Origin of the sequence: Draconibacterium sp. IB214405, assembly GCF_033963885.1 — a bacterium.
GTDB lineage: Bacteria > Bacteroidota > Bacteroidia > Bacteroidales > Prolixibacteraceae > Draconibacterium.
On sequence record NZ_JAXBMA010000002.1, the window covers coordinates 1 to 230,686 of the forward strand.

General features: G+C 41.6%; 163 protein-coding genes. 103 read left to right on the forward strand and 60 right to left on the reverse strand.

Annotation, left to right across the window (positions count from 1 at the left end):
* The first annotated feature begins 158 nt into the window (after window positions 1-158).
* From SLH46_RS06560 to miaB, 7 genes are all read left to right on the forward strand, one after another.
* Entirely contained in the window at window positions 159-1,754 is a 1,596-nt protein-coding gene (locus SLH46_RS06560) for an O-antigen ligase family protein (RefSeq protein WP_320280366.1), read from the forward strand.
* Window positions 1,751-2,533: a Rossmann-like and DUF2520 domain-containing protein gene (locus SLH46_RS06565; RefSeq protein ID WP_320280367.1), complete on the forward strand. Its 783-nt coding sequence runs from the start codon at window positions 1,751-1,753 to the stop codon at window positions 2,531-2,533. The genes SLH46_RS06560 and SLH46_RS06565 overlap by 4 nt, the downstream gene beginning before the upstream one ends.
* A 2-nt stretch (window positions 2,534-2,535) precedes the next feature.
* Window positions 2,536-3,066, forward strand: a complete 531-nt coding sequence (locus tag SLH46_RS06570) for a KdsC family phosphatase (protein ID WP_320280368.1) — start codon at window positions 2,536-2,538, stop codon at window positions 3,064-3,066.
* A 1-nt stretch (window position 3,067) separates the two neighbouring features.
* Complete coding sequence (locus tag SLH46_RS06575; RefSeq protein ID WP_320280369.1) at window positions 3,068-3,643, forward strand: Maf-like protein; 576 nt, start codon at window positions 3,068-3,070, stop codon at window positions 3,641-3,643.
* Between the two features lie 124 nt (window positions 3,644-3,767).
* Complete coding sequence (locus SLH46_RS06580) at window positions 3,768-4,772, forward strand: sugar ABC transporter substrate-binding protein (protein ID WP_320280370.1); 1,005 nt, start codon at window positions 3,768-3,770, stop codon at window positions 4,770-4,772.
* Window positions 4,773-4,923: 151 nt separating this feature from the next.
* Window positions 4,924-5,568: a ferredoxin--NADP reductase gene (locus SLH46_RS06585; protein ID WP_320280371.1), complete on the forward strand. Its 645-nt coding sequence runs from the start codon at window positions 4,924-4,926 to the stop codon at window positions 5,566-5,568.
* Window positions 5,569-5,633: 65 nt separating this feature from the next.
* Complete coding sequence (gene miaB, locus SLH46_RS06590; protein ID WP_320280372.1) at window positions 5,634-6,974, forward strand: tRNA (N6-isopentenyl adenosine(37)-C2)-methylthiotransferase MiaB; 1,341 nt, start codon at window positions 5,634-5,636, stop codon at window positions 6,972-6,974.
* Window positions 6,975-7,069: 95 nt separating this feature from the next.
* On the opposite strand, the gene SLH46_RS06595 is transcribed toward miaB, so the two are convergent.
* The 4 genes from SLH46_RS06595 to SLH46_RS06610 all read right to left on the reverse strand — a co-directional run bounded on the left by SLH46_RS06595 (window position 7,070) and on the right by SLH46_RS06610 (window position 12,529).
* The gene (locus SLH46_RS06595; protein WP_320280373.1) at window positions 7,070-8,800 is read right to left on the reverse strand and encodes a hypothetical protein; all 1,731 of its coding nucleotides are present in this window, start codon (window positions 8,798-8,800) and stop codon (window positions 7,070-7,072) included.
* Between the two features lie 52 nt (window positions 8,801-8,852).
* Complete coding sequence (locus tag SLH46_RS06600) at window positions 8,853-10,271, reverse strand: FAD-binding oxidoreductase (RefSeq protein WP_320280374.1); 1,419 nt, start codon at window positions 10,269-10,271, stop codon at window positions 8,853-8,855.
* Window positions 10,272-10,430: 159 nt separating this feature from the next.
* Window positions 10,431-11,537: a nickel-binding protein gene (locus SLH46_RS06605; RefSeq protein WP_320280375.1), complete on the reverse strand. Its 1,107-nt coding sequence runs from the start codon at window positions 11,535-11,537 to the stop codon at window positions 10,431-10,433.
* Window positions 11,538-11,638: 101 nt separating this feature from the next.
* Window positions 11,639-12,529, reverse strand: coding sequence for a hypothetical protein (locus SLH46_RS06610; protein ID WP_320280376.1), 891 nt, complete (start codon window positions 12,527-12,529; stop codon window positions 11,639-11,641).
* 372 nt (window positions 12,530-12,901) lie between these two features.
* Between SLH46_RS06610 and SLH46_RS06615 the strand changes: the two genes are divergently transcribed.
* Complete coding sequence (locus SLH46_RS06615; RefSeq protein ID WP_320280377.1) at window positions 12,902-16,171, forward strand: PAS domain S-box protein; 3,270 nt, start codon at window positions 12,902-12,904, stop codon at window positions 16,169-16,171.
* Between the two features lie 393 nt (window positions 16,172-16,564).
* The gene (locus SLH46_RS06620; protein ID WP_320280378.1) at window positions 16,565-18,988 is read left to right on the forward strand and encodes an ABC transporter permease; all 2,424 of its coding nucleotides are present in this window, start codon (window positions 16,565-16,567) and stop codon (window positions 18,986-18,988) included.
* A 437-nt stretch (window positions 18,989-19,425) separates the two neighbouring features.
* Here the strand turns inward: SLH46_RS06620 and SLH46_RS06625 are convergent, their stop codons facing one another.
* Window positions 19,426-20,001: a hypothetical protein gene (locus tag SLH46_RS06625; RefSeq protein WP_320280379.1), complete on the reverse strand. Its 576-nt coding sequence runs from the start codon at window positions 19,999-20,001 to the stop codon at window positions 19,426-19,428.
* Between the two features lie 551 nt (window positions 20,002-20,552).
* Between SLH46_RS06625 and SLH46_RS06630 the strand changes: the two genes are divergently transcribed.
* On the forward strand, window positions 20,553-20,969 hold the full coding sequence (locus SLH46_RS06630) for an RDD family protein (protein WP_320280380.1): 417 nt from the start codon (window positions 20,553-20,555) through the stop codon (window positions 20,967-20,969).
* A gap of 84 nt (window positions 20,970-21,053) precedes the next feature.
* Window positions 21,054-21,617 (forward strand): hypothetical protein, encoded by a 564-nt coding sequence (locus tag SLH46_RS06635; RefSeq protein ID WP_320280381.1) that lies wholly within the window; start codon window positions 21,054-21,056, stop codon window positions 21,615-21,617.
* A gap of 95 nt (window positions 21,618-21,712) precedes the next feature.
* On the opposite strand, the gene SLH46_RS06640 is transcribed toward SLH46_RS06635, so the two are convergent.
* The 3 genes from SLH46_RS06640 to SLH46_RS06650 all read right to left on the reverse strand — a co-directional run bounded on the left by SLH46_RS06640 (window position 21,713) and on the right by SLH46_RS06650 (window position 26,533).
* On the reverse strand, window positions 21,713-22,453 hold the full coding sequence (locus SLH46_RS06640) for an energy transducer TonB (protein ID WP_320280382.1): 741 nt from the start codon (window positions 22,451-22,453) through the stop codon (window positions 21,713-21,715).
* A 293-nt stretch (window positions 22,454-22,746) separates the two neighbouring features.
* Window positions 22,747-23,859, reverse strand: a complete 1,113-nt coding sequence (locus tag SLH46_RS06645) for a nickel-binding protein (protein ID WP_320280383.1) — start codon at window positions 23,857-23,859, stop codon at window positions 22,747-22,749.
* 310 nt (window positions 23,860-24,169) lie between these two features.
* Complete coding sequence (locus SLH46_RS06650; RefSeq protein WP_320280384.1) at window positions 24,170-26,533, reverse strand: hypothetical protein; 2,364 nt, start codon at window positions 26,531-26,533, stop codon at window positions 24,170-24,172.
* Between the two features lie 614 nt (window positions 26,534-27,147).
* Between SLH46_RS06650 and SLH46_RS06655 the strand changes: the two genes are divergently transcribed.
* The 5 genes from SLH46_RS06655 (at window position 27,148) to SLH46_RS06675 (ending at window position 35,268) form a co-directional block, all read left to right on the forward strand.
* Window positions 27,148-28,704, forward strand: a complete 1,557-nt coding sequence (locus SLH46_RS06655) for an arylsulfatase (RefSeq protein ID WP_320280385.1) — start codon at window positions 27,148-27,150, stop codon at window positions 28,702-28,704.
* 343 nt (window positions 28,705-29,047) lie between these two features.
* Window positions 29,048-31,426, forward strand: coding sequence for an arylsulfatase (locus SLH46_RS06660; protein ID WP_320280386.1), 2,379 nt, complete (start codon window positions 29,048-29,050; stop codon window positions 31,424-31,426).
* Window positions 31,427-31,679: 253 nt separating this feature from the next.
* The gene (locus tag SLH46_RS06665; RefSeq protein ID WP_320280387.1) at window positions 31,680-34,064 is read left to right on the forward strand and encodes an arylsulfatase; all 2,385 of its coding nucleotides are present in this window, start codon (window positions 31,680-31,682) and stop codon (window positions 34,062-34,064) included.
* Window positions 34,065-34,683: 619 nt separating this feature from the next.
* Window positions 34,684-34,968, forward strand: coding sequence for a hypothetical protein (locus tag SLH46_RS06670; protein WP_320280388.1), 285 nt, complete (start codon window positions 34,684-34,686; stop codon window positions 34,966-34,968).
* Window positions 34,969-35,103: 135 nt separating this feature from the next.
* Complete coding sequence (locus tag SLH46_RS06675) at window positions 35,104-35,268, forward strand: hypothetical protein (RefSeq protein WP_320280389.1); 165 nt, start codon at window positions 35,104-35,106, stop codon at window positions 35,266-35,268.
* A gap of 379 nt (window positions 35,269-35,647) precedes the next feature.
* On the opposite strand, the gene SLH46_RS06680 is transcribed toward SLH46_RS06675, so the two are convergent.
* Window positions 35,648-36,370 (reverse strand): DUF6261 family protein, encoded by a 723-nt coding sequence (locus SLH46_RS06680; protein ID WP_320280390.1) that lies wholly within the window; start codon window positions 36,368-36,370, stop codon window positions 35,648-35,650.
* Between the two features lie 863 nt (window positions 36,371-37,233).
* On the opposite strand from SLH46_RS06680, the gene SLH46_RS06685 reads away from it, so the two are divergent.
* The 4 genes from SLH46_RS06685 to SLH46_RS06700 all read left to right on the forward strand — a co-directional run bounded on the left by SLH46_RS06685 (window position 37,234) and on the right by SLH46_RS06700 (window position 40,117).
* Window positions 37,234-37,584 (forward strand): hypothetical protein, encoded by a 351-nt coding sequence (locus SLH46_RS06685; protein ID WP_320280391.1) that lies wholly within the window; start codon window positions 37,234-37,236, stop codon window positions 37,582-37,584.
* Window positions 37,585-37,818: 234 nt separating this feature from the next.
* A complete protein-coding gene (locus tag SLH46_RS06690) occupies window positions 37,819-38,235 on the forward strand; it encodes a hypothetical protein (protein WP_320280392.1) in 417 nt (138 codons plus the stop codon).
* A gap of 702 nt (window positions 38,236-38,937) precedes the next feature.
* Window positions 38,938-39,345, forward strand: a complete 408-nt coding sequence (locus tag SLH46_RS06695) for a DUF4345 domain-containing protein (RefSeq protein WP_320280393.1) — start codon at window positions 38,938-38,940, stop codon at window positions 39,343-39,345.
* Between the two features lie 148 nt (window positions 39,346-39,493).
* A complete protein-coding gene (locus SLH46_RS06700; RefSeq protein ID WP_320280394.1) occupies window positions 39,494-40,117 on the forward strand; it encodes a CatB-related O-acetyltransferase in 624 nt (207 codons plus the stop codon).
* Window positions 40,118-40,160: 43 nt separating this feature from the next.
* Here SLH46_RS06700 and SLH46_RS06705 read toward each other — a convergent pair whose 3' ends face one another.
* The gene (locus tag SLH46_RS06705; RefSeq protein ID WP_320280395.1) at window positions 40,161-41,342 is read right to left on the reverse strand and encodes an exo-alpha-sialidase; all 1,182 of its coding nucleotides are present in this window, start codon (window positions 41,340-41,342) and stop codon (window positions 40,161-40,163) included.
* Between the two features lie 213 nt (window positions 41,343-41,555).
* Here SLH46_RS06705 and SLH46_RS06710 point away from each other — a divergent pair, with 213 nt between their 5' ends.
* The 4 genes from SLH46_RS06710 (at window position 41,556) to SLH46_RS06725 (ending at window position 44,590) form a co-directional block, all read left to right on the forward strand.
* Window positions 41,556-42,836, forward strand: a complete 1,281-nt coding sequence (locus SLH46_RS06710; protein ID WP_320280396.1) for an APC family permease — start codon at window positions 41,556-41,558, stop codon at window positions 42,834-42,836.
* A 33-nt stretch (window positions 42,837-42,869) separates the two neighbouring features.
* Complete coding sequence (locus SLH46_RS06715) at window positions 42,870-43,322, forward strand: GNAT family N-acetyltransferase (protein ID WP_320280397.1); 453 nt, start codon at window positions 42,870-42,872, stop codon at window positions 43,320-43,322.
* Window positions 43,323-43,717: 395 nt separating this feature from the next.
* Complete coding sequence (locus tag SLH46_RS06720; protein WP_320280398.1) at window positions 43,718-44,053, forward strand: DUF6616 family protein; 336 nt, start codon at window positions 43,718-43,720, stop codon at window positions 44,051-44,053.
* A gap of 51 nt (window positions 44,054-44,104) precedes the next feature.
* Window positions 44,105-44,590 (forward strand): nuclear transport factor 2 family protein, encoded by a 486-nt coding sequence (locus SLH46_RS06725; RefSeq protein ID WP_320280399.1) that lies wholly within the window; start codon window positions 44,105-44,107, stop codon window positions 44,588-44,590.
* A 76-nt stretch (window positions 44,591-44,666) separates the two neighbouring features.
* Here the strand turns inward: SLH46_RS06725 and SLH46_RS06730 are convergent, their stop codons facing one another.
* Window positions 44,667-45,422 (reverse strand): nuclear transport factor 2 family protein, encoded by a 756-nt coding sequence (locus tag SLH46_RS06730; protein WP_320280400.1) that lies wholly within the window; start codon window positions 45,420-45,422, stop codon window positions 44,667-44,669.
* Between the two features lie 191 nt (window positions 45,423-45,613).
* On the opposite strand from SLH46_RS06730, the gene hutI reads away from it, so the two are divergent.
* On the forward strand, window positions 45,614-46,867 hold the full coding sequence (gene hutI, locus SLH46_RS06735; RefSeq protein WP_320280401.1) for an imidazolonepropionase: 1,254 nt from the start codon (window positions 45,614-45,616) through the stop codon (window positions 46,865-46,867).
* Between the two features lie 370 nt (window positions 46,868-47,237).
* On the forward strand, window positions 47,238-48,935 hold the full coding sequence (ftcD, locus tag SLH46_RS06740) for a glutamate formimidoyltransferase (protein WP_320280402.1): 1,698 nt from the start codon (window positions 47,238-47,240) through the stop codon (window positions 48,933-48,935).
* Window positions 48,936-49,109: 174 nt separating this feature from the next.
* On the opposite strand, the gene SLH46_RS06745 is transcribed toward ftcD, so the two are convergent.
* The 3 genes from SLH46_RS06745 to SLH46_RS06755 all read right to left on the reverse strand — a co-directional run bounded on the left by SLH46_RS06745 (window position 49,110) and on the right by SLH46_RS06755 (window position 52,837).
* A complete protein-coding gene (locus SLH46_RS06745) occupies window positions 49,110-49,862 on the reverse strand; it encodes a DUF5995 family protein (RefSeq protein ID WP_320280403.1) in 753 nt (250 codons plus the stop codon).
* 116 nt (window positions 49,863-49,978) lie between these two features.
* A complete protein-coding gene (locus tag SLH46_RS06750; protein WP_320280404.1) occupies window positions 49,979-50,356 on the reverse strand; it encodes a MotA/TolQ/ExbB proton channel family protein in 378 nt (125 codons plus the stop codon).
* Window positions 50,357-50,449: 93 nt separating this feature from the next.
* A complete protein-coding gene (locus SLH46_RS06755; RefSeq protein ID WP_320280405.1) occupies window positions 50,450-52,837 on the reverse strand; it encodes an ABC transporter permease in 2,388 nt (795 codons plus the stop codon).
* Window positions 52,838-53,057: 220 nt separating this feature from the next.
* Here SLH46_RS06755 and SLH46_RS06760 point away from each other — a divergent pair, with 220 nt between their 5' ends.
* The 6 genes from SLH46_RS06760 (at window position 53,058) to SLH46_RS06785 (ending at window position 58,008) form a co-directional block, all read left to right on the forward strand.
* Window positions 53,058-54,143: a sensor histidine kinase gene (locus tag SLH46_RS06760; RefSeq protein ID WP_320280406.1), complete on the forward strand. Its 1,086-nt coding sequence runs from the start codon at window positions 53,058-53,060 to the stop codon at window positions 54,141-54,143.
* Window positions 54,136-54,849, forward strand: coding sequence for a LytR/AlgR family response regulator transcription factor (locus tag SLH46_RS06765; RefSeq protein ID WP_320280407.1), 714 nt, complete (start codon window positions 54,136-54,138; stop codon window positions 54,847-54,849). Before SLH46_RS06760 ends, SLH46_RS06765 begins: the two co-directional genes overlap by 8 nt.
* A 228-nt stretch (window positions 54,850-55,077) precedes the next feature.
* Window positions 55,078-55,737, forward strand: a complete 660-nt coding sequence (locus tag SLH46_RS06770) for a TetR/AcrR family transcriptional regulator (RefSeq protein ID WP_320280408.1) — start codon at window positions 55,078-55,080, stop codon at window positions 55,735-55,737.
* A 4-nt stretch (window positions 55,738-55,741) separates the two neighbouring features.
* Entirely contained in the window at window positions 55,742-56,596 is an 855-nt protein-coding gene (locus SLH46_RS06775; RefSeq protein WP_320280409.1) for an ABC transporter ATP-binding protein, read from the forward strand.
* Window positions 56,589-57,287: a fluoroquinolone export ABC transporter permease subunit gene (locus SLH46_RS06780; protein ID WP_320280410.1), complete on the forward strand. Its 699-nt coding sequence runs from the start codon at window positions 56,589-56,591 to the stop codon at window positions 57,285-57,287. Before SLH46_RS06775 ends, SLH46_RS06780 begins: the two co-directional genes overlap by 8 nt.
* Before the next feature lie 10 nt (window positions 57,288-57,297).
* Complete coding sequence (locus SLH46_RS06785) at window positions 57,298-58,008, forward strand: hypothetical protein (RefSeq protein ID WP_320280411.1); 711 nt, start codon at window positions 57,298-57,300, stop codon at window positions 58,006-58,008.
* Between the two features lie 521 nt (window positions 58,009-58,529).
* Here SLH46_RS06785 and SLH46_RS06790 read toward each other — a convergent pair.
* Window positions 58,530-59,282, reverse strand: coding sequence for an NUDIX hydrolase (locus tag SLH46_RS06790; protein ID WP_320280412.1), 753 nt, complete (start codon window positions 59,280-59,282; stop codon window positions 58,530-58,532).
* A 189-nt stretch (window positions 59,283-59,471) separates the two neighbouring features.
* Between SLH46_RS06790 and SLH46_RS06795 the strand changes: the two genes are divergently transcribed.
* Both SLH46_RS06795 and SLH46_RS06800 read left to right on the forward strand, forming a co-directional pair.
* On the forward strand, window positions 59,472-60,809 hold the full coding sequence (locus tag SLH46_RS06795) for a sugar porter family MFS transporter (protein ID WP_320280413.1): 1,338 nt from the start codon (window positions 59,472-59,474) through the stop codon (window positions 60,807-60,809).
* A 30-nt stretch (window positions 60,810-60,839) separates the two neighbouring features.
* Window positions 60,840-61,733, forward strand: coding sequence for a carbohydrate kinase family protein (locus SLH46_RS06800; RefSeq protein ID WP_320280414.1), 894 nt, complete (start codon window positions 60,840-60,842; stop codon window positions 61,731-61,733).
* A 16-nt stretch (window positions 61,734-61,749) separates the two neighbouring features.
* Here the strand turns inward: SLH46_RS06800 and SLH46_RS06805 are convergent, their stop codons facing one another.
* Window positions 61,750-62,700 carry an AraC family transcriptional regulator gene (locus tag SLH46_RS06805; protein WP_320280415.1) on the reverse strand — a complete coding sequence of 317 codons (951 nt, stop codon included), beginning with the start codon at window positions 62,698-62,700 and terminating at the stop codon, window positions 61,750-61,752.
* Window positions 62,701-62,749: 49 nt separating this feature from the next.
* Between SLH46_RS06805 and rhaT the strand changes: the two genes are divergently transcribed.
* The 4 genes from rhaT (at window position 62,750) to SLH46_RS06825 (ending at window position 67,893) form a co-directional block, all read left to right on the forward strand.
* Window positions 62,750-63,778, forward strand: a complete 1,029-nt coding sequence (gene rhaT / locus SLH46_RS06810) for an L-rhamnose/proton symporter RhaT (RefSeq protein WP_320280416.1) — start codon at window positions 62,750-62,752, stop codon at window positions 63,776-63,778.
* Between the two features lie 64 nt (window positions 63,779-63,842).
* Entirely contained in the window at window positions 63,843-65,102 is a 1,260-nt protein-coding gene (locus tag SLH46_RS06815) for an L-rhamnose isomerase (RefSeq protein ID WP_320280417.1), read from the forward strand.
* Between the two features lie 86 nt (window positions 65,103-65,188).
* Window positions 65,189-66,550 carry an FGGY-family carbohydrate kinase gene (locus SLH46_RS06820; RefSeq protein WP_320280418.1) on the forward strand — a complete coding sequence of 454 codons (1,362 nt, stop codon included), beginning with the start codon at window positions 65,189-65,191 and terminating at the stop codon, window positions 66,548-66,550.
* A gap of 47 nt (window positions 66,551-66,597) precedes the next feature.
* Complete coding sequence (locus SLH46_RS06825) at window positions 66,598-67,893, forward strand: class II aldolase/adducin family protein (RefSeq protein WP_320280419.1); 1,296 nt, start codon at window positions 66,598-66,600, stop codon at window positions 67,891-67,893.
* 292 nt (window positions 67,894-68,185) lie between these two features.
* Here SLH46_RS06825 and SLH46_RS06830 read toward each other — a convergent pair whose 3' ends face one another.
* Complete coding sequence (locus SLH46_RS06830) at window positions 68,186-68,905, reverse strand: GntR family transcriptional regulator (RefSeq protein WP_320280420.1); 720 nt, start codon at window positions 68,903-68,905, stop codon at window positions 68,186-68,188.
* 194 nt (window positions 68,906-69,099) lie between these two features.
* Between SLH46_RS06830 and SLH46_RS06835 the strand changes: the two genes are divergently transcribed.
* From SLH46_RS06835 to SLH46_RS06860, 6 genes are all read left to right on the forward strand, one after another.
* Window positions 69,100-70,413: a dihydrolipoamide acetyltransferase family protein gene (locus tag SLH46_RS06835; protein ID WP_320280421.1), complete on the forward strand. Its 1,314-nt coding sequence runs from the start codon at window positions 69,100-69,102 to the stop codon at window positions 70,411-70,413.
* 7 nt (window positions 70,414-70,420) lie between these two features.
* Entirely contained in the window at window positions 70,421-71,782 is a 1,362-nt protein-coding gene (lpdA, locus tag SLH46_RS06840; RefSeq protein WP_320280422.1) for a dihydrolipoyl dehydrogenase, read from the forward strand.
* 53 nt (window positions 71,783-71,835) lie between these two features.
* A complete protein-coding gene (locus SLH46_RS06845; RefSeq protein ID WP_320280423.1) occupies window positions 71,836-74,304 on the forward strand; it encodes an alpha-ketoacid dehydrogenase subunit alpha/beta in 2,469 nt (822 codons plus the stop codon).
* 96 nt (window positions 74,305-74,400) lie between these two features.
* Window positions 74,401-75,618 carry a PHP domain-containing protein gene (locus SLH46_RS06850; protein WP_320280424.1) on the forward strand — a complete coding sequence of 406 codons (1,218 nt, stop codon included), beginning with the start codon at window positions 74,401-74,403 and terminating at the stop codon, window positions 75,616-75,618.
* A 103-nt stretch (window positions 75,619-75,721) separates the two neighbouring features.
* Window positions 75,722-77,683 (forward strand): SDR family NAD(P)-dependent oxidoreductase, encoded by a 1,962-nt coding sequence (locus SLH46_RS06855; protein WP_320280425.1) that lies wholly within the window; start codon window positions 75,722-75,724, stop codon window positions 77,681-77,683.
* A gap of 39 nt (window positions 77,684-77,722) precedes the next feature.
* Entirely contained in the window at window positions 77,723-78,997 is a 1,275-nt protein-coding gene (locus tag SLH46_RS06860) for a zinc-binding dehydrogenase (protein ID WP_320280426.1), read from the forward strand.
* A gap of 140 nt (window positions 78,998-79,137) precedes the next feature.
* Here the strand turns inward: SLH46_RS06860 and SLH46_RS06865 are convergent, their stop codons facing one another.
* Window positions 79,138-80,046, reverse strand: coding sequence for an AraC family transcriptional regulator (locus SLH46_RS06865; protein WP_320280427.1), 909 nt, complete (start codon window positions 80,044-80,046; stop codon window positions 79,138-79,140).
* A 122-nt stretch (window positions 80,047-80,168) separates the two neighbouring features.
* On the opposite strand from SLH46_RS06865, the gene SLH46_RS06870 reads away from it, so the two are divergent.
* The 4 genes from SLH46_RS06870 (at window position 80,169) to SLH46_RS06885 (ending at window position 85,586) form a co-directional block, all read left to right on the forward strand.
* Complete coding sequence (locus SLH46_RS06870; protein ID WP_320280428.1) at window positions 80,169-81,956, forward strand: L-fucose isomerase; 1,788 nt, start codon at window positions 80,169-80,171, stop codon at window positions 81,954-81,956.
* A 5-nt stretch (window positions 81,957-81,961) separates the two neighbouring features.
* The gene (fucK, locus tag SLH46_RS06875; protein ID WP_320280429.1) at window positions 81,962-83,431 is read left to right on the forward strand and encodes an L-fuculokinase; all 1,470 of its coding nucleotides are present in this window, start codon (window positions 81,962-81,964) and stop codon (window positions 83,429-83,431) included.
* 43 nt (window positions 83,432-83,474) lie between these two features.
* Window positions 83,475-84,272, forward strand: coding sequence for a rhamnulose-1-phosphate aldolase (rhaD, locus tag SLH46_RS06880; protein ID WP_320280430.1), 798 nt, complete (start codon window positions 83,475-83,477; stop codon window positions 84,270-84,272).
* A gap of 111 nt (window positions 84,273-84,383) precedes the next feature.
* Complete coding sequence (locus SLH46_RS06885) at window positions 84,384-85,586, forward strand: multidrug effflux MFS transporter (protein ID WP_320280431.1); 1,203 nt, start codon at window positions 84,384-84,386, stop codon at window positions 85,584-85,586.
* Between the two features lie 13 nt (window positions 85,587-85,599).
* Here SLH46_RS06885 and SLH46_RS06890 read toward each other — a convergent pair whose 3' ends face one another.
* Window positions 85,600-86,376, reverse strand: coding sequence for an NUDIX hydrolase (locus tag SLH46_RS06890; RefSeq protein ID WP_320280432.1), 777 nt, complete (start codon window positions 86,374-86,376; stop codon window positions 85,600-85,602).
* Between the two features lie 163 nt (window positions 86,377-86,539).
* Here SLH46_RS06890 and SLH46_RS06895 point away from each other — a divergent pair, with 163 nt between their 5' ends.
* The 7 genes from SLH46_RS06895 to SLH46_RS06925 all read left to right on the forward strand — a co-directional run bounded on the left by SLH46_RS06895 (window position 86,540) and on the right by SLH46_RS06925 (window position 99,193).
* The gene (locus SLH46_RS06895) at window positions 86,540-88,972 is read left to right on the forward strand and encodes a glycoside hydrolase family 3 C-terminal domain-containing protein (RefSeq protein ID WP_320280433.1); all 2,433 of its coding nucleotides are present in this window, start codon (window positions 86,540-86,542) and stop codon (window positions 88,970-88,972) included.
* A 112-nt stretch (window positions 88,973-89,084) separates the two neighbouring features.
* On the forward strand, window positions 89,085-90,644 hold the full coding sequence (locus SLH46_RS06900; protein ID WP_320280434.1) for a carboxylesterase/lipase family protein: 1,560 nt from the start codon (window positions 89,085-89,087) through the stop codon (window positions 90,642-90,644).
* A 27-nt stretch (window positions 90,645-90,671) separates the two neighbouring features.
* Window positions 90,672-92,987, forward strand: coding sequence for a glycoside hydrolase family 3 protein (locus tag SLH46_RS06905; protein WP_320280435.1), 2,316 nt, complete (start codon window positions 90,672-90,674; stop codon window positions 92,985-92,987).
* Window positions 92,988-93,132: 145 nt separating this feature from the next.
* A complete protein-coding gene (locus SLH46_RS06910) occupies window positions 93,133-95,370 on the forward strand; it encodes a carbohydrate binding family 9 domain-containing protein (protein WP_320280436.1) in 2,238 nt (745 codons plus the stop codon).
* A 766-nt stretch (window positions 95,371-96,136) separates the two neighbouring features.
* On the forward strand, window positions 96,137-97,318 hold the full coding sequence (locus SLH46_RS06915; RefSeq protein WP_320280437.1) for a glycoside hydrolase family 88/105 protein: 1,182 nt from the start codon (window positions 96,137-96,139) through the stop codon (window positions 97,316-97,318).
* 18 nt (window positions 97,319-97,336) lie between these two features.
* Window positions 97,337-98,197: a DUF4861 family protein gene (locus SLH46_RS06920; RefSeq protein ID WP_320280438.1), complete on the forward strand. Its 861-nt coding sequence runs from the start codon at window positions 97,337-97,339 to the stop codon at window positions 98,195-98,197.
* Between the two features lie 3 nt (window positions 98,198-98,200).
* Window positions 98,201-99,193, forward strand: a complete 993-nt coding sequence (locus SLH46_RS06925) for an alpha/beta hydrolase (protein ID WP_320280439.1) — start codon at window positions 98,201-98,203, stop codon at window positions 99,191-99,193.
* A 3-nt stretch (window positions 99,194-99,196) separates the two neighbouring features.
* Here SLH46_RS06925 and SLH46_RS06930 read toward each other — a convergent pair whose 3' ends face one another.
* Window positions 99,197-99,970: a LytR/AlgR family response regulator transcription factor gene (locus SLH46_RS06930; RefSeq protein WP_320280440.1), complete on the reverse strand. Its 774-nt coding sequence runs from the start codon at window positions 99,968-99,970 to the stop codon at window positions 99,197-99,199.
* A gap of 147 nt (window positions 99,971-100,117) precedes the next feature.
* On the opposite strand from SLH46_RS06930, the gene SLH46_RS06935 reads away from it, so the two are divergent.
* Window positions 100,118-100,519 carry a hypothetical protein gene (locus SLH46_RS06935; RefSeq protein WP_320280441.1) on the forward strand — a complete coding sequence of 134 codons (402 nt, stop codon included), beginning with the start codon at window positions 100,118-100,120 and terminating at the stop codon, window positions 100,517-100,519.
* Between the two features lie 63 nt (window positions 100,520-100,582).
* Here the strand turns inward: SLH46_RS06935 and SLH46_RS06940 are convergent, their stop codons facing one another.
* From SLH46_RS06940 to SLH46_RS07040, 21 genes are all read right to left on the reverse strand, one after another.
* Window positions 100,583-101,236, reverse strand: coding sequence for a YdeI/OmpD-associated family protein (locus SLH46_RS06940; protein ID WP_320280442.1), 654 nt, complete (start codon window positions 101,234-101,236; stop codon window positions 100,583-100,585).
* Window positions 101,229-101,594: an iron chaperone gene (locus SLH46_RS06945; RefSeq protein WP_320280443.1), complete on the reverse strand. Its 366-nt coding sequence runs from the start codon at window positions 101,592-101,594 to the stop codon at window positions 101,229-101,231. The genes SLH46_RS06940 and SLH46_RS06945 overlap by 8 nt, the downstream gene beginning before the upstream one ends.
* A gap of 105 nt (window positions 101,595-101,699) precedes the next feature.
* Entirely contained in the window at window positions 101,700-102,098 is a 399-nt protein-coding gene (locus SLH46_RS06950; RefSeq protein WP_320280444.1) for a nuclear transport factor 2 family protein, read from the reverse strand.
* Window positions 102,099-102,111: 13 nt separating this feature from the next.
* Window positions 102,112-102,552, reverse strand: a complete 441-nt coding sequence (locus tag SLH46_RS06955) for a GNAT family N-acetyltransferase (RefSeq protein ID WP_320280445.1) — start codon at window positions 102,550-102,552, stop codon at window positions 102,112-102,114.
* Window positions 102,553-102,586: 34 nt separating this feature from the next.
* Window positions 102,587-102,778: a hypothetical protein gene (locus SLH46_RS06960; protein ID WP_320280446.1), complete on the reverse strand. Its 192-nt coding sequence runs from the start codon at window positions 102,776-102,778 to the stop codon at window positions 102,587-102,589.
* Between the two features lie 187 nt (window positions 102,779-102,965).
* The gene (locus SLH46_RS06965) at window positions 102,966-105,509 is read right to left on the reverse strand and encodes a TrlF family AAA-like ATPase (RefSeq protein ID WP_320280447.1); all 2,544 of its coding nucleotides are present in this window, start codon (window positions 105,507-105,509) and stop codon (window positions 102,966-102,968) included.
* A gap of 929 nt (window positions 105,510-106,438) precedes the next feature.
* Window positions 106,439-107,434 (reverse strand): glycoside hydrolase family 43 protein, encoded by a 996-nt coding sequence (locus tag SLH46_RS06970; protein ID WP_320280448.1) that lies wholly within the window; start codon window positions 107,432-107,434, stop codon window positions 106,439-106,441.
* A 5-nt stretch (window positions 107,435-107,439) separates the two neighbouring features.
* Window positions 107,440-108,501 (reverse strand): glycoside hydrolase family 43 protein, encoded by a 1,062-nt coding sequence (locus tag SLH46_RS06975; RefSeq protein WP_320280449.1) that lies wholly within the window; start codon window positions 108,499-108,501, stop codon window positions 107,440-107,442.
* Window positions 108,502-108,507: 6 nt separating this feature from the next.
* Entirely contained in the window at window positions 108,508-110,610 is a 2,103-nt protein-coding gene (locus SLH46_RS06980) for a beta-galactosidase (protein ID WP_320280450.1), read from the reverse strand.
* Between the two features lie 198 nt (window positions 110,611-110,808).
* A complete protein-coding gene (locus SLH46_RS06985; protein WP_320280451.1) occupies window positions 110,809-112,530 on the reverse strand; it encodes a T9SS type A sorting domain-containing protein in 1,722 nt (573 codons plus the stop codon).
* A complete protein-coding gene (locus SLH46_RS06990; protein WP_320280452.1) occupies window positions 112,506-113,462 on the reverse strand; it encodes a pectinesterase family protein in 957 nt (318 codons plus the stop codon). The genes SLH46_RS06985 and SLH46_RS06990 overlap by 25 nt, the downstream gene beginning before the upstream one ends.
* A gap of 3 nt (window positions 113,463-113,465) precedes the next feature.
* The gene (locus SLH46_RS06995) at window positions 113,466-114,203 is read right to left on the reverse strand and encodes a rhamnogalacturonan acetylesterase (RefSeq protein ID WP_320280453.1); all 738 of its coding nucleotides are present in this window, start codon (window positions 114,201-114,203) and stop codon (window positions 113,466-113,468) included.
* Window positions 114,204-114,213: 10 nt separating this feature from the next.
* Window positions 114,214-115,899 carry a glycoside hydrolase family 28 protein gene (locus SLH46_RS07000; RefSeq protein ID WP_320280454.1) on the reverse strand — a complete coding sequence of 562 codons (1,686 nt, stop codon included), beginning with the start codon at window positions 115,897-115,899 and terminating at the stop codon, window positions 114,214-114,216.
* Window positions 115,896-116,882, reverse strand: coding sequence for a pectinesterase family protein (locus SLH46_RS07005; protein WP_320280455.1), 987 nt, complete (start codon window positions 116,880-116,882; stop codon window positions 115,896-115,898). The genes SLH46_RS07000 and SLH46_RS07005 overlap by 4 nt, the downstream gene beginning before the upstream one ends.
* A complete protein-coding gene (locus SLH46_RS07010; protein WP_320280456.1) occupies window positions 116,879-117,712 on the reverse strand; it encodes a rhamnogalacturonan acetylesterase in 834 nt (277 codons plus the stop codon). Before SLH46_RS07010 ends, SLH46_RS07005 begins: the two co-directional genes overlap by 4 nt.
* A gap of 3 nt (window positions 117,713-117,715) precedes the next feature.
* A complete protein-coding gene (locus SLH46_RS07015) occupies window positions 117,716-119,338 on the reverse strand; it encodes a glycoside hydrolase family 43 protein (protein ID WP_320280457.1) in 1,623 nt (540 codons plus the stop codon).
* Window position 119,339: 1 nt separating this feature from the next.
* The gene (locus SLH46_RS07020) at window positions 119,340-120,719 is read right to left on the reverse strand and encodes a pectate lyase family protein (RefSeq protein ID WP_320280458.1); all 1,380 of its coding nucleotides are present in this window, start codon (window positions 120,717-120,719) and stop codon (window positions 119,340-119,342) included.
* A gap of 106 nt (window positions 120,720-120,825) precedes the next feature.
* On the reverse strand, window positions 120,826-122,409 hold the full coding sequence (locus tag SLH46_RS07025) for a DUF5123 domain-containing protein (RefSeq protein ID WP_320280459.1): 1,584 nt from the start codon (window positions 122,407-122,409) through the stop codon (window positions 120,826-120,828).
* Window positions 122,410-122,441: 32 nt separating this feature from the next.
* Entirely contained in the window at window positions 122,442-124,211 is a 1,770-nt protein-coding gene (locus SLH46_RS07030; RefSeq protein ID WP_320280460.1) for a RagB/SusD family nutrient uptake outer membrane protein, read from the reverse strand.
* 17 nt (window positions 124,212-124,228) lie between these two features.
* Window positions 124,229-127,429 carry a SusC/RagA family TonB-linked outer membrane protein gene (locus SLH46_RS07035; protein WP_320280461.1) on the reverse strand — a complete coding sequence of 1,067 codons (3,201 nt, stop codon included), beginning with the start codon at window positions 127,427-127,429 and terminating at the stop codon, window positions 124,229-124,231.
* Between the two features lie 391 nt (window positions 127,430-127,820).
* Window positions 127,821-131,831 (reverse strand): hybrid sensor histidine kinase/response regulator transcription factor, encoded by a 4,011-nt coding sequence (locus SLH46_RS07040; protein ID WP_320280462.1) that lies wholly within the window; start codon window positions 131,829-131,831, stop codon window positions 127,821-127,823.
* A 274-nt stretch (window positions 131,832-132,105) separates the two neighbouring features.
* Here SLH46_RS07040 and SLH46_RS07045 point away from each other — a divergent pair, with 274 nt between their 5' ends.
* Window positions 132,106-132,441, forward strand: coding sequence for a cupin domain-containing protein (locus tag SLH46_RS07045; RefSeq protein WP_320280463.1), 336 nt, complete (start codon window positions 132,106-132,108; stop codon window positions 132,439-132,441).
* Window positions 132,442-132,542: 101 nt separating this feature from the next.
* Here SLH46_RS07045 and SLH46_RS07050 read toward each other — a convergent pair whose 3' ends face one another.
* From SLH46_RS07050 to SLH46_RS07060, 3 genes are all read right to left on the reverse strand, one after another.
* The gene (locus tag SLH46_RS07050) at window positions 132,543-136,718 is read right to left on the reverse strand and encodes a hybrid sensor histidine kinase/response regulator transcription factor (protein WP_320280464.1); all 4,176 of its coding nucleotides are present in this window, start codon (window positions 136,716-136,718) and stop codon (window positions 132,543-132,545) included.
* Window positions 136,719-136,877: 159 nt separating this feature from the next.
* Window positions 136,878-139,715: a TIM-barrel domain-containing protein gene (locus SLH46_RS07055; RefSeq protein ID WP_320280465.1), complete on the reverse strand. Its 2,838-nt coding sequence runs from the start codon at window positions 139,713-139,715 to the stop codon at window positions 136,878-136,880.
* A gap of 36 nt (window positions 139,716-139,751) precedes the next feature.
* Window positions 139,752-141,236 (reverse strand): cellulase family glycosylhydrolase, encoded by a 1,485-nt coding sequence (locus SLH46_RS07060; RefSeq protein WP_320280466.1) that lies wholly within the window; start codon window positions 141,234-141,236, stop codon window positions 139,752-139,754.
* A gap of 577 nt (window positions 141,237-141,813) precedes the next feature.
* Here SLH46_RS07060 and SLH46_RS07065 point away from each other — a divergent pair.
* The 22 genes from SLH46_RS07065 to SLH46_RS07170 all read left to right on the forward strand — a co-directional run bounded on the left by SLH46_RS07065 (window position 141,814) and on the right by SLH46_RS07170 (window position 173,129).
* Window positions 141,814-142,377 carry an RNA polymerase sigma factor gene (locus SLH46_RS07065; RefSeq protein ID WP_320280467.1) on the forward strand — a complete coding sequence of 188 codons (564 nt, stop codon included), beginning with the start codon at window positions 141,814-141,816 and terminating at the stop codon, window positions 142,375-142,377.
* 113 nt (window positions 142,378-142,490) lie between these two features.
* On the forward strand, window positions 142,491-143,666 hold the full coding sequence (locus SLH46_RS07070) for a FecR family protein (RefSeq protein WP_320280468.1): 1,176 nt from the start codon (window positions 142,491-142,493) through the stop codon (window positions 143,664-143,666).
* 95 nt (window positions 143,667-143,761) lie between these two features.
* Window positions 143,762-147,139, forward strand: a complete 3,378-nt coding sequence (locus SLH46_RS07075) for a TonB-dependent receptor (protein WP_320280469.1) — start codon at window positions 143,762-143,764, stop codon at window positions 147,137-147,139.
* Window positions 147,140-147,159: 20 nt separating this feature from the next.
* Window positions 147,160-148,752 (forward strand): RagB/SusD family nutrient uptake outer membrane protein, encoded by a 1,593-nt coding sequence (locus tag SLH46_RS07080; protein WP_320280470.1) that lies wholly within the window; start codon window positions 147,160-147,162, stop codon window positions 148,750-148,752.
* 459 nt (window positions 148,753-149,211) lie between these two features.
* A complete protein-coding gene (locus SLH46_RS07085; RefSeq protein WP_320280471.1) occupies window positions 149,212-150,075 on the forward strand; it encodes an alpha/beta hydrolase in 864 nt (287 codons plus the stop codon).
* An 11-nt stretch (window positions 150,076-150,086) separates the two neighbouring features.
* Window positions 150,087-151,583, forward strand: a complete 1,497-nt coding sequence (locus SLH46_RS07090) for a DUF1593 domain-containing protein (protein ID WP_320280472.1) — start codon at window positions 150,087-150,089, stop codon at window positions 151,581-151,583.
* Window positions 151,584-151,600: 17 nt separating this feature from the next.
* Window positions 151,601-152,596 carry an amidohydrolase family protein gene (locus SLH46_RS07095; RefSeq protein ID WP_320280473.1) on the forward strand — a complete coding sequence of 332 codons (996 nt, stop codon included), beginning with the start codon at window positions 151,601-151,603 and terminating at the stop codon, window positions 152,594-152,596.
* Window positions 152,597-152,748: 152 nt separating this feature from the next.
* Window positions 152,749-153,759 carry an amidohydrolase family protein gene (locus SLH46_RS07100; protein ID WP_320280474.1) on the forward strand — a complete coding sequence of 337 codons (1,011 nt, stop codon included), beginning with the start codon at window positions 152,749-152,751 and terminating at the stop codon, window positions 153,757-153,759.
* 139 nt (window positions 153,760-153,898) lie between these two features.
* A complete protein-coding gene (locus SLH46_RS07105) occupies window positions 153,899-155,068 on the forward strand; it encodes an esterase (protein ID WP_320280475.1) in 1,170 nt (389 codons plus the stop codon).
* A gap of 17 nt (window positions 155,069-155,085) precedes the next feature.
* Window positions 155,086-156,273 carry an esterase gene (locus tag SLH46_RS07110; RefSeq protein ID WP_320280476.1) on the forward strand — a complete coding sequence of 396 codons (1,188 nt, stop codon included), beginning with the start codon at window positions 155,086-155,088 and terminating at the stop codon, window positions 156,271-156,273.
* A gap of 11 nt (window positions 156,274-156,284) precedes the next feature.
* Window positions 156,285-157,922, forward strand: a complete 1,638-nt coding sequence (locus SLH46_RS07115) for a carboxylesterase/lipase family protein (RefSeq protein ID WP_320280477.1) — start codon at window positions 156,285-156,287, stop codon at window positions 157,920-157,922.
* A 16-nt stretch (window positions 157,923-157,938) separates the two neighbouring features.
* On the forward strand, window positions 157,939-159,105 hold the full coding sequence (locus SLH46_RS07120) for an alpha/beta hydrolase-fold protein (RefSeq protein WP_320280478.1): 1,167 nt from the start codon (window positions 157,939-157,941) through the stop codon (window positions 159,103-159,105).
* 43 nt (window positions 159,106-159,148) lie between these two features.
* Window positions 159,149-160,861, forward strand: coding sequence for an alpha/beta hydrolase-fold protein (locus SLH46_RS07125; protein WP_320280479.1), 1,713 nt, complete (start codon window positions 159,149-159,151; stop codon window positions 160,859-160,861).
* Window positions 160,862-160,884: 23 nt separating this feature from the next.
* A complete protein-coding gene (locus tag SLH46_RS07130; protein ID WP_320280480.1) occupies window positions 160,885-162,066 on the forward strand; it encodes an esterase in 1,182 nt (393 codons plus the stop codon).
* A 15-nt stretch (window positions 162,067-162,081) separates the two neighbouring features.
* Window positions 162,082-163,188, forward strand: a complete 1,107-nt coding sequence (locus tag SLH46_RS07135; protein WP_320280481.1) for an alpha/beta hydrolase-fold protein — start codon at window positions 162,082-162,084, stop codon at window positions 163,186-163,188.
* Window positions 163,189-163,265: 77 nt separating this feature from the next.
* Entirely contained in the window at window positions 163,266-164,390 is a 1,125-nt protein-coding gene (locus SLH46_RS07140; protein ID WP_320280482.1) for an esterase, read from the forward strand.
* Between the two features lie 38 nt (window positions 164,391-164,428).
* Window positions 164,429-165,601, forward strand: coding sequence for an esterase (locus SLH46_RS07145; protein ID WP_320280483.1), 1,173 nt, complete (start codon window positions 164,429-164,431; stop codon window positions 165,599-165,601).
* Between the two features lie 24 nt (window positions 165,602-165,625).
* Window positions 165,626-167,305 carry a carboxylesterase/lipase family protein gene (locus SLH46_RS07150; RefSeq protein ID WP_320280484.1) on the forward strand — a complete coding sequence of 560 codons (1,680 nt, stop codon included), beginning with the start codon at window positions 165,626-165,628 and terminating at the stop codon, window positions 167,303-167,305.
* A 23-nt stretch (window positions 167,306-167,328) separates the two neighbouring features.
* Window positions 167,329-168,996 carry a carboxylesterase/lipase family protein gene (locus SLH46_RS07155; RefSeq protein ID WP_320280485.1) on the forward strand — a complete coding sequence of 556 codons (1,668 nt, stop codon included), beginning with the start codon at window positions 167,329-167,331 and terminating at the stop codon, window positions 168,994-168,996.
* Between the two features lie 48 nt (window positions 168,997-169,044).
* A complete protein-coding gene (locus tag SLH46_RS07160) occupies window positions 169,045-169,992 on the forward strand; it encodes an MBL fold metallo-hydrolase (RefSeq protein WP_320280486.1) in 948 nt (315 codons plus the stop codon).
* Between the two features lie 267 nt (window positions 169,993-170,259).
* Window positions 170,260-171,552, forward strand: a complete 1,293-nt coding sequence (locus tag SLH46_RS07165) for a serine hydrolase domain-containing protein (protein WP_320280487.1) — start codon at window positions 170,260-170,262, stop codon at window positions 171,550-171,552.
* 251 nt (window positions 171,553-171,803) lie between these two features.
* Window positions 171,804-173,129, forward strand: coding sequence for an outer membrane protein assembly factor BamB family protein (locus SLH46_RS07170; RefSeq protein ID WP_320280488.1), 1,326 nt, complete (start codon window positions 171,804-171,806; stop codon window positions 173,127-173,129).
* Between the two features lie 75 nt (window positions 173,130-173,204).
* Here SLH46_RS07170 and SLH46_RS07175 read toward each other — a convergent pair whose 3' ends face one another.
* Window positions 173,205-173,651, reverse strand: a complete 447-nt coding sequence (locus tag SLH46_RS07175) for a Dps family protein (protein ID WP_320280489.1) — start codon at window positions 173,649-173,651, stop codon at window positions 173,205-173,207.
* 118 nt (window positions 173,652-173,769) lie between these two features.
* Here SLH46_RS07175 and SLH46_RS07180 point away from each other — a divergent pair, with 118 nt between their 5' ends.
* Window positions 173,770-174,711, forward strand: coding sequence for a hydrogen peroxide-inducible genes activator (locus tag SLH46_RS07180; protein ID WP_320280490.1), 942 nt, complete (start codon window positions 173,770-173,772; stop codon window positions 174,709-174,711).
* Between the two features lie 118 nt (window positions 174,712-174,829).
* Window positions 174,830-175,177 (forward strand): DUF6686 family protein, encoded by a 348-nt coding sequence (locus tag SLH46_RS07185; RefSeq protein ID WP_320280491.1) that lies wholly within the window; start codon window positions 174,830-174,832, stop codon window positions 175,175-175,177.
* Between the two features lie 18 nt (window positions 175,178-175,195).
* On the opposite strand, the gene SLH46_RS07190 is transcribed toward SLH46_RS07185, so the two are convergent.
* The 3 genes from SLH46_RS07190 to pflB form a co-directional block, all read right to left on the reverse strand.
* Complete coding sequence (locus SLH46_RS07190) at window positions 175,196-175,981, reverse strand: formate/nitrite transporter family protein (protein WP_320280492.1); 786 nt, start codon at window positions 175,979-175,981, stop codon at window positions 175,196-175,198.
* Between the two features lie 122 nt (window positions 175,982-176,103).
* Window positions 176,104-176,853, reverse strand: a complete 750-nt coding sequence (gene pflA, locus SLH46_RS07195; RefSeq protein WP_320280493.1) for a pyruvate formate-lyase-activating protein — start codon at window positions 176,851-176,853, stop codon at window positions 176,104-176,106.
* 71 nt (window positions 176,854-176,924) lie between these two features.
* On the reverse strand, window positions 176,925-179,153 hold the full coding sequence (gene pflB, locus SLH46_RS07200; protein ID WP_320280494.1) for a formate C-acetyltransferase: 2,229 nt from the start codon (window positions 179,151-179,153) through the stop codon (window positions 176,925-176,927).
* Window positions 179,154-179,302: 149 nt separating this feature from the next.
* Here pflB and SLH46_RS07205 point away from each other — a divergent pair, with 149 nt between their 5' ends.
* Both SLH46_RS07205 and SLH46_RS07210 read left to right on the forward strand, forming a co-directional pair.
* Window positions 179,303-180,226, forward strand: coding sequence for a cation diffusion facilitator family transporter (locus SLH46_RS07205; RefSeq protein WP_320280495.1), 924 nt, complete (start codon window positions 179,303-179,305; stop codon window positions 180,224-180,226).
* 124 nt (window positions 180,227-180,350) lie between these two features.
* Window positions 180,351-180,566 (forward strand): hypothetical protein, encoded by a 216-nt coding sequence (locus tag SLH46_RS07210; RefSeq protein ID WP_320280496.1) that lies wholly within the window; start codon window positions 180,351-180,353, stop codon window positions 180,564-180,566.
* A gap of 6 nt (window positions 180,567-180,572) precedes the next feature.
* Here SLH46_RS07210 and SLH46_RS07215 read toward each other — a convergent pair whose 3' ends face one another.
* The 11 genes from SLH46_RS07215 to SLH46_RS07265 all read right to left on the reverse strand — a co-directional run bounded on the left by SLH46_RS07215 (window position 180,573) and on the right by SLH46_RS07265 (window position 190,887).
* Complete coding sequence (locus tag SLH46_RS07215) at window positions 180,573-181,148, reverse strand: response regulator transcription factor (protein ID WP_320280497.1); 576 nt, start codon at window positions 181,146-181,148, stop codon at window positions 180,573-180,575.
* A gap of 22 nt (window positions 181,149-181,170) precedes the next feature.
* Window positions 181,171-181,869, reverse strand: coding sequence for a hemerythrin domain-containing protein (locus SLH46_RS07220; RefSeq protein WP_320280498.1), 699 nt, complete (start codon window positions 181,867-181,869; stop codon window positions 181,171-181,173).
* 135 nt (window positions 181,870-182,004) lie between these two features.
* Window positions 182,005-182,631 carry a DUF2490 domain-containing protein gene (locus SLH46_RS07225; protein ID WP_320280499.1) on the reverse strand — a complete coding sequence of 209 codons (627 nt, stop codon included), beginning with the start codon at window positions 182,629-182,631 and terminating at the stop codon, window positions 182,005-182,007.
* Between the two features lie 2 nt (window positions 182,632-182,633).
* Window positions 182,634-183,299, reverse strand: a complete 666-nt coding sequence (locus SLH46_RS07230) for a DUF4956 domain-containing protein (RefSeq protein WP_320280500.1) — start codon at window positions 183,297-183,299, stop codon at window positions 182,634-182,636.
* Window positions 183,300-183,326: 27 nt separating this feature from the next.
* Window positions 183,327-184,118, reverse strand: a complete 792-nt coding sequence (locus SLH46_RS07235; protein WP_320280501.1) for a polyphosphate polymerase domain-containing protein — start codon at window positions 184,116-184,118, stop codon at window positions 183,327-183,329.
* 252 nt (window positions 184,119-184,370) lie between these two features.
* Window positions 184,371-185,090: a LytR/AlgR family response regulator transcription factor gene (locus tag SLH46_RS07240; protein WP_320280502.1), complete on the reverse strand. Its 720-nt coding sequence runs from the start codon at window positions 185,088-185,090 to the stop codon at window positions 184,371-184,373.
* Window positions 185,087-186,172 (reverse strand): sensor histidine kinase, encoded by a 1,086-nt coding sequence (locus tag SLH46_RS07245; protein ID WP_320280503.1) that lies wholly within the window; start codon window positions 186,170-186,172, stop codon window positions 185,087-185,089. Before SLH46_RS07245 ends, SLH46_RS07240 begins: the two co-directional genes overlap by 4 nt.
* Window positions 186,173-186,244: 72 nt before the next feature.
* Complete coding sequence (locus tag SLH46_RS07250; protein ID WP_320280504.1) at window positions 186,245-187,465, reverse strand: ABC transporter permease; 1,221 nt, start codon at window positions 187,463-187,465, stop codon at window positions 186,245-186,247.
* A gap of 12 nt (window positions 187,466-187,477) precedes the next feature.
* The gene (locus SLH46_RS07255; RefSeq protein WP_320280505.1) at window positions 187,478-188,230 is read right to left on the reverse strand and encodes an ABC transporter ATP-binding protein; all 753 of its coding nucleotides are present in this window, start codon (window positions 188,228-188,230) and stop codon (window positions 187,478-187,480) included.
* A gap of 74 nt (window positions 188,231-188,304) precedes the next feature.
* Entirely contained in the window at window positions 188,305-189,540 is a 1,236-nt protein-coding gene (locus SLH46_RS07260; RefSeq protein WP_320280506.1) for an efflux RND transporter periplasmic adaptor subunit, read from the reverse strand.
* Between the two features lie 27 nt (window positions 189,541-189,567).
* Window positions 189,568-190,887, reverse strand: a complete 1,320-nt coding sequence (locus SLH46_RS07265) for a TolC family protein (RefSeq protein ID WP_320280507.1) — start codon at window positions 190,885-190,887, stop codon at window positions 189,568-189,570.
* A 363-nt stretch (window positions 190,888-191,250) separates the two neighbouring features.
* On the opposite strand from SLH46_RS07265, the gene SLH46_RS07270 reads away from it, so the two are divergent.
* From SLH46_RS07270 to SLH46_RS07365, 20 genes are all read left to right on the forward strand, one after another.
* Entirely contained in the window at window positions 191,251-193,191 is a 1,941-nt protein-coding gene (locus SLH46_RS07270; protein WP_320280508.1) for an alpha-L-arabinofuranosidase C-terminal domain-containing protein, read from the forward strand.
* Between the two features lie 187 nt (window positions 193,192-193,378).
* Window positions 193,379-197,404 carry a two-component regulator propeller domain-containing protein gene (locus tag SLH46_RS07275; protein WP_320280509.1) on the forward strand — a complete coding sequence of 1,342 codons (4,026 nt, stop codon included), beginning with the start codon at window positions 193,379-193,381 and terminating at the stop codon, window positions 197,402-197,404.
* 508 nt (window positions 197,405-197,912) lie between these two features.
* A complete protein-coding gene (locus SLH46_RS07280) occupies window positions 197,913-200,975 on the forward strand; it encodes a SusC/RagA family TonB-linked outer membrane protein (RefSeq protein ID WP_320280510.1) in 3,063 nt (1,020 codons plus the stop codon).
* A gap of 12 nt (window positions 200,976-200,987) precedes the next feature.
* Window positions 200,988-202,682 carry a RagB/SusD family nutrient uptake outer membrane protein gene (locus tag SLH46_RS07285; protein ID WP_320280511.1) on the forward strand — a complete coding sequence of 565 codons (1,695 nt, stop codon included), beginning with the start codon at window positions 200,988-200,990 and terminating at the stop codon, window positions 202,680-202,682.
* 36 nt (window positions 202,683-202,718) lie between these two features.
* Window positions 202,719-204,623, forward strand: coding sequence for a DUF4859 domain-containing protein (locus tag SLH46_RS07290; RefSeq protein WP_320280512.1), 1,905 nt, complete (start codon window positions 202,719-202,721; stop codon window positions 204,621-204,623).
* A gap of 13 nt (window positions 204,624-204,636) precedes the next feature.
* Complete coding sequence (locus tag SLH46_RS07295; protein ID WP_320280513.1) at window positions 204,637-206,691, forward strand: DUF4859 domain-containing protein; 2,055 nt, start codon at window positions 204,637-204,639, stop codon at window positions 206,689-206,691.
* A 73-nt stretch (window positions 206,692-206,764) separates the two neighbouring features.
* Window positions 206,765-208,009, forward strand: coding sequence for a CotH kinase family protein (locus tag SLH46_RS07300; protein WP_320280514.1), 1,245 nt, complete (start codon window positions 206,765-206,767; stop codon window positions 208,007-208,009).
* A gap of 157 nt (window positions 208,010-208,166) precedes the next feature.
* Window positions 208,167-210,875 (forward strand): DUF5695 domain-containing protein, encoded by a 2,709-nt coding sequence (locus tag SLH46_RS07305; protein ID WP_320280515.1) that lies wholly within the window; start codon window positions 208,167-208,169, stop codon window positions 210,873-210,875.
* Window positions 210,876-211,045: 170 nt separating this feature from the next.
* Entirely contained in the window at window positions 211,046-213,685 is a 2,640-nt protein-coding gene (locus SLH46_RS07310) for a T9SS type A sorting domain-containing protein (protein ID WP_320280516.1), read from the forward strand.
* A 40-nt stretch (window positions 213,686-213,725) separates the two neighbouring features.
* A complete protein-coding gene (locus SLH46_RS07315) occupies window positions 213,726-215,975 on the forward strand; it encodes a S9 family peptidase (RefSeq protein ID WP_320280517.1) in 2,250 nt (749 codons plus the stop codon).
* Between the two features lie 41 nt (window positions 215,976-216,016).
* Window positions 216,017-218,266 (forward strand): S9 family peptidase, encoded by a 2,250-nt coding sequence (locus SLH46_RS07320; protein ID WP_320280518.1) that lies wholly within the window; start codon window positions 216,017-216,019, stop codon window positions 218,264-218,266.
* Between the two features lie 21 nt (window positions 218,267-218,287).
* Window positions 218,288-219,121, forward strand: coding sequence for a hypothetical protein (locus SLH46_RS07325; protein ID WP_320280519.1), 834 nt, complete (start codon window positions 218,288-218,290; stop codon window positions 219,119-219,121).
* An 18-nt stretch (window positions 219,122-219,139) separates the two neighbouring features.
* Window positions 219,140-219,859, forward strand: a complete 720-nt coding sequence (locus SLH46_RS07330) for a Crp/Fnr family transcriptional regulator (protein WP_320280520.1) — start codon at window positions 219,140-219,142, stop codon at window positions 219,857-219,859.
* Between the two features lie 104 nt (window positions 219,860-219,963).
* A complete protein-coding gene (locus SLH46_RS07335) occupies window positions 219,964-222,102 on the forward strand; it encodes a family 43 glycosylhydrolase (RefSeq protein WP_320280521.1) in 2,139 nt (712 codons plus the stop codon).
* A gap of 325 nt (window positions 222,103-222,427) precedes the next feature.
* Window positions 222,428-223,111: an NUDIX hydrolase gene (locus tag SLH46_RS07340; protein ID WP_320280522.1), complete on the forward strand. Its 684-nt coding sequence runs from the start codon at window positions 222,428-222,430 to the stop codon at window positions 223,109-223,111.
* 52 nt (window positions 223,112-223,163) lie between these two features.
* Window positions 223,164-224,675 (forward strand): L-arabinose isomerase, encoded by a 1,512-nt coding sequence (gene araA, locus SLH46_RS07345; protein WP_320280523.1) that lies wholly within the window; start codon window positions 223,164-223,166, stop codon window positions 224,673-224,675.
* A gap of 32 nt (window positions 224,676-224,707) precedes the next feature.
* Window positions 224,708-226,387: a sodium:solute symporter gene (locus SLH46_RS07350; protein ID WP_320280524.1), complete on the forward strand. Its 1,680-nt coding sequence runs from the start codon at window positions 224,708-224,710 to the stop codon at window positions 226,385-226,387.
* 19 nt (window positions 226,388-226,406) lie between these two features.
* Window positions 226,407-227,090: an L-ribulose-5-phosphate 4-epimerase gene (gene araD / locus SLH46_RS07355; RefSeq protein ID WP_297094612.1), complete on the forward strand. Its 684-nt coding sequence runs from the start codon at window positions 226,407-226,409 to the stop codon at window positions 227,088-227,090.
* An 89-nt stretch (window positions 227,091-227,179) separates the two neighbouring features.
* Window positions 227,180-228,850 carry a ribulokinase gene (locus tag SLH46_RS07360; RefSeq protein ID WP_320280525.1) on the forward strand — a complete coding sequence of 557 codons (1,671 nt, stop codon included), beginning with the start codon at window positions 227,180-227,182 and terminating at the stop codon, window positions 228,848-228,850.
* 17 nt (window positions 228,851-228,867) lie between these two features.
* The gene (locus SLH46_RS07365; RefSeq protein ID WP_320280526.1) at window positions 228,868-229,989 is read left to right on the forward strand and encodes an aldose epimerase family protein; all 1,122 of its coding nucleotides are present in this window, start codon (window positions 228,868-228,870) and stop codon (window positions 229,987-229,989) included.
* Window positions 229,990-230,109: 120 nt separating this feature from the next.
* Here SLH46_RS07365 and SLH46_RS07370 read toward each other — a convergent pair whose 3' ends face one another.
* Window positions 230,110-230,541 carry a hypothetical protein gene (locus SLH46_RS07370; RefSeq protein ID WP_320280527.1) on the reverse strand — a complete coding sequence of 144 codons (432 nt, stop codon included), beginning with the start codon at window positions 230,539-230,541 and terminating at the stop codon, window positions 230,110-230,112.
* Window positions 230,542-230,686 lie beyond the last annotated feature (145 nt).

The following is a 230,686-nucleotide window of genomic DNA, read 5'->3' on the forward strand; positions in this document are numbered from 1 at the left end:
GCCGATGGTACTGCGTAAAAGTGGGAGAGTAGGTCGCTGCCAATTTTATTAAGCCCGTGTTCAGCAGAGCACGGGCTTTTTTATTGCAAAAAATTGCCAGTATCACCAAATATTATTAATTCTGTGCCGTTTTATTAATTGAATTGCAACCTGGCTAAATGAGTCTGAAAAACATCACTGCCGAATTACGAGAAAAGAGCTTTTATTATAGCCTACTGCTATTTGTTATAGTATTGCCTTTTTCCGAAGCTTTTGTTAGTATAGCTACGGTAATTCTGTTAGTTCAGGCACTATTACTTAATCCTCTTACAGCATTAAAAGAGTCGTTAAGGAACAATCGATCGGTATTTTATATTCTGGCAATATTTGGAATTTACCTTCTGGGAATGGTTCATACAAAAGATGTTGCACTGTCGATATACGAACTAAAAAAGGTGGCATTCTGGCTTGTAATTCCACTGGCCCTGGTACTATCACCAAAACTATCAGAAAAACGATTTTATAGCGTCTTAACAGCGTTTTGTGTTGCAGTAACTGTTGTATCTTTTATTGCCGCTATCCGCTTTATATTTAAGGCCACATTTAATATTACTGATTTCCGAGATATCTCACTAATCTCGCACATTAGGTATTCGTATCAGATAGCTCTAACCATATTTTGTTGTGTTTTTCTTATTCTTCAACGTGTAAAAAGGAATAGGTTTAGATTGTTGATCGGAACAATGGCGGTTTGGCTAGTTGTTTTTCTCTTCATACTGAAATCGATGACCGGAATTATTGCTTTTCTGGGTACAGTGGGTTTCTTTGGTTTGTACTACCTTTTTTCTGAAAAACGAAAAATCAACTATTTACTTGCTGTCCTGCTTGCTATTTTGGTGGTGCTCCCAATTACTTATACAAAATCAATTTGGGATGATTTTTATGCCATAGAAAAACTGGATCCTCAACATGTAGATAAGTATACAGAGTCTGGAAATCCATACACATTCAATTTTAACTCTCAGGAAAAGGAGAATGGCCATTGGGTGCAAAGTTACATTTGTACAGAAGAGTTAAGAACTGAATGGAATAAGTTGAGCGAGTGTAAATTTGATTCGTTAAATCAACATGGGTTTACTTACCGATCAACGTTGATACGTTATCTTACAAGCAGAGGACTGCGAAAAGACAGTGTTGGGGTTAGTAAATTAACGGATGCTGATATCAAAAATGTCGAACAGGGAATTGCCAACTATATTTATGCTGAAAAACGATTCTCATTATATCCGCGTATTTATGAAACAATATGGGAATACGACCGGTACAAAGCTTCAGGAAATCCAAACGGACAGTCGCTTTCGCAACGAATCGAGTTTGTAAAAGCATCGTTGGTACTTATTAAGGAGAATTTTTGGCTGGGCATTGGTACCGGAAACTGGAAAACCGAATATGCAGAGGCGTATAAGAAAATAGATTCTAAGCTGAAAGAAGAAAATCAACGATCGTCGCATAACCAGTACTTAAATTACATGGTGAAGTTTGGAATCGTAGGTTTTGTTTTTATCATGTGTTTTTTATTGATTCCGGTATTAAAGGAAGGTCATCGAAAAAATTTACTTTTCTGGTTACTCCTTGTTTTTATGGGAATCGCGAACTTCGGAGATGCCAATTTTGAAACACATATGGGCCTTTCATTCTTCTGTTTCTTTTACTGTTTGTTTTTATGGCATACGCCCGATGAAATTAAAAACTTCAACTTTAAACCGCAGAAATGAAAAAATTCAATATCTGTTTTATCGGGGCTGGAAATGTAGCAACCCACCTGGCGGTGGAATTGCAAAAGTGTGGTCACAATATTACACAGATTTATAGTAGAACCACAGAATCTGCAAAACAATTGGCTGATCGTTTAAATACAGATTATTCTACCTCAAACGAAACAGTTACAAAGGGCGCGGATATTTATATCGTTGCGCTAAAAGACGCGGTAGTTGAACAGGTTTTAAGTCAGCTAGAGTTTGACGATAAATTGCTGGTGCATTGTTCCGGAAGTTTACCGATGAATATTTTAAGCAAGTTTTCTAAAAACTACGGCGTATTTTATCCAATGCAAACATTCTCGAAAAGTAGGGAAGTTAACTTCAAAGTCATCCCGATTTTCGTTGAAGCAAACTCCAACCAAAATTTACAGATTTTGGAAGATATGGCGAATGAGGTTTCAGAGTCGGTAACTGTGTTGGACTCAGATAAACGAAAGAGCCTGCATATTGCTGCCGTGTTTGCCTGTAATTTTAGCAACCATTGTTATGCACTGGCAGCCAGGTACCTCGACAGTAAAGAGCTGCCGTTTGAAATTCTGCGACCATTAATTATGGAGACTGCAAGTAAGGTGCAGGAGCTACACCCGAAAGAGGCACAAACCGGTCCGGCAATTCGTTTCGATGAGAATATTATTAATGCCCATCTGAACGAATTAAAAGAAATGCCCGGCCTTCAGGAATTGTACAATTCAATTTCAAAGAGTATTTTTGAGCATCATCAGGAAAAAGAATAAGAATGTCGTTTTTTAAAGAAGAACTTACCCACGTAAAAGCTTTTGTATTTGATGTTGACGGTGTTTTATCGAAAGATGTTTCGCCGCTAAACGAAGATGGAGATCCGATACGAACTGCCAATGTAAAAGATGGTTTTGCCATAAGAAGTGCAATAAAAGCAGGTTATCCGATTGCGATTATTACAGGCGGATTTATTGAACGTGTTCGGTTGCGTTACGAAAAACTTGGTGTGGAGCACTTTTACGACAAAGCCAGGGATAAAGTAGCCTGTTTAAACGATTTTCTGGAAAAGGTAAACGTTACACCCGAAGATGTACTTTTTATGGGCGACGACCTGGTGGATTACCGGGTGATGCAGGAGGTAGGTTTGCCAACTTGCCCTAAAGACGCTGTAAGTGATATTAAAAATATCTCGAAATACATTTCGGATAAAAATGGGGGCGAAGGTTGTGTGCGCGATGTAATTGAGCAGGCTTTAAAAGCACAAAACAAATGGTTTACTCCCGAAATGCTAAATTCAAGAGCATTTTAAAATGAACTGGATACCCGAATATAACTTTATTCTAGCTTCAAAGTCCCCGCGCAGACAGGAGCTCCTAAAATCATTGGGAATTGATTTTCAAGTGAAAACCAAGGATGTTGATGAAAATTACCCTCCGGAAATTTCACCCAATGATATTCCTGGCTATCTGGCCGAAAAAAAAGCAAACGCTTTTAGCAATGAACTAAACAATAATGATTTGCTGATAACGGCTGATACAATTGTTGTTTTAAACGGGAATGTACTGGAAAAACCTGCCGATTACGACCATGCTTCTCAGATGTTAAGAGCATTAAGCGGAAAAGTTCACGAGGTAATAACAGGTGTTTGTCTTAGTTCTACTACAAAATCGGTCGTATTTTCATCCTCAACTCAAGTATGGTTTAAGGAACTCACTGATGCCGAAATTGATTATTATATCAACACTTTTAAACCCTACGATAAAGCCGGTGCATACGGTATTCAGGAGTGGGTAGGGGCAATTGGTATTTCGCATATCGAAGGTTCTTTCTACAATGTGATGGGATTGCCGCTTCAAAAATTATACGAGGAAATTCAAAAATTTTAAATTGACCACGCAAAAGGTTTCATTTTTTCGAATGTTTTAAAACAACCGTTTAAAACAATTTTAAGGGTTAACCTATCAACTGATAATTCGTAAATTGAATAGAAACTTAATTAAATTCAATAACATGAATTACAGGATAACAATACTCATCTGTATTTTTCTTGCCGGAATACTCTTTCCCGGATGTGATAAAAAGGACCAGGCTGTTGAAGTTGGATTTCTTGTTCATGCATTCGATAAAGAACGGTGGAAAAATGACCGCGACTATTTTGTAGAAAATGTCCGGGAACTTGGAGGGACCGTAAAAGTTATGGATGCCGAGAACGATGCCGATAAACAATTGGCTCAGGCAAAAGAACTGCTCGCCAACGGTGTTGACGTATTAGTGGTAATACCTGTTGATCAGTTTGCAGCTGGTGCAATTGTTGAAGCTGCACACGCTCAGGGGGTGAAAGTTATATCGTACGACCGCTTGATAAAGAATTGTAAACTCGACTTTTATGTTTCGACTGACAACGTGGAGATCGGTGCGTTACAAGCGACTTATTTAACCACCATAAAACCTGTCGGGAAATATGCATTAATAGGTGGAGCATTAAACGACAACAATAGTCAGTTGCTTTATCTTGGTCAGCGAAATGTGCTACAACCTTTGGTTGAAAGAGGCGACATTGAAATTGTGTACAACGAATTCACCGATGCATGGGACGAAGATGAAGGTTACCAACATGCTAAAACATTATTGAAAGAACACCCTGATGTTGATGCAATTATAGCAGGCAACGACGAGCTGGCAATGGGTGTTATAAGGGCGATTCGCGAAGCAGGAAAAGAGGATCAGATTCTGGTTGCCGGAATGGATGCCGACCTGCGTAATTTACGCGAAATTGTCGCCGGACACCAAACCTGTACGGTTTATAAACCATACGAAAAACTGGCAGCTACTGCCGCTGACGTGGCCGTAAAACTGGCTCGTGGTGAAAATGGAGAAAGAACATATCAGACAGTGAGCAACGGAGAACTTTTGGTACCTACTGTTTTCCATACGGGAATGATTGTTAACAAAGAAAATCTGGCGTTAACAGTTATTTCAGAAGGTTACCAACGGGAAGAGGAAGTTTATAAATAGTGTGAACGGAGGTTTTGTAAGGGATTCACGAAAGTGGATCCCTTTTTTTATGACCGCATTTTATGATTGAGTAATGTAAACCGCTAAAACCTTGAAGATTTGCCAATTATTTATACTTTTGCAGCGATTTATTTAGAACAGGTCTTAATAATTGAAAAAGCATAAAGTTACACAGGTCAGGCATTTAACCGATTCAACATTTGTAATTCGGTTCGAGCGAAATGGTATGGAGTTCCAAACCGGGCAGTTCGTTTTACTCGGGATAAAAGGAGCAGTAGATCGTCGCGAATACTCCATTTACAGTGGAGAACACGACGATTACCTTGAAGTGCTGGTGCGCGAAGTAGAGGGCGGAAAAGTATCATCGAAATTAAAAAAACTGAAAGCCGGTGATTTGGTTGACGTAGATGGTCCATTTGGATTTTTTAAGTTCGATCCGCAAAGTTTTCAGGTGCAGAAGTTTTTATTCATTGCAACCGGAACAGGAATCAGCCCGTTTCATGGTTTTGTAAAAACCCATCCGCAGCTCAATTACAAAATGGTGCATGGAGTACGCAAAGCCGAAGAAGCCTACGATCATGTTGATTTTAATAAAGAAAGGGTAACTTTGTGCGCTTCAGGTGAAAAGGGCGGCGACTTCCACGGAAGAGTAACCGAATTTTTAAAGACCGAAACGATTGATGAAAATACAAACTGTTTTCTTTGTGGAAACAGCGAAATGATTTACGAAGTGTTCGATATTTTGTCGGAAAAAGGAATCCCGACATCGAACATTTATACCGAAGTATACTTTTAATAAATATAGAATAGAGGCGGAACAGAAACTTCTAACTTCTGTCTTCCGACTTCTAACTTTTAGATATGAAATATCACGTAGTAACCTTAGGGTGTCAGATGAATATGTCGGATAGCGAGCGCGTTATCTCGGTACTTGAAGAAGCCGGATACCAGTGGACCGACAACGAGGAGGAGGCAGGAGTGATTGGTATTTTGGCGTGCTCGGTGCGTCAGAAGGCCATCGATAAAGTGTATTCACGCATTCACAAGTGGAATAAGTGGAAGAACAACAAAAACCTGGTTACGTTTATTTCGGGGTGTATTTTGCCCGATGATCACGAAAAGTTTCTGAAACTTTTTGATATCACTTTCCAGATGAAAGATTTGCCCGAGCTGCCTAAAATGATCAGCAGTTACGGCATTACAACGCCTACACACCTGAATGTGGGCATTGATCCGCATAACGAGAATATCGAAGATTTCTGGAATGTACAACCACATTACCAGTCAAATTTCGAGGCATTTATTCCAATCCAGAATGGTTGTGATAAATTCTGCACTTATTGTGCGGTTCCTTACACACGTGGTCGAGAAGTTTCGCGCCCGTCGAAAGATATTATTGCCGAAGTGGCACTTTTGGTAGCGCAAGGATATAAATCGATTACGTTACTCGGGCAGAACGTAAATTCCTACGGACTTGATAAAAAAGGAGAGGAATTGACTTTCCCGCAATTATTACGCGAAATTGGTGAAATGGGGAACCGTCTGAAAAAAGAATTCTGGCTGTACTTTACTTCGCCTCACCCGCGCGATATGACCGATGAAGTAATTGAGGTGATTGCTGAATATCCTGTTCTGGGAAAACAGATTCACCTGCCAATGCAAAGTGGCGACGATAAAGTGTTGATGCGTATGAACCGCAAGCACAACATGGAAAAGTATCGTCATATTGTGGAGACAATCCGAAGAATTATACCGGAAGCAACTTTGTTTACAGATGTGATCGTTGGATTCACAGGCGAAACCGACGAGCAGTTTGAAAACACCCGCAAAGCGTTCGACGAGTTTAAATTCAATATGTCGTACACCGCAATTTATTCGCCACGTCCGGGAGCAACCAGTCACCGTTGGGTGGATGATGTTCCGCTGGATGAGAAAAAGCGACGTCTGCATCAGCTTACCGAGGATTTGCGTAAGCACAATCTTCCATACAACGAAAGCCTGGTAGGAAAAACAAAACGAGTTTTGGTTCGTGGAGAGGATCGCAAAGAAGGTTTCCTTACATCGTATACCGAAGGCAAGTTAACCATTCGTTTTGCCTGCGCCGATAAATCGATGATCGGACAGTTTGCTGATATTAAGATCACTTCCGCTTCTGACTTCTCGCTCGAAGGCGAATTGGTGGAAGTTGCCGCTAGTTGTTAGAATAAAATACACACTATATTTTTTAAGATTCCATCTTGTAAAAGGTGGAATCTTTTTGTTTTCTGGTTCGTTTTGCTATTACACGAATAATAGCATTATTTAATTCTTGAGCTGGTGATCTGAAGATCGGCAGTTGCCCAAATGTCTGTAAGTTGTTTTTCAATCTCGGCCTCCTTAGCAGCATTCCCCAGTTTATTATACGCCAGTTTCATACCGTGTAGTGCCCATCCGTTTCGTGGTAAAACAGCGAGGTCTTCGCGGTAGGTATCAATAGCATCGCGATAATTTTGAGCTTCAATCTGAACTGCACCCAAATGATGGCGCACCGAAAAAAACCAATCAGGAGGCTCGTTGTAGTTTAATGCATCTTCTATTTTTATGGCTTCAGTGAGCAGTTCTATAGAGCGTGCATATTCTTTTTGAGTGGCAAAAATTTCGGCTTTTAACACGTTTCGTGCTATCTGAACCAGGTCGTAAGTTGAATTGATATCCCAAATGGTCAGTTCTTTTAAACTTTCATCTTTTGCAAAAGTTTCAAGTTTTTCAAGTTCCTTTTGCGCATTTTCAACATCCTTTTTACCCAGGAATGCCATTCCGCGCGCATAAGCGCGAACCGCAGCCGGGTAATTCAACGATGGTACTTCGTCGGGGTGCTCGAGTATTTTGTCCCACTTCCCACATTTTACATACACGTAGTAGGGAATGGTATAAAAATGCTGCAGAGTTCCCCAACCGGGTTCCTGCATTAATTGACGGCTGATTTGTTCTGCCATTTTTTCCGATGCCCGGATTCCCCAGTAACTGTTCCCTTCGAGTGTTGCGGTTGCTGCCAAAAAGTGATAGTTGTGTGGGTAATAGGCCAACGGGTAAACACCTTGAGCATGACAACTTGTGGTATACGAACTATCGGATGCAACGGCATTTATATTCGCCACGGTTCCTTTGTGATAGTGGCCGGTTCGGATGTAAATATGCGAAGGCATATGCACCAAATGGCCTGCTCCGGGCACCAGACCGTCGTCGTATAATCCTGCCGAATACAGACCTCTCTCAGGTGTTTTTGAGGCTTCAACCGCATGAATATAAAAATGATGGGCTCCCGGATGATTGGCATTCTCATCAATAACCTTTTCCAGTGTTTCTACAATTTCTGCAGTCCATAGTTTTAGTCTTCCGTCCGACTCATACAAATCCCAGGGATGCAAATTCATTAATGATTCTGCATACATAGTGCCGATATCCGGATCGTCGGGATACGTTTCATAAACCTCTCTCATAGCCTCAGAGTATGCCAGATCAAGGTCCATTCGGTTTCGCGGAACATCTTTTGTATAACGTTCCGACATGGCCTCAATTAGTGCGCGTTCTTTTGGTGTAACATGTTCTGCCAGCGCAAGTGCTTTTTGAATGGCATCGTAGGCCAGGGGATAGTAATTGCTTTCCATGTAACCTGCCGTATTGTAATTCGGCCCCAGCACATAAGCATAACCCCAGTAGGCCATGGCACAATCAGGATCGAGTTTGGCAGCATAAAAGAACGAGCGCGCGGCTTCGGCATGATTAAATCCATAAGACAATATCAAACCCTGATCGAAATATTTCTGAACCAGTTCGTTCTCAGTAGTTACCGGAAAAGAATAATCGCCCAGGTTATCGAATAAAGGTGCTTTTTTATCGGTGCTGTACCAGTCGTCATCGTTTGTGGCAGGCACTGCATTACAGGTTGTTGTGGTATAGCTTAATTGCTCTTTTTCCTTATTTTTCGTTTTGCATGCTGAAAAAACAAGGAATACCAAAGCAATAAACCAAATCATATAACTTTTCATGACTTTGTATTTTTCTGTTTTTGGGAATAAAAAGAATATGCTCGCCTGAATATTACGGTTTTATATTCTGATTTAACCTGAATAAGTTACCCGGATCATATTTCGCTTTAATCGACGATAAACGATCGTAGTTTTTACCGTAAGCTTCTTTTACCAGGTCGACGCCTTCTTCTCCCAAACCGGCAAAGTTTACATACAATCCACCGGGTGAAAAGGCTTTCATGTCAGCGAGGTATTCCCGGGCATAGGTTATTACTTCGTCTTTAGCACCTGCATCGGCCCAAATGGCATCAACACTAAACAGGAAATTCGATTGTCGGCCGGTAAATGCAGTGGCATCTTCGCTGATGCGGCTAACAGCACCACCAATGTGCCAGATTGCAATCAGTATCATTGGTTGTGGCGGATGCACCGCTTTTGGAATGAGTGCATTAATTGTTGGGCTGTCGAGTTTATTCAAATAGGTTGATTTGAAATAATAAAGTTGCTCACCTTTCGGGAAGAATGGATCAAACATTCCCTGTAACATTGTCCACGGAATTGGCGTGCTTAGGTCGACCAGAGGTGTACTAACTTCGCGCAAAGGTTGTAGTACTCTCTGTCCTTCTTCAATCGACCCGCAATGGACAGCAGAAAGGATGAGTACCCGTCGACCATGTACTTCTTGAGGGAAATCGGGAACAGGAGGGATAGTCCAGAACATGGCAGTTGAGGAAACTTCGTCGGGCGATTCATCAACAAAAGCTGTCCAAACGGGAAGTATTTTATCGGCTTCTTCTGCAGGGTAAAATGGCGCACAGAGTGTTACCATTGGTCCAACAGGATACATTTTATATTCAAAAGAAGTAACTACTCCAAAATTACCACCTCCGCCACGTACGGCCCAAAACAGATCGGAATTATCTTTTTCGCAGGCGGTTAAAAATTTACCGTCGGGTGTAACGATATCAACCGAAACAAGGTTGTCGATGCTTAAACCGTATTTTTTACGCAGCCATCCGAATCCGCCACCAAGGGTTAATCCGGCAATACCTGTTGTTGATACTACACCCCCAGGCACTGCCATTCCGAGTACCTGTGTTTCGCGGTCGAGATCACCTAGTGTTGCTCCACCCTGGGCATAAACGGTTCCTTTTTCAGCATTCAAACGAATACCTTTCATTTGCGAAAGATCGATCATCAAACCGCCATCGTTCGACGCGCTTCCGGCCACGTTATGTCCGCCACCTCGTATTGAAACCAATACATCGTTTTCGCGTGCAAAATTTACAGACGCTACCACATCGGCCACTCCCGAACATTGTGCTATCAATGCCGGTTTTTTGTCGTGCATACCGTTCCAGATCTGTCGAACTTCGTCGTAATTGTCATCAGAAGCGCTTATTAAAACTCCACCCAATTTTGCAGCAAAATCATTTACTAATTCTTGATCGATACTCGATTTCTCACCAGATTTTAAAATAATCTCCATGTCTATATATTTTTGGTTAATAATAAAAGCATGCCTGTACATACATCAACACCGTTAAACATTGCTGCACAGCAATGCCAACTGGTTGATAATAGAATCTGGTATATCGTTGCTTAATTGAGTGGAGGTAAGCGCACGCAGGAGGGGCGAGTTGTTATCTTACACCTCGATTTGCGATGGAAGAATTCCGTATTTTTCGTGAAAACATTTAGCGAAATACGATGGGTTGCTGATGCCAACATCCAACGCTATTTCGGTGATATTTCTTTTTCGTTGTTTCATTAACGAGAGTGCTTTGCTCATTCGCAAATCGCGAATAAAACCGTTTGGAGAAGTGCCTGTCAGGTGACGTATTTTCCGGTACAAATGTGGCCGGCTTACACCAATCTCGCGACTCAGGCTTTCTACATTAAACGTTTCGTTTGGGTACTGACCATCAACAATATTAAACAACCTGGTAAGAAAAGCTTCTTCGGCTTCGTTAATCACTTTTACTGTTTTTTTCTCGATTTCCTGATCGCAGAATACGCTCAGTTTACCAATAAGCACCGAAGAGATTATTTCGCCGTCGTCGGCAATTTTGCAAAAACGATTGCTTTGTTGCAAGGCCCGGTCGAAAATTCCGTTTCCATGATCGGTAACCGGTTGCCCAACACTTATTCCCATTTTAAAGCGGATGTTCCAACCGTTGTCACGTAGTTCGGCAATGTGTTGTTTGAATGTTTCTTTTATACCAATGGCACACTGTACAGCACTTTCGGGTGTATAAAACGTAGCAATTAAACTGTCGTTTTGTAATTGCTGTAATATTCTTCCCTGGTATTTATGAATAAAATCGTTGGCCACCTGTCGTGGTTTTTCCGGAAATTTTAATCGTTCAAAATCGATACCTTTTTTAAGGGTGGTCAGGGAAATAATATCAAGGGTGAGAATAAAACGATAACCGGTATCGGCCTGGCTGGCATTTTTCATTACTATTCCATGGTCGAGTGCCTGGTCGTAGGCCATAAAAGCCGAATACATGCCACCGTCTACTTCAACCAAATTACATGCTTTAATATCGTTGGCCTCTTTATGAACTGCTCGACAAGCTTCCTTACTCGGGCCTTCCATCAGGCAAAACACCATACCATCTTTTTCATTTACCCAAAACTGATGATACTTTACGTCGTATTTCGACTGTACTGCAAGGTCTTTGAGGTGGGCTTTTTTTGCTTCTTCGAGCGTGATACCGGGGGCGTGATGATAATCCATAAAAAGAGGCATGGTGGCTTTATTTTTAATGGTTATAAATAGTGAACGTGTCGGAATAAGAATTTGTTCATCAGACAGATATAAAACTTTTAATAATGCTAATCCTGCGATGTTTATTGAGCCTGCATGGCGGCAACTTTCTTTTCGAAATGATCAACCAAATGCTGAATGCCTTCTTCCGGGCCAAAACTTACCAGCAACAGATCTTCGAGCACACCGCCTGTATGACCGGGTTTCATATAAAATGCTTCGCCGGCACTGAATATTTCCGAAGAGCCATCTTCGTAGTCCATACGAATAGCGCCTTTTACAACATATCCCCAGTGAGGAACCTGGCAATGGTCATTTTCCAGTCCTTCGAGTAAAGGCGTAAAATCAGTTCCGGCAGGTGCGTTATTAATGTCTACACACATTCCTCCCCAGCCTTCAATCATGGGGAATACTTTGTCTTTTGGGAAATCGTTCAGGTTAACATGTGTTTTTTCAGGTGCTTTATTGGCATCTACCACAAATTTTCCTTCGGCGTAAGTATCTACTCCAAGCAGGTTAATATTCAAAATTTTCCAGTCGTTATTTACCTTTTTTAATACATAAGCCCGTCGGTCTTTAACGTTTTTATCGTCGTCGTATTGCGAGATATTTGCCCAGGCCATATCGCCATCTACCAGTATGTTGTGGTATTCAAAATCTTCCGGATTTTCAACCGTTCTTATGTCGTTTTCAATTTTCCAGTCCATGTGCTCAGCCATGCTCTTTCTAATTAAATCCCAGCCCTGCATAGCGAAATGGCTATCCATGCCGGCATACATAAAAAGTGCCTGCTCGTCTTTTACCCAGTTTTTTGCATAGGCTTCAAAATCGTTGTCGCAAAAGGTTTTTCGTTCGTTTTCCAATAATTTGATTATTGCTTTGCTTTCGTTCTTACTTCCTGCATTTATAAATAACAACCCCAGTACTACAACCAAGGCTCCAAGTCCTCCAAAACTGATTACTTTCTTTTTCATAATTCAATGATTTTTAGTTAATAATGATTGTACCACAAGAATTCGAGTTGTAACGTTGAATACAAAATTACGGCGTGCCAACTATGTCAGTCGAACACAAATGAATCATTAAATGCAACATTTGTATCATTGCGATTTTTGTGAGAGTAGAATCGGATTTTTTATACCGCAGACAAGCAGTTTGAAACTATAGTTTCACTTTTGAGCAGGAAAAAATACGCACGTTTTTTGGAATATTTACAAACCTATTTTGAGCAATATCGTTTGAAATATTATTTATCGGGCTTGTTTTTCATTCTTTAAAACAGCATTGCGAGGTGAACTTTGTTTTTAAAAATTAGTATTTTGGGAATTAATTAAACCAAGGGAAATATGGACAGACCTGACAAAACTCCCTCTAAACTCAACTTACTGGTGCAAAAAATTTTTAAAAATCCGGTAAGTGATTCCGACAAACCTTTGGACAGTAAATTTGAGAATGAAATCAGAGCGATTGGTTCTAAATTTTACAGTTTATCGGGCTACGACCTTCTAAATGCGATCTGTACACTGTTCGTTAAGTTAATGGATGTTGATTTTGTTTACATTTCAGAATACGACAAAACCTCGCAAAAAATTGAAGTTAAAGCCGGAATTGAAAACGGTAATCCGGTTGAATCGGCAGTTTACGACATTCAGAAAAGTCCTATAAAAGATACGATTCAAAAGAATTTTATTTGTTATCCTTCGAAACTTATCGATAAATTTCCCGATGACGAATTCGTCAAAAAATATAATTTGCAGGGATTTGCCGGTGTGCCGCTTTTTAATAAAAACAAGGAAATTGTAGGAGTGTTTGCTGCATACAGTAAAGAAAAAATAACGAATCAAGATTGGTTAGAATCGTTTTTTAAGCTGTTTTCAGGACGGGTAGCAACTGAATTAAACCTCTTGATTAAGGAGGAACTGTTAAATGCCAGCGAGAAGAAGTACAAAACCCTTTACGAAACCGCCAACGATGCCATTACTTTACTTAAAGGCAGCACTTTTGTTGAGTGTAATCCGGTAACGCTCGAAATTTTTGGCTGCAAGCATATCGACGAATTTATTGGGAAAACGGTAATGGATTTTTCTCCTGAAAAACAGCCCGACGGAAGCTTTTCGAAAGATAAGGCCCTGCACTATATTAATAAAACGATAAATGGGAAACCGCAACGATTTTATTGGCAACATTGCCGAAAAGATAAATCGATATTCCATGCCGAAGTTACCTTGAATCCCCTGCAAATTGAAAACGAAGTACATTTTCAGGCCATCGTCAGGGATATAAGCGAACAAAAAAAGGTTGAGGACAGCTTAAAGGGCTCGGAAGAACGTTTTAAGATTATTTTTGAATATGCACCTGATGCGATTTACCTGAATGATTTATCCGGAAAGTTTATCTACGGCAACCGGGCATCTGAAGAGTTAACAGGGATGCTCCGCGAGGAAATGATTGGAACAAATCCGTTTGAAGGCTTGCTAAATTCGAGAGATTTCCCGAAGGCCATTGAGGCACTCGAACAAAATGCAAAGGGATTAAAGTCGGGGCCCAACGAGTACCGTATTAATACGCCGCAAGGTGAAAAAATTCTTGAAGTCAGCGGATTTCCGGTTGAAATTGATAACGAGTTGGTAGTTCTTGGAGTAGCCCGCGACATTACCAAACGAAAGAATATTGAAAAAGAATTACGCGAACGTGAAAGTTTTATCCGTTCGATAGTTGAAACATCGAAAGACTGGATTTGGGCGATCGACGAAGAGGGGGTGCATACCTATTCGAACAATGCTGTTTTGGAAATACTTGGCTACGCCGATACCGAAATTGTTGGTCAGCAAAGTGCGCTGCTTATTCATGAAGATGACAGAAGTAAAGTAGAGAAATTGTTGAAAGAATGTATTGCCGGGAAAAAAGGCTGGCAAAATGTGGTACTTCGGTGGCAGCATAAAAACGGCAGCTGGAAATACCTCGATAGTAATTCGGTGCCCATTTTAAATGATAAAAAGAAGATTGTAGGATTTCGTGGCGTCGACAGGGATATTACGCAACGAATTCAGTTCGAAAATGAATTGATTAAAGCAAAAGACATCGCCGAAAAGAATGAAGAACGTTTACTCGAATCGCAACGTGTGGCCAAACTGGGGCATTACAGCCTTGATTTGAATACCGGACAGTTTTTGATTTCACCGGAGATAACCCGGATTTTTGGGATCGATGATTCGATTGAGTATAATGTGGAAAACTGGTTATCGCTGATCCATCCCGACGACAGAGAGGAACAGAAACGATATCTTGAAAAGAATATTTTGATAAACAAGAGTCCGCAAGCGATGGAATACCGATTAATCAATGGCCAAAATGGTAATATTGTTTGGGTGCACGTTGAAGGAGAATTACGGTCAGATGACAACAATAAACCGCTTGAGTTATTTGGTACCGTTCAGGATATCTCCAGCCAGAAATTAATCGATTCGGAACTGATTTTAGCCAAAGAAAAGGCGGAACAAAGCGATAAGTTGAAAACGGCATTTTTGTTAAATGTGTCGCACGAAATACGTACTCCGATGAATGGAATTATGGGTTTTCTTGATTTTCTGAGAGAACCAGATTTAAGTGACGTTGAAAAATCAGGCTACCTCGAAATTATCAACAAAAGTGGAGAGCGGCTGATGAATACCATTAATGATATTGTGGAGATTTCGAAAATTGAAACCGGCGATATTAATTTGATAATTCAGAAAATAGACCTCACCGAAGTTATGCAATACCACTATAATTTCTTCCGTTTGCCGGCAAAAGAAAAAGGTGTTGAACTGGTTATGAAAGAACAGGTTTCGGGTAGCCGGGCCATTGTAAAAACAGATAAACACAGGCTCGACGGTATTTTGATGAACCTGATTAAAAATGCGATTAAATTCACCGACGAAGGTAAAATCGAACTGGGGAACTACATCGAAAATGATAAGCTCTATTTTTATGTGTCGGATACCGGGATTGGTATTCCTAAAGATAAATACGATGCTGTATTCGAACGTTTTGTTCAGGTTGATACCGATTTAAATCGCGGTTACGAAGGATCAGGAATTGGTCTGTCGATTGCAAAAGGCCATGTGGAAGCACTTAACGGAACGATTCAGGTAAAATCGGAGCCGGGAAAAGGAAGCACTTTTATTTTTTCCATCGAATATAGTCCTGAAAAACCGCTAGTCGCTCCAAAAAAAGAGGAGGACAGTGCAGAACAAAATTCAGGGGACGCGACAATTCTGGTTGCCGAAGACGATAAAATCAATTATATGTTGCTCGAACGAATGCTTTCGAAAAATTATAAACTGATACATGCTGTAAATGGGGAAGAGGCGATTCGTTTATTTTTTGAAAATCCAAGCGTCAACCTGATTCTGATGGATATTAAAATGCCCGGGGAATTCGACGGACTGGAGGCTACGCGCTTAATTCGAATGAAAAACACAGCCGTACCGATTATAGCGCAAACGGCCTACGCGCACAGTTCGGATAAAATTAGAGCAATTGATTCGGGTTGTAACGATTACATTACCAAACCATTTAACGCCGAACAATTAAAATCGATGATTAAGAAATATTTGGTGAGTGCTACGGAATAATAGGAAAAAGGAGAAGCACGTTGTTTTACCCCCCCGTCAGCGAAAGAATATTTTCAACTCCTGGCAGTATTTGATGTCGCTGCCACCCCTCCTGGGAGGAGGGGAAACGTTCGTGGTAGGTTCATTTTCAATAACATGAATTGGAGAGTTATAGTTTCTCCTCCTCGCAGGAGGAGTGGGCTTTTTTAATTCGTTATTGACGGATTTAAAAAGGTCGAGGTGGTGCTTAGATTGCTTCTTTGGCAGCTCGTAACTAACAACTCGCCACTCTTATCTTCCAACTAATCCTTCATCATCAATAATTAATCTTTCCTAACCGTGTAACCGACAGCTTTTTCGTGCGTCTTTAAAATATCCGGCTCATTCAACCCGGAAAACTAAAGCTATTGAAACATGATTAAAAACTTGCTGAAACACAGCCTGCGGGCTTTGAAAAAACAGAAAGGATATGTTGCCATCAACATATTTGGTTTGGCCATTGGAATTGCCTGCACCATTCTGATTACACTTTTTATTATCCACGAATTAAGTTACGACAAGTATAACCTGTACAAAGACCGGATTTACCGGGTAACTTTAGATGGGAAACTGGGAGAACAGGAAATACTGGCCTCGTCTACAACGGCGATACTTGGACCGACGATGGTGGCTGATTTTCCTGAAGTGGAAAAATTTTGCCGCCTGAATACCTGGGGCGAAACCATTATTAAAAAGGGGGACATTGCTTTTGTGATCGATGATTTTTCAGAAGTGGATTCAAGCTTTTTTGAGATCTTTTCCATACCTCTTTTAAAAGGCGACAGCAAAACCGTTTTGAACGAACCGAATACCATGGTTTTATCGGAGTCGACAGCAAAAAAGATATTTGGGAACGAAGATCCCATTAATAAACTGTTGCGTGTAAATACCGGGCAGGAACCTTACCGGATAACCGGTGTAATGGCCGACTTTCCTGAAGAAACACATTTTAACGCCAACATTCTTACGTCGTTTATGACCAACAGACGGTCGAGCGATCCGGAGTGGCTGAACAACAGTTTTTCTACTTATGTATTGCTAAAACCAAATACTTCGGCCGAGACAGTGGAAGCCAAGTTTCCCGGGATGGTTGAAAAATATGTTGGTCCGCGGGTACAGGAAATGATGGGTATTGTGTTGGAAGATTTTCTTTCGCAGGGCAACCGTTACAATTTTCACATGCAGCCGCTAACACAAATACATCTCAACCCGGAAGTGGAGCACGAAGTTAAACCTGCTACCGATCCGAAATACCTGATCATTTTTGGCAGTGTAGCCATTCTCATCATTGTAATTGCCTCCATTAATTTTATGAACCTGTCGACTGCGCAGGCCACAAAACGCGCCAAAGAAATTGGGGTTAAAAAGGTGAGTGGTTCGTCAAAAGGAATGCTTATTCTGCAGTTCCTAACCGATTCTACGCTTATTTCATTTATCGCATTGATACTGGCCGTGGTGATCGTGTTTGTATCCCTGCCGTTCTTTAACGACGTTTTCGATACACAGGTGCGGTTTAACCTTGTAGAACATTTCTTCTACATTCCCTTACTGCTCGTTTTTGCGCTGTTTGTGGGTTTTGTCGCAGGTGCTTATCCGGCCTTTTATCTCTCGTCGTTTAACCCGAACACAGTGTTGCGCGGAAAACTCCGCGACGGGGCTAAAAACGGAAAACTCCGCCGTATTCTGGTGTCGGTGCAGTTTCTTATTTCCATTGTGCTGATTGTCGGTACCATTATTATGTACCGCCAGTTAACCTACATGGTGAATAAAGATGTTGGTTTTGAGAAAGAACGTTTAATGGTGATCGAAAGTGCCGGTTCTATTGGCGACCAGGTAAAAGCATTTAAACAGGAAATTCTAAAAATACCGGGTGTTGAGTTAGTTTCTGCATCGACAGCTGTTCCGGGGCGTAACAACAACAATAATGGTTATATGCTGGAAGGCCACGACGGACAAACATACCTGATGCAAACTGCCTATGTGGATTACGATTTCCTGGAAACCTACAACATGCAACTCAGCGACGGCCGTTTTTTCAATCGTGAATTTGGTGCCGACCGCGAAGCTTGTGTGGTAAACCGAAAAACCCTTGAAGAATTCGCCATCGACGATTATACACAAACCCGTTTTATCGTTGTATTTACCGACGAGGGCGATAAAAAGTTTATGCCAATTATTGGCGTGTGTAACGATTTCCATTTTAAATCGCTGCACAGCCGGATCAACCCGTATGTAATGCGGTTTAAGGAAGACGACAACAACTGGGGCTATATTTCGGTGAAATTTAACACCGATGCATCGGCCGCGGCCATTAACCAGATTGAAGAAAGCTGGAAACGTTTTGCTGCCAACAACCCGCTGCGCTACTTTTTTATGGACGACGATTTTTCGCACATGTATAAAGCCGAGCGGCAAAATGCTAAATTATCGGTGGTATTTGCCATTCTGGGTATTTTTATTGCGGCACTCGGACTGTTCGGACTTACCTCGTTTACGGTTGAGCAACGCACCAAGGAAGTGGGCGTGCGCAAAGCACTGGGCGCTTCCGGAGGCAGTATTTTTTACCTGATATCGAAAGAGATCGTTATCCTGGTTTGTGTGGCAACACTTGTGGCCAGTCCGCTGATTTATCTGGTGGCTACCAACTGGCTACACAATTATTACTACCGCATCCAGCTTGGCGCGCTCGAATTTATTGTTGGTTTTATTGCGGCCATTTCCATAGCACTGCTCACCATCAGTTATAAAACGCTGCAAACATTGCGGATTAATCCGGCGCATACGTTGAGATATGAGTAGCGGAGGTGCCGCAGATTGAAGGGAGATTGATGGAGATTGAATGAGATTGCTTCGGTCGTTCCTCTCACGCAATGACTTTTTATCAACTAATCCCGTAGGGATTCGATTTTGGTAACCCCGGATGAACGATCCGTCGGCAGACGGAGCGGGAAATCCGGGGGTAAAAGGAAAACGAAAAAAAGGCGCATCAGTACAAGCAGATCAGGGCAGGGGAGCTCTATGCGCCGCAATTAGCAAGGTTAAAATCAGCACCTCGTCAGCGAAAACAAGTTGATTATCCATCATAAAATTTCGTATCGCTGCCACCCTATGTACCGGCAAGCAGGCTATAGCAAAAGGAGGACACGTTTCGAAGTGGCTGACTCGTTGGACTTGCAACCAAAAAAGGCTTAACGCAATTGTTAAGCCTTTTATATTGAAGTGTAGTAATCAGGTGTTTATCTTTTGCCTTTCATCATCGTTATCGTTCCTTCCCAGTAATGGTGCGAATTGTTGTCTTCCGTACTGTTGTAATCATCCGACCATCCGCCGCCTGTGGCACCTTCAAATCGTCCGGTTCCACCTAATATTTCAAACGGATCTCTCCAGTAATTCACCACATAATCCGGGTGATCTTCCAGTGGTGGCGTAACTACAGCTCCTTCTACAGAGATAAACAGGGAGTCTCCGTTGTCGGCAACAATGTAGGCGTATGTATCGCCGTAAAAAATAGAATCTCCACCGGCTGATGCGCCAAGAATACAAAAATCGAAATGAACAGTGGAAACGCCCACATGTGTTCCTTCACCCACTCCGTCAACAATAACATTCACCGGACATTTGTCGCCGTTGGGCATGTAAGTTCCCAGGTAATGTGCTTTAAATGGCACGGTAACCATTTTTACATCTCCATCTTTGTCGGAGCCGTACTTACCACTTTTCAGGTCGTTTGTAACATCTTCATTGAAATCTGCACAAGCAAAACACAGGCTCATGCAAAAAACCAGACACAGAAATTTTCTGAAATTTTTCATAATTGGTAATTTTTGGTTAATAAAAAAATCTGGTTTTCCCACAACTGAAATGGACGTAACTCTTACTACGGATAATACCGAAAAAAAGTTATCCTATTTGTTTAGTAGGAAGAGTGTTTTGCTATGGAGTGCAGGAGAAGCAATCTAATCCTCCGACCGCCTGCAGCGGCCACCTCCTTTTAAAAAGGAGGACGCGTTTTTAAGTAACAGACTCGTCCTACCTGCCTACCGGCAGTAAGACTTGGCAAATGGGGATTGATTTGTTATAACCACCCCGTCAGCGAAAGGATTTTTTTTATTCATGGCAGTGTTTAATGTCGCTGCCACCCCTCCTGTGAGGAGGGGAAATTATCAAGGCAAAGATTTCTCCTCCTTTGAGGAGGAGTACCGCTGATGCAGTGTAACGAAATCAGTGGGGAGGAGGTGTTGGTTTACTTCTCCGATTTTACCACCCCTCTGCTACCGCGCGAATCCTACCGCGTGGTTAACCGACTGCAACGCTGGCACGGTTCTGTAATTCACAACCCAAATGAAATACCAATAAATAAAAAATGGAAAATCACGACTACCCCGGAGTATTTGTAAGAGTAAAAGCGGTAATTACCGACTCGGTGTTGCTACTTATTTTTATGCTTGGTGTTGTTTCTTTGTTCGATCTTTTCGAAAACGTTCCCGATTTTGCACGGATCGCTGCATTTGTATTTATTTTCCTGCTTTACGACCCGCTATTTACCAGCATCTTTGGGGGCACAATTGGGCACTTTTTGTTCGGAATCCGGGTAAAACGGGCCAACAATCCGGAGAAGAATATACTTTTCCCACTGGCATTAATCCGCTACCTTATAAAAGCTTTGCTGGGCTGGCTTTCTCTAATCACAGTCAGTGGAAATAAAAAGGGAAAAGCCATCCACGATATTGTGGTACTATCAATTGTTATTTATAAAAATTCTGTTGGTGCGATAAACTAATCGTCCATGGCCGCTTTTGTTTTGTGCGAACAATATTTACTTTTATAACCCGTATATTTACAGAGAAAACAAACTTTTCCGGTCATGAAAAATTCCAAACTGTTGCTTCTCCTGCTATTTTTACTTCCGCTTGGTGCCTGCATTTTTGATAACGACGATATTGACGAGAAAACATATTTGTTTATCGAACGCTACACCGATGTTGATGGCGTGTTGGTTTCCGGCCCGGAACCACCAAGTTTACAAATCGATTTCCCGACCTATCGTTACGATGAGGACTTGAAAACGCTGAACGGAATTATCGATTTCGAAATTAATGATGAGCTAAAATTTATTTACGGCGGAGGAACCTGTTTAACGGGTACAGCCGGCGGCGGATGTGCCAGCGGACTAACCGGCGTTTACGCGGTACCTTTTGAGCACGAATCGTTTGAATTGCTGAAAATTGAAGAGGACGGTACAATCCGTTTTATATACGACGACGATGTTTTCAGTTTAGGGGTAAACGAAAAACACGTGGTAGTTACTTCTTACATGGATACCACCGATGTGGATGGAACGAACAGCATTTCGGAAATTACCAGTACACATACCATCTCTAATTTTGGTTTTATCAATAAGGAAGATATTATTCTTTGGGAATGGTAAATCATCTTCGGAAGGAGAAAAGAAAAAGGCCATCCCGAAAACATGTTCCGAAACGGCCTTTGTTGTAAAAACCTCATGTTGTAATCTGTGTGCTATTATTTGGTTGCAAATAGTGCGGAAAGTTGTTCGTACGAACCTACATTTTTAATGTCCTGAGCCAACCTTTCTTCCAGAATTTCTGGATTTCCACCCAGTTTTTGAATCCGGTCGACATAAGCTTGTGCTTCATTTTTATTACCAAGATCCATTTCGCAAAGGGCCAACATGTATAATGTTCCCTGGTCGTATGGCTTGTAGCGTATTGCCGTTTCGAAACTTCTTTTAGCTTTTCGTGTTTTCTGGTCGAAGAATAACTTTTCGGCTCCATTGGTGAAATGGTCTTCTGCAATTTCAGTAAAATCGCGTTTTTCGGCAGCCGATTCTGTCATCCCCAGTTTTACCTGGATAGCCAATTCTTTTTCCATAGCAACCGGTACACCGTTGTTTTTACCGGGTATCCACATCCGGTCGGTTTCTTCCAGAATTGCTGTGATCATGTCATCAACTTCAGGTGAAACACTGTTAACGATTGTAATGTCCGAGACTCTGCCTTCCGGATCAATGACAAACTGAACCACTTCGGTACCTTCACTAACACGTGTTAATTCGCCGTTCGATTGAAAGTTTTGACTAATGTAGGCCTTCAATGAGCTGTCATCGTTGGCCTGGGTGTACTTAACTGCAGTAAATTTTGGAGGTGTTACTTCCACATCGATCACATACGGAGGAACATTGTCTTGTGCATGTGCAAAAATAGCTACGAGCATACAAACGAATAATAATCTAATTGTTTTCATGACTTTGAGTTTTAAAAGTTTTCAAGTGTTAAAAATTCTCTCTTTCTAATTGTTTTCTGTTGTAATTGTTTCTGTTGTTTCTATCTATTAATTTCCATTGTTTTCTTTTCTGCAAAAAGCATTTCACCCAGTTATTTGGGAAGTACATATGTATTGAACTATTAGGGTTTGGTGTGTTTGTTGCGACTTCAATTGCGGTTCTCAGACTTCTTACTTGCAAATTTATGACAGAAGTAGAAACGAGTGTTAGCAAATTTGATTCAAAAAATGCAATAAAAAGATCAAAAGGTATTTTAATTTGAATTTGAGCTTTCATGCTCCATCTGAAAGTCGGAGGGTTTTATGCCGTATTCGTTCTGAAAACACTTTGAGAAATACGATGGGCTGCTAAAACCTGTATCGAATGCAATTTCGGAGATGTTGCCGCTTTTGTTTAGCAGCAGTTGTTTTGCGCGGGAGAGGCGGTAGGATTTAATAAACGAATTTGGCGACTGCCCGATGATGGTTTGCATTCTTCTGTAGATTTGCGATTTGCTGCAGCCGAGGTAATGTTCAAGCATGGAAGCATGTAAATCGTGATTCTTCCAGTTATTTTCCATGTAATCCATCAGTTTGGTTAAAAACTGCATTTCGTCGGGCGAAACCGTTTTTATACGGTCGCTTTTTATCACCACTTTCATGCTTTCGCTCTGAAACATATTACGCACTTCGAGCGTGACAAGAATTTTTGAATTGGAAACATAGCACAACCTTTTCGCCAGTTTTAAGGCTTGCTGAAACTCGCCGTTATCATTATTAAAACAGCCGCTTATTCCCATCTTGAAATGTAGATTGGGTAACAGATCTTTTAACGAAAGCGAAAATTCTTTATGCATTTTTAGCGCACAATTAACGGTGGTGGTCACCGAGTCGAACGTAATTTGCGAAGTATACTGGTCGCGGTTGATTATGGTTCCTTTAAAATGATCGGCGTACGCTGCCACCATTCTTTTAAACATTTTTTGTGTTGAACGTCGTTCACCGATTTTCGCACCGTACAGTTCATTTGAATCGATACTCAGCGCCAAAATTGTAATGAGCTGTTGGGTGGCGATATCGCTAAAATCTACTTTTAAGTTTTCGGTTTGTATTTCGAACTGTTTTAACAGGAAATCGATAATTCGTGAATCGACTTCAAAAATACGGTTGGGGATATTACGATGTTCCTGTTCGTGGAGTTGTTGAATACATTCGCGGTTGGGGGCTTCAAACAAACAAAATGCTATTCTTCTTACGTCGTCGAACCAGTAACCCAGTTTCCGACAATTATAACGATGTTGTACTTTTATATCGCGCAGGTGTTTTTGTGCTATTAGCTCGGTGGGGGGCTCACCATTTAGCTCGTGACTATCAATAAAATACGGCATATTCTCAAGCTTTTAATTAATGGTTAAACAAATGGGAGAATGCCATATGTACAGATGGACTACAGGGTTAACATGGATCAAATAGTAGTATTTAGCAGAACGCCGGCACGAAATAAATGTTCAAAAACGATGGCACAAATTTATAGTATCGTATGCCAATCAAGAGATATCGTTTTTTCTAAAATCAGCAGGTTATCGTTGAGCAATATTTAAATAAGAGAAGAAAAAAACCGTTGAGTTTCCCCAACGGTTTTTACTAAGTATAAAAAAAATCTGTCATCTATAACCACGACGACTTAGGCATATTTTTTTAGAATTCGAATGTATAACCCATACTAAACTGCCAGTGTTTTAGTGAACGTAACGAAAGATCGGCAAAGGCTTTTCCTCCCAATAAATCGAGGTAAGTTCCGCCCAGTAAGTTCAGGCCAAGATTACTTTTTCCATCAATTTTCCAGATACCAATTCCGGCGCCACCGTATGGTTTAAGTTTACTTTCTTTCATACTGATTGGATAAACAACGTTTCCAATTACCCCGATCGACGATTTACTTCCTAAACCATAGAAGAATTCAGGAGTAAGCTCCATTTTGCTTCCTACAATCGGCATGTGTGCCCGTGCAGTAAAGTTCATCGAAAAGGCACCTCCCAGGTTAAATCCCAGCATTGGCGAAATACCTGCAAAATCCAGGGTCTGGTCTTTTAATTCATCAACTTCAACGGCATGCACTTCGGTTGTACCATCCTCGTTGGTTGTTTGGGTAAGTACAACCGGTTCCTGGGTATCCTGTTGTCCCTGGCCCGTGTTAATTACAGTTGGCGACTGGGCCATCTGAGCCTGCATATCCATTTTGGTATCCATCAGTTTCAGATCGTTCGATAAATCCTCGTAATTTTTCTGCAGTTCTTCCAAACGACGTAATGTTTCATCGCTAACCGCTGATTGTGTACCTACTTCTGCCGATTCAACACTCATCACTCCAGCTGTGCTTGTTTGCATCGCTGTTGGCTGTGCGTTCATTTGTCCCACGTTCCGCTCGAGACTGTCAATCCGGTTATTCAGTTTCTCAATCAACATACTTTGTTTCTCTAATTTTGTGGAATCCGCTTCTTCCTGAATTTTTTCCACTTCCGGTTTCATTTCTTTTAAACCTTCGAGAAGGGTTTTTAGAATAGCTTCAAATTGTTCAGGAGTCATGCGCATCATAATTTCGCCCGACGATGTTACGGCTTTTACCGTATCCGATGGTGTATTGTTCAAACTGTTGTAGGTTGCTTCTGCTTTTTGTTTGTCGGCAGCTATTTGTGAGGCACGAAGCGAGTCGCCCGCGGCATTAGCTGCATCGAGTTCGCCTTCCAGCTCAGCAATTTCTTCGAGGTAGATCAGTTTCATCTCGTCGAGTTTTTGTTCGTAGGTTTTTTGTTCCGACGCACGCACGGCCGCTTTCTCACGCTCCAAAGCTTCTGCCGGTGACTCTGCCTGTTTTCCTACCGAGAATTTTAATCCGATATCGATCTGATGGTGCGAAAGAATGTCGTCTTTGCCGGCAATGGTGGTGTTGTCGTCGGCAGCAGTTAACAGAAATTTGGCACTACCAAAAAGTTCCACTTTTTTACCAATAGGTATGTTCAAGCCCATACCTGCCGATGCAAACAAATCACCCGGATTTTCAGCACCGCTTCGGGTAACGTAGTCTTCGTTCACATCGATATAACCACCACCTACCGAAACAAATGGAGTAACTCCCATCGAGGTATTAAATTTGGCTCTGAACTCGGCGCCGTATAAACCTAATCCATCAAACAGGTCGTCGCCGAAATCGATGGTATTGTCGTTGGTAGCACGGAAATAGAACGCACGAATACCAACATATTCGTTAAAGTCGATTCCGGTGTAGGCTCCCAGCAAATAAGTATTTTTGAAATCACTTTGCTCGTCGAATTTAATATGCGAAACGGCCGGTTCAATTACCCAACGGCTACCCGTAAAACCATGTTGATAATACGAACGGTAAGCCCGGTCGAGGTCGCTCATTTCATCGGGACTGGTACCGCCCAGGTAAAATTGCAGCGAGGTATTAAACGACCAGTTGCCAAAACGTTCAACAGCATAATCATCGTCAACAATACCAAAATCAGTTTTATTCTGATCGGTAAGCAACTCTTCAACAGCATTAAATTTAAAAGCTGTGTTTCGTGCTTCAATAGTGAATGCGGTGCGGTGCCCAAAGTTTAATTTTAGCCCGGCACCCAAATCAGAATAGATCTGCTTTTTACTGTCCAGTTCGGCCACTTGTATGGTTTGTACACCTGTGCCAAACAAGAGGTAAGGAGCAAGAACCTTCGATCCGAGGTTGGTTTTTATTTCGGCTCCCATTCTTTTCAGATCTACATCCTGCGATTGGAAAAGATCGGCATCGAAATTGGCAAGACCATAATTTTCGAAAGATGTGGGGATATCTTTCAATTGTATAAAGTTGGCCCGCAATTCCACAAATTCTCCAAATCCAAAACCAACATTGGCACCAAAACCCATGTGGTTTTCAAGTCCAGCCTGATCGTTAAACCACGAAAAATTAGCCGATGGCGAAAACGTTACGCTAATGTCTCTCACCTGAGCCTTAGCTTGTATAACTAGTGCTGCAAGCACCATTAATAGTATAATTTTTCTCATAGTAAATTATTTAGATTAACATATTTTGTGCTGTTTGAAAGTGGTTGTAATTGTATTTAGCCCTGATTGACTAACGCTGTTTCCTGTTATTTTCATAGTAAAGTATAAACTGTAAGTGAGCTATTTTCTCTCAATTGTTTCTAACAAGTTATGACCTTTTGAGCATTTAGTCCAAACATTTTTGATGGAAAATGTGAAAGTGCTTTGTCGGATTATTCGTGAATACGGATTGTTATTTTTTAGCAAAACCTTGCAGAATCTGGTATTGAATCCGTTTTGGGCTGTTTGTTTTTTTAGGATCGCTTGAGTGGACTAAGTTGGAATTAGTCAGGGTGTTGAGAGACATTTATTATTTATACGTTTTAATTTCATGTATTGACTGTGCTCAAATCTTCGGTGTCCTGAAACAGCTCTTTTTGTATAAAACTTACCGTATAGCCTTTTCTTTTATGTAAACAATCCGTAAATTGTATGCAGTGCGATTGTCACCAAACAGATAAATATGGATGAGATTACTTCAGAGAATACCGACCAACAAACTGAATTTCAGAGAATATCAAAAGCGATTTCATTTCAAATATTAATTATAAAACATGTATTTTAAGAAGAATAGTATGAGAAAACTAGCGACTTTTATGATGATGTGTATGGGCTTAATGGCCTTTGCACAGGAAAAACCAAACATTCTGGTTATAATGGTTGACGATGTTGCGCCCAACTCGTTAAGCTGTTACAGTTTGGGAATGCAGTATCCAACACCAAACGTAGATAGGATAGCGAAGGAAGGTGTACTTTTTACCGACCATTATTCGCAACCCAGTTGTACTGCCGGACGTGCAGCTTTTATTACCGGACAAAAACCGATTCGTACGGGATTAACCACCGTTGGACAACCCGGTAATCCACTTGGAATAAAAAAAGAAGATCCAACTTTAGCCGAATTGCTCAAGCCATACGGGTATATGACTGCACAGTTTGGTAAAAACCACTTGGGCGACCGTAACGAACACCTGCCAACCGTCCATGGTTTCGATGAATTTTTTGGAAACCTGTATCACCTGAATGTTTCGGAAGAAGAAGAGCAGGCGGATTATCCAAAAAGCGAAGAATTCTATGAAAAGTATGGTCCGCGCGGAATTATTGAATCGTACGCTTCAGATACCTACGACAACACCGTTGATCCGCGATTTGGTGTAATAGGAAAACAAAAAGTTACTGACATCGGTAAACTCACCAGCAAACGTATGGAAACCTTCGACGAAGAGCTGGTTGCCAAAACCGAAGATTTTATGAAGCGCGCACACGATGCCGGCAAGCCATTTTTTATCTGGCATGCTACAAGCCGTATGCACGTTTATACGCACCTGAAAGAGGAGTCGCGTAACCTGGCAACGCCGATAAGTACCGATATGGACTTGTTTGGTTCGGGTTTAATGGAACACGACGGACACGTTGGCGAAATTCTGGATTACCTCGATGAGTTGGGAATTGCCGACAATACAATCGTAATTTATACCACTGATAACGGACCGGAACAAAGTACCTGGCCCGATGCCGGTGTAACACAATTCCGTGGCGAAAAAATGACAACCTACGAAGGCGGTGTTCGTGCGCCGTTTATGGTGCGCTGGCCAAAAGAAATTCCAGCCGGACTCATCCGTAACGGTATTTCGGCTCACGAAGATGTGGTGCCTACCATTATGGCCGCCGTTGGCGAGCCTGATCTTAAAGACGAATTAAAAGCCGGTAAAACAATTGGCGATATGACCTACAAAGTGTATATCGACGGATTTAACAACCTCGATTACTGGGAAGGTAAAACCGATAAATCGGCCCGTAACTATTTCTTCTACTACTACGAAAGCGGTTTAACCGCCATGCGTGTTGGTCCGTGGAAAATGCACTTTGCCACCAAGGAGCGTTACTACGAAGATATGGTGGTGCATACCATGCCACAGTTGTTTAACTTGAGGAAAGACCCTTATGAAAAATATGATGGTGTGTACGGTTTCGAACTCATCATGCATAAATCGTGGGTTTTCCAGCCCGCTATTGGCTATTTGACCGATCACCTGTCAAGTTTCAAAGATTTCCCTCCAAGGCAGGAGTCTGCGTCGCTTGATATCAACAAAGCGATTGATGCGATTTTGAAATCGGATACACGACAATAAAGATTTTCATATCAAAGAATATAGGAAGGGCATCCAAAAACGGGTGCCCTTTTTTACGTCATTCTGAACTTGTTTCAGAATCTCTTGGTTCTCTATAACTTAAAGACCCCCTGAATCCCCAAAGGGGGACTGTTCCTCCCCTCCAACTGGCGGGAGGTTAGGTAGAGTCAGTTTATAAGAAGGACTTTTTTGCATTGGCAATCTTCGGAACGAATGAATTAGGGAAAATGCAGTTCGGTTTGTATCATTTAAAAGCCAACTACCGAGAACATAATGAACATCTGTTGACTTGAATAGTGTAATTCCGTAAATTGGTGAAAATTCAAATGCAATAGCAATAAATATGAAAACAAATTATCGCCTTTTATTTTCAACATTTCTGTTGGCCGTGATTCTCATTTCCTGTCAGCAGACAACAAACGAGAGTTCGAGTACTTCCACGGCCTCTGCCGATGGATATGACCGGACTATCCTTCCAATGACATCGCCGGAATACCCCGCCATTACCGAACTCGATGCCCGTAATGTAACAGCGCCGCCGGCATGGAGTGTTAAAGCTCCCGAAGGTGCGCCAAACGTAGTAATTGTATTGATTGACGATATGGGATTTGGTCAGAGTAGTTCTTTTGGTGGAGCCATTCGAATGCCCACCGCCGACAAACTGGCCGAAAGAGGTATTCAGTTTAATCGCTTTCACACAACCGCATTGTGTTCGCCAACGCGTACGGCTTTGTTAAGCGGACGAAATCACCATTCCAATAATATGGGAGGAATTACCGAGGTGGCTACAGCCTTTCCGGGTAATACAGGTATGACTCCACAAAGTTGTGCCTATGTTTCCGAGGTTCTTAAGCTGAATGGCTACAACACCGCGCAATTTGGAAAAAACCACGAAACTGCTGCCTGGGAAGTTAGTCCGTCGGGACCATTTACCCGCTGGCCGGTTTACAAAGGATTTGAGAAATTCTACGGTTTTATGGGGGGCGAAACCAACCAGTTTTATCCGGGCATTTACGATGGAACAACTCGAGTTGAGGTGGATACCGAAGATCCGGATTACCACTTTAGCGAAGACATGACGGAAAAAGCCATTGCGTGGATGAAAGCACAAAAATCGCTGACACCCGATAAGCCGTTCTTTATGTATTACGCGCCGGGAGCAACACATGCACCTCACCAGGTACCTGAATCGTACCTCGACAAATACAAAGGTGAATTCGACGATGGCTGGGATGCTTACCGCCAGAAAACGCTTGAGCGCCAAATAAAACTGGGTCTTGTTCCCGAAGGAACAAAGTTGGCAGAGAAACCCGAATATATCAAAGATTGGGATTCGCTTTCGGCACCCGAGAAAAAAGTATTTGCCCGCCAGATGGAGATTTTTGCAGCCTTTGGTGAGCACATCGACGAACAGGTTGGTCATTTGTACGACGCCATTGAAGACCTGGGAATTGCCGAGAACACCATGTTCATTTACATTTTGGGTGATAACGGAGCAAGTGCCGAAGGAATGGCCAACGGTCTCTTAAACGAAAATACCTACTTTAACGGTGTGGCTGAAAGTGTTGAAGACATGGCCAAAAACCTTGATAAACTGGGAACCCGCGAATCGTATGGTCACTTTGCTGCCGGTTGGGCAGTTGCCGGAAATACTCCGTTTAAATGGACCAAACAGGTTGCAGGTAACTTTGGCGGAACACGCAACGGTTTGATCATTGTTTGGCCGGGTAAACTGAAAGAAACCAACGTTGTCCGCGATCAGTTCTGCCATGCCATCGACATTGTTCCAACTATTTTGGAAGCAGCAAATGTTCCGCAACCCGTGAGTGTAAACGGAGTGGAACAGCGACCGATAGAAGGTTTCAGTATGCTAAAAACATTTACCGATCCGGAAACACCGGAGTTCCACAATACGCAATATTTCGAGATTGTGGGTAACCGTGCCATTTATAACGATGGTTGGGTGGCAACTACCGTTCATAAAGCTCCGTGGGAAGCCGGACCACGAGGTGCTTTGACCGACGATAAATGGGAATTGTATGATGTAACCAAAGACTTTAGCGAAAGTACCGATCTTGCAGCCGAAAATCCGGAGAAAGTAGCCGAATTAAAACAGCTGTTTATGGATGAGGCCGTGAAATACAATGTATTGCCAATCGACGACCGTACCATTGAGCGTTTCGACCCGGCAACTGCCGGTCGTCCTGATTTGATGGGTGGACGGAAATCGCTGACCGTTTACGAAGGAATGAGCGGTATGTTGGAAAATGCCTTTATCAACATTAAAAATACCAGCAGCACCTTTACTACCGAAGTGGAAGTGAAGTCGGGTGCCGAAGGAGTGATTATTGCCATGGGAGGTGCTTTTGGTGGTTACAGTCTCTTCCTCGACAAAGGCAAACCGGTGTTTACCTACAACTGGGTAGGTTTGGAAGAATACGACGTGGAGAGTAGCAAAGCCCTTTCGGCCGGTAAACACACCATTAAATTCGACTTTGCCTACGACGGTGGCGGAATGGGTAAAGGCGGAAACGGAACACTTTACGTTGATGGCGAAAAAGTGGGAGAGGGCCGTTTCCCGAATACCAACGGAAACATGTTCTCGTTGGATGAAGGTGCCGATGTTGGTTTCGATGAAGCAACCAACGTGAGTAGCCGCTACAAAGTTGGCGACAATCATTTTAGCGGAAAGATCAACTATGTGACAATAGATATTGAATAATAGAAAATGTATCCGATCTTTATGACGGACGCGCTTAGCGGATTGAAACCGCTTAGCGCTTAAAAGAGAATGAAAAGGGCATCCAAAGCGGGTGCCCTTTTTGTATCTGTAGTGTATCGGTATGAATTAAGGAAAATAGAGTTCGGCTCGTATCATTTAAAAGCCTCTAAACAGAAAACATAATAAATAGCTGTTGACTTGAATAGTGTAATTCCGTAAATTGGTGAAAATTCAAAATGCAATAGCAAATAATATGAAAAACAATTATCGCTTTTTATTTTCAACATTTCTGTTGGCTGTGATTCTTATCTCCTGTCAACAAACTACAAACGAGAGTTCGAGCTCTTCCACCGCTTCTGACGATGGATACGACCGGACCAATCTCCCGATGACACCACCGGAATACCCGGCCATTACCGAACTTGATGCCCGCAATGTAACAGCGCCGCCGGCCTGGAGCGTTAAAGCGCCCGAAGGTGCACCAAACGTAGTAATCGTTCTTATCGACGATATGGGTTTTGGCCATAGCAGTGCATTTGGTGGACCTATCAATATGCCGGCCACCGATCGATTGGCTAAAGAAGGTATCCGATACAACCGGTTTCATACTACTGCCATTTGTTCAGCGTCAAGAGCTGCGCTGTTAAGTGGTCGCAATCACCATAGCAATAATATGGGCAGTATTACGGAAACAGCTACAGCCTTTCCCGGAAACACCGGTATTATTCCTCAAAGTTGTGCAACAATTGCAGAAATCCTGAAACTTAACGGTTATAATACCGCACAGTTTGGTAAAAACCATGAAACTGCAGCCTGGGAAGTTAGTAATTCAGGTCCCTTTACCCGTTGGCCTGTTTACAAAGGATTTGAAAAATTCTGGGGCTTTATGGGCGGTGAAACCAATCAGTTTTATCCGGCTGTTTACGATGGTACAACCAAGATAGAAGTTGATTCTGAAGATCCGAACTATCATTTTACGGAAGATATGACTGATCAGGCAATTAGCTGGATGAAAGCTCAAAAGTCATTAACTCCCGACAAACCATTTTTTATGTATTATGCTCCGGGAGCCACACATGCTCCGCACCACCCACCGGCTTCATACATTGATAAATACAAAGGACAGTTTGATGATGGATGGGATGCCTACCGCGAAAAAACTCTCGCTCGCCAAATCGAATTGGGCGTAGTACCTGAAGGCACCAAACTTGCTCCGATGCCGGATTACATTAAACCCTGGAACACCTTAAGTGATGTAGAGAAGAAAATATTTTCAAGACAAATGGAAATCTTTGCAGCTTTTGCTGAGCATACTGATGAGCAAGTTGGCAGATTGTACGAAGCCATTGAGGAACAAGGAATCGCCGAAAATACCCTCTTCATTTATATATTAGGAGATAATGGAGCAAGTCCGGAAGGTGTTGCCAATGGACTTCTCAATGAAAATACTTATTTCAATGGAGTGGAAGAACCGCTGGATTTTGTAGCTGCGAATCTGGATAAATTAGGAACCAGGGAAGCATTCAGCCATTTTGCAGCGGGTTGGTCAGTTGCAGGAAACACGCCATTTAAATGGACCAAAAGAGTTGCCAGTAACTTTGGCGGTACGCGTAACGGAATGATCATTGTTTGGCCGGGTAAAATGAAAGAAGTTGATATGGTTCGCGACCAGTTTAGCCATGTTATTGACATTGCGCCAACCATATTGGAAGCGGCCAACTTGCCCGAACCCACCAGTGTAAATGGAGTTAAACAAAAACCAATTGAAGGTTTTAGTATGCTGAAAACATTGGCAGATCCTGAAACACCCGAGTTTCACACCACTCAGTATTTCGAGATGGTAGGAAATCGCGCCATCTATAAGGATGGTTGGGTTGCCGCTACAATACATATTGAACCCTGGGCCAATGCACCAAGGGGAACACTTGAAGACGACGTATGGGAACTTTATAATATTGAGGAAGATTTTAGCGAAAGCAACGATCTTGCTCAAGAAATGCCTGAAAAAGTTAAAGAGTTACAGGAGGTATTTTTAACGGAAGCAAAAAAATACAATGTGCTACCCATTGATGACCGAAGTACGGAAAGATTGGATGCAAAAAGAGCCGGAAGACCTGATTTAATGGGAACTCGCAAATCGCTTACCGTTTACGATGGTATGTTCCGTATGATGGAAAACGCATTCATCAATGTAAAAAATACCAACAGCACCTATACCACGGAGGTAGAAGTGGGTAAAGGCGCTAATGGAGTAATTTTTGCTATGGCAGGACGATTTGGTGGCTATAGTTTATACATGATGGATGGAAAACCGGCCTATACATACAACTGGGTTGGAAAAGAGCAATACGATGTGGTGAGCTCGAAAGCAATTGCCCCCGGAAAACACACTATCAAATATGATTTCGCCTATGATGGTGATGGTTTTGGCAAAGGTGGTTCGATGACCATTTATGTAGATGGTGATAAAGTAGCAGAAGGTCGTATACCGAATACAAACGCTAACATGTTCTCTTTAGATGAAGGCGCCGATGTAGGTTTTGATGAAGGAACGAATGTAAGCGACAATTACAGCATTAATGTAAGCGAAAACCGCTTTACCGGTAAGATCAACTATGTGACAATAGATATTGAATAGTTTAAATACACAGTATTTGAAGAGGGCGTCTGTTTTTGATGCCCTCTGTTTTTTTAAAGTCTCTCGAAAAACAACAGCAAAACTTGTTTCAAAGTATTACGACTCACCCTGATTGTGCCTGCGACACAATCGTCCCTCTCTGCGCGCAGAGAGGGAGTGAGGGAGAGTTGGCTAAAAATAATTTAACTTTAATTTCTATTGGTGGTTTTTCCGAGTCAAGACTGTTTAATTTTATAGAAAATGTAACCGATCCTTTATGACGGACGCGCTTAGCGGTTCAAAACCGCTTAGCGCATAGCAAAAGATAAAAGGGCATCCAATACGGATGCCCTTTTTTACGTCATTCTGAACTTGTTTCAGAATCTCTTATCTGCTTACAATAAGTTAAAGACACCCTAAATCCCCCGAAGGGGGACTTTCTCCGCTATCGCGCGAATCGTTTCGCGTGATAATAGGATACAGCAATGCGAAAAGGATCCGATCCGTATAAGTCGACATAAATACGGATCGGATCCCTTGGTTCATTAAAAGGTGTAATGGATATATAATCAATGCGTTAGAGAATTTTTGTTTGTCAGTTATTTTTGTATTTTTGAAATACAATCTAACACAAAACGTTATGGAAGCTAAAGACATTTTTCAGAACAGCTTCGTTGATGATGATGGTAAAGTATTTCGGTTTTTAGAATCTGACAGTCATTTCAATGTTGTCATCGACGGGAAACCATTTTTTGAATGCGAACAACCATTCACAATTTTAAGAGGAGTTAAGTATGTTTGTGATACTTATGATTGCATACAATCATGTAATGGGAAAGACTTGAGAATATTCCATTCAGACAAGGACGATAAATGGATTGCTATGGTTGGAGAAATCAATGCAAATCTATGTGTGATGGAGTAGTGTCAGATGAGGATTCATATTTTGTAATATGATCGGGATTATTTTTGTTGCGTTTGTATAACAAGAAGGACAAATTAAGATATTCGGGGTTTAGCACTTAGTTGGATACTAAGTAAATAAATACCGACCCCAAGTATGAAACTTAAATGCATAAAAGAAGGTGGTCTGAAAAGTGCCACCTTTTTACTTTCAATTATCTTTTCCGTACAACGCTGCTATCGCGCCCCCGAAGTTTCGGGGCTTTCGCATGATAAAGGCTACAGAATGCTAAAAGGATCCGATCCGTATAAGTCGACGTAAATACGGATCGGATCCCTTGGTTCAAATAAAAGGGCATCCAAAACGGATGCCCTTTTTTACGTCATTCTGAACTTGTTTCAGAATCTCTTAAATCTGCTTTCTATAAGTTAAAGACCCCCTAAATCCTCCCTGCCCCTAGTTTCCGAACGAGGATAGATGGGGGATTGGTTTTATTTTGCACCGTCCTTTAGGGCGGTGATTTCAGATTGAGATTTGAAAACAGGCTTTAGCCTTTAATTTAGCTTTAAAGGCTAAAGCCCTTTTACAGCATCGCAATTTTTACACCGGGCTAAAGCCACGGTGCAAAAAAGAATCCAAAATAAAAGGGCATCCGCTGTGGATGCCCTTTCTTCTGTTATGATTTAAACAAGCCATCCCCTTACGAGCTAACCGTTTCTTCTTCGGGTGTTTTGCGGCGTTTTTTCACCACCTCGTTATTTTCGGCAATAATGGTGGCTATGGTACGCGCCAAAGCGCCATAGTTAGGTTCGTCAACCAATTCCATAGCACGCATATAAATCACAATTTTTTCGTTGATCAGCGCCACCACTTTTTCCTTTATTTTTGAGGCATTGACCTGTGTACTTTCTTCTGCTTTTTCCTGTTCGTAGGCAATGCGTGCGGCCTCGAAAGTTGCCTCTGCCGTTTGCAGGGCGGCTACCGTATCGGCGCAACCCGGAAGCACGGCAATGGCATCCTGTAGTTTCGGTTTACTCAGGTCGTCGAGCAGCGAGGCAATCAGCGACGACTCGGTGGCATAACTTTCACTCACCACGCTCAGACCGTATTTTTCGAAAATATCGTATACGGTTTCGGCAGCTTCCTGTATGGCCGCATCGGGATGATGCAGGTAGCCCATCAGCAGGTAACTTAACGACCGGAAAGGCTGGTCGCGGGCTTCGTCGTATTCTTCCAGTGTGCTTTCTGCTTTGCTGCGGTTAATGGCAGCTGTTAGTGCGGCCGAAAGGCCGGTAAGCTCGGTGAACATCGTACTCAGGTGCGGGTCCGAACTAAGGGTAGTACTGTTGTAAGCACCAATCAGGCGCATACTTACGGCGTCGACTTCCGTGACGCGGCTTTGGGCAATTAATTTTTGAATCATAATACTTAAATTAGTGTTTGAAAATGGTTACCACTGGCAATCTGAAACGGATTAATGGAGATGTAACAGGTGCTTTGGTAATTAATTACAATCAAGTTATGACATTTTAATACCAAGCGCATGCATAGTGGCTATGTTGTTAAGCACATGTAAGTTACACTATTTCTTTTTTTTAAAACAGGATGTTGGAGATACATCCTTGCACCCACTTTTATTCCCGGCAAGCCTTGGACAAACCTCCATGCCTCCACTTTTGCTCTCAACACGCTTTGGAGTTACCTCCAAAGTATAAAATTTAAATCGGTGAGGTAAGGGAGAAACCTCCAAAACTCAACTTTTCTTCCGGTGAAGGTATGGAGATACCTCCACGAGGCAACTTTTTCTCCCGGCAATAATTGGCCGAACGGTATGGTGACATTAGCCACCGAAAGGCTTTTTGATTGTTAAGGACTAAAGTCCCGGTTTGTGGAAGCTGCATAACCCCGGGCTTAAGCCCGGGGGTAGTGAACTCTAGCCGGTTTTGGGTGTAAAGGACTAAAGGCCAATTCTTAATAAAGGCGCACTAACCCCGGCATTAATGCCGGGGTTAAGCATAAGCTCCCCGATTGGGCTTTAGCCCTCAATCTGTTTTTCGCATTCTTTTCCTTCAGACGATATTGTTTTGTTTAACAGGATTACTAACTTTAAAACGCTAAAAAGCAACCAAAAACCAGATGCAATGAAAAAACCGCTTGCAAAAACCAAAAGCGTTTTGATCCACTTTTTTGAGAATAAAACAAACAATAACAACAAGTTACACGAGTGCTAGCTAATAAGATATATGTTGCATTGCAACATACACATACGTTGTGGGTAATATTAAAATGAAAGAAACAAAAGCAGAAATATTGACCAATAAAACTCATTTCAGTAGTTACGAGGATTACAAAACATATCCGACTGCTGACTTGAAATGTCCATCATGCGAAGCGAAAACTTCAATTGCATTTAAAGATTTAGAAAAGCACCAATTTTCAAGCTTTTCCAATCTGACTGAAGATAAACAGAACAAGATAAATGAGTTTGTAAAACTAAATATGGAAAGAATACCAAATTCATTCCTCGATTACAATTGTCCAAATTGTAATTCATCAGTCAGACTTTATTATCAGAGTTGGGCTGGAGGTCGACACGGAGAAAACGGTTATGAATTAGAAATGGTAATCTCAGATTGATTTTTATAAATAATTTGAGACAATAGAAAAGTAGAACGAGGGAAAATGAAAAATACTACCCACAACAAATTGTAATATGGCAGGCGGGGGTTTTAGCGGTCTGACAAGTCAGACCAGTGTTGCCACCTCCTGCGGGTCTGACAGGATTTCTTCCAGAAATCCCGCCCGACCACATACAAGTGACCGTTAGCATTATTTTGAAAGAGCAAATTACATTGATTTGAAAACTGAAATATGAAAATCTTTGGAAAAAGAAAAATAGCTTACATAATCTACATCGGGATAGCAATTGTTTTCATGATTATTAATGCAATCCTTCCCGATTCCGAAGAGGAAGAGCATATACAAGAAAGCTACACGCCTGCAACAAACGGACAAAGAAATATAAACTTTGACAAAAGATATAATGGATTAGTAATCAAAAAATTCAATGATTCCCGTAACCATAATGAAGAAACTATAGAAATAAAGTTATCAAGAGGTTCCTACTTTTATTTGCATCCTCCGATAATAGACAAATCAGGTTTTTATGGTTTTGTTCAAGAGGGAGATTCGATTTTTAAAGATGACTGGGGATTTACTTTTAGAGTTAGACGTGAAGGCAAGGATACAATATTTATAATACATCCTGACTATATAAATTTGAAATAAAAAACAATGCATAACAACGTTTAAATTTTATGGCCCCGCTCGCGCCGATTTGCAATCGGTGTGCAATCCGCAAGGTTTGATAAATAGTATCTGCCTATAGCTGAGTTACGGATTACATTCTGAAACATCGGGACGCACCAGCGGAGCATCAACATTGAGAAGTAATAAATGGCTAAGCAAAAAATTGATTTAGACTATGTCAACTTATGATGTAATAGTAGGTATAATAATTATAGTGATTTTTGTCTTTTATAATATAAGGTATCTTTGGATTTTAAGACATACCAGACCAGGTTGTAATAAAATTGATTTGTATTCCTCATGGGGAAAGAAAATGGTACGTGAAAGAATTTATCTCTATTTTTCAGAACCTTATGCAGATAAATATTTAAAGCATATGAATTTGCTTTATCCAATATTATTAATTCTTTTTCTACTGTTTGCATCAACTATGATTTTTTAAGAATAATGCTAAAATTTTGAAATTGAGGCTTCTCCATTCCCCTGATTTGCAATCGGTGTGTCTTCGATAGAATTGAAATTAACAAACTGTCAGACGCTGGCTGAGATACGGAGAACACTTGCCTGCCGCAGGCAGGAATCTGCACCAGCGGTGGCACAGTAAATTTTGATTTTGTAATATTGCCCTTAGAAAAGGTTATAAGCAAATAAACCTCAAATGATCAAAAAGGAATAATGACTATGAAAGCAGAACAATTAAGCAAAATAATATTGGTGGTATGTGCCCTAACCCTTACGGCAATCGCACTCTCTTTTGGAGGAAATCCGAGCCAATGGGTGCCAAAAATATATGAAACTACACCTGTTACAGACCTCAACAGTATTGTAATTTTCCGTTCTGTTATGGGGCTAATTCTGGGTTGTTGCGCATTTTGGATATATGCCGCACTTAGTGGCCGGTTTCTGTTGGCAGCTTTGTACTCACTTATGTTTGCAATGTTTGGATTAGCATTAGCCCGACTATTCAGCTTATTCGTTGATGGAAATCCTACGATGATATTAATAGTATATTTGATTTTGGAAGCCGCAACCGGATTAATCGTTTGGGCTATTATAAAAGCTTACGAGAAGTCACAAAATCAAACATAGTTGTTAAATCAGAGGAAAAGACAGTAAAATAAATCCGCGCCAGCGGGGGAAAATACCCGAAATAGAAGCAAAACAGCAACAATAAAAAACGAGTGCTAACAACGTTGGTTTGTAATTTTAGGAGTTATACAACAATCAGATAAAAGATATGACAGGACCAAATAAAGACATAAAATTCCCGCTTGAGAATTACGACAGACTCTGTTTTTTGAAGAATGTGGTAAAAAATCCGAACATTATTGTTGGCGACTACACCTATTATGATGACTTCGAGAATGTGGAAAATTTTGAAAAAAATGTAAAATACCATTTTGATTTCGTCGGTGACAAGTTGATCATTGGAAAGTTTTGTATGATTGCCTCAGACGTTAAATTTATAATGAACGGTGCCAATCATTTAACCAATGCGGTTTCCTCTTATCCATTTGCCATTTTCGGAAAAGGCTGGGAAAATGCAATGGACGGTAAATCATATCCCCAAAAAGGAGACATAACAATTGGGAACGATGTTTGGATTGGATTTAATGCAACAATTATGGCAGGAGTAACCATTGGAGATGGAGCAGTAATTGCAGCAAATTCGACTGTTGTAAAAGACGTTGAACCTTATTCAATAGTTGGAGGAAATCCTGCAAACGAAATAAAGAAACGATTTTCGGAAGACAAAATTGCAAAACTCTTAGAACTCAAATGGTGGGACTGGGAAATAGAAAAAATCACAAAGAATGTACAGCATTTAGCAGGTAACGACATTGGTAAAATAATGGAATAAAAACCTCGCTATGCATGAATCCTTCATCCTTAATCTTTTATCACTAATCCTTTACCTTCAGGTTTTCCAGAGGAACCTTAGTATACTCCACATCTTCTTTATTGGTGGCATAGGCCACATACAGGGCATCCTGCCAAATCATACTTTTAGGATAATGATACCCGGGACGTTTGGCTTTCCCTGGATAACGCAAGGGCTGCAGATCGTCACCTCCCGACCGCAGCAGGTACGATGTATTGAAGTTCGCTCCGGTAGCACTAAGTGAAACAACCAGCGGTACCCGAAGTTTGTAGTTTACCGGGTTACCCACCATAAAAGCGGTTCCATCGGGCAGGTTCCCCGCACTTTGTTTCGAACGCGAGTCGGGCATAGCAGTGAGTTCCGGAGTGGTCCAGCTTTCACCACGATCGGTACTAACCGAAGCCAGTCGATGAAAGCTACTCTGCTGATCGCGGAAGGTCATAACCAGGCTATCGGTGCCGCGAAGGAACCAACTCGGTTCCATTTCTCTTGATTTCTCACCTGTGGAGGGCAGGAGCGTGTAGTCAGCTTTCTTCCAGCCACGGATTCCCAAAGCATCATCGGTATAAATGGGGTTTACACGAATGTCCGGAGTAAAGTGTGCCGCACTGATAATTCGTCCATCCGGCAGAGCGTGAGGATCCTGTTCAAAGATTCCGTTTAAAGTATCGCCATTGGCCATCAGCACGGGACGAAGTGTCGACCAATTTGCTCCGTCGGTACTGCTGGTGTAAGCCGCATACACCGACTCGTCCAAGCGCCAGATATTGATATAGGCCACCAGGGTGTCTGCTGTAGCCCACCATCCGCCCGAAGTACAAAAACCATCGGGTATTGCTGGTGAGAGGAGTTGGGGGGAAGTCCACGTGCTATCGTTTTTCCCGACGCTGTAAACTACGTGGGTATCGGGCGCATCTTCATCGGTTCGCGAGCTTTGCCACTGGCAATAAAGTTTTCCTTTAAAACCAATCATTACCACACCGTTATTAAACCGGTTATCGTTCGAATCGGGTGTAAATACCCTGAAGGATTGTGTTCCTTCGGCAGGAGTACATCCAAGATGTGTACTGTCGCTGGTATCAAACATTGTGGTATCTATCAAAAAGGGCGACCGGTCTACCTGTTTCGGATGCGGACGACAGGACCACATACATGTGCCCGTCAATAAAATAAAGGATAAAATGCGGGATACTGTTTTAAGCATATTATGGTTATTCGCTAATCGTAGAAAAGCATAAAAATAGAGATAAGAATTTTAACCGGAAAATGATCAATTGCTGTTTGAGGCGATTGTTAACTCAGTACTTTGCGAATCCTTTCGCTTGCTAACGGTTAACATATTTTATTTATCTTACCACTGAATTTATACGATGTTTACACATTCATTAGCTCTTAGCTAAAACTAAAAATCAATCTCTTGAGTTTTCAACTTAAACGCGAAATAGGCAAATGGGACCTTGTGTTGCTGATGATCAACAGCCTGGTAGGATCCGGTATTTTTGGTTTGCCTTCGAAAATATTTAGTCAGGCCGGTATTTACAGTCTGTTGGTAATTGTATTCTGTGCAGCTGTAATGTTGGTGTTGGTATTAAATTTTGCCGAAGTGGCCAGCAGGTTTACCAAAACCGGCGGACCTTATTTATACACCCTAACTGCTTTTGGCCGCTTCCCCGCATTTCTGGTAGGCTGGCTGATTCTGATCACCCGTTTGGCCACTTATGCGGCGCTGGTAAATATTTTTGTTACCTACCTTGCCGTTTTTAACCCGGTATTGGAAACACCTTCAGCTAAAATCGCGATCATCTTTGTTTTGACGTTGTTTTTTACCCTGGTAAATCATTTTGGAGTGAAAGGCTCCACCATTTTAAATAACTCGCTTACCATAGCCAAACTGGTGCCGCTGTTTTTGTTTATCGGGGTAGGTCTGTTTTTTATTAACCCGGGAAATTTTAATTTCAACGCTTCTGCACCGGAACTTTTTGGTTTCTCCAATTCGGTGTTTTTAATGGTATTTGCCTTCTCCGGTTTTGAGGCGATAATTGTAAACACCGGCGAAATTAAAACACCCCGAAAGAATATTCCTACCGCACTATTTATCACCATTGCTTTTGTAACTGTTTTTTATGTTTTGTTGCAAATGGTTTGTATTGGCACCTTTCCGGGACTGGCAGAATCGGAGCGTCCGATTGCAGATGCGGCACTTCAGTTTGCCGGGCCTGTTGGCGCTTTTGTCATATCTGTCGGCGCACTATTTTCGGTAGGTGGAACGATAAATACGGTGATGCTGATTGGCTCGCGGCTTCCTTATGCCTTGAGTGAAGAAAAGCAGTTACCCCGTTTTCTGTCGTTTATTCACCGAAAGTTTCAAACGCCAACCTGGTCACTGTTACTTTTTGCACTGGTTGCCTTTGTGGTTTCGGTATCGGGAACTTTTGTTTACGCTGTTTCGATAAGCGTAATCAGCAAGGTAATGATTCTGGGTATTGTATGTGCAGCGCTAATAAAATTGCGAAAAACTGAAGCTGCCGATACGGCAACTTTCCGTTTAAAATATGGGAATTCCCTTGCAGTTATTGGAATGTTGATCTGCATTGGTTTATTGATGAGCTCAAAAGCCAACGAATTCAGAGATACTTTGATTACACTTGCTGTGGGAGTAATTTTATATCTGGTGTTTCGTTGGTTTAAGAAAAAGTAAGGCATTGAAACGCTCTTAATATAAAACAATAGGATGCAAACAGACAATATCGATATAAGGCCATATACCGATGTATACCGGCAACAGGTTTTGACAATTTGGGAAAAATCAGTTCTGGCCACCCACCACTTTTTGACAGCAACTGATTTTGAAGAAATTAAGGAACTGGTAAACAACATAAATTTTCATGACTTTCAAGTCTTTTGCCTGACCAGTAAGAACCGGGTTTTGGGTTTTATCGGAGTTGCGGACAAAAAAGTTGAAATGCTTTTTTTAGACCCGGAATATTTTGGACAAGGACTTGGACGGAAATTGTTGGATTTTGCAGTAAAAGAACTCAAGGCAAACAAACTTGATGTAAACGCGCAGAATGTAAACGCGCTGAAATTTTATCAAAAATACGGATTCGATATTGTTGAGAGAACCGACAAAGATGAACAAGGAAGGAACTATCCACTCTTAAGGATGAAATTGATTGATAAATAATGAAAAAGTCCGGCCCGCTAATCATGTGCAAAACACCTAAAATCAAACCTTGGAAATGAAATCATACTGGAAATAGCCGAAGATAAATTTGGGTGGGGATTTATTGCCCGATTAGCCGATTTACAAGGGATTGAGATTAAAAAGTCAAACCAGGATAAATAGAATTCAAATCCTCGCTACCTCGCGAATCCTTTCGCGTGGCTCCTCGTATTTCTTCTTTGTAATCTGAGCAGGTTTAATACTAATTACTATTTGGCTGCGTGAAGTAATTCCATGATGTGTAATACCTTGTTTTGCAGTTGTTTATTTTGTAACTTATATAGTTGTTTAGCAGGGCAGTCAGCCATGGGCTTTTTTGTCCGGCACACATTTATTAATCAAAAAAACCAACAATCATGGAATGTTTTATTGAATTATGGAGTGCAAGGGACTCCTGGAAACAACTGTCGCAGGAAGAGCGTGGCAGCTACCTTGAACAAATCGGGCCACACATGCAATCCTTGCTTGAAAAGGGAGTAGAAATTGTTGGCTGGGGAGTGAACGATGTTGCAACAACGCACCGGGCCAATTTCGATTTTTATGCCGTATGGAAATTTCCAACAATCGATATAAAGAAAGAATTTGAGGCAGTTGTTATGGAAGCCGGCTGGTACAACTACTTCCACCAGGAAAATGTTTCAGGAGAACTGACTACACCCGATGAAATAATCGGTAAGTTAATTTCAATGTAGATACTACGCTATAACTCACATCACTAAATAAATAACTTAATCACTAATCAAATGAAAACTATTTCAATCCTTTTAACCGCAGGTTTGTTTATGCTTGCAGCATGTACAAGCACAACTGAAAAAGCTCTTACTCAATCCGAAAGAGAAAACATTATTGCAGAAGTAATGGCTGTTTCCTCAAAATGGATCGATGACAATAATGCCATGGATCCGGATCGCGCTATTCAGTTTTGGTCAACTTCACCTGATCTAAAGTTTGCAGAATTTGGTGAGTTTTTTCCTAATCGCGATTCTATTCATTCCACCCTCCATAGTTATTACGATTATGCACGAAGTATGGATGTTAAATGGTTGGCACGTGATGTCCGTCCATTAGATAAAAATGTTGCTTTATTATCTGGTAAATTCCAGTTTAATCTGGTGTTTGAAAACGATGAAGTTGCTGAAGGTATAAATGCTTTTACCGGAACCTTCCTCAAAGAGGACGGCAAATGGAGACTTATACAAGGACATGAATCAACGAAATTTCCGGAATAAGTTCAGCTTGTTCGTTAAAACAAAACATCCATAACTCACCTGAATTATGGATGTTTTTGCGTCTTGAAGAATCCTTTTACAAATCAGCAACTTTTAAATAGATCTGATTTTCCATGAGTTTCGAAGCTTCTTCCGGGAAATTATCGGAAATACTTTTCCAGCCATCACTATCGTGTATGGTATCGTAGGTTTTCTGATTTTTCCAGTTTCCTTTTATGAAGTAGTTGTAATCATCGTTACTGCCCGGAACCACCTGCATTATGGTGTAGCCACAATCCCAGTATCCCATTTCTGCAATGGCCTGGTTAAATTTATCCAATGCATTTTGCATCGCTTCAATTGATTTTCCTTCAGGTACTTTTAACAGATGAAGACTGGCTAAATGATTATCGTTTTTATCGGGTAAGTGGGTGCTGTGGACGTAATGCAGCAGCCATTTGCCATCTACTTTTTTAAATATATAATTTTCGTAAGCTTCAATGCTCATTTTTGCATCTCCCATAGCAATATCGGCATAAAATGTAACCACCATAAAAGCCATATCGCCTGATACTTCGGTCTTTTTTATGTCAATATCAACATTAAAAGTAGCACCTTCCATCGATTTTACCGATTCAATAAAACCATCCATATCCTGGTGATCGAAACCGGTTTCGTAAAGGCTAAAATCGGTGGTACACAGTGCACGTACGGCATCGTAATTAAAGTTTTCCATGGCAGAGTAGAAATCGTTGATCGTGGTTTCAACAGCGGCTTTTTCTTGTGCAGGGTCAACAGTTTGGCAGGCCATTAGCATTGCTAATAAACCAGTCAGAAGAAATAGGTTTTTCATAATATTGTGATTATAGTTTCCAACTCATACGTGATTATGCAATAAAGGTTAACCGGTATCAGCTCTCATCGCTTTTTTCCAGCTTAATTTGGCTTTGCTGATTTTCATCATTTCAAAAACGGCCTGTAAAAGGTTGATTTATGCGTGCATTTTTGTACCTTTTTAAAACAAACAGATTTACAGCAAAACAGATGAAACTATTACTCCAGAATATAAAAGAGTTGGTTCAGGTGGAAGACCAGCCCGTCTTGTTCAGAGCCGGAAAAGAAATGGCAAAAGTGAATACCATAAAAAATGCTTTTCTGATTATCCGCGATGAAGTGATTGAGGAGTTTGGACCAATGGATCAGCTAAAAGACAAATATATCGATGATGATTTGTTGATTGAGATCGACTGCTCCAACCGATTGGTTTACCCAAGTTTTTGCGATTCGCACACACACCTGGTTTATGCGGCGCCTCGGGAGAAGGAATTTGTCGATCGAATAAAAGGCATGTCGTACGAGGAGATTGCGCGCAGGGGAGGAGGAATATTGAACTCAGCCAAATTGCTGCACGAAACTTCGGAAGACGAGCTTTACGAAAGTGCTATGGAGCGTGTTGCCGAGATCGTAAAAATGGGAACCGGTGCCGTGGAAATAAAAAGCGGTTACGGACTGACCACCGAAGACGAATTAAAAATGTTGCGTGTTATTCAGCGCATCAAACGGACTTCACCGCTTTGTGTACGTGCCAATTTCCTTGGAGCACACGCCGTTCCTATGCAATATAAAAACAATCAGGCGGAGTATGTCGATGTTGTTATTAACGAAATGATTCCGCAGGTGGCTGCTGAAGAGCTGGCCGATTTTATTGATGTATTCTGCGACCGTGGTTTTTTCACTGTGGAAGATACCGAGCGCATTTTAATGGCCGGACTAAAACATGGTTTGCGTCCAAAAATTCATGCCAACGAACTGGGATTAACTGGTGGTATTCAGGCCGGAGTGAAATACAATGCACTTTCGGTCGATCATCTGGAATATGTGGGTGAAGACGAAATTGCAGCATTAAAAGATTCGGAAACTATGCCAACGGTTTTGCCGGGGGCTGCTTTCTTCCTTAATATGAAATTATCACCGGTGCGCGAAATGATCGAAGCAGGTTTGCCGGTGGCGTTGGCATCCGATTTTAACCCGGGATCTTCGCCAAGCGGGAACATGAGTTTGATTTCGGCAATGGGCTGCATCAACTTTAAAATGTTACCCGAAGAGGTGATCAATGCAACTACCATAAATACAGCATACGCCATGGGAATTAGTGAAAGTCACGGTAGTATTGCGCGGGGAAAAATTGCCAACCTGTTTATCACTACCGAAATTCCGGGAATTGAATACCTGCCGTATTCATACGGTTCAAACCTGGTGGAAACGGTGATTCTTAATGGTGAGATTCAAAATTTTTAGGCTTCCTTGACTGTGGAGGACAGGGACTCCGCCCAGCCTGACTGTTTTTAATCTACTTTAATAGATAAGGTTTTAATCTGATTTTTTGGATTTTTACCCCAACCCTGAAGGGAGAAGTCCAAAAAATCAATCTGGTTCCCTTTATGGTCAGGGTAAAACAGGTTGATTTTATCAATAGTTTAATGAATCAGAAAAAGTATAACTAATCACTGCAAAAAATCATAAGGTAAATCTATTGCAATTTATACATTCGCAAAATTGTCATTTCGACGAGTAAGCGAGGAGAAATCTGTTACAAGACGAAGAGATTTAGCTCCGCTGATTTTCAATTCTCTCTGCGTTCGAAATGACAGCAATAAACTAAAACGAAATGAAGAAAATTATTGAATGCGTTCCGAATTTTTCTGAAGGGCGCGATATGAGTATAATTAAGGAAATTACCGATGCCATTGAAAGTGTGGCCGATATCAGCTTACTGGATGTCGATCCGGGCAAAGCTACCAACCGAACTGTAGTTACTTTTGTAGGTACACCGGATGATGTGATTGAAGCGGCATTTCGTGGAATAAAACGTGCAGCCGAGCTGATTGATATGAGTCAGCACCATGGCGAACACCCGCGATTTGGTGCCACCGATGTTTGTCCCTTGGTGCCCGTTGCCAATGTTAGCATGGAAGAAGCCATTGAATATGCCCGAAAACTTGGTCAGCGTGTTGGCGAAGAATTGGGAATTCCGGTGTTTAGCTACGAGTTTGCAGCTTTTAAAGAAGAGCGCCGAAGTTTGGCGAATTGCCGTTCTGGTGAGTACGAAGCTTTAAAAGAGCGCATTACAACTGATAAATGGAAACCCGATTTCGGGCCGAATGTATGGAGCGCAAGAGTGGCCGGAAGTGGTGCAACAGCCATTGGGGCTCGTAACTTTTTAGTAGCTTACAATATCAATCTAAATACAACCTCAACCCGCCGGGCCAATGCTATTGCTTTCGATATTCGCGAAGCCGGACGTGTGAAGCGCGAGGGAAATCCGGTTACCGGAAAAATTGTAAACGACGAAAACGGTGAGCCGGTTCGTATTCCCGGAAGTCTGAAAAAGACCCGCGCCATTGGTTGGTATATTGAAGAGTATGGTGTGGCTCAAATCTCCATTAACCTGACTGATATTACAGTAACGCCGGTGCATGTGGCTTTTGATGAGACCTGTAAAAAAGCTACCGAACGTGGTATTCGAGTAACAGGTTCAGAGTTGGTGGGATTAATTCCGCTGCAGGCGATGTTGGATGCCGGAAAATATTTCCTGCGCAAACAAGAGCGTTCTACCGGTATTTCAGATGAGGAGATTATAAAAATTGCCATCAAATCGCTCGGATTGGATGAACTAAGTCCTTTTGATCCGAAAAAGAAAATTATTGAATATGTGATCGAAGATAAATCAGCGAAAAAGCTGGTTGATATGACTTTGACGCAATTTAAAGATGAAACTGCTTCTGAATCACCGGCTCCGGGTGGTGGTTCTATTTCTGCTTACGTTGGTGCTTTGGGTGGCGCTTTAGGTGCTATGGTTGCCAACCTCTCGGCACATAAACGTGGTTGGGATGATCGCTGGGAAGAGTTCTCCGGTTGGGCAGAAAAAGGCAAATATTACCACACGGCTTTATTAAATTGTGTGGATGAAGATACCGATGCGTTTAATCAGATTATGGCAGCTTTTGGTTTGCCAAAATCGAGCGAACAGGAAATAGCTGAGCGCAAACAAGCCATTCACGATGCTACAAAAAATGCCATTGAAGTACCGTTAAAAGTGATGCAACTCGCCCACGATTCGTTGGAAGTGATGCAGGCGATGACCGAAGTTGGTAATCCGAATTCTGTTTCCGATGCCGGGGTGGGAGCATTGTGTGCCCGCACGGCTGTTCATGGTGCCTATCTGAATGTGAAAATTAATGCGGCCGGTTTTGCGGATGCTGAATTTCTGGAAAAAGCTTTGGGAAAAGCTGAGAGCTTATTAAAGGCTGCAAAAGAAAAAGAGGCAGCTATTCTGGAGGTTGTCAATAGAAAAATTGAAGGATAAAAGTTGTTGTCATTTCGACGAGTTTGCGAGGAGAAATCTGTTTCTTATTTACGGATGGTTACAGATTTCTCTCTGCGTTCGAAATGACATAATTGTAGAGGCTTTACGCGCTAAGCGGTTCCAAACCGCTAAGCGCATAAGATTATGAAATACTAAGGCGGTGAAAGTAAAGTTTCATCGCCTTAATTTTTGAATTTTATCGACTACAGTTCCTCGTTCGCTCCATCGAATTAGTTGGAATACAAAGCGAATAACTTTTCCCGGATCATTAATAAGTCGTGTTTTATCAGCTACTTTATGGTCTCTGACTTTAATCGTTTCAGGCCAATCTGATCTTTCTTCTGCATCAATATTTTGTGCAAATCGCCATGCACCATCCCGTGCGATTTTCATACTAAAATCAACCAGAAAATTATCAACCTGACCAATCCACGAAAGCAGTTTCCTTAGAAACGGCCAGATGGAAGAAAGGCCCCGCTGTACTTCGTCTACCATCGATGCAAGAATATCATTTATACGTTTAAAATCATCTTCCAGCTTATCGATATTATCGCTGCCGGAAGTTTCCGCCGCCGCAATTCCAAGATCAAGATTAATGTGTGCGTTCATTCCGAGTAAAAGATGTTGAACTACCAGCAGGTTATTGTTTGAAGCTTCCGTAAAAGCGATCTCCCACGATTGGGTTACAGGTTTGTTGTTCTTCCACGCAAAGTAAGCATCGATGTAACGTTTGGCAAAAACAACATCCAGCTTCTCCATTCGCGGGCCGTCATCAAAATAATTGTTCTGAATTTCTTCTTTTACCTTAAGCGTTACTTTTTGGTAGAGTACGGCAAAATAGCCCAGCGTATCGCCGGTATTCAACGATTCCTCAATAATTGAATCCAGGATTTGGATTACGTCGTCAATGCTTAGGATTGGTCTCATTTCGTGCTTAATTTGTTGGTGTTTAATTAAGCAACAACAAAATGCGACAAGTGTTGAGTTTATGCGCTAAGCGGATTAATCCGCTTAGCGCATAATGCAAAGGAATTACAATTTTGTTAATCGTTTACTTGTGGCTGGAAATTCTTTTGCAGGCTGATAAGAACCACAATTCCTAATCGTGTTAATGCAAACACAAGAATTCCGCATAAAGGAGCAACCAGTGCAATTTTTAGTCCGTCGGCAAAAACACTTGGCGCTACATCGCCCATTGCCTGTACTTTATCGAAGATCATAATCAGCCCGAAAACGCGGCCTAAAAATCCCCATGCAACGGCAAACCAACTAATTTGCTTCATCAATTCAATGGTTTTGTACTTTTCTCCTTTCATTAAAAGTCCACGCACAAAGAGCCCTATTATTACCAAAAATGATAGTACAATGATGTAGGTAAAAGCGGGACCGCCATCGTTAAGTTTTTCAATAATTGCATTCATAATTTTTAAATTTAGTATTTATTTTGATTCTAATAGATTATTCTCTTATTCGTATCGAAGTGCCTCGATCCCGATGCTTCGTTTGGGATTTCGTCACTCATACCTGAGTGCCTCAACAGGATTTTTATTTGCAGCCTTCCAACTGTTCCAGTTTACGGTTAGCAAGGCAATACCAAATACAATAATTCCCGCCAGTCCGAAAATCCACCAGCTCATATAAATTTTGTTAGCAAAGCTTTGAAGCCATTTTTGCATGAGCAGGTAAGAAATTGGAACGGAAAGCAGATAGGCAAACGACACCCACCTTACAAACTTTGAATTTAGGATCCTTAAAATTTCAAATGTATTGGCTCCGTTGGCTTTTCGGATACCGATTTCTTTTGTCCGGCTTTTGGTCAGTATCGTCGATAGGTTTACCATTCCCATAACTGAAAGTAAAAGGCTGACTAATGTGAATAATTCAATGAGCTTATTTATTTGCTGGTCTTTGTTGTAAAGCTTCTCGATTCGGTTGTCGAGGAATTGAGTATCGAAAACAACCTCGGGATAAAGTTCATTCCACGTTTTTTTTATCGACTGAACTGTTGTTGTTAGGTTGCTGCTACTCAGTTTGATATTCAGGTATTTCATTCGTTCCTTTCCGAGGTAAAGCACCATGGGATCAGTTGGATTGTGCAGGGAATTAAACCGGGCATTTTTCAATACGCCAACAACCTCGGTGCCTGCCACTTTTTGTCCGATCATATCACCGGAAAATCCGCAAAAATCGATAAAAGCTTCGTTTATAATAACCGAGTGAAAGCTGCTGTCGCTAAATGTTTCAGCAAAATTTCGTCCTTCTTTCAGTTCCAAATTAAGCGTTGGAATGTAGTTGTAATCGATGCCCATCGTTTTAACGATCTTCGTTACCATTTCTCCATCTCGTTGTATCTGGAAATGGCTGGTTCCCATTACATCTCCCGGAACATTCGTCGATGAAGCCGCATTCACAACATTGGGATTGTTTCGAAGTTCGTTTAAAAACGGATTGATGCTGTATCCGGTTCCCGACAGGTTGTTTAAGTCTACTATCAGGACATTATCCTTATTGAAACCCATGTCGCTTTTAAGCAGGAAATTGATTTGTCGTGTAATGATTATCATCGAAATAATTAGGATTGTCGACAGGGTATATTGTATGACGGTTGAGGAAATTCCAAACCGGTAATTCGCAGATCCAAATAGTTTTAGCGACGAAGGTTTGAGCATTTTTATGCCTTCTTTTCTGAACTGATTTAAAAATGAAATTGACGATGCAATTATCACCAGAACGGTTAAAAGAATGGCGGAAAGTTTAAAAACCGTTAGTGTGCTGAAAATTGCGCTGTTGATATTTGTAAGTGAGACTAAGGCATACAAGCTCAGAAAATAAATTAAATACGCGAGCAGCATCGAACTAAAAATGAAAAAGAAAGAATTCGCTATAAATTGCTTGAAAAGAATAAGGTGAGAGGCGCCCAGTATTTTGTTGATTCCTAATTTTTTCGATTGTGCAATGTTTTGTGTGAACAGCAGATTGGCATAATTTAATACGGCAACAGAGAGGATAAACACGCCAATCATAATCAGTAAATAAGTGTAGGTTTTGTTCCCTTTCGCATAGTCGTAATCCATGTAGCGCGAAAAGTGTAAGCCTCTTAACTGAACCGCGATCGGTTTGAATTTTGCGTTGATGGCCTTGCCAAAATCTGCCATGTATTTATCGTAAAACGAATCAAAGTTGCCGGTTATCGATTCAATGCTTGTTTTGGGTTTTAAAAGGATAAACAGAAAAGTAGATGGCATCCAGTAGCCTTCCGAAACCTGAACGGGTGAAATTCCTTCCAGGTTGCTCCATCTGTCGACAAGCGAAAACAAAACATTTAATTTGTGGTGGGCATTTTCGGGAGAATCCTTTACAACTCCGACAATTGTTAACGGTTTCCCGTCCCTTAAAAGTGATTCGCCTACCGGATTTGTGTTACCGAAAATCTTTTGGGATAGACTTTCATTAATAACCAGTTCGTTGGGGTTTTGGAAAATATTATGCTGGTCGCCGTAAATAAAATCAAGCGTGAAAATATTAAAAACATCTGCGTCGGCTGAATAGGCTTCTTCAACCAGGTATTGTTGATGATTGTATTCGAGTGCTGTTTGCTGGCGAATGGGAATCAGTCGTGTGAATGTTTCCACCGCAGGGAAAAACTCCTTAAGTCCGGGCCCCATTAGTGGCCCCAGAATTGCGTGAGTGGCTGTGTTTTCGGCAGCAACAATATCTGCGCTGATACGATAGATCCGTTTAGCCTTTTTGTGCTGGTTATCGTAGCTTAATTCAAAGGAAACATAGGAATAGATGTAAAAAGTGGATACCAGTGCAATGGCCAAACCCAAAATACTCAATAGCGAGGTTCTGTCTTTGCCAAACAGGTTTTTAAGTGCCAGTTTAAGAATAATTTTATTCATTGTTTTTTGTTCGGTCTTTTTAATTAAAGTATTGAACCAAATTTATAAATGAATTATGTTCGATTTAATTAATTGCGACAGATGAAAGGTTTTGCCGGTTATTATGCAGAAAATGGCTTGTTATGGGAATAAGGCATTATTTTCGTCATACGATTCGCTAATGCCGTATTCCGTCGATAAAATACCGCGATTACACCAATTTTGAGTAATATTGTTTTTTATGATTCAACTAAAAAGAATACCATTTCGGACGATCCTTTTCCATGCCCTGTTTTGGGTGGCAGTTTGGTTTTTCTTTTTTTATTTCTTTAGCTATAATTCTGACCAATTGGATTATGCGCTTTGGTTCTCGAGCGGTTTATTGCCATTGACCATTGGCGTTACCTATTTCGTAAACTACCGCCTTATTCCGCGGTATCTGATGGCAAAACAATACTGGAAATTTGCCTTATACAGTTTTTATACCTTCGTTTATATTTCCTACATCATCTCGTTGCTTATTTATACCTGCCTGATTTTGGTGCTAAAATTTAACCTGAACGAGATGCCGCCAATGAGCAAGAATTTCTTCTTCGTTTTGCTGCTGGTAATTATTGTTGTTGGTGTAATCAGTTTTGTAAGCATCCTGAATCAGAGTTTTAAAACCGCTACAGCGAACAAAGAGTTGCAGAACAAAATTTTGGAAACCCAACTTCAGTTGAAGGACCAGGAATTACATTATTTAAAACGTCAGATTCATCCGCATTTTCTGTTTAATACACTAAATACAATTTATGGTTTTGCGTTGAAACAGTCGAAACAAACGCCCGATATCATTCTGAAACTATCGAATCTGCTCGATTATATTTTATACCAGGTAAATAAACCGCTGGTTAGTTTAAAGGAAGAGGTGCTACATATTCAGGAGTACATCGAGTTGGAAAAAGTACGATTTCAGGATACGCTGAAAGTGGAATTTAAGGCGTCGGAGGTGAACGAAGAAATTCAGGTGGCTCCGATGTTGCTGATCCCGTTTGTAGAAAATGCATTTAAACATGGTAATTTAGTTAATGGTTTTTTGAGTATTAAAATAGAGGTGCGTGTTGAAAATAACTGCCTCGAATTTGAAATCGGGAATTCGTTTATTGATGAGGATAACCAACATAAGAATGGTGGGCTGGGGCTTTTAAACATTCGAAAAAGACTAGATTTGAATTACCCGAATAATTATGAATTGACTCAGGAGATAAACAAAAAGTGGTACACAACAAAACTGGTTATTTGCGACCTGGCAAAAACCGAACATTCAAACCTGAAAGATGACTAAAAAGATACGCTGCATAATTGTTGATGACGAGCCCATGGCGCGCGAAATTCTGGAGAGTCATCTTCAGAAGATCGAAACGGTTAATATTCTTGCCTTGTGCAAAAATGCGGTAGAAGCTTTTAATGTTATTAGCAGCCAACCGGTTGATCTTGTTTTTCTCGATATAAATATGCCGGAGATCTCGGGTTTGTCGTTTGCCAAATCGATAAACAATGCCGTGAAAGTAATTTTCACAACAGCGTATCGCGAGTATGCGGTTGATGGTTTCGATTTACAGGCCGTGGATTATTTGCTTAAACCCATCTCGTTTGGTCGGCTGATGCAAAGTATCAACAAGTATCTAAGCGAAAACCAGCAGGTGGATTTTGAAGAACCGGCACGAATTCAGCCCGAAAAAAGCGAGTCGATCTTTGTGCGCTCCGACCGGAAAATGATAAAAATTAATTTTCCGGAAATTCTGTACATCGAAAGTCTGGCCGATTACATAAAAATCCATTTGGTTGATAAAACTATTGTTACCCGCGAAACCATTTCCAGTATCGAAGCGAAATTGCCACAACAGGATTTTTTGCGTGTGCACCGCTCGTTTCTTGTGGCTGTAAATGCGATTGATTCGTTTACTGCCGAAATCATTGAAATTGGCAAAAAGCAAATTCCTGTAAGTCGCAGTTATAAAGACGCGGTGCTGAAAAAACTTCAATCTTAAATTCATTCCTTAAGTAAAATACAACAGATGCTGAATCCGTCAACTGACGGACAGCATGACGTTAAAAGTATTTCCTGACTTTATTTAGTCGTCACCCTGAACTCGTTTCAGGGTCTGTTATTAGTGCCTTAAATCAGAGAGAGTTGTTGTAGAACATCCTATCATATTTCGAAAGTGTGACCGGGTAGTCATTTTTATTTTTATATTTGTGACCGGGTAGTCATAAATATGCCAAAAGAAACATTCATAAAACTAAAGGAAGAAAAGCAAAAGCAGATAAGAGAAGCTTTTCTGAGGGAGTTCGCCATAAAGACTTACGACGAAGCTTCCATTTCGATGGTGGTTAAACAGCTGGGAATTGCCAAAGGAAGTGTTTACCAGTATTTCGAAGATAAGCTCGATTTGTTTATGTATTTGGTGAATGAATCGGTGGCTGTAAAATCGAAATATACCGCGGTGTTAAAAAGAGAAAATTACCCCGACTTTTGGGCTTATTTTTCTGATTTGTACGAATACGGATTTCAATTTGACCAGGAGAATCCGCTAAACAGTCATTTTTTGCATAACCTTACACAAAACCTCAATTCGCCTTCCATAAAACATTTCTACAACGAGTTGCTTTCGCAGGTAATTACGGGATTTGAGAAGTTGGCGGAATATGAAGTAGAAAATGGCTTGTTTCGATCAGATGTTCCGGTAAAAACACTTGGATTCTTTTTGTATAAACTGGGGAGCAGTATCCAGGAACAGCTGGAAATTAGCGGTATTATTAATCCGAAGGAAAGTATTCAGAAGGGACTCCCTGTTTATTTTGGTAAAAAAGACGAATTAATGCAGGTAGTTGCTGATTACATAAAACTGGCCAAACCGGCTTTTAACAAAAACTAAACGAATGATACAGGTTGAAAATTTGGTGTTTCAATACCCCGGAAACGATGGTCCAACATTAAAGGGCCTTGATTTTTCCATTGCGAAAGGGGAGATATTTGGATTTCTTGGACCGTCGGGGGCTGGGAAAAGTACTGCGCAAAAAGTGTTGTATAAAATTCTGGAAGGTTATAAAGGTCAGGTGAATATCGATGGAAAAAATCTTTCGGAATGGAATAATTCGTATTTCGAGCGAATCGGCGTTGGCTTTGAGTTACCAAATCATTACCTGAAATTAACCGGGAAAGAAAACCTGGAACTGTTTGCTGCTTTCTATCCAAACGGTAAAAAACAAAGTAGTACCGAACTATTTGAAATGGTTGACTTGCAGGATGCGATGGATAAACCGGTTGAGACCTATTCGAAGGGAATGAAAATGCGTCTGAATTTTATTCGCGCCATTCAGCACAATCCTGATATTTTGTTTTTCGATGAACCAACCACAGGCCTCGATCCGGTAAATGCACACAAAATAAAACAGCATATTCTTGACTTGAAGAAACAGGGAAAAACCATTTTTGTTACTACGCACAGCATGGAAACTGCCGATGGCATTTGCGACCGCGTATCATTTATCGTGGATGGCAAACTGGTGCTGACCGATACGCCACGCAACCTGAAAAGCAGTTACGGTAAAGAAGCTGTTAAAGTGGAACTAAAAAACGGTAAATCGGAAGAGTTTCCGTTAAAAGATCTTGGTGCAAATCCTCAATTTTTGTCATTCATAAAACAGGATGAGGTTAAGCGCATTCATACGCTGGAAGCTACTTTGGAAGAGGTTTTTATTCGTGTAACCGGAAAATCGTTGGCAGATGAATAGTTTTGGTTCACAATTAAAATGGCAGTTTGTATTGCTGCAAAAGAACAGTATAATTACGATTAGTTTTGCTGTAACACTAACGTACGGCCTGCTGCTGTATTTCCTACGCGATATTGGCAGTCTGGATAAATTGCTGGTTGCGCTGGTTTTAAACGATCCATCGGTAATTGGTTACTTTTTTATAGCCCTGGCGATTTATATCGAAATGAAACACCAGATACTGCAGGCTATTTTTGTAACACCTTTTAATCTGCATCATCTGTTTTTGTCGAAAGTTCTTTCTGTTTCGTTAATTGGAATGGTGTGTTCGTTGGGGCTGGCATTTTCTGTTAAAGGATTTGACTTTAATATTCTTTTATATGCCATTGGCTCGTTTTCTATTTGTATTCTTTCGGCTTTGCTGGGCTTGTACATGCTAACATTCTCCAACGAGTTTTTAAAATTTGCCATGACTTCCATTCCTGTTTTTCTGGCATTTGTAAATCTGCCTTTGCTGCAATACCTCGGTGTTTTTGAAATGGGAGCGGTGAAATATCTTTTCCCCATTCAGGGAAGTCTCGATCTTATCGATTACGCAATTAGCGGAACGGATGTAAATTTTATTTATGCCATTGTTTCAATAGTTGTGTTTATTCCGCTTTTCTACTGGCTGGCATTTCGCCGATTTTCAAATAAAGTAGTTCACCAATAAACCACGATCTATGAAGAAGATATTAAAACTGGCTTTTACTGATTTTAAGTTGATTTTTCGCGATGCATCGTTGAAATCATTTTTAGCCTTGCCCGTAGTTTTGTTTGCGCTGATTATTTGGGCAGCGCCACCATTAATCGAAAAATATGATTTTCTGCTTCCTTATCTGTCGTTGTTTTTGGTAGTTGGTGTTATTGAAAACACGCAGATGTTTTGTTTTATAAATACTATGGTGCTTATCGATGAGAAAGAATCGGAGGTGGCCAAAGTTTATGGTGTAGTGCCGCTGAGCAAATTGGAATATGTGTTTTCCCGATTTCTAATTCCGTATCTGTTTACGGTGCTAATAAATGTGATTTTGTTATCTGTTCAATCGATTTGCGAATTGTCCGTGTCTTCCATAATCGTGATTTCATTTTTAGCTGCATTGGTGGTTCCCGTTTATGCCTTGGCAATCAATTCAGTTGTGCAGAATCGCATGCAGGGAATGGTTTATGCAAAAGCTTTTAATATGGTGGTATTGATTCCGATTGCAGCCTTTTTTATTCCCGAAAAATTCAGGAATTTATTTGGCATTTTCCCAACGCACTGGGTGTTTCAGACCATTGATAGAGCAACACAAAACTTATCGATTGTTTTGTTTGCAGGCATCGGTACTGTGTTCTTTTTAGCTTTGTTGTGGTTGGTAACCCGAATTTTTATCCGAAGGCATTTTGTGTAAAAAGGTTTAAAACTTTTATTTCAATATTCCTGCCGGAGGCCATCATTTTTGTCTTGACACAAAAACGATGCAAAAAAGTCAAGGCTGCTTTTGGTCTTTATCCTCCGTTTTCATAAAACCAAAATTCGACCGGGTGATCTCCTCGCCCACTCGGAGCTTCCCGGTCTCTCTAAGGTTTTATTTCAACTCCGAACGAAGACCAAAAGAGGCCGTTCCGTTTATGGAAAGCTAGCATGATTGAGAAGTGACATCGAAGTCTGGCCTCGGCCGGTGAACCGAAAAACAAGCGGTGACGACGTAAAAAATTACTGATGTTTGAGGAGGTACGACGAGTTTCAGGAATTTTAGACGGCACTGCGTAGTTTTTTCGAGAGAAGCGGGCGCAGCCTTGGTTTTTCTGTTTACTCTTTGGGCTAAGCCAAAGAGTAAAATCCGCCTGATAAGGCTTAAAGCAACATTGATGTCGTATAAGTTTCCCAGATTATCGGCATTTCTTTTTGTAGAGAAAAGATTTTTAATGGCTACCAAACACCACTTAATCCATCTTCAAGTGCTTGTTTATAGCTCTCGCGGTTAAATTCGTACAGAAATGGTGCCTTATGCGCTCCGCCGGTTTTCCTTTCATTTAATTTGTTCAGAATTTTGTACGATAGAATCTTTCGCTGAAAATTTCTACGGTCGAGTTCACGTCCCAAAATTGTTTCGTACAACTTTTGCAGTTGCGGCATGGTAAATTTTCGTGGGAGTAGTTTTAATCCTATCGGTTGCTGGTTTAATTGAATGCGCAGTGTTGTTAGCGCTTTATCAATAATATTTTTGTGGTCGATAAACATCTCGACATCGGCAAAGGGGCTAATCCATTCGCATGACTCCGAAAGTATATCGGGTTGAGGATCGACTTTCGAAAACTCAACCAATGCATAATATCCAACAGAAATAAAACGCTTTTTAAAGAATGCTACAACTTCGGGAGGTTCATTTTTTAAAAATTCAGGATTGGGTTTTTGCGGTTTATCCCTGTCCGGATCGCTAAACACCTTAAATTGTTTTAGAAAAATGTTATCAAGTCCGGTTCGCTCCTTAAGTGTTCGTGCGGCTGCCTGTTCCAGTGTTTCGTCGTGTTTTACAAAACCTCCGGGTAAGCCATATTCCTTCGTGCTTTTTAGCCGAAGCATTAATACCTTTAACTCGTTATCGTGAAATCCAAAAATTACACAATCAAGAGAAATATGATCGAGTAATTCTGAAACCTTAAGATGTTGATTAGCTGCCAATGTTTAATGATTTTAAAAAAAATACAAATTAACCTATTTTTTTTGAATCTCAAGGTTTATTGGGGACTAAGCTTAGTTGTTAGTAGTATTAACTTGAATTTTAAACGTGATATTATTGCCTGATTTTTAATACCGTTTTTCGAAAATGGTTAAATTTGGAATGAACTAAACCAACTAAACTAATTCTATATGAAACAACAAAGCGTAGTCGGCGTTGCAATTATCATTGCTCTCGGTGGTTTTTTATTTGGTTACGATATCGCCATGATGTCGGGGACTACCAAACAATTGGAATCACTTTATAATCTGAATAGTTTTTGGCTGGGGTTTACGGTGGCCATTGCAATTATGGGGACAATAATTGGTACAATTATTATTGGTCGCCCTGCTGAAAAATATGGTCGTAAAAAATCGCTGCTTCTGTTATCCGGTTTGTTTGCCTTATCTACTTTGGGTAGTGCCTTTGCAATAAACTGGGGCATGTTGCTGGCGTGTCGTTTTATTACCGGAGTTCTTTTGGGGAGTATTTCTGTTGTAACACCAATGTTCATAGCCGAAATTTCGCCGGCCAAAAAGCGGGGACGACTGGTGCTGTTAAACCAGTTTTTTGTGGTTACAGCATTGTTTCTGGCTTTCGCTATTAACTACTTTCTCGCTCGTTCCATCGCGATTGATTCCTGGCGCTGGATGATCGGAGTAGAATTTATTCCGGCAGCTACTTTCTTTTTGTTGTTAAATCTGGTTCCTGAGAGTCCGAGATGGTTGGTTAATAAAGATAGAAATGATGAAGCTTTGGCTGTATTTCAGCGCATAAAAGCAACTAATCCGGCGGCTGAAGTTCAAATGGTGAAAGAAATGGTGCAGCAGGAGGAGGCCGTTGCGCACGGGAAACTGTTTGTAAAAGCAAATCGTTTTCCGATAATGATTGCCATTTTAATTGCGGCCTTTAATCAGTTGGCGGGAATAAACGCACTGATGATTTATGCGCCCCGTGTTTTTGAAATGGCCGGATTTGGTGATGATGCATCGCTTTTACAGTCGATATCGGTGGGGGCCACTAACCTGCTTTTTACTTTCGTGGCCTTGTTTCTTATCGACCGGTACGGACGGCGTACACTTTTAATGGTTGGTTCCGTCGGAATGGTATTTTTCTTGGGGATGTTGTCAAAATCATTCTTTACCAATAACTTTTCTGATTTTGGTGGTTATGGCGTAATGATATACTTAATGGGTTTTATTGCCTTTTTCGCCTTCTCGCAGGGAGCCGTTATTTGGGTGGTTATTTCCGAGATTTTTCCGAACAAAGTACGTTCGCAGGGACAAGCACTGGGGAGTTTTACGCATTGGATATTTGCAGCTGCCCTTATTTGGGGGTTTCCGTCGTTGAGTGAAATTGTGGGAGGAGGATTTGCTTTTGGCTTTTTTGCTGTAATGATGGTCTTGCATTTCTTTTTTGCATGGAAAGTACTTCCGGAGACAAAAGGAAAATCCCTGGAAGAAATTCAGCTTGAAATGAAGAAAAAATAAAATTGAATATCAGAATCAAAAACAATAAAGATGAATATAAAGAGTAAGCAGATATTGTGTATTGGCGAAGTGCTTTGGGATCGTCTGCCAACAGGAGCAAAACCCGGTGGAGCGCCAATGAATGTGGCCTTGCACTTAAATGCCATTGGATTGGATGTTACTGTCGCCAGTAGTGTCGGAAATGATCAGCTGGGAGAGGAATTGAAACAGTTTCTCGAAAACTCGGGAGTGATTACAGATTATATTCAATCCGATGCCAATTTGCCTACCAGTGAAGTGTTGGTGCATTTGGATGAGAATAACAATGCCAGCTACGAAATTTGCGAGCCTGTGGCATGGGACAATATTTGTTTAACCGACGCATTGCAGGAAAAAGCAAAACAGGCGGGATTGATGATTTATGGATCGTTGGCTTCACGAAATCCGGAAACCCGAAATACATTACTGACTTTACTGGAAAACGATGCGGTAAAACTGATTGATGTAAATTTCAGAAAACCATACGATAAGCAGGATGTTGTGGAACTGTTGCTCGAAAAAACCGACATCATAAAATTAAACGATGATGAATTACTTGTATTTGCAGGCTGGCACAACAAGGCTATTGACGCTGAAAAGGAATTGGTGAAATGGTTTGCCGCATATTACAAAGTGCAAATGGTTTGTGTTACAAAAGGAGAGAAAGGTGCATTGTTGTATTTCGATGGTGATTTTTATGAACATCCGGGGTTTAAGGTAACAGCAGTTGATACGGTTGGCGCCGGCGATGCTTTTTTAGCGGGTATTGTAGCGGCACTCCTGCAAAAGAAAGAACCACAGGAAGCGCTTGCTTTTGCCTGTGCAACCGGTGCTTTCGTCGCATCAAAAGCCGGAGCTACGCCCAAGTACGATATGGAGGAAATTAAGCGGATTATGAATCCGTAGACGGTTGCCGTTTTGTTTAATTAGTGCGTTTGCGAAATTCTGTTGGCGTTAAACCCACTTTTTTCTTAAAAATCAAACTGAAATAATGAATGGTTTGAAAGCCAAGCTCCAAACTGATCTCTTTAATACTTTTATCGGTTGAGATCAGTAATTCTTTAGCGCGGATTATGCGCAATTGTAAATGATACTGACCGGGAGAAACGCCGGTGTATTTTTTAAACATTTTTCGGAAATACGAATACCCGACATTGTGCTTACGTGCCAGCTCTTCCAAATCAAATTCCTGGTCGGCATTTTGTCGCATTAAAAAACGTACCTCTTCAATAACCTTCGAAATTTGCTTTCCCGAAAATCCTTTTCGTTTCTCAACAGAAACGATGTAGCCAAGCAGTTTTACCACCATGCCCGATGCAATTTGCTGATAGCCGGGGCGTTCTTTTTCAACCAGGTCGATTATTTTTAAATGCGAGTCGATTATATCCTCACGTATCCCGCATTGTATTACCGGTTGTCGCGACGAAAAAGTGGGGTGTTTCAGCAGCTGATCGGCTATATGTCCATTAAAGCCAACGTAGTTTTCAACCCAGCCGGTTTTTTTCAGTGGCCGGTAGCGGTGCCATTCGTTCGGAAAGATAATAATTAAACTTCCCGGTTTTATTTGGAATTTTCCGTAGGAGTTTTCGAATACTCCGGTTCCTTCGGTAATGTAGTTTAGTTGAAATTCGTGCAATATTCGTCCGTTTTTCCATTCAAAATAATACTCCGAAGGATGCTCTTTGGGCGGGTACAGGGTGTTGGGCTTAATTCGTGCCGAACCTGCCACTTTTAAATATAAACCCCAGTTTATATCTTCTTCACTTGTTGTTAGATATTTAAAATACTCTTTCATGGAAATTGTGCCAAAAAATATAAATTTTTTGCCAATTTCTGTATTGATAGCTAAAAAAAACGCATCTACTTTTGACATGAACTTATAGACTTAGAATAATTTTAATAAAACAATCAAACTTGAGACTATGAATTTTATAATTGGATTAGCGATTATCGCTATCGGAAGTTTTGGGCAATCGAGCTCGTACGTACCAATTAACAAGGTGAAAAATTGGTCGTGGGAAAGCTTCTGGTTAACGCAGGGCATTTTTGCCTGGCTGGTATTTCCTTTATTAGGTGCATTACTTGCTGTTCCGGCAGGACATTCATTAGGAGAAATTCTTACAAGTGGCGATGGCGCCATGTGGAAAACTATCGGTTATGGTGTACTTTGGGGAGTTGGAGGTCTGACTTTCGGATTGAGTATGCGTTACCTGGGAATTGCTCTGGGACAATCAATTGCATTGGGTACCTGTTCGGCATTCGGCACGATTATTCCGGCGCTTATGGAAGGAACTGATCTTTTTCACGGAAAAGGATTGGTGTTGTTAATCGCTGTGAGTATCGCTATTGCAGGTATTGCTATTATTGGTTATGCAGGTAGTTTGCGTGCCAAAAACATGACCGAAGAGGAGCGAAAAGCTGCCATTAAAGATTTTGCCTTGGGAAAAGGATTGTTGGTTGCACTGCTTGCCGGTGTAATGAGTGCTTGTTTTAGTTTGGGTTTGGCTGCCGGCCAGCCAATTGCAGATGCTGCTGCCGGAATGGGATCGAAAGCGTTGTTTGTAACTTTGCCTGCAACACTTCTGGTAACGATCGGTGGATTTTTTACCAACGCTATCTATTGTCTGTATCAAAATGTTAAAAACAAAACCATAAAAGATTATATCTCAGTTCCTGCAAATGTACTGATCAATAACCTGTTGTTTTGTGCACTTGCCGGTGGTTTGTGGTACTCGCAATTCTTCGGACTTGGAGTTGGCAAAAGCTTCTTCGAAGAGGGCAGTGTAATAATGGTTTTCTCGTGGAGTATTCTGATGTCGCTAAACGTAACTTTCAGTAATGTTTGGGGTATTATCCTGAAAGAATGGAAAGGTGTTGGTGCCAAAACCTGGACTGTTTTGATCATTGGGTTGGCAATTCTGATCTTCTCAACTTTCGTGATCAATTTCTAAAAACGAGAGCTTTCTATTTAAAAGAACTTATACGCAATAATTATAAATCAATAAAACAAAAATTATGAGTGAATTAATTAAAAAGGCTTATGAAATAGCCAAAGAGCAATACGCTGCTATTGGTGTTGATACCGATGCTGCCATTGCAAAAATGAAAGATGTAAATATTTCGTTGCACTGCTGGCAGACCGATGATGTTGGTGGTTTTGAAACTGCCGATGGTGAACTTTCGGGAGGTATTCAGGCTACAGGAAACTACCCTGGTAAAGCAACAACTATTGAGCAAATGCGTGCCGACCTTGAAAAAGTTCTCGCGCTGCTTCCTGGTAAACAACGATTGAATTTACATGCTATCTACGGCGATTTTCAGGGTGAAAAAGTAGATCGCGATGAGATTGAAGTGAAGCATTTTCAAAGCTGGATCGACTGGTGTAAAGCACAGGGAATCGGTATGGATTTTAATGCAACCTGTTTCTCTCACGACCGTGCTGCAGATGGTTTTACTTTGTCGAGCAAAAACGAGGAAAACCGTAAATTTTGGGTAGAGCACGTAAAACGTTGTCGTGCAATTTCTGCTGAAGTTGGAAAACAACTAGGTACACCTTGTGTGCACAATACCTGGATTCCGGACGGATCGAAAGATGTTCCGGTTGACAGAAACGGATACCGTGCATTGCTGAAAAAATCGCTTGACGAAGCAATGGAAACCGAGTATCCAACAGAACACATGAAGGACGCGGTTGAAAGTAAATTATTTGGTATCGGTGTGGAGTCGATGACAGTTGGTTCACACGATTTTTACCTGGGATATGCCATTAAAAACAATAAATTAATTTGTTTGGACAACGGTCACTTCCATCCGACAGAGCAGGTGGGCGACAAAATTTCTTCTGTGCTGCAATTCATCGACGAAATCCTGTTGCACGTGACTCGTCCGGTTCGTTGGGACTCTGACCACGTTGTGACATTGAACGAGGATGTTCAGTTGATTGCATCAGAAATTATGCGTAACGATTTCCTTGATCGTGTAAATATCGGTTTGGATTTCTTCGATGCGTCGATTAACCGTATTGGTGCTTATGTAACCGGTACACGCGCCGCTATGAAAGCTTTCCTTATTGCTGCTCTTGAGCCAACAAAAGATTTGGTAGCAGTTGAGGAAGCCGGTCAGAATTTCGAGCGTTTGGCCATGTTGGAAGAATTAAAAACTATGCCATTCAGCGCTGTTTGGGATTACTACTGTTTGCAGGAAGGCGTTCCAACCGGTATGAATTATATTGGTGAAATTCAACAGTACGAAAAAGACGTATTGTTAAAAAGATAAGTTTAGTCTCAATTTCATTTCCTTCTCCTGCCTTGCCGTTTTTACGGATTTAGGCAGGAGAGGATTGTTTTAAAAAACCTGCAAAAATGACCGAAGTAATAGCTGTTTTCGATATAGGAAAAACCAACAAAAAAATATTGTTATTCGATAGTAACTTCAAAGTTGTAAAACAACACGAAGAGAAATTTCCGGTGATAACCGACGATGATGGATTTGAGTGCGACGACATCGATCTGATAAAGTCGTGGATCAGTAAAAGTCTTGAAGAAATTGTAACCGGTAACGAATACGATTTGAAAGGTGTGAATTTCTCAACTTACGGCGCATCGTTAATGTTTCTAGATGATAACGGCCAACGCCTGACACCGGTTTACAACTATTTAAAGGAAATTCCTGAAACGATTGCAGTGGGTCTATTTGAGCAGTACGGTGGGAAAAATGAATTTTGCCGAAAAACTGCCAGTCCTGCATTGGGGCTACTGTTGAATTCAGGTATCCAGATTTTATGGATGAAAGACCAGAAAACAGCGGTTTACGAAAAGGCAAAATCAGTTTTACATTTCCCGCAATATTTATCGTACACATTATCAAAAGAAATAGTATCGGAGCCTACATCTATCGGTTGTCATACCTTTATGTGGGATTTCGATCAAATGAAATATCATCAGTGGATTCCAGATAACGAAATTGCTTTACCGGAACCTATTAACAACGATGTAGTTTTTTCTGCTGATGTAGCGGGAAAAGAAGTAAAAGTTGGAACCGGTATTCACGATAGTTCGGCATCGTTGGTGCCATACTTAAAAGCCAGTCCGGCTAAATTTATCCTTGTTTCAACCGGAACGTGGTGTATAAACATGAATCCATACAACGAAGAGCCTTTAACTGCAAGCGAGTTGGAGCAGGACTGCTTGTGTTTCTTAACGCCCAATAAAGAACAGGTGAAATCTTCGCGTTTGTTTATGGGGCATTTCCACGAAGTTTGGGCCGAAAAACTGGCCAAGTATTTCAATGTTGCGCAAGACTCATTCAAAAAAGTGAAAAACGATCAGGAATTGGTTGATTCACTTTTAAACAAATACGGCGAGGACTCCGTATATTTTTCCAATGGCAAGGAAAGTTTTGACGAAGGATTGAAGGTAGTTGACCTGAGTGTTTTTCCGAATTACGAAGAAGCATACACCAAGTTGATGATCGACCTGACGGCACTTTGTATAACAAGTATTAATCTTGTGGTTCCTGAAATTGATGATACAAAGATTCTTTATATTTCAGGTGGTTTTGCACGTAATCCGATTTTTATCGAGTTGCTGAAAAAAAGTTTCCCTGCTAAAAAGGTTCTGATTTCAGAAATTGACAATTCAAGTGCTCTCGGAGCCGCAATGGTAATTTCCGATACTTTGTCGGAAGCCGATGTTGCAAAGCTCGATCTTGGAATTCAGGAATAGAACAGTGCATTTTTCAAACAGACAGCTAACAGTTTAAAATATACAAAATGAGAAAATTGAATACGAAATGGATGCATCCGCGCGACCAGATCATCATGATTATCGACAAGATTTACAAAGGAGGGTTGACAACAACTTCCGGCGGTAATATTTCGATAATTGACGATGATGGGGATGTTTGGGTAACACCTTCGGCTATTGACAAAGGAACGCTGCGTCCTACGGATATTATTTGTGTGAAAAAAGATGGAAGCATCGAGGGGCGACATAAGCCGTCATCGGAGTATCCGTTTCATATTGCCATTTACAAATGTCGTCCGGAGATTAAGGCTGTAATTCATGCGCACCCGCCGGCATTGGTTTCGTTTAGTATTGTTCGTCAAATTCCTGATACCAACGTAATTCCGCAGGCGAAACATGTTTGCGGACCAATTGGTTATGCGCCATACGCTTTGCCCGGAAGTAACGAGTTGGGTGATGTAATTGCCGATGAATTCGCAAAAGGAGTGAACGCTGTAATCATGGAAAATCACGGAACAGTTGTTGGTGGATGCGACTTAAGTGATGCTTATCAGCGTTTCGAGACCATGGAATTTTGTGCCCGGACTTTGATAAACGGAAGCACAATTGGAAAACCCAATTATTTGTCGGATGAGCAGATTGATGCGTTTGAAAACCAGATTCCACGGTTGTTGCCGGAGATGAAGAAAGTGGAGCATCCTTCTGATGAGCGAGCCATTCGTGAGCAGATACAACGTATTGTTTTGCGCGCCTGCGACCAGGGAATGATGATTAGCTCATACGGAACAGTTTCGGTGCGTTGGAAAGGAAATGATTTCCTTATTACGCCTACTAATGTGGTGCGTTGGGATATTCAATTGAAGGACATTGTGCAGATTAAAGACGGTAAACGCGAGCCCGGAAAAATTCCGAGTCGTTCAACCTGGCTGCATCAGGAGATTTACAAACGTTTTCCGCATATCAATTCCATTATTCTTACACAAACGCCTTATTTGATGGCATACAGTGTAACAGGAGAGAAAATCGATGTACGTACGATTCCTGAGAGTTGGATCTTCCTGCAGGACATTCCAAATGTACCGTTCGGATCGCATTTTGCCGGCGAAGAAACCATTTTGAATACCTTGGGAGAAAATACACCTGCAGTAATCATTAATAACGATTCTGTATTGGTAACCGGCGACAAATTACTGGGAACTTTCGACAAACTTGAAGTTGCCGAGTTTAGTGCCAAATCATTGACAATGGGAGCTTCATTAGGTAAACTGGTTCCGATCAATCAGGAACAGATTGAAGATTTACGGAAGAAATTTTTATCGTAATTATATGAAATGAAAAGGGCTGCACTTGTGGCCCTTTTTTATCTTATAAGCATTTGCTCGTACCATCCAATTTTTATCCAACTTAGCTTGTGAGTTGTTTTCCCTTTGTAAGGGAAAATGTCGATAGACAAAAGGGTAATGTTGATATCTTATATTCTTTACCCCTCACCCTGTCGGGAGCTCCCCTTAAAATGGGAGCCTGGTCAAAGTTATTCTGTAGTGTTGCAAGATTATTCCCTTTTAATCAGTTCGTAAATCTCGGAATAATGAAAATTTTATGTGTTGTTGATTCTTAAAACGTTCCAAAAATAGCATACTTCTCACTGTTGCAATATACCTGACTGTATAGGAAAAAGCCCTCGCGGCTGGTTTCCAGTTTGCGGTTAATGTGAAGTATCGGATGACCTTCTTTTACATTTAGGTATTCCTGGATTTTCTTGTCGGCAAGAATGGCCATTAAACGCTGCTCGCCACCGGTAACTTCAATGTCGTACATCGTGCGCAAAATATTAAAGAGTGATTTGTTCTCGAGGTTGCGGCTGATAAACCGGCGCAGGTTGATGTTGGGCATCATGGTAATGTCGTAAAAAACGGGTTGCTTGTTCATAATGCGCAGTCGCTCGAAATAGATACAACCAAACTCTTCCTCGTCATTTAGTAATGGATATGCCAGATTTGTAGTGTCCCACTGCCGGATTTCCGGTTTTACAATTATCTCCGTTATCAGGTTTTCCTGACCTACAGCGCTGGTCGTTCCTGAGAGAGACAAAATCCCAACACCCTGCGGAACGCCCATTACAATACTTCCTTTTCCCTGTTTCTTTTTAATGTAGCCCTCGTGAACCAAGCGGTCGAGTGCTTTTCGTATCGTAGGACGGGTCGTCTGATGTACCGCACAAAGTTCGTTTTCTGATGGGAGAATATCTCCTTTTAGGTATACACCATCTGAAATGTGTTTGCGAATGATTTCGTAAACAACTTTGTATTGCGGTAAATTTTTGTTCAGACGCATAATGATTCTTTTTTCTCGAGTAACAAATATAAGCGATTTTCTCTTTAGATGTAAACACAAAATTAAATAAATGTATTTACAAGTTACTTGTAAATATGTTGAAAAGGTTGTAAATTAGGGTTTTGGGATAAATATGTGAATTAACTTGTAAATACAAGTTGAGTCATTTATGTTTGTCTGAAAATATAAAATCTATGGCTACACCAATAATAATGCCTCGACAGGGGCAATCTGTTGAATCCTGCATCTTTACCGAATGGACGAAAGAAGTGGGAGAGGAAGTTAAAAAGGGCGAAGCGCTCTTTGCTTATGAAACTGATAAAGCATCATTCGAGCAGGAAGCTGAGGAAGATGGCGTTTTACTTGCTGTGTTTTGCGAAGAAGGAGATGAGGTTCCTGTTTTGCAAACTATTGGCGTAATTGGCCAGCCGGGCGAAAACATCGATGAGTTTTCTGCCGGAACCGCACCTGCAGCAGATGCTGAAGTAAAAGAAGAAGTGGAAGAAAAACCTGCTGAGGAAAAAGAAGAAGTTAAGGTTGTTCTGAAAGAAAAGGCCGAAGGTGAAAAAGTGAAAATTTCCCCACGTGCGAAAAATTTGGCTGAAAAAGACGCAGTTCCTTACGAATCGATTGAAGGTTCAGGTCCCGGAGGACGTGTAATCGAGCGTGATGTTAAAGCTTATGAAGCATCGCAGCCGAAAATGTCGCCACTGGCTAAAGAAGTTGCCAAAGCTGAAGGTCTTGAAGCAACAGGTGCCGGCAGTGGATTGGCTGGAACTGTAAAAGCTTCTGATCTTGGAACAAATCCGGTTTATGCAGATGATTTCGAGATTAAGAAAATGCCTCATATTCGCAAGTTGATTGCAAAAGCAATGCACCAGTCGTTGCAAAATTCGGCACAGTTGACACACCATTTAGGTGCCGATGCCAGAAGATTACTTGCGCTACGTAAAGAAGTTAAAGCCAAAGAAGGTGCTCCAAATATCACATTGAACGATATGGTTTGTTTTGCCGTTATCAAAGCGCTAAAACAATTCCCTGATGTAAATGCACATTTCCTTGGCGATAGCGTAAAATACTTCAATAAAGTACATTTAGGTTTGGCTGTTGATACTGACCGCGGATTGATGGTTCCTGTAATTAAAAATGCAGACGACCTTTCTATTACCGGTTTGTGTAACCAGTTTAAAGAAGTTGCCGATGCTTGTCGTACCGGAAGTATCGATCCTGAACTGCTTTCATCTGAAGCTGCATCATTCACGGTTTCGAACCTTGGAAACTACGGTGTTGAGATGTTTACGCCGGTTATCAACCTTCCACAGGTTGCTATTTTAGGTGTAAATACAATTGTTCCGCGACCAAAAGATATAGGCGACGGAGTATACGGATTTGTGCCATATATGGGCTTGAGTTTGACTTACGATCACCAGGCGCTGGATGGCGGAATGGCAACACGTTTTGTGAAGCAGGTAGCTATTGAAATTGAAAACTTAACCTTTGACTATTAATACCGAAATGAAGTACGATTTAGCAATAATAGGTGCCGGACCGGGCGGATATGTTGCCGCTGAAAGAGCCGGAGCAAAGGGACTGAAAGTGGTTCTTTTCGAGAAGAAAGAACTGGGCGGTGTTTGTTTGAACGAAGGTTGTATTCCTACAAAAACATTGCTTTACGGTGCCAAAATTTACGATAGTGCAAAAAGCGGAAGTAAATACGGTGTGGAGGCCAACGATCTTTCGTTTAGTTTCGATAAAATGATGGCCCGTAAGAATAAAGTGGTGAAGAAACTGGTTGGTGGCGTTGGCATGAAAATGAAGCAGTTTAAAGTGGATGTTGTCAACGATGCAGCAATGATACAACAGAGAAGTGCCGAAGGTATTGAGATCGAAGCAGGTGGTAACGCTTATACTGCTACCAACCTGATGATTTGTACCGGCTCTGAAGCTTTTGTTCCACCAATTCCTGGAGTACAGGGCAATGAAAACATTCTTACCAACCGCGAGATTTTGCAACTGAAAGAGCAGCCAAAATCACTGGTGATCATTGGTGGAGGTGTTATCGGCATGGAGTTCGCCAGTTTTTTTAACAGCCTCGGTACAAAAGTTACCATTGTTGAAATGCTGGATGAAATTCTGACCGGCATGGACAAAGGACAAAGTGCCATGTTGCGTCAGATGTACGCAAAAAAAGGCATCGAGTTCAATTTGTCGTCAAAAGTTACCAAAGTTGACGGAACAAAAGTTACTTACGAAAAAGACGGTAAAACAACAGAGATCGAAGGTGATAAAATATTGATGAGCGTTGGCCGCAAGCCGGTAACTACTGGTTTTGGTTTGGAAAATCTGGGCGTTGAATTATTCAAAGGCGGAATAAAAGTCGATGAAAAAATGCGTACAAACATTCCTAATGTTTATGCAGCCGGCGATGTAACGGGATTCTCATTGTTGGCACACACTGCCAGTCGCGAAGGCGAAGTGGTTGTAAACAACCTTTCAGGTCGTCCGGATAAAATGCGCTACAATGCCATTCCAGGTGTGGTTTACACCAATCCTGAAATTTCGGGTGTTGGATTGACCGAAGAAACTGCAAAAGCAAAAGGAATCGACTATAAAATTGCCGAACTGCCAATGGCTTACGCCGGACGATTTGTTGCCGAAAACGAAGGTGGCAGCGGATCGTGCAAAGTATTGGTTGGTGCAAAATATGGCGAAGTGCTGGGTGTTCACATGATCGGAAATCCATCGAGTGAAATGATCTACGGAGCTTGCATGGCCATTGAAGCAGAAATGACACTGAAAGAAATGGAAGAAGTGGTATTCCCACATCCAACCGTTTCGGAGATATTTAAAGAAACTGTATTCAGTTTTGGTCATTAAACACCGGACTGACAAAGAAGAAAAACAAGTAAAAATTAATAAAACAAAATATTATGCCTAAGTCGCAATTTATTGATCCGGTTGAAGTAAGAAAACCTGGTTCAATTCAATTCAAAGAAATACCTGTAAATCAATACAACAAAAGTATTGAAGAGGAAAAAGCTAACTTTTCTAACGAAGAATTCATCAATATCTTCCATGATATGTCGCTGATTCGTGAGTTTGAAACCATGTTGAATCTCATTAAAATCAAAGGAGAGTACGAAGGAATCGAGTACAACCATCCCGGACCTGCTCACTTGTCCATCGGACAGGAATCGGCTGCAGTTGGTATGGCGTATCACCTGGGAGTTGAGGATTTTATTTTTGGTTCGCACCGTTCTCACGGCGAGATTTTAGCCAAAGGTATGTCGGCTATTCACAAAATGAGCGACGACGAATTGATGGATGTAATGACCAACTTCTTCGATGGTACAATTCTGAATATTGTAAAAGAAGGTCACGAAGGCAACGTAAAATCGTTGGCACGTCGTTTCCTAATTTACGGAACACTGGCCGAGATTTTTGCCCGCGAAACAGGTTTCAATAAAGGTTTAGGTGGATCGATGCATGCTTTCTTTACACCGTTTGGAGTGTATCCGAATAACGCTATTGTTGGAGGTTCGGGCGATATCGCTGTGGGTGCTGCATTGTTCAAAAAAGTAAATAAAAAAGATGGTATTGTAGTTGCCAACATTGGTGATGCTTCAATGGCTTGCGGTCCTGTTTGGGAAGGTCTCGCTTTTGCATCGATGGACCAGTTTGAGCAGCTTTGGGAAGGCGCCTACAAAGGTGGTCTGCCAATCATTTTCAATATCATGAACAACCAGTACGGAATGGGTGGACAAACCTGTGGTGAAACTATGGGTTACGACATTGCCGCTCGTATTGGTGCCGGTGTAAACCGCGACAGCATGCACGCCGAGCGTGTTGATGGTTACAATCCACTGGCAGTTATCGATGCGTACAAACGTAAAATGGAACTGCTGAAAGACAAAAAAGGTCCGGTTCTGCTCGACGTTTTAACTTACCGTTACAGTGGTCACTCGCCTTCTGATGCTTCGTCGTACCGTAGCAAAGAGGAAGTGGAAGCATGGGAACAACAGGATTGTATCGTTTCGTATGCAAGCGAGCTGGTTGGAGCCGGTGTTGCTAAAGAAGCAGAGCTTGAAGATATTAAAGCCGACATCGTTGAGTTGATGAAATACGCGATGAAACTGGCAATTGATGAAAAAGTTTCTCCTCACATGGATATGGAAAAATATCCTGAACTGATCGGTGAAATGATGTTCTCGAACGAGAGTTTGGATAAAATGGAAGACCGTGAAGTTGAGGTGAATCACCCGATGGAAGAAAATCCACGAGTAAAACAGCTTTCTAAAAAAGAACGTTTTGCTTTTGACGCGAACGGAAAACCATTCTCAAAAATTAAACAATATCAGTTGCGCGACGGTATTTTTGAAGCTGTTGTTGATCGTTTTTACAAAGACCCAACCTTGGTAGCTTACGGTGAAGAAAACCGCGATTGGGGTGGTGCTTTTGCCGTTTACCGTGGTTTGACTGAAGCTTTACCATACAACCGTTTGTTTAACTCGCCAATTTCTGAGGCGTCGATTATTGGTACAGCCATTGGTTATGCCATGTGTGGTGGACGCGTTATTCCTGAAATTATGTATTGCGATTTCCTTGGACGTTGTGGTGACGAGGTGTTCAACCAGATGCCGAAGTGGCAGGCAATGTCGGGTAACGTAATTAAAATGCCGGTTGTTGTTCGCGTTTCTGTTGGATCGAAATACGGTGCACAGCACTCGCAAGACTGGACTTCATTGGTTGCACACATTCCGGGATTGAAAGTAGTATTCCCGGTAACTCCATACGATGCAAAAGGATTGATGAACACTGCACTGCAGGGAACTGATCCTGTTATTTTCTTCGAAAGCCAGCGTATTTACGACATTGGTGAGCAATTCCACGAAGGTGGTGTGCCGGAAGAATATTACGAAATTCCATTTGGCGAACCGGATGTAAAACGAGAAGGAAAAGACATTACAATTCTTACAATTGGAGCAACATTGTACCGCGCGCTTGAAGCTGCCGATAAACTGAAAGAAGAATACGGAATGGAAGCTGAAGTTATCGATGCCCGTTCAATTGTTCCGTTCAACTACGAAAAAGTATTGGAGTCGGTTAAAAAGACCGGAAGAATTATCATTTCCGGCGATGCTAACTCACGCGGTTCATTCCTGAATGATATGGCACGAAATATTACAGAACTGGCATTCGACGAGTTGGATGCACCTCCGGTAGTTGTTGGTTCGCGTAACTGGATCACTCCTGCTTACGAACTTGAAGAATATTTCTTCCCACAGGTTGATTGGTTCCTGGATGCGATTCACGAGAAGATCGTTCCGCTGAAAGGTCACGTTGTGAAAAACAACTATACAAATGCCGAGCAAATCCGTAGAAATAAGTTAGGTATATAATCTTGGTTAGTTTAAAAAGCATGGTGTGGATAAGTTTTGGTAGGAAAGGATTTTTTATATTCACACCTGCTTTTAAACCAATAACTAATAACTAATATGAATTTTCTAAAAGAATACCCGGATATTGAAACATTAATGCGAATTGGAGGCGATGTTAGCATTCCACATGTTAACGGTCACATCCATACGCCGTACTCATTCAGCTCTTTCGACAACATTGCGCAGATTTTTGATCTGGCAAAAGATGAAGAGGTTGATGTATTGGGGATTAACGACTTTTTTGTTTCTGACGGATATAACGAATTCTATAATTACGCAGTAAAAAACGGCGTATTTCCATTGTTTAATGTTGAGTTTATAGGTTTGATTCCGGAACTGCAACGTCGCAATGTAACCATCAATGATCCAAATAATCCGGGACGTATTTATTTCAGTGGTAAGGGGTTGAATTATCCATACCGGGTTTCGGAAGAAAACGCGCAGTTTTTGAAAGAGCTTTTTGCTGAAAGCCAGAAACAGGTGGCGCAAATGATTGAAAAGGTAAACTATCTTTTGCAATCGATCTATCCGGATTTGAGTCTCACATACGAAGATGTAAAATCGAAATATGCAAAAGAACTGGTGCGCGAAAGACACATTGCAAAAGCCATTCGTATTTTGGTGGAAGAGAATTATCCGAAAAAATCGGGTAAAATGATGTTCTACACCGAACTTTTTGATGTGGAGCCAAAATCAAATCCAGAGGATATTCCAGCAATTGAAAACGAAATCCGGGGAAAACTTTTGAAAGCCGGTGGTTCAGCCTTTGTACCTGAATCGCCAGCATCGTTCCCGGCTGTTGAACGCATAAGCGAATATATATTGGATGCCGGTGGTATTCCTTGTTATCCGGTCCTTCTCGATGACAGAAAAGGAAACCTGATTACCGGTTTCGAAAGCGACTGGGAATATATGGATGAGCAACTGAAGGCTATGAATGTGCATATGCTCGAGCTGATCCCATCGCGTAATTCGGTAGAGAAATTACGAGAATTTATAAAGTATTTTAGCCGTAAAGGTTATGTGATTTCACTGGGGTCGGAGCACAATACTCCTGGGGTTTTCCCACTTGAAGTGAAGGTTGATGGCGAGCATGAGTTACCTGAAGACCTGCAAAAAGTATCGTACGACGGAGCTTGTGTGATTGCTGCTCATCAATACTTAAAAACCAATGGGGAAGAGGGATTTGTTTTGTCAAACGGCAATCGTACCGAACGTTCGGTAGCCGACCTTATTACTCTTGGAAACGCGGTTATAAAAGAAATGATCGCATAAAAAATTTCACGCAGATAGCGCAGATATTCGCAGAGAAATAGAAGAAGAAAATCTGCGCTGCTCCGCGAAATCTGCGAGCAAAATTCAAAGCGAAAAAGAAAAAATGGAAGGATTAGAAAATCTTATTAAGATATCGCAATTCTATGGCAAAAATCCGGAGATGGTTATTGCCGGAGGTGGAAACACTTCTTATAAAAACGACGAAAATATTTGGGTGAAAGCCAGTGGTCATGCGCTTGCAACGATTACCGAGGAAGGTTTTGCAAAGCTCGATCGTAAAAAACTTGGGCTGATCTCAGAGAAAACATACAGCTCAGATTCGTTTGAGCGCGAACGCCAGATTAAAGACGATTTGATGGAAGCTACCATCACAAAAGATCGCCGTCCGTCGGTGGAAACATCAATGCACGATGTTATCGATTATGCTTATGTGGTGCACCTGCATCCAACAAAAGTAAATGGTTTGATGTGCGGCAATGAAGTGGAAAAATACCTCGACGAATTGTTTGGCGACCAGGTGGTTTATATTCCGTATATCGACCCGGGTTATGTGCTGTTTAAAGAGGTTGAAAAGCAATTGTCCAAATTCAAAGCTGAAAAAGGTAATGCTGCACAGATCATCTTTTTGCAAAACCACGGAATTTTTGTGGCAGCCGATTCAATCGATGAAATTGAGACGATATACAACGATGTATTTGCAAAACTTAATGGTGCTTTGAAAGAGGAACTTTCAGTTGAAACTCTTCCAATTCGCGATGATGTTGCAGAATTTGTTCCTGCCATCCGAATGATGGTTTCTGAAGAGGAAATTAAAACGCTGAAGCTTCGGAATAATGCAGTAATTGCACAATTCGCTAAAGATGCAGCGGCCTTTGAAAAAGTGGCCAAGCCATTTACTCCGGATCTGATCGTTTATTGCAAATCGAAATACGTTTTTATTGAAAATACCGAAAACGTTGAAGACCTGTTAAAAGAGGCCAAAGAAAAGATCGCGGCTTTTATTTCAGCTAACGGATTTGCACCAAAAGTAATTTTACTAAAAGGAATTGGCTTGTTGGCTGTTGGCGATCATGCAGCACAGTGCGACACCATTCTTGATGTGTATGAAGATGCGATGAAGATCAGTGCTTATTCCGAATCATTCGGTGGTCAGCATTTTATGACACCTGAACAAATTGCATTTATCGATACGTGGGAGGTGGAGAATTACCGCCGCAAAATCGCTGCCGGAACTTCTGTTGGCCGCGTTCAGAATAAAACCATTATTGTAACCGGCGCTGCCATGGGATTTGGCGAAGGTATTGCCCGCCATTTAACTGAAGAAGGTGCCAACATTGTTGTGGCTGATATTAACGAAGAAGTTGGAAATAAAACGGCTGCCGCACTGGCTACAATGAAAGGTAATAACCGGGCGATTTTCGTAAAAACCAACGTGGCCGATATGGATAGCCTGGCCAATTTGATGAAAGAAACTGTTGCTACTTTTGGTGGTCTGGATGTATTTGTAAGCAATGCGGGTGTGTTGCGTGCAGGCGGTCTGGATGAAATGACGCCGGAGAATTTCGAGTTTGTTACCAAAATAAACTACAACGCTTATTTCTATTGCACAAAAGTAGCTTCGCAAATATTGAAACTCCAAAATGCTTTTAAGCCGGATTATTACTCTGATATCATTCAGATCAACTCAAAATCGGGATTAAAAGGAAGTAAGAAGAATTTTGCATATGCCGGTGGTAAATTCGGTGGAATTGGGCTTACTCAGTCGTTTGCACTGGAGCTGGCACCCGAGAAAATTAAGGTGAATTCGGTTTGTCCGGGTAACTTTTACGAAGGCCCGTTGTGGAGCGATCCTGAAAACGGATTGTTTATTCAGTACTTGAATGCCGGAAAAGTGCCGGGAGCAAAAACAATCGACGATGTGAAGAAGTTTTATTTAGATCAGGTACCACTAGGAAAAGGATGTTCGCCAAAAGATGTAGTGAAAGGAATTTTATACCTGATCGATCAGGAGAATGAAACTGGACAAGCGCTGCCAATTTCGGGTGGGCAATCTATGCTTCACTAGAATTCCCGGTTTTGATAAATGATTTAAAAAAGAATTACAATGAAGACAAAAGCAGTTCGATTATACGGTAAAAAAGACCTTCGTGTAGAGGAGTTTGAATTACCAGCAATCAGTGATGATGAGATTTTGGCCAAAGTAATAACCGACAGCCTTTGTATGTCGAGTTACAAAGCTGCCAACCAGGCAAGCGATCACAAACGTATTCCGGATGATATTGCCGAGAATCCGATTATGATCGGTCACGAGTTTGCAGGAGAAATTGTAGAAGTAGGAGCAAACTGGCAGGATAAATTCGAGTCAGGACAGAAATTTTCTATTCAACCTGCAATTTATTACGAAGATGGTCCGGTAGGTGTTTTGAGTGCTCCGGGTTATTCGTACAAATACATTGGCGGTGATGCAACTTATGTGATCATTCCAAAGGATGTATTGGTACAGGATTGTTTACTGGCTTACGAAGGACCGGGATTTTACCCTGCGTCGTTGGCAGAACCTTTAAGCTGTGTAATTGGTGCTATGCATGCCAATTACCATACAACTGCCGGAAGCTACGTGCACAAAATGGAAATTGTTGAAGGTGGTAAAATGGCAATTTTAGCAGGTGTTGGTCCAATGGGCCTGGCGGCTATCAATTACGTTTTGCGCCGCGAAGACAGAAAACCATCGTTGATGGTGGTTACCGATATCGATCAGACAAGACTTGACAGGGCTGCTCAGCTTTATACCGCTGAGTTTGCTAAAGAACGTGGCATCGACTTGAAATACATCAATACCGCAGAAATGGCTGATCCTGTGGCCGGATTAAAAGAGCTGACAGGTGGAACAGGTTACGACGATGTATTTGTTTTTGCTCCGGTTGCTCCGGTAGTTGAGCAGGGCGATGCAATTCTTGGTTTCGATGGATGTTTGAACTTTTTCGCTGGTCCATCGAACACCGAGTTCACGGCCAAAATGAATTTCTATAACGTACACTACGCTTATACGCACATTGTTGGAACCTCAGGAGGTAACACCGACGACATGAATGAAGCACTCGAAATTATGACAGCAGGACTGGATCCGGCCGGATTGGTTACCCACATTGGTGGTTTAAATGCAGTGCCTGAAGCAACTTTGAATCTTCCAAATATTCCAGGAGGTAAGAAATTGATTTATACACATTTTGATTTTCCGCTTACCGCAATTGCTGAATTTGAAGAGAAAGGAAAAGAAAATCCGGTATATGCCGAGCTGGATAAGCTTTGCAAAAAGTACATGGGATTGTGGAATGTGGAAGCCGAAGCCTTTTTATTGGAGAATGGCGATAAACTCTAGAATTTAATCGAAGATTGATGTGTCGACATCAATCGGGTGTTAGATATAAACTTGAAAATAAACGTAAACTGCAGCAGCGAGGTTCTCTTGCTGCTGTTTGTTTTTATATAGTCTGATATTTTTGAATTTAACTCAGGTTATTAAGCCAACCCAAATTCTTTTTTATAGCGAGCCGGAGAGATGCTTGTAGATTGTTTAAAGATTCGCGAGAAATGGTAGCGATCGGCAAAGCCTGTTTTTTGCGCAATCTCATCAATACTTAAGTTCGAGTGATGAAGTAGAATACAGGCCCGGTCGATTCGTTTGTTACGGATATATTTCTGAACAGAAATGCCAATTTCATTCGAAAACAACCGGATAAAAGCATTTGTTGCCATTTTTGCGTTTGCAGCCAGTGTCGGATTGCTCAAATCATCGGCAATATTTTCTTCAATGTAACTTAAGCATTTTATAATTCGATGATCGTTTGAAATTAAATCCCAGTTGGATTCCGGTAGTTCAGTAAGTAAATCTGCAATTAATGATTTGATGGCCAGACTTATGTGAAAACTGAAAAATTTGTTGTCGTGGTTGAGGTGGTTTTTAATCGACTTCAGTTTCGATTGCAGGTGCTCGGTTAATTCAAAACTAAAAACTCCGGGCGAAATATTGTCGTACGGAATTCCGATGTTAAAATGGATAAACAAATGTAAAAGCGCCTCGTATGTGGACGTTATTGAGGATTCACTATTGGCGCCAACAGGTCCGCCAACCAACGAATATCCCTCCTCGGGGATTTCATTCTCATACAAACGTGTTGCATAGGAGGTGTTAGGAGGAATCAATATAATTCTATCAGGAGAAATCTCGTGTTCTACATCGTTGTGAATGATTTTTGCACCGTTGCGGCTGTTGTGGTAAATCCGCCAATAGGGGAACGAAAGCTCCGTATACTCCCAGTGTTCAAGCCACCAGTGGCGGCAGCACAGCAACTGTATGTTATACCGTGGGAAAAACTGAATAACATCAGAAGGATCACCTTTCTCAGGCCTTGTTTTTAGCGTTGTCATTTTATCCAATGTTAGAATCAGATACAAAAGTAATAAAAATAGCCATTGCTTTCAGCGCTGTATAGTGGTACCTTGTGATCGCTAAAATCAAGATAAAACTTTTAAAATCTAAACAATAAATTATGGCTAACAGGTTAATTGGCGACTTGCCAAAAGTTGGAATCAGGCCTGCAATCGACGGGCGTGAACGTGGCGTTAGAGAATCGCTTGAAAAACAAGTGATGGACCTTGCAAAAGCAGCAGCAGCATTTATCAGTGAGCAATTGAAATTTCCTAGCGGCGAAACCGTGGAATGTGTTATCGCCGACACCTGTATCGGTGGAGTGGCAGAGGCAGCGATGTGTGCTGAGAAATTCAGAAAAGAAGGCGTTGGTGTTTCGTTAACGGTTACACCTTGCTGGTGTTACGGAACCGAGGTGATGGATACCGATCCGCTCGTGCCAAAGGCAGTGTGGGGATTTAACGGAACCGAACGTCCGGGAGCGGTTTATCTGGCAGCAGCTTTGGCCGGATATACACAAAAAGGATTACCTACATTCGGAATTTATGGTCGCGATGTGCAGGATGCCGGCGACACAACAATTCCTGAAGATGTAAAAGAAAAAATAATTCGCTTTGTAAAATCGGGGCTCGCAGTGGCTCAGATGAAAGGGAAATCATATTTGTCGATTGGCTACAGTTCGATGGGAATTGCTGGATCGATGGTAGATCCGTCCTTCTTGCAAAAGTACCTGGGAATTCGTACTGAATTTGTTGAATCAGTGGAAGTTCTCAGAAGAATCGATGAAGGCATTTATGATGAGGAGGAATTTCAAAAGGCTTTGGCCTGGACAAAAGCGAATTGCAAAGAAGGCAAAGATGTAAACAAACCGGAAGATCAGGCGGACGCTGCAAGAAAAGAGTTGGAGTGGGAGACTGTGGTGAAAATGACCATAATTTGTCGCGATATGATGATCGGTAATGAGAAAGTTATTGCTAAAGGTTATCGCGAAGAAGGTTTAGGACGAAATGCCATTTTAGGTGGTTTCCAGGGGCAGCGCCAGTGGACCGATTATAAGCCAAATGCCGATTTTACTGAGGCGATTTTAAATTCATCGTTCGACTGGAACGGTATTCGCCAGGCCTTTGTATTTGCCACTGAAAATGACTGTTTGAATGGTGTTTCGATGTTATTCGGACATTTATTAAGCAATACCAGCCAGATTTTCTCCGATGTACGAACTTACTGGAGTCCGGAAGCAGTAAAACGTGTTTGCGGAAAGGAATTAACAGGATTGGCAGAAGGCGGAATTATTCACTTGATAAATTCAGGATCGACAACATTGGACGCCACTGCTCAGCAACGTGATGCAGAAGGAAATCCGGCAATGAAACCTTTCTGGGAAATTACGAAAGAAGAAGCGCAGAAATGTTTGGATAACACGACTTGGCCACAGGCTGAACGCGGCTATTTCCGCGGAGGTGGTTATTCGTCGCTGTTTAAAACTGCCGGACAAATGCCGGTTACAATGACTCGTTTGAACCTGGTTGACGGACTGGGACCGGTGCTTCAAATTGCAGAAGGCTGGACAGTTGAACTTCCTGACAATATTCACGAAATTTTGGATGAACGCACCAATCCAACCTGGCCAACAACGTGGTTTGTGCCGCGGGTTAAAGGAGAGGGAGCATTTAAAGATGTGTATTCGGTAATGGCCAACTGGGGTGCCAATCACGGAGCAATCAGTTACGGACATATTGGTGCCGATTTAATCACGCTTGCATCAATGTTACGTATTCCGGTAAGCATGCACAATGTTTCTGACGACAACGTTTTCAGACCTAGTGCATGGGCGTCGTATGGCGAAAATAAAGAAGGATCAGATTTCCGTGCCTGCGAAACTTACGGGCCACTTTACGGTAAAAAATAATTCGTATGCCTGAAAAAGATCTGGCAATAGTATTCGATTGCGGAGCCACAAACCTGCGGGTGATCGCCATGGATATTCATGGCGAAATTGTGGCTTCGGAATCGACATCAAACAATACAAGTCCCGATCCTGAATTTCCCGGTGGCGTAATTTGGGATGTGGAAGAAATGTGGGGAAAACTTTGTAGTGCCTCGCAAAAAGTAATGGCAGCAATCGATACAAAACGAATTGCCGGAGTTACTGTTACAACCTTTGGTGTTGACGGTGCTTTTGTCGACAAGCAAGGCAAAATGCTTTACCCGGTTATTTCATGGCAATGTCAGCGAACAACGCCTGTAATGAACGAAATCGGAAAGTATATTCCGCTTGAGGAACTTTACGCCGAAGCCGGAACTTTTCCATACGCGTTTAATACCATCAACAAAATGGTTTGGATGAAGGAAAATCGGCCGGAGGTGATTGAAAATTCGCATCGATTTCTGTTTATTACCTCCCTGTTTATTTTTAAACTGACCGGTGAATTAAGGAACGATGCAACGATGGCCGGCACATCCATGTTGATGGATTTGCAAAAACAGCATGCTTCGGAAAAGGTATTTGCGGCACTTGGTATTTCGCCTGAAATTCTAGGTGATATTGCTGAGTCCGGAGAACAGGCCGGAGTTGTTCATAAAAAGGCAGAAACCGAAACGGGGATTCCGTCGGATGTGCCCGTGTTTTTTGGTGGTCACGACACGCAGTTTGCAGTATTTGGCTCGGGAGCCAATGAAAACGAACTCGTTTTAAGCAGTGGAACCTGGGAAATTATTATGGCACGAAGTGCAGGTTTTAAGTCTACGAAAGACGAACTGGCAGCACAATTAACTACCGAAATGGATGCCGAAAAAGGCTTGTTCAATATCGGGCAGAATTACCTGGCATCGGGGATTTTGGAATGGTTTGCCAAGAATTTTTACCCCGAATTTAGTGGTGATGCTTTGTACGGTAAAATGATTGCCGATGCAAGTGAAATCCAACCGGGAGAATCTACTGTTCGTGTAAATCCGGCATTTTACGGCGAAGGCGGAGGTAATAATTTTGGTGCAATAAACGGCTTAACCATTCAAACAAAACGAGGTGAAATTTACCGCGCCTTTCTTGAAAGTCTGGCATACCGATTGCGATTTGGTGTTGAGGCTTTGGAAAATGCAGGTGGTTTTAAAGCGGAAAAAATAATTTGTGTTGGCGGCGGATCAAAAAACAATCTCTGGAACCAACTGCGTGCTGATGTTTGTAACCTGCCTATACAGCTGGTTGACCAAAAAGAGACAACAGTGCTCGGAGCTGCTTTGTTTGTGTTTGCCGGTTGTGGAGTGGCAGCTTCGCCACGTGAAGCACGGAAAGCGGTGGATTATAAACCACAGGTAGTTCTGCCTTCTGATGATCAGCAGACCTACGATCGTTTATACCATGAGTTTAAGAAAACCATTCAGTAGAGTTGCTATATTTGTGCAGAGAAGGAATTATACTGAATAATTGATGGTTACATATAAAAAACTTCCGGGTGAAGTACTTGCACATCTTGAGAGCGTAGCAGAAATTGCCGGTTATTTATGGAATAAAGAATGGATCGAAAAGAGTTCGGGAAATATATCCATTGATTTTACCGGCCTTTTTTCGGCTACGGCATTAAAAGCGGTTGGCGAAGAATTTCCTTACGAATTTCCGAAAGAAGCTGCCGGAAAAATACTTTTTGTTACCGGTTCTGGCTGTCATTTGCGGCACCTTGTTTACAAGGCTGAAGAAGTGTCGGCAATTATCTTTATTAATGAAACGGCAACAGCATATTCCATTTTGTGGGGCGGTAAAAAAGCCGGTTTTAAACCCACTTCAGAGTTGAGGGCTCACCTGAAAATTCACCTCTTTAACGAAGTTAATAATACAGGGAGAAAAGCCGTTGTTCATGCGCATCCAACAGAGTTGGTTGTGTTGAGCCACCATAAACTGTTTAAGGATGAGGCGGCGTTTAATCATGCGTTGTGGAAAATGTGTCCCGAAATTAAATTGTATGTTCCTCATGGTATTAGTTGTACCAACTACGCACGTTACGGAACCGAAACCTTAGCTGATCTCACTTTGGCGGGTCTAAAGACAAATGATGTTGTATTGTGGGAGAAACACGGTGCTTTAGCGACTGGCGCTGATTTGGAGGAAGCTTTCGATTATTTGGATGTTGCCAACAAAGGAGCCAGGCTTTTATTACTAGCCTGGAGTTCCGGTTTTGATCCGGAGGGATTGTCACCGGAACAGCTGGACGAAATTTCACGCTCATTGTAGGCCTCGCTTAAAACTCCCTGGTGTGTTAAATTCTTATACCGGGTTTTCCGGTCGGAGATTAGCCTTTCAATAAAATTTTACCTTTGTGGCTCACCAGAAGCATAATTCAGTATGAGTTTAAGTCGTTCGCACAAATTCTTTATTCCCGTATTAACAATGGTAATGGCCGCAATGGTTGCCATGTCGCCGTTCGCAATTGACACTTATATTGCAGCCTTACCCGATATTGCCGACTTTTTTGGAGTAAAGCTAAACGTTGCCGAATTAACAATCACACTGTATTTTCTGGGATTTGCTTTTGGAAATTTTTTCGGAGGTCCGTTGTCTGATGCATTTGGAAGAAAGACGATTGCACTTACGGGAATTGCGCTTTACGGCATAGCTTCCTTGTTGATAACCACCTGTACAAAAATTGAGTATGTATTTGTTCTTCGGGTGTTGCAGGCTTTTGGCGGAGGTTTTGCCACGGTAACCGGAAATGTATTTATTCGCGACTGGTACAGCGGAAAACAGGTGGCGCGTTTTGTAACCATTATCAGCATGATAATTATGCTGGCTCCATTATTTGCACCGGTTCTGGGAGCCGGTTTAATTCATTGGTTTGGCTGGGAAAGTATCTTCTGGTTTTTGTTTGCCTTTGCCATTTTACTGTTTTTGTCGATGGCATTACTTATCCCCGAATCGCGAAGTAAGGAGCTGATTACCCGAAAAATAACAGGTCGCCAATTGCTGGAAAAGTACCGCATATTTTTTTCCAATAAACAAAGCACAATATTGTTATTTGCTATTAGTTTGCCGATGTCGGGTTTGTATATATTTATTACAGCTGCATCGTTTATCTACATCGAATACTTTGGAATCAGTCAATTAAACTTCCCGATATTCTTTGGTGCCAATGTGGTTTTAAACATTTTGCTTTCCTTTCTGAACACTATTTTGCTACGTAAATACGATCCTGAACAAATACTCCGTTTTGGGCTGCTTCTGCAGTTGATATCCGGAATAATTCTGGCAGTATCAGTGTTAATGCCTGATCCGCAATTGTGGTCGGTGTTTGGTGGTATTGTTTTGTTTGTAGGAAGTTTAGGTTTGGTTTTTGGTAACGGAACAGCTACAATTCTGAATCACAATCCCGAAGTTGCAGGCTCGGCAAATGCTACTATCGGAATTGCCCGTTTTGCCATTAGCGCGTTAATCGGAAGTATAATGGCACTGTTTCATACCGGCGATCTGGTGCCGTTTGGTTTGGTATTGTTTTTCTGTACCTTGTCGGGGAATATTTTGTATACCTGGGCGTTACGGATTAAATCGTAATTAAAATCCTGTTTTACCAAATATCGGTAAGGCCATCTTTGAGCGCCTTTTGGTAGCGTTCGGGATTAAACTGATATAAAAACGGTGATTTATGAGCCCCGCCCGTTTTGCGCTCTTTTAACTTATCAAGAATATCGTATTTTAAGATCTTCCGCTGGAAATTCCTGCGGTCGAGTTCTTTGCCTAAAATTGTTTCGTATAGCGTTCGTAATTCAGGCATTGTAAACTTTTTGGGCAATAATTTAAGTCCTATCGGCTGGTAGTTGAGCTGTAAACGCAAAGTTTCGTGCGCTTCATTAATAATTTGGCGGTGGTCGACGATAAGCGGAACATCCGTGTCCAGATTTTGCCATTCACATCGGTCGGAAAAATAATCAGGAGTAGGTTTAACTTTTTCAAAATCCACCAATGCATACAGGCCAATCGAAAGAAAACGTTCGTTAAAAAAGTCCATATCGACCGATTTACCCGATTTAATAACATCTTCAATGGCCGTGTTGGTTTTCGATCGAAGCGGATCGCTAAATACCTTAAACTGTTTCAGAAAAATCTTATCGAGCCCGGTACGTTCTTTTAAAATGCGCTGTGCTGCCTCTTCAAGTGTCTCTTCGTATTCTATAAATCCCCCCGGGAGTGCATAGCCTTGGGTATATTTTAAATGCATCAACAGCACTTTCAGCTCATTGTTGTGAAACCCGAAAATCACACAATCAAGGGAGATATGATTTAAATACTGTGTCGAATTAAATGGTTTAATGCTAGTCAAGGTTTTAGTTTTTTCTGCATGCAAAATAGCGAATTTTCGGGTAATATTAATTGAATATGTTTAAGAATATAATAATGTGTCGTATTGACACGTAACTTAAATTTTATTTTTATCTTCATCGCCGTTCAACAAAATCTGATTTCGTTGAGCGAAACAGTAAAACTAAATTAGAACTAAATTCTTCACCATGAATCTTAAAAAACTAAGACAAACTTGTCTGTTTGCCCTGGCGATTCTTGTACTTGCATCAGGTGCTTTGTCTGCCAGTGTTTCTCAACAAAAAAGCGCAAAAGAAATCGTTAAATCGATGACCCTGGAGCAAAAAGCTCAATTGGTAATTGGAACAGGAATGTACTTTCCGTTACCCGATTCGATTCGCGAAAAAATGCCTCCAATGTTTGGTGGCGGTCTCGATACTAGCACTCCATACGGAAAAATGGTTGACAAAATCCGTGCTTATCTGCCGGGAACTGCCGGGGTAACGGCAGAATATCCTGACTTGGGTATTACCAGCCAGACTTTGGCCGACGGTCCTGCCGGATTACGCATCAGTCCAACACGTCCGGGAGAAAGCGATACTTATTATTGTACTGCTTTCCCGATTGCCACAGTAATGGCATCGTCGTGGGATACCGAATTAGTGGAGTCGGTTGGTAAAGCAATGGGTAAAGAGGTATTGGAATATGGTGGAGATGTTCTTTTGGCTCCTGCGCTTAATATTCAGCGTGACCCGCTTTGTGGACGTAACTTCGAGTATTATTCGGAAGATCCGCTGGTTGCCGGAAAAATGGCAGCTGCCATGGTAAAAGGTATCCAGTCGAATGGTATAGGAACTTCAATTAAACACTTTGCTGTAAACAACCAGGAAACCAATCGAATGTCGGTTGATGTAATTGTTAGCGAACGTGCGTTGCGCGAGATCTACCTGAAAGGTTTTGAGATTACCGTAAAAGAAAGCGAACCGTGGACAGTGATGTCGTCTTACAATAAAGTAAACGGTGTTTATACTTCAGAGAGTCACGACCTGTTAACAAAAATCCTTCGCGACGACTGGGGATACGAAGGTTACGTAATGACTGACTGGGGCGGCGGTAGCGATGTGGTTGCCCAAATGATAGCCGGAAACGATATGATCCAGCCGGGTTCTCCTCAGGCAATTAAAACACTGATTGAAGCAGTAGAATCGGATAAACTTGATGTTGAAATTCTGAATACAAATGTTGAGCGTATTTTGAACATAATGATGGAAACTCCACGTTATAAAGGATACAAAATTTCGAATAAACCGGATTTAAAAGCACATGCCGAGGTTACGCGTCAGGCAGCTACCGATGGTATGGTATTGCTGGAAAACAATGGAGCACTTCCGTTTGCAAAAAGTATTAAAAATGTGGCTGCTTTCGGAAATACTTCTTACGACTTTATCTCGGGCGGAACTGGTAGTGGCGATGTAAACGAAGCTTATACCATTTCGTTGATGCAAGGTTTGCAGAACGCCGGTTTTGAAACTTATACCGACCTAAAAGATACCTACGAAAACTACATGGCAGAAGCCCGCAAAGTGCAGGATAATTCCAAAAACTTTTTAGCTGCCATGATGGGCGGAAAAATTCCGGTTGCCGAAATGCCTTTGGATGCTTCAGTTGCTGCCGACATGGCTGCAAAAGCTGACATCGCGCTGATTACAATTGGTAGAAATGCCGGTGAAGGTGGCGACCGTGAAGCAATTGAAGGTGATTTTTACCTGAATCAAACGGAGAAGGATATGATTAAAACCGTTACCGAAGCTTTCCACGCAAAAGGTAAAAAATCGGTTGTTATTCTGAATGTTGGTGGTGTTGTTGAAACTGCAAGCTGGAGTAACATTCCTGATGCTGTTCTTTGTGCTTGGCAACCTGGTCAGGAAGGTGGAAATTCAATCGTTGATGTGCTCTCAGGAAAAGTAAATCCATCGGGAAAACTAGCACAAACTTTCCCAGTAAAATACGAAGATGGTTCGTCGTCTGATAATTTCCCTGGCGAAGCAATTAAAGTTGAAGGTGCTGAAGATAATACTGCCGACCAATCAGGTTTCTCGATGATGCGTCGCGTACCATGGGAAGTAGTTTACGAAGAAGATATTTACGTGGGATACCGTTACTTCAACACTTTTGATGTGCCGGTAGCTTATGAATTCGGATACGGAAAATCATACACCACATTCGAATACAGCAACCTGAAATTAAGCGACAAGAAGTTTGATGGAAAGATCACTGTTTCAATCGATGTGAAAAATACCGGTGATGTAGCGGGTAGAGAAGTGGTTCAGGTGTATGCAAGTGCTCCGGGTAAATCGCTTGAAAAGCCGGAAGAAGAATTGGTTGCTTTTGGAAAAACAGCCTTGTTAAATCCTGGTAAATCAGAAACACTTTCGTTTGACATTGACGCAACACTTTTGGCTTCGTTCGACGAGGCTAGTACAAGCTGGATAACCGAAGCCGGTGATTACACGGTGAAAGTGGGAGCATCTTCAAAAGACATTAAAGAAAAGGCAGCATTCAGCGTTGCCAACGATATTATAGTTGAAAAGGTATCAAAAGCGATGGTGCCTGTAAAAGACTTTGAAAAATTGCATAGGTAGTGGGTCTTAGTTAGTACTCTCTCCCTGAATTTGTTCAGGGGGGGAGTTCCCTTTTTAATTACCTGTGTTTAACAACCTTTTTAAGACTAAACAAAAATTAAACCTACTTCCTATGAAAAATGTACGAGCGTTTATGTTTTTAGGTCTTGCCCTAATTCTTGGGGGCTGTACTTCTCAACCTGCCAAACAAATAAAAGATGGTGTAACTATTGCCGATGGATCGGTTAGTGGTTCTTTTGATGAAAGTACCGGAATTACAACTTTTAAAGGAATTCCTTTTGCAGCTCCTCCTGTTGGGGATTTGCGCTGGAAAGCACCCCAACCGGTTGAACCCTGGGAAGGTGTAAAAGAATGCACTGAATTCTCTGCCAGTGCGATGCAGGCGACTCCTGTTCCTTTTATGATGTGGACGCAGGAGTATATCGCTCCGAAAGAGCCACTCAGCGAAGATTGTTTGTACCTGAATGTTTGGACACCGGCAAAAGATGCTACCGAAAAACGACCTGTATTCGTTTATATTTATGGTGGTGGTTTCTCCAGCGGATCAGGTGCAGTGCCAATCTACGATGGTGAAGAAATGGCAAAAAAAGGCCTCGTTTTTATTACCATAAATTACCGGGTTGGAACCTTTGGTTTCCTGGCTCATCCTGAACTTACAGCTGAATCTCCAAATCATGCTTCAGGAAATTATGGCTTGCTCGACCAGGTGGAAGCGTTGAAATGGGTAAATAAAAATATTGCTGCTTTTGGTGGCGATCCTGATAATGTAACAATTGGCGGTCAGTCGGCCGGAGCATTCAGTGTAAATTATTTGGTTGCAAGTCCGCTAACAAAAGGATTGATTCACCGCGCTATTGCTGAAAGTGGTGGTGCTGTTTTATCGAGTAATGCATTGGCTCGTGGCGGCGATCTTAATTTTGGTGAGGAAGCCGGCGTAAAATTCGCAGAGGAGTTGGGAGTTTCATCAATTGAAGAATTGCGCGCAAAAAGTGCGGAGGAGATTTTAGCCGGTGGCGGCTTTAGAAATCCGATCGTTGATGGTTATTTCCTTCCAAAATCGGTAGGAGAAATTTTTGCCAACGGCGAACAAAACGATATTCCTGTAATTATTGGTTGGAACGAAGATGAAGGTTTTGGCGGAGCTCCTGTTCCTGCCGATCAGTTTAAAGAGCGTGTAAAAACCATGTTTGGTGATAAAGCTGATGCATTCCTTGCTGAATTTCCATTAAACACCGACGAGGAAGCTTTCGCTATTCAGAACGATCTTGGCGCACTACAAACATTTGGTATTCAGTCGTACAAATGGATGTTGTTGCAGAACGAAAAAGCAACATCGAAGGTATTTATGTACCGTTTCGAGCGTGATGTGCCTTATGCCGAAGGAATGACAGATTTTGGAGCTTTCCATACCAGCGAGGTTCCTTACGCTTACAATAACTTAAAAATGAGTCCGCGTCCGTGGACAGAGGAAGATTATAAACTTGCTGACCTGATGTCGGACTACTGGGTGAATTTTGCCACTGCGGGAGATCCAAATGCAGAAGGATTACCGGCATGGGAAGCAGCAACTCCTGATAATCTAAAAGCAATGCACTTTAACCTCACTTCTGAATGTGGGGATTTGCCGAGTGTTAAACTGCTGAAATTCCTTGATGATCTCTATTCAAACTAAAAATTAGCGTATTAAAATAAACTCAATATGAAAAAACTAAAAATAGTATCTACGGCGCTCCTTTTTGCTGGTTTATTTGTTGGTTGCGGCCCAAAATGGACAGAAGAAAATAAGGGCGATTTTAACCTCGTTCTCAACGAAGGTGGAGCAACTTTAGGTTATTCACCAGAATCAGGAGTAACGCTGATTACTGATGGCGGTTATGCCTTTAAAGATTTAAATAAAAACGGCGAACTGGATGTGTACGAAGACTGGCGTAAGTCGGTTGATGAACGTGCACAGGATCTGGCATCAAAAATGTCAGTTGAACAGATTGCAGGTTTAATGTTGTACAGCGGGCACCAGTCGATTCCTGCCGGAAGTGGTGGTTTTGGGGCCGGAACCTATAACGGAAAACCATTTAGCGATGGTGAAGCAAAATCAAGTGACCTGACCGATCAGCAAGTGAAATTTTTAACCGATGATAATTTGCGTCACGTACTGATTACAACCGTTGAAAGTCCGGCTGTAGCAGCACAGTGGAACAACAATATGCAGGCTTTGGTTGAAGGTCTTGGCCTGGGAATTCCCGGAAATACAAGTACCGATCCACGTCACGGAACAAGAGCGGAAACCGAGTATAACGCAGGCGCCGGTGGCGATATTTCGATGTGGCCAACAACATTGGGTTTGGCAGCAACTTTCGATCCTGCTGTAATGCAGCAGTTTGGCGAAATTGCTTCTATTGAATACCGTGCATTGGGTATTGCCACTGCACTTTCTCCACAAATCGATTTATCAACCGAGCCACGCTGGAGCCGTTTTAGCGGAACAATGGGCGAAGATCCCGGGTTGGCTGCCGATTTGGCACGTGCTTATGTTGATGGATTTCAAACCTCTTCAGCAACAAAAGAAATTGCAGGCGGTTGGGGATTCGAGAGTGTAAATGCTATGGTAAAACACTGGCCAAGCGGCGGCCCGGAAGAAGGTGGTCGTGATGCACACTTTGGTTATGGTGCTTATGCTGTTTATCCGGGAAAAGCCTTTTCTGATCAGCTGAAACCGTTTACCGAAGGTGCCTTTAAACTGAATGGCCCAACCGGGCAGGCAACAGCGGTTATGCCTTATTATACTATCTCGTACGATATCGATCAGAAATATGGCGAAAACGTTGGAAATGCCTACAATAAATACATCATCACCGACCTGTTGAGAGGCGAGTATGGTTACGATGGCGTAATTTGTACCGACTGGATGATCACTGCAGATACAAGAAGTGTACACGAATTTCTTGGAAAATGCTGGGGTGTGGAAGGACTGTCGATTGCTGAACGTCATTACAAAGTTATTGAAGCCGGTGCCGACCAGTTTGGCGGTAACAACGAAAAAGGACCGGTTTTGGAAGCCTACGAAATGGGTGTGAAAGAACACGGCGAAGAATACATGCGCAATCGTTTTGAGCAGTCTGCTGTTCGTTTGCTGAAAAATATTTTCCGCCCCGGATTGTTTGAAAATCCTTACCTGGTAGTTGAAGAATCAGAAAAGATCGTTGGAAATCCGGAATACATGCAAGCCGGTTACGATGCACAGCTTAAATCGGTTGTGATGCTGAAAAACAAGGCCGGTGTACTGCCTTTGGAAAAGAAGCTCAAAGTATATATTCCACAGAAATTTACTCCGTCAGGAACCAACTGGTTTGGCATGCGCAGTGAGGAAAAATGGAGCGATGCAGCGAATATGAGCATCGTTGAAAAATACTTTGAAATTGTAGATGCACCTGAAAAAGCAGATGTTGCAATTTGTTTGATCTCCAGTCCGCAAGGAGGAACCGGTTACTCGCTGGAAGATAAACAAAAAGGAGGTAACGGTTATGTGCCAATCTCGCTTCAGTACAAACCTTACACTGCTAAATATGCCCGCGAGGAAAGTATCGCCGGTGGTAGTCCGTTTGAAGATTTTACCAACAGAAGCTACAAAGACAAAACTACTGCAGCAGCCAATGCTTACGATATGGAAATTGTAAACAAAACAAAGGCACAGATGGGTGATAAACCTGTGATTGTTGTGGTAAATGTTGCGAATCCGTTTATTCCTGCCGAGTTTGAAAAGAGTGCCGATGCAATTCTTGTACATTGTGGTGTACAGGATCAGGCGATATTCGACCTGGTAACAGGCGAGGCAGAACCATCAGGTTTGTTACCGTTCCAATTACCTGCTAACATGAAAACTGTGGAAGAACAGTTTGAAGACGTTCCGCGCGACATGGATTGTTATGCCGACGAAAGTGGTAACGTGTATGATTTTGCCTACGGATTAAACTGGAGTGGGGTTATTAACGACATAAGAGTACAGACATACAAATAAAACAATCGTAGTTTCAGAAAAGGATCTTCGGACTTTTCCGGAGGTCCTTTTAACAATAAAATCAACTAAGCTAAATCAGCCGTTGCTTTAAGCCGGGATCATCCGGTGATCAAAATAAAGTAAAGAGGCTGCAACCAAAAAAAACATGAAAAACAAGATCTTTTTAAAATTAGTGGCGCTTGTGTTATGCGCGTTTAGTTCCATCATTGTGTACGGGCAGGATGTGGTGCAAATCGCCAAAAATGATGGAACTGTAAATTTTGACGGGGTGCCCGACGAAGCTTTTTGGCTAAAAGCAAAACAGTTCGATCTTGTGATGCATATTCCGAATTATGAGGCTGCACCAAGTGAGGAGACAAAAACGTACATCAGTTACGACGATAACTTTTTGTGGGTTGGTGCTTTTCTTAACTATCAGGATCCTGCCAATATTGTTTCTACCAGTAAAAAGCGCGATGAGATATCGAAGAATCCCGATGCTTTTGGAATTCTGCTCGATACCTACGACGATAACGAAAACGCACTGGCTTTTTTCACCATGCCAGCCGGACAGCGTATCGATTTTGCGGTGTCGAACGATGCTCAGATGATGCCAAGTATTTACGGATCAACATCATTAAACTATAGTTGGAATACCTTCTGGGACGTGAAAACAACACGTACTTCAACCGGTTGGGCGGTTGAAATGCGAATACCATTTTCAAGCCTTCGTTTTCAGGAAGTGAACGGGCGTGTTCAAATGGGATTGTTGATCAATCGCGGCGTAAGTCATAACAACGAGTTGGATACTTATCCGGCCACCGATCCGAAATACGGAAGACTGGCTGCCAACAAACCATCGCTGGCGCAAACCATCGAACTGGCGGGAGTAAAAAGTAAAAAACCCGTTTATATTGCTCCGTATGTAACTGCAGGTGTGGAGAAAAACAATGAGCTGAACGATGCGGAAACAGCTTTTGATTCATCAAAAGACAATAAATTAACCGGGGGAGTGGATATTAAATACAGCCTCACCAGTAACCTCACCATGGACTTGACAGTTAATACCGATTTTGCCCAGGTTGAAGCTGATGATGAGCAGGTTAATCTAACACGTTATGCACTGTTCTTCCCCGAAAAAAGGATGTTTTTTCAGGAACGTTCAAGTATTTTCGATTTTAAATTAAGCGGACCTAGTAAACTATTTTACAGTCGCCGTATTGGTTTGGATGAGAACGGTTACCCAACCCCAATTTTAGGTGGAGCGCGTTTAACCGGACGAATGGGAAAATGGGATATGGGTTTTATGGATATGCAAACCCAGCAGAAGAATGAAAACCCATCGGAAAACTTTGGAGTATTGCGTTTCCGCCGCCAGGTAATTAATACCAACTCGTATGTGGGAGCAATTATGACATCGCGTGTTGGTGCCGATATTAGTGATTCATATTCTTACGGTCTGGATGGTATCTTTCGTGTTTTTGGCGACGATTATGTTGAGGTGGGAGTTGCACAAACGACAGATCCTGACGGGACTGACTTCTCTGCCGGAAAGGAAAACACATTCTATCGTGCATCGTGGGAACGCCGCAGTGAAGTGGGATTTGCCTATGATTTCTCGTATCAATACACCGGTGAAAAATTCGATCCGCAGGTTGGTTTCTTATCAAAATATGCTACTAAAGGCCCGATGCTTAAGTTTAAATACGGATGGCTCCCGGGAGAAGAATCAAAACTGTTTAACTACAACGTTGATGTTACGTTATACGAAACGCACCGTGTTACCGATGGCGGTTTGGAAACAGGTATGTACGGTCCGGGTTTTAGCATGACAACCAAAGCAGGATGGTATACAAAACTGGATTTGAACTACCGTATCGAAGGTGTTGATATTGGTTTTGATCTTGATGATAACGTTAATGTTCCGGCAGACGAGTATAAAACCTATAATGCAATGGTGTCCTTAATGTCGCCGGTTTCGAAACCATTGTCCGCTACTGTGTTAATGACGGGTGGTCAGTTTTACGATGGAAATAATATAACCGCAACTGTTCAGCCAATCTATAACCTTTCGGCAAGTTTGCAGTTTTCGGCCTATTACAACTTCAGCCATGTGGTTTTCGCCGATCGTAACCAGGAAATGAATGCACATGTGGGGCGTCTGAAGTTTTTATACATGTACAACACCAAATTGTCTCTCAGTTCATTTATCCAGTTTAACAGTGTAAACGATGTTATGGTATCGAACTTCCGTTTGCGCTACAATCCAAAGGAAGGAAACGATCTGTACCTTGTATACAACGAAATCCGGCCATCGAAGGATTATGTGGACAACGGATTGGATGAACCTAAATTTTTAAACCGGACAATTCAGGTAAAGTATGTTTATACTTTCCAGTTATAGAAAATAATATTTTAACCAGAGCTTTTTAATAATCGTCTTAGGTTATTACGTAAAAGAGGAGAGAGGCGGGTTTACTTTTTTGTAAGCCTGCTTTTTTTATATTGTGCAATGGCTTCAATATTTTAAGTTGTTCATTAGAAAACCTGTAAAATTAGGACTCATTTCTGATGGTTCTGTCTTCGCGCCAGACGGGCTCTTTCTTTTGTTCACCTAAATAGAAATATGAGGTGTTCACGATTTCGCTTTGCTCAATTCCAATCCATGAAAAGAAAGCAAAAATCTTGTCAAAAAATAACCTCTGCGTTTTTTCAATGAAACGGGTTAGCCCGACTGACGGATTTTTGACGAGCCCGCACAAAGTTTGCTTTAAGGTCCGCCTTCGAGAAAAAACGTCAAGAAAATAAATGGAGAGAACGCCTGCCTGCCGGGAGGCAGGTAAAAAATCAAGTCTGTTTGACGCTCGTTAGACCTGAGGAACGAAGGGCTAAAAGGAGGAGTTTCTTGATTTTAGTGAAAGGAATTTATTTTTAGTTTTTTATCGTCAGCGGTGGCTTTTTTGAATACTTTTTCAGCTATAGAAAAAAGTATTTTCTGTCTGAAAAGACGATTACATTAAATCAATCTACATTTTGTGATAAGCTTATAAAAAAGGGCCTGCCAAGCCCTATTTTACACGCCTTGGGAAAATCATCCCGTTATATGATACATTTTAATTGTAGAAAATCTCGCGTGTAGATTAGTTTTGCACTCAAACAAGATGATACCAATGAAGACATTTTCAATTTTCTTCCTATTTGTTACCCTGGCCGCGTGCAATTCAAAAGATACCAAACAAAGTTCAGCACCGCTTACCGAACCGTTGTGGTCGGTAAAATTTGCTGAATCGGTATTACACGAAGCCGACAGTTTAATTTATTATCAACGCGAAAAACCCAAATACGAGTACGATTATGCTTTTCTGGGCGATGCCATTTATAAGCTCAAGGATGTTGATCCGAAATACGGTGCTTACCTGAAAGACTATATCGATTATTTTCTTCATGATGATGGACAAATCGACGGACAAAAAACATCGGATTACAACATCGACCGCGTACGTCCCGGTAACTGTATGATCACTTTGTACGAAGATTATGGCGATGAGAAATATCGTTTGGGAATTGAAACGCTGGTGGATCAAATGAAAGGTCAGCCGCGCACCAATTCGGGTGGTTTTTGGCATAAAAAAGCCTATCCTTACCAAATGTGGCTCGATGGTTTGTACATGGCCTCACCTTTTTTAAGTCGCTATGCCAACGATTTCGATCAGCCACAATGGTTCGATGAAGTTACTTTTCAGCTGCAGGAAGTGTACAAACATACCCGCGATGAAAAAACAGGGCTGGTTTACCACGCCTGGGACGAAAGTCGCGAGCAACGCTGGTGTAACAAAGAAACCGGCCAGTCGAAACATTTCTGGAGCCGCGCCACCGGCTGGTATATGATGGCTTTGGTTGATGTGCTGGAAGTTTTACCCGAAGATCATAAAGACCGGGAAGCCCTGATTACCATATTAAATGATTTGAGTAGTGCCATTCTGAAGGTTCAGGATGCAGAAACAGGATTGTGGTATCAGGTGATGGATATGGGCGGTGAAGAAGGAAATTATGTGGAAGCATCAGGATCGGCAATGATTATTTATGCTTATGCCAAAGGAGCTAAAAATAACTGGTTACCGCAAAGTTTTCTTGATGTTGCCAACGCCGCATTCGATAGTATGACAGAAAACCTGGTTTCGGAAAATGAGAATGGTTTTGTAATTTTAACCAATACTTGCGGCGCCTGCGGTTTGGGAGGAAATCCATACCGCGAAGGAGACTACGATTACTATGTGTCGGAGAAACAAGTGGATAACGACCCAAAAGGAGTTGCTCCGGTGATAATGGCCGCCATTGAATTAAATAAATAATTTCAAACTAAAACGAACATGAAAAAAAGAAGCTTTGTCCTACTATTATTTGCAGTTATTCTGATTAACCAAACTCAGGCACAAAATAAAACCGATGTAAGTTTATTTATGCGTTCGGATAGTTTGCAACAGGTTGAAATTAGTGATCAATCAGGCGATTTGTACAGTACAATCGGGCATCACGGGCCGGCAGTAGAAAACGAGTGGATGGCACTGCGTATTTATTTTAGCGATAAAGCAGCAATTGATGTTTATTCAAAAGCCAAAGCTCAGCTTGAACTGAAAGAAAAAGCGTGGTATCCAACAGCTGAAGATCAAAAAGAGGGCTGGGGAGCCGATTATTACAAAGTGGGTCAAACAGTTGGTTTGGGCGGTGTGCGTCTTTGGGATGGAGAAAAAGTTGTAAAACTGAATCCTGTTTCAAATCGTACCGCACGTGTGGTAAAAGCACCTACCTGCTCGTACATGGAAATGTTATCGGAAGATGTGCCGTACAAAGGCCGGAATATTGATGTGTTGGTGCGTGTTACCGTATATTCGGGAGAAAGAAATGCCAAAGTTGAAGCCTTTGCTTTGACTGACGAACCCGTGCAATTTGTTACCGGAGTGAATTATCACAAAGGGCAGGAGATCTACAAAAAGGACGGTTTAATCGCTACCTGGGGGTTACATCCGGAAGATGTTGCTGCCGAGTTAGTTGAAATTGGCGCTGCCATACTATACGATCCGGCTGATTTTGTAAAAACAGAAGACGATGGCTCACAGTTTCTTCTCATCAGCAAACCGGGCAAACAATTATCAGCCTGGGTATCGTCGGCTTGCGGTCGCGAGGCAGATATCAATACCATGAAAAAGTTTATCGGCTTTCTTGAAAAGTGATAAATGGATGCAAAACAATTTAAAATAAACGGTCTTTTCGTTTTATTTCTGGCTTTGCCTTTTTTCGGTCTATCCCAGAAAGGCAATGTCAGTTTTCAGCGTGATACAACGTTTAACGTACAAAGTGCTTACCGGAAGATTGCCAAAGATTTTCCGCAGGCAATGATTGTTAAGGAGTTTTCGATTCCTGCGATCAAAGAAAAACGGAACGTAGTTTACTATTCGTTTGGTGAGCGCGATTTACACATCGATATTTTTTACCCTAAAATCAGCAACGAAAAAACAGTTCCCGGAGTGCTGTTGATTCATGGCGGAGGCTGGGCCTCAGGAACAAAATCGCACCTGGTACCGATGGCGCAAAAGCTGGCCGAAGCCGGTTATGTGGCTGCAACGGTAGAATCACGTTTATCGCCCGAGGCCAAATACCCTGCAAGTGTTACCGACCTGAAAACAGCCTTAAAATGGCTACGTATCCATGCAGATGATTTTGGTTTAGATACAGCAAAGATTGCTACACTTGGAACCTCTTCGGGGGCTACAGTGGCTTCGTTACTGGGGACAACCGGTGGAAATCCCTTATTTCCCTCACACGAAGTTAGTGAGCCGGTAAGCGATAGGGTGCAGGCCATTGTAAATATTGATGGAATACTGGATTTTACCGACCCCAACGAAAGTGGCAAAGACGATAATCCGGCAAAACCATCGGCCGGAGCACGTTGGTTTGGAGCTACCTATAATCAAAAACCGGAATTGTGGATTGAAGCATCGCCATTAACTTATGTAAGCGATAAAACGCCGCCAACCCTTTTTGTTAACAGTGCCTTGCCACGTTTTCATGCCGGCCGCGATGAATATTTAGCCGTGTTGAATAAAAACGGAATTTACAACGAAGTACATACGATAGAAGAAACACCACATCCGTTTTGGCTGTTCCATCCGTGGTTTGATGAGGCGGTACCGCTGGTTATTTGTTTTTTGGATAAGACGTTGAAGTAACTATTAATTTGAGGAATAACTCAACAATTCTTTTACTTCTTTCCGGTAGCTTTTGCCAATATTTAGCAGAACATCATCAACCATTACCTCATTTAACGAACGCTCTTTAATCCGGTCGGTATTGATGATAAACGAACGATGAATCCGTAAAAATGTATCGGGTAAGCGCGATGCCAGATGGCTGATCTTTTCCTTACTCACGATCTTATCTTTTACCGTAACAATCCGGATATAATCGGCCATACTTTCAACATAAACAATGTCGTCGTATGGTATTTTTATCGTTTTTCTGTTCGACATTACTTCAAGAAACGATTTCTTCATTTTCTCGTTTTCCGAAAGAAGCTTTTCAATGGTTTGCTGGTTTTCCCGAATCTGGTTCATCAGTAAAAAAAACGACCAGAGGATGACCAGTAAATACAATACCGCGGCCAGTAATTTAGTTTGGGAAGCGCCGGGACTTAAATTCTGATAATTTAGATTTACCATAAAAACAAACGAAAAAACCAATACCAGCATTTCGAGGTAGAGCGAAACAACAGCCGTACAAAAGGTATAAAAGGCAAAACGTGCATACCGTTTCGCGAAGAAATATTTTGGCACCAGTACATAATTGAAAAAATAAGAGGTGCCGATAACAATGGGAAGTAGCATACAAACAAAGAAAAATGCCGCCGTGTTGTTTCTCCACGAAAGTCCAAATGTTTTGGTTAAAACGAGTAATACAAAAATCCAGTAGCCGATATGATAGTAGATGTTTTCCGACCTCTTGTTCATTTTCTCTAATTTTATGCTAAATTTAGTAAAGAAATGGATTTGACAAATTCAGAGTCGATATACGACCCTTTTAGAACCGCTTTCGGCCTTGACGAATTTCGGCGACTCACATAATTTAGCAACAGTATTAATCGCAAAAATTCTATTATGTTTTTGAAGGAAAAGTTTTATGAAGGAGGCCCTGCTTTTATGGGTATTCTCACTATTTTATTCGTTATCACCGTTGCATGGTTTATCTATCAATTTGTTGTTGCTTACAGTTCGCAAGCAGCCAATGCTGAACAATCGTTACGAAAACTCGCCTATGGTAAAACATTGGGTTTGTTTGCCATGATAACCGGTCTTTTGGGACAACTTATTGGTTTTACAGGCATATTTGATGCAATGGAGTTAGCAGCCGGCGCAGGCGAAGAGGTTCAACCGGCATTAGTATATGGGGGGCTAAAAGTTACCATGATTTGTAGCATTTACGGGATGCTGATTTACCTGTTTTCTATTTTGTTGTGGTTTGTTTCCACGGCGATTATTGAAAAACGGATGACAAAATAAGTTGCCTCATAAGCCAATACCGGGTAGTTTTAATTCTGTTGACAGAACTATCCGGTTTTGGTTTCAGCCGTGCCCCTGTTCTTTCTTCTTCGATTTATAGTTGTCATGCAGACCAATTCCTGCCAGGATCATTGGGGTACACTTTTCGATTCTTGATTGGATGGTTTTTGATTGTTTTGCCTGCGAAAAAAAGAGGATATAACCCCGCTGTCTTCCCGGAGTAAGTGCTTCAAAGGCCGTTTTTAGTATCGGGTCTTCTGCGAATTTTGCTTCCAGTTCCTCCGGCACAGGTTCCGGATTGGTTTTAAACGCCACTTTTATTCCGGCTTTTTCTACTTCCACTGCCTCAAAAATGTATGCTTTTATATCATTTTCAACCGTTTGGATTTCATCCGTGCTTTTAAACTTAAAGAATCGTGTGGCCTGTGAATTCGGGCCGGGTTTATCCAGCAGCTTTTTACTGTCGTTTAGCAACGCACCTTTAAAAAAGCTGATACAACTATAATTTTTAAAGGCACTTACCATTAAAATGTTTTTGTTCCGGTAGGTGTAACAGGGCACTCCCCATTTTGATTCTTCCGTTAATCCGCAGTCGAGAACGATTTTTCTTAAAAGTTCTAACTCTGCCATCCACGAATGAACCTTGCAGTCCGCAGTGCCACCAAGCGGGCAACGTCCACAGCCATTAATAAAGTAATTTTCTACTGATTTATTCATTGGTCAACAGGTTTAGGCGATAGCGGATCATTTCAGTAATGAGCTTTTCCGGAAGTGGTTTATTTAATGGAAACTGCACCGATCCTTTTCCTTTTTTGAAATCTTTCAGTTGCTCCCAAAAATGCTCCATTGTTGCGGGGTGAGGGTAAAATCCAACATGATTTTTAAAACCCGCGATCATTAATTGTTCATCTCTTTTACCACCGTCAACCAGCGTAAAAGCGGCGATATTATAATTTATAAGTTCCGTAGTATCCGGCACATTTTTTTGAATTAGCGCCCGAAGTTGTTCCAGGTAGACTTTGGCTGGCCCATCGAAGCTGTTAATGTAGGCTTCTATTGTTTCGAAATTACTCAAGGTTCTCTAATAATTGATGATTGAATTACTAAACAAGTTTAGCACAAATAAGTTGTTTCAATTTAAATCGAAACCGATGGCTGGAGTAGGAGGGTGTGTGCGGGTTTATTTATTCCGGTTTATTATATCCAGCACCACACTGTTATCGGCATAAACCTGCCAAAGTTTTATTTTACCGTCGGCAACAATTGTTTTCCACGCCGCAGGAATTCTCCAATGGTTATCTGTATCCGGACTATTTTGGTCCTTTTTATACGTCCCGCCGGCATATCCCAGAAGAACAATCACCGAATCATTTTGCAGGGTATCTGTTATCTCGATCTTATAATCCGGGAATAATTCGAAATAGCTTATCCATGCTTTTTTCATGTTCTCGCTGCCGGTCATTTTATTGCCTTGTGAGTCGATAAACTCATGGTCTGAGGTCATTAAATGGTACAGCTTTTCAATATCAGCTGTATTTATTGCTTCGACAAAATCATTAACAACTTTTAGATCCATCATTTAGTCCGTTTAGTTACTTTTTTAAACGCATTTCAAGGTAAGGATTTGTAAAACCCAATCGCTCGTACAAGGCTTTTGCAGGGTTGTCAGCGTCAACATGTAAAGCAATATCACCGCTTGTATGGTCAATAACCGATTGCATAAGTGATTTTCCCAAGCCTTTTCCCCGCGAATCTTTATCGGTGGCGATGTATACCAGAATATTTTCGGGAATGTAGTCGCCCATGCCGGTGCAATTAACAACTGTTGCTCCGAGGATTTTGGTCGTATCCTTTAGCACCATCACAAATCCTCCAAACGAAGTAAATTCTTTTAAAGCATAGTCAATTGCTTTCTGAATGTGTGGTTTCGGATCGCCATATTCGCCCAGGTTATCGAAAAGAAAGTCTACTATTTCCAACTTCTCTTCGTTCGAAGGTTTATTAATCGCGTTGTATATTCTGGTTTCAATCATATATTTTAGTAATCAATTCTATTGCTCGAATTCTTCAGTTATTGGCTTCTTTCTTGTTTTTTCCGAAAGGTAGTGTTTGACCGAGGATTAATAAAACCATGGTTAGCATTACTAAATAATTCCCCAGATTTTCGGAACTAAACAAACTGTTATAGTCGATGATAAACAATTCCGCAACAAAGATGATAATTGCTGCTATAATTACTCCGATTTTTAATTTTTTCATTTTGTTTATAAACTGTTTTATTGCTGGTTTTGACCTTGAGTTAACGGTAAATTGTATGAGTAGTGGCAGATTGCGTGGTACTTTCCTGTCAAACCGCTACGTTGTTTGAGCGGGCTACAAACTTTGATATTTACCACAACGCCTGCCATTACTTATACAAAATGTTGGCTGCTGGGCTTTCTAATTTCTAATCCAAATTATATTTCTTTTCTCTCTTTTTAAATGCTTCATTCCCACCTTCTAGCTTTAATAGTTGGTGTTTGTTATCAATATTTTCAATAGAACTTAATAAAAAGTTGGTGTGTCTATTTTTTTCATCTTCTGTCAGAATAAGAATTTGCTCAGCATCACCATTAATAACAAAATTTGCATTGTGTGTTGCAAAGATAATCTGCCTTTCTTGCTTCTTCTTTTTAATTAGTTCTACAAGGTATTCTGCAATTAATCCACTATCTAAGTGCGCCTCAGGTTCATCAATAATAATTGGAGTGTTACCAAAGCCTAACATAATAATCAAGACAGCAGTACATCTTTGGCCAAATGATGTGTCTTTAAGATTTGTTTCACCATAACTAATGTTTATCTTTTTATAAGTGATACTATCATAATAGTGCTTCCTAATCCAACACTTATAAATTTCAAAATTATCATCTTTCTCTAAACATTGCATTGGATAGTTACCTGCCTTTGTCCAATGATGATGTCTTTCTCTCAAATCTTCAAGAGTCTTATTTTCATCCAATATAACTTTAGGAAGAATACTAAATAAAGAGTTTCTAATATTCTCTTGTTGAAGATTATAAGGTGGGTATGTTTTTATAAATTCTTTAAAAATACCATCTAATGCCTTGTCCTCATCAAACTCAAATTCTAATTTGATAGGTTTAATATGTTTAGGATTTTTCTCACTAATTTCCTTCAATTGATTGTTGAATTTTTCTAATTGGGATGAAACCTCACAATCATATTCTTGTTTGATTGCCTGGAGGTTTGCCAAAGAAATTGCTTTTAATTCCTCTTCTATTTTTTTTATTTGTTCACTTTTCTCTTTTTGTTGAGTAATTTCTATTTGTAATTGTTCAGGAATTTCTTTTAAATCATCTAAGTTTTCTTTTGAGATACCCTGTTGTTTTAAGTAATCTTCTAATTCGTCTTGAAGATTCTTTATATTACTTTCAAACGTTTTTATTTCTGCTTCTTCATTTGTGAATTCCTTACTGAAATATTTATTCTGCAGTTCATCCAAAGCTTGCACAAAATCAACAATAGCTTTTAAATAACCACTTCCATTTTCTTTTTCTTTGTTTAAATGATTTTTTGTTATACTTGATACGAGCTCCTTTAGTGCAAAGAATTCTTGCTTTTCTAATTTAACTTTATTTAATAGCGTACTGTTTGATTCAATTTTTTTGTTGAGTTCTTTGTATTTGCCATCTTGGTAGGTTGAAATTATTTTCTTTTTTGAAGCGATTTTACTCTCTAACTCTTTTAGTTCTGATTGTTTTTGCCCTAAATCGCCTTTCTGACTAATTTCTTTTTGAGCTTTACTCAATTCGTCGTTTAGTTTATTTTCAAGTTCTCTTATTTTTTTATTATTCTTTACTAAACGGTCATAAACTGCCAAAGTCAATTCCTCAGAGTTATTAGCAAATCTTTCAATTTCATTTTGAGCTAAAAATTCAATTGACTCAGCAGTACTTTCAACTACAAAATTATCATCTCTTAGAGGTTCAATCCTATTCTTTGTTAAGAACGAAAGCTCCTTTTTAGGAAGAAGTCTTTTTGTCAAAAGGTTTAGCAAAGTACTCTTACCTGTACCACGCCCACCGATAATACAGTTAAAATAGGGGCTTAAATTCAATTCTTGGTTTTCAACACCTGAAAAACAAAACTTCCCAGTTCTATTTTCGGATCTTATTTTTACATCAGGTTCAAAGTTGATATGAATTTTTGAGATTTGATGAACTGGAGTAATTGGTTTATTTTCTTGTATTCGTACTCTTTCTATTGGTTCGAATATGATTTGTTTTAAACCTTCAAATGTGGGGTCGGCCTTTATCCATGTATTCTGTTTAAATGAGTAGTTCTTGATGTCATGATTATCTGAACAAATCACCATAGGAATTTCTTTCTTTATAGCAGGAAATACTATTTTTTTATAATCTTTTTGGTCAGACTCTTTTCCCAATTCATAAATATCAATTAAGGTTGCTATTTCTGTTTTTTGTGCAATGGTATGAGGTAATGCATTAGTAATATTTTCAACCGTATTTGTTTTGGAACCTGCATGAATTGTAGTTATACCTCCAAGTTCTTTGACCTTAGAAATAGTCTCATCAATGTCAACATAAACGCAATTTACATGTTTTTGTAATCCTTCAATATCCTTTAGCCCCTTCAGTGACTGTAATTGTGTCCAAATGTGTTGAATGTTTGAATTTTCAGAAAAAATTGCGATTAAATGAATTGGTTCACTTCCTCTAGTTTCTGTCAAAAACTCAATACCTGGAAGAATTGTAATTCCATAAACTTTACTTAAGTCTTGAAGTTTCTTAATTCTCTCAACATCTATTACATGATGGTCTGTTATTGCTGCTAATGCTATGTTATTATTTGATAACTCATCAATTATGTCTTGATTACTTATCGATTTATCTTTGTAATCATAAGATGATGGAGTATGTAAATGCAAGTCCCATTTTCTCCATTCTGAACCTCTATTTATTGTCATTTAATCTCCCTTTTATTCATTTTACTTGAGTAACGGCTCTCTTGCCTTGCAGCCAACGTACGTGTAACCCAAAATTTTGGGTTACATCTTTATTGTCACTTTGGGTTATCGAGCCAATTTGGGTGTGTAATCCAACTTCTTGTGTAGATTTTATATTCGGGTGCGAAGTCATTCTTTTTGGTTTTGTTCCGGTTCGAGAGCGTGTTTCCGTTTAGTGCTTGTTTTTTGTTTTAAAGTTAGCAATCCTATTGAACAAAACAATATGGGTAGAAATGAATTGTTGGAAATGAATCCGGAGGATTCGAATGTTTGTAGCCTTAAATGGTCAAAAAGAAAATTCGACTCCCTGCCTACCGGACAGGCAGGCGGCCGGAGTCGTACCAATTGGGATGAATTGTTTGTCTACAGACATTTAATCCCTCCGGGATTGTTTATACGATTAAGGGCTAAAGCCCGGGACGTAGCTTGTTGATCAACCCCAGGCTAAAGCCCGGGGTTAGTGAAATCCTGTTCGATTGCAGGGCTAAAGCCCATAGTGGTCGCTAAGTGCTTAATCCCAGGCTAAAGCCCGGGGTTAGTGAAATACGGTTAAATGGATGGGCTTACCCCGGCAGAAAAGGTGATGCTTAACCCCGGCATTAATGCCGGGGTAGTGAACTTGTATCTTGAATAGGGCTTTAGCCCTTAATCTACCCGTAAACGTTTGTTTAAACGTCCACCTGAAGTTTGGGCAAGGTTTAAACGTTTGTTTATGCCACCACCTAACGTCATTTTATGCTATAGACGTTTGTTTAAACGGTCAACCAGCGTCAGGGGAAGCTTTAGACGTTTGTTTAAGCCCCGAAAAAGTGCCGGGTGAAGCTTTAGACGTTTGGTTACGGGGTGAACTGAAAAAAGCGGGTAATAAACGTTTGGTTACGGCATCCGAATTAAGGCTGGTAAGGACCAATAATTACCAGTTTGTCGCCCGAATCGTCCACTTCGAACAAATGCGGAATACGAACATAACGTCCGTTTATGTCTTTATGACTGTGTGCCGACAGCAGCAGTTTCCCATCGAAAGTTCGGAACAGCATACCGTGTCCAAAATTAGGCGGCGTAATCGGTTCTTTCTCCTGTATCCACGGGCCATCCAGTGTACCACTTTCGGAGTAGGCCACTCCCTGAACATAATCGCTGAAAACCCAGCTAGTCCACAACATTCCCAGTTTGCCGGTTTGTGTTTCAAAAAGCCATGGCCCGTCGGTAACTTTATTCGGGATGATTTGCCCGTCATCGTCGCGCTCGCGGCTCCATGGCGAATCAAATGCCGTAAAAAGGACTTTTCCTTCTCCAATCGATCCCGAGAGGTCGGGTTTCAACTCGATCTTTTCAATGGTTCCGTTCCAGTTTTGCAGCCATTCGTAACAATAAACCATGTATGGTTTCCCGTCTTTATCCACCCAAAACGTTCCGTCTAAAGTGGGTTTTTCGGCCGGCAGGTAAGTCGGGTCTTTCATCGGAACATAAGGCCCGTCGGGTGTGTCGCTTACCAAAACATGGCTGGCGCGTCGTTCTATCTCATTTCCTTTTACCGTATCGATAATCACCTCGCGGTTGGTGAACGTGGCAAAGTAGTAGTACTTGCCCTTGTATTGATGCAATTCGGCGGCCCAGATCATTGGGCGCGGTCCCATCCACGAATCCGGATCGGTTTGCGCCACCACAAAAGGGCCGGTCCACGATTTCAAATCTTTACTTTTCCAAAGCAGTCCACCCGTCCCGGTCATGTAATAAGTGGACGTATTTTTATCGGCCAGAATGCAAGGATCGCTCAACCGAATCGAATCCAGCGGTATATTTTCTTTGACTTCGGGTTTCCGGTTTTGGGCAACCACCGACACAAAATTTGCAATCAAAAAAAGCGTGAATAAAACGGTGCGCATCGTTCTTAAAATTTAAAATCCATATTCCAGTGCTCTGCCAGTTCCAACGCTTCCTTTTTAGTCAGTTGAATAACCGACCCATGTTTTGGAGAGGTGAAATTTGTAGTTTTCATTACACCTTCATTAAAGTGCCCGAGGTTCGTAAAATCAATAAAGTCCGCGGTTTCAACAAAACCGAAGTTGTGCGGCTGGATACTAAAAATGTCGTACATCAACACCCATTTATCGCTGCCGATACGTTTCCACACATTTGGCGCTTCACACGCTCCGGGCTCCTGATCGATCCATTCAGGAAAGTACTTGTAAGCGGCATTGATGGAATCGGAAACAGCCATTTTAATCCCTCCCGGATTTTCCTGTGCCACATACATCATACAATAACGTCCGTCGGGCATTTCAGAGATGTCGGCATCCAACACCTGAATGTTTTCATCGGGGTATTCAAATAGCAGTTTCGGCTCGGTAATCAGTTGGGTGAAATCGTCGTCGGTGTAGGCATAATACATTTTTGTTAGCCCGTGACCGATGCGCATGGTAAAGTAGATCATCATTTTCTCCTGAAGCGGATCGTAAATGGTTTGTGGTGCCCATGCACAGCCAATATTTTTTAGGTTTTCAAAAGCTTCATCAAACAGGAAATTGCTGTGTGTCCAGTGAATCAGATCAAAAGATTTCATCAGCACAAAACCGCGGTTGTTGCCCCAGTCGTATTCTTCCTGCGGGCGTTCCCAGGTGGTTTCGCGGTAGCCCAATTGTTTGGCAAAAAGATGCAGATCGGTCATCGCCACATAAAAAGCGCCGTCGCCACCTCTTGTAATATGCGGATCACGGATCCCTTTCTGGCTGGCAATGGTATCTCCGGCAATTACCGGTTCGCCGTTATTCACATCGGTGAAGGTGTACCCATCGGCACTTAACGCAAAATGCAGGCTGTGAGTGTCGTCCTTAAAATAAGCCAGCAGATTGGCTTCCATTGTTTTTTGATCACTGCCGGTACTTTTTGGCGTGCAAAACGACAAGGGAACCAAAAGCATCAGCGCCAGAATCCGGTGGATAGTCTTTTTCATAGGATGTTATTTTGTTTTCCAAACCAGCACGCCGGCAGTCGGGATACTTTTTTCGCCGATCAGAATTTCTGTACCCGCAGGTAATTCCATGTTGTAGGCAATATTCGAGTAGTTTACTGCAATTCCGTAACCATCGCGGTATTCCACCAACACGCCTTCAGGATAATCTTTTACGTCGATAGCAAGACGAGCGTACAATTTATCCAGCACCGCACGCTCCAGTATCCCACCGTGACTGTCGGCACCAACGTAAGTTACCGTTCCTTTGCCCAGCTTATTAAACGTTACCGCAGTTTTCCCGGCGTAATAATCGCCGCTGAAAGTTCCCCAGCTTTCGGTGCCGGTGTTGGTGTGCATAATGTCGCCCCAGGTTGTCCAGGCATATTTTTTATTGTCCATAACAACAGTGTCGGGAGCAAAATCACGAAGCAAGTCGTAGAACTCAATTTCGCCACCGATCAGTTCGTAAAGCGGCTCGGCGTGTTTGGCCTGCCACAAATGTCCCAGCTCATTCTGATGCCCGGTACGCACCGACATTACCAGGTTGCCACCGTTTTTTACGTATGCAGTTAGTTTGTCAACCAGCTCCATACTCATTTGCTGATACGCCGGAAGAACCAATACCGGGTACTGCGAAAAATCCATGGAATCGCGGATAAAATCAACGGGTGCGCCATAAGCTTTCAGCGCTTTGTAGTATTTTAATACATGACCTTCGGTATCCCAAAGGTTGGTTTGTTTGTTGTTGTTTATCGCAACTGTATTGTCAGGATCGTATAAAATGGCTGTCTTGCGGTTTAAATAATCCTGAGGGATTTTTCCGTCGGAAGGATTGTTGCGAAGTACCTCTATTTCTTTGATAAACGCCTCGTATTCCAGTCCGCCCGGTGTTGGTGTTACACCATCGGGACCTACAATGCCGTAGTGGTACTGCTCGTAACCATAAATTGGCGCACGGTAACGATAGGTGCAGGTGAATTTGCTACCTCCGGCAAATACATGCCATAACCACAGGCGAACGGCTCCCGGAAGTGGCTGCGAGTTGATCGATCCCCAGTTTACCTGTCCGGGTTGCAGCTCCATAACACCGTAAATCGGCGATAACGGGCGGAAATAATCGTTGGCCATAGCAATACGCGAATATTCGCCTACGCGGTAACCTTTTGGCCCAATTCCGTGGTGCTCGCCGTAAATCATATAGCGGGTGTAGGTAATAAAATCCAGTTCTTTGCTGGCACCGGCATAACGCGCATCGTAGTAGGGGATGTAGTTGGTGGTAATCCACTGATCCGGATTGGCATACGGGCGAATAACTTTTGCCTGCTCATCCAAAAAGCTTGATGTTTCGTAATCGCAAAAACGACTGTGATCCAAACGCTGGTACAAATTCATTCCCCACTGCGAGTGTTTCGGAATATTTATCTCATCGAAACTGGTGTAGGTACCGCTCCAGAAATTGGTTCCCCAGGCTTCATTCAGCGTTTTAATGTTGCCATATTTTTCTTTTAACCACGTTCTGAAACGTTTTACGGCATCGTCGCCATAATCCACATTGGCAGCAGGTTCGTTATCGAGTTGCCAGCCAAAAATCCGCTCGTCGTTGCCATAATGTTTCGCCAGTTCTTCAATCATCTTTAGTGAATAACTGCGGTAATACTCATTTGAGAACGACGCATGCTGACGTGCTCCGTGATCCATCTGAGTACCGTTTTCGTGCTCTTTCAGAATATCGGGATGTTTACGTACCAACCAAACCGGTGGAGTTGCGGTTGAAGTACACATTACCACTTTCAGGTTGTATTTGTCGGCCAGCGCAACAGCTTTGTCGAGCCAAGCAAAATCATAAACACCTTCTTCCGGCTCCAACTGTGCCCAGGCAAACTCGGCAAAATGGGTAAACTCAAAACCCATCTCGGCCATCTTTTTTATATCGCGTTCCCACTGACTTTCGTCCCAGTGTTCCGGGTAATAATAAGCACCTACGGAAGTTAATTCCTCCGGAGGAAAAAAGTTTTTCTTTTGCTGAGCAAAACCGCTAAAAACACTAAAGCCGAAAAGCAAAAAACCAAGCAGTGAATATTTAGGATTGAACGCCGATATTTTCTTCATGATAACAATTTAAATTTTAATTTCAGATAGCTTTTTATATGACATACCTGTTTCCTTAGGTACCTATTTTCAAGGAACAAATTTAAGGGAAAGTAGGAAATGGCAGGGGTGAATTTGTTAAACTATTGGGTATAAAAAATAAAATTCCTGAAACTATACGAAAAAGAATCCTTGCAATAGAATGATGATTGCTTAAGTCTAAAACATAGGAATTTTTCTGGCGAACGAATTATCATTTTCATCAAGAACCCGAACAAGATAAATTCCCTTTTGTCTATTGGAAACTGGCACTTGTACAGCGTGTGAATTACACACTTGTTTTGTTATCAGTTTCCCTGTAATGTTGTAAACCTCAACGTTAGTCACTCGGGTAGAATGGTTGATCACCAAAGACCGGCTACTTCCGTTAAAGTAAATGCTGATAGCATTTTCATCTCGGATAAGATCGTTAATTGCCGTGTGTACGCCGTTTTCGTCCTGTAGTTCGGTAATATCTGCCACCAGCGAATTGAGGTAAACCTCAAGGTTCGGGTAGAGGCCATCAACCGTTGTTAATTGCGCATCCGATGCGTCGTTTGGATTCAATGCATTCGCAGTTTCCCATTCGTCGGGCATACCATCTTCGTCGCTGTCGTCGGGTGCAGTGTTCGATTTCAGAAACGGCCATCCACCAACGGCATCCTGCGTGTCAACCAAGCCGTTTGTACTTCCATTGCCTCCATCGGCGAAAGTTACTGTTCCGGTTGCTGTTTCGTTAATAATCCGGCTGTCTACAGAGTCGTAAGCAAGACTGGCACCTACAAAATCCAACACTTTTAAGTAAGCTTCTTCCGCTGTGTGTGTGATTACCTCGCCGGTTTCGTATTCCGAATCTGATTTAATATCGTCAATGGTTACACCCGGCGCATAAGTTGAAAATGTGGAATGCATGTTCACACCCTCCCAGTTATCCTGCGTAACCAAATCGCTGGCAGTGGTAACATTTCCATCGATGTAAAACGTTCCGTAAGTCCCCGCCGGTTGATTGTTGCTTCCATTGTCGGCATAAGGCTGGATAATCCTGGATTTGTTGGAAGAAGCCGGTCCGGCCTGGTAATAATTGTTAACCAGGTTATAGCTACCACCTTCGGCGGCATAGGCGGTGTTGGCGCCCCAGTTGTAAATTACGTTATTTCTGAAATCCACCAGTTCGTATTCCGAACGATCTGAATAACGACTTCCGCAAAACCGTGGATTGCGGCTATCGTGATGAGCGAGCAAATTGTGGTGAAACGATGCTTTTTCGCCGCCCCAGATTCCGCCGTAACCGTGCTTTCCTTTTTCGTGTACCGAAATGCGCAAACTTTCGGAAAGAATGCTCCATTGCAGGGTGAAATTCTCGTTGTTATAAAACGAGGCACATTCGTCAGTCGACCAGCTCATCGAACAGTGATCGATAATTATATTTTTCTGGTAACGGCCGCCAAGCGCATCATCTTCCTGAGCGGTTTCATCACCCATTCTAAAACGCATGTAACGAATAATTACGTTGTCGGCCTCAATTTTAACAGGGTAATCACGCACTGTTATGCCATCGCCCGGAGCTGTTTGTCCGGCAATGGTTATGTCGTTATTTGATATTTTTAAAGCTGATTTGAGCTGGATCGTCCCCGAAACTTTAAAGATCACAATTCGGGGATAGGTTTGATTTATTGCATAACGCAAAGTACCTTCCAGAATATTGTCTTCCAGCGTAGTGACATAAATTACCTGGCCGCCACGACCACCGGTTGTGTATTTGCCAAAGCCACCGGCTCCCGGAAAAGCAGGTAAATTACTGTCCTGTGCATGCGCTGTAAAAAGCAGTAGGCACAAAAATAGGGTAATAAAACTGGTGTAGGGGAAATATTTGTGATTTACTCGTCGCTCTTTGTAGTCCATTCTCCTAAAATATTCTTGATGGTATATTCTGCTACTTCTTTTCGGGTTAACTGGTGCGCCCATTCCACTCTGTTGGTGTTGGTACCCGGGCCGCTACTGTTGTATTCGGCATAAAAAGTAGTGCTTTTGTCTTCTTTGTTGCTCCATTCCTTCCAGCCGTCGGTGCAAATGTGTGCACCCAAATTACAGTTGATAAAAACCGTTTTGGCATAAGGTCGCCATGGCCGTCCGAGGTAAACTTCGTTTACACCTTCTTCGGCTTCCAGCTGGCAATCAAAAAAAACAAATCCAAACGCTTTTTCTTTAGTGGTGCTGGCAGCGGTTATGTACGAATCCTTTTTACTAATGATGGTACAAGCCTTAAAAATCACGGTTGCCGAACCAAAAATAAAATCGGTGGTTCCGGAAATTGTACAATTCTCAAACAGCTGATTACTGTTTTCTCCGTCGAGGTAGGCACTGTCCTGATTGCCGAGGATTTTACAGTTTTTAAACCTGCAACGGTTCCCTTCAACGTGCAAGGCAACGGCTTGTCCAACAGGGCCTGCGTCGTTCGAAATCGTCAGGTTTTCGGCATAAAAATCGTCGGCCTCCACTTTTAAGGTGTAGGTGAAAAATGTACTGTTTCGTCCGCGGTTGATCTTATCGAAATAATCGTCCCAAACAATGATGGTTTTATCCGCATCTTCGCCAATCAGCGAAAGTTTGTTGTTCCACGACGGAATGCGAACTTTTTCCTTGTAGGTACCATTCTTTACAAAAATCGTAATTCGTTCGGGAGGGAATGCTTTTGTGGCATCAATGGCTTGCTGAATTGTTGTAAAATCGCCGCTGTCATCTTGTGCTACCGTTATTTTATATTGAATTCCGGTTTGTGCTCCGGCACCCAAAAATGACAGAGTCAGCAACAGTATAAAGGCAATTTTACTCATCTTTTATTTTAATCTTTTCGCAAGGGCAGGCACCGGATTATCCAAGGCTGTGGTAGCCAGCCGGGCAACTTCGTGCGCTCCTTTTTGCGATAAATGCGTATCGTCTTTTCTTGGTTCCGGATGGCTCTCATTTGTAATGTCGGTCCAAACATACATCTGTTTTGACGCTTCGTCGCCAAGCGAATTTACCCACTCTTCTGTTAGTTCCTGCAAATCAATGAGCGGCACATCCTGTAATTCTGCTACTTGTCGGGTGGCCACCGGATAGTCTCCGTGCGTGTCGGTCAACTTGCCGTTCTCATCAAATTTCCGTCGCACAATCGACGTAAATAACACCGGAATTGCACCTTTTTCTCGCGATTCGGTTACAAATTTAGTGAGATTTTCGGTGTAAGTGCCAAAGGGAGTGGTGTAGCGGGTAGAGTCGTAATCCTTCTCATCGTTGTGCCCAAACTGAATAAAAACATAGTCGCCCGGTTGCAGGCTGTCGAGCACAGTTTGCCATCTTCCTTCATCGATAAAACTTTTTGAGCTTCTGCCATTCTTGGCATGGTTCTCTACCGATACCCTTTCGTTAAAAAACTCGTCGAGCACCATACACCAGCCTGTTTCAGGAAAAGCGTCTTTCGATTTATTTGCCATGGTAGAGTCGCCCACGCAATAAATGCTCAACTCCTTGGGCTGATCACAGGCACTTAAAAAGAGCAGAATAACTGCAGCAAAATACAAGAGTGGTCTCATGGTAAAACTGTTAAAATTTAACCGCTTCTGCCGGTACTTCTGAGCCAACAGTGGTGTACTGTTTCAGGTCAGTTTTCGGGTTTGAGATACTAATATTTTTACTTTGCGAACCATTAATTTTTATGGCATCAGCAGTTTTATAGTCATAATCAATACCGTTGATCTCAAGGTCTGTAACGTTCAGAATTTGAATGGCTTCATCTTCATCAGTTTGCAGTTTTACATTATTGATTTTTACCCCTTTGGCATCGATGATCTGAAAACCATTTTCAGCCTTAAGACGAAGGTCATTCAGCTCAATATTTTCGAGTGGCATTTCAGGAAGTCCCTGAAGGAATACCGCCTGTTTTGCACCTTTAACGGTAACATTCGAAATTTTGATGTTCTTAAACTGTGGCGTTTCTTCGGTAACAGGAAGGAGTTCCGTTGTTGTTTCCATACCACCTTCTTCCATCATTTCAGAAATAGACAGACCGCCGTAATACAGGTTAAAAGAGATGGCATTGGTCGGGATGTTGGTCATGTACACATCCGAAATAAAAATGTTCTCAACAACACCACCGCGACCACGTGTGCTTTTAAAACGTAAACCTACATCGGTTCCAATAAATGTGCAGTTCGATACGTGCATGTTGCGCACTCCGCCAGACATTTCGCTACCAACGGTTACACCTCCGTGTCCGTGGTAAACAATGTTGTCTTTAATGATCAGGTTCTCGCACGGAATACCATAACGGCGTCCGTCTTCGTTTTTACCTGATTTGATACAAATTGCGTCGTCGCCCACATCGAAATTACAGTTTTGTACCAGTACATTTTTGCACGATTCGATATCGATTCCGTCGCCATTTTGCGAATACCACGGATTACGAACAGTCAGGTTTTTTACAGTCAGGTGCTCAATCCTTAATGGGTGAATATTCCATGCCGGCGAGTTCTGAAACACCGGGCCATCGAACATGATACGTTTACTGCTTTGTATACTTACAAACACAGGACGAAGGTAATCGCGGATAGTTTTAAATTCTTCCAGTGTTTTCAGGTCGTCGCGAACGTTTTGATCGCCGCTTCCTTCAGCACCATTTTTGTACTGCTCGGTTGGATACCAGATGTCGCCTTCAGCATTTACCACACCGCCCGATTTTACCAGCTCTTTCCAGGCACTCTCCGTAAGTTTCGATTGTTTTACAGCGCGCCAGGCATCGCCGTTTCCATCCCAAACACCTTTTCCGGTGAAGGCAACGTTTTCAACGTTTTTTCCATAAATGGGAGAGAGACAACGATAGGTATCGAGCCCTTCGAAATTGGTTGCTATAACCGGATAAAGATTTTTGTCGGCCGAAAAGATTATAACAGCTCCCTGCTCGGCATACAATTCCAGGTTACTTTTTAACTCGATTGGTCCGGTCAGCCAGATTCCGGAAGGAATGATCACTTTTCCGCCACCTTCTTCGGTAACAGCTTTTATCGCTGCTGCAAAAGCATCGGTATTCATTTCAATTCCGCCGGGTACTGCACCAAAATCGGTCAGCGTTACCGAATAATCGGAAATTACGGGCTCCTGAATTACCGGCATTTCAAATTCAATACTCTCGTATAAACTGTCTGCTGTTTGTGGTGGTGCACTTTTTTCAGCACATCCCACCGCGAAAACGGCCGCGGCAAGTAATAGATTAGAGATCTTTTTTGCTATCATCTTTCCAAGTTTTTAATTTCTTCCAGGTTGGAGAACAGTTCGTCCGTCCAGTCTCCAAAAATTTTTTCTGTTGTGTAATCTTTTGCCTGTTCATCGCTTAGCTGATGCGACCAGGCAACTCTCTTATTCGTGTTCGCTCTTTCGCCGGTGTTCTTGTATTCGGCAAAATATGCTGTCTTCTCTTTCTCCGGATCGCGCCAGTTGTGCCAGCCTTCGGGTTTTATGTGTTTGCCCAGCTTGCACTCGATAAAAACTGATTTTCCATAGGGGCGCCACGGACGACCGAGGTAAAAGGAGTTTTCAGGTGCATCGCTGGTGATGTTACAGTTCAGAAATACTAAACCATATTTAGTTGTTTCTTCGGTTGATGGGGCAGTGATGTATCCGGCTGTTTTGCAGAAAATAGTGCAGGCTTCAAAAACTGCTGTCGACCAGCCAAAAATAAAGTCAACAGTACCTTCGATGTAACAGTTTCTGTAATACTGACGGCTGTCTTTTCCGTGTGGATAAAGCGTATCTTGGTTGCCCAGGAAACGGCAATTTTCAAACGCCACTTTGTCGCTTTCAATACGAACGGCTACTGCCTGCCCAACAGGTCCTGCCGAGTTCTCAAAAGTTATGTTTTTAGCTATAAATCCTTCTCCAAAAATGTAAAACGAAGTGGAGCCTGTTGTACCGACTTCTTCGCCAAAGCGGTTCTTTTTGCTGGCAAAATCATCGTACGTGAGAATCGTGTTTTCAAGGTCTTCGCCTATAAAAGTTACCAACGTTTTACTTGCCGGTAATACCAGTTTTTCTTTGTAAACACCTTCTTTTATGAAAATGGTGGTGCGGTTTTTCCTGAAATCAGGAACGGCATTAATGGCCTCCTGAACGGTTGTAAAATCGCCGCTTCCATCTTTTGCCACAACAAAATCCCAGGCATTAACGGAACTAACAATTGTCAGAAGCAAACAAAGTAATATGGTCATCTTTATTTTCATTCTGATGTGTTTGTTAAGGTGCTTAAATCAAGTAATCCCTCGTAAACCAGTTGGGATACAGCCCTTGCACCTTCCGGTTGTAAGTGCGTGTTATCGTTTTGCCCGTCAGGGTAGGCTTCGTATTTTCCTGCCGGCAGGTTCATAAAGTAGTTGTTGGTGACGTAGTCCTTTCCTTTTTCTGTAAAAAACTCCATCGACCGCTGATTCAGATCGATCAACAAGGTTTGTGTTTCATCTGCAATTTCTTTTACACACTGTGGGTAATTACCGTGAACATTGGTAAGCGTATCATTCTTCCATGGATAATTTCTGGCCACGGGCGTAAGCAGGATTGGAGTTGCCTGTTTTTGTTTTGTTTGAAGGATAAAGAGGCGCAGAAACTCCTTGTAACCTTCTTCATTCACGTAACGTTCGGTTTTGTTTACAGCTGCATCGTTATGTCCGAACTGCATTAAAACAAAATCTCCGGGCTGCAGTGCTTCATAAACCTGTCGCCATCTTCCCTCCTGGAAAAATGTGCGCGTGCTGCGGCCACCGCGTGCACGATCGTCAACAATTGTACTGTCGGCCTGTAAAAGCGGGAACAGCTGTTTTAAATTATCGCCTGACACAAACGGCTGAAAGACTTGTCCCCATCCGGTAACCGGATACCTGTCTTTCATATAATCGCCATCGTCGTAGTTATTTGAATAATCGGCTACCGTTGAGTCACCGATTAGCCATATTTTTATGGTTTTGGTGGTATTGTTTTCCTGTTCTCCGGTTTGTTTTGCACAGGCCGACAACAGAACCACCCAAAATAATATTGTTATGTATTTTGTTTTTCCCATTCCTTATTTCTCCACTCTAAACCAATCAATATCAACAGTGCCCGAGTCGTTTGTAATTCCTTCGCGCAGGGCAAAGTAGCCTACTTTTGCCCCAATCCAACGACCGGGTTTTGCAGTAAAAGCTTCGCCAACGGTTTCAAAATATTTCCCGTTACTGCTGTAGCTAAATGTGCAAATGGCACCTTTTTTTACTTCTATTTTGAAGTAGATTTCGTTGTTTTCAACCACTTCGTTGTACAATTCAATTTCCTTTCCGCCTGTTCTAGCATTTTCGCATTTCGCCACACGCAGATGAAGTTGCCTCTCAGTTTGTTTTAAGGAAATGTACTGGTAGTCTTCGCCCATCACCACAAATCCGGTTTCTTCGTCATCGGTGCGCGGGTTGAAGCTTATTTTTGTAGTAGCCGAAAATTCTTCTGCAGGAAATTTTTGCAAGAGAAGGTTTGGAACCATCCAAAGGCCTTCTTCTCCCTCAGGACGAACAATACAGTTCAAACGGTAGAAGCCAAGGTTGCCCGACGGAAATCCATACGAGATGTGTTTATTAGCCTGCCATTGCCACTGAATTCCCAATTTGTTTCCATTAAACTCATCACTTTCAGGAGGAGTTGAAACAGGGTAAGTTGCTCCAACATCAGGTTTTTTGTAGGTAAGCACCGGTTCGCCAATTCCATCACCATCTTTATCAACGCCAATTATCGGCCAGTCGTTCTGCCAGGTCATCGGATTCAGGTGAACGATACGCCCGTATGCATCTTTATCCTGAAAATGGATAAACCAGTTTTCTCCTGTTTTGGTATCCACCCAGGCTCCCTGATGAGGACCATTAATTTCTGTCTCGCCCTGTGCCATTACAATTTTTATATCGTAAGGTCCGTACACATTTTTCGAACGAAGAACGGTTTGCCAACCCGTTGAAACACCGCCTGCCGGAGCAAAAATGTAGTAGTAACCGTTGGCTTTATAGAATTTTGGCCCTTCAATAGTCGGGTGATTTTCGTGCCCGTCGAAAACCATTACTTCGTCGCCAATAACCGCCGTTCCTTCGCTGTTCATTTCCTGAACCAAAAGCACCGATTTTACCCGCGCGCGACTACCGGCAAATGCATGCGTTAAATATACTTTCCCGTTATCGTCCCAAAGTGGCGACGGATCGATCAAACCTTTTCCTGCTTTTACCAGAATCGGTTCCGACCATGGTCCTTCGGCTTGTTTGGCTTTTATCATATAAATGCCAAAGTCGGGATCGGGATAATAAATATAAAACTCGTTGTTGTGGTAGCGGATGCAAGGCGCCCAAACTCCGTTTCCGTGCTGCGGAATTCTAAAAACATCTTCGGGAACCTGCTTTTTCAACGCATAAGTGATAAGCTGCCAGTTTACCAAATCTTTTGAATGCAAAATCGGTAAACCCGGAACACAGTTAAACGAGGAAGCTGTCATGTAATAATCGTCGCCAACACGGACCACATCAGGATCGGAATAATCAGCGTGAAGGATCGGATTTTTATAGGTACCATCACCATTATCCGCAATCCAAACTTTTGAAATTTCTGATTGTGCGCTGCTGAAAAGCGACAAACCGGAAATTAGTATCAGGATTAATATGGCTGGTTTCAGGTTCATGTTATTTCTTTTTTGCAATGATCGAGTTCAGGTAAACTTCGATGTTGGTATATTCTTTATCGAGCTTATAATCGTTGTTGTCGGCTTGTCCGGAATTCAGTCCGTTATGTTTCTCCCACTCATCGGGCATTCCGTCGTTATCTGAATCGGGTAGAGGAGGAGTTGATCGTAACAGCGGCCAGCCTCCCACATCGTTCTGACTGTCTATGATGCCTTTTCCGCCACCTCTGAATTGTTTCCCGGCAGTTTCTTTTCCGGTTGTTGCCTCGGTGACTATTCGTTTGTCAACCGCATCGCGCTGAAAACTGGCACCGGCATCGTGTAATACTTTTTTATAAGCGGTTTTTGCCTTGTCGGTTTTTATGGCAGTATGTTCAACCGGACTTGCCAGCCGCGATTGGTTTTTCATTTCTTCGGTGATATTTTTTACCTGAACACCGCCTGCCCAATTGTCTTTTGATATTTCTTTGTTTTCTTCAACTACATTCCCGTCGATATAAAACCAACCGGCCCGGAGTGTGTCCGGATTTCTGTTTTCAAGGAAAAAACTTTGTGTAAGGTTTAGAATACGGTCGCGCACATTTTTTTTGGTTGCCGGACCGGGCTTGTAATAATTATTCACTAGGTTGTAATGGCCTTCTTCTGCACCATAAACGCTGTTGTCGCCCCAGTTGTAAATTACGTTGTTTCTGAAATCGGCTTTTTCATTTTCAGGATCGTTGGTATACCGCGATCCCTGTAGCCGTGGATTCCGGCTAACATGATCGGAAATCAGGTTGTGGTGAAAACTGGCGTTATTTCCGCCCCAGATTCCGCCGTAACCGTGTGCGCCTTTGTGATGATCGGAAAGGTTAAAACTTTCGCTGATAATACACCATTGCAGTGTGAAATTTTCGTTGTCGTAAAACGAGGCCACTTCATCGTTGGCCCAGCTAAAACTACAATGGTCTATTATAACATTTATGTTTCGCATTCCGGTAATGGCATCCATTTCCTCGTGTGCATTGTCGCCGGGACGAACACGCAGGTAGCGAATGATAACATTGTCGGCATCGATACGAACACCGTAATTTTTAAGGCAAATTCCGTCGCCCGGAGCGCTTTGTCCTGCAATGGTAAGATCGCCGTTTTTTATATGAATGGTTTTCTCTAATTCAATTGTTCCCGAAACACGGAAAATAATGGTACGTGGTCCTTCAGCCTCAATGGCTTTTCTAAAACTTCCCTTGCCTTTATTGTTCAGATTATCGACAAAAAGAACCTTGCCACCACGACCTCCGGTTGTGTATTTGCCACCACCTTCAGCACCCGGAAAAGCAATTTGTTGTCCGAAAACCGTTTGGGAAAGAAGTATAAGAAGTATGTTTACCAGTACCTTCATCTTTTGACGAATAAGAGAATCCCCGGGATAGTATTTCCCGGAGATTCTTTTTAACTAACTAATAGACTAACTAACTACTTAAATATATCGTTACTAAAATCGCTTGTTATTTCCAGCGAGGGTCTCCTGCATCAACTGCATCGTATGCAAATGAGAAGTCACCATTTTCAGTGTCTTTCCAAAGTGCATCCGAGCTAACTCCTAACGGAATTAACAGATCAACAATCGAATAACTGGAGTTTACGAAGTCGGTTGTGGCGTACGAATTTGTAATCGTAATAAGCACATCTTCTGGAGCACGAATACCTGTAATCGATGGTTCATCGCCATATGAAGTGTTACCGAAAATACAGTTGGTAACTTCAACACCACTTGTAATAACTGCATTTCTGATATCCATTAAATACCTGCCTGAGCTAAATGGTGTTTTATTGAATGTACAATTTTCAACAATAATACTTTCACATGCCACAGGATCGTCGTAGCGGATAAAATGGCATTTCAAACTGTCGATCGTTGAGTTGGTAATTTTAACTACAGTAGCATTTGTATTGGTTTCAGTTGCACAGAAAACACCGTAGCTACCACTGCTTTTACCCAGGTTGTGAATGATACAGTCGTCAACCAGGAATTCGCCAATGGTTTGATCAGAGCCTCCGCGTAAACGCATAATCTGGCGTCCCATGTAGTACATTTTACAGCCGATAAATTTAACGGCACCAATGTTACAGGCTTCGCTTTCCATATCGAATACACCACGGATTTGTCCTTGCGAAGCATCCATATTGGTAAAACCATTCATAAACAGGTTTTCGAATACAATTTCTTCGGTTGGTAAAATATTGGCTCCAATGTAGAACATGCGATCACCTTCAGTAGCATAAATTACCGGAATATCACCGTCCAGTCCTTTAATTTTTATGGCTTTTTCAAGCATCATGTCTCCAACGAAACCAAATTCAGCACCGGCAGCCAGAATAAGTACATCGCCCGATTCGGCAGCACTGATAGCTGTAGCCAGATCTTCACCGGCAGCAACAAATACATCACCTTCCATCGTGTAGGTTTGTGTACCTCTACTTTTGTTTCCATTCAGAATATTAACTTCATAATCGCCATTTGGCAGGTCGGTTACAGACTTCATTCCTGCTGCTTGTTCGTCGGCTGAAATATCATAGCTAACTTCCCCTTCAGTTGAAACAAAACTTAAAGATGTAACTGCTTTTCCCGGAGTCCAGCTTACATCAGCGCTGTTTAAGCCGGTCATAGCTATCTCATAATTTGCAAAAATGTTCTCAGGTAACGATTTAAATGCACGCACTACCCATTTTGAATCGGCTATGCTGTCGTTGGTTCCTTTTACGCGTGCCGAGTATTGTGAATTACCGGCAGGCAGTTCGTAAACATAAGGAACTTCGTCTGGTAAAACAGTTGCAGTATGAATGATGCTGGCAAAATCCAAACTGTCGTCGCTGATTTCAAGCTCATACGCCTGAACATTTTTGTTCGAGCCCCAGGTTAATGTAACTATTGTTTGGTTACTGATTTTAGCTTCCAGCTCGAGGGGCGTAAATACCCTGTCGAATTCCAGTTCTTCAACAAGCGGAGTGATATCATCTTCGCAGGCGTTTATTGCGAATAAAGCAACAATGCCAAGTAAGATTCCGATATTTCTAAATATTTTTTTCATCTGTTTCTTTTCTTTAATTCACATAAACGTTTCTAGTTAACCGGGTCGTTGTTCAACATCCCGTTACTTGCATCGATAAACACCTGCCAAATCGGCCAGTACTGGTTTTGGTCAGGATCGTTTGTGTAGAGCGAGTTGATTTTGTCATCTTCAAGACGACCAGGAGTTGCCCAGTTTTCGGCGTAATCATACTCTGTTAACATATCGTCGGTTTCGCCTCTCTCCAGTCCGTAGAAATCAAGGGTTTCACCATCTGAAAGGTAGTTGTAGTAGATTACTGAAGGAACATCGGCATATTCTCCTGTGCGGTTACGCAAGTCATCCATTTTTTGTTTTGCTTCATCCATTTTCGATTTAAGCAGGTTCCAACGGATCAGTGCCTGTTTACGTTCCATTTCGCCACATAACTCAAAACCATGTTCGTCAACAATGGCGTTAAACATTGCTTCTTTCGAGTTCAGTGCATTAACGTATGCATCAACTTTTTCCGACCAGTCTGCTTCATCGAAAGCTCTTTGACGAATCATTTTTAAATAAGGAGCAGCTGCAGAAGGACCGTTTAATTCATTCTCGATTTCGGCGGCCATTAACAGTACCTCGGCATAACGCATGTAAATTTTGTTTACACCATCGTCGTTGGTTGAGGTTACATAGCGGGTCATCCACTCGTAACGCCATTTACCGAAATACCAGGTGTCAATTCCCATCAATTCCTGATGAGAAGGATTATTTTGGCTCCAGCTGTAAGGAACACAAGTTACATCGCGACGGGTGTCTTTTGCATCGAAATCGTAAAATACATTAGGAAGCGGACCAAAAGTACCTCCACGTGGCTGACCGGTGTATTGGTCGGCTAACTGGTGGCGTACAGCGTAAGTAAACAAATGACGTCCACGACCTTCGGCAAAAGGTACTTCCCAAAGCGATTCGCCACCGGCAGTAATTACTTCTTCGCAGTTTTTTCTCCAAACGGATTCGAATGAAGACTCGAGCGAAGCAGTTCCGCTGGCAATAATATCTTTACATTCCTGCAAAGCAATCGGGTACAAGGTGCTTACCGACAATTCAGGGTCAGAACTTCTGCTGATTGAACCACCGCGTTGTGCATAACCTGTTGCAGCCATGATAAGACGGGCGCGTAAACCTTTTACAAATGCTTTGTTTACCTGCTCGGTGGTGGCTGTTGCTTCGGTTTCGCCAGGCCAGGCTACCAGTGTGGCTGCTTCTTCCAAATCGGCAATAACATGTTTGAAAATCTCATCTCTGTTCGATTTTGGCAGATAAATGGTTTCCGAAGAGATCGGCTCGAAACGGGCTACAATATCGCCATGCGACTTTAACAGGTCGGCGTAGTAAATCGATCTCAGTGTGATCGCTTCACCCAAAAGTTGACCCATTTCAGTTCCCGGCTCAGGATTTCCGTAAGTACGTAAACCTCTGATACAAATGTTCGCACGCTCAATTCCGCGGTACAACATTGCCCAGTATACATTGTCACGGTTCATGTCCGAGTTTGTTGGCGAATTAATGTAACGCGACAAATCGCCACGGCCATTTACAGAAGTTGAGTTATTCCACTCAATATCGGTGTTCGAACCATAGTGGGTTAAAAATCTACCACGATAAGAGTTGGTTTGTCCCATAGGTTCTTTAATTCCGTCAATCGCTCCCTGTGCTAACTCAACATTCGAGAAGATCAACGATTCATCCATTGTTGATTGCGTAGGCGCATCAAGGTATTCGTCGCACGAGGTGATAAACACCGCGAAGAACAATATCGTTATATATGCTATTTTATTCATTTTCATCGTTGTTTCAATTAAAAGTTAATGTTTAAACCAAAAATGAATTGCCTGCTTTTGGGATATGGCGAGTAATCAACTCCGGGAGTAAGAGGAGTGTTTCTTCGTGTTGAAACTTCAGGGTCAAATCCACTATAGTTGGTAAGAACAAATACGTTGTTGGCTGTTGCATACAACCTTAAGTTCTGAATATGTGCTTTTTGTGTAAGTGCTTCAGGAACGGTGTATCCGAGTGTTAAGGTATTCAAACGTAAGAATGATCCATCTTCAACGGCCCAGTCGCTAAGTACGTATCTTGCCATGTATGGCGACCACATTGTAGTGTTCGCGTTCATTGCCTCCAATGTAGCCGGATCGTTTACCAGCTGTCCGTTTTCATCGATATTGTTCCAGCGTTTTCCTTCGGCCATAATATCGATCATATTACGGTAAGGATATCTACTTGTTGATGTGTACTCAATTTTGTTGGCATTGTACACGTCGTTTCCGTAACTCCAGCTAAAAATCGCAGAAAGATCGAAATCGTAGATACGTGCAGAAATGTTAAAACCACCAGTTGCTTTTGGATTTACATCACCGATAATGGTGTTGTCGTCAACAGTTACTTCGCCGTCGCCGTTTATATCTTTCAATTTCATCGATCCCGGACGAATAGTTCCAATAACGGCTGTGTTATCAGCAACACCTTCTCTTAGAATCCACTCATCGGCATCTTCGTCGTATCCTTCAAAATCCGATACTTCGTAACGTCCGTCCGACAGGTAACCACGAATCTGTCCTACAGAACTTCCTTGTGCGATCCAGTAGTCGGTTCCAATTTCGGTAGAAGCCCAGCTTGAAGATACGCCAAAGTCGTCCATGATTCCGAGCGATTTAATTTTGTTATTGTTCACACCAACATTAAAAGCGAAGTTCAGTCCAAAGTTACTTTTGTCAACGGCCACCCAGTTTACAGAGGCTTCGAAACCTTTATTTTCGGTTTCACCCATGTTTCTGAATTGCGAGCTGTAACCTGTTCCTGAAACAGGGAAGTCGATCAACAGATCGGAGGTGGTATTTAAATAAGTTTCAACTGTTCCGTTCAGACGGTTGTTGAACAAACCAAAATCGAGACCAATGTTTCTTGTTACGGTAGTTTCCCAAATCAAATCAGGGTTAGCCATACGCGACGAAACTGCCCAGTAACCCGATACATCGTTGATGTAAGTGGTGCTGCTTGAGCTGAATTCCTGAACCATTTGGCCTGAAACAATATTGTTGTTACCCGCAGTACCATAACTTACGCGTAATTTTAAGTTGCTAAGTGTTGAAGAAATTCCTTGCATGAAGTTTTCTTCTGAAACACGCCATGCAACAGCTGCTGACGGGAAATATCCCCATCGGTTTCCTTCGGCAAATTTACTTGAACCGTCGGCCCTGAATGTTGCAGAAACCAGGTATTTTCCCTGGTAGTCGTAATTGGCACGACCAAAGAAAGAAAGTAATTTGTTGTCGGCACTGATAACATTATCGATACTTAATGGTACACCCTGTGTTGTTAAACGGAATACTTCGGACGAAGTAAAGAACGAAGGATAACCCTGAATGATATCGGTAAGTACGCTTGATTTCGCATATAGAATTTCCTGACCGGCCAACACTTTCACACTGTGATTTTCGTTTTTAATAATGTTTTTAAAATCGAAATTCAGCGTGTTTGTATTTCTAAAGGTTTCCTGGCTGCGTTTTTCCATTGAAGCAGCAGGTAATCCCTGGTATGCGGCATCGGTATTGTTTTTTACGTAATAAGTACTTTGTCCGTAAAAACGATCTCTGTCGCGGTCGTAGGTATCGTAACCAACTTCTGTTTTAAAAGTTAAAGCATCGATAATATCCCATTGTAAACTTGCTCCAAGGTTCAACCTTTTTCTGCGTTGTTCCTGATCGTTATCGGCAACAGCTGTTAACGGATTGATCATGTAGCTTGAAACTTCTTCGTCAGAATATTCTTCCAAACCGTTTAATGGAATAGGAGAGTAGATCATGGTGTGTTTTACACGCGAATCGGTTGGTGTTGCATTGGTTTGCTCAATGGCACCACCACCTCCAATTTTTGTTTGCGAATAACGCATTGAATAAGAGATCTTCACGTTATCGGTTGGATTGTGATCTAATTTGAAGTTCACATTATCACGTTTGTAATCCGATCCTAACATGATTTCGCGGTTTTTAACACCTGCATAACTAAAGTTGTATGCAAATTTTTCAGAACCACCGCGGATGCTTAAATCGTGGTTGAAAACACGTCCGGTACGACCATAAACCTGATCCATCCAGTCGTTACCAACTTGTCCGTCATACAGGTCGATATCCTGGTAGTATCCAAAATATCTTTCGAACGATGACAAATCATCCATGCCGTTTCTTAACGCGGCAAGTTCGTATTGCCAGTGTACAAAATCATCAACCTCAAGTGTATTTAAGGTATTAGCAATATTTTTAAAACCGGTGTATGCGTTATAACTAACTGATACTTTACCTGCTTTACCACTTTTGGTTGTAATAATAATTACACCGTTTGCACCACGTGCACCGTAGATTGCGGTTGATGATGCATCTTTTAATACGTCGATCGATTGAATTTCGGAGGCAGGAATATCAGAGATAGTACTTACCGGGAAACCATCAACAATATACATTGGTGAGTTATCCTGGGTAATTGAACCACCACCACGAACGCGGATTGTAATTTCTGCATCAGGCGATCCTTCAGTAGCTACTACCTGTACACCGGCCATTTGTCCGGCCATTGCTTCGGCAGCCGAAGTAACCGGAATTGCTTCCAGCGTTTCACCACTTACCGACGAAACAGATCCGGTAATGTCTTTTTTCTTTGCGGTACCGTAACCAATTGCAACTACTTCGTCCAATTCGGTAGTCTCCATTTCCAGAGCAACATTTATTTCGGTTTGGTTATTTACCACTACCTCTTGCAGTTTATACCCAATAAAAGAATACTGCAATGTGGTGTTAGGGCTTACATTAAGTTCATAGGAACCATCAGGCTGTGTAATTGTGCCATTGGTAGTTCCTTTAACAATAACATTAACCCCGGGAAGCCCTTCTCCGGAGTTCTGGTCTGTTACATTCCCTGTTACAGTAATGGTTTGCGACCATGCTGTAAAAGAAAGAACTGTTTGAAACATAATCAAAGCAGCTACAGCAATGAGTTTACTCATGTGCAGGCTCCGACTTTTTCGTTTAAGATTTACCATACTTCACTTTTTAGGTTATTATAGAATTTTAACTTGGTTCTTGTTTCGTGGAATGTACAACTACTTAAATAGGATGACGATCAGGATTATGATCAGAATGACAAGGGCTATCGCAGCGAATATGATTCCCCCCTCAGTTTTGTTCAAGTTTCGTTTGATCTTATTCATTCAGTTAGGCTTTCGATTCCAAGGTGCAAGTTAGTTTAGGTGTGGCAATGCGTGTTGGTGATATTTCCCAATATATAAGGGTGGTTTTCCCGATAAGGGTTAAAATTCCCAAATGGCGGGATATTTTTCACGCTTCTTAACACTAATTAACAATGCTGGTTGTGCTAATGATTTGTATAATAGTGTGTTAGGGTTGTTTGATATTGACTGTTTCCACTTTCTTATTTGCGAGGTATTCCGAGGCACTCATACCAAATTCGCGCTTAAAACACTTCCTGAAATGGGAGAGATCTTTAAAGCCGACCTGGTAGGCAATTTCTGAAATATTCAGCTTTTGCTGGTCGAGCAATTGGGTGGCCCGCTTTAATCGGATATGGCGGATAAATTCTTTTACTGTCATGTTAGTAAGCGCATTTAATTTGCGGTAAAGCTGCATACGGCTTACCCCAACTTTTAGTGCAAATTGTTCAATATCCAGCTCACTGTCGGCAATATTTTCTTCAATAACATCCACCACTCTTTTCAGGAATTTTTCGTCGGGCGATGCCAGAACCACATTTGTTGGTTCCAGCACCATGGTTGATGTATATTTTTCTTTTAACGAATCGCGAATCGACAACATATTCTCCACTTTTGCCTGCAGTACCGAGAGGTCGAAAGGTTTTGTAATGTAATCGTCGGCGCCTTTGGCTAAACCTCTTAACTCATGGTCTTTCGAATGCATTGCTGTAAGCAAAAGTACCGGGATATGCGAAGTACGTTCGTCGTTTTTAATTCGTTTACACAATTCGTAACCGTCCATTTCTGGCATAATAATATCGCTGACAATAATGTCGGGAACTACATCAAGTGCTTTCTGCCATCCTTCTTCGCCATTTACTGCCTGGTGAATTTGGTAGAAGTTTATAAAATGTGAGCTGATAAATTGGCGCACGTCGGCATTGTCCTCAACAATCAACATAATTTTTGAGTGTTCATCGACAGGTTGAAGTGTTTGTTGCGGCATAGATTGAATTTGTTCAACAGCTGTTGCGGGTTCGGTTTCCTGTGCACTTTCAATTCTTTCGTTATACGGAATACGAATGGTAAAGCGGGTTCCTTTTCCCTCTTTGCTGGTAACAAAAATTTCGCCTTTGTGCAATTTAACCAGGTCTTTAACCAACGCAAGTCCGATGCCGGCCCCCGTTTTCGCGTCGGTATCATCCGACTGGAAAAAGCGCATAAAAATGCGGTCGATATTTTTTCTTGAAATACCCTTTCCTGTGTCTTTTATATTGATTTCGATAAACTGTTTTTCTTCGCTGTCGTCGCTAAAATCAACATTCTCCGAATCGAATACCAGCGATAGGTTTACCGTAATCGATCCATGGGCTTCGGTATATTTAAAAGCATTGGTTAACAGGTTGTTTATGATTTTCTCCACCTTGTCGGGGTCGAAAGCAACAAACAGCCTTTTTTTCAGTGAGTTAAAGCTGAGTTTTATGTCTTTTTCAACGGCATACTGACCAAACGAATTCACAATATTTCTTACAAAACTTACAATATCGGCTTCGGTTAGGTTGAGGCGCAAGTTGCCCGATTGTAATTTCCGGAAATCGAGTAACTGACTGATCAGCCGGTCGAGGTTTTGAGCGTTTCGCTGCATCAGTTCCAGGTTCTCTTTGGTTAATCCATCAACAGTTTTCGACTGCATCATTTTATTAAGGGGCCCTAATATTAATGTTAACGGTGTTCTGATTTCGTGTGAAATATTGGTAAAAAATTTCAACTTCATCATATCAATCTCGTGCAGTTTTTTTGCATTCGAACGTTCAATAATCAGTTGCGATTTAATTTTTTCGCGGTTGATAAAAAACTGGATGATCGTATAAATCAGGCTGATGATGAGCAGGATAATTATTCCCAAAAACCAGTTGGTTTTCCAGAACGGTGGCAAAACCGTAATGGCAAGTTGCAATTCGTTTGTTTCCTGCTCTTGTCCGGGCAGAACACGTTTTATACGAAGTGTATAATCGCCGGGATTCAGGTTGGTGTAGGTGGCCGTACGGTTTTTACTTGGTTCAATCCAGTCGGTGTTAAATCCTTCGAGTTTGTAGGTGTACAAATTGTTGGCGCTGTTTACGTAATTTAACGCGGCAAACTCAAGCGTAAATACATTTTGTTTGTGGTTAAACGTCAGGTGATGCGTTTCGGTGATACTTTGATGGAGAATCGACTTTTTGTCACTTCCAATAGGCACCGATTTATTAAAGACTTTTAGGTCGGTGAATACCAGTGGGATATCTGGATTTTCCACACTTATTTCGTTAGGATTAAATACATTAAATCCTGAAACATTTCCGAAAAAGAGGGCTCCATCAACTGCTTTTAAAGCGGCTCCGTAACAAAACTGGTTATCACCCAGCCCGTCTTTGCTGGTGTAGTTATAAAAAACTCCGGTATTCGGATTAAATTTAGACAAGCCATTTAAGGTGCTTATCCACAGGTTTTTTGAGTTGTCCTCCAAAATACAAAGCGCCTGGTTGTTGGCCAGCCCGTCTTCTTCGCCGTAATATCTTTCAGCTCCGGAATCAGCAGAATACAGGGCAAGTCCTTTATCGTTTGTTGCTATCCAAATTTGGTTCTGCGAATCCTCAAACATGTATCGTGTGCGCTCGAACCAACGATTTATTTTATTGGTGCGATAGTTAAACACGATCAGTTCATCATCACTACCCATCCAAAGGTTGCCCTGTGAATCGTTTTCGATCCACATTATTTGTTCGTCGCCATTTAGCTGAGGATAATGAATAAACAGGTTGGTTTCTTTGTCGAAACGGTCAATTCCTTTCGACGAGGCAATCCAGATTTGCTGGTTCTCATCAATACAGATATCCCACACCCGGTTATCCGATAAACTTCCGGGAACGTCAGCCTTATGACTGTAATTTTTTATTCTACCTGTTGATAGATCAATTACATCAATTCCTCCAAGATATGTTCCAACCCAAAGATTTCCATTATTGTCGGGGATAAGCGCCTTAACGCAGTTTTGAGCAATGGTGTAACCCGACGTACCATCAGTGGTGAGATAACTGTACGTTCCGGTTTTTGGATTGTAAATATTAATTCCGCCATCTTCGGTTCCACACCACAGCCGATCGGTTTTATCCATCCAGAACGTATAAATGGCACTACTGTTCAGATAGCGGTTATCGTCGGGTTGTGCGGTAAAACTATGAAACACCTGTTTGCTCTTCGCTAGCAGGTTTAAGCCACCCCGGGTTCCGATCCATGTTTCACCCTTGTTATCGTGAAAAATGCTGAGCACCGAATTATTCGAAAGGCTCCTTGGTTCCTGAATATTATGGCGGTAAAAACCTTTTACACCCGTTTCTTTCGAATAGAGAAAGAGTCCGCCACGGGTCCCAATCCAGTAATCGCCAAACACACCTTTCGAAATGGCTTTTATGGTTTCGGTACGTTCTGCTGCTGGTCTCAGATTTATCTGCTTGTAGCTTTTGTTAGCGGTGTTTACAACAAACAATCCAATGGAATAAGTTCCTACCCAAAGATCGCCATCGTTGTCGGGCAAAAGCTCCCATATTTCTTTGTTTTGTGCAGCACCAAATGGTAGTTCAAAACGCTCGAGGGTATTGTTTTGCTCGGTATAAATGTAAACTCCGTTGTTCGATCCTATCCAAAGTCGACCCTGTTTGTCGTAGGCCAGGTTCCGGATGAAAGTATTTTCGATACGCGCAGTGCCCTCTTTTAATATTGGATTGAGTGGCGTGATCATGCCGGTGCTGTCCATTTTTAAGACATTAAAATCGCTGGCCAGCCAAAACGAACCGTCCTGATTTTCGATGATGTCGTTTACCGAAAAATCTTTATCACCATAAACCGGGTCGTTTTTGTATGGTTGTGTAAACACTTCTTTTTCGCGATTGAAAATGTTTACTCCGCCGTTTTCTGTACCTACGAGTAAATTGCCTTTTTTATCTTCTTTTATCACACGGATGAGGTGGCCGCTGAGTGAACATGAGTCTTCTGAGTTGGGTAAAAAGTTGGTGAAATCATAACCGTTAAAACGACTTAGTCCTTGGCTGGTTCCAACCCAAATCCATCCTTTATGGTCTTGGTAAATACACTGAATCTGGTTATTTGGTAAACCGTCTTCAGGAGTGAAAATATCAAAACTTAACTCGGCTTGCGCCAATGATTTGCTCCCGGATATAACGAAGAGCAGCAACAAAAAAAGGGTAAGTTTATGTTTTAAGACGTAATACATTTTATTGATCAGTTTTCCGCAAAACGGTTGGATCCAGAAATAAAGTTATTGGTACCTCAACCTCATTAAGGTGGAAATATACTCAATTATTTCCCATTTCAGAAAAGTAAAACGCTTATCGATTCCACTATTCGAAAAATTAAAATTTATGGTTTAAATCTGTTAGATTTGTAGCAATAACCTGATAAATTTTAACCGAATTATGGCAAGTGAGAATATTTTAAGAGGCAGTAATCGATGGGAAGATCTTGGCGATGGTGTTTCCCGACAAATAATGGGCTGGGACAACCAGATTATGATGGTAAAAGTTAAGTTTGAAAAGGGAGCTATTGGTACGGAGCATACTCATTTTCATACACAAACTACCTATTGTGTTAGTGGCAAGTTTGAGTTCACCATGGACGGAAAGAAAGTGGTAGTGGAACCCGGTGACGGTTTATATGTACCTCCCAATATGTTACATGGCGCAGTTTGCCTGGAGGCCGGAATTCTGATCGATGTATTTAGTCCTGTTCGGGAAGATTTTCTGAAGGGCTGAAGGACTGAGTAACTGAAGGATTGAGTGACTGAAGGATTGAATAAGCAAAAGCTTTGTGAGACTTTGTGCTTCCTTTGTGCAACCTTGTGGTTAATTCTTCTCTAGGAGAACTTTTCTTTAACTTCGTCTGAAAGGTCGTTTGGCGACTTCCGGTTTTTTTCAATGTATTCTGACGGAAGAAGCTGGTATTCCTGGGCAAAATATTTTGAGAAATAACGCGGATTATTAAACCCTACCTGGTAGGCCACTTCCGATACTGAAAGCTGACTCGTGGCTAACAAATGCGCAGCTCGCTTCAGACGGATGATCCGAATAAATTCAATAGGCGTTTTGTCGGTTAATGCCAGTAGCTTTTTGTACAGGCTTACACGGCTCATTCCCATTTCTGCGCCAAAATCTTCAACCGTAAATGAAGCTTCTCCAATGTTGTCTTCAACAATAAGCAAGGCCTTTTTAATGAACTTTTCATCCTCCGAATCAACTTCTATTTTTTCGGGATTGATACCGATCATCGACTGGTACGACAGACGTAATTGTTCGCGCGAACGCAACAGGTTTTCAATACGCGATTCCAGTACTTTAAAATCGAATGGTTTGGTAAGGTAGGCGTCAGCACCCGATTCATAACCTTCAATAACCGGGTTGGTTTCTGTTTTCGCAGTTAACAGTACCACCGGAATGTGTTTAGTTTTGCGGTTAGCCTTTATCTTTTTACAAAGTTCAACACCGTTCATTTCAGGCATCATAACATCGCTGACCACCAAATCGGGTAGGTCATTTTCAATACTATTCCAGCCCTGAGCTCCATTAGAGGCTTCAATAATATTGTAGTTCTCTTTCAGGTTTTCTTTCAGATAAAAACGCAAATCCGCATTGTCTTCAACGATGATCAACGTCTTTTTTCGAGCATCGAAAACCTGTGGTTCTACGGTTTGGATCTTTTCAGTTTTAATATTTTTCGGTGCTTTCTTTTCCAGTTTACTATTTGCCGCAATTTCTTCTTCGGTGAATAGCTGAACCGGAATTTCAACTGTAAATGTACTGCCTGCATTAAGTTCGCTAGTGACATTGACGGTGCCTCCCAACAGATTTACATATTCTTTCACCATCGACAAGCCAATTCCTGATCCCTGATTTACTTGTGATGTGGCAGCATCTGTTTGATAAAAGCGATCAAAAATTTGCTCCTGTTGTGCAGCCGGGATTCCAATGCCGGTATCGGAGACTTTTGTGCGCAAAACCGTTCTGTCGGCCAATGTTTCCAGTTCGGTTTCTATTGTTATTTCACCACCTTCGTTGGTAAATTTACAGGCATTCGAAAGCAGGTTTGTGAAAATCTTGTCGGTTTTGTCTTTGTCGAAAAATGTAGGCAGACTTTCGCAGCTACTGGTAAACAGGAAAGCGATGTTTTTACTTTCCATCAGGTCTTCAAACGAAGCTGCAATCTCTTTAATAAAGTCGATCAGTTCTCCCCAGTCTTTTTTTACTTCAATCTTTTGCAGTTCCATTTTCCGGAAATCGAGCAACTGGTTTACCATGGCCAGCAGTCTTCTTGCATTTCGCTGAATCAGTATCAGGTGTTTTTTGTCGTCTTCGTTTGTACAATTATCGGCTAATTGTTCAACCGGTGTTATTATCAACGACAGCGGCGTACGGAACTCATGACTGATATTGGTGAAAAACTTAGTTTTTAAAGCATCGATTTGTTGAATACGTTCGGCCTCGCGATGTTCCTGTTCTGCTTCAAATTTAAGGCGTTGACGTTCGGCCAGAATTCTTAAGGTAATAAACAGCAATGAAGCAACCAGAAGAACATATAGAGCGTAGGCATAGTTGCTCTTCCAGAATGGCGGAAGCACCTCGATTTGTAAAGGGGGATTCATCTCTATCCAGCTGCTGTTATCGTTGCTCACCCTGATCCGCAGTTGATATATACCCGCATTCAGGTTGGTAAAAGTAATCTCATTCAGGTTATTATTTATGGCTAACCATTCATCGTTAAAACCACTCAGTTGGTACTGGTATTTGTTTTTTTCGGGATGAAAATAGTTTAGGGCCGCAAATCCGATGGAGAAAACATTCTCTCTGTGTTTTAGCGTAATGTTGTTGCTGTATGTGATCGATTTATTCAGGATTACACGCTTGCGGAAAGGCGTATTTATTTTTACATCCTGGTTAAAAACTTTAAAGTTGGTGAGCACGATTTTGTCATTTGGAAGATGTACTGAAATGGCTTCCGGTTTAAATAAGTTAAAACCATTAGCGCCACCAAAAATCAATTCGCCCGATCGGGTTCGATAGGCTGCTTTCTGGTTGAATTCGTTTCCTTGCAGACCATCCTGCAAACCAAAGTTTTCGATGTTCAATTCCAGCTCGCTAATGGGTTGACCGTGCGAAAAATTCTTTACCTCAATCTTTGAGATACCGTTCAGCGTTGCTACCCAAAGGTTGCCGCTTTCATCCTCGAGAATGGTTTTTATGTTGGAATTTGCCAACCCATCGGCCTCTGTAAACACATGAAATGTTCCCTGATCTTTCGCTAAAACATTTAATCCCTGCGTGGTTGCCACCCAAATTAAACCACGTACATCTTCATGAATATCAAGGGTGTTTTTGTCGCTTAACGATCCTGAAGTATTTGGATTTGGGTCGTAATGCATAAACCGTTTGGAGTTGAGGTTTAATACATCCAGCCCGTCGGAAGTACCCATCCATAGATTGTGCTCACTGTCTTCGATAATTGACGTGATAAAATTTGAACCCACCGAATTGATATCGGACGATGTGTAGTGTATAAAATTTCCGGTTTTTCGATCGAGAAGGTTTAAGCCGCCATTTAAGGTACCGACCCAAAGATTTTGTTTTGAGTCTTCCAGAATTGACCAAACCCGGTTGTCTGACAGTGAGTTTATATCGTCAGGATTATGCTGGTAGTGTTTAAATATTTGCCCGTCAAAGCGATTCAAACCACCCTGATAAGTTCCAATCCACAGTATTCCTTTGCTGTCGATATGTAGTGAAACAATAATGTTTGCGCTGATTGAATTTGTTTTGTCAGGATTGTGTTTATAGGTGGTAAAAGTATTCTTCGCACGGTTAAAATAAATCAAACCACTGCCGTTTGTTCCGATCCACAGATTTCCTTTTATGTCTTCAACAAAACAGTTTACATCATTATACGGTAAACTGTTTGGTGATTCTGCCGAATACCTGAAATGATTAAATCGAATGAGATTTTTATGGTAGTAGCTGATTCCTTTTTTGTAGGTGCCAGCCCAAATTATATCGGCATTGTCGCGATACAAATATGTGATGCTGTTTTGCGCAATGCTGGTCGGGTTATCGGTTTTGTTTTGCAGCAGGGTAATGGTTTTGGCCGTTTTATCGAGGATGTTTATTCCTCCGTGGTCGGTGCCAATCCAAATCGCTCGGTTAGCATCTTCCACAACTGAGGTAACCATGTTGTTGGAAAGTTGAAAGGTGGCAGAAGACTCAGAAAAATTACTTATTTGTTTTGTGCTGTGATCGAAAAAGAAAACACCATAAGGCAATCCCGGTGAATAAATCCAGATGTCGTTTTCAGAATCGATGAACAACTGAAAGTTATTAAATTCATCTACCACCTGGTCTCCCAGAAAATAGCTTGCTATTGTTTCTTTTGTTACCGGATCGATCTGTATTAACTCTCCTGCATTTGAAACCGCCCAAAGCATTTGATGGGCATCTTCGGTAACAAAGCTGAGGTAATTATTATAGATTTTGCTTTTAACTTTTGGTACAAACTGAATGGAATCAACCGTTTTGTCGGCGTGGTTAAACTTATACAAACCGTAGTTCGAATTTACTAGCCAGGTGTTGTTTTTGCTGTCGGTAAAAAGCGATTGTAATCCGGCTGTTGGAATTGCTGAGTCAAGATAATTATTGCCCGCGTCGGAAAAGCTTTCGAGAACGGGATCATAAATGGAAAATGCCTGGTAAGAACGAATCCACAAGCGGCCATCTTTGTCTTCAAAAAGATATTCAATCGAGTTAAAAGGAATCGAGGTGGAGTCGTTAATGTCGTGGATGAACGTTTTAAAACCTGTCCCATCGTAGCGGTTTAGCCCCTGAGCAGTTCCAAACCACATAAAACCCTGCCGGTCTTTTAAAACTGTTTTTATTTCGTTGTTCGACAGCCCGTTGTTAATGTCGATGTGCATGAACTTGTAGGGCTCGTTTCCGGGAACAGTAACAGCCTGAGCCTGCTTATTAAACAGTACAAAGCTTGTAATGAGCAAGAATAAAAAAAGGCGTTTTAGTGTAAACAAGTTCATTTCGGTAACTAAAGTGCAAACAACTTCATCGATTTCTGAGTTTGCGCTAAAGTAAGCATAAAAATAAAAACGGGAAACTGAATAAAAATTCTGTTTCCCGTTATTCAAATCAACTAAACTTGTTTATAATGCTACCACGACTTCTTCGCCCTGGTAGTGAACCGTCCTAACGTCTTTTGCTTTACCAAGCATAGCAACCGGTTTGTCGCTCGATACCTTGATAATATTGAAAACCCTGTCTTTAACCATTTCAGGATATTCGCCTGTGCACGCTCCAATAACTAAACTGTTATCTTTTTCAGAGTAAGTGAATTCGATAGTACTGAATTCACCACCTTCGTAAGCGTATGTTGTGCCTTCGTCTTCGTACAATTTAAACGAAGCATCTTTTCCTGCATACACGTAAATATCAATAGGAGCATCTTTTTTCTCGTCGGTGTACTGAATTTCAGGACCAACAGGAATAATAGAACCTTCTTTTACAAAAAGTGGCATTCTTTCGTATGGCGCTTCAACACTCAATTTCTGACCTCCGGCCAGGTATTCGCCGGTGTATAAATTATACCAACCTGTGTTGTTCGGGAAATATACATCGCGTTTTGTGGCTTTGTATTCGTAAACCGGGCAAACCAGCAACGACTGGCCAAACATAAACTGATCGCCAATATTGTACACTCGGTGATCGTCGGCAAAATCCATCGCCAATCCACGCATAATCGTGTAATCGTCGTGGTAAACAGCACCGGTTATACTATAAATATATGGCATTAGGCGATAACGCAATTTGTTGTAGTACAACATCGATTTGTAAGCCGGATGACTTTCAGGAGCGATGTTGTAGATTTCGCGATACGGATACTGACCGTGAACGCGGAACAGCGGCGCAAATGCACCAAACTGGTACCAGCGGGTATTTAGCTCGCGCCATTCTTTCATGGCTTCGCTGCCTTCGGTGGCGCGTTCAAATTTCTTTTGAACACAGAAACCTCCAATATCCATTGTCCAGTAGGGGAGTCCCGACATCGAGAAGTTGATACCTGCAGAAATCTGAGCTTTCATATCTTCCCAGGTTGTACCAATATCGCCACTCCAGGTAGTTGTTCCGTAGCGTTGCATTCCGGCAAAACCCGAGCGTGTTAAAATAAATACACGGTCTTTAGGATTTTCATCACGCTGACCTTCGTAAATACCTTTGGCATTCATCAATGCAAATGCGTTGAAGTATTGCGTTGATGGTCCCAATGCTGTTGGATTCATCAGCTCTTTACGGTAATCCATGCTGGCGTTTGAGAGGATGTCCGGTTCTGTTGCATCAAGCCACCACGAATCGATACCCAATGAGTATAAATGCTCGTTAATCTGATCCCAGAAAAGTTTTCTGGCACCTTCGCTGTATGCATCGTAAAACGAACCAATGTAACCTGGGTAAATCCAGTCGCGGATACTGTCGTTAATGGCTTGTTTATACATCCAGCCGTTTTGGTCGAATTCGTCGTAATGTTCGGTTCCCAAATAAAATTTAGGCCACACAGAAATCAATAAACGTGCATTGTTATCGTGAACCATGTCTACCATTCCTTTTGGATCAGGGAAACGTGCTTTATCAAACTCCTGGCTTCCCCACTGTTCAACTTCCCAGTATGACCAGTCCTGAACAATATTGTCGATAGGAATTTCTCTTTTTCTGAATTCTTTCAGCGTACTTTCCAGCTCTTCCTGAGTTTTGTAACGCTCACGACTTTGCCAGAAACCCATCGACCATTTTGGCATTACCTGGGCTTTTCCGGTAACTGTGCGGTAACGGCTGATCACGTCGTCCATGCTGTTTCCTTTCATGAAGTAGTAATCGATCTGATCGCCCATTTCAGAATAGAACGAGATGTCGTCCTGCAATTCAGGAGCAACCGGCGACAATGCTTTTAAACCGATATACGAAACACCTCCATCCGGAATCCAGTCCAGTTTTATGTGGTATTTTTCACCGGCTTTCATGTCGTACTGAAATTTCGCAACCGATGGATTCCAGGCTGTCCGCCATTTGTCGGCCATTAATTCGCCATTTACCCAAATTTTGGTGTAACCGGCATAATACAACAGGAAGTGGAAGATTCCACTTTCTTCCGGCTGAATGTCACCTTCCCAAACAATACGGGCCTGGTTAAAATTAAAGTCGGCCGGAAAGTTCTCAATGGTTTCCAGGTTTTCGTAATCGATGGTTGATTCAATACGACTGGTAAAAACGTGATCGTTCTGGTTATTATCGATGTAAGTAGCTGTTAAACCACCTTCGTTTCCTTCGGCGTCAAATAGTTTGAATTGATCGATCTGACCATAAGGACGAGGATCGCCAAAACGTGTTAGCGAATAATTGTCCCAAAGGATTCCGTAGTTTTTTGTAGATACAATAAATGGTATCGAAACTTTGGTGTTGTACTGAAAGAGCTCTTCGTTTTTTCCTTTGTAGTTCATTTCGTCAGCCTGGTGCTGTCCCAGCCCATATATAGCTTCGTTGTCTGAAGATTCAAATACCTGACGTGTTGTATAAGCACTCACACCATCCACTTCGATTGGAGCAAACGATTTACCGCCATTTTCTTTTTCCTGAAGAATTACATTTCCATTTTCATCTAAAAACTGGACTTCACCGGTTAAGGTAGAAACTTCAACTTTGGTTTTTGCAGTAGATACGATCAGCTTATCTCCATCTTCTTTAACCTGAAACGAAACTGTCTCTTTCTGTGGAACGGTGATCAGACTTTCGCTGGTACTAAACGATTTGCTTGCACTGGCTGAAACCCGTATGATTTCGTCGTGTACAGGTGTGATTTTAATTGCTTTAACTTCCTGGTCACCCGTTTGCTGCGGGTAAACGATAACGGCATCCTGGGTTTGTTCCCAGTTCTTTTGCGAACAGGAAACGGCCAAAATACCGATCAACATAAATAAAAATAATTGCTTCATTTTGTATAGATATTTGTTTTGTATTCAAGTTATGGATTATTGTGCAGATTTAACGAGTATATCAACCACTTCGGGAAATGCCTGGCTGCCATCATTACGGTTAAAAATGCCTGTTCCGTTGTTTCCGGTGTAGCCACTGTCCCAGTAAAATGGAATCATTCCATTGGCTTTAGCGGCTTTTGTTACATATCCTAAATAATCGAGTCTCGATTGTTTATGTTCTTCCAAACCTGCAGTTAAATCGGAACGTAATATTGCACCAAATTCACCTAAAATTACAGGAATGTTCTGATCGTTGTAGCTGCTTTTCATTTTGGCAAAAGTTGCATCAACCCAATCTTCCTGTCCCCAGCTGGAAACATCGCTGCCGGCAAAATTTTGTCCCCACTGTGTTGTGTATCCATCTCCTTCCTGCAGTGTAAAATCGTACGGATCGTAATAGTGTACTTCTACAAACAGTTTATCGGCTATCTCATCCTCCGGCATAATAAGGAAATCGACACAGTGCTGAATATTTGTGTTAAAAGCCTGGATAACAAGATGACGATATGCGTTTCTTCCTCCGGTTGCCCGAACGGTATTTACAAATGTCTGGTTAAACGAGTTTTGAACTTCAACATTCGCGGCACTTGGTGTTCCGTAGTCGTTCTCAACATGCACTTCGTTGGTACCTGCAAATAACAGCCTGTCGTCGTAATCACGAAAATGAATAGCTATCTGTTTCCACAGGGCAGCTAATTTCGTGTTTATAGCTTCTTTATGTGCATTGTCGGGATGATCCATCCAACCGCCATCCCAGTGGATGTTCATAATAACATACATATCGGCGGTTAAAGCGTAGTTAACCACTTCTTCAACCCGTTCTTTCCACGAATCACTAATACGGTATGTGCTTTCGTCTTCAATTTTATGCGACCACGAAACCGGGATACGAATGGCGTTAAAACCTGCCTCTTTCACCGAGTCGATAAGTGTTTGTGTAACCACCGGATTTCCCCACGAAGTTTCGCTACCTGATAATTGTCCGTTAGTAATAATTAGCGATTCAAGCGTATTGCCGAGGTTCCACCCAGCTACCATTTCCTGCGACAGGTCGAATGCGGTAATGTTGCGCATGTCGGTATTATCCGGTTCAATATAATCAGCGTATTTCGGGTCGGTTTCGTATGCTTCTTGTGTTACAGAAACAAAAACATCGTCGGCATCGTTTGCCGAAATCGTAATTAATGCTTCGCGTTTAGAGGTCGTGTAACTTGCATCTGCTGTAATAGTTACTGAAGCGTTGGCTTTTGAAGATGTGATAGACGGCGTACACCAGGTTTCAGAAGAGGAAACACTCCATACAGTGTTACTGGTAACCGAGATGGTTTTTGTACCTCCGGCAGCTTCAAATAATAAAGTTGCGGGTTGTGCTGCCAATGTTGTAACTGTTGGTTCCGGTTCTTCACCACCGGGTTCTGAACAGTTATACAAAAACACTAAACTCAGAATGAAAAGTACGTATCTCAGGTTTGATTTCATAGTCAATTTTAAAGTGGATTTAAGCTTCAGGCAGGCCCGTATTAACCTGCCCGAAGGAACTTAAATCCGTAGAAAACATCTAACTAACTAACTTTCTTTTTTTTGACCTAACTAAACTATTGTTATCTGGAAATGATAGGAGTGATTCTTGATTAATACAAGTTCCTATATCATTTGATACAGTTTATTGGTTTAGCAACACTTTCGTTTGCCAGGATAAAATTATGGCGATTTGCTGAAAAACTGAGGAGGTTTTGTTTCGCTTTAGGGCCTACTTTGTTAAAGATGTTGTATAAAATGTTAAAAGCAGGTGTATAAAATGTTAATTCCATATTTTTATGTGATTCTTATTTGATTTATCTTCTTGTAAGTAATATTAAATCAGTTAGTTGTAGGAGTGGTGGAGTTGAGGGGGTAAGAGCCAGGTTTGAACCCTGTTTTTGGGTAATGTAACAACATTTTATCAAAAAAATCGGCAAAAATATGCCAATAGGGGAGAAGAAAATTGCTCTCAATGTGTCTTGGTAACACAAAAATTTTATATTTGTATTGAACTACTCATCTATCTAAACTGAATATGAACGCATCCGACGATCATGTAATAGAATTGGTGAACCTCAAAAGAAAGGACGGATACAAATATTTATACGATTACTTCTTTCCATCGTTGTGCCGTTTTTCCTATCGTATTACCAATTGTTTGTCGGAGTCAGAAGATATCATCCAGGAATTATTTGTGAAGCTTTGGAATAGCGATGTAAAATTTAATTCGAAAAGTGCGCTTATTTCTTATTTGTATCTATCGGCCAAAAATGCCAGTTTAAATGCATTGCGTAACTCCGGTAGAAAAAGGACCGCTGATGGTGTTGAACTGAGTTTACTTGAAAAGGTTGAAAACGGAGATCCTTCCATTCAGCAAATAATGATTGAAGAAGAGGTGCATCGTCAGATTTATAATGCTATTTATGAATTGTCGCCTGAGCGCAGAAAAATAATTTTATTGAGCATGCAGGGATTTACTAATTCGGAAATCGCAAAAATTGCTGGGATTTCAATTAATACTGTAAAGTCTTTAAAACTAAGGTCGTACGGAATATTGCGAACCAGCCTTCGCCCGGCATTTTATACTCTTTTATTCTAATTTCTGAAAAAACATTGTTTTTCCGTCACCCGCTTTCCTACACTTTGGTGTTATACAAATAACAGCTTGCATAAAAGCAAGTAACTAACTACACTAATCTAATTGAGCTGGGAATGAATACGTTCGAGCAGGGTCATATTATTGCCGAGATTATTCTTGCAGAGAAGGAGCGGCCACTAACTGAAAAGGAACAAGAGCAGTTAGAGGATTGGTTCGCGCAGGATTCCCAAAATTTCTTCCTTTACGAAAAACTTAAATACGACGACAACCTCACTTCCAGTTTAAAAGAACTTGGAAAACTTGATACAGCAAAAGCGTACTCTGCTTTTGAAAAGCGCATCACCCCAACTAAAACGATAAAATTATCGCATGTTATAATGCGTGTAGCAGCTGTTTTAGTAATTCTAGTGGGTTCCTATTATTTATTTCAATACAATTTCTCTTCCCCGCAGGAAGACATCAGTCATCAGGTTGCCATTAAACCCGGAACAAGCAAAGCAATTTTAAAACTTGCCGATGGAACCGTTGTAAGCCTGGAGAATAAAAAAACAGAGATCAAGGAGTTGGATGGAACAACTATTTCTTCGGATACGAATAAGGTTGTATATACGCCAAGCGAAAAACGTGTAAGCGAGCGAAAGCTACAGTACAACACAATTGAAATTCCAAGAGGTGGGGAATATCAGCTAACGCTTTCTGACGGAACACATGTTTGGCTAAATTCAGAAACTACCATAAAATACCCGGTTGTTTTCGCCAAAAACAAAAGAGAAGTATTTATCAATGGAGAAGCGTTTTTTGACGTGGCTCATAATGAAGAGGTTCCGTTTATAGTGTCAACGAACAAAATGAAGGTGAATGTTCTTGGAACTGCATTCAACATTAGAGCATTTGATAACGAAAATGAAGCCGCCACAACATTGGTAAGAGGAAAAGTAAACGTAACAAGCACACAGACAGCACAGACTTTTTTGCTTAAACCAAGCGAGCAATTTCTAACAGGTGAAGGAAACTCATCAGTTAGAAAGGTTGACGTAAATCATTATATCGCCTGGAAAGAAGGAAGGATATTTTTTGAGGACAATACGCTCGACGAGATCTTTTCCGATATAGCCAGGTGGTATAATATTGATGTGAAGTACCAAAATGATGCACTAAAGAACTTGCGTTTTTCTGTAGACGTAAAACGTTACGATGAGATTTCGAAAATTACCGAAATAATTGAATTAACTAAAAAAGTAAAATTTGAACTAAACAATGAAACCATAAACATTTTAGAACTTGATTAAATGAAACGGGAAATACGCCAATATTTCCCGTTGTAATAGTTGACCATTTCTGTGACCGCAGAAATGAAATTAATAAACTAAAACAGTGTAAACTTATGAAAAAAAGTAACGTAACTGAAATTTTTCGGTACCGCGAAAAATTTCGAAAACTATTTTTAATTATGCGACTAACCTTGGTGTTAATATGTTGTATGATTCTACAGGCAACAGCGAGTTCTTATTCGCAGACTACTCGCCTTAATGTAAACATCGAAAATGGCACATTACAGGATCTTTTCAAAAACATTAAGGAGCAAAGCGAATTCACCTTTGTATACAATGTAGATGACATTGAAAAACTTGACAATATAAGTTGTAGTTTTTCTGAAACTACGGTTGAAGGAATTCTGAACGAATGTCTGGAAGGAACAAACATGACTTATGAAGTCCGGGATAAAGTAATCATTATTGTTCCGGCAGAAATAGAAAAAGCAGAACCCACAAAGCTTGATGAACCTATACCGCAAAAAAAGCAGATAAGGGGAACTGTAACCGATGAAACCGGTGAGGCATTACCCGGTGTTTCGGTGGTGGTAAAAGGTACTACTGTTGGTATAATTACCGATTTGAACGGTAATTATTTACTTGAAGTAGATGATGACGCCGAGATATTACAGTTCTCGTTTGTTGGAATGAAATTACAGGAAATTCCTATTGGCGATAAAACGGAAATAAGTGTAGTGTTGGAAGTAGAAACAGTGGGACTCGAAGAAGTTGTAGCGGTTGGTTATGGTGTTCAGAAAAAGAGCGTTGTAACCGGATCTATTTCCAGTGTTAAAACAGAAGATCTGCAAAATCAATCCATTGCAAGGGCGGAACAGGCACTTCAAGGAAGAACTTCAGGTGTTCAGGTAATTCAAAATTCAGGAGCACCAGGGGCTGCAATGAATATTCGAATCAGGGGATATGGTTCTAACCGTTCATCGGAACCAATTTACATTGTAAACGGTACAAAAGTTCCGGATTTAAGTACTATTGACCCAAATGATATTGAAAATATTGAGGTGTTGAAAGATGCTGCATCAGCTGCAATTTATGGTGCCGAGGGTGCTAACGGTGTTGTTCTGGTTACCACGAAATCAGGTAAAGCCGGAAGAGGCCGCGTTATGTACGAATTTCAACACAGTATTCAAACACAAGCCCGTAAGGTGGATGTGTTAAATGCTGCTGATTACAAAACTTACATGACCGAAGCAGGTACATTGCCGGAATCGGCTTTGAGTGATCCTTATGATACCGATTGGCAGGGTGAAATTTTTGAAGCATCGCCAACCGAAAAACATTATTTGTCGTTTACGGGTGGTAGCGACAGAGGTTCGTTTATGCTTTCAGCTTCTTATCTCGATCAGGATGGAGTTGTTGTTGGCGATAAAGACAATTATAAACGTTATACCTTTACTTTCAATTCCGACTACAAAGTAAAAGACTGGTTAAAAGTAGGGCACAATGTTACTTTCTCAAAAACAAGTCTAAAATCGGTTGCTGAAAACAGTGAGTATGTTTCGGTTATCACCAGTGCAATGATGCTCGATCCGTTAACTCCGGTTTCTTATAAGAGTGAAAGTGAAATTCCTTCGGTTGTACAGGATGGTATTGATAATGGATACAACTTCCTAAAAGATCCTGACGGAAATATTTACGGTGTTTCTCAGTATGTTACCAGTACTGCAAACCCATTTGTTACAAGAGATGCAACTTATCCTTTAACCGAAAGGAACAATTTATTCGGAAACGTATTTGTTGAGTTCTCACCAATTGAAGGTTTAAGTATCACCAGCAGATTTGGTGGAAATGTTTCAGGCGTGCGTTCGCATAACTATAATCCTGTTTATTACTACGATGCGCAAACCAACAATTTGCAGTCAAGCGTAAGCGAGGCCACTTATATGACAACTTACTGGCAGTGGGAAAATTTTGCAATCTACAACAAGCGAATAGATAAGCACAATATGACTTTCCTTGCCGGTATGTCATCAGACCAACGCAGGTTGAATACCTTGAGCGCAAGCGGAAGTCCGCTAACTCAGGACAGCCCGTTGTACGACGATCTTCAATTCCTTGCTGCCGACCCATCAGACGATGTTAGCAGTTCAAGAACACTTACACGCAAGGTATCGTACTTTGGTCGTGTAAATTACGAGTTCGATAATAAATATTTATTCCAGGCAAGTTTACGTAGAGACGGTGCCGGTTCTGATATTCTTCCAGTAGATACACGATGGGGTATTTTCCCGGCGGTATCAGCAGGTTGGGTTATCTCAAATGAGAATTTCTTCCCTGAAGGAACACCAATCAGTTTTGTTAAAATTCGTGGTAGCTGGGGACAGAACGGTAGCTTGTCGAACCTTGGTGGTTACCAGTACGGAGCGCCTCTATCCACTACCGGAGCATATCCTTATTGGGTGAGTACTGAATCATCAAGCATGGGAACAGCAACAGCTCCTGCAAACCTGAGTAACCTGAATTTACAGTGGGAAACCAGTGAGCAAACCGATATTGGTTTGGAAATTCGTGCAGCACAAGATCGTATTTCTTTCTCTGCCGATTATTACATCAAAAAAACCAAAGACCTGTTAACAACCGGTACGCCTCCGCTTATTGCCGGAAACGATGCAACAACAGTTAACGCCGGTAACGTTGAAAACCGCGGTTTTGAGTTCGATTTAAGTTACCGGAACAGTTTAGGCGATTTTAACTACAATATCAGCGGTAACCTGTCGACACTTCATAACGAAGTAACCTACATGAACCCGAACCAACCTTATTTAACAGGTGCTTCAATTAACCTTGAAACAGCTACCCGTTTTGATGTGGGTAATCCAATTTGGTACTTCTATGGTTATAAAACCAACGGAATCGATCCTGAAACAGGAAATCCATTGTACATCAACAAAGACGGCGAAACAGTTAAAACTGTAAGTTCTGAGGATAAAACATACATCGGTAGTGGTATTCCTAAAGTAATGTATGGTTTAAACCTGGATCTGTCGTACAAAGGATTTGATTTTAAAGCCTTCCTGCAAGGAGCATCAGGTCATGATGTAATGTTAGGTATGGTTAGAACCGACCGCCTGAACTTTAATAAACTTCAGGTTTATTTCGACGATCGCTGGACACCAAGTAACACTGATGCAACAATGCCGGGTGCTGCAACCGAATCGAATGCATGGCATAGCGATTTGATGGTATTTGGAGGAAATTATCTGAAAATAAAACAAGTACAACTCGGATATACACTTCCTAAAAGCCTTGTTAGTAAAGCATTTATTAACAGCTTAAGGTTGTATGTGTCTGTTGAGAATCTACACACTTTTACGAACTATCCGGGAGTAGATCCTGAGGTAGGTGCATCAACCGTAAATAGTCTTGGTATCGACAGGGGAATGTACCCATTCACCAGAACCTATTTATTCGGTGCAAATATTACATTTTAATCATTCTAAAATTTATGCAAATGAAAACTATGATATATAAATTTTCGAAGATCTTCATTGTACTTGTTCTGTTGTCTTTTGGATGTTCAGAAGATTTTCTGGAATACGAGCAAAGAGGAGTTCAAACAGTAGAATCATTTTACCAGACCGACGATCAGGTTTTTGAAGCACTGATGGCTGTTTTCGACGAATGGCAAGGAGGATCTGGATGGTCATATATGTATATGCTGAACGGTTTATCAGATGAATCATATGCCGGTGGTGGTGCCCGTGGTGATAACGGGGGTACTCTGGAAGAAATTAATGAGTATCGATTTTCACCAACAACTTCTGCTATCAGAAGCTTTTATTCATGGATGTACAATTGTATAAATCGTGCAAACCTGGTAATTGACAATACCGAGCCTGATACCGATAATAAAACAATGTTTATTGGTATGGCTAAAGCATTACGTGGTTATGCCTACTTTTATTTAACCAATTTGTGGGGAGAAGTTCCGCTGGTTTTACATGATCTAAATCCGGATGAATACAATCAGCCACGTACGCCAATGGCAGAAATTAATGCCCAAATTGAAGCTGACTTTACTGAAGCTATTGCTGCGTTACCAGTAAGAAGTGCAATGCCTGCTACCTATCAGCAGTTGTTAAGCAAAGGATCTGTTCAGGCTATGTTGGGGAAACATTATTTGTTTACGGAAGATTTTGATAAAGCAGCATCTACATTCCAAAAAGTTATCGATTCCGGGGAATATGATCTTTACCCTGATTACGCAAAAATTTTACGGAAGGACGCAGAACATGGTGTTGAATCAGTTTTTGAATTAAACTATACATCAACATTAGGTTATGCCAGCATTTTTGGTGGCGAAAGTGGTCTTTCAGGTTGGGTAGTAATGAATGGTCCTCGTCCGGAATATCTACCGGCAATGACCTTCTTTATGCTCGATCTTTTCCCTTTCTCTTGGGGATTTATCAATCCACATAAAGAAATGTACGATGCATATGTTGAAGCTGGCGACGATATACGCCGGGCAGCATCAGTTATTGGTCCGGATGAGCTGGCAATGCTAGGAGCATCCTATCAAACACCTGCAGGTTATGTACCTTACGGTTCTGATGGTTACCTCGATATGAAATACCTGGGTTACTTGTCAGAAGGTGGTGGTGCCGATGCATGGTCACAATTTTCAAACGTTGGAACCAATGTACGTATGATTCGTTATGCCGACGTGCTGTTAATGGCTGCAGAAGCTTATAACCGTAAGAGCGGTGCTGACGATGAAAAAGCCAGAACTTATGTGAATATGGTAAGAGACAGAGTAAGTCTTGATCCTGTTACCACAGGAGGTACTGCTCTTTTCGCCGATATTAAAACCGAAAGAAAGCTTGAGTTATCTTTTGAAATGGTTCGTTACATGGATCTTCAGCGTTGGGGAGATGCTTATGAAGCGCTTAAAGATCAAGGTAAACAAGTTCCGAATGGTTCGGGAGGTTATTACGAGCCACAAGGTGCCGGTTATGAACAAGGTAAAAACGAATTGTTACCTATTCCTGAATACGAAATGACCGTGAATACGGCTTTGGAAGGAGCCCAAAATCCGGGATACTAAAAATTTGAATAGGAAGGATTGGTCCGGAAAAGCAATTTTAGCTTTAAGATGGATCAATCCTTTTTTTCTTAAACAAAAGCCCAATACAGCGTAAGTCGTTTTGTTCTAATCCTTTGTTTCTATTTAAGCCTGGCAATGAATTTCTGATCTAAATCAGAAAATTTCCACAATACGAAAAAACTCCGTTTTTTTTGAATATTTTTCAATGTGTCACTTAAACATATTGGCATATTTGTAGTCAAAGGCCCGTTCTAAATATCAACTAAAAGAAAAAAGGACGATTTTAAAATTAACTAAAACCAGATTATGAAAAAACGAATTTTTCTGCTTACCATGTTACTCTCTTCCGCAAGAGCATCATTGTTTGTAAATTCAGTCCAGTTTGGAAGACTTCAAAATTTATCGATCAATAACAATATTTAACTGATTAACAGTTAATAAACACCTTAAATAAATCAAATGAAGATCTCATTAAAACTGTTTCCTCTTGTTGTGTTTAGTTTGATTGTGTCGTCGCTGGCGGCTCAAATGCCGGGTGCGGGAAGAGTGGAATATAAAACCATGCCATCTGAAATTTTAAACGAAGATCGGGAGTACTCCATATACTTACCTGCCGGTTACGATCAGAATACGGACAAATCGTATCCAATCTTGTATCTGCTGCATGGCGGTGGCGGGAGTCATAAAGACTGGCCGGGAAGAGGACATGTTGGAGATGTTGCAAATCAATTGATTGCATCGAATGAAGCGGCAGAAATGATCATTGTTTGTCCGGAAGCAGGAAAGACTTTTATGAATTATTTCAACAATCCCGAGTGGCGTTATCAGGATTACTTTTTCGAAGAAATGATTCCTTACATCGAATCGAATTACCGCGTTATTGCCGATAAGAAACACCGTGCAATTGCAGGCTTGTCGATGGGAGGTGGCGGAACTGTTGTTTATGCTACAAGTCATCCTGAGTTATTTTGTGCAGCCTACGAAATGAGCGGTTATTTGTATGCGATGGATTTGCCTTTTATCGATCCAAACGATCCGGTAATGCAAAAAATGCAAAAGCTGGTTAACGACAATAATTGTGTGGAGATTATAAAAAATGCAGATGCCTCAAAAGTAGAGGCTTTAAAAACGCTTAGCTGGTTTGTCGACTGTGGCGACGACGATTTTACCTTCGATTTGAATATGGAATTTATTGCTGCCATGCGCGAAAAACAAATTCCTTACCAGTTACGTGTCCGCGATGGTGGCCACACATGGGAATACTGGCACTCGGCATTGTATATCGCTCTTCCGTTTATAAGCGATTGTTATCGGGATAAGTAATAATTAGGAGAATGAAAAGACGGCTTTTAATTACCATTTTGTTTGTAGCGTTTTTTGCTTTTGCATTTCACGTAAATGCACAGCAGAAACCACGCACCATTGTAACAACCGATGGTGAGGTGGACGATATGGATTCGTTTATTCGCTTTTTGCTTTACACAAACAATCTGGATGTTGAAGGCCTTGTTTACAGCAGTTCGCAGTGGCATTACAAAGGCGACGGGAAAGGCACCACTTTCGTTTCTGAAATGGAAATGACCAAACGTTTTTACGGAGAACGTACAGCGTTACGTTGGCCCGGTACCACCTGGATGCAGAAACTGATCAGTAAGTACGCAGCGGTTTATCCCAACCTTGTTCAGCACGATCCTGATTATCCAACACCGGAATACCTGAAAAGTATTATCCGTGTGGGGAATATCGAGTTTGAAGGCGAAATGGAAAAAGTAACTGAAGGCTCGGAATTCATCAAGAATATTTTACTCGACGACGATGAGGCTCCTGTTTATGTTCAAATCTGGGGCGGAACAAATACTTTGGCAAGAGCGCTAAAATCCATCGAAGAAGAGTACAAAGGCACCACAGAGTGGGAAGACATTTACAAAAAAGTGTCGAAAAAAACAGTAATCTACACCGTGCTTGATCAGGATGCTACTTACAAAAAATACGTGGAGCCCAACTGGCCGGAAGTAAGAGTAATCTACAATTCGGCTCAATTCTGGAGTTTTGCTTATATGTGGCCGCAGGTGGTTCCCGAAAGCCTGAAACCATTTATGGAAGGCGAGTGGTTTTCTGAAAATATAAAATTCAACCACGGGCCACTGATGGAAAATTACTATCTGTGGGGTGATGGACAACACATTGCCGGCGATCCGGACCATACACACGGAAGTATGGAGGAAGTGAAAAAGAACGGTAGAAAACAGTACGATTTTATTTCGGAAGGCGACAGCCCTTCGTATTTGTACTTGCTAAATTTTGGATTGGAAAATTACGATGATCCAACGTTTGGTGGTTTGGGTGGTCGTTTCAAACAATCTGAAACTAACTTGTATCGATGGGAAGATGGCAATGATGTCACAGATTTTAATCCGGAAACAGGCAAGGAAGAAACCGCCTATCCGCAATTGCGCTGGTTAGAGACCATTCAGAACGATTTTGCAACCCGTGCCGATTGGTGTGTAACCGATTATAAAACGGCGAATCATGCCCCCATGGTGGAGGCAGAAATTAACGCGGTTCAGGCCACAGCCGGAGATTTGATAACGCTTTGGGGGAGAGCAACCGATCCTGATAACGATGAGCTAACTTACAGGTGGTGGAACTATGTCGAAGCCGGCACCTATCCCCAAAAAGTTGAGGTAAAATCAGCCGCCCAAAAACAGATAAAACTTCGAATTCCGGATGATGCTAAAACCGGGGAAACCATACATATGATACTGGAAGTTTCTGATGATGGAAGTCCTTCATTAACACGATTTCAAAGAGTTGTAATTCATATTAATTAAATCAATAAAACTAAAACATGAAAAATCTATTTTTATTAACTTTTTTACTAGTTGGAGTGTACACCGTTTCTTTTGGGCAAAGCGACGATAAAGTAACCCGAATGCCCGTTATCGATATGCACGTGCATGTTTCAAAGGTTCGACCCGGTTCAGGTCCGTTGTGCCCATGGTTTTTAAGTGATATGCCCGGCGCCGACCCGAATGAAGAGTTTAATTTCTCGAATGTTTTTAATTCTGATTGTCTTGACCCGCTTCCGGCAGCCGAGAGTGATGAGGACCTTAAAAACCAGATCACTGACAGAATTAAAACTTTGAATATGACCATGGTTTGTTTTGGCGATCCAGGAGTTATTCGCAGTTGGATGGCTGAAGTTCCTGAAGGAAGAATTATTCCCGGAATCAGTCCCGGACAATTAACTGTTGAACAATTCCGCGATTCGTTGGAAAGTGGTTTTTACAAATACATGTCGGAGGTGGCACCGCAGTATCAGGGAATGTCGCCTAGCGATATGTCGCTTGATCCTTACTTCGCAGTTGCCGAAGAATTGGGTATTCCTGCAGGTATCCACATGGGAACCGGTGGTAACGGAATGACCAATATTACCAATGCAAAATACCGCGCTTCGTTGGGCGATCCGTTTCTGTTGGAAGATTTGCTGGCAAGACACCCAAAACTTAAAGTTTGTGTGCAGCACGCAGGTTACCCAATGATTGAGCATATGATTGCACTTATGGGAGCACACGCCTATGTTTATGTTGATATTTCAGGAATGATCTGGAGCTATCCGCTCGATGATGTGAAAGCCTATGTAAAAAGACTGGTGCAGGCCGGATTTGGAAAACGTATTATGTACGGAACCGACTTTATGACCTGGCCTCGTATGATTGAAACATCGATGGGAGTGATTGAACACTCGCAGTTTTTATCAGCCGACCAAAAACGTGATATTCTGTTCAACAACGCAGCACGTTTTTTCAGAATGGATGACAGTGATTTCGACTGGCCTCAATAAAATGTATGACGAAATATATTCCTCAATAGAAGTTTGGATAGATGTATTAATCGGATGTTAATACATGAAAGGTCGGGGGTGCCGGGCAAGGTACTCCGACCTTATCAAAGAACCAACTTCTGAGAAATGAATAACCAATAAAAAATTAAGTAATGAAACGATATATTTTGCTTTTTTCATTCACGTTTTGTTTGGGCTTTATATTGAGCGCGCAAACCAATGAAAAACCAACACGCAAACCGGTTTTTGATGTTCACGTACATGTAATGAAGGTATCCGGTCAGGGAGCTCCTTTGTGTCCCTGGTTTTTAAGCGATATGCCGGGAGGTGATCCTGCCGACGAAAATCCACCTGCGTTTTTCGACAGCGATTGTTTAGATCCGCTACCAGCTGCTGCCAGTGACGAAGAATTACAGGAAGAAGTGGTTGGCCGAATCAGAGATTTAAACATGAGTATGATTGCTTTTGGCGATCCTGAAATTTTGCGAAACTGGATTAAAGCATCGCCTCCGGGAAGAATCATTCCAGGTATTGGAATCAGCAATGCAAAGTCGATGAGCGTTGAGGCATTCCGCGATTCGCTGGAAGGTGGATTTTACAAAGTGATGGCCGAGGTGGCACCGCAATACCAGGGAATGTCGCCAAGCGATCCTTCGCTTGATCCTTATTTTGCTGTGGCCGAAGAATTGAATATTCCGGTTGGAATCCACATGGGAACCGGCGGAAACGGAGTGGCAAATTTAACCCGCCCCAACTTTAGAGCTTCATTAGGTAATCCTGAGCTTTTGGAAGATTTGCTGGCCCGTCATCCGAAAATGAAAATATGGGTAATGCATGCAGGTTATCCTTTAATGGAAGAAATGAAAGCATTGATGGGAGCGAACGCCTATGTTTATGTTGATATTTCAGGAATGATATGGAGTTATCCGCTGGATGAAATTCATGCCTATATTAAAGGTTTGGTTCAGGCAGGATTCGAAAAACGTATCATGTTTGGTACCGATTTTATCATGTGGCCACGAATGATCGAAACCTCTATGGGAGTGATCGAACATGCGCAGTATTTATCGGAAGAACAAAAAAGAGACATCTTATTTAACAACGCGGCAAGATTTTTTCGCATGGATAAAAGCCAGTTCGACTGGCCAGTTGCTCAGCAATAATCGAATAACGTAAGTATGAAAATATAAAGCCGACCGTGTTTCAACACGTTATGGTCTGGTTAGTTAGAAAAGAAGATCCGGACGAGTTCCGGATCTTCACAACTTAATTAAATTATTTGTAAACCAAGAAACTAAAAAAATGAAGAAAAAACTTTTCCTAGCACTTTTTTGCTTTTTAGCAGTACTGGGTGCCAATGCCCAGGAATTAACAAACTTTATGGGAGGTGCTCAAATTGTTTCTCCTGAAATTGGTGAAACAGAGGTTACCTTTCGTTTTATGGCGCCTAAAGCCGACACCGTAAAAATAACTGGTGGATTTACACCTACAGTTAAAATGGAAACCAGGTTTGGACCAATGGATGTTCCTGCCCCGGTAAATATGACGAAAGACGAAACCGGTCTGTGGTCAATTTCATTTCCACTACCGGAACCTGAATTGTATACCTACAGTTTTATTGTGGATGGAGTTAGCGTGAACGATCCGAAAAACATTTTTATGCAACGCGACGGAACACGCTATCTGAGTGTTTTACTTATTCCCGGTAAACAAACCGAGAATTATTTTGAAGCAAATGAACACGGTAATCTGTCGAAAGTTTGGTACGATTCTCCAACTATCGGAACAAAACGCCGTATGTTTGTTTACACGCCTTACGGATACGAAACCAGTGGTGAAGATTATCCTGTTTTATACCTGCTTCACGGAGGTGGTGGCGACGAGGATGCCTGGAGTACAATGGGACGCGCTCGTCAGATTCTCGACAACCTGATTGAAAAAGGACTGGCAAAACCAATGATCTGTGTAATGCCTAACGGAAATGCCGGACAACAAGCTGCAAGGACTCAGTTGCTTGAAGAAAAAACTTACGACCGCAACGATCCTGCATATGCCAATCTTTATGTAAAAAGTATTGTGCAGGATATCATTCCATACATCGAAGGTCATTACCGCGTAATTGCCAAACCTGAAGCCAGAGCAGTGTCAGGATTATCAATGGGAGGCGGTCATACATTAGCAGTTACCAGCTTGTTCCCCGGAACTTTTGATTATATCTGCCCGCTTAGTATGGGTGTTCGCGGCGATGCTGAAACAGTTGACAAACAATTACAAGGCGTAAAAGAAGCCGGATACAAATTATATTGGGTTGGCTGTGGCGAATCTGACTTTGTTTGGGAAATGGCTCAAAATCTTGATGCAGCCTTAAAACGCAACGATATGGAGCATACTTTTTATGTAACCGATGGCGGACATACATGGGCCAACTGGCGTAAATACCTGAATACTTTTGGTCAACTTCTATTCAAATAATTCATAAATAAAAACCAATGAAAAAATATATATTTTCAATTATTGCCCTCTTTGCTTTTGTTGGGGCATTTGCGCAGGAGCTCACTAATTTTATGGGTGGTGGAGCTATTGTTTCACCGGAAATCACTAAAACGGAAGTAACTTTTCGTTTTTTGGCTCCCAATGCTGATACTGTAAAAATATCGGGAGGTTTTACACCAACCGTAAAAATGAAAACGAATTGGGGAGAAATGGATGTTCCTGCTCCTCTTGATATGACAAAAGGCGAAAATGGTTTGTGGTCGATTACATTACCACTTCCCGAACCGGAATTGTACACTTACAGTTTTGTTGTAGACGGGGTAAATATAAACGATCCGAACAATATTTTTATGCAACGCGACGGTACACGTTACCTCAGTGTTTTGTTGATACCTGGTAAAGTGACTGAAAACTACTACGAGGCCAACGAACATGGAAATCTGAATCAGGTGTGGTACGATTCGCCAACACTCGACATGAAACGTCGTTTGTTTGTTTACACTCCTTACGGTTATGCTGACAGTAAAGAAGATTATCCGGTACTTTATTTATTACACGGTGCCGGTGGCGACGAAGATGCATGGAGTACCATGGGCCGTACTTGTCAGATTCTCGACAACCTGATTGAAAAAGGACTGGCCAAACCGATGATCTGCGTAATGCCAAACGGAAATGCAAATCAGTATGCTGCCAGAACTTTAATGATTGAGGAAAAACCAATGGACCGCAGTGCCTGGATGAATAATTCATATCCGAAAAGTATTGTTCAGGATATTGTTCCTTTTATCGAAAAAACATACCGTGTTGATGCACGCCCTGAAGCACGTGCAATTGCCGGTCTTTCAATGGGCGGTGGTCACACTATTTCCACTTCGTTATTGTTTCCGGGCGTATTCGATTACATCTGTCCTTTGAGTGCGGCTTACGGCATGGGACGTGGTGAAGATGCTGAAAAACAAAAAAAGGAAGCTGAAAAACAATTTCTGGCGTTGAAGGAAAAAGGTTATAAATTGTATTTCCTGGCTTGTGGTAATACAGATTTCCTTTTCGAAGCTTCAAATTCATTGGATAAAATGATGACTGATCTCGGAATGGAGCACGAATATTTTGTTACCCCTGGCGGTCATACCTGGTCGAACTGGAGAATTTATCTTAACACTTTCGCACCAAAATTATTTAAATAGAATAGTATAAAATGAAGGATTTCTCAAGAAGACAATTTATTGGAAGGACAGCCCTTGCAACTGTACCAATTATTTTATTACCGGGAATAACCGGATGCTCAAGCCCGTCAGGCGACAACCCGATAGTTGAAACGCTTTACGGAAAATTGAAGGGCTATCGCGAAAATGGAGTGAATATCTTCAAGGGGATTCCCTACGCCGGAGATGTTTCAGGGAAAAATCGCTTTCAGAAAGCCACCCCTGTAGAACCATGGGCCGGAGTCAGGGATGCTCTCCAATTGGGAAATCCTTCAATTCAAGATCCCAGTCAAACATACGGATTGAATGAACCGGAACCTGCAGAAAACTGCCTGTTCTTGAATATTTGGACACCTGCCAACGATGGAAAAAAACGCCCTGTAATGGTCTATAACCATGGTGGCGGATTCCAGACTGGTTCAGGAGGAGCAGTAACCGCCGACGGTGCTAACCTGGCACGAATGTATGATGTGGTTGTTGTGGAAACAAACCACCGGCTTGGTTTGCTCGGATTCCTTTACCTCGACCAATTGGGAGGAGAAGAATACCGGGGATCGGGTAACCGCGGCGTGCAGGATATTGCTGTTGCCTTAAAATGGGTGAATGAAAACATTGAAGAATTTGGCGGCGATTCGCAAAATGTAATGATCTTCGGAGAATCCGGCGGAGGAATGAAAACCTCCTGTTTATATGCGATGCCCGAAGCTGCTCCGTATTTTAACAAGGCATCGATTGAAAGTGGCCCAGGCGTAGAAATTATCGAAGCTGAAGATGCTGCCCAAACTACTATCGAGCTGTTGAATCATTTCAATATCTCAAAAAGCGACTGGAAAAAATTACTGGATATACCTGCCGAAAAATTGTTGGAAGCGTCGGCCAAATTGCCACGAAAACCAAGTGGACGTTCGGGAGGATTTTATGGAATCGGAAACTCCGGCGTAGGTGGTTTTGGTGCCGTGAAGGATGGTGTGGTATTACCAAATCACCCATTCGAACCAACAGCTCCCGATATTTCAAAAGACAAACCTTTATTAACAGGCTGGAATGAAGATGAGTACATCTTTTTTGCAATGGTTGGTGGCGACAGTGGTGTTTTCACTATTTCCGAAGATGAGTTGAAAAGCCGTCTGGAAAAAGATTTTGGCACTGATGCCGAACTGATCAGAAAAACATACCACGAAGCTTACCCGGATAAAACACCGGGCGAAATTTTTATCGCTATTCGCTCGATCATGATGATGGGCTTGGGATCGATTACAATTGCAGAGCGAAAGACCAAACAAGGCGGAGCTCCTGCTTATTTGTACAATTTCGGTTACAAATCGAACATGAAAATACCGGGAACCGAATTTGAAGCAGGTACGATGCACGCGCTGGATATACCATTTAAATTTTACAATGTTGAAGGAGGAATGGCCGGAACAAAAGAGGATCGTTTTGAGGCCTCCAAAAACTTTACTTCGTTGTGGACAAATTTTGCACGTAACGGAAAACCGAGTGCCGAAGGTCAGCCTGATTGGCCGGCTTTTAATTTACAAGACCGTTCGTTGATGCGAATTGATGCACAATGTTCTGTGATCAACGACCGCTACAAAACGGTTCGCGAGATGTGGCTTAGTATTCAGAAATAATCGATAACAACTAATCATGCCTAAAAAATTTTCTGTTGTATTTGTATTGTTTTTACTGGTGCTGGAAATGAGCGCACAACAGGCTCATATAAACCTCGATTGGGCACCACAACGAGCAGGAGGAACATTAATACCTTTTATGGCCAATACGATCTCTCCTGAAGTTTCCGACGACCATATGGTTACATTTCGACTGAAAGCTCCCCAGGCTAAAGAAGTTTTTGTGTCGGGAACAGTAATGCGTGGTATGAAAAGCCAGGATCCTATCAAACTTACGAAAGGAGAAGATGGCTTGTGGAGTGGGACTGTTGGTCCGGTAACTCCCGAAATATATAAGTACAACTTTATTGTGGATGGCGTTCGTATTGTCGATCCTGCTAATACCTATGTAGGATTTGCGAACCAGCCGGATTACAGCGTTCTGGTTGTTCATGGCGACGGACCGGCCTGGTACGATGCTAAAGATGTTCCGCACGGATCGATTACACGTCATATTTATCAATCGGATGTAACCAACGGACAGCGTGAAATGTATGTTTACACACCTCCGGGTTACGACAATTCGAAAAAATACCCGGTGCTGTATTTATTCGGAGGTTCAGGAGAAGTAGCTTCAACCTGGATGCTTACAGGACGCGTGAATTTTATTATGGACAATATGATCGCCGACGGAACAGCCGTTCCAATGATCATAGCTATGCCAAATAACCAGGTGGTGCATCGCATGGATCCAAAACACACCGAAATAAGTTTTCCGAAGTTTAACGATGAAATGCTGCAGGAAGTAATTCCTTTTATTGAAGCGAATTACAGTGTGAAAGCAGATAAACATAACCGTGCTATTTCCGGCTTGTCGATGGGCGGGCGTCATGCTCAAATCATTGGTTTGAATAACCTCGATGTTTTTGGTTCCATTGGAATTTTAAGTGCTGCAGAATCGCTGGATTTGATAAAACCGAGCGTACTGGATGATCCGAAAATCAACGAAAAAATCGATTACCTGTTTGTTGGTGCCGGAACCAACGAAACTACACCGGAATCGCGCCAAACGCTGATGCACCAAACTTTTGAAGAAAAAAATATCGAACACGAATTTTATGTAGGCAGTGCCGGGGCTCACGATTTTATCACCTGGAAACACCTGCTTTATTATAAGTTTTTGCCTAAACTGTGGCAGGAATAAATAGCATATTCGTGAATTAAATTACTACCTAAAACTAAATATCATGAAGAAACTAAATCTAATATGTTTAAGCGTTTTTGTTGTGGTACTTTTGTTAAATCCGGTCAGCACTTTCGGACAACGATACAAATCCGGACCACAGGACATGACTTTTTTATCATCTGTTGATGAAAGTAATCAGCCTTACGCGATTTATATTCCTGAGAATTTTGATGAAACGAAAAAATACCCGCTCGTAATTTTTCTTCATGGAGCGATGTCAAATCATCGTCTTGGTTTACGACGTGCTTTTGGTGAAGGAAATATTCAAGGGCCAGAATTTGGAACACCGGGTTTTACGCCGGCACAAACCGACCTGGAGGTTACCCGTTTTTATCCGGAGCTGGATCCGGTAGATTACATTGTTGTTGCGCCTTTTGCACGCGGAACAGCCGGTTATCAGGGAATTCCTGAACAGGATGTTTTTGATATGCTCGCCGATGTAAAAAGTAAATTCTCTATAGATGAAGACAGAACTTACCTCACCGGTTTATCGATGGGGGGCGGCGGAACACTTTGGGTAGGATTAACGCATCCGGATATGTTTGCAGCCATTGCACCCGTTTGTCCTGCACCTCCGGCAGGAACGGATAAACTGGCTATGAATGCTTCGAACATTCCTGTCCACCTTTTTGTGGGCGACCGCGATGGATTGATGACAACCTCTGATGCGTGGTACGAAAATTTTAAATCGATAGGTGTTGATGTGGAATACGTTATTTATCCGGGTATTGCACATAACAGCTGGGAATATGCTTTCGAGGATGGTTTTATTTTCGACTGGTTTGCCCAATTTAAACGCGATATGTTTCCGAATGAAGTAAAGTTTACAACTTCTGCCTTTAAATACGACAAAGCTTACTGGGTGACTTTCGATAACCTGGTTCCGGGAGTTCAGGCATCAATCGATGCTAAGTTTACAGGCGACAATCAAATAGAAATTACAACGACCGAATTGTTGGCTTTCACCCTGAAACTGGATGGACATTCGATGTTTAATGCAGATTCAAAAGTAAGTGTAAAAGTCGATGGAAAAGCATTTGCAGTAAAAACAGCAGGTGCAGTTTCATTTAGCAAAGAGAACGGTGACTGGAAAAATAAGAAATTCACACCTAACAGGTTCTCAAAGAAAAAGGGTGCGGAAGGACCACTGTCTGCGGCGTTGCAGAGTAATCATATCTATGTGTACGGCACACAGGGAGAACCTTCGCGTGAAGAGTTACAAACCCGTCAAGCCGATGCAACGCATGCAGCAGACTGGGCTGTAGATCGTGGTTGGATTGGAAGAGTAATGATTTTTCCACGGTACATGGCAGATAATGCTGTTCGCCAGAGCGATTATGAAACCTCAAATCTTGTTTTGTTCGGAACGGCGGAAACAAACAGCATCATTAAAAAATATGAAGACAGGCTGCCGGTTCAGTTAAACGAAGATGGCGACGGTTACGGGCTGGTTTACATCTATCCGATGAACGGACATTATGTGTTGATCAACTCCGGATTGCCCTGGTGGACTCCAAAGGCAGCTGCTGAAGGACAGGGTGGATTTAGTTTATCGCCCGGAAAAGGTGGAGCACTGGACGGACTTCCTGACTTTATCCTTTTCAAAGGTACTCCGGATAATGTGATCAGTTCAGGGTATTTCGACAATAACTGGGAAATTCCGGAAACCGAAAAATCAAAATTAAAATCATCAGGCGTAGTTACGCTGAAATAATCAATTACTAAGATCTAAAAAATATGAACAACAAAATCTCGAAATATTTTTCTGTCCTGTTTGTCGGCTTCTTCTGTTTCTTTGCAGCGAACGCCCAGGAAATTTCAAGGCAACAAGGACCTCAATATGAGTCGCCTGTAATTGCAAAAAATAACGAAGTAACGTTCAATGTATATTCTCCAACGGCCTCTTCTGTCGCTCTTGTTGGTAGTTGGGTTGGTGGAACTAATATTGAACTCACTAAAAACGCTGAAGGAATCTGGACCACAACAGTAGGTCCGCTTGAACCTTCGATGTACCACTACAATGTAATTTTGGATGGTGTTAACATTCTCGATCCGAAAAATCCAAAGGCCATGCGCGATGGAAGCAGGTATGCGAGTACACTGATCATTCCGGGAGAAGGCTCTGATATTTTTGATGTAAACGATGTTCCACACGGTACACTTGCAAAAGTATGGTACGATTCGCCAACGCTTGAATTAAAACGCCGAATGTATGTGTATACGCCTCCTGGATACGAGGACAGCAAAACAAAATATCCTGTTCTTTACTTACTCCACGGCGGTGGTGGCGATGAAGATGCCTGGACTTCTTTGGGGCGTGCAAATTACATTCTGGATAACCTGATTGCTGCCGGTAAAGCCAAACCGATGATTGTGGTGATGACCAACGGAAATCCCGGTCAAAAAGCTGCACTTACTGAAAAATCAAGTAAAGAAACACTGAACAACGGTCCTGCCGTTGGAATGGGAAGTGGCAAGTTTGAAGTTAGTTTGGTTAAAGATGTGATCCCGTACGTTGAAAAGCATTATCGTGTTTTGGCAGATCCGAAAAACAGGGCTGTAACCGGTTTGTCGATGGGTGGACTACAAACTCAGCGAATTGCTCTCGCAAATCCAACACTTTTTGCCTATTTCGGTGTAATGAGCGTAGGATTGCTTGAAGGAGACTTGTTCGGACTTGATACCGATACTTACCACAAAGAATACGAAGACAATATTGAGAAGCTTAAAAACGGAGGTTATAAAGTTTACCGGATATACTGCGGGAAGGAAGATTTCTTATACAAAAGCGTGGAACATCTTCGGGAAACGCTCGACGGTTACGATTTTCAATACAAATATATTGAAACTGATGGTGGACATACCTGGGCCAACTGGAGAACATATTTGTCCGATTTTGCCCCTCTTCTTTTTAAATAATCAAATCAATTCATAATGAATAATTTAAGAACAAAATTAATGGTTGGCCTTTTGGCTGTATTTTTTACTTCGGCTGTGCAGGCCCAAATGTTTAGCCGAACACCAACACCAAATGATTCTATACAATCAACAACGGTTTTGGAAAACGGGGATGTGGCATTCAAAATTTATGCGCCCGAAGCGGAAAAGGTGACTTTGGGTGGTGATATTGTTCCTTGGGGAACCGAACTCAAAAGTGAAAAAGCGAAAAATGGCGTGTGGACAATAACAGTTCCGAATGCCAAGGCCGGAACCTATCGTTACAATTTTGTAGTAGACGGTGTGAAAGTATACGATCCAAAAGCACTGGATGCTTACAAAACTTCAGCTTTAGTTGATGTTCTTCCAAATGGTGAAGAAGAATTTTTTGCTGTTCGTAAGGATGTACCTCACGGTGCTGTTTCTGCTATTCAATATTATTCTGAAACTACGGGAACTATGCGCAACATGCAGGTTTGGACACCTCCGGGTTACAATGCAAAAAACAATAAATTGCCTGTGTTTTATCTGATTCATGGCGGTGGCGACAGCGAAATGGCATGGCCGGGAGTAGGACGTGCAGGAATTATAATGGACAACCTGCTGGCTGAAGGAAAATGCAAGGAAATGATCGTGGTAATGCCCGACGGTGGTATGGATGTAAGCCTATTCGTAAAAGATTTTGTAAATGATATTATTCCTTACATCGAATCGAATTACAATGTGTACACCGATGCCGATCATCGTGCGCTGGCAGGGCTTTCAATGGGAGGTCTGGAAGTGTTGGAATCATTTATGGCACATCCAAATTTGTTTGGCTACATCAATGTGATGAGCTCGGGGTGGTTTGCCAATAATAAGGAGATGTTTGAAACGGGCGATAAACGTCTGGCGGAAATTGCTCCTACCTTAGAGAAAACAGTAAAGCTTCTGAAATTTACACAGGGAGGCCCTGAAGATATAGCCTATAAAAATGGCGAGGCAATGTTGACGGTTTTTGAGAAAAACGGTATAAAATACGAATTTAGTGAAATGCCAGGCGGACATAGCTGGCTTGTTTGGAGAAACGATCTTAAAAATTTTGCTCCGGTATTATTTAAGTAAAAATGGAATAAAAAGTACATCATTCGTGGTGTGCTTTTTTTATTTTCTAAGAATTGACAAACCTTTAAATCAATAAAATGACAATAAAAAAACACCTTCTCCGATTTGTCAGTTTTGCCATCATTCTGTTGATCAGTTTGAATGTATTTGCCCAATTCGGACCACGTATAAAATCGCCGGTGGTGAATGATGAATCCGGTATCACTTTTTCGATTAAGGCACCTAAAGCAAACGAAGTGTCCGTATTTTTTAATATGAAAAACTATCCAATGGAAAAAAATGAAGAAGGAGTTTGGAGTACAACTGTTGGGCCGGTTGAACCTGAAATGTACACCTATGCTTTTTTTGTTGACGGATTAAAAGTTCTTGATCCGGCTAATCCTAAAATGCAGGTGGGGCAGGCGCCCGACTGGAGTTTGGTAAATGTACCGGGTAATCCACTTCGTTTCGATGAAGTTAAGGATGTACCCCACGGAATCATTCACGTTCACAAATATTTTTCTACCACACAGGAAGTCGATCGCAAATTATATGTATACACTCCTCCCGGTTTTGATCCTTCAAAAAAATATCCGGTGTTTTACCTGCGTCACGGAGGTGGTGGTAACCAGACTTCGTGGTACATAGAAGGCTGTGCTGCTGAAATCCTTGATAATTTATATGCCGAAAATAAAATTGTTCCAATGCTTGTGGTGATGACCAACGGCAACGTAGAAAAACAAACAGAAGGCGGAGCTTACGGTGAAGAAGGTATTTCCATAATCGGCAACGAATTATTCAACGATGTAATTCCTCAAATTGAGAAAGAATACAAGGTTTACACCGATCAAAAGAATCGGGCGATTGCCGGCCTTTCAATGGGTGGCGGACAGTCGTTTTATATCGGACTTAAAAACGTGGATAAATTCGACTGGATTGGTTCATTCAGTTCTGGCATTTTTGGAGGAATACCCGGAGTTGAGTTTGACGCAGAAAAAGAAATTCCGGGCATACTGACAAAATCTTCTGATTTCAATAATGAGCTCGATCTTTTTTACCTGTCGTGTGGCGAGCAGGACCCACGTTTAGAGCACACAAATAAAGTTGTAGATCAGTTTAAAGCCAACGATCTGGACGTAATTTACGAAACTTTTGAAGGAACACACGAGTGGAAAGTCTGGAAGCATTCGCTCCGTAATTTTCTGCAATTATTATTTAAATAAAAGATAACAGAATTAAAATCAATCAAAAAATTTAATCAATGAAACGAACAATTCTTTCACTACTAACACTGCTTTTTGCAATTAATTTATTTGCCCAGTTTGGAGCGCCGCCATTGGTGTCTCCGGAAATAAACGGCACCGACGTCACTTTCCGTTTAAGGGCACCTAAAGCGATTAAAGTTGAGTTGAACGGAGACTTTCTTCCCAAAAAGGAAATAGAAACTCCAATGGGAAAAATGTCGGTTCCTGCACCGGTGGAAATGGTGGAAGGCGAAGGTGGCGTTTGGGAATACACCGTAAAAGATGTATCCCCTGATTATTGTTCGTACACGTTTACCGTTGATGGACAAAAGATGCTTGATCCGAGCAATGTGAAAACTGTTCGCGACGGGCAAAACTTTACCAACTATTTTATTATTGCCGGCGAAAAAAGTGATCTTTTCCTGGAAGCAGAAGCAAAAAAAGGCACACTTTCAAAAGTTTGGTATCCATCAAATGCTTTTGGAGCCGAACGCAGAATGTCGGTTTACACGCCGTACGGATACGGTGAGTCCAACAAAAAATATCCGGTTTTTTATCTCCAACACGGAGGCGGCGGCGATGAAGATGCGTGGCCAACACTCGGCAGAGCGTGTCAGATTCTTGATAACCTAATTGCACAGGGAAAAGCTGAACCGATGATTGTAGTGATGCCCAATGCGGATCCAAACAGTTTGGCTGCTCAGGATGTAATGGATAAACTGCCTGGTCCATCAATTTTCTCATTGGGTATGGAATCGGAAGAATTGCATTCGGGCGGTAACTACACAAAAGACTTGGTTGAAGACATTATTCCATATGTTGAATCGCATTATAATGTCATTAAAAAGAAAGAATCGCGTGCCATTGCAGGTTTGTCGATGGGCGGAATTTATACGCTTTACACCACGCCTCGTCATCCCGAGTTATTCGATTACATTGGTGTGCTGAGCATGGGATTTACACCTGAACGCGATGTTAAAGCAGAACTTACTCCAATTAAAGATGCCGGTTACAAATTGTACTGGGTTGGCTGTGGCGAAACCGATATGGCCTGGGCAAATGCAGAGCGTTTACTGAAAGGACTCGATGAAATGGACATGGAGCATATTTATTTTGGCGAAGTAGGTGGTCATAACTGGGATACCTGGCGTGTTTGCCTAAAAGAATTAGCACCATTATTATTCAAATAAAATTTTCACTAAAACCAATAAATTATGAAGACTAATAGACGAAACTTTTTTCAAACTATGGGAGCCGGAGCAGCTGGATTTGGCCTGGCTTCAACACTTCCGTTGGCATCATGTGCAGCACCTGCTGAATCGGCAACAACCGATGATGATGAGCAAATACTTTTTATTGGAGATGATATTGCCATTGCAGACACAGCTTACGGCAAAGTAAAAGGATTTATACTTCGTGGAATCACGCAGTTCAGAGGTATTCCTTATGGTGCAGATACCAGTGGTAAAAACCGTTTTATGCCACCTCAAAAACCTGAACCATGGGACGATATCAAACCAACGGTGTGGTTTGGAAATACCGCCCCTCAGTTAATGGATGGTCGTTATGCCAATGCTTACTCTTCGTTTGTTGATCATTGGAACTACGACGATGTAAGCGAAGACTGTTTGAAACTGAATGTCTGGACACCGGCTCTTGATGCCAACAAACGCCCCGTAATCGTATGGTTGCATGGTGGTGGTTACACCAACGGTAATGGCATTGAGCAGGATGGATACATGGGTGAGAACCTGAGCCGAAAAGGCGACGTTGTTTTTGTTTCGATTAATCACCGCCTGGGACCTATTGGTTTTTCTGATCTTTCAGGAGTAGGTGGCGAAAAATATAAAGATTCAGGTAATGTTGGTGCACTTGATATGGTGGCCGCACTGGAATGGGTGAATGAAAATATTGCCAATTTTGGTGGCGATCCTGGAAATGTTACCATCATGGGCCAGTCGGGTGGAGGAGCAAAAGTTTGTACAGTAGCAGCCATGCCTGCTGCAGCAGGATTGGTGCATAAAGCAGTTCCTTTAAGTGGTTCAACAACACAGGGAATGGATCAGGGCTATGCCCAAAAGCTGGGAGAATATGTGCTGAAAGAAGCTGGTTTAAAACCTTCGGAAATTGATAAACTACAGGAAATCCCATGGAAAGAATACATTCTGATTGCCAATAAAGCCAGTCAGAAAATGATGCAGGAAGAAGGTGGAAGCGGATTAATGCGAATGGGATTTGCACCGGTTGCCGATGGTGTGAATATACCAAAGGGGAAATTTTATTCTGAATCGGGAGGTGTGTCTTCGGGTGTGCCAATGATGATCTGTACTACTTTCCACGAGTGGGGAATGGCGCGTACGATGCCCGAAATGGAAAAAATGACAGCTGATGAGGCCAAAGAAATGTTGAAGGAACGTGCCGGATTCAGAGGTGGTTTAGGCGACAAAGCACCTGCCGTATACGATGCATATGCAAAAGTATTTCCGGATGCTAAACCAATTGAAATTATGACATTGGTAGCCAGTAACCGGAAAGGGGCTGTAGAAACAGCGACTGCCAAAAGCAATCAGGCGGCACCAATTTATATGGCCTGGTTTGGTTGGGAGCCACCAATGTTTAATAACCGGATGCGGGCATTCCACTGCCTTGATATTTGTTTCTGGTTCTACAATACCGATCTGATGTTAACGCATACAGGTGGTGGCGCTCGTCCTCGTAAGTTGTCAGAAAAAATGTCGGATGCATTGCTTGCATTTATGAAAACCGGTAATCCAAATTGCGAAACTTTACCTGAATGGCCACAATTCTCTGTTGAGAATGGAGAGCTTATGATATTGAACGATGTTTGCGAGGTGAAGAATGATCCGGATAGAGAAGGTCGTGAAATGCTTTAAATAATCCCAAAAAGTAAAACAATATGAATTTGAAAAGAACAACAGCTTTTTATGGATTGTTGGCGGGTGTAATTCTATTTACGTCTTGTCAAAATACATCAACTCAAAATGTGAGTAGCGATCCTTACGTAACTCCTGGTTCACACCCAATGAATGCCGACAGTGAAACAGCACAGGTTTCAACAGAATCAGGCGATGTAATTGGTTATGTACACAAAGGCGTTTACAATTATAAGGGCATTCCGTATGCGAAAGCTGAGCGCTTTATGCCACCGGAAAAACCTGATGCGTGGGAAGGAGTAAGAAGTTCCAGATCGTATGGGCCTGTGTGTCCGATCAATGTCGCTTCCATGATCCTGAATGACGAAATGGAGTTTGCACAACAGCACAACTTCTGGTTCATGAAAGAAGATGCTTGTCAGAACTTAAACGTTTGGTCGCCGGGAGTAAACGACGGTAAAAAGCGACCCGTTATGGTTTGGTTGCATGGTGGCGGTTACACCGCCGGGTCATCATGTGAGTTGCCAAGTTACGATGGCGAGAATTTAAGCCGAACCGGCGATGTGGTGGTTGTTTCTATTAACCATCGTTTAAATGTTCTGGGTTTTCTGGATTTGTCAGCAGTTGACGAAAAATATGCACAGTCGGCCAATGTTGGAATGATGGATGTTGTGGCTGCTCTGGAATGGGTACACAACAACATAACAAACTTTGGCGGCGATCCAGGTAATGTTACCATTTTTGGCCAGTCGGGTGGTGGCGGTAAAGTGACCACTATGTTGTACACTCCTTCGGCGAAAGGATTATTTCATAAAGCCATTATGCAAAGTGGTGGCGGTGGTCAGTTTGCCAATAAAGAGTTAACAAAAAAAGTTGGTCCGGCAATTCTCGAAGAGCTGGGTTTGGCGAAAAATGAAGTTGAAAAATTAAAGGATGTTCCTTACGACAAATTGCTGGCAGCCGGAAACGCAGCGCTGGCAAAAGTGGCTGCCGAAGGTGGTGGACGTGTTGGCTGGGGACCAGTTTGCGATGGCGATTTTATTCCGTTCCAACCAGGTACTCCGGGGGCTGAGGACTTAGCCAAAGATATCCCGGTTATTATGGGATCAAATAAAGTTGAATTTGGTGGTTTTGGTGCACCTGCAGGAATGCTGACGGCTGATGAAGCTACAGTGGTTGAGTATCTGAAAGAAAAGTATGGCGACAAAGCGGATTCTTATATTGCTGCTTTCAAAAAGGCATATCCTAATACAAAAATGCCTTCTGATATGACCGATGTAGATATGATGTTCCGACCAAGACTTCTGGATTTTGTGAAGTTGAAAGCATCGGTTCCTGGTGGCGCACCAATTTACAATTATGTATTTAAGTGGAGCGCACCGCATTTGGATGGCATGTTAAAATCCGGTCACTGCATGGAAATTGCTTTTGTTTTTAATAATATCTACCGGACTGAAGAGTACAACGGAGGAACACCCGAAGCCTATGCTTTGGCGGAGAAACTAAGTAAAACATGGTCTACCTTTGCTCATACCGGTAATCCGAACAGTGATGCTATGCCGGAATGGGAGCCTTTTACAACAGACAGCGGAGCTACTATGTTGTTCGACGATGAGTCGGAACTGGTTTATAACCACGATAAAGAATTAATTGAAGTGGCGACTTCGGTACCACAACAAAGCTTATTTTAATCGGAAAAAGGGGATCTTCCCCTTTTTCTTTTAAATAAAAATGAGATAATGAAAAAAACTTTACTGCTGATCAATTTATTGCTTGTTCTTTGTCTGGTAGGTAATTCGAAGTCAATTCAAAAAGGACCGTACACAGTTACTGAAATAGCTAAAAACGTTTATCATTTTGAAGATGGAAACGACAGTAATCCTCCCGGTCTTGTTTTGAATGACGATGGACAAATGGAGAGCATGAATAATTGCTCAGATATGTACTTGATCGTTGGGAAAGAAAAAGCACTGCTTATTGATCTTTCCAATAATGTGAAATGGGATAGCACCGCCACGGAATCACTACGATCGTTGGTTTACGAGCGAGTGGGCGATAAAAAATTTTATATAACCATTACGCATAACCACGGTGATCACTTAGGAATGTTACCGGCTTTTGTTGATGATGAGAAAGCCAGTTTCTGGATACCCAAAGAAGAGTTTAATGGTAAGGACATCTTTCCGGAAGGTAGAACCGCTTATTTCGCCGAAAATGCATCTTTTGACCTGGGAGGAGAATTTGTAATCAACACAACAGAAGTTCCCGGACACACAGCGCACTCTACACTATTTTTTCTGAAAGACAAAGACCTCGTTTTTTCAGGAGATGCTATTGGATCGGGAACCGGAGTGTGGCTATTCAACGAAGAAAGTTTTTATACTTATAAAGATGCCATTGACAAACTGATTTCATACATAGAAAATCCGGTTAATCATATCGATCTGGAAAAGCTACAAATTCACGGAGGCCATGCCTGGCAAAGTGCTGAACTGGGCAAACTCACTTCGCAGTACATTTACGATATGCAAACGCTGATGCAGGAAATGGCTAAAGGAAATGCTGAAACCGAAGAAATGACCGCTTCTTTTCTTAAATTTCTAGATACCAATTTTAAGTATGGAACAGCGACAATTACCTGGAATAAGGAGGCTGCCGACCGATACGTAGATGCTATGAAAAAGTAGTTTCAATTGTATTAGTTCTTTTCACTTTACTTCGTTGAATAAAGAGAAGCTTCATCTTCTAACCCGAGTATTAGACGAATTCATTGGATTAAATATAAAAAGACATAATTAAGATGCAGAAAGGAGTTTTTAGCTCCTTTTTGTTTTTGTTACAATAAGCCTGTTCTTTTGCTTGAAGTATTTGTATATTTGACTGCAATAAAATAAAAACCAAGTAATACGAGTCCTGCGTTTATTCGCAAAACGGACGATAAAAAATTTAAACCGATGAAAAAGTTAACACTACTTTTTGCGTTATTTCTATTCATTTCTGGCTTAGCAAATGCCCAAACCAGTTCAATAATTAAATCGCACAAACTGGATGAAATGCCACCCGAAAGTGCCGGTATTTCTGCAGAACGTTTGGCACGTATCGATAAAATGTGTAAAGAAGAAGTGGCCAACGGAAATCTTCCGGGAGTTGTTTCTTTGGTAGCACGCAACGGAAAGATCGTTCACTGGAAAGCATACGGAGTTGCAAACGAAGCCGGTGATAAAATGGAGCGCGATGCTATTTTCCGTATCGCATCACAAACAAAAGCGATTACCTCAACAGCGGTAATGATGCTTTGGGAAGAAGGTAAATTTCAACTGGATGATCCGATCTCAAAATACATTCCTGAGTTTAAAGGTCAGCAGGTGCTAACAAATTTCAGATACAGCGACACCACCTGGACAGGAGTGCCGGTAAAAAATGAAATTACCATTCGTCACTTGTTGTCGCATACTTCGGGAATTGGTTATGGCGCTATCGATAGCGACGAACGCTTCCAGATGTTGTACAAAAAAGCCGGTGTTACCGATTTGTTCACAACTGAAAATATAACGATTGGGGAGAGTGTAAAAAAGCTGGCTAAAATGCCTTTGCATCACGAGCCCGGAACAAACTTTTATTACAGTGAGGGACTTGATGTTTTAGGATATTTTATTGAGATTGTATCGGGAATGCCGTTTGATGAGTACCTGAAAAAACACATTTTCGATCCGCTGGGAATGGAAGACACCTGGTTTTACCAGCCTCAAAAAAATATCGATCGTGTTGTTGATGTTCAACATCCGGTGAATGGAGAATGGAAAAAGTACCCGGTAACTTTTTACGATACCGATTATCCGGTTAAGGGTGCCAAAACATTTTTCTCGGGTGGAGCAGGTTTGTCGAGCACAGCAAAAGACTATGCCATTTTTCTGCAAATGTATCTGAACGGCGGTGAATACAACGGTGTACGACTGTTAAGCCGCACTACGGTTGACCTTATTTTATCGAATCAGATCGGTGAAGTTTGGGGGGATTCGAACACCAAATTCGGTTTGGCTTTTGAGCTGTTAACTGCAAAAGGACAAAACAAAGGCGGAATGGGAACTATGGGGACTTTTAACTGGGGTGGTTATTTTAATACCCAGTATTTTGCCGATCCTGAGGAAAATGTGATCGGAATAATCATGAAACAAACACAAGGTCAGGTTACCGATGTAACCGGTTGGAAGTTTCGCCAGTTGGTATTTCAAACCATTGATGATTAGAAGTTAGTATACGACTGAAAATATATATTGAAAAAGCAGTAAGATGATCTTGATTTAGATCACTTTACTGCTTTTTTTTGTATTTGGTGGACGTATTACGCAAAATATCAAAATGTTATCTGTTAAATGGGTGTTAATAGTTCTCAACTTGTTTATACTGTTCAATTAAAATAGTATTTTTAAAAACAAAACAACCGAAATTAACTGTAATTCAATTCCTTATGAAACAAATGTTCAAAATCCTGAGGGCTATGTCTCCCTTATTCGTATTTCTATTTATTCTGTCGGCCTGTTCTACCAACGAGTGGCCACAGTTGTATGGTCCGAACTCAAACATGGTAATTCAAACTGCGAATTTACCAACAGAGTGGAACGATAGTTTAAACGTCAGGTGGAGTGTCGATATGGAAGGCGAAAGCTGGTCGTCGCCAATCGTTTTTGGCGATAAAATTTTTATGACATCATCAGTATTGATAAAAGAAGCTGATAAGCCGGAACCAAAAGAAGAGACTGAACCGCAGGAAGGTCAGCCTGCTCCGGAAGATAACAGTTACACCACAGCTGTTTATCGCTGGCAACTTACTTGTTTAGACGCTAAATCCGGAAAAGAACTTTGGAAACAGGTTTCTTTTGAAGGTAATCCGCGAATTAAAAAGCACGTTGGAAGTACGTATGCCTGCGAAACGCCGGTAACCGACGGAAAATATGTTTACGCGTACTACGGAATGGTGGGTGTATATTGTTACGATATGAGCGGAAACCTGATCTGGACGAAAGACCTTGGGGCTTATCCTACTTTAAACGGATGGGGAACAGGAGCTTCTCCGGTAGTTTACGGCGGAATGCTGTATGTTTTGGTTGATAACGAAGAAAGCTCATTTTTAGTGGCGTTAGATGCTGCAAGCGGTGAAGAAAAGTGGAAGGTAAACCGTGAAGAAACAACCAACTACTCATCACCTGTTATCTGGAAAAATGTAATCGGCACCGAGCTGGTTGTAATGGGAAAAACAGTACGTTCATACAATCCCGAAACCGGCGATCTGAATTGGCAGATAAACGCCGGTGGTAATTTTGCTATTCCTTCGCCTGTTTTTGATGATGAGTTTATCTATTTCGGAAATGCCGGAGGACCACAACAAACAACATCTTTAATGGCGGTTAAGGCCGGTGCAAAAGGCGATATTTCTTTGGCCGAAGGCGAAACCTCAAATGAATGGGTAGCCTGGTCGAATGCGAACACCGGTATCTCAAATCCATCGCCGGTTCTTTATAACGGGATGATCTACGTTTTATCGAGCAGAGGTGGTGACATTAGTTGTGTAAACGCATCAACCGGCGAAGTTTTATATCAGCAAAAAGTAGACAAAGTAGGTGCATGCTGGGCGTCGCCATGGATTAACAACGACAAGCTTTACTTCTACGATGAGCGCGGTATTACAAGAGTAATTAAAACCGGAAGCGAATTTGAAGTTTTAGGTGAAAACAAACTGGACGATAAATTCTGGGCATCGGTAGTTCCAACTTCTGACGCTTATGTTTTTAAAGGGGTAGAAAAGATTTATTGTGTAGGATTATAAATAATACCATGACATTTTATAACAAAAAAAGCCTCGCAATTCTGCGAGGCTTTTTGTTTATTTTATCTTGACGTATTATGCCAGGAATGATTCCAGCATCCAAATTTCTTTTTCAGTATGTCCGATCCAGTCACTCATCATTGAGGCAGTACCTTCGTCGTTGTTTTCTCCCGCAACTTCCAGAATCTCTGTAAAGCTGTTCAGGAAATATTTTTGGCTTTCCAATACGCTGTTAACAGCTGGTTTTGCTTCCGAAACGTTGGCTACTACACCCAGTTTCGCGGTTTTTGAATAGTCTTCGAAAGTGTGCAGTGGTTGACCACCAAGCATTAAAATACGTTCTGCAATTTCATCTACTACATCAGAAGCCTGGTTGTAATACTCTTCGAAACGGGCGTGTAATGCAAAGAACAATTGTCCTTTAATGTTCCAGTGTAATCCGCGCAGGTTTTGGTAATGAATTTGATAATCTGCCAATAACTGATTCAATTTCTCTACTGTAATTTGATTTTTTGCTTTCATAATATGTAAATTTTTAATCTTTGTTGTTTAAACTCTGTTCTTTTGTTTCTTTCAACACTTCAAAGATACTATTAGTAGTATTTATTATATTTATAGTGTTATTACAAATACTTATGCTATGAATGTTTCACAACTGGAGTATCTGAAAGAAATCTACGTCTGCGGTTCGTTTTCGGTAGCAGCCGACCGGCTGGGAGTTACGCAACCTGCATTAAGTCTGCAAATCCAGAAACTGGAAGAAGAGTTGGAATTTAAATTAATCGACCGAACAAAACGACCTTTTCAATTTACAGAAGAGGGAAAGGTTTTTTACGAGAAGTCGCTGGAAATTTTAAAGCAGATTGAAGCGTTGAAACAGATCTCTATCGAAATTAGCGAAGAAGTGAGTGGTAACCTGAAGGTTGGGATAATTCCAACACTGGCGCCATACCTGGTTCCGCTTTTTATTCATCAGTTGGGTAAAGATTATCCGGCTTTGCAGCTGGAAATATACGAGTTGAAAACGGAGGAGATTATTCACGAAATTAAAATGGGCGACATTGATTGCGGTATCATTTCCACACCGGTTTCGGCAACAAATATTTCCACAGAACCACTGTTTTACGAACGTTTTTATGCTTATCTCTCCGAAGAGCATCCTTTATTTGAACAGGATTTCATCGATATTAAATCAATTGACCAGAGTGATATCTGGTACCTCGAAGAAGGGAACTGTTTTCAGAATCAAGTGAATTCGATTTGTCAGTTAAATCCGCAAAAGAAAAATAAACAACGGCTGGTGTATCACAGTAATTCCATCGAATCGTTGAGGCGGATTGTGGAGTACAAAAGCGGCGTGACTTTTATTCCGGAGTTGGCAACCATTAACATTCCGGCTGAGCAGGAAGAACTGATCAAAGAAATCGTTCCAAATGAACCGGTTAGAGAAATAAGCCTGATAACGGCCAAACGATTTGCCAAAGAGCGGCAGGTTGATGCTTTACAAAAGGTTATAAAAAGCAGTATTCCGGGACGAATGCTTAAACAACCAAAAAGTGGTATTGTAGATACACTTCTATAAATTTCGGTCTTTTTCTCCCTGAAAATGAGGGGCACCGTACTCTTAAATCACAAGTAATTGGGATTGATTTTGAATACGCTTAGGGCTTACTTTGTGTTGTATCAAAAAAGCTCAGAAAATGGAAGTACTTATAGAAACACTAAACGGAAAGATTTTTAAATGTGCAACGTGTGATGCCATTCACGTTGAATACAAAAACCTGAACTTTAATTTTAAGGAAGAGGACTTTTGGAAGTTTGCACAATATATCCAAAACCTTGATGGCGAAGAGTGGACGCAGCGGAACAAAACCTCAAATTTTAAGCGCAAAATTATAATTCCGGTTGGAAGCCAGGTTTTTAATGCTTTGCTGAATACCGAGGAGTTGGAAGAGTTTAAACGCCTGATGAATTTTCAGAAAGGTTCAGTTCTATTTCAGCAAACGATAAAGGCCGGAGGACTGGAATTTACCTCGCATTTAAATTAGAAATGACATGGACACTCGCTATTTCTCTTTAGCGTAAGCATACCAGTATAAAGTACCTACAAAAAAGGCGCCTCCAACTATATTTCCAAGTGTTGCCGGAATCAGGTTTTTCACCACAAATGTTGTCCAGCTAATGTCAATACCTTCGAAAATGGCGAGTGGAATAAAAAACATATTGGCGATACTGTGCTCAAAACCCATGGTAACAAAAGCCATAACCGGCCACCAGATTCCTAAAATCTTTCCGCTGGTGTGTTGTGCCGACATACCCATCCACAAGGCCAAACAAACCAGCCAGTTTGCACCAATTCCTTTTAAAAAGGTGGTAAAAAACGGATTGGAAGTTTTCCCAACGGCAATCTTTTCTACCATGTTAATCCATGGCTCAGCGTTTACCAAATGGGTGAGGTGAACCAAAAAATAGGCAACAAACACTGACCCTATAAAATTACCCAGATAAACCAGCGACCAGTTTCGCAACGGAGCTGTCCAGCGTTGTTTACCACTAAGTACATTGGGCATAAAATAGGCATTGTTACCGGTAAAAAGTTCTGCTCCAGCCATAACTACGATCATGAGTCCAACAGGGAACATTGCTCCCATAAGAAACTTCGGGATACCGGGATTTTCGGCACCAATACCGGGCACTCCACCGCCAACCAAAATTGCCAGCAAACCACCAAAAGCAATGTATGCTCCGGCCAAAAATGCCAGTGTAAGTATTTTTTTTGCTGAGTAGCTATCTTTTGCAATGGCCAGTTTCCCGGCTTCTTTAATTATTTCTTTTGGTGTAAATAAACTCATGGAACTTTCTTTTTTTGATACTCGATATTGGATTCTGGATGCGTGATATTCTTAACCTATTGTATCTTTGCTTATCCGTCTACAATATTTTTGCCTTTTTACTTTAACCTTTTGCCTTCCTCTTATTTCACAATCATATCTTTAAAATGCGGTTTCAGCATTTCAAAAGCCCGGTCGATCTGTTCGGGGGTATTTTCCTGTACATCCTTAAACTGGTAATCCATTCCCAATGATTCCCATTTATAGGTGCCCAGTTTGTGGTAGGGGAGTATTTCAAATTTCTGCAGGTACTTGTTTGCCGAGAACGTATCGATTAACCAACGTAACGATTCTTCACTATCCGTATAACCCGGAACCAGTACGTAACGCAACCAGTAGGGCTTTTGACTTTGTTCGCGAAGCTGAATGTTTTCCAGTAAACGATCAAGTCCTTTTGCACCTGTAATCGATTTGAAACCCTCTTCGGTAGTGGATTTAACATCGAACATTAACAGGTCGGACAGATCGGAAATTAAATGTTTTGCTTCCGGTGTTCTTATCAATCCGTTGGTGTCAATATTTGTATGGATTCCCTCCGCTTTTAGTGCTTCAAAAAAGGGAATAAGTACCTTACTTTGTAACATGGGCTCTCCACCGGAAACCGTAACTCCGCCATCGTCGCCAAAGTACGTTTTCATATTTATCGCTCGTTTAACCAGACTGTCAATTTCGGTTGGTGTTCCGCCTTTTAACGCAATGGTATCCGCATTCTGACAGTATTTACATTGCAGGTTGCAGCCCTGAAGAAATACGACCAAACGTATTCCGGGACCATCGTGTGTACCAAACGATTCGATGGAATGGACGATTAATTTATTTTCGGATGGAGACATACTATTTAACACAAAAACATGCCAACCAGTTTAAACCGGCCGGCATGCAAAAGTAGTATTATAATGTATTATTACATTGTTTCGTGGAACGAACGCGTAAGTACTTCCTGTTGTTGTTCGCGTGTTAAACGAACGAAGTTTACTGCGTATCCCGATACACGAATTGTTAATTGCGGGTGATCTTCAGGATGCTCCATTGCATGAAGCAGCGTGTCGCGATCGAGCACATTTACATTTAAGTGCTGTGCGTTGCAACCAAAGTAACCATCAAGTGTACGAACGAGGTTGTCGATACGCATTTCAGGTGTTGCTCCCAACGATTTTGGAACTACAGAAAGTGTATTCGAAATACCGTCTTTCGAGTCTTTATAATCGATTTTAGCCACCGAGTTCAGCGATGCAATTACACCGTGTGTATCTCTTCCGTGCATTGGGTTTGCACCTGGCGCAAAGGCAACTCCTTTGGCACGTCCGTCGGGAGTAGCCCCGGTTTTCTTTCCGTAAACTACATTCGATGTAATGGTTAATACCGACATAGTTGGCGTGGCATTTTTGTACACCGGAAGTTTTTCCAGCTCCATGTTAAAATGCTCTACCACATCGCGTGCAATGTGGTCAACACGGTCGTCGTCGTTTCCATATTTAGGGAAATCGCCTTCGATCTGGAAATCAACAGTCAGACCATTTTCGTCGCGAATTGGTTTTACTTTGGCGTGTTTAATTGCCGAAAGCGAGTCGGCAACAATCGATAATCCCGCAATACCGTAGGCGATATTAATTTTTGGATTGGTATCGATAAGCGCCATCTGAGCTTTTTCGTAGTAATATTTGTCGTGCATAAAGTGGATGATGTTCATGGCATCATTGTATACACGCGCCACTTCTTTCATGGCTATTTTAAAGTTGGCAATCACTTTGTCGTAATCCAGGTATTCCTCTTCAATAAAAGGAATTCCATCCACCATCTCAGTTCCTGTATTTTCGCAACGGCCACTGTTAACGGCCAGCAAAAGTGTTTTGGCAAGGTTGGTACGTGCACCAAAAAACTGGATGTGTTTTCCAAGCTCCTGCATCGATACACAACATGCAATTCCGTAGTCGTCGCAATTAGAGCTGGTACGCATCAAATCATCGTTTTCGTACTGAATTGATGACGTTTCGATCGATACTTTAGCACAATAATCTTTAAAACCTTTAGGCAGGTTTTTCGACCAAAGAATGGTAATATTTGGCTCCGGCGATGGCCCCAGGTTGTACAGTGTATTCAGGAAGCGGAACGACGTTTTAGTTACTTTGCTACGTCCGTCGATAAGCAAACCACCGATACTTTCAGTTACCCAGGTTGGGTCCCCTGCAAAAATCTGATCGTAAGCTTCCATACGCAGGTGGCGAACCATACGCAGTTTCATTACAAATTGATCGATGTATTCCTGTGCATCAGTTTCGGTGATTTTACCATCTTGTAAATCTTTTTCAATAAAAACATCAAGGAATGAAGAAACACTTCCCAACGACATTGCTGCACCGTCTTGTTCTTTAACTGCTGCAAGGTAAGCCATGTATGTCCACTGAACAGCTTCGCTGGCATTCTGTGCAGGACGCGAAAGATCTAAACCGTAAATGTTACCCATCTCGATCATGTCGCTCAAAGCACGGAGTTGCTCCGAAACTTCTTCACGCAAACGAATGGTAGCATCACTCATCGGACCGGTGATTTTTTGCAGGTCTTCTTTTTTACCATCAATCAAACGGTTGATACCGTATAACGCTACACGACGGTAATCGCCAATAATTCGTCCGCGGGCATAGTTGTCAGGTAATCCGGTAAGGAATCCCAGTGAACGGAATTTTCTGATCTCATCGGTGTAAGCATCAAAAACTCCGTCGTTATGTGTTTTGGTGTATTTGCTAAAACTCTCGTCAACGATCGGGTTTGGTTTTAAACCGTGTTCCGATAAAGCTTTTTTCACCACGTTGTAACCACCATAAGGTTTCATGGCACGTTTTAGCAATTTGTCGGTTTGTAAACCAACAATCACTTCGTTGTCTTTGTCGATGAATCCGGCTTCAAAAGCTGTCATTCCGGAAACAATATTTACGTCAACATCGCGTAAACCGTTGTTCTCACGCTCTTCTTTAAGAGCTACTTTACAAACATCCCATAATTTGCTGGTGCGGGCTGTCGGGCCTTCCAGAAAAGTATGATCGCCGGAATATGGCGTGATATTTAATGAGACAAAATCTTTCACTTCAATGGCTTCACACCATCGTCCTTTTTTGAAAGTGTTTTCTAAATCCATAACTACTAAACCTTTTTCTAAATAAACTCTAACTAAACCAAAATTGTTTGCAAAAGTAGTAGTAAATCGCAATTCTTAAAATCCCCATAAATGGGGATTTTATTTAAACTATAATTCGGCATATTTGTAGTAATTGAAAATGAAATAATATGGCAGACCATCATCACGACCATGGGCATCACCACCACCATCATCACGAAATACGTGGGAAGAAATTATTATGGGTAACCGTACTAAATTTGTCCATTACCATCGTTCAGGTGATTGGTGGAATAATTTCGAACAGTTTATCGCTGTTGTCTGATGCGCTGCACAACCTGGGTGATTCGTCGGCGATTTTTATTGCATTTCTGGCAGGTAAAAGAAGCCGGAAACCATCGAACGAACAAAAGACTTTTGGATATAAACGTGTTGAAATTCTGGCCGCTCTTTTTAACGGGGTAGTGCTGATCGGGATTTGTTTGTACCTGTTTTTTGAGGCCTACGAACGTTTTGTAAATCCGCAGCCGATAAAAGGAAAGATCATGTTTATTGTGGCAACATTTGGTTTGCTGGCCAATCTTATTTCGGTTTTTGTGCTGAATAAAGACAAAGACCACAACCTGAATGTACGTGCGGCCTACCTGCATTTACTGGGCGATACTTTTTCGTCGGTGGCGGTAATAATCGGAGGAATTGCCATCTGGAAATTCGAGGTTTTTTGGATTGATCCGCTGATTACCGTTTTGGTTGGCGTTTATATCATTTATCACACCTGGGATGTGGTGAAAGAAACGGTAGATATTTTAATGCAGTCGACTCCCACAAATATCGATTTGGGAAGTATAAAAACCGAAGTGGAGAAGATAGAGGAGATCGATAATATTCATCACATTCATGTTTGGAAACTGGACGATACGCAGATTCACCTGGAAGCGCACATTAACATGAAAGACAATATCAGCATGCAGGAACTAATGGAAGTCCGGGCAAAAGCAGAGAAATTGCTACACGATAAATTTGGAGTTGAGCATATTACTTTGCAGGCCGGTTACGATTGTTGCGACAACAATGCAGAGCTGCTTGCACATTAAGACAAAAATGTCTTTAATCCCCTGTTTTAGTGAGTACTAGAAAAACAAAATAACCATTTTGCGTGATTGTCTGAAGGGTAAAAATAGAGCAACTTTACACTGGTAATTCTTAATCAACCAGCGTATGTTTTTAGCATTTATTTCGTCAATAAGTTTAAGCTCGTCACAAAACGAGATCGTGTCTTCGGTTTTTATCGACTTTTCATTTTACCTTATTCTTGCAGGATTGATAGGGTGGTTGTTGTTCCGAAAAGAAAAAGGAAAATACCTGAGTAAAACACTGGTGACATTAATGATTGTGGCACCCTTGCTGTTTCTTATTCTAAAATTTGGAAGATAAGGCTGATTATTCCGTAAAACCATCAACGTCTATCAAACCATTGGCCACTGCATAAATAACCAAAGCCGCAGTTGATTTTACGCCAAGTTTGCTACTGATGTTTTTACGATGCGAAATTACGGTGTGCACACTGATAAAAAGCTGCTCGGCAATTTCTTTGTTCGATTTTCCTGTTGCCAGCAGTTTCAATACATCAATTTCGCGTTCGCTCAGCGTGTTGTCAATCTCGTTTGACGCAGGAGGCGCTGCATTAAAATGTTTCGAGATTATTTGTGTTATGGTTTCGTGCTTGTCGGTTATAAAAATATTGTCGGTAAAATTATCGCTGAGGTTTCGGTCGTAATGATTGGAATTTAAACCAATAACGTTGGTTCTGTTGTACAGCGAAAGAAGGTTGTTAAGGTGCTTTTTCGAATTGTTAAGTGTTACCGGATTAACGATTACAATTTTAAAAAGATCGGTTTGCCCAAACTTTAGTGCCTCTTCAACCGTGTCGGCGAACGACAGTTGTGCACTGTCTTTCATACTTTCGATAATGGCAGAAATTCCTTCGCGAATTATCGCCGAAGGCTCAATGATCAATATTTTACAGCTATTATCCAAATTAGGCTTGTCCTTGTTTTTCGAGTTGTTCCACCTGGGGAATTAAAATTTCATTCTCAATTTTTGAGTGCGTTTGCAAATCGGTGTCTAAATCGAATAGTGCAAACAATATTTTCCGGCGGAGGTTATTGTCGGCCTTTTGCGGAAGATGCTCGATCAACAGTTTTTTTACATCGTCGAGTTTTTCCTGAATATCGTCGTGATGTTCGCGGTAGTCGATAACCGAATAATTCTCGGCCGCGTTGGCATCAATCAGATTTAAAATGTATGGGAAAACAGTATTGTTTTCGTAATCAAAATGTTGATCCACCTCATTTTTGTATTCATTGAAAAAACGCTCAACCAGTTGCATTTCAGGCTTCTGGCTGTATTCGCTCATCAAATGAATATTTTTTATGATTTCAGGAAACACTTCATCCGCAAAGTAGCTGTGCGACTTTGTAAGGTACTTTACAATCTGTTTAATGTCCTGTGCATCAAAATTCAATTCGTAATGGTACGATGTGTTTACATTCAGGTTAACCACCATTAGAAATACTTTGGTGCTAATTTCGTATTCCCGACAAATATCTTCAACCGTTTTTTCGCGAACACCCAGCTTAATTCCAAACCGCTCCAGCACAAGAATTAACTGCGGGTGGCTGAAAAGCAGTTTCGACATTTTTATTGTTTTCTGAATTTCTTCCTGCTTTGATCCCATGGATAAAAATTTGGCTACAAAATTATAATTTTTATTTAGATGTAATAAAAATAAGAAGATATTAGATTATAAAGCTTTTATAATCTTTCTAATAAAGGAATGTAATAGGGGAGTTTACGCAAATTATCGGGCTTTTTACAAACTGAATTTGTAGGAAAGGCCAATAATATTTCGGTTGTTTTTATCGCTGTTCAGGTAATGGTTTACACGATAACAGGCACCAATTTTATTGTGCTTGTTGAGTTTATACTCTAAACCTGCTTCGTAACGCGATTTGCTGAATTCGCCGGCATCAATATCGTGGTACCACTCTGTTAGTATGTAGGGCTCCAGGTCGAGTTTTTTGATTTTGTACTCCAGCTTAAATCGGTAACGCAGGTAATTGGTAATTTCGTTATCTTCCGAAAAATCGTCGGCATTGGTAAAACGCAACCTGAATTTTGGACTGAAATTTTTCCATTCAACACCGGTTTTTGCATCCAGATTAAAACGTCCGAACGATTCGTGCTCCTCCCCGTTGATGTTGTAACCAAAACGATAACCCGCACCCAGCCGCAAATATTTGCTGAATTTATATTCCAGCCCTGTCTGCAAAAAGTATTCGTTCAGTTCAAAATCTTCTTTAAAACGTACATTCGGCGACACTGAAAATTCGAGCCTTTTAACAATTTTGCCGCTAAGCTCCGCATCAAACCAGGTGCGCTGCGCGAAAGCCAGCTGAACTGTAAATACAATTCCAAGTAACAGAAGTAATTTTTTCATGGTTAAAAGGTGTTATTCTCGCCGTTATTGTCGTTTATGTCGTGGTAAACTTTAATTTTAGCCGCATCGCGCAGGTAGTTAATTTCTTCTATTTCAATACGTTTTACTTTTATTCCGGTGCGTTCCTGAATATCTGCATACAGTTCCGCTTTCCTCTTAATGTTTATGTTTTCAATGTTTTCGTAGTTGATAACCAGGCAGTTTTCTTGTTTTAAGTGCAATATTTTCTCCAAAATCCACATGGTAAGAATAATGGCAGCATTGGTAAACATCAATTCCACGTGGCTCACTTTTTTGTTCGAAAGTGCGTTGACAACCGAAATCCCAATGATGACAAACAAATAAGTCATTTCTTTAATCGGAATGGGGTCGGTGCGGTAGCGTATAATACCAAAAATGGCAAACAATCCAAGTGCGAATCCAAGCTCAAGTTTTACACTCTCGAGCAAAAAACAAAGTACAAATATTGTTATGCTTATGGAAAAGTAGCTGAAATAGAAATCTTTACGGTTGCTGTTTTTTGAGTAGATGTAATTTACTACAATAAAGATAACCAGCAGGTTGAGCAGAAATCGTACGATTAACTCTGTAAAATCTTGTGGATTTAGAACTTTAATTCCCAGCCACCTTAAAGGTTCTGTGATGATGCTATCTTGTAATTGATCCATATTTCTTATGTTTCTTAAATATTAACGTTAGATATCTATCGGAGAAATGGCAATTTTTCCATTAAACTGCTTTTTTAATCGCAGCATTCTTTCCTTAAATAGGTTTTGTTTTAGCCGGGGTTCTAAAAGTGCGCGCCCCATACAATATTTACTAAATCCACTCTGTTTAATTTCACTTCTTAGAAGTTGTTGTGCCAGAGCGGTTTTTTCGTTTACACTACTTTGTTTCAGTTCGATTATAGCCATCTTTTTCATAACCACTTTCTTGTGACGTGAGCACGAAACAAGTTGGAGGTCGATGGTGCAACGTTCCGAAAAGTCTTTGTTCACCAACGTGATGCGCTTAAATGAATTGGTGTTTTTCACAGGCAAAGTAAGTTTCGAAATATGGAAGTCGAAGTTGGTATTTACAGCCAGAAATTCGAGTTCTTTTCCCGTAAATGATGTACCGTTGTTCTCGGCAATCATGCGCAGTTTCTTTGTTTTACTTCGGTTGTTTTTCTTTTTTATTTCCAGAAAAGCAAGATCCGAATCGGCATAAATGCGCTTTCGTATTTTTATGCGGTTAAGTTTCCCGTTATGATGGTTTATGTACAAATCATTTTCTCGGGTATCGTAATAAATGGTGTTGTAGTTGTGTATTCTCGAGTTGTTAATTTCAAGAATATAATAGTCGTTTTTTATGGCATTTAAAACCTGAACCAGTTCGTCCTCGGTAAGCTGGTATTTTACATCAAACCGGTTCAAAAGCGCCACTTCATCCATTTGATTTAATGAAATAGAATCAAAACGTTCGATAACGGATGAAATTTGAGACATAAAAGCAGCAGTGTTTAAATACGTAATAAGTGCAGCAAAATAGAAATCTGAGCGGTGTAGTTATATAACGATTGTTTGCATTATTATAAATTATGTGTATGACTCTTCGTGTATGCCGGTTTTGTGTAATTCCTCTGGCCAGAAATTAAAATGGTGATTACCAGTGATTCCAAAACATACGAATACCAGTAATGTCAAAGTGGAAAGAAGGAATTAAAGAAGTTGACAGAAATTGTAAGGATTTAAATCCTACTAAAGGAAATTATTCTTCACAAAGTTGTTAAATGCCTCTTTGTATTGCTCGCTTACCGGAATATATACTTTGCCAAACACAATCCGGCTGCGTTCTATCGTGTCTATTTTTTCGAGGTTTACAATAAATGAACGATGAACACGCATAAATTTCTCCTCGGGAAGTTTGGCTTCAAGCGCCTTTAGCGAACTCAGCGACATGATCGGTTTTGTCTCGTTCTGAAGGTATACTTTTACGTAATCTTTTAATCCTTCGATGTAAATAATATCGTTAAAGTTGATTCGCCGGATTTTGTATTCCGATTTCAAAAACAGAAACTCGTGATTGGCTTCTACCTCGTCGTTGTTTTTATCAGCCCGTTCGTAACCGATTTGTTTTTTTGCTTTTTCGGCGGCTTTATAAAACTCTTCGTAACTGAATGGTTTTAACAGGTAGTCGACGGCATCGAGTTTAAATCCCTGCAATGCATATTTTTCGTAGGCCGTTGTAAAAATTATTTTGGGTTTGTTGGTAAGAATACGTGTAAACTCCAAACCATTTAAATCGGGCATTTCAATGTCCAGAAAAATAAGATCTACCTCGTTATTATCCAGGAATTCCATGGCATCGATCGGGTTGTCGAAAGCACCTGCCAATGTTAGCATTGGTGTTTTTTCTACATAAGAAGTTACCAGTTGAAGGGCAAGAGGTTCGTCGTCGATGGCAATGGTTCGTATCATTTAGCGGTATCAATTTCAAGATTTACACTGAATACTTCAGGCGAAGCGTCGATGTTTAAATCGTATTTTCCTGCAAAAAGCAAGTTAAGCCTTTTTTTCACATTCTCAAGTCCGATACCCGAATGGTTCTCATCGCGTTTTTCAGCTTTCTCTTTGGCAATGCTGTTTTCGCAAGTGAAATAGACTTTGTTTTCCACCGTTTTCATTTCTACTTTAATAAACGATTTATCGCGATAACTAATGCCGTGTTTAAAGGCATTTTCAATAAACGGGATAAACAACAGTGGCGGAATTTTAAGGTCGTTCTGGTTATTCGGAAGATCGATTTGGATATCGACTTTTTGTGAAACCCGCAACTGCATTAACGCAATATAATGACGCATAAATTCTACCTCTGCCGAAAGCAGTGTTTCTCCATGTTCTGACTCGTACAGCAGGTAGCGCATTAATTTCGACAGTTTTAAAATGGCCGCCTGCGCATCGTCGGTATTTATGGCTACCATCGAATAAATATTGTTCAGCGTATTAAAAAAGAAGTGCGGACTTACCTGGTTTTTCAGGAAAGCAAGTTCCGAATTTAACTTTTCCTTTTCCAGTTCTTTCTGACGTTTTTCGCTGGCCGAGAATTGCTCGATAGCACGTAAACCAATGGCAAAACCAACGATTATAATCGAAATCAGACTGTAACCATAAATTTGCATCAGTTTAAAAGGAGGACGTCGGAAGCGTGGCTCCCTTGCTTGATCCTGAATTTCCTCAGCTACCCGTTGGTTACGTTCCGGATTGTGGAAAATATGGTTAGAGTAATCGAGAACAAAATACAGGCAAACGATCAATACCACAGCAAGAATAAAGAACAGGGTTTTTCGGTTGTTCATATAAAAATTAGGAACCAGCCAAAAGTAACTGACATAAAATATTACACCGAAAATAAAGGCATTTACATAAATTCCCCAGTCAATAAAATTGCTGTTTCCTGCATAGCGGCTGATAATAATCTGTGGTAAAATTATTAAAACCACCCACACCAAAACGTGCATCAGTATTGCGAGTTTATGTCTGCCGGCCCTAAGTTTATTCATGCTATCTGGTTTTTAACAAAGTTAAAATTAAAACCAAAACTCACTAATCAATAATGAATTTTGGTTTTATATTTATTCGTGACGTACTGCATCAATTGGATCGAGGTTGGCTGCTTTTCGAGCCGGGTACCATCCGAAAAATATACCGATTACACTACAAACGAGGAATGATAATCCAACTGCCTGTGTGTCTACAACAAATGGCATATCTAATGCGAACGATGCCAGGTAGGAGAGTCCTGTTCCGAAAATTATTCCAATTATACCTCCCAGAATACTAAGCATTACTGCTTCAATCAGGAATTGCATCATAATGTCAAATCCACGTCCTCCAACCGACATCCGCAGTCCGATTTCTTTGGTTCGTTCAGTAACCGACACAAACATGATGTTCATAATTCCGATACCACCTACCAACAGCGAAATACCGGCAACTGCTCCTAAAAGCAGGGTTAGCATATCGGTAACCGACGATACCATTTCAACCATTTCTGCTTGTGAGCGTACTTCAAAATCATCGTCGGCTCCTTCTTTTAATTTGTGTTGTTGACGTAAAATGGTTTCAACTTCTTCGATGGCCGCTTCTGATTGTTCTTCACTCACTGCCGATGCGTAAATCGATTGAATGTGCGTGATTGCCAGCATACGGCGTTGCACCGAAGTATAAGGTGCAAGGATCATATCGTCCTGGTCCATTCCCATGCCGTTTTCGCCTTTTTCTTTTAAAACGCCGATTACTTTTAAGGGAATACCGTCAAAACGGATAGTCTGACCTACAGGATCAACACCATCTGCGAAAAGATTTTCTACTACTGTTTGACCCACCAGACATACTTTTGCCAGGGAGTTTATTTCTTTATCGGTAAAAATCCGACCATCCTCCAATGAGTATTTTCTAATATCAAGATAAGATGCATCGACACCATAGATAGAGGTGGGCCAGTTGTTGTTACCTTTAACAGCCTGTCCGCTGGTACTCACCTGTGGCGAAACTTCGGTAAGGTATTTGGCATCTTTTTTTAAGGCAGTAATATCTTTCAGAGTCAAAGATTTGGCGTTGGAGTTACCCATCATAACTCCGCCCCGACGTTGCTGGCCAGGCATTACCATAATCATATTGGTTCCCATATCCGACATTTCCTCGCGGATACTTTGTTTTGATGATTCGCCAATAGAAAGCATCGCGATCACCGAACCAACTCCGATAATAATACCAAGCATGGTAAGAATTGCCCTGAACTTATTTCTCTTCAGCGCAGTTGTTGCTATTTTCGTGAGATTTCTGTAATTCATTTTTCGCTGCTTTTAAGATTCATAATCTTCATCTACCGGAAGTGCTTTTATAAGCTCCGTTGCATTAAAACGATCGGTTACTGCTGTTTCTTTTTGTATTCTGCCGTCGCGGAAAACGATGTTGCGTTTCATAAAACGGGCAATGTCCGATTCGTGTGTAACGAATACAATGGTTTTGCCATTGTCGTTAAGTCGCTGAAACAGCTCCATAATTTCGTATGAAGTTCGGGTGTCGAGGTTACCGGTTGCTTCGTCGGCAAGAATAACCACCGGGTCGTTTACCAGCGAGCGCGCAATGGCCACACGTTGTTGCTGACCACCAGATAACTGGTTGGGCATGTGATCCATGCGGTCGGCCAGACCAACCTGCTCCAACGCGTGCATGGCACGTTCTTTTCTTTCTTTCGACTTTACTTTTGAGTTATAGAAAAGTGGCAGCTCAACATTCTCCAACGCAGTTGTGCGTGGCAGCAGGTTGTACGACTGAAATATAAATCCCAGTTTGTTGTTGCGCAGCCCTGCCAGCTGGTTCTTGTTCATGGTTCCCATGTTCACACCATCCAACTGGTATTCGCCGTACGTCGGTTTATCAAGACAGCCCAGGATGTTAAGCATAGTGGATTTTCCGGATCCGCTGGTCCCCATAATCGCTGCAAAGTCTCCTTCGTAAATTTCCATATCAACCCCGCGAAGTGCATGTACGGTCATTTCGCCTACATGATAGTCTTTTCGCAGTTCCGATACTTTTATAATTGCTTTACTCATTTTTCTCTTTTTTAGATACTGGATTCTAGATACCTGATACTCGTAACTCGTGTCTAGTGACTCGTAACTTGTTTCTATCTTCTTCCCGGAGGGCCTGGCATAAATGGGTTACCGGCTGCTCTTGCGGCAGTTTGGTTGCCTCCTTTTTGCTCCATGCTCAGCACTACCTCCTGACCGCTTTTTATACCTGAGATGATTTCAGCGTTAATATCATCGTTCAATCCAATTTTTACAGGAACAGGATGAATGCTGGTGCCTTCTTTTACCCAAACCATGGTTGCATCGTTGGCACCGCCCGGAGCTTGTTGTGGCATAGCACCCATTTCCGGTGGAGTTTGACCTTCCGGCATTTCAGGTTTGCCTTGTTGGCTCATGTAGCTCATCAGTAATTTCTGATCGGGAGTAAAACGAAGCGCTTTGCTAGGTACCACAAGAATATCGTTTTTCTCCAGTACGTATATCTGAATGGTGGCTGTCATTCCCGGCATTAACTTATAATCAGGGTTTGGCGCGTCAATAATAATGGTATAAGTTACCACATTGTTTGTAACTGTTGGCTCCCAACGCAATTGTGTAACCTCGCCTTGAAAAGTTGTTTCAGGGTAAGCGTCAACAGTAAACTCAACACGTTGTCCTTCTTTAATCTGGCCTATGTCGGCTTCATCAATGTCGGCTTCAACCTGCATTTGCGTAAGGTCGTTGGCAATGGTAAAAAGGGTAGGTGTGTTAAAACTGGCTGCAACAGTTTGTCCTTCTTCCACTTCTTTATTCAACACAACTCCGTCGATTGGAGAGTAGATCAAAGCATAATCCAGGTTGATCTGGTTTTTTTTGTGTTGGGCCAGTGCGTTGTTATAACTTGCTTTTGCTTTGTTTAAGTTATAAATATACTGGTCGTAATCAGTTTGTGAGATCAATTGTTTCTCATTCAGCGGAGCCATCCTGTCGTAGGTTGCCTGCTGATAGTCGAGCTCGGCCTTTGCATTGTCTAAGGTTGCCTGACTTTGTTCCAATTGAGCTGCAAGATTTGTGGTGTCGATTTTAGCCAGCAACTGGCCTTTCTTTACGTAAGAGTTGTAGTCAACAAAAAGGTGATCGACAATTCCCGAAACCTGAGTTCCAACTTCAACTGTTGTAATGGCTTCCAGCGTACCGGTTGATTCCACAATAGTGCTTATGCTACCCGATCCTGCTTTTCCTGTCTGAATATCGATTTGGCTAATATCAACCTTGTTCGGTTTTAAGATAAGAGCTGCCGACACCAAAACGACTAGCAGTAATGCGATAATAATGATTGTTTTCTTTTTCATGATATTTTGTTTTTAATAGTTACTGATTTAAAAAGCGATTGGAGTACCCTGATAATAATCGAGTATTTTATAACTGAATATGAGGTTGAATTTTGATTGTAACAAATCGCTTTCGGCAGCGATAAGGTTAGTTTTCTCGAAAAGGAAATCAACCGAGTTAATTAAACCGTTATTGAATTTTTCTTCAGCCAGCGCGTACGATTCCTCGTACGAATTATAACTTTCGAGACTGGCTTCGTATTGAATTTGTGCTGAACTTACATCTACACAAGCCTGCTCGATTTCTTTTCGTAGTTCGTTCCTTGTATTGATCTCGCTTAATTCTGCATTCTGATAATTTATTTTAGCATTGGCTACACTCGATTTTACCTGTTTGTTCTGGAAAATCGGAATGGAAACCGAAAGACCTACAGTAGGTGTTACCTGGTCGCCTAATTGTCCCATACTGCTTGAAAAACCTGAAGAAAGTCCGGCGTTGGCTGCTACCGAAGGGTAGTAATTTCCGCGTGCTATTTTTTCGTTTAAAGCAGCGCTTTCTTTCTGATATTCGGCACTTTTAATCTGGGGTTTAATTCCCAAAGCAATGGCGTACACTTCAGCTGCCTTTGGTGTTAAATTCTGATTCATATTGCCATCGAGAACAGGACGTTCAATGGCAAAATTTTCATCAACCGGAAGTTCCATCAATTGCATTAAACTGATTTTGGAAATAGCGTACTGGCTTTGTGCATTTGCAAGACTTAGCTTTTCTGTAGCCAGCTGCGATTTTACCTGCAAGTAATCCGATCTTGAAATAATTCCGGATTGTAACCGGGCATCAGATAGCACAAGCTGGTCGCTTGTTGCTTCCATCTGGCTTTGTGCATTCTTTACATTTTCTTCGTAGGCAACAACCTGCAGAAATGCATTAAGAATACTGATCGTAATTGATTCTTTAATTGTTTCCGAATCGTAGAGTCCGGCCTGAAGATCGAGTTCAGCTTGTTTAATGAGGTTTTTCAAGCGAAGACCATTGTAAATGGTAATGCTTGAATTTAACGACATACTTCTGCTGTTCGATCCTTCGAAGCTGCTTTCACCGGTGGTGTAATCCTCCACTTTCGACCATGAAAAATTCTGGCGGGCAGAAGCATTTAACGACGGCAAAAGTTGGGCTTCCGCCTGTTCTTTGTTCACTTCATTCGACAGGTTGCTTAAAATACTTTGGCGAACCTGTATGTTTTGCTCCAATGCATAATCGATACAATCAGTAAGGCTCCAGGTTTTGTTTGCTGTTTCGTTTTGAGCAAACAGCAAAGTGGGTAAACTTACTGCTAAAAAGAAGATGATTGTTTTAATTCTATTCATAGCTTTTTGTTATTAATTTCTGCGGTAAAGCTATGTCGGGCAGTACTTTTTAGCCAATGAAATAGAAGAACCGGGGATTTTTATCGACGGATTGGGAAAGTTTAAGTAAGTTGAATTTGAAAAGTAGAGACGTTTTTTGTTAATGTTTCTGACATTTAACGGATTTCGGCTGGTACGCTACCTAATTCTTCTTCTATTCTAACATCAATTTGGTGAATTTGTGACCCCTTTTGCAGAAAAACTATCATTCCAGCTTTTCAATAATTTGTATTTTCGTGGCTCACATACGATAAAACTTATGATTGGACCGACCTATTATTAGTCAACTTCGACGATCATAAAAAGGATTAAAAAATGAAACATATGAACTATAAAGCACTTATTTTTCTGCTGGTCGTTTGCAGCCAGACTTTATTTGCACAAAAGAATTTTAATGTACAGGTTGATAAACTGGGGGCAGAAGTGCAGCCGGATATGTACGGAGTATTTTTTGAAGATATAAACTTCGGTGCCGATGGCGGACTTTATGCCGAATTAATAAAAAACCGTTCGTTTGAGTTCGATCAACCACTTGTTGGCTGGTTGCCTTTCGGAAATGTGGAGGTAAAAAACGAAAGTGCTTGTTTCGACCGAAATCCAAATTACGTTCGCCTGAACGAAACCGGTTTGCGACGCGGCACCGGATTGGAAAATAATGGTTTCAGAGGAATTGGCTTAAAAAAGAATGATACCTATCGTTTTTCATTTTATGCCCGCTCGCTTGATGGAGGCGAAAAGAAATTTGTAATTGAACTGGTAAGCTCCAACGACGATATTATTGGTAGAGGAGAAATTCTTGTTTCGGGTAATAACTGGCAAAAATATCAGTGTATAATTAAGTCGAATGCCACCGATGCAAAAAGTAAAGTTCGTGTGGTTTTAAAATCGGCCGGAGAAGTTGATCTGGATCATATTTCGATGTTTCCCACCGAAACCTGGAAAAATCGCGAGAACGGTTTGCGAAAAGATTTGGCCGAAGCGCTTTACGAATTAAATCCCGGTGTATTTCGTTTCCCCGGAGGATGTATTATCGAAGGAAATACGCTGGAAACACGCTACCAGTGGAAAAACAGTGTTGGCCCGGTTGAAAATCGTCCGTTGAACGAAAACCGCTGGAATTATACATTTAAACACCGCTTTTTCCCCGATTACTATCAAACTTATGGTTTAGGATTTTACGAATACTTTTTACTGAGTGAAGACCTGGGAGCTGAGCCGCTGCCGGTAATCAGTTGTGGTTTGGCTTGCCAGTACGAAAGTGAAGAATGTGTGCCGGTTGGCGATCTGCAACCTTATATCGATGATGCGGTTGACCTGATTGAATTTGCCAACGGACCGGTTGACTCAAAATGGGGGAAAGTACGTGCAGAAATGGGGCATCCTGAGCCTTTTAACCTGAAATATTTGGCCGTTGGAAACGAGCAGTGGGGCGAAGGTTATGTGGAGCGATTGATTCCTTTTATGGAAGTGTTGCGCGAAAAACATCCTGAGATTAAAATTATCGGAACTTCCGGCCCAACTCCTGATGGAGAGAATTTTGATTACCTGTGGCCAAAAATGACAGAATTAAAAGTTGATTTGGTTGATGAGCACTACTATCGCAGTCCTGAATGGTTTTTGGAAAATGCTGACCGCTATGATAGTTACGACCGAAACGGACCAAAAGTATTTGCAGGCGAATTTGCTTCGCACCATAAAACCCGTGATAACAACATGCGCGCAGCCATTTCCGAAGCTGCTTTTATGACCGGTTTGGAACGCAATGCCGACATTGTTCATTTGGCAACTTATGCGCCGCTTTTTGCACATTACGATGCCTGGCAGTGGAAACCTGACATGATTTGGTTTGATAACCTGCAGGTGGTGCGTACTCCAAATTATTATGTGCAGCAAATGTATGCTCACAACACTGGAACAAATGTTTTGTCGATTACAGCCGACGGCGCAACCATATCCGGGCAGGACAGTCTGTACGCCAGTGCCGTATTCGATAAAAATACTTCGGAGGTGATTGTGAAAGTGGTAAATGCTTCGGACGAAATTCAGGACATTAACATCGACCTGAAAGGCTTAAAACGTTCGATTGAAAAAGTTGAAGTAAAAATTAGCTGTTTACACAGCAACCAACCTGATGCAATAAATACACGCGAAGCACCCAATACTTTGGTACCGACTCATTCATCGGTTAGGGCTGACGAAAGTGGATTTGAACTAAAAGTTCAAGGAAATGCATTTTATGTGTGCCGTGTAAAAATTGAAAAATAGAAGGTGAAGAAAGTACGAATTAGAGATTCGTACACGACATAAAAATACTATAAGTGTTTATATTTGCACTTAAACGAAGCTGACCCATAAAGTCAGCTTCTCTTTTTGTATAAGTTTTTAAGACATTTGTGATAGTGGTAATTACAGCCATCATTACTTTTGTAGGTTAGAGGGGAAGTTTATCAGGATGAGAAACCGGTTTAAAATATTTACGTTTTCAGTTTTTATATTGCTTTCATCGTTTGTGTTTGCAAATGGAGGGAAGCTGACTTTTACGCATTACACCAACGACGATGGCTTACCTTCGTCGTACATAAAAAGTATTTGCCAGGACCAGTTTGGATTTATCTGGGCAGCAACCCGTAGTTCGGTTTGTCGTTTCGATGGAAAATATTTTAAAACGTTTCAGGCTGTTGATGAACAAGGAAATTACTTTGATATCTGGAGTAAGTGGAATCATTTTCATCAGGTAGATTCTACTTTGCTGGTTCAAACCACCGATGATGTTTTTTATTCCTTTAATTTCAATAAAGAAATTTTCGAACCTTACCATCCAATAAATGATCTTGGCGATGTATATGAATTGCGTGAATCAAAAATTGGTTACTGGGTACTTAAATCTGATACAATTTGTTTGTTCGATACAAAAACGAATCAGCTTAAAGATTTTAATGATTATGTGAGTTTTGCTCCTGCGTTGGAGGGAGTTGAGATACTCAATATAAGGGAGAAGAATGATCGCTTAATGGCGGTTACCAACGATCGCAGGTTGCTTATTTACGATCTGAAACGTGAACAACAACGATATTTTGAGCTTCCTGAAGGAATTTACGTCGAGGGCTTATCGCATTTATATATCGACAACAGTAATTATGCGTGGATTGGAAATTATGCGGATGGTTTGTACCAGATTAATCTTACAAACGGCCAGTCGCGAAGGTTTACGGCGGAACAAAATGGAAACAGGCATTTACTGCATAATCTGGTTCATACTTTAAACGAAGACCAGCAAGGACGTGTTTGGATTGGAACCGAAGACGGGCTGTGTGTTTGGTCTCCTTACACCGAGTCGTTTGATTATTATCAGCACGATATCCGAAATCCTCAGGGATTAAACACAAATCCCATTTATAACATCTTTAACGACCGCGATGGAAACATGTGGTTGGCAACCTATTTCGGAGGAATAAACTTCTGGAATAATACGCCTGAATTTTTTCATGTGTGGCAAGCCGGTACCGGAATACAACATTTGGCCGGAAGTGCAGTGAGTTGTATTGCCGAAGATGAAAACGGGCACATCTGGGTGGGAATGGAGGATATGGGGATCAACCAGATTGATCTTGAAAAGGACGAAATCATCAGGGAAGTTAACGAGAGTAACGGTTTGTCGTTTAATAATGTACACGATTTGTTGTTCGAAACTCCCGATCGGTTATGGATTGCAACCTATACCGGAGGCGTAAATATTCTTAATCTTAAAAACAACAGGTTTGAATATCTAAATACATCAAATCATCCTGAACTTCCGTCGAATGATATATACAGTTTGTTGCATGTTGGCGATAGTGTTTTTATTTCAACATCGGCCGGAGTGGCCGTTTATAATTCGTTGGAAAAGAGGCTTTATCGTTACGAACCTGATATTTTTGACGGAATACAGGTAGAGTTTATGTACGACAGCGAAGATCGAATCTGGTTTTCTGCGTTTATCGGTACCTATTATTTCGATAAAAAGAAGCGAACATTTGGAACGCTTGATAAATTCAACTTTCTGAAAAATATAAATTTTGCAAAAACTGATTCGAAAAACCGTGTGTGGCTGGGCGACTGCCTGCAAGGTTTGTACGGATACGATCTGGACAACGATACGATTTACGAATACAACGAAACAAATGGTTTTCCGTTTTCGTGGATTTTTAGTTTGGAAGAGGGGCGCGATGGTTATTTGTGGGCGAGCGGCGATAAAGGTTTGGCGAAATTTAAACCTGAAACCGGAGAAATCGTTTGGTATAACCGCGAGTCGGGTTTGCCTTTCGAACAGTTTAACTACCGGGCATCGTACAAAAGCCGCGATGGCGAAATCTATTTTGGCGCTAACCGTGGAATGATTTCCTTTAATGAGCGAAACAAGCCGGAAATTAAAAAAGAACTGGATGTTGTTTTCAGGGGAATGCAATTGTTTAACCAGGAAATGGTGCCCGGCGAAGATCAGGCGCTTGAGCAATCTTTAAATCTGCATCCTGAAATTCGATTAAAATACAAACAAAATGTTTTTACCATCGAGTATGCCGGTTTAAATTTCCAGAACAAAGGAAACTGCCAGTATGCATACTACCTCGAAAATTTTGAAAACTCGTGGAACTATGTGGGAACACGTGATTTTGCCACGTATACCAACCTCGGGCCGGGAGAGTACTATTTTCATGTAAAAGCATCAACGGATAATGCCGAATGGGGAACAAAAGCAAATTCGCTGAAAATAATTATTGAGCCGCCGTTTTGGTTATCGAAATGGGGATTCTTTATGTATTTCCTTTTGCTTATTCTTTTACTGGTAAGTTTTTATGTGGTGGCTACGCGCATACAAAAGTCGAAGGCACTGGCCGAAATGGAACGCCGCGAAAAGGATTATCTCACCGAACTCAATAATTTTAAGCTGGAGTTTTTCACCAATGTTTCGCACGAGCTTCGTACACCGCTTACGCTAATTGTTGGGCCGCTAACCCGGATTCTTGAAGATGAAAAACTAACACCCGCGCTAAACAAAAAAATGAAGGGCATTAAAAACAATGCACACCGTTTGTTAACGCTGGTTAATCAATTACTTGAATTCAGGAAAATTGAGAATGGCAAAGAAAAACTCAAGGTAAGTCACCAGAATATTACCACGCTTTTAAAGGATGTTGAAGAGGCCTTTATGGAGTCGGCTGAATCGAAATCGATTGCTTTCGACTTTGAGATCATAAATCTGGAATCAAATATCTGGGTGGATTACCAGAAACTGGAGAATGTGCTGATTAACCTGATTTCCAATGCGCTGAAGTTTACCCGCGAAGGTGGTGAGGTTAAAGTGAGTGTGGAATTACTTTCGAAAGAACTGGCGTTTAAAACTTTAAGAATTACTGTAGCTGATAACGGAATTGGAATCGATTCTTCGAAATTGAAAAAGATTTTTGATCGTTTTTATCACGCCGACGGAGGAAGCGATCCGCAGGTTGCGGGATCGGGAATTGGTTTGGCGCTGGTAAATAGCCTGGTGAAATTACACAAAGGTACAATCGATGTAAAAAGTACTGTTGGAGAGGGTGCTGTTTTTACGGTTAAGTTACCCGTTTCGCGAAAAGCTTATCAGGATTCGGAAGTGTTGATCGGTGCAGAGCAGTATATTCCGCACATTACATTGGCCGACGACCTAAAACAGGCTCCGATGTTGCGCGATGAGGTGGAACGACTGAGTGCGCAGCCTACCATTTTAGTTATCGATGACAACCGTGAACTGCTCGAGTTTATTTCAGAAACGCTGGCCGACAATTACAAAGTTATAACTGCTATCGACGGAAGCCAGGGAATGGAAAAGGTAGAAGAAGCCCTTCCTGATCTGATTATCAGCGATGTGATGATGCCCGGGATTGATGGTTTCGAGCTGACCCGGAAGTTAAAATCTGATCTGCGAACATCGCATATTCCCGTTGTATTGCTAACGGCAAAAAGCGGTGAGGAGAACGAGTACGAAGGTTTACAAACCGGTGCCGATTATTACATTGAAAAACCCTTCCTGCCGCATATTTTAATAAAGTTAATCGAGAATGTACTGCATACCCGGAGAAGCCTGATCGAACGTTTTAAATCGGATGCAAAGATGTTGCCAACTGAAGTTGCCACTTCCGAATCGGATAAAGAGCTTATCGATAAGATTAGCAAGTTGATCAAAGAAAATATCGATCGGCCAAACCTTGACGTATCGTTCCTGGTAAACGAAATTGGTATCAGTCGCTCTTTACTTCATGTAAAACTCAAAAAATTAACTGACTGTTCGGCTACCGAATTTATTCGCTCAATCCGCTTACGCGAAGCCGTAAAATTAATCGCCGAAGGGAAGTGTAATATTTCGGAAGCGGCGTATAAGACAGGTTTCTCAAGTCCGGCATATTTCAGCAGGCGATTTAAGGAATATTTTGGCGTAACTCCAAAAGCCTATTTTGATAACTAGAAGGGGAAATTAAAGTTTTCCTCTTTTTAACTACATCAATTGCTCTTGATTAGCGGGGCTGTTAGGTATTCCATTTGTCTTGTTCGTTTGTAACAATTTTTAGCCTTGTACTGTATTCCTGCTGCTTATTCAACTATTAAAATCATACAATATGTTGTTGGTGATTTGTAAGTGTCACTGTGTCAGTGTTTTCGTATATGTGTTGACATTTGTGATACTTTCCTGAACATCTGTTATCGTGGACTTTTAGGCTTTTGTGTTACTTGTGAGAACTAAATTCGAGAGAAGTATACATACGGTATAAACAAGAGTTTAAACAAAACCAGAACTAAAATAACAGCTTATGAGAAAAACGTAATCAATGCCTGACTATGCTGAAGATCAAAAGAGATTTTCAGCTTTAATGAAACAAAAAACTCGAAATATAAACAACAAAAAATAGGGAGCTGTCGGTTGCTTTCTGAACCTTAACCGACAGCGATAATTACTAAATTAAAAACGATGTGAAATGAAATCTATTCAATCAAGAAAAACACGAATGTTCTGCTATGTCTTGTTTCTCCTGATCTTCCCATTTACAGTATTTGGTCAGACCTCAAGGGTTACCGGAACTGTTTATGATTCAGACGGAGTTACTTTACCCGGTGTAACAGTATTGGTTGTAGGTACAACAAATGGTACCACTACTGATATTGATGGTAAATACGCCATTAATGCAAATGCTGAAGACGTACTTCAATTCTCGTACATTGGATTTAAAACAATGGAAATCCAATTGGAAGGAAAAACAACACTTAACGTTACCATGGATGTTGAAACCATTGGTATCGACGAAGTTGTTGCGATTGGTTACGGTACCCAACGAAAAGGAGAAGTAACCAGTGCTATTGCCAGTGTAAAATCGGAAGATTTTACGGTGGGTAAAATTGGTGATGCTGCTGAATTGGTAAAAGGTAAAATTGCCGGTTTAAGTATTACCAATACATCGGGTGACCCGAATGCCACTTCGAGCATTATGCTGCGTGGTATTACAACAATTATGGGTAGTGTTGAACCGCTGGTACTTGTTGACGGTATCGAAGGTTCGTTAACTACAGTTGCACCTGAAAATATTGAGTCGATCGACGTATTGAAAGATGCTTCGGCGGCAGCTATTTATGGTACAAGGGGTGCCAATGGTGTAATCCTTATTTCTACCAAATCAGGAAATCGCGGATCGTATTCAAGTGCAACTTATTCAAGTTATGCATCAATTTCGGAGTGGTATAAAACTGCCGATTTTATGGATACCCACGATGTAATTTACGGATTGACCAACTTTGATTACGAAGGTTACGATACCGATTGGTTAGCTGCCATTACACGCAAAGGTGGTTATACACAAAACCACTCATTGAGCTTCGAAGGCGGTTCTGATAAATCATCTTACTCAGCCAACGTTACTTATTCCGATGAAGAGGGTATTATGCGTAAGAGTGATAGTGAGGACCTGAAAGCGCAACTTGATTTTAGTCAGTATGCACTAAACGACATCATTAAGTTAAACCTGAATGTATTGTATACTACACATAACAATACAAACAATAACAATACTTACGCTTATCGTCAGGCCTTGATACATAATCCATCGTCTCCTGTTTATCACGAAGATGGTGCGTACTACGAAGAATTTAACCGTTTTCAGTATTACAACCCGGTTGAAATTCAAAATGAACGAATCGGTGATTACCGTTCGAAATATGCACGCGTGGTAGGAAATATTACCGTTGAGCCGATTAAAAACTGGCAAACCAACCTGATGTTATCACGTGGTGAAAGAAGTACAACCGGAGAAGATTATTATACAAGTAAGTATTATTCGCAAAGTACTGTTGATCCGGAAGATCAGTATCGTACTATTTCAAAAGTTAGGGGTAGTGCAGGAAAATCATCAGGCAACGAAAAAAATGAGAATCTCGAGTTAACCTCAAAATATAATTTTACTATTGAGAAAAGCCGCGTAACCGCTTTGGTAGGTTACAGTTACCTGTACAATGTATACGATAGTTTCTATGCCGGAAACTCTGAATTCCCATCAGAATCATACTTGTACAACAACCTTGGTCAGGGTTTGTATTTAACAGACGAAGACCACGTTGCAAGTATGGGATCGTCAAAATCAGATAATAAATTGATCGGTTTCTTTGGTCGTGCAAGTTATGCTTACGACAATCGTTTTAACGCAATTGTAAGTGTACGTCGCGAAGGATCATCAAAATTTGGTGAGAACCATAAATGGGGTACTTTCCCATCGGCATCTCTGGGTTGGACGATCAGTAACGAATCGTTTATGCAGTCAGCAGCCTGGCTCGACAACTTAAAACTTCGTGCCGGTTATGGTGTAACAGGTGTTATCCCGAACAATAACTACATGTCGTTAACTACATATGACTATGATGCTTACGGTAAGCATTTAAGTCAGGATGGCGTTTGGACTCCTTCATTAAAAGTTGCCCAAAACCCAAATCCTGACCTTAAATGGGAAACTACCAGCGAGGTAAACATTGGTGTTGACTGGACAATGTTTAATTCAAGATTAACAGGTTCGGTTGATGTTTATAAGAAAATGACAAAAGACCTGTTGTATGAATACGCAGTACCGGTTCCACCCAATATGTATGGCAGCACAATTGCTAACGTTGGTGAAATGGAAAACAAAGGTATTGAAGTTATGGTTTCAGGAACACCTGTTAAAAAAGGTGATTTCGAATGGAACTCAACATTAACCTTATCGCACAACGCTAACAAACTGTTGAGCTTGTCGAACGACTTATACGAAACCGATAACTTTATGGAAGTTGGGGGTGTAAGCGATCCTATTTCGGTAGCTACCCACGCTATGGAGGTTGGACAACCTTTAGGTGATTTCTGGGGACTTCGTTCTGTTGGCGTTAGCAAAGACGGATTTGTTTTGGTTGAAGTTTACGACAGCGAAACTGATACATGGTCGGTTAAAGAATTTGATACCAGCTACAACCTGGAATCTAACCGTCAGCGTTTAGGAAACGGATTGCCAAGTGTATATGCCGGATGGAACAACACTTTCCGTTATAAAAACTTCGATTTGAGTATGATGTTTACAGGTCAGTTTGGATTCAAGATTTTAAATGTTCAGCGTAGTTTCTACGAAAACAACTCGATTGCATACAACCGCCTGAAAACTGCAGCTGATTTGCATCCTGCGATTACTCCTGATGGAGCTCCTGTAATTGATGAAGCAACAGGTGAACAATTGATGGTGAGATTATCAGGTTCAATGCCACAGGGTGTTTGGAGCGACCACATTGAAGATGGCGACTTTATCAAACTGAGTAACGTAACCTTAGGATATTCACTGCCAATCAAAGGTCAATTCTCACAGTACGTGAAAAATATGCGTTTTTATGTGAGTGGTCAGAACCTGTTCTGTATTACCGGTTACTCGGGTCTAGACCCTGAAGTATCAAACTACTTCCTGGCACCGGGTATCGACGACCGTGATAAGTATCCAACTGTTCGTTCATACACTTTTGGACTTTCTGTTAACTTTTAAAATCTGAGAATTATGAAATTCATAAAAAACTCTATACTTAGTTTTTCCGTAGCAATTTTATTGTTAATGGGATCATGTACCGACCTGGATGAAACAGTGTATTCCGGGTTGACCGACGAGACGATCGATGTAAACGACCCGGAGATTATCGGTTATATGATGGGTGAAGCTTACGCGCAATTCCGCTTCCTGTATTGGGGGTGGAACGGATACTTCGATGTAATGGAAGAGTGTAGCGACACTTATATGACACCAAAACGAATTGGTATTGGCTGGGGTGACCTTTACATACCAATGCACAAACACAGCTGGAACTCAACTCAGGGCCATATCGATGCATTGTGGTACTATGCTTATGTTGGAATTGGGTATACCAACAAAACGCTTGACGTATTACCTGAAACCGGTTCGGAGCAGGCGCAAATGCGTTTTATCCGTGCGTTGAACTACTACGTATTGCTAGATGCATTCCGTAACGTACCATTGGAAACAACTCAGGACACAGAACCTGGTTACCTTCCTGAACAAGCAACAGCACAGGAAATTTTTGATTTCTGTGTATCCGAACTTAATGCCATTAAAGATGAGTTGGGTACGGAAAAAGTATTTGGTTACCCGAACCGTTTTGCTGCCGATATGGTATTGGCAAAACTGTACCTTAACTACAATGCTTACTTCGGTACTGACGACGATTCATATTACTCGCTGGCTTTAGCCGAAGTGAATGATATTCTTGATAACGGAGGTTATTCACTGGCTGCCAACTATCTCGATAACTTTAAAGTAAGTATTTCTTCATCTCCTGAAGTAATTTTTGCTCTTCCATTGGATAAAACCAATGCTGCACACAACTATTTGGTAAATAAATGTTTGGTTGGTGCCGGAGCAGCCGCTTACGGTTACAACGGTTCGCCATGGAATGGTAGCTGTGCCATCCCTCAGTTTATCGAAAGTTACCATGAAAGTGATAACCGTTTAGGTTATACCTGGGCAGGTGGAGTACAGTATTTTGCTACTGAAGATGAGTCAGGAAACACTGTTCCTCAATCGGGAGAACCAATTCCATTTAGCACCGATGACTGGGCAGGTGAAGGTTACCTGAACTACTCGCAAAATGTACACTCTATTGATAATCCGGGTGCATACCAGCAGGAAGGTTTCCGTTTTGTAAAAAGCGAAATCGAAGCTGGTGACTATGGTACTTATGGTAACGATGTAGCTTTCTTCCGTTTGGCAGATGCTATGTTTATTAAAGCAGAATGTTTACTTCGTTTGGAACAAGACGAGCAAACTGCTGCCGACCTGATTACTGAAATTCGTAGTCGTTCTTTTGAATCGGCACAAGATGCTATTCGTACAGTTGCTGACCTGAAAGGTGGAAGTGTTTACGATTACGGACACCGCGAATACACCAGCGAAGGATTTGCTAACTACGATCCTGCATCATATATATACACGCAGGAAGGTGGCGATGATATTGAGTTTGGTGGTTTACTGGATGACCTGGGCTGGGAATTTGTTGGCGAGCATCACCGTCGTCAGGACCTTATTCGTTTTAAAATGACTGACGGACGTAATGTGTTTAACGGTAAATCGTGGTTCTGTAAAGATGCCACAGACGAAACACATTGGGATTACTACCCAATTCCAAAAGGTGCTTTGGATGCGAACATTTCATTGGTACAGAATGAAGGTTATTCGAACTAAGGTGCTATTTGTTGAAAAAATTAAAAAGATAGACAAATGAAAAAGATTAATATATTACTTCTGCTGGCGTTGGTTATCACAGCCGGATTATTTAGCTGCGGAGACAATGAAGGCTTTAGCAACCTGCATGATCTTACAGATGAAGAGATTGCAGAAATAGCCCGTCAGGACTCCATAGCCGAAGCTCAGAAAAACAGTATCAACGCCGACTTGATATTGGAGTACTCTATGGATATGACCATTAGTGCAAGTTTGTACGATGGTGGAGACCTGGAAATAGAATTGGATAAAATTGCTGCCGAGTTTGGTATTACCGAGGAAGAATTACTTGCCGGTATTGGTGGCGAAAGCGGTGCACCTGAAGTTAAAGGATTTGCGATTGCCGGTACTACACATGCCGATATTGCAAGTGCATCAAACACCAACGCTCCTTGGGGACACTGGTGGGATGCCAATGGCGACCTGACTGCATGGGGTGAAGATGCAATGGTATTTGCTGAATTCTATGTTGAGAACGGATATTTCTCAATCGGTCAATATCCGGGGCACCTTGTTGAAGGTCAAACTGTAAAGTTTATCGAGGCGTTAAAATACAACGAAACTCGTGTTGCAATTGTAATTACAGTAAATGCAGTTGCCGCCGGACAAATTACAGCTGACGTTGTTAGCGAACAAGATCTGACAATTGATGTAACTGCAAAAAGCGTTTACGATCCTGATCCGCTGGAATTTGATTTGCAGACCGTATTAAGCGATCTTGGAATTGATTCATTAACTGAAGCTACATTTATTGGTGTTAACGAAGATGGTTCTTATGCAACCGAAGCAGTTACCGGTTATGGTTTCTGGTACGATTTTAACGGTTTTGTTGGATCATGGGGCGATGATGCCAGCGTTTATACAAACTACGGCGATTTCGAAGCTAACCAGATCAGTATCGGTCAGTATCCTGATCACCTGGCAGAAGGTGAAACTTACCTGATTAAGTACGGTTTTATGGCTAATAACAAAATTGTAATGCTGAATATTACCATCAATGTTCTGGGTTATGTTGATCCTGAAACTGCACCTGATGGCGATCCTGAAGCTGTAACAATCGATGTTGAATTCAGCAAACCATACAGTAACGATTATGCAAGTGTAACATACGACCTGAAAGAAACATTACGTAACGCTTTTAAAATGACTACTTACCAAATTCACCAGGCAATCAATTCTGGCGATCTTAAATTGTATGTTGGTGAAGTAAGTGAAACAGATCCTGCATACACATCGGATGTTCCTGGCTATTGGCTGAAAGAAGACGGAACAATCGGTGAGTGGGGTGAAAGTGTTGTTTGGACAAGTATCGGACACAGCGAAACTGACTTGTATTTATACGGTGGTAACCATCCTGATAATGCAACTGAAGGAATGACAATCACCACTACTTACATCGCAACGTTAAACGGAGGTTCTGTAACTATCAACCTTACATTTAATATTACAGGTGATAACTACGAAGATCCGGAAACAGCTCCAACAGGCGATCCTGAAGCTGTTACACTTGATGTGGCCTTAACAAAAGCTTACAGCGACGACTATGCTTCAGTAAGTGCTGATGTAAAAGAAACATTGCGTAATGCATTTAAAATGACTACTTACCAGATTCATAAAGCCATTCAGGACGGAACACTGAAATTGTATCAGGGTGCTGTAACTGAAGAGGATCCTGCTTACACCGCAGATGTTCCTGGTTACTGGTTAAATGCTGATGGTACTGCTGTTGGTTGGGCCGATGGTCTTATCTATTGCAGTTTAGGACACACTGAAACAGAACTGTATCTCTACGCGGGTAACCACCCGGAAAATGCTGCTTCAGGAAGTGTTGTTACAACAACTTACATTGCAACATGTAATGGAGGTTCAGTAACCTTCAACCTTACTTTTACAGTGGAATAGATTAATTGTTATAATGATTAGTATATCACAATACAAATTGCATAAGTCGGAGAAATCCGGCTTATGCTCCTTTTTCTTTATTATTCTTTTTTTATTCGTTTTTGCAGCGTGCGGAAACGATAGTGTAACTCCTGAACCGGATCCTGAACCGGATCCAACTCCGGTAGATACAACAGGTACTACTCCTGTCGACACTGTCGTGGTGTTAAGCGAATCGGATGTGCCGGATTATGAAATGTTTTATAAACCGGGTGAGCACATTAATGTCGATTTTCTGAGAGCCGATAGTAAATGGAATTTTGTAAGAAGTAAACAATCTGAACATTTTTTTGTGTTCTGGGAAGCAGGTTTTGGCGACGATCCGAATGCCAGTAGTGTTCCGCAGGCTTTGCGTGTTGATGTTGATGATATGCTGCTAAAGGCAGAGCAATTCTACAATATAAACGTCAATACACTGGGTTTTGCAGAAACAGGTGCAGGCAAATCAAATCTTGATAATTACAAGATGCAGATTTACCTTTTTTACACCGAAGAATGGATGGCCTACGGATCGGGTTACGACGACTTTATTGGTGCGCTTTGGGTAAACCCAAGTACTTGTAAACCGGTTGGTTCAACCATCGCACACGAAATCGGCCATAGTTTCCAGTACCAGGTGTATGCCGACTTGCTGGCCTACGGTGGAATTGAAAATGATTTTAATTATGGTTTTCGCTATGGTTTTGGCGGCAACGGAGGAAATGGTTTCTGGGAGCAATGTGCCCAGTGGCAATCGTTCCAGTCATACCCGGTAGAAGCTTTCTCATCGTATAACTTTAGCGTTCACATGGCGAATTATCACCGTCATTTTAATCATGAATGGCAACGCTATGCTAGTTACTGGTTACAATATTACTGGACAGATAAACACGGCATCGATTTTATTGGAAAACTTTGGCGCGAATCTGTTGGACCGGAAGATCCAATTGAAGCATACATGCGCATAAACGAATTGACGGTAGAAGAAATGAACGCCGAACTTTATGATGCCGCAGCACATTTGGTAACCTGGGATTTAGACGCTATTCGTTCAACAGGAAGTGACTACATCGGTCAATATGAATACAAATTTTACGAGGGTGAAGACGGAGCCTACCAGGTAGCATACAGCAAATGTCCGGGTAGCACCGGATACAATGTTATTCCGTTAAATGTTCCGGAAGCCGGCACTGTGGTAACCACTTCTTTTAAAGCGCTTGTGCCGGGTTCTACCCTGGCGACAGCCGATCCGGGTAGTTATTCAGAGAACGGAACAACAATGACAACAAGAAACTATAATACCGGTACTTTAACACGGGCCGGCTGGCGTTATGGATATGTTGCTTTAATGGAGTCGGGCGAGCGTGTTTACGGAGAGATGAATCGTAAAACAGCTGCTGATGTTGAATTTACAGTTCCTGAAGGCTGCGAAAGACTTTGGTTTGTTGTACTTGGAGCTCCTTCAACTTACGAAGCGCATCCATGGGACGAACTCGAAAGTAACGACGATCAGTGGCCATATTCGGTTAGTTTCGCTAACACTGATTTGTTGGGTAATGTAGTTATCAATCCGGATGACGAGCCACAAGACCTGACATTAACATACGATATTTCGTTTGCTGCAGATGCAGAAGGTTATACAGGTACAACTGTAAACCTGAACAACAATGGCGATATTACTAAAGTTGTTGAGGCGCTGGTAATGCAACCTTCGGCAATAGCAAGTTCGTTGTTGGCTGCAAAAGAAACACCGCAGGAAGGTAAAATTGCTTTTGCGGCAGTAGAATCGGATGGTACCTTAAATTACAATACCACTGCAAACGGACACGGATTCTGGTTCGATAGCAATGGCGATGTAATTGGCTGGGGAAGTGATAACGACAGTAAAGTTTTCTCAGAGTTTGCAGTAAGCAACTTTGAATTCAATATTGGTCAATACCCCGGAAAATCAAGTGCCGGAGATACCTACACAATAAAAGAGGCCTTGGTTTACCAAAAAGATGGTACTCAATACCAGGTAACTTTTGTATTTAATATTACAATAAACTAGTACGTTGTTTAGCAGGTATAATCATATTAATCCGAAGTTTAAAACGCTTCCTGTTCTGGCGCTTATAGTGTGTATGAATTTGGTATTCACACGTTGTGCCGAAGTCGACGTCAATGGTGAAGAGGATGAAAAGACAGCAGAAGCGAATATTTACAAGGTTGCTACGATTGATATTACAACTGCAAATAACGCCGAAATAGAATCAAAAGAAATTTATACCGATTGTTCGGTAGAAGTTAGATCAGAACATGAGAAATGGAATTATTCGGGTACCGGACGAATCAGGGGAAGGGGAAACTCTACCTGGTTGTGGTACCCGAAAAAGCCATTTCGTATCAAACTGAATGAGAAAGCATCGGTGCTTGGGTTAGGAGAAAATAAGGACTGGGTACTTCTTGCTGATTACCGCGATCCGACTCACCTGATGAACACCTTTGTTTTTACGGTGGGGCAGCAACTGGAAATGCCTTACGTAAATAATATTCGCTATGTTGAAGTGACTTTAAATGGTGATTATATTGGCTTGTATTCCTTAACCGAACAGATTGAAGAGGGAAAAAGCCGCGTGGCAATTAACGAAGAAACAGGTTTACTGTTATCACTCGATGCTGATGACGGACCTGAACTGGCACCGGAAGAGACCGATAACTTTTGGTCGTCGGTGTACCACATGCCGGTTTGTGTAAAACACCCGGATATTGTTTCGGATGCGCAGTTGCAACAAATAAAAACTGAAATGGCGCAGCTGGAAACTGCCATAAAAAATGCGAGTTACAGCGAGGTTGAGCAACTATTCGATGTTCCTTCTTTTATCGATTTTATGTTGATTCAGGAATTGGTGTATAACGTTGAAGTGGCAGCACCAAGAAGCATGTACCTTTTTAAGGATGAAAACTCAAAATGGACAATGGGGCCGTTATGGGATTTTGACGCCGGTTTCGATTTTGACTGGGGAACCATGTATACCGGTCACAATTATTTCAGAAGTCACCGGGAATTGGTGTTGGGTACATCGCCGCTTCACCACACCGGAGGATATGTTGTTCCCGGATTCTTTACAGACCTTTTTAAAAGCAAACAGTTTGTAGCCGAATACAAAACACGGTGGCTCGCAATAGAAGATAAAATTATGGCAGACTATTGGCCGGCAACTTATGCTTACGCCGAAGAATTTGCCGAGGCTGCAACCCGCGATGCTGCACGTTGGCCAATTGGTAAAGACAATGAAACAGAAATACAACGTATGCAGCAGTGGTTAACAAATCGTGTTAATTATTTGAATACAGTGATTAACAATTACCCCGAAGGCACAAACTAACGCCGGTAAGGTTATTATTGGCAAAACAGCTGTTGAAATCATAATTTTGTAAGAATAAATAGATCAACTGAATTAGAATTAATAAAATAATCAATCAATCAATTTTTAAAATATAACTTCTTGAAGTTGAGTAATGAATAAATTAAATAGACATAAGATGAAACCAAAGAATATTCTTTTCTTTCTGCTGTGTTGGAGCCTTTCGATGAATGCGGGAGCATTTGCATCATCAAACGTTGCTTCCTCTGATTCGATCGACATTAACAAAGGCTCTTTCGAATTTACTACAAACGATTTCAACATCGAAATATTAAAGTCGACACATACCGTTGCCGGCTTGCATCCGGTGGCAGAACCTGAGTTTGATTTTACTCCGGGCGAATTACTGACCAAAAGAAATAAGCCGGGTTTTTATCACTTGGGTGATATCAATTTCCGTGTAAAATCGGTAGGTGCAAACGATTGGACATCGTTCTCATCAGCTGCATCACGCAAAAGTGTTACAACTGTAGAGCCAAAAACCGAAAGTCAGCTGGCCGTTTCAGATCTTAGCGGAATTCTGGAAAACAGTCCGGTACAAGTACTTCGTTACTGGGAAAAGGCAGACGGAAAACTGGTATTGCGTTTCGAAATTAAAAACACTTCATCTGAAGCCGTTGAAATTGGTGCCCTTGGAATTCCATTGATTTTCAACAATAACCACGACAGGAAAACATTGGACGAAGCACACGCTGAAAACGTTTTCTACGATCCGTATATTGGTATGGATGCAGGTTATTTGCAGGTAATCCGTTTAAAAGGAAGTGGCCCTGTATTGTTGGTGTTGCCATACGGAAATACACCTTTTGAAGCATGGAATCCACTGTTGGACGACCCAACTCGCAGAGGTATTACTTTTGAAGGTTTTCATGAGTGGATGCCATTAACAAAAGCTTACGCTGAAAACGAATGGAAAGAAGCCACTCCATGGAACACGCCTTCATCAAAAATATTAAAGCCGGGTAAATCGGTGAGCTACGGTGTACAATTTGTACTTACCGATGCCATTAAAAACATCGAGCCTGCACTGATCGAAAACGATCGTCCGGTTGCATTTGGAGTGCCGGGTTATGTTGTTCCGCAAGATGTAAACGCTGACTTATTTTTAAAGTACAGTCAGAAAGTAAAAAGTATTCAGGTAGAACCTGAAGGTGCGCTGGAACTAAAAAAACAGGAAACTACTGAAAATGGCTGGTTAAAATATGCTGTTACCGCCAAAGAGTGGGGCAGAGCACGTTTAACCATCACATACAAAGATGGTTTAACACAAACCATCAACTACAAAGTTATTAAGCCTGAAGAACAGGTGGTTGCCGACAACGGAAACTTCCTGATGACAAAACAGTGGTTTGATGACGAAGACGATCTTTTCGATCGCGGTCCTTCGGTAATTACTTACGACTACGAAGAGCAAAAGCAGGTTACACAAGACAGTCGTGCCTGGATTTGTGGTTTGAGCGACGAAGGTGGTGCCGGAGCATGGTTAAATGCAATTATGAAACAATTGATCCAACCCGACAAAAAAGAGGTTGCGATGTTGGAAGACTTCGTGCAGAAAACAATCTGGGGTGGAATTCAATACAACGAAGGACACGAAAAATACGGTGTTCGTAAAAGTATGTTCTACTACGAGCCCGATTCAATGCCAGCTGGTACTTACAGCAAAGATGTAAATTTTGGTACCTGGGCGGCCTGGGATAAAAAACATGCCGAAACCGTTGAGCGTTCGTACAATTATCCGCACGTTGCCGCAGCACATTGGGTAATGTATCGTTTGGCAAGAAACTATGAAGGTTTGGTATCGCAGCAAACCTGGGATTGGTACCTAATGAGTGCCTACCAAACTTCAATGGCAATGATGGAACTGGCACCATATTATGCACAGTTTGGCCAAATGGAAGGTAGTGTGTTTGTACTGATTTTGGAAGACCTGAAAGCTGAAGGATTGTGGGAATATGCCCGTAAGCTGGAAGGAATGATGAAACGCCGTGCCGATCACTGGGCGTCGTTAAATTATCCGTTTGGTAGCGAGATGCCTTGGGATTCTACAGGTCAGGAAGAAGTTTACATGTGGTCGAAGTATTTTGGCTACGGCGAAAAAGCTGAAACAACCTTAAAAGCGATTTTAGCTTACATGCCAACCATTCCTCATTGGGCATACAACGGTAATGCACGTCGTTACTGGGATTTCCTTTACGGAGGAAAACTTTCGCGTGTAGAGCGTCAGATTCACCACTACGGATCGGCACTGAATGCCATTCCTGTATTATACGAATACAAAGAGAATCCTGAAGATCTGTACCTGCTGCGTGTTGGTTACGGAGGTTTGATGGGATCTATTTCGAACATCACAACAGACGGATTTGCACCTGCAGCTTTCCACTCGTTCCCTTCTACTTTGAAAAACGATGGTATTTCGGGTGACTACGGAACAGGATACTACGGTTACGCAGTAAACACATCAACCTATTTAATGCATAACGATGAGTTTGGCTGGTTGGCTTTTGGTGGAAATGTTACTGAAAACAAGGATGTGGTGAAAGTTGATCTGACAACTGCTGCTAAATCGCGTGTTTATGTTGCTCCGCTAAAAATGTGGTTAACATTGGATGCTGGTAAATTTAAAGCCGTTTCGTATAACCTGGCAACAGGAAAAGTTGAAGTTGAGTTGAACGCAGCCAATGAGTTTACGCCAAATGCTTACCTGAGAGTTAAGTCATTCGACTCGGAAGCAGCAATCAGCAGTATCGCGGGATTGGAAATAAATGAACGCGGACAATATGTAATTCCACTTAAAAACGAAGTGGTAACAGTAGCATTGAATTAATCAATTAAAACAATCGGTTCCGTTAATCAGCGATAATTGCGGAATTGGTATCAAGAAACAATATATCCATTCGTTGAATACCGGCAGTAATCCTGCTGCCGGTATTCCGAGTTGGACATCTATTAATCGCACAAAAACTCACCTCTTTATAACAACCAAAATCGTTCACTATGAAAAAAAGTTACTTCTTTAGATTCCCGTTGATCTTGCTGTTAACGGTGGTTTTCCAACTTCATTCCTCTGCTTTTAATGTAAATGAAACGGAAACCGATAGCATTAACATCGCACTTATTGCAACACCAAGCACTTCTTTTGTTTCGGGATGGGAAAGTCTTGCGGCAGTTAATGATGGCGCAACACCTTCAAATTCGAACGATAAATCAAGTACTGCTTACGGAAACTGGGATACTCCGGATTCGTACCAGTGGGTACAGTACGATTGGGATAAAGAATACATTGCCACATCGGTTGAAATATACTGGTTCGACGATAACGGCGGCGTATTAACACCAAACGAAGCTTACATCGAAACGTACGACCAGGAAAGTTCGGAGTGGGTGAAAGTAGTGGATGTTCCGTGTGTAAAAGATCAGTTTAATGCTGCATCGTTAGGCGAAATAACCACTTCGAAACTTCGTGTAACAATGCGGAATTACAATCAGTCTACAGGTATTCTGGAGTTCAGAGTGTGGGGAAGAAGTTTGTCGGGAAGTACCGATATTGAAGCTCCAACAGCACCGGGAACACCTGAAATTCTGGGTATCTCAGAAACCAGTGTGTCGATAAGCTGGGAAGAGTCGACTGATGACGATAAAGTAGCAACTTATTACGTTTTGCTAAACGATTCGATTTATAAAGAAGCGCCTTATCACATGGCCACTTTAAAAGGTATGGAGCGAAACACCGTTTTTATGCTGGCTGTTCAGGCTGTTGATGCCGCCGGAAACTTGTCGCGACCAAGCGAAGGTATCTGGGTTTTCTTTGGCGATGATGAGCAGGCTGCCGAACCTTTTACATGGCCGGAATACTCACCAACCTTAGACTATAATTTCAGAGACGAATACCCAACGCTTGCCATGCCGACAAAAGATTTGGATGATTGTCCGAGTGTTGTGGGTACGCAGTCGTCAGGTTGGTGGACCTTTAAATGGGGACCAAACAAACGCTCTGAAATAACCGAAGCTGCCATCACTCCAATGTTGGAGCGATTAAATAAAGACTTTGCCTATTTCCGCGATACCATGGGATGGCCACCGGACAAACGTGCCAAAGAAGGATACAGAAGTGCTGTTTACCTTTATGGTTCGGGCTTGTGTACCGATGCAGCAGATACAACTGCGCTTGGTGGCTGGATGGGAGCCATAAGTTACCAGAACGAAAGCTGGCCAATGATTTTGGCTTCATACTACCCAATTTACAGTTTCGACCCATCATGCCCTTATGGCGACCGGGAAGCACAAATGGGTGCTATGGTTCACGAAGGAATTCATGCGGTGCTGGCAGATATGCCGGGTGCTAAACAGGCTGCCTGGTTTCAGGAAGGTGGAAATACCTGGTTGCAACAGGAAATGGAAGCCACAAAATCTCAGGATTATAGCGAGATGGGATTTTTGAATGCCGCAGCATACATTGCACCTTTTATGCCTATTGAATGTTATACCGGTTGGTTGCAAGACGGTAGTTTTGGCGGTCCAAGTGCCGAAGGTGTAAATATGTTCGATGGAAGTCAGCAAATTTGTACATGGAGAAGATTGCTGGGAGGAAACCAATATGGAAATACTTTCCCAACCTTCCTTGGTCAGGTACTTGGAAAAGGAAGTGTGCCATGGATTTGGCAAAACTGCCCTGAACGTGTGCTCGAAGGAATGGGCGACGGTTTAGGTGATATGCAAATCCGCCGGTTAATTATGGAGTACCGCGCAAAACAGGCACTTGTTGATATGGGCGAATGGACTGGCGCCATTAAGAAACTGCTTAACGCCAATATGGGCGGAAGCATCGGTGCCGAGTGGCAACCAAGCTGGATACAGTGTACTCCATGGAAAGCTACTCCATACGTAAAAACATGGATGCGCGATACTGAGAATAAAATTCTTACTCCTGAGCCAAGAACAACTCCGGGATGGTCGGGTGCCAACCAAATACCTTTATTGGTCTCGGGTACGCAGGTTGAAGTAAACTTTATGCCACTGGGAAGCAACATGACCTGCCAGTTGGTTTACCGTGCTACCGACGGAACACCTGTGTATAGTAAACCTGTGTCAAGCGGATCGTGTAAATTGAAGTTAGACAAAGTACCTGCCAACGGTGTTGTAATTGCTGTAATTTGTAATACCGATTATGTGTACGAAGGCGAAGAAACCCGCAAGGCGCATTTCGATTATCGTTTGCAACTGGTTGAGGGTATTGAAGGAACTGCAAGTGTGAATCAGAAATGGTACGAATACGCTACAACAATCACAAACGTTCCTGATCCGGTTGAGCCATTTCCAACTGAAGGAGCACTGTATGGCGAAAATATTAATACAGGTATTGACGCAATTCAGGTAGGGGAAAAGGCAAGTTCATCGGTAATATATCCAAATCCTATTGCAAGCAACGATGTGTTAAATATTGAGTTTCAGGATCAACAATCTGTTAAAAAGGAAGTTCGTATTATCGACGCAAGGGGAAATATTTTGTATGTTCAGCAGGATATTAAAACCGACAGGTTTGAAATTCCGTTGGAGTCGCATTTAAAACAAGGTATTTACTTTGTAAATGTTCGAACAGACGAAATGAATGATACGCATAAGTTTTTGGTACGGTAAGTCCCGAAAACAATAATGCGTATAAAAATATAAGCTTATTATGAAGCAATTTTTAATCGTAGTTATGGTTTTACTGCTTGCTTCTGCAGGCAGTAAAACTTTAGCGCAAATCACCAAAGAAGATTATGCACGCGCCGATTCGGTAATGAAGCTAAATGAATTGGTTTACAATCAGGTGTCAGAAATTACCTGGATCGATTCCTCTTCTGTTTTCTGGTACCGGATTAAAACACGCGACGGCATAAAGTATCAGTTGGTTGATGCGCAAAAAGGCTCGAAAAAGATTGCTTTCGATACCGAAAAACTGGTTGAAGCGCTTAATACGCAGTTAGATAAAAAAACTTCTGCAAGCGAGTTGATACTGGAAAATCTGAAGTTTACTACGGATAAAAAAACGATAGATTTTAGCTTTCAAAACGTTCGTTGGACCTGCGAATTAAAGAATTACACACTCATAAGAAACTCAGAAGAGAAACCACGGGAACCTCGTCCGTATTGGGGAAATTTTTTCGATGAAAAAGGAAATGATCCTGTTGTTTCGCCTGATAAATTGTGGACTGCTTTTATCCGGAATGATAATGTATACATTCGGAATAACGAAGATAATAAAGAGTACCAGTTAAGTTACGATGGTGCTCCGGGCGATTTCTATTCGTCGTATATTTCATGGTCGCCCGATTCGAAAAAATTGGCTGTAAACCGTGTTCGCGACAATGTAAAACGCCAGATTTACTATGTGGAATCATCCCCCGATTCGCAATTACAACCGATTTTACGAAAACGTGATTATCAAAAGCCGGGCGACGATTTAGCGATCAGACGTCCTTGTTTATTCGATGTAGAAAGTAAAAAGCAGATTCCTGTAAACACAGCTGCTTTCGATTTCCAATACAACCTTTCTCTCATAAAATGGAGAACAGACGCTTCAGAATTTACTTTCGAATTTAATCAGCGTGGTCATCAGGTTTACCAGGTGGTTGAAGTAGATGCCGAAACTGGCGAAGTTCGGATACTTGCCGATGAGCACAGTAAAACATTTATCGATTACAGCGGAAAACGTTACCGCTACGACCTGGAAGAAACAAACGAAATGCTTTGGGCATCGGAACGCGATGGCTGGAATCACCTTTATTTGATCGATACCAAAGACGGATCGATAAAAAATCAGGTAACAAAAGGCGAGTGGGTAGTTCGTAACGTATTACATGTTGATGAAGAAAACCGGACAATCTTCTTTTATGGCTCGGGAAAAAACAGCGACGAAGATCCATATTACCTGCATTGTTACAAAGTAAATTTTGATGGTAGCGGCTTAACCGATTTAACGCCCGAGAAAATGAATCACGAAGTTTCATTCTCTGGGGATTTAGATTATTTCGCCGATACCTATTCAACGGTTGAAACGCCTCCGGTAACAGTTGTACGCTCGTCGGTTGACGGCAAAGTTCAGGTAGAGCTTGAGAGAACAGATATTTCTGATTTATTGGCCGCCGGATGGAATGCTCCCGAACCGTTTGTTGCCAAAGCCCGCGACGGGAAAACCGATATTTGGGGAAACATTTACCGCCCAATCAATTTCGATGAAAATAAATCGTACCCAATTATAGAATACATTTATGCTGGACCGCACAGTTCGTTTACGCAAAAAAGTTTTCAGGCGGTTCACAGTGCCTTTTCAGCTTTTGCCCAACTTGGTTTTATCATCGTGAAAATGGATGGAATGGGCACTTCAAATCGCTCAAAAGCATTTCAGGATGTCTGTTATAAAAACCTGAAAGATGCAGGTTTCCCTGATCGTATTTTGTGGATTAAAGCCGCCGCCGAAAAATACAGTTACATGGACACGTCTCGTGTTGGGTTGTTCGGAAGATCGGCCGGTGGACAGAATACCTTGTCAGGCCTTTTGTTTCACCCGGAGTTTTATAAAGTGGGAGTTTCGTCGTGTGGATGCCATGATAACCGTATGGACAAAATCTGGTGGAACGAGCAATGGATGGGCTACCCGATCGGGCCAGAATACGCCGAATGTTCGAATGTAGATAATGCGCATAAACTGCAGGGAAAACTGATGTTGATTGTTGGAGAGTTGGATGAAAATGTTGATCCGGCATCAACCATGCAGGTAGCCGATGCGCTTATAAAAGCAAACAAAGACTTTGAGTTGGTATTAATTCCGGGGGCAAAACATGCCTTAAGCGGGCGCTATGATGAACGAAAAATGAGTGACTTTTTCGTTCGGCATTTTTTGAAACAGGAAACTCCGGATTGGAACGCGGTAACATCAAAATAGGAAAGTACAGATCACAGAAATGTGAAAATATATAAAGTCAAATGAAACAATTTTTATTCATCATTTTAATTCTTCTGAGTGCTTTTGCAGGCAATACACTTTCTGCGCAAGTCACAAAAGAAGACTATGCAAAAGCCGATTCAGTAATGCAACTCAGGGAGCTGGTTTACGATCAGGTAGCCCAAATTACGTGGATCGATTCAACGGATGTATTCTGGTATAGAATAAAAACGCGCGATGGTATGAAGTACCAGCTGGTTGATGCGCAGAAAGGATCAAAAAAAGTTGCTTTTGATACCGAAAAACTGGTTGAAGCACTGAATAAAGCACTCGATAAAAAAACTACCGCAAAAGAATTGGTTTTAAGAGATCTGAAATTTGAAAAGGATAAAAATACGATCCATTTTTCTTTTCAATCGACGGCCTGGATCTGCAATTTGAAAAAATACGAACTTCAAAAAGATACTTCTGTAAAAGATGAGCGATCAAACGATTACTGGGGAGGATTTTTTGATGAGAAAGGAAATGACCCGGTATCATCGCCCGACAGTGTTTGGACTGCTTTTATACGAGAAAACAACGTTTGCATAAAGGACAACAAAACCAACGAGGAGTTTCAGTTGAGTTACGACGGAGCACCCGGCGATTTCTATTCGTCGTACGTTTCGTGGTCGCCCGACTCAAAAAAACTGGCGGTAAACAAAGTTCGTGATGCTGAAAAGCGGGAGATCTACTTTGTGGAATCGTCGCCAAAAGATCAGTTGCAACCCATTTTACAAAAACGCGATTACCGCAAACCGGGCGATGCCGTGCCGATAAAACATCCGGCATTGTTCGATATCGAAAGCAAAAAACAAATACAGGTAAACTCTACACCTTTTGAGCATCAGTTTAGTCTTTCGTACCTGAAATGGAAGAAAGATGCTTCGGCTTTTACTTTCGAGTTTAACCAGCGTGGGCATCAGGCCTACCAGGTAGTTGAGGTGGATGGCGAAACCGGAGCTATTCGGGTGCTGATCGATGAGCAAAGCAATACTTTTATCGATTACAGCGGAAAACGTTACCGTTTTGATCTTGAAGAAACGAATGAAATTATCTGGGCATCGGAGCGTGACGGTTGGAATCATCTTTATCTGATCGATTCAAAAACCGGAGACGTGAAAAGCCAGATCACTAAAGGAGAGTGGGTAGTTCGTCGTGTGTTACATGTTGATGAAGAAAACCGTGTGATCTATTTCAATGGGTCGGGCAAAAACGCCGACGAAGATCCGTATTATTTGCATTGTTACAAAGTAAATTTCGATGGTAGCGGATTGATCGATCTTACACCGGAGAAAATGAATCACGATGTGTCGTTTTCAAAAGATCTGAACTATTTTACAGATACATATTCAACTGTTGAAACACCTCCATTTACAGTAGTTCGCAGTTCTGTAGACGGAAAAGTGTTGGTTGAATTGGAAAAAACCGATATTTCATCGCTGCTGGAAAAAGGCTGGATCGCTCCTGAGCCGTTTGTAGCAAAAGGCCGAGATGGAAAAACCGACATTTGGGGAAATATTTATCGTCCTACCAATTTCGATAAAAACAAGAATTACCCGATAATCGAATACATTTATGCAGGCCCGCACGATTCGTTTGTTCAAAAAAGTTTTAATCCGGTTAGTTATGCTTTTTCAAGTCTGGCCGAATTAGGATTTATCATTGTTCAGATGGATGGAATGGGAACTTCGAACCGTTCGAAAGCTTTTCAGGATGTATGTTGGAAAAACCTGAAAGATGCCGGTTTCCCCGATCGTATTTTGTGGATAAAAGCTGCTGCTGAACAGTACAGTTACATGGATACCACCAGAGTTGGTTTGTTTGGCGCATCGGCCGGCGGACAAAGTACTTTGGGAGGTTTGTTATTTCACCCTGAGTTTTATAAAGCCGGAGTTTCGGCCTGCGGATGTCACGATAACCGCATGGACAAAATCTGGTGGAACGAACAATGGATGGGGTACCCGGTAGGACCGGAATACGCCGAATGTTCGAATGTAGATAATGCTTACAGATTGCAAGGTAAATTAATGCTGATTGTTGGCGAGGTGGACGATAATGTTGATCCTGCATCAACCATGCAGGTTGCCGATGCATTGATAAAAGCAAACAAGGACTTTGAACTGGTGGTGCTGCCCGGTGTAAACCACACACTTGGCGGAACGTATGGCGAACAAAAGCGCCGCGATTTTTTTATTCGTAATTTTTTGAAACAGGAAACTCCGGATTGGAACGTTAAAACATCAAAATAGAAACAATTAAAAAGCTGTGAAATGAATAGTCCGATAACTTATAAAAAAGCGAAAATTCTGGTGATGCTAATTGCCGGAATTTTGTCCTTTGGGAAACTGGTTGCAAACGAACCGGTAAAGGAGTACGAAATAGTAAAACCACCGAAGACATTAAAACTCGATCCGTTTTATAAAAAGTATGTCAATGTAAATGGCATTCACATTATGAGTTCGCATCGGGTGCCTGATTCGGCATTTGTTAAAGCCTGCGAGATCATTGATTTTATGACCGGCGGCTTACCGGAAGAAGTACTCAATCAAATGGTAAAACTGAATACCCGTGTTGGAATTATGGCGCGTTACGAGGGAACAACCGATATTCCTGAACATGCCTTTTTAGCCAACGATACAACGCTAAACTGGGATGTTCGTGCACGTGGATTGGGCGGAACAGTGGAAGATCCGCTAACAACCTGCGCCGAAGAAAACCTGCTGTGTTACCAGATTGATAAATACCATGCTGAAGATATTCTGATTCACGAATTTGCACACACTATTCACGGCGTTGGAATTATGCCGCTTGATGATAAGTTCAACGATTTACTCCAGGAGAAACTCGATGCTGCAATGGCTGCCGGAAAATACGAAAACACTTATGCGGCTACAAACATCTGGGAATATTGGGCCGAAGGTGTGCAAAACTGGTTTAATGTAAATGCCGAAGTTGAAACAACAGATGGTAAACACAATTGGGTGAATACCCGCTCGGATATGAAAAAATACGACCCTGATTTATACGAGATCGTTAGCCGTTATTTCCCTGAGTTTGAGGTGAGCCCATCCTGTCATGCTGCCGTGAATTTATATGTTCAGTAAAAGAAAAAAATCAACGCTATGAATACAATTGTTCAACCAAGAAGAAGAGTTCAACCTATTGTGAATATTGATCTCGGTTTACGTGAACTTCCGATTTTTAAAAAATTGTCGGAGGAAGAGATGTTGAATGTGGAATTAAATTCTGTTGTAAAAAACTTTAGTAAACGCAGTGTTATCTACCGGGAGGGAAGCCGCCATTCGGGATTATATTGTGTCCTCAAGGGAATTGTAAAAGTGTATAAGATTGGTGGGAACGGGAAACAGCAGATCCTGAAGTTTGCACAAAAAGGCGATTTGATCGGTTACCGTTCGTTGCTTACAAATGAACTGGCCTGTACTTCGGCAAAGGCTTATGAAGACACCGTACTTTATCATATCCCACAACACATTATTATGGAACTGTTTCAGCAAAACTGGAACTTTACACACGAAACAATGAAGTTTATGTGTAAAGAGCTGAAAGAATCGAACATGTTTATTACTGATATTGCACAAAAATCAGTACGCGAGCGGGCTGCAGAAATGTTGCTGATTTTAAAAGATGAATTTGGTGTAGACAAGTATAATACGCTGCAAATTACGATTACACGCGAAGATTTGGCCAATATGGTCGGTACAGTAACCGAATCGCTAATCCGTGTTATGTCCGAGTTCCGAAATGAGAACTTACTGGAACTTCCCGGAAGGAAAATTGTATTTCGCGATATTGCTAAATTAAAGGCAATCGCCAATATTTAAGTTCAGTCTCACCAACATTTGTATAAGTTTCAAAAACATTTGTTGGGTAGCGATTAAGTAATTTCGACCATATTTGAACTGACAATAACTGAGGTAAAAACAAAATGACTAGAATTCTTATTTGGATGATTGCAGGAGTGTTAATCCTGTCGTCGTGCCAAAATATTACAAGTAAAAGGCAAACAACACACATTTCTAACCCGGTTTTGCCCGGGTGGTTTGCCGATCCTACAATTAAAAAGTTTGGCGATATTTATTATATCTACGCCACAACCGATAATGAAATGCTGGCATCCGGAGCACCAACTGTTTGGTACAGCCGCGACCTGCAAAACTGGTACAACTACATTATGGACGTGCCTACTTTAAATTCGGTGGCGCTGCGCAATTTCTGGGCACCCGATATTCTCGAAGGTGAAGATGGACGTTATTACCTGTATTTTGGAAACTGCCAGGCGGGTTGTAACATCTACGGCTATGTATCGGATACGCCGGTTGGTCCGTGGGAAAAATTACATGATGATGATACGCCTGTAATCGCGCATAATTATCCGGTTCAAGGATTCCCATCGTTGGATGCTCAGTTTTTTCAGGACGATGATGGACGTATTTATGGCTACTGGGGGACTTGGGTGCACTACAACCACGGTTATGCGGTTGGCGAGTTAAATGCCGAAACCATGGATGTAATGTCGAATTCCACCAATATTCCGTTGGAGCAAACGCCAAATCCTTTCGAGGCTGCTTACATGATGAAAAAAGGCGATAAATACATTTTAATGTATTCTGCCGAATCATGTCACAACGAAACCTACAAAGTATTGTATTCATATGCTAACGATCCGTACGGACCATTTACACCGGGAGAAAATAATCCGGTTTTACAGACCAACGAAGATGGAACTACGCACGGACCGGGACACCATTCGGTGCTGGAAAATGGCGACGATCATTATATCGTTTACCACAAACACGATGTTCCGTTTACTGCAGGAGGAATGGCGCGTCAGGTGTGTATCGACAGTATGATCTTTGAAAACGACTCAACGATTAAAGCTGTGGTGCCAACGCAAATAGGAATTGAAGCTTTTATTCCGTCCGAAGTACCTGAAGATATTGCGTACAAGGCTCCAGCATCGGCTTCATCATTTTATCATTTGCAATCGCCTGATTACGATTATGAATATAAGCCGGCTTACGCGTTTGATAACGATAACGCCACCATGTGGAAAGCTGCCGGTAATTCTTTCCCGCAAAGTCTTTCGGTTGATTTGGGCGAAGAAAAAGACATTAAACGAATTGCCACACAGTTCGAATTCTCTCCTTACTATTATCAGTACAAAATTGAATATTCTGCCGATAATACAAACTGGGAAGTTTATGCTGACCGCTCGGAAAACCGCATACCGGGAAGTCCAATGATCGATGATAATAACGTTAGTGCACGTTACCTAAAACTAACCATCCTGGGAACAGAACAAACCGGAACTTTTGCCGCGGTGTGGAATATGAAAGTTTACGGGGAAACATTCGACATCCCATTAAATCTGGTGAACAAACCATCGGAAAATGAGCCGGGCGCAGTAAGCTCGCAAAGTATGATTGTTGGTTTTGATGCCAATTCACTTTCCGGTAAATCATTCGAGAAACTGGCAAACACAGGTTCGTTGGGTGGCGATTTGGTCCGAAAAGGAAATGTGAAGATCGTAACTGACAAAGAAAGCGGTACAAAGGCAATTGAGTTCTCAAAAGGAGCTTTGGAATTGGACGGAATTGCAGTACCAAGAAGTTTGGAATGGAACGGTGCTTTTACAATTTCTACGTGGGTGAAAAATCCGGAAGTAAGCGACAGAGACGAGTGTCTGGCTTCGTGGTGCGACAGAAGCGCGCATTATCTGGCCAATTCTTACAATGCGGTTCATTACAATAAAAGTAATTACGGAGCGGTTGCTCACCTCGATGGTCATTTTGATTTGCCCTACAACAATGTTCCTGAAGCCAATAAATGGCACCACATTGTGGTAACATTCGATGGGGTAGTGGAAAAGGTTTATGTTGATGGCGTGTTGGACACTGCACAAAATATGTTGCTGTCGTCGGCAGTTGATAATGCAAAGATCAGAATTGGAGCTTCGGATGCAGGTGAATACTACACCGGTTTGATGGCGGCTTTCGAAATGTATGATTATGCCTTGCCACAATCAGAAATTGAGCGTGCTTACAACGAATCAAATTTGAAATAGAAAATCGTTAATTATCATCGTACTCAATTAAAAAAATATAGAATAACAGTACATCGTACTCGTAAAAAAGGAGCTGCTCAGCTCCTTTTTTTATTAGAATGAATTTAAATACAGCAGTTATGCAAAAATTGCAATTTCAGTAACAGAACCGTCATCTAATATTTTCCTGGTAAATATAAAGTGCAGAAAATAAACTTGTTGTACATGTTTTTTCCTTATGTGAAACAGGCAAATCAATATATGTTTTTCAGCATAATTATACGTTTTGCAAGCTTGTGAATAATAAAAGTTAAAAATACTTTTATAGATTTGCTGGTGATATTTTATGATGAAGCATTATACTAAACATCCGAAGCATTTTGTAGCAGTCGACTGCGTGATATTGGGTTACGACGAAGGAGAACTCTGTTTGTTGCTTTACCCGCGTGGTTTTGAACCGTCAAAGGGAGCGTGGTCGCTGATGGGAGGATTTGTTCAGGATGACGAATCATCTGATGCAGCTGCAAAACGCGTATTAAAACAAACCATTGGACTGGAAGATATCTTTATGGAGCAGGTGGCTGCTTTCTCTAACCCTAATCGTGATCCGGAAGAACGCGTAATAAGTTTGGCTTATTATGCTTTGGTACGTATGGATGAGCACGATAAAGCCTGTGTGAGAGAGAACGGCGCACACTGGTGGCCTATTTCAGAACTGCCGGAAATGATTTTCGATCATGGGCAAATGGTAGAGCAGGCCCTTGTAAAATTGCAGCAGGAAGCCGGATATCGCCTGATTGGAAAAGAGTTACTTGCCGATAAATTTACCTTGCTTCAGTTACGCAAATTGTACGAAGCCATTTTCAGACGTGAATTTGATCCGGGAAATTTCAGAAAAAAAATATTGTCGCTAAATGTGCTTGAGCGCCTGAACGAGAAAGATTCTTCGGAATCAAAAAAGGGTGCATTTTATTACAGTTGTAAGAACGAAGTAACCGAACGAGGACTTGACCGTATCGTAAAAGTATAGAATAAGAAGGGTAATAAGAGTAATATATACATTTAAAATAAAATCTAATAATATGAGCAGTACATTAAAAGAAATGGAAGTTTGGTTTGTAACCGGTAGTCAACACCTATACGGACCTAAAACATTGGAGCAAGTAGCAGAGCATTCAAAAGAAATTGCTGCTGCTTTTGACGCGTCTACAGAAATTCCTGTAAAAGTTGTTGTTAAACCAACAGGAACAGGGTCAAAAGAAATCCATAGGATTTGTAAAGATGCAAACAGCGATGATAACTGTATTGGTATCATCACCTGGATGCACACTTTCTCTCCTGCCAAAATGTGGATTCACGGACTGAAAGAATTAAACAAGCCTTTATTGCACCTGCATACTCAGTACAACAAAGAAATTCCATGGGACGAAATCGATATGGATTTTATGAACCTGAACCAGAGTGCACACGGCGACAGAGAATTCGGTCACATTACTGCACGTATGCGTTACAACCTTAAAGTGGTTGTTGGTCACTGGCAAGATCCTAAAACCGTTTCACAGGTTTCTTCATGGGCACGCGTTGCTGCTGCGTGGGCTGACTCACAAGATATGTTAATTGTTCGTTTTGGCGACCAGATGAACAACGTTGCTGTAACTGATGGTGACAAAGTTGATGCTGAAAGAGTTTTCGGATATCACGTTGATTACTGTCCGATTGCAGAATTGGTTGCAGTACAAAATGAGGTAACTGATGAAGAAGTTGCTGAATTGGTAAAAGTTTACGAAGCAGATTACAACTTTGTTGATAGCTGTAAAGAAGGTGGAAAAGACCGCGAGCAAGTTGCTCACGCTGCTAAAATTGAAATTGCATTACGTCGCCTGTTAGAAGCAAAAGGTGCAAAAGCATTCACTACCAACTTCGACGATTTAGAAGGTATCGATCAGTTACCAGGTTTAGCTTCACAGCGTTTAATGGCTGACGGTTATGGATTTGGTGCTGAAGGTGACTGGAAAACAGCTGCTTTATACCGCACAATGTGGTTCATGAGCCAGGAAATGAAAGACTATAAAGGATGTTCTTTCCTTGAAGATTATACATTGAACTTCGACGGCGAAAACAGTGCAATTCTTCAGGCACACATGTTGGAAGTTTGTCCGTTAATTGCTGATGGCAAGCCAACCCTTGATGTACTTCCTCTAGGAATTGGTGGTAAAAATGATCCTGCACGTGTTATTTTCAAAAGTAAAACCGGACCTGGTGTTGCCGCTACAGTAGTAGATATGGGTAGCCGTTTCCGTATGATCATTAACGCAGTTGATTGTATCGAATCAAAAGATCTTCCAAAACTTCCTGTTGCAAGTGCACTTTGGATTCCTCAACCTAATTTCGAAGTTGGAGCTGCTGCATGGATTTTGGCAGGTGGTACTCACCACACAAGTTTCTCTTACGATTTGAGCGTTGAAGACTTATTGGACTTTGCTGAAATTGCTGGAATCGAAGCTGTAGTTATCGATAAAGACACTACTATTCCTAAGTTCAAAAAAGAACTGCGCTGGAACGATCTTTACTATCATTTGGCCAAAGGATTATAATAGAAACTAAATCAAAAAATAAATCAACTTTTATGGAATTACTAGATTGGATTGTAATTGGTCTGTTTGGTGTTGCTCTTATCGGAGTAATCGTTTGGGTTTTAAGTCAAAAAGAAGAAACTTCAGGCGACTATTTCCTGGCAGGACGTGATGCTTCGTGGATTGCAATTGGAGCATCGATTTTTGCTTCGAATATTGGATCAGAACATCTTATTGGATTGGCCGGTGCCGGTGCCTCAAGCGGTATGGCAATGGCACACTGGGAAATTCAGGGATGGATGATCCTGATTCTTGGTTGGGTATTCGTACCGTTCTATTCGCGAAGTATGGTTCTTACCATGCCCGAGTTTTTGGAACGTCGTTATAACCCGGAATCGAGAACAGTGCTATCACTTATCTCATTGGTGAGTTATGTTTTAACTAAAGTTGCGGTAACTGTTTATGCCGGTGGTTTGGTTTTCCAACAGGTTTTCGGTATCGAAACCATGTGGGGAATCGATTTCTTCTGGATCTCGGCCATTGGTCTGGTGCTGTTAACTGCGGTTTATACCATTTTCGGAGGAATGAAATCGGTGTTATACACCTCGGTACTTCAAACGCCTATTCTGCTAGGTGGATCGCTTGTAATTGTGGTGCTTGGTTTAAAAGCCGTTGGTGGCTGGGATCAGGTATTGGAAATTGCCGGTGCTACTCAGGTTAACGAATATGGCGACAGTATGATTAACCTGATAAGGGACAACCGCGATGCCGATTTCCCATGGCTGGGTGCTTTAATCGGCTCCAGTATCATTGGTTTCTGGTATTGGTGTACCGACCAGTTTATTGTACAACGTGTACTGTCGGGTAAAAACGAAACACATGCCCGTAGAGGTACAATCTTTGGTGCTTACCTGAAATTGTTACCGGTATTTCTTTTCCTTATTCCTGGTATGATTGCTTATGCAATGAGTGCTAAAGGAGGAGTTATGCTTAACGGACAAGAGTATACTTTACCAAGTGCCGATGCTGCTTTCCCATCGTTGGTAGCTCAGTTGCTTCCTGCCGGTATTAAAGGTCTGGTAGTTTGTGGTATTTTGGCTGCTTTGATGAGTTCGCTGGCTTCGCTGTTTAACTCTTCGGCAATGTTGTTTACTATCGACTTCTACAAACGATTCAAACCGGAAACTCCGGAGAAAAAACTCGTAAAAATTGGTCAGGTTGCAACAGTTGTTATTGTGATTCTGGGTATTCTTTGGATTCCGATTATGAGAAGTATTGGTGACGTACTCTACGAATATTTACAAGACGTACAATCCGTTCTGGCTCCTGGTATCGCCGCAGCATTCTTGCTGGGTATTACATGGAAACGTGCTTCTGCCAAAGGTGGATTCTGGGGATTGATGTCAGGATTTATAATTGGTATTACCCGTTTGGGTGCGAAGGTATATTACGAGAACGTTCAGGGTGCAGCCGACAACTTGTTTAAAAGCGTATTCTTCGATATGAACTGGTTGTTCTTCTGCGGTTGGATGTTGCTTGTATGTTTGGTAGTTGTTATTGTGGTGAGTTTGCTTACCGAAGCTCCTGACGAGAAAAAGATTCAGGGCTTGGTATTCGGTACTTCAACACCCGAACAAAAAGCTGCTACCCGTGCCAGCTGGAATGGCTGGGATGTATTCCATACTGCTGTAATCCTTGGATTAACAGTAGCATTTTACATCTACTTCTGGTAGAATAAAAACAGATTAAATTATGCTTGAACAATTAAAAGAAGAAGTTTTTAAAGCGAACCTGGAACTGGTTGATCTCGACCTGGTAATTTTTACCTGGGGAAATGTGAGTGCTATCGATCGCGAAAAAGGTTTGGTGGTTATTAAGCCAAGCGGAGTATCATACGACGATATGAAAGCCAGCGACATGGTGGTGGTTGACATGGAAGGAAATGTGGTTGAAGGTAACCTGAAACCATCAAGCGACACCGCAACTCACCTGGTGCTTTACAAAGCTTTTGAGGGGATTTCGGGAGTTGTACACACGCACTCGTCATGGGCAACCAGTTGGGCGCAGGCCGGAAGAAGTATTCCTGCTTTGGGTACAACACACGCCGATTATTTTTACGGAGCAATTCCTTGTACCCGTAAATTAACAGAGGAGGAAGTAACCACTGCATACGAAGTGGAGACAGGAAACGTAATTGTTGAAACTTTCGAAGGACTCGATCCGGTTGCAATTCCGGGAGTTTTGGTAAATAACCACGGTCCGTTTTCATGGGGAACAAGTGCTCACAATGCCGTTCATAACGCAAAAGTTATGGAGGAAGTGGCAAAAATGGCACACACTGCATTGCAGTTGACTCCGGGAGCTGAGATCGATCAATTTTTATTAGATAAGCACTACCTGCGCAAGCACGGTAAAAATGCATACTACGGACAGTAATTGTCCATCAGTTTTAAAAAAATCAAGAACGAAAAGTTGGTGGAGAAAAGAATTTCCACCGGCTTTCGTTCCACTTTAAATCAAAGAAAATGGCAAAATATACTATTGGACTGGATTATGGTTCTGATTCGGTTCGTTCATTAATCGTAGACGTAGAGACCGGCGAGGAGCTGGCAAGCGTGGTGTTTGAATACCCACGTTGGAAGAGAGGAGAATATTGCGATGCGCCAAACAACCAGTTTCGTCAGCATCCGAAAGACTATTTAGAAGGGCTGGAATATACCATCGTTGAGGCGCTTAAACAAGCTCCTGAAGGTGTAGCCGAAAATGTTGTGGGTATTTCTGTTGACACCACCGGATCGACTCCGGTAGCGGTTGACGAAAAAGGTACTCCACTGGCATTAACTCCGGGTTTTGAAGAAAATCCAAATGCGATGTTCGTACTTTGGAAAGACCATACTGCGGTAAAAGAAGCTGCAGAAATTAACGAATTGGCTAAAAAATCGGATATCGATTTCACGAAATACGAAGGTGGTATTTATTCATCAGAGTGGTTTTGGGCCAAGTTGTTGCATGTAACGCGCGAAGATGCCGGTGTTTACCGTGCAGCTTATTCGTGGGTTGAACATTGCGACTGGATTCCGGCAGTTCTTACCGGAGATACAAATCCAAAAACATTAAAGAGAAGCCGTTGCGCAGCTGGTCATAAAGCAATGTGGCACGAAGCTTTTGGTGGTCTTCCATCAGAAGAATTCCTGACTCAGCTTGATCCAATGTTGGCCGGTTTAAAAGATCGTTTATTCAAAGAAACATTTACTTGCGATGTATCGGCAGGAACTTTGAGTGAAGAGTGGGCTGCAAAATTAGGTCTGTCTACCAACGTAGTAATTGGTGTAGGAGCTTTTGATGCTCACCTTGGTGCTGTTGGTGCTCAAATCGAGCCTTATCACTTGTCGAAAGTTATGGGTACATCAACTTGCGATATGTTGATTGCTCCGCTTGAAGAAGTAGGCGACAAACTGGTTAGTGGTATTTGTGGTCAGGTTGACGGATCTATTGTTCCGGGAATGTTAGGTTTGGAAGCTGGTCAGTCGGCATTTGGCGATATTTACGCGTGGTTCCGTCGTTTGATTGAGTGGCCAATGCAAAATATTTTGGCTGAATCTGATTTGATCGACGAGGAAACAAAGAAAAAACTGATCGATGAAACTTCAGGTAAGGTTATCGCCAAATTAAGTCAGGAAGCTGAAAAAATTCCTATTGCAGAAAGCGGAATCGTAGCATTGGACTGGATGAACGGTCGTCGTACTCCGGATGCCAACCAGGCATTAAAAGGAGCGATTATTGGATTGAACCTTGGATCGGATGCACCACGTATTTTCCGTGCCTTGGTTGAAGCTACTGCTTTTGGTTCGAAAGCCATTAACGATCGTTTTATTTCTGAAGGAATCCGCATCGACGGTGTTATCGCACTGGGTGGTGTAGCTAAAAAATCGCGACTGGTAATGCAAATTGTTGCCGACGTACTGGATATGCCAATTAAAGTGGCTCGCTCGGAGCAGGCTTGTGCATTGGGTACAGCAATGGCAGCAGCAGTTGCAGCCGGTGTTTACGAAAACCTTGGCGAAGCGCAGGCAAAAATGGGTGGCGGTTTCGAAATGGAATATCATCCAATTCCTGAAAATGTTGAGAAATACAAAGACCTTTACGAGAAGTACAATAGACTGGGTAAGTTTATTGAGTTCGATTTGAATAAATAACTTATAAAAATAAACCAATGAAATATTTAGGAATTATTGCTTTAATATTTATGGTATTTGGTTGTGCAAACGAGGAAGTGAAAGTGGGGATATCTAGCGAAGAATTTGCGTTTGATTACGAGGGGAAAAGCATTGAACTATACACCTTAAAGAATGATAACGGCGTTGTTTGTCAGTTGACAAATATTGGCGCAAGAATTGTGAGTTTGTATGCTCCCGATAAAAACGGCGAATTGGCTGATGTGATCGTAGGTTACGCCAGCGGAAAAGACTACGTTGAGTTAAAAGAGAACTTTTACGGAGCAGTGATCGGTCGTTACGGAAACCGTATTGGCGACGCAAAATTCTCGATTGATGGTGTAGAATACCAGCTGGAGAAAAATGATGGTGCTAATCATCTTCATGGTGGAAGTAACGGTTTTCAGCGCCAGGTTTGGAATGTAGAAAGTGCAAGCGATTCGGAGGTAGTTTTTAGTTTGGTTTCGCCTGATATGGAAAGCGGTTATCCGGGAACGGTAGACGTAAAAGTGAAATACCAGTTAACAGCTGCAAACGAGCTGAAAATTGAATATTTTGCAACTACTGATAAGAAAACGGTACTGAATCTTACCAATCACGCATATTTCAACTTAAAAGATGGTGGAAGAACTTCGATCAACGATCATTTGATGTATCTGAATGCTGATTATTTTACGCCGGTTGACGGTGGTTTAATCCCAACAGGTGAGTTGGCAGCAGTTGCCGGAACACCATTCGATTTTAATACTCCAACTGCCATTGGCGACCGTGTGGAAGCCGATGACGAGCAGTTAAAAGTAGGAACCGGATACGACCACAACTGGGTATTAAACACCAAAAACGATGTAGCTGTTTTAGCTGCAAAAGTAGTTGAACCGGAGTCGGGGAGAGTGCTTGAAGTATACACCAACGAACCGGGTATTCAGTTCTACGGCGGTAACTTTATCGACGGGAAAATTGCAGGTAAAGAAGGTATTAAATACGGTTTCAGAAGTGCATTTTGTTTAGAAACACAACACTTCCCAGATAGCCCGAATAAACCTGAATTTCCAAGTGTAATTGTAAATCCGGGTGATGAGTACTACTCAGTTTGTATCTACAAATTTGATGTTCAAAAATAAAATCATAACGATTTTTCGTTTTGAGTTAGTTGATAGTTAGTTAGTATATAGGTTCTGATTTGTTTTCGCAGGCAGGAAGAGCCTAAAAAAAGGAGGTTGATTGCAACCTCCTTTTTATATTTATTTCACCCGTGTTAATGTCATTTCACCCGGGCCGCCAGGTCCACCCGGACCACCGCCGCCTTCAGGTCGGTTACCACCGCCACCACCAGGAGGAGGACCTTGAGGACCGCCTTCCGGCATTTCCATTTTAAGTTTGATTACTTCGCCGTCTAAAGTTCCGGTGTGTTTAATGGCGTTGTCCCTCATTTTTATCTCAAACGAAAAGCTGTTACCATCAACTTTTCCATTCGTAATCTCCTGATCACCCATTGGTGATGTTACAGTTCCGGTTAACAGGTCGCCAGTAACTTTAAAGTTAAAAGTCATAACCATGTCTCCGTTTGGTCCCATCTTAGCTTGCCATTTTCCGGTAATTCCTTCGCTGGCCGATGCGCTAACGGCAAACAAAAAAGCAACTACCAAAACGCTTGAAAATAAAATCTTTTTCATTGCTACAAATTTGAAGTTAATAATTGTTTTATGTGATACCGCTTAAATAGGCAATACCCCACATTTTACTTATCATTTTCAAATTAGGTATTATACCTTGTATTGTAGGAACGCAATAGAAGGATTGGAGGTTTTTATCGACGGA

Excerpts from the sequence above, each read along its gene's own strand:
- araA (WP_320280523.1), top strand. The coding sequence starts at position 223,164 with ATGAGCAGTACATTAAAAGAAATGGAAGTTTGGTTTGTAACCGGTAGT.
- SLH46_RS07060 (WP_320280466.1), bottom strand. The coding sequence starts at position 141,236 with ATGAAATCAAACCTGAGATACGTACTTTTCATTCTGAGTTTAGTGTTT.
- SLH46_RS07155 (WP_320280485.1), top strand. The coding sequence starts at position 167,329 with ATGAATTTGAAAAGAACAACAGCTTTTTATGGATTGTTGGCGGGTGTA.
- SLH46_RS07240 (WP_320280502.1), bottom strand. The coding sequence starts at position 185,090 with ATGATACGAACCATTGCCATCGACGACGAACCTCTTGCCCTTCAACTG.
- SLH46_RS06610 (WP_320280376.1), bottom strand. The coding sequence starts at position 12,529 with ATGAAAAAGAAAGTAATCAGTTTTGGAGGACTTGGAGCCTTGGTTGTA.
- SLH46_RS07335 (WP_320280521.1), top strand. The coding sequence starts at position 219,964 with ATGACTAGAATTCTTATTTGGATGATTGCAGGAGTGTTAATCCTGTCG.
- SLH46_RS06850 (WP_320280424.1), top strand. The coding sequence starts at position 74,401 with ATGAATTTTCTAAAAGAATACCCGGATATTGAAACATTAATGCGAATT.
- SLH46_RS06705 (WP_320280395.1), bottom strand. The coding sequence starts at position 41,342 with ATGCTTAAAACAGTATCCCGCATTTTATCCTTTATTTTATTGACGGGC.
- SLH46_RS06680 (WP_320280390.1), bottom strand. The coding sequence starts at position 36,370 with ATGATTCAAAAATTAATTGCCCAAAGCCGCGTCACGGAAGTCGACGCC.
- SLH46_RS07260 (WP_320280506.1), bottom strand. The coding sequence starts at position 189,540 with ATGAAAAAGAAAACAATCATTATTATCGCATTACTGCTAGTCGTTTTG.
- SLH46_RS07035 (WP_320280461.1), bottom strand. The coding sequence starts at position 127,429 with ATGAGTAAACTCATTGCTGTAGCTGCTTTGATTATGTTTCAAACAGTT.
- SLH46_RS07120 (WP_320280478.1), top strand. The coding sequence starts at position 157,939 with ATGCCTAAAAAATTTTCTGTTGTATTTGTATTGTTTTTACTGGTGCTG.
- pflA (WP_320280493.1), bottom strand. The coding sequence starts at position 176,853 with ATGTCTCCATCCGAAAATAAATTAATCGTCCATTCCATCGAATCGTTT.
- SLH46_RS06690 (WP_320280392.1), top strand. The coding sequence starts at position 37,819 with ATGAAAATCTTTGGAAAAAGAAAAATAGCTTACATAATCTACATCGGG.
- SLH46_RS06600 (WP_320280374.1), bottom strand. The coding sequence starts at position 10,271 with ATGGAGATTATTTTAAAATCTGGTGAGAAATCGAGTATCGATCAAGAA.
- SLH46_RS07300 (WP_320280514.1), top strand. The coding sequence starts at position 206,765 with ATGAATTTGGTATTCACACGTTGTGCCGAAGTCGACGTCAATGGTGAA.
- SLH46_RS06805 (WP_320280415.1), bottom strand. The coding sequence starts at position 62,700 with ATGTCAAAAGTAGATGCGTTTTTTTTAGCTATCAATACAGAAATTGGC.
- SLH46_RS06640 (WP_320280382.1), bottom strand. The coding sequence starts at position 22,453 with ATGAAAACAATTAGATTATTATTCGTTTGTATGCTCGTAGCTATTTTT.
- araD (WP_297094612.1), top strand. The coding sequence starts at position 226,407 with ATGCTTGAACAATTAAAAGAAGAAGTTTTTAAAGCGAACCTGGAACTG.
- SLH46_RS06795 (WP_320280413.1), top strand. The coding sequence starts at position 59,472 with ATGAAACAACAAAGCGTAGTCGGCGTTGCAATTATCATTGCTCTCGGT.
- SLH46_RS06825 (WP_320280419.1), top strand. The coding sequence starts at position 66,598 with ATGAGAAAATTGAATACGAAATGGATGCATCCGCGCGACCAGATCATC.
- ftcD (WP_320280402.1), top strand. The coding sequence starts at position 47,238 with ATGAAGAAAATTATTGAATGCGTTCCGAATTTTTCTGAAGGGCGCGAT.
- SLH46_RS06975 (WP_320280449.1), bottom strand. The coding sequence starts at position 108,501 with ATGAAAAAGACTATCCACCGGATTCTGGCGCTGATGCTTTTGGTTCCC.
- SLH46_RS07350 (WP_320280524.1), top strand. The coding sequence starts at position 224,708 with ATGGAATTACTAGATTGGATTGTAATTGGTCTGTTTGGTGTTGCTCTT.
- SLH46_RS07010 (WP_320280456.1), bottom strand. The coding sequence starts at position 117,712 with ATGGGAAAAACAAAATACATAACAATATTATTTTGGGTGGTTCTGTTG.
- SLH46_RS07175 (WP_320280489.1), bottom strand. The coding sequence starts at position 173,651 with ATGAAAGCAAAAAATCAAATTACAGTAGAGAAATTGAATCAGTTATTG.
- rhaT (WP_320280416.1), top strand. The coding sequence starts at position 62,750 with ATGAATTTTATAATTGGATTAGCGATTATCGCTATCGGAAGTTTTGGG.
- SLH46_RS07095 (WP_320280473.1), top strand. The coding sequence starts at position 151,601 with ATGAAAAATCTATTTTTATTAACTTTTTTACTAGTTGGAGTGTACACC.
- SLH46_RS06915 (WP_320280437.1), top strand. The coding sequence starts at position 96,137 with ATGAAGACATTTTCAATTTTCTTCCTATTTGTTACCCTGGCCGCGTGC.
- SLH46_RS06855 (WP_320280425.1), top strand. The coding sequence starts at position 75,722 with ATGGAAGGATTAGAAAATCTTATTAAGATATCGCAATTCTATGGCAAA.
- SLH46_RS06670 (WP_320280388.1), top strand. The coding sequence starts at position 34,684 with ATGGAAGCTAAAGACATTTTTCAGAACAGCTTCGTTGATGATGATGGT.
- SLH46_RS07070 (WP_320280468.1), top strand. The coding sequence starts at position 142,491 with ATGAATACGTTCGAGCAGGGTCATATTATTGCCGAGATTATTCTTGCA.
- SLH46_RS07340 (WP_320280522.1), top strand. The coding sequence starts at position 222,428 with ATGATGAAGCATTATACTAAACATCCGAAGCATTTTGTAGCAGTCGAC.
- SLH46_RS06820 (WP_320280418.1), top strand. The coding sequence starts at position 65,189 with ATGACCGAAGTAATAGCTGTTTTCGATATAGGAAAAACCAACAAAAAA.
- SLH46_RS07225 (WP_320280499.1), bottom strand. The coding sequence starts at position 182,631 with ATGAAAAAATTACTTCTGTTACTTGGAATTGTATTTACAGTTCAGCTG.
- SLH46_RS07295 (WP_320280513.1), top strand. The coding sequence starts at position 204,637 with ATGATTAGTATATCACAATACAAATTGCATAAGTCGGAGAAATCCGGC.
- SLH46_RS06995 (WP_320280453.1), bottom strand. The coding sequence starts at position 114,203 with ATGAGACCACTCTTGTATTTTGCTGCAGTTATTCTGCTCTTTTTAAGT.
- SLH46_RS07255 (WP_320280505.1), bottom strand. The coding sequence starts at position 188,230 with ATGAGTAAAGCAATTATAAAAGTATCGGAACTGCGAAAAGACTATCAT.
- lpdA (WP_320280422.1), top strand. The coding sequence starts at position 70,421 with ATGAAGTACGATTTAGCAATAATAGGTGCCGGACCGGGCGGATATGTT.
- SLH46_RS07005 (WP_320280455.1), bottom strand. The coding sequence starts at position 116,882 with ATGAAAATAAAGATGACCATATTACTTTGTTTGCTTCTGACAATTGTT.
- rhaD (WP_320280430.1), top strand. The coding sequence starts at position 83,475 with ATGGTTACATATAAAAAACTTCCGGGTGAAGTACTTGCACATCTTGAG.
- SLH46_RS07235 (WP_320280501.1), bottom strand. The coding sequence starts at position 184,118 with ATGTCTCAAATTTCATCCGTTATCGAACGTTTTGATTCTATTTCATTA.
- SLH46_RS06675 (WP_320280389.1), top strand. The coding sequence starts at position 35,104 with ATGAAACTTAAATGCATAAAAGAAGGTGGTCTGAAAAGTGCCACCTTT.
- SLH46_RS06965 (WP_320280447.1), bottom strand. The coding sequence starts at position 105,509 with ATGACAATAAATAGAGGTTCAGAATGGAGAAAATGGGACTTGCATTTA.
- SLH46_RS06940 (WP_320280442.1), bottom strand. The coding sequence starts at position 101,236 with ATGAATAAATCAGTAGAAAATTACTTTATTAATGGCTGTGGACGTTGC.
- SLH46_RS06760 (WP_320280406.1), top strand. The coding sequence starts at position 53,058 with ATGATTCAACTAAAAAGAATACCATTTCGGACGATCCTTTTCCATGCC.
- SLH46_RS07140 (WP_320280482.1), top strand. The coding sequence starts at position 163,266 with ATGACAATAAAAAAACACCTTCTCCGATTTGTCAGTTTTGCCATCATT.
- SLH46_RS07245 (WP_320280503.1), bottom strand. The coding sequence starts at position 186,172 with ATGAATAAACTTAGGGCCGGCAGACATAAACTCGCAATACTGATGCAC.
- SLH46_RS06980 (WP_320280450.1), bottom strand. The coding sequence starts at position 110,610 with ATGAAGAAAATATCGGCGTTCAATCCTAAATATTCACTGCTTGGTTTT.
- SLH46_RS06560 (WP_320280366.1), top strand. The coding sequence starts at position 159 with ATGAGTCTGAAAAACATCACTGCCGAATTACGAGAAAAGAGCTTTTAT.
- pflB (WP_320280494.1), bottom strand. The coding sequence starts at position 179,153 with ATGGATTTAGAAAACACTTTCAAAAAAGGACGATGGTGTGAAGCCATT.
- SLH46_RS06905 (WP_320280435.1), top strand. The coding sequence starts at position 90,672 with ATGAAAAAACTAAAAATAGTATCTACGGCGCTCCTTTTTGCTGGTTTA.
- SLH46_RS06870 (WP_320280428.1), top strand. The coding sequence starts at position 80,169 with ATGGCTAACAGGTTAATTGGCGACTTGCCAAAAGTTGGAATCAGGCCT.
- SLH46_RS07130 (WP_320280480.1), top strand. The coding sequence starts at position 160,885 with ATGAACAACAAAATCTCGAAATATTTTTCTGTCCTGTTTGTCGGCTTC.
- SLH46_RS06955 (WP_320280445.1), bottom strand. The coding sequence starts at position 102,552 with ATGATTGAAACCAGAATATACAACGCGATTAATAAACCTTCGAACGAA.
- SLH46_RS06630 (WP_320280380.1), top strand. The coding sequence starts at position 20,553 with ATGGAAAATCACGACTACCCCGGAGTATTTGTAAGAGTAAAAGCGGTA.
- SLH46_RS07220 (WP_320280498.1), bottom strand. The coding sequence starts at position 181,869 with ATGGGATCAAAGCAGGAAGAAATTCAGAAAACAATAAAAATGTCGAAA.
- hutI (WP_320280401.1), top strand. The coding sequence starts at position 45,614 with ATGAAACTATTACTCCAGAATATAAAAGAGTTGGTTCAGGTGGAAGAC.
- SLH46_RS07075 (WP_320280469.1), top strand. The coding sequence starts at position 143,762 with ATGAAAAAAAGTAACGTAACTGAAATTTTTCGGTACCGCGAAAAATTT.
- SLH46_RS07160 (WP_320280486.1), top strand. The coding sequence starts at position 169,045 with ATGAAAAAAACTTTACTGCTGATCAATTTATTGCTTGTTCTTTGTCTG.
- SLH46_RS06770 (WP_320280408.1), top strand. The coding sequence starts at position 55,078 with ATGCCAAAAGAAACATTCATAAAACTAAAGGAAGAAAAGCAAAAGCAG.
- SLH46_RS07180 (WP_320280490.1), top strand. The coding sequence starts at position 173,770 with ATGAATGTTTCACAACTGGAGTATCTGAAAGAAATCTACGTCTGCGGT.
- SLH46_RS06635 (WP_320280381.1), top strand. The coding sequence starts at position 21,054 with ATGAAAAATTCCAAACTGTTGCTTCTCCTGCTATTTTTACTTCCGCTT.
- SLH46_RS06720 (WP_320280398.1), top strand. The coding sequence starts at position 43,718 with ATGGAATGTTTTATTGAATTATGGAGTGCAAGGGACTCCTGGAAACAA.
- SLH46_RS06910 (WP_320280436.1), top strand. The coding sequence starts at position 93,133 with ATGAAAAACAAGATCTTTTTAAAATTAGTGGCGCTTGTGTTATGCGCG.
- SLH46_RS07305 (WP_320280515.1), top strand. The coding sequence starts at position 208,167 with ATGAAACCAAAGAATATTCTTTTCTTTCTGCTGTGTTGGAGCCTTTCG.
- SLH46_RS07365 (WP_320280526.1), top strand. The coding sequence starts at position 228,868 with ATGAAATATTTAGGAATTATTGCTTTAATATTTATGGTATTTGGTTGT.
- SLH46_RS06835 (WP_320280421.1), top strand. The coding sequence starts at position 69,100 with ATGGCTACACCAATAATAATGCCTCGACAGGGGCAATCTGTTGAATCC.
- SLH46_RS06845 (WP_320280423.1), top strand. The coding sequence starts at position 71,836 with ATGCCTAAGTCGCAATTTATTGATCCGGTTGAAGTAAGAAAACCTGGT.
- SLH46_RS06765 (WP_320280407.1), top strand. The coding sequence starts at position 54,136 with ATGACTAAAAAGATACGCTGCATAATTGTTGATGACGAGCCCATGGCG.
- SLH46_RS07105 (WP_320280475.1), top strand. The coding sequence starts at position 153,899 with ATGAAGAAAAAACTTTTCCTAGCACTTTTTTGCTTTTTAGCAGTACTG.
- SLH46_RS06575 (WP_320280369.1), top strand. The coding sequence starts at position 3,068 with ATGAACTGGATACCCGAATATAACTTTATTCTAGCTTCAAAGTCCCCG.
- miaB (WP_320280372.1), top strand. The coding sequence starts at position 5,634 with ATGAAATATCACGTAGTAACCTTAGGGTGTCAGATGAATATGTCGGAT.
- SLH46_RS06985 (WP_320280451.1), bottom strand. The coding sequence starts at position 112,530 with ATGGACTACAAAGAGCGACGAGTAAATCACAAATATTTCCCCTACACC.
- SLH46_RS07165 (WP_320280487.1), top strand. The coding sequence starts at position 170,260 with ATGAAAAAGTTAACACTACTTTTTGCGTTATTTCTATTCATTTCTGGC.
- SLH46_RS06885 (WP_320280431.1), top strand. The coding sequence starts at position 84,384 with ATGAGTTTAAGTCGTTCGCACAAATTCTTTATTCCCGTATTAACAATG.
- SLH46_RS07015 (WP_320280457.1), bottom strand. The coding sequence starts at position 119,338 with ATGAACCTGAAACCAGCCATATTAATCCTGATACTAATTTCCGGTTTG.
- SLH46_RS06665 (WP_320280387.1), top strand. The coding sequence starts at position 31,680 with ATGAAAAACAATTATCGCTTTTTATTTTCAACATTTCTGTTGGCTGTG.
- SLH46_RS06725 (WP_320280399.1), top strand. The coding sequence starts at position 44,105 with ATGAAAACTATTTCAATCCTTTTAACCGCAGGTTTGTTTATGCTTGCA.
- SLH46_RS06800 (WP_320280414.1), top strand. The coding sequence starts at position 60,840 with ATGAATATAAAGAGTAAGCAGATATTGTGTATTGGCGAAGTGCTTTGG.
- SLH46_RS06755 (WP_320280405.1), bottom strand. The coding sequence starts at position 52,837 with ATGAATAAAATTATTCTTAAACTGGCACTTAAAAACCTGTTTGGCAAA.
- SLH46_RS07145 (WP_320280483.1), top strand. The coding sequence starts at position 164,429 with ATGAAACGAACAATTCTTTCACTACTAACACTGCTTTTTGCAATTAAT.
- SLH46_RS07230 (WP_320280500.1), bottom strand. The coding sequence starts at position 183,299 with ATGGATCAATTACAAGATAGCATCATCACAGAACCTTTAAGGTGGCTG.
- SLH46_RS07310 (WP_320280516.1), top strand. The coding sequence starts at position 211,046 with ATGAAAAAAAGTTACTTCTTTAGATTCCCGTTGATCTTGCTGTTAACG.
- SLH46_RS06615 (WP_320280377.1), top strand. The coding sequence starts at position 12,902 with ATGGACAGACCTGACAAAACTCCCTCTAAACTCAACTTACTGGTGCAA.
- SLH46_RS07290 (WP_320280512.1), top strand. The coding sequence starts at position 202,719 with ATGAAAAAGATTAATATATTACTTCTGCTGGCGTTGGTTATCACAGCC.
- SLH46_RS06930 (WP_320280440.1), bottom strand. The coding sequence starts at position 99,970 with ATGAACAAGAGGTCGGAAAACATCTACTATCATATCGGCTACTGGATT.
- SLH46_RS07270 (WP_320280508.1), top strand. The coding sequence starts at position 191,251 with ATGAACTATAAAGCACTTATTTTTCTGCTGGTCGTTTGCAGCCAGACT.
- SLH46_RS07320 (WP_320280518.1), top strand. The coding sequence starts at position 216,017 with ATGAAACAATTTTTATTCATCATTTTAATTCTTCTGAGTGCTTTTGCA.
- SLH46_RS07085 (WP_320280471.1), top strand. The coding sequence starts at position 149,212 with ATGAAGATCTCATTAAAACTGTTTCCTCTTGTTGTGTTTAGTTTGATT.
- SLH46_RS06990 (WP_320280452.1), bottom strand. The coding sequence starts at position 113,462 with ATGAGTAAAATTGCCTTTATACTGTTGCTGACTCTGTCATTTTTGGGT.
- SLH46_RS06655 (WP_320280385.1), top strand. The coding sequence starts at position 27,148 with ATGAGAAAACTAGCGACTTTTATGATGATGTGTATGGGCTTAATGGCC.
- SLH46_RS07080 (WP_320280470.1), top strand. The coding sequence starts at position 147,160 with ATGAAAACTATGATATATAAATTTTCGAAGATCTTCATTGTACTTGTT.
- SLH46_RS06695 (WP_320280393.1), top strand. The coding sequence starts at position 38,938 with ATGAAAGCAGAACAATTAAGCAAAATAATATTGGTGGTATGTGCCCTA.
- SLH46_RS06860 (WP_320280426.1), top strand. The coding sequence starts at position 77,723 with ATGAAGACAAAAGCAGTTCGATTATACGGTAAAAAAGACCTTCGTGTA.
- SLH46_RS06730 (WP_320280400.1), bottom strand. The coding sequence starts at position 45,422 with ATGAAAAACCTATTTCTTCTGACTGGTTTATTAGCAATGCTAATGGCC.
- SLH46_RS07275 (WP_320280509.1), top strand. The coding sequence starts at position 193,379 with ATGAGAAACCGGTTTAAAATATTTACGTTTTCAGTTTTTATATTGCTT.
- SLH46_RS07030 (WP_320280460.1), bottom strand. The coding sequence starts at position 124,211 with ATGAATAAAATAGCATATATAACGATATTGTTCTTCGCGGTGTTTATC.
- SLH46_RS07250 (WP_320280504.1), bottom strand. The coding sequence starts at position 187,465 with ATGAATTACAGAAATCTCACGAAAATAGCAACAACTGCGCTGAAGAGA.
- SLH46_RS06625 (WP_320280379.1), bottom strand. The coding sequence starts at position 20,001 with ATGAAAAATTTCAGAAAATTTCTGTGTCTGGTTTTTTGCATGAGCCTG.
- SLH46_RS06645 (WP_320280383.1), bottom strand. The coding sequence starts at position 23,859 with ATGCCGTATTTTATTGATAGTCACGAGCTAAATGGTGAGCCCCCCACC.
- SLH46_RS07065 (WP_320280467.1), top strand. The coding sequence starts at position 141,814 with ATGAACGCATCCGACGATCATGTAATAGAATTGGTGAACCTCAAAAGA.
- SLH46_RS07315 (WP_320280517.1), top strand. The coding sequence starts at position 213,726 with ATGAAGCAATTTTTAATCGTAGTTATGGTTTTACTGCTTGCTTCTGCA.
- SLH46_RS07125 (WP_320280479.1), top strand. The coding sequence starts at position 159,149 with ATGAAGAAACTAAATCTAATATGTTTAAGCGTTTTTGTTGTGGTACTT.
- SLH46_RS07370 (WP_320280527.1), bottom strand. The coding sequence starts at position 230,541 with ATGAAAAAGATTTTATTTTCAAGCGTTTTGGTAGTTGCTTTTTTGTTT.
- SLH46_RS07150 (WP_320280484.1), top strand. The coding sequence starts at position 165,626 with ATGAAGACTAATAGACGAAACTTTTTTCAAACTATGGGAGCCGGAGCA.
- SLH46_RS07210 (WP_320280496.1), top strand. The coding sequence starts at position 180,351 with ATGTTTTTAGCATTTATTTCGTCAATAAGTTTAAGCTCGTCACAAAAC.
- SLH46_RS06780 (WP_320280410.1), top strand. The coding sequence starts at position 56,589 with ATGAATAGTTTTGGTTCACAATTAAAATGGCAGTTTGTATTGCTGCAA.
- SLH46_RS07205 (WP_320280495.1), top strand. The coding sequence starts at position 179,303 with ATGGCAGACCATCATCACGACCATGGGCATCACCACCACCATCATCAC.
- SLH46_RS06815 (WP_320280417.1), top strand. The coding sequence starts at position 63,843 with ATGAGTGAATTAATTAAAAAGGCTTATGAAATAGCCAAAGAGCAATAC.
- SLH46_RS06685 (WP_320280391.1), top strand. The coding sequence starts at position 37,234 with ATGAAAGAAACAAAAGCAGAAATATTGACCAATAAAACTCATTTCAGT.
- SLH46_RS06935 (WP_320280441.1), top strand. The coding sequence starts at position 100,118 with ATGTTTTTGAAGGAAAAGTTTTATGAAGGAGGCCCTGCTTTTATGGGT.
- SLH46_RS06715 (WP_320280397.1), top strand. The coding sequence starts at position 42,870 with ATGCAAACAGACAATATCGATATAAGGCCATATACCGATGTATACCGG.
- SLH46_RS06660 (WP_320280386.1), top strand. The coding sequence starts at position 29,048 with ATGAAAACAAATTATCGCCTTTTATTTTCAACATTTCTGTTGGCCGTG.
- fucK (WP_320280429.1), top strand. The coding sequence starts at position 81,962 with ATGCCTGAAAAAGATCTGGCAATAGTATTCGATTGCGGAGCCACAAAC.
- SLH46_RS06970 (WP_320280448.1), bottom strand. The coding sequence starts at position 107,434 with ATGCGCACCGTTTTATTCACGCTTTTTTTGATTGCAAATTTTGTGTCG.
- SLH46_RS07285 (WP_320280511.1), top strand. The coding sequence starts at position 200,988 with ATGAAATTCATAAAAAACTCTATACTTAGTTTTTCCGTAGCAATTTTA.
- SLH46_RS06925 (WP_320280439.1), top strand. The coding sequence starts at position 98,201 with ATGGATGCAAAACAATTTAAAATAAACGGTCTTTTCGTTTTATTTCTG.
- SLH46_RS07115 (WP_320280477.1), top strand. The coding sequence starts at position 156,285 with ATGAAGGATTTCTCAAGAAGACAATTTATTGGAAGGACAGCCCTTGCA.
- SLH46_RS06960 (WP_320280446.1), bottom strand. The coding sequence starts at position 102,778 with ATGAAAAAATTAAAAATCGGAGTAATTATAGCAGCAATTATCATCTTT.
- SLH46_RS07280 (WP_320280510.1), top strand. The coding sequence starts at position 197,913 with ATGAAATCTATTCAATCAAGAAAAACACGAATGTTCTGCTATGTCTTG.
- SLH46_RS07000 (WP_320280454.1), bottom strand. The coding sequence starts at position 115,899 with ATGATAGCAAAAAAGATCTCTAATCTATTACTTGCCGCGGCCGTTTTC.
- SLH46_RS06620 (WP_320280378.1), top strand. The coding sequence starts at position 16,565 with ATGATTAAAAACTTGCTGAAACACAGCCTGCGGGCTTTGAAAAAACAG.
- SLH46_RS06750 (WP_320280404.1), bottom strand. The coding sequence starts at position 50,356 with ATGAATGCAATTATTGAAAAACTTAACGATGGCGGTCCCGCTTTTACC.
- SLH46_RS06830 (WP_320280420.1), bottom strand. The coding sequence starts at position 68,905 with ATGCGTCTGAACAAAAATTTACCGCAATACAAAGTTGTTTACGAAATC.
- SLH46_RS07190 (WP_320280492.1), bottom strand. The coding sequence starts at position 175,981 with ATGAGTTTATTTACACCAAAAGAAATAATTAAAGAAGCCGGGAAACTG.
- SLH46_RS07055 (WP_320280465.1), bottom strand. The coding sequence starts at position 139,715 with ATGAAGCAATTATTTTTATTTATGTTGATCGGTATTTTGGCCGTTTCC.
- SLH46_RS06605 (WP_320280375.1), bottom strand. The coding sequence starts at position 11,537 with ATGCCTCTTTTTATGGATTATCATCACGCCCCCGGTATCACGCTCGAA.
- SLH46_RS06595 (WP_320280373.1), bottom strand. The coding sequence starts at position 8,800 with ATGAAAAGTTATATGATTTGGTTTATTGCTTTGGTATTCCTTGTTTTT.
- SLH46_RS06920 (WP_320280438.1), top strand. The coding sequence starts at position 97,337 with ATGAAAAAAAGAAGCTTTGTCCTACTATTATTTGCAGTTATTCTGATT.
- SLH46_RS07020 (WP_320280458.1), bottom strand. The coding sequence starts at position 120,719 with ATGAAGGTACTGGTAAACATACTTCTTATACTTCTTTCCCAAACGGTT.
- SLH46_RS07325 (WP_320280519.1), top strand. The coding sequence starts at position 218,288 with ATGAATAGTCCGATAACTTATAAAAAAGCGAAAATTCTGGTGATGCTA.
- SLH46_RS07025 (WP_320280459.1), bottom strand. The coding sequence starts at position 122,409 with ATGAAAAAAATATTTAGAAATATCGGAATCTTACTTGGCATTGTTGCT.
- SLH46_RS07360 (WP_320280525.1), top strand. The coding sequence starts at position 227,180 with ATGGCAAAATATACTATTGGACTGGATTATGGTTCTGATTCGGTTCGT.
- SLH46_RS07110 (WP_320280476.1), top strand. The coding sequence starts at position 155,086 with ATGAAAAAATATATATTTTCAATTATTGCCCTCTTTGCTTTTGTTGGG.
- SLH46_RS06565 (WP_320280367.1), top strand. The coding sequence starts at position 1,751 with ATGAAAAAATTCAATATCTGTTTTATCGGGGCTGGAAATGTAGCAACC.
- SLH46_RS06700 (WP_320280394.1), top strand. The coding sequence starts at position 39,494 with ATGACAGGACCAAATAAAGACATAAAATTCCCGCTTGAGAATTACGAC.
- SLH46_RS06775 (WP_320280409.1), top strand. The coding sequence starts at position 55,742 with ATGATACAGGTTGAAAATTTGGTGTTTCAATACCCCGGAAACGATGGT.
- SLH46_RS06580 (WP_320280370.1), top strand. The coding sequence starts at position 3,768 with ATGAATTACAGGATAACAATACTCATCTGTATTTTTCTTGCCGGAATA.
- SLH46_RS07330 (WP_320280520.1), top strand. The coding sequence starts at position 219,140 with ATGAATACAATTGTTCAACCAAGAAGAAGAGTTCAACCTATTGTGAAT.
- SLH46_RS07170 (WP_320280488.1), top strand. The coding sequence starts at position 171,804 with ATGTCTCCCTTATTCGTATTTCTATTTATTCTGTCGGCCTGTTCTACC.
- SLH46_RS06650 (WP_320280384.1), bottom strand. The coding sequence starts at position 26,533 with ATGAGAAAAATTATACTATTAATGGTGCTTGCAGCACTAGTTATACAA.
- SLH46_RS07090 (WP_320280472.1), top strand. The coding sequence starts at position 150,087 with ATGAAAAGACGGCTTTTAATTACCATTTTGTTTGTAGCGTTTTTTGCT.
- SLH46_RS06900 (WP_320280434.1), top strand. The coding sequence starts at position 89,085 with ATGAAAAATGTACGAGCGTTTATGTTTTTAGGTCTTGCCCTAATTCTT.
- SLH46_RS06785 (WP_320280411.1), top strand. The coding sequence starts at position 57,298 with ATGAAGAAGATATTAAAACTGGCTTTTACTGATTTTAAGTTGATTTTT.
- SLH46_RS07185 (WP_320280491.1), top strand. The coding sequence starts at position 174,830 with ATGGAAGTACTTATAGAAACACTAAACGGAAAGATTTTTAAATGTGCA.
- SLH46_RS07265 (WP_320280507.1), bottom strand. The coding sequence starts at position 190,887 with ATGAATAGAATTAAAACAATCATCTTCTTTTTAGCAGTAAGTTTACCC.
- SLH46_RS06570 (WP_320280368.1), top strand. The coding sequence starts at position 2,536 with ATGTCGTTTTTTAAAGAAGAACTTACCCACGTAAAAGCTTTTGTATTT.
- SLH46_RS07100 (WP_320280474.1), top strand. The coding sequence starts at position 152,749 with ATGAAACGATATATTTTGCTTTTTTCATTCACGTTTTGTTTGGGCTTT.
- SLH46_RS07045 (WP_320280463.1), top strand. The coding sequence starts at position 132,106 with ATGGCAAGTGAGAATATTTTAAGAGGCAGTAATCGATGGGAAGATCTT.
- SLH46_RS07135 (WP_320280481.1), top strand. The coding sequence starts at position 162,082 with ATGAATAATTTAAGAACAAAATTAATGGTTGGCCTTTTGGCTGTATTT.
- SLH46_RS06950 (WP_320280444.1), bottom strand. The coding sequence starts at position 102,098 with ATGATGGATCTAAAAGTTGTTAATGATTTTGTCGAAGCAATAAATACA.
- SLH46_RS06745 (WP_320280403.1), bottom strand. The coding sequence starts at position 49,862 with ATGAGACCAATCCTAAGCATTGACGACGTAATCCAAATCCTGGATTCA.
- SLH46_RS06895 (WP_320280433.1), top strand. The coding sequence starts at position 86,540 with ATGAATCTTAAAAAACTAAGACAAACTTGTCTGTTTGCCCTGGCGATT.
- SLH46_RS06865 (WP_320280427.1), bottom strand. The coding sequence starts at position 80,046 with ATGACAACGCTAAAAACAAGGCCTGAGAAAGGTGATCCTTCTGATGTT.